We start from the raw sequence: 221,153 nt of genomic DNA on the forward strand, positions 1-221,153 counted from the left end.
AGCTGGAGCGTCACAGTCGCCCCGAGGGGCGCGGTCTCGCCCCCGCCCGACAGGATGTAGCGGGCGCGGTATGTGCGGGTCGCCGGATCGGCCGTGGCCGACAATTCCCGGAGCTTGGCCGGGTAGGTCGTCTCGCCCTCGGCGTAGAGGGTGGCCGACGCCGTGCCCTTCGCGCGTTGCCGGCTCCCCTCCGGCAGGAACACCTCCGCCTCGCGCGCGCCGTCGCGGGCGAGCTTCACCACCGTCTGCCCGGCGGCGACGACCTGGCCGGGCTCGGTCGGCACCTCCATCACGACCCCGTCGGCATCGGCCTGGAGCTCGGAATAGCCGGCCTGGTTGGCGATCTGGCTCGCCTGCGCCTCGGCGTTGGCGAACTGGGCGATGGCCGCGTCGGCGGCCGCCTTGTTCTGGTCGTAGGTCTGCTTGGAGGTCCACCCGTCGCCGACGAGCTTGCGGCTGCGCTCCTCGTCGGCCCTGGCCTTGATCATCTGCGCGCGGGCCGCCTCGACCGAGGCGCGGGCCGCGTTGAGCGCCAGGGTGAAGTCGGTCCGGTCGAGCCGCATCAGGGGCTGGCCGAGGCGCACGTGGTCGCCCGGGTCGACGAGGCGCTCGAAGATCTTGCCGCCGACCCGGAAGCCGAGGTTGCTCTCGGTGCGCGCCCGGATCACGCCGGTGTAGCGCGCCACCGCCGCCGAGGCGGGCGCGACCGCGACGGTCTGCACCAGCGGCGGCTCCGGCGTGACGGCGGTCTCGGCCGGCGAGCATGCCGCGAGTGCCAAGCCGGCGAACCCGATCACCCATCGCGCGTCCATCACCGAGCCCCGTCGCAGCCGATCGCCCAAAAGAATTATGACCATCATTTATTCTGGCGCGATACCGCGGTCAATGGCGGCCGCGCCCGGCGTCGGCCGAGGACTGACGCGCGCCGTCCCCTCCGGCTCCGATCCGGAGGCCGTCCGATCCCCCTTGAAGAGAGCGGGGTCTGCCGGCATCTCACGATCATGCCCGATGTCGCGCTCGACGAAGCCAGCCTCGCCCGCTTTCTCGATGCCTTCTACGGGCGCGTGCGCGGCGATGCGCTGCTCGGACCCGTCTTCGCGGCCGCGATCCCCGACCCGGACTGGCCGCGGCACATGGAGACCGTCCGGGCGTTCTGGTCCTCGGTCCTCTTCAAGTCAGGCCGGTACAAGGGCAACCCGTTCGGCAAGCATCTCGCGCTGGGCCGCCTCGAGCCCGAGCACTTCGCGCGGTGGCTCGACCTGTTCGGGGAGACGGCCTCCGCCCATTTCCCGCCCGAACCTGCCGCCCTCCTGATCGAGCGCGCGCACCGCATCGGCGACAGCCTGAAGGCGGGCCTGTTCTTCCGGCCAGACGTGCTGCCCGTGCCCGCGGCGGGATCGGCCGCGCCGTGACCCGCGGAGAAGGCGCACGCGTGAGACGCACGCGGAGCCGCGACCGGCGGGACGGCCCGAGATCCCGGGGGGGCGGGTCCGGAGCCCTCAGAGCGCGGCCGGACTCGTGCGCGCCCGACGGCAGTGAATCAGCCACAGCACGATCGCCACGTTGACGGCGTTCCAGGCCAGCCCGTTGACGAACGCCGCACGGTAGGAGCCGGTGGCGTCGAAGATCGCCCCCGTGAGCCAGCCGCCGAGCGCCATGCCGGCCAGCGTCGCCATCAGCACCGCACCGATCCGCGCCCCGGCCTCCTCGGCCGGGAGGTACTCGCGCACGATGATCGCGTAGGCCGGCACGATGCCGCCCTGGAACAGGCCGAACAGAGCCGAGATCACGTAGAGCGAGGTCAGGTCGTCGAACGCGAGGTAGAGCGCGAGCGCCGCCGCCTGCAGCAGCGCACCGGCCAGCAGCGTCGCGAGACCGCCGATCCGGTCGGCGACGAAGCCCGACGCGACCCGGCTGACGATGCCGAAGCCGAGCATCAGCGACAGCATCTGCGCGCCGCGGGCGACGCCGTACCCGAGATCGCTGCAGTACGCCACGATGTGGACCTGCGGCATCGCCATCGCCACGCAGCACGCGGTGCCGGCCACGACGAGGAGGCCCTGCAGCGCCGCGGGCGACAGCGTCGTCACGGCCTGCGGACCGGCCGCGCACGTCGCCGAAGCCCGCGGCGGCCGGCCCCGCATCGCCAGCGCGAGGGGCAGCATGGCGACGAGGCAGAACAGGCCGATTCCGGCCTGCGTCGCGCGCCAGCCGTACGCGTGGACCGCGCGCTCCACCACCGGCGGCCAGAGCGTGCCCGCGAGGTAATTGCCGGACGCGCACAGCGCGACGGCGAGCCCTCGCCGGCGCGAGAACCAGCGCGACACGTCGGCCATCAGCGGTCCGAAGGCGACCGAGCTGCCGAGCGCCCCGACGAGCACGCCGTGCACGAGGGCGAACTGCCAGAGGTTCGTCGCGAGGGCGCTGAGCCCGTAGCCGAGGGCCAGGCAGACGGTGCCGAGGAGCAGCGGGGGCACGATGCCGATGCGGTCCGCGAGCCGGCCCATCAGGAGGCCGCCGACCGCGAAGCCGACCATCGTGAGGGTATAGGGCAGGGCGGCCGCCGCCCGATCGACCCCGAACTCGGCCTGAACGGCGGGCAGCACGACGACGACCGACCACATGCCGACGCCTCCGACCGTGCCGAGCGCCGTCGCCGCGGCGAGCCGACGCCAAGCGCGGCCCGAATCGGCAATCCCATCCTCAGCCATTCCGGCGCACATCGATCTCCGTCCGTGCGGCGCGTTTCACACGAATGCGCCTTCGTCGCCAGCACCGGGCCCGCCCGTCGGCGCGGGCCTTCGGGACACCGCTCGCTTGCCGACGCGCGCCTCACCCGGCGCTGCCGCGGCGCGCGATCGGTGCTAGAGGTGCCGCCGCGCTCGCCGGCGATGCCGGCTCGGGCCGGGGCGACCATCGGTCGGCCGATGTCGGGCCTCGATGGCGCCCGTCCACCGACTACCCGTACGAGAGGGCTGACGCCACGATGCGAACGATCGTTTATGCCGATGGCGGTTGCGACCCGAACCCCGGGCCGGGGGGGTGGGGCGTCGTCATCGCGGCCCCGGACGGCACGATCGAGCTGTGCGGCGGGGAGCCCGGCACCACGACCAACAACCGGATGGAACTGACGGCCGCGATCAAGGGCCTCGAGCATTTCCCCGCCGGGGCCGCGATCGAGATGCGGTGCGACAGCCAGTACGTCGTCAAGTCGGTGACCGAGTGGATGCGCGGCTGGAAGGCGCGGGGCTGGCGCTCGACGACGGGTGACGTGAAGAACGTCGATCTCATGAAGCGCCTCGACGAACTGAACGCGGCGCGGGACGTGAAGTGGACCTGGGTCCGGGGGCATGCCGGCGACCGCCTCAACGAGCGCGCCGACGCGCTCGTCCACAGGGGGCGTCGCGAAGCGAAGCTCGGCAAGCTCGAGTCGCGGAGCAGCGCCGCGCCCGTACCGGCCCCGACCGCCGCACCGGCGCCGTCGAGCCGGGGCGCCGACCTGCGGATCGACCTCGCGCTCGGCCTCCAGGTCGCTCGGGCCGCGAAGGCGGCGGGTGTCACGCCCGACGCACTCGTCGACGATGCGATCCGCTTTTACCTGGAGATCGGGCCGAGCGAGGTCGCACGCCTGCGATCAGGCCGGGCCTAGCGGGCGAGGCCGCGCGCGGCGACGCCGGGTCGCCGTTCCGCGATCTCCGGGACGGGGCTCGGCCTACTCGCAGACCTCGATCCGCCGAATGTGCTCGTACCCGTACGGGTCGATGTACGCGCGGCGCTCGAAGTGGCAGGCGCCGTACGGGTCGGGCGCGGCGTAGACGGGGCGACCCGGGTAGTACCCGCTGTTGGCGGACGCGATGGCGCTCCCGGCCACGACGCCGCCGAGGATGCCCAGCGCCACGGCGCCGCCGACGCCGATGCCGCGCGCCTGAGCGGCCGGCGGGGTGGCGCAGAGTGCCAGAGCGACCAGCGCGGCCGCACCGCCGGTCCGCAGAAACGTTTGACGCATGGTGTCCTCCCATTCCTCGATGCGGACACCATGAGCCCGCGACCGCCGGATCTCGGTGCTGATCGGCACCCCGAGTTCAGGGCCCGCCGCGCGCGACGCGGTGCCGGGCGATCCGGCGCTGTCATCGATCCTGTTCGGAGCTGTGGTAGCTACCCGGACCGGCCGCGCGGCCTTGTGGACCGCGCGGCGCTCGTGAACGGGACCGCCATGCGCTTCTCTGCCCTCGTCGTCGGTTTGTGCCTGACCTCCTTCCCGATCGGTGCGGCACTGGCACAACCGGCCCCGAAGCCCGCGCCCACGACCGCGCCGGATCCGGCCCTGCTGAAGGTTGCCCGGGAGACCGTCGCGCAGATGCAGGGTGATCGCGCCGCGACGCTCGGCTCGATGGCGGCCCCCATGATCGGCATGATGCAGCAGATCGGGATCAAGGAGCCCGACAGGGCGCAGGTGCTGGTGCAGGAGGTCGTCATGCCGACGCTCACGGCGCACTACGACGAGCTGCTCGACATCCAGGCGCGCGGTTTCGCCACCGTGCTGAACAAGGACGAGTTGCAGGCCATCGCCGCCTTCTACGCGACCCCCGCCGGGAAGCGCCTCGCGGCGGCCCAGCCGCAGCTCGCTCAGATCCAGCTCGCGGGCATGCAGCAATGGATCCAGTCGGTGATGCCCGAGATGCAGGGCAAGCTGACGACGGCCATCCAGGCCCACGGCTGGGCGCCGGGCGGACCGGCGAAGCCGCGTTGAGCCTCCCCGGGCCGCGACGTCTTCCGAGCGGAGCGGCGCCCTGCTTCGAAGGCGTCGATAGGCCGGACACGATGCGGGGCGCTGGGACAGCGTACCCGGACGCTCGGTCAGCGCGGCGGGCCTGAACGGTCAGCCGATGGCCCAGAACAGCGGCAGCGCGCCCGCGAGGAACAGGGCCGAGGAGACGAGCACGGCGAGGCGCTCGCGATGGTGCAGGACGAAGGTGTGCGGGCTGGCGAACATGGCTGGGTCGGATCGGTGGTGAGGGCATCACGCTCGCTCCTGAACCTTGACGGATCGAGGGCGCTTCGCGCTGTCCACAGGTGATGGCCGATCTCTGTCGCTGCCGCGCCACATCCTTTTGGATGTGCTCGGGCGCACCTCCCGGACGGCTCTTCTGGCATATTGAATTCAGCAGGCCGTCTTTCCCCCCTCGGCGGCCCGATCCAGCGGCGCAGCGACCCCACGGGTCGCTGCGCCGTTGTCGTTGTGGCTCGGGCGCGGCGCGAGGCCCCCGGCCCGGTGCCGCGCTGGAACGCCTCGGCCGCGGCGACGCGCGATCCGCGAGGGATTCGGATCGAGAACCGCGACACCGTGAAGGTCCGGATCGGACCGGTGGTCGCCCGCCGTCAGGGCCCGATGCGCCGCACGGGCGGCGCACCCTCCCGGGTCTCCTGCGCTGAGGGCGTCCAGAGGATGGACCGGTCGACGGCGCGGATGTCGCGATGGCCGCACAGGGCCATCGTCATGTCGAGTTCCGTGCGGATGATCTCCAGGGAGCGGGCGACGCCGGCCTGGCCGTAGGCGCCGAGCCCGTAGAGGAAGGCGCGGCCGATGAACACGCCCTTCGCGCCCAGGGCGATGGCCTTCAGCACGTCCTGGCCCGAGCGGATCCCGCCGTCCATCAGCACCTCGACGCGCCGGCCGACCGCGTCCGCGATTCCGGGAAGCGCGGCGATGGACGAGGGCGCGCCGTCGAGCTGCCGCCCGCCATGGTTCGAGACGATGAGCGCGTCGGCCCCGGTCGCGGTCGCCCTCTCGGCATCCTCGACGTCCAGGATGCCCTTCAGGATCAGGGGACCCTGCCACCGGTCGCGGATCCGCCGCACGTCGTCCCAGTCCAGGCGCGGGTCGAACTGGTCCGCCGTCCAGGCCGAGATGGAGCGGGTATCCCGCACGCCGTCCACGTGCCCCACGATGTTGCGGAAGGTCCGGCGCTGCGTGCGCAGCATGGACCAGCACCAGCGGGGCTTGGTCAGGAGATCGAGGACCGTGCCCGGCGTCAGCCGCGGCGGGGCCGACAGGCCGTTGCGGATGTCCTTGTGGCGCTGCCCGAGGATCTGGAGGTCCAGCGTTAGGACCAGAGCCGAGCAGCCCGCCGCCTTCGCGCGGTCGATGAGGCGGTCGTTGAAGCTGCGGTCGCGCATGAAGTAGAGCTGAAACCAGAACGGCTTGCTGACGTTCTCCGCGACGTCCTCGATGCTGCAGATGCTCATCGTCGACAGCGTGAACGGCACCCCCGCCGCCTCCGCCGCCCGTGCCGCCAGGATCTCGCCGTCGGCGTGCTGCATGCCCGTGAGACCCGTCGGCGCCAGGGCGACGGGCATCGCGACGGCCTGACCGGCCATCGTCGTGGCGAGGGTACGGTCGGTCATGTCGACCGCGACGCGCTGGCGGAGCTTGATGCCGGCGAACTCGGCCTCGTTTGCGCGGTAGGTCGACTCCGTCCACGAACCGGAATCGCAGTAATCGTAGAACATCCGCGGCACCCGCCGCTTGGCGACCCGCCGCAGATCCTCGACCGTCGTGATGATGGGCGCCATGGGAGGTTCGGCCTCGCGACTGGATGACGGGGCCGGTCGCGGTTGAGGCGGGCTCGCGCCCGCTCGTACGCCGCGCGCTTCAGGCCGCGATGCCCCGTGCTGGAAGCTCGACGGTGCAACGGTTCGCTGGAAAACGGAAGCGCCTCCTCGCCGAATGCGCCGGTCGCATCAGGCCTCTCCCGCGCGTACACCGATCCTATAGCGCCTGTTGCGCTCGCCCGCGCCGCAGAGGAACGCCGGATCTCTGCCTGATAGTACACATTCCGGATCGCGCCTGTTCGGATCTTCGCGTTCCGAGCGCGCGTCAGGACAGAATGAATGCGGGCGGAGCCTCGTCGTCATCGTCTTCTCCTTCGCCGCACCGCAGCGAAAGCGGTCGAGTGACGATCCGAGAGCTTCTTCTCATCGAAGCTGAGCGTCGAAGGTTTGCAGGATAGACATCGGCGCGCGGAATAGGGACCATCGTCGCCAACGCCGGGCCTGAGCATCGGCGGTGGGACGGATACGCCAATGAGGACGACGCGCCGCGTTTTCTTGACGGGGGCCGCATCCGCAGTCGCGGGCGGCCTGGCGCCGGGGGTGATCCGCTCGGCCTGCGCTCAGGGCGCCGGGTCGACCGTCCGGATCGGCATGGTGCTCCCGGTGACGGGGCCCGGCGCGGATGCCGGCCGCTACGCGCTCGCCGGGGCCAAGATCGCCCTGGAGACGGTCAACAAGGCCGGCGGCGTGCTCGGCAAGCCCCTGGAGATCGTCACGGAGGACGATCAGACCACCAATCCCGGCGCGGTCTTCGCCTTCTCGAAACTGGCGTCGCAGGGCGACCTCGTCGGCTTCCTCGGCTCGATCCGCTCGACCCAGAACCACGCGATGGCGCCCGACATCCTGAAGACGGGGAAACCCGTCTGTTTCGGCGGCACCGACCCGGTCCTGACGCAGCTCGGCAATCCCTGGCTGTTCCGCTTCCGCCCCAACGACACCTTCTCGGCCCGGGTGATCGCCGAGCACGGCGTCAACGGGCTGGGCAAGAAGAAGTGGGCGATCATCCACTCCACCGACGCCTTCGGCACCAGCGGCGCCAAGGCGCTGACCGAGAGCCTCGCCAAGGGCGGTGCCACGGTCGCCCTCGACCAGGGCTACACCAACCAGAGCCAGGACTTCACGCCGGTCGTGCTGGCGATCCGTCAGTCGGGCGCCGACGTGATCGGCTCGTACTTCACCTTCGAGAACGACATCGGCATCTTCGCCCGGCAGCTGCGCCAGCTCGGCGTCACCGCGCCCTGGGTCGGCTCGCCCTCGATCACCAACGTCACCGCCCTGAAGCTCGCCGGGCCGTCCCTCTACGGCACCTACGGCGTGGCCGACTACGCCGAGGAGTCGGGCGACGCCGCGCGCGCCTACGGCAAGGCCTACCGGGCCGCGATGAAGATCGCGCCCGACAACCAGTCCTCGTGGACCTTCGACGCGGTCACGGTGCTCGCCAAGGCGATCAACGCGGCGGGCAAGACCGATCCGCAGGCCGTCCGCGAGGCGATCCTGGCGGTGCGCGGCCACGAGGGCGCCGAGGGAACCTACAACTTCGACAAGAACGGCGACGGCCTGCACGGCTACAACGTCGTGCGCAACGACAAGGGCAACATCGTCTTCGACCGGCGGATCGACTTCTACCAAGGGTGAGCCGGCCGACGTGTTCGGGGTGCGTGAACGACATCCGGAGGAGGAGGCGAGAGTGCGGACCGCATGGACCTGATCCTGCAGCTCCTCTTCACCGGGATCGGCATCGGCTCCGTCTACGCCCTGGTGGCGCTCGGCTTCGTGCTGATCTTCCGCGCCACCAACGTGGTGAACTTCGCGCAGGGCGAGTTCTCGATGGTGGCGGCCTTCCTGATGGTGGTCTTCGCCGTCGACCTCCAGTGGCCCTACTGGCTCTCCCTTCTCCTGACCCTCGGCGGGATGGCGCTGCTCGGCGCCCTGTTCAATCTCGGCGTCTACTACCCGCTGCGGCACCGCAGCTACCTGCCGGTGATCATCTCGACCATCGGCGCCTCGATCTTCCTGGCGAACACGACGCTCGCCCTCTACGGGCCGCAGCCGCAGGTGCTCCCGCCCGTCTTCGAGACGCAAGGGTTCCTGCTCGGGCCGGTCTTCCTCGACAGCCAGTACCTGCTGATCATCGCGGTGACGGCGGCCCTGGTGGCGTTCCAGTACTGGTTCTTCGAGCACACTCTGGTCGGCAAGAAGCTTCAGGCGACGTCCCAGGACAAGGAGATGGCCGCCCTCCTGGGCATCCCGGTGGCCGGCATGATCATGCTGACCTTCGTGTACAGCGCGGTGCTCGGCGGCATCGCCGGCATCCTGGTGGCGCCGGTGCTGTTCGTGTCGATCCAGATGGGGGCCACGATCGCCCTCAAGGCCTTCGCGGCGACGATCATCGGCGGCTTCGGCGACGTCACCGGGGCGATCATCGGCGGCCTCGCGCTCGGCATCATCGAGACCTTCGGGGCGGCCTACATCTCGGTCCCCTACAAGGACGCCTTCGCGTTCCTGGTGCTGGTGGTGTTCCTGGTCGTGCGCCCGCAGGGCCTGTTCGGCGAGCGCGTGGCGGAGAAGGCATGAGCGGTCGCCCCTCCATCGTCGCCGGCCCGGCCGCAGCGGCTCCGGCGCGCCCGCCGCGCCGCCTGCCCCTCGGGAGCCTCGCCTACGCGGTCCTGGCCGCCGCCCTGGTGACGCTGGCCGCGACGACGCCGCTCAGCGGCTACGCCCTCAACATCCTGATGCAGGCGGCGACCTACGCCATCGCGGTGATCGGGCTCACCGTGGTGCTCGGCCTGTGCGGGCAGATCAACCTCGCCCAGGCCGCCTTCTTCGGGATCGGTGCCTACGCGGTCGGACTCGGCACGGTCGACGGGGGCCTGAATTTCTGGATCTGCCTGATCACCGGCCTCGGTCTCGCGCTGGTTCTGGGCGCCGCGCTCGGCGCCTCCACGCTGCGGCTCGGCGGCCACTACCTCGCCATGGTGACGATCTCGTTCCAGCAGATCCTGACGCTGGTCCTCACCAACTGGATCCCCGTCACGCACGGGCCCGACGGCGTGCCGAACATCCGCCGCCCGGCCCTGTTCGCGGACGGGCAGAGCTACCTCGCCCTGTGCGTGCTCGTGCTGGCCGTCGTCGGCTGGCTCGTCTGGCACATGCCGCGGACGCGGCTCGGGCGCGCCATGCGGGCGGTGCGCGACAACGAGCTCGCGGCGGGGGTCTCGGGCATCGACATCTACCGCACCAAGGTCGCGGCCTTCGCCCTCGGGGCGCTGCTGGCGGGGCTCGGCGGCGGGCTGTTCGCCGGCAGCTTCACCTATATCAGCCCGGACCAGTTCGCCTTCGCCGAGTCGATCGTCTTCCTGACGATGGCGCTGCTCGGCGGCGTCGGCTCGCCGGTGGGCGCCGTGATCGGCACGGCCCTGTTGATCCTGATCCCGGAATGGCTCCGCTTCCTCAAGGAGATCCCCGGGCTCTACCTCGCGATCTACGGGCTCGCGGTGATCCTGATCGTGGTGTTCATGCCCGACGGGATCTGGGGCTTCCTCGGCGACCAGGTCCGGCGCCTGCGCCGCGCCCGCCCGATCCCGCCGCCCGCCGCCGAACTGATTCTGAGCCAGGGCGAGGCGTCCGCCGCGCCGATGCTGGAGGTGTCGGACCTGTCCAAGCACTTCGGCGGCCTCAAGGCCGTGGACGCGGTGAGCTTCACGGTGGCGCGGGGCGGCATCCACGCGCTGATCGGCCCGAACGGTTCCGGCAAGACCACGACGCTGAACGTCCTGTCCGGCCTCTACAGCCCCACGGGGGGCACCGTGCGGCTGGCGGGGCAGGACGTCACGCGCCTGTCCCCGCACCGGCGGGCGGCGGCCGGGATCGGCCGCACCTTCCAGAACATCCGCCTGTTCCGCTCCATGAGCGCCCTGGAGAACGTCGTCATCGGCGCCGAGCGCCCCAACAACCCGCTCGGCGCGCGCGACCGGGCGGGGCTGGAGGCCCGCGCCCGGGCGGCTCTGGCCTTCGTGGGGCTGGAGGGGCGGGCGCAGGAGCCGATCTCCGGCTTCTCGTACGGCCACCAGCGCCTGATCGAGATCGCGCGGGCGCTGGCCGGCAACCCCGTGCTGCTGCTCCTCGACGAGCCCGCCGCGGGGCTCAATTCCAGCGAGAAGAATGCCCTGACGGTGCTCCTGCGCCGGATGGCCGCCAAGGGCCTGACCATCCTGATCATCGACCACGACATGACGCTGGTGAGCGACGTGGCGAGCCACATCACCGTGCTGAACTTCGGCCGCCGCATCGCCGACGGCGTCACGGCGACCGTGCTGCGCGAGCCGGCGGTGATCCAGGCCTATCTCGGCGAGGACGCCGCCGCCGGTCCGGCGGCGAGCCTCAAGACCGACCTCGCCCCGGCCTGACCCCAGCGATGACGACGCCCGCCACGCCACTCCTCGAGATCCGCGACCTGGTCGTCCGCTACGGCGAGATCGAGGCGGTGCGCGGCCTGTCCTTCTCGGTCGGAGCCGGGGAGGTGGTGACGCTGCTGGGGTCCAACGGCGCCGGCAAGTCGACGACCCTCAAGGCGATCTCCGGGCTGGTGCGGCCCGCCGCCGGCACGATCCTGCTGGAGGGGCGGCCGCTGGAGGGCCTGAAGCCCGAGGCGATCGTGCGGCTCGGCGTCGCCCACGTCCCGGAGGGGCGCCGGGTCTTCCCGGGGCTCACGGTGCGCGAGAACATCATGCTGGGCGCGTCCAACCGCGCCGGCCTCGGCAAGCGGGCGCTGCGCGATGAGGTCGAGGCGATGTTCGACCTCTTCCCGGACATCCGCCGGTTCGGCGACGCCCTGGGCTGGACGCTGTCGGGCGGCCAACTCCAGATGGTGGCCCTCGCGCGCGGCCTGATGGCCAAGCCCCGCATCCTGCTCCTCGACGAGCCCTCGCTCGGCCTGGCCCCCGTGATCGTCCAGGCGGTGTTCGCGATCATCGCCGAGGTGCGCCGCCGCGGGACCACCGTGCTGCTGGTGGAGCAGAACGCCCGGATGGGGCTCTCGGTCGCCGATCGGGGCTACGTGCTGGAGACGGGCCGGCTCGTCCTGCAGGGCGCCCCCGACGCCCTCTGGGCCAACGACGAGATCCGGTCGGCCTATCTCGGCGGACGGACGAGGCCCGAACTCGCGGGCTGACCGCACCGGGCCTGGTCGGCGGCTTCGTCGCTCGCGCGGTGCACGCGACCACCGCCGGACGGAGCGGTGTCCGCGACGCGGCGGTCCGGAAGCGGTCGGACGCGCCTCGGCCCGCGAGCCCGCCAGCGTCACGACCGGCGCGTCTCGGCGGCCGCCGGCGGTACCGTCGCGACCGTGAGGCCCGAGACCGCCGACTGTCCGGCGGCCTCGGCCCGATAAGCCTACGCGCTCTGCGTGGCTGGCGCGCGCGCGGGCAGCACCCAGTTGGGCCTGATGAAGTGGCAGGTATATCCGTCGGGACGCCGTTCCAGGTAGTCCTGATGCTCCGGCTCGGCCTCCCAGAACGGGCCGGCCGGCGCCACTTCGGTCACGACCTTGCCCGGCCACAGGCCGGAAGCGTCGACGTCGGCGATGGTCTCCTCGGCGACGCGGCGCTGGCCCTCGTCGGTGTAGAAGATGGCCGAGCGATAGCTCGGGCCCCTGTCGTTGCCCTGGCGGTTCGGCGTCGTCGGGTCGTGGATCTGAAAGAAGAATTCCAGCATGCGCCGGAAACTCGTCCGCGCCGGGTCGTAGATGATCTCGATGGCCTCGGCATGGGTGCCGTGGTTGCGGTAGGTCGCGTTCGGCACGTCGCCGCCCGTGTAGCCGACGCGGGTCGACACGACGCCCTCCTGGCGCCGGATGAGGTCCTGCATGCCCCAGAAGCAACCACCGGCCAGCACCGCCCTCTCGGTTTCCATCGTCGCTCCTCCTGAGCCGTTCCACTGATCGCGCAGATATAGGGATCCCGAGGCGCTCCGCGCTGCGGCCTCGTAGCTTGCCATGCCTGCGATGCCTGCACGAGCACGCGCGGGGTTCCGAGAAGACGTTCGCTGCCGGGCGAACGTCTCCGAAGCGGCCTGTCAGCTCCGCACGAGCGGCTTGTTGACCTTGAAATTCTTCCGTGCCGGCTCGGCCTTGCGGGGATCCGGCTTGTCGGCGAGGAGTCGCTTCACGCGCTCGTTGAAGTCCTCGGGCGTGACGCCCTGCGCTTTGCCGGTCTTGAGTTCGCGTGCCATGTCGGCCTCCGCTTCGTGGCCCAGAGCACGGGATTGCGCGGAGGGATCGCACGCATATGGGCACGCGGCGGCCGCGGCGCCACCGATGTCCGGCCAGGATCGCTGCGTGCACGCGATGGACCGGCGGGCCGGGATGGGTTACGGTGGCTGCGAGGTTGATGACCGGTTCGTAATAACGCTTCAGGACCCGGGGGCGGTACCCGGCGCCTCCACCAGAAGCATCTTGCCCCGGATACCGCGCGGGGACGAGGGCGAGCGTCCGGCGTTGCGGATCGCGCGCTGCCAGGGTGCTTCTGCTGGGGGTGAAACAGGTTCGACTGGGCGGTAAAGGGATCGCGAGTTCTGCCCTGCCTCGGCAGGGTAAGATGCGGCTTTCGGTAAGGACTCGACCGGCTCGGCGCGGGCAACCCTCGTTCCGGGCACCTGACCAAAACTCTAAATGCCAACGACAACGTCGGCATGGAGATGCGCCTCGCGGCGTAATCTTCCGGGGCGTGGGTACGCCTAGCAACAGAACCCGAGGCTTCGGCCTCGGGACCCGCCTTTATCGTCTGCCCGTTGTTCCGTTCGGGGTCGCGTCCGGGCAGATCGGAGACTTGCTTGAACGAGCCCGAACAGGGCAGCGCGGAGGCCGTCTACATCTCGGCCATGGTCGGCGAGATGATGCGGCGCGTCCTGGAGGACGCTCTCGCCGAACTCGCGAGAACCCGCGGTGCGGCCTTCCTGGAGATCTTCGTGGCGCGCGAGCTGGCTCGCTGCGCCGACCTGTTCCGCGAGCGGCCCGGCGACACGCCGGAGACGACGGACATGTTGCGGGCCTGGTTCGTCATGGAGGGCGGTGAGGCGCTGCGCGCCGTGGTCGATCGCGCCAGCGTCGAGGCGGCGCGCGACTGAGGCACTCCGCGGATGTGCCTGCCGCCGGGCGCGGGCCCTTCCAGGCGGTCCGCGCACGGCGACAATCCCCGGCGAACTGCTCGCCATCTTCCTGGGCTAAGCTCCGTCTCGGGAATGTTGAGACCGCGATCACGGCCGAGGACAAGGAAATCGGGGTGACCGCCGGTGAAACCAGCCGAGCGCGGCAGGCCTTCCGTCATCCCTGATCTTGTACCCGCCGCACCGTCGATCAGCGAGAACCCGATCTGCCTCCGCGGCCACGGAGCGCCCGCGCGCCTCGGCGACGGACAGGCTGCAACCTACACATCTGTCGCCGAGAAGCTGGCGCTCGCGCTCATCACGAGCTTGCCCGCTTCGTCGTAGGCTTGAGCGGTGAACGCGTTCACCTCGGTGCGATAGCCCTCATCGCGCAGGATGTCGGTCAGCAGCCGGCGAAGGGTGTCGCGCAGCGCGTCCCGACCGGAAAGTTGCACGCCTTCGTCGTCCTTGACCGTGATGTGATCGGATGTGACGATGAAATATCGCGGCATCGGGCTCTCCGCCGACTGGACATAGCAGCGCGCATCACGCGGTCACCGGCCGCCGAGCCCACAATCGTCTACGCTCGCACAAACGCGGCGCGCGGGCACTCACCTGGATCAATCGCCGCGGCGCGGAACGACCGGCTCTCTCGGTGAAGAGATCGTTCGCTCCGGAGCGCCCTGTCCGCCGTGCCGGATTGACGGGAACCGTCATCCGAGGCGGCAGTTCTGTGCCGGTACCGACCTGTACAGCCCACACCGGTCGCGGCGCGCGTGTGTTCCGTCAGGCTGTAGCCACAATCATCCGTCCGCGATCGGAATTATAGTTCGCTAATCGAGTTGCCTAGTGCCGATACAAAACATATAGTGCCGCGTCGGCGGGGGAGCCAATGCCTGAAATGGCCGGTATCGGTGTCGCGCGCGCCCGCGTCGACCGACGGACTTGGTCCGTTCACGGAGCGGCCAAACGCAACTCGGCCATCATCCAGGCCGGTCTCGCCCGGATCGTCGAGGACGAGATCCTGCCGCGTCTGGCGCTCGCGCATCGGGCGGATCCGCCGTCGCCCGCGTCGACGACGCGATCACCGACGCCTGAGCGCGTCGCCTCTCTCGCTCAAGCGCTGATGGAGGGCGAACCGCACGCCGAGTGGGTGCGCGCGCTCCTGGAAGAGGGCTTGTCGCTGGATGCCCTGCTGCTCGACCTGTTCGCACCCGCGGCGCGGTATCTGGGCGAGCTCTGGGAAGACGATGCCGCCGACTTCCTCGACGTGGCGCTCGCGCTCGGTCGCCTCCAGAACCTGACCCGCGCCCTGTGTGCGGATCTGGAGGGCGTGGACGTGACGGCGAACGGTCGCCGCGTCCTGCTGATGCCCTGTCCCGGTGAGACCCATCTCTTCAGCCTCGCGCTCGTGGCGAGCTTCTTCCGCGAGGCGGGGTGGGACGTGGTCCTGACCAACGGAGCGGACGAGGACCCCGCCAGCTTGGTCCGCGCCGAACAGTTCGATCTGGTCGGCATCTCGCTGTCCTGCGACATCCTCCTGCCGGTGATGGCGGTGTCCGTGGCGAAACTGCGCGCCGCGTCGTGCAACCCGGACCTGCGCGTCATCGTCGGCGGGCCGCTCTTCGTGCGGGAGCCTGCCAGCGCCCGTGTCGTCGGCGCGGACGCCGTCGCCGCGGACGCGCAATCGGCCGTCCGGATCGCGGAGGCCACCCTCGCGCGATGACGCCGTGCGGCCAGGCGCCGGATTCGGCGACTCGCTGCTGCGCGGATCCCTTCTCATCCGGACGGTGTTAGACGTGTCGCGGTTGAGAGGCAGAGATCCAGAATTTGCACGAGTTCGACGAGCAATTGGCGCGTGAATTCGTCCGCGGCCTCGTACAGTCGGCCGTCGCGCGCGGTCTCGATCCGGCCATTCGGCTCGATCAGTTTCGGGCGTTGCAGCAAGCGGTCGTCGCTCTATCGCGAGACGCTGCCGTGGTTCGAACCAGCGAGCAGATCATCCGGGCGATCGACTGCGCTCTCCAGGAACTGACCGCGGTGAGATCGTAGTCTGATCGGACGGTTTCCGCGGCGACGCGCGGGCCAGGGCCGGTCGCGAGCGACCAGCGATGCCGCGTCCGACGGTCCGTTTCGGCGCCCGTCCCTCGGGCCCGCGGTGACGGTTCGTTGCGGACACCCGGCAAGTGCCCTATCGGCCGCGGTGATGCCCGACCGATCCCTCCGCGCCGTCTGGTCCGACAGCCTCATGGCCGAGGTCGGCGCCCGCCTTCCCCTCTTCGACGACCTGTCCCCGGACACGATCCGGCGTCTGTCGGCCGAGGGCTTCGGGCGCGGCCTGCTGACGGCGTCCCTGCGCGCCCGCCTGCGGAAGGCCGGCTTCCCGGATCTCGGTCATCTGGCCCAGTCTTCACCGGTCGCGATCGCCACGATCAGGAAGTTCGGTCCCATCCGCGTCGAGCGCGTCCGGCACTTCATCCTCGACGTGCTGGCGCGCTGGCTTCCGGGCGCGCGGGAGATGCACACACCCGAGGCCACGCGGGCGCGGCGGCTCGGCCGGCTGCGCGGGCTGCCGGCCGGATGCCTGCCCCTCGCGGCGGATCAGATCGCGGCGCTCCGCTTCGCGGACGCATCCTGTGCGGACATCGCCACGTGTTCGCGTCTCGGGCTCCTCCGGACAGGCGCCGTGACATCCGGTGACGTGGACCACGTCGTCGCCACGCTCACCCGCCTCGCTCGGGCGCCCGATCCGGTTCCTCCGCGTCCCCTGGAGGAGGCCCGGGCGGCACCGTCGTGCGACGCCGCGAGCGCGGCGGCCCGTCGCGCCGCCCTGCTGGCGGAGCAGGATCGCGAATGGGACGAGGCCGCACCGATCGCGCGCCGGCCTCAAACCTGACGACCCGTCCGGATCCGGAATCGATTTCTCGCGGCGAGACCTAGCAGGGCCGCGCCCTGCCACGGTTCGATCCGACGCGGCGCTGTTCCTGTCCTCGAGGCAGTTCCGCGCATCCTCGAAGACGTCGCGATCGGCCCCTCCGATTGGAGTCATCACCGGCAACCCTTGCGCCGCCGTATCTCCACACCATCTACAGACCATCCAACCGGATGGCGTATGGATGGTTCACATGGCCGACAAGGTTCACGATCTGCGACCCAGGCTGCCTGACAGCGAGAAGATCACGCTCAACCTCGGTTTCGTCGACCTCGGCCATATCGACCTGATGGTGCGCGACGGCTTCTACGCCAACCGTGCCGATTTCATCCGCACCGCCGTGCGCAATCAGATCGAGCGCCAGGGCGAGGCCGTCAGGCAATCGGTCAGCCGGAAGCAGCTCAGCCTCGGCCTGTCGCACTACACGAAGCAGGCGCTCGAGGCGGCGCGCGACGCGGGCGCGCCGCTGCACATCCAGGTGCTCGGGCTGGCCAGCATCGCCCTCGACGTCACGCCCGAACTGGCGCGCGCCGCCATCGCCTCGGTCGAGGTGCTCGGCGCCTTCCAGGCCAGTCCCGCCGTCAAGGCGGCGCTCGCCGACCGGACGGCCTGACGGCGCCACCTCTCCCCGCCGACGCGGCCGGACCCCGCCGCGCCCGCTTCCCGCTCAGCCAGGACCCGTCCGATGGATCACGCCACGAAGACCGCCTTCACGCGCTTCGCGTTCCCGAAGGTCGACCCGGCCCGTGCCGCCCGCGCCGCGGAGGCGATGGCCAGGCTTCAGGAGCGCCAGGCCGCAGCCTTCAGGCTGTGGTCGGGGGCGGCCCGGAGCGCCGCCGGGACGGGTGCGCCGAGCGCGGACGCGGCCGACATCCTCGACATGGTCGCGCCCTCCGCTCCCGGCGAAGCCTGGGTCGCGCCGGAGACGGCCGGAGAACGTCCGGGCCGCCATCCCCACGCCGGATCCGCGGGCGACGTCGCCGGCACCGTGATGCGCACCGTCAAGGAGGCGCTGGCGAAGGCCGGCATCGGTGCGGATCGCGACGGGCGGGACGGTGCGACGCCGGCCGCGCCCCGGCTTCCGGAGGGGGCACGCTTCGAGGCCCGCACGTTCACCGGCGCGGCCGGGACCCGGACCTACAAGGTCTACGTACCGAGCGGCTACACCGGCCAGGCTCTGCCCGTCGTGGTGATGCTGCACGGCTGCACGCAGAACCCGGACGACTTCGCCGCAGGCACGCGGATGAACGCGGTCGCGGAGGCGCGCAGCGTCCTGGTGGTCTATCCGGAGCAGCCGCGCTCGGCCAACATGCAGCGGTGCTGGAACTGGTACGAGCCCGGCGACCAGCAGCGGGAGGGCGGCGAGCCCGCCCTGATCGCCGGCATCGTCCGGCAGGTAATCGCGGAGTTCTCGGCCGATGACAGGCGGGTCTACGCGGCCGGCCTGTCGGCAGGCGGGGCCGCCGCCGCGATCCTGGCGATGACCTACCCCGACCTGTTCGCGGCGATCGGCGTCCATTCCGGCCTGGCCTGCGGTTCGGCGCGGGACGTGCCCTCGGCCTTCGCGGCCATGAAGGGGGACGGTGCGCGCGCGACGGGACAACGCCACGCCGTGCCGCTGATCGTGTTCCACGGCGACCGCGACCGCACGGTGCACGCGGCCAACGGCGATCGCGTGGCCGCGCAGGGGCCGTCGGACCCGGAACTCCGCACAGCGGTGACCCAGGGCCGGACACCGGACGGGGTGGACTACACCCGCACCGTCCGTTCGGACGCGTCCGGCCGCGCCATCGTGGAGCAGTGGGTTCTGCACGGAGCCGGGCACGCGTGGTCGGGCGGCAGCCCGGCCGGCTCGTTCACCGACCCGCGCGGACCGGACGCGAGCCAGGAGATGATCCGCTTCTTCCTGGAGCACGCGCGCGCCGCCGGTGCCAGACCCTGAATGTTGCCGGCCGGTCGGCCGCATCGGCCCGGCCGGATCACGGGACAGACCGCTTCGATCGCAACCGGTCGGCGCGCTCGCGTCCGTCCCGATCATCCAACGGGCGCTGGGCGCAGGTCTCGAGCGGGCCCGCCGCGTCGCGCGCCGGGCGCGACGCCCGTCCGGTCAGGGCTATCTTTGTCGGCCGTGAGAGCGCAGAGTGTTGCCATCACCGGATCGGTTGATCCAGGCTCCGGTGGCTGAGGGTCCATGCCCCCGCCTGCAACGGACAGGCGCGCGTGGCAGACCTCATCACGTTTCCCGCCAAGCCGCGCTCACGACACGCGCGCCGCGCCTATCAGGTCCACCGGCTCGCCCCGACCGGTGGCGTGCTCACGACTTGCGTCATCACAGCGCGCAACGACGGCGACGCCAAGCGGCAGGCAGCGGGTCTGATCGCGGGGCATCATGCCGAGCTCTGGGCAAGCGACCGCCTCGTTGCCGTCTTCGGCCTGTTCGAGACCCCGGTCGCGACCGCGATCCGGTTGCTTCCAGACCAGCCGACGCCCGAACGGTGAGGACGACGTCGTCGGGGCTGTCACCGTATCCAGGAGCGAGATCATGGCAGCGGAACAGAAGCGCGGAAATCGCGAAGCCAAGAAGCCGAAGAAGTCTGTGCCCAAGACCAACGTGTCTGCGCCGTCCGTCAAGGGCTCCGTCGCGGCCGCCACGAAGCCGCCCCGGAAGGCCTGACGCGATGCTCGCGCGTCACGGCCAAGCCGCGTGGTAGAGCCCGGCCAACCCCGGCCATGCCCGGTGATGCGGAAGCTGACCAGGTTGGTCGTCCGTATGGCGCAGCGACCCGGCCTCCTCGAGAGCGGGCGGCTGATCGATCAGCTCACGGATCTGGAAACCGAGGGCCTGGCCCGGAATATTTCGTGGCGCTCCATCGAGACGATCAGGGCCACTCGATTGAAGCTGCGCGTCGAGGGCCTGATGCCGACGTCGTCTCTGCCGCTCGCTCCCTGATGGATGTGCGCATGACTGATCGTGAGACGTGCTTGGAGGCTCTGGGAGCGCTCATCGTCCGGGCGGACCCGGCCGATCTCGCGGCCGCCCAAGATATCCTGCTGCGACTCGTCCTGCGTGAAGACGGTGCGGAGCGACGCGCGGCGGCCCTCGACGGGCTCCGTGCCGAACTCGCGTGCGCGACGCGGGCGGGCTCCCGCTCGCGCGAGCAGGAAGCCTTTCACACGGTCCTCCTCGCGATGATCGAGCGGACCCGCGACATGGCCGGTGCCACGACGGCGTGACGCGCCGCCGCTGGCCGAGCGACCGCGGAAGCGCGACCCGGTCCTCCGAGGCACGAATGTCCCGCGCCTCCCGTCAGATGCCGATGCTCGCCGCCCCGGCCGCGGCCGCCTGCGGAACGGTGGCGCCGTTCCGCAACGCCATCGCTATGGCGATCGACATGGTGTCGATGGCGAGCGCGCGATCCTGCCCGTAATCGTAGGAGCTGCTTCTCCCGGAACTCAGCCGCGCGTAGTAGGCGTCGGGGAATTCCCGATCGATCCGCGTTCTGAGGAGCTGAGCTGCCGCGGCGTAGTTGGCTTCGAAATCCCGGCCCTTGCTCGCCGATGCCCCCTCGAAGGTCCCGGCTTCCTTTCGCTTGGCGATCGCATCGGACCTGCGCTCCTGCGCGCTGCCAAGAAAAAACTGGATCGTTCTGGAGATCAGCCACCGGACGATGGTCATCGGAATCTCCTGAGCGGGCGGCGAATGCGTGCCCGTGCGGATACATAGCACATCGCGTCGCGCCCTGATCTTAAAAATACGACTTCGGAGACAATTAGGAGCCCCGGCCTACCGCCGCGGTATGCCGGGACGGGGGCCGGACGCCGCGCGCCCACCGAGTCGTCGCGCGTCCCGGCACCCGGCCGTGCCTGCACAGCCGACGGTCACGGCGGAGAAATCTGCGGACCCGGATGCACCAGGGTCGTGTCGTGTTCGGTCGCCTGCCACACGGGCCAGGAGCCCTCGCGCACGAACATGGCGAACGCCTCGATCACGTCCGGCCGGTCGAAGGCGTGCACGCCCTCGACTGCACGCCCGACGATGCAGACCGCATCCGCCACAGCGGCCGCGGGCGAGCGGATATCCAGTGAGAACATCACGCCCGATCGATCGGGCCTGAGCGCGTCGGGCAGGACGTCGATCTTGCGCCAGAGGCAGTACCACCGGGCACAGGCCTCCGGGCGTTCGCTGTAGATCCCGCAGCCCGTTCCGGTGTTGTGCCGGCACACGATCCCTGCCGGCTTGTCGAGGGCAGGGATCGCCAGAGCACGGCAGCACACCGTGCAGGAACCGCATGACCGGTCGGGGACGGTGCGCTCGGGAACGCGCGGGGCATCCCGGCTCGGGACGCCGCGGGCTCGTGCTTCGCTTGCGATCGGTCTGTCCTCGATTGCCGTCGTGCGGCGGCGATGGTGCTGATCTCGGAGAGGCGAGGGGGCTGCGCAACCGTCGGTCGCTGCACAGCCCGCGGAGCCGCATCGCCCTCATACCGTGCCGGCGGCCGCTGTTCACGTCCCCCGTCCGGGATGCCGCTCCGCGATCGGGCCGGACCGAGAGGGCGGCGGGTGCTGCGCGCCAGGAACGGCGTCTTCCCGGCGCGTGCCGGGCGCTTCGACGACGGGCCGTGCCAAGCGGCGCCCGATCCCGCAGGCGGGTGGCTCAGGCGGCCGGGCGCCGCGCGTGCCGCCACGCCGCGATCGCGCTCCGTCTCGCCTCGAAGGCCGTGCGCAACCGCGTGCCCGGTGCGCCCTGACGCTCCGCGCCGAAGCCGTGGAGCAGGACCGCATCGGGTCCGAAGGCGCGACGCATCTCGGCGCGCCAGAGGCGGTCCGCGACGGCGAGCGTCGTCTCGGTTTCCGCGAAGCGTTCGATGTTCATGGCAGACGTCCTCCGCTCACCGCCGCCTGCCACAACGCGCTGTCCTGCCCGGAGGTCCAACGCGGCCGTGACCCCGGTCGCGGCCGCAGATCGGCTCGGGGGATCGGCGCGGCTGGAAGACCTCGTGGGTCACGAGGGTCGCACTTCGGCTTCTCCGCGCGATCCCGCGGTGTGGCCGGGCCAGGGGGCCGCCGTGTCAGAGCGCCCGCGCGAGGCCCGCTTCCAGATCGAGTGCGCTGGCGGTCTGCTGAGAGAGGCGGACGCCCGTCGGCTCGACCTCCGCATCGGCTTTCACCGCGCGGCGCACGATGGCCAGCGCCTCGTCCTCCGAGGTGGTAATCGCGGCGTAGAACATGACCAATCGGCCCGACAGCTCCGCGTCGTCGGGCCGCGTCACCTTGAGGATGAAGGCCGTCTGATTGGGTTCGATCATCGCCGCATCGGCCGGGTGGATGTCCTTCGTCGTCGTCATGGATCGCAAGGGCCTCGATCTCGGTCCATCCGGACGCCTTCCGCCGGGCCGGTGCACCATGGCGGATGCGCGTCACGGGACGTCGCGTCGTCCCCCGCTCCCGCCCGCCCGAGACGGTTCAGGCGGGCGTGAGTTCGCCTTCCCGCACGGCGCGCTCGCCGCTCGCGGACTTGATGCGGTAAGTCGGCTCGCCGGAACGGTCGTCCGGCGTCAGGCGGACCACCTCGAAGAGGCCGTCGACGGTGCTCTTACTGCCAGCGTAGCTGATCCCCAGCTGCCGGACATGCTGGCCGATCTTGAACTTGTGAGACATGGGTCGTCCTCCGGAGTGATGGCGCGCGCGGGCTGGGTTCGGCCTAGCGGCGTGCTAGCGGCGTGCACGCGCCTTGCGGGCCGCGAATCGCGCGTCGCGTGCCGCCTTCTGTTCGGCGGCGCGGGCAACCTGCTGCTCCGCCTTCTCGGCGGCCAGACGGTCGGACTCGGCCTCGGCGCGGGCCTGCGCGGCCTGGACCTCAGCCTCACGCTCGATCTCGGCGGCCAGACGAACGGCTTCCCGTTCGGTCGCCCGCAGGTCCCGGGCCTGGACGACCGCGCGCCGCGCGGCTTGCCGAGCGAGGACGACCGGATCATCGGCCGCCGGGCGTGCCCGGAACCGGGCCAGTGTGGCCTGCCGCGCTCTGGCCGTCTCCGCGAGACGATCGACGAGGTGATCGGTTTTCAAAGGCTTCACGAACTCTCCGTGGGCGCACCGGACGTCAGCCCCCGGTGGCGAGACATGGATGAAGCCGCTCCGCGTAGGAACGGCTTCGAAGCGCGTCACGAGTGGACGCGTGAGACTCAGGCCGCCTGAAGGCTGCCGGCCGACTGCTTGCCGGTCCTCCGGTCGGTCTCCATCTCGTAGGAGACCTTCTGGCCCTCGTTCAGGCCTTGCATGCCGGCGCGCTCGACGGCCGAGATGTGGACGAACACGTCCTTGCCGCCGTCATCCGGCTGGATGAAGCCGAAGCCCTTGGTGTCGTTGAACCATTTAACGGTGCCGATGGTCATAGGTATTCCATGTCAGTGAAGGCAAATAGATAGGGCGGGCGCATGGATCACACGCGCCCGGTCGCCGGATGTCGAAAATGGGAGAGATGCAGAACGCTCGCCCTGTTGAGGCGATACGGCCGGATACCTGGCCAAAAATCGATTTCATATCTGTACGCCATCGACGTGTCGATGACAAGTACATTGAGAAATTGCGCGTTTCACGCCGATTTGTGCGGCGATTATTTATCCTGAAACTTCGCGTGGCGTTTCCCGTGAACGGCTCGGACGAAGCGGCTTGCCGGTTCCCGTGCGGTCCCGCGTTCGGCCGCCCGATCTCCGGCAGTGTCGACGGCCGGTCGCGCGTGATGAGGAGGGCCGCGCCAGCGGGGCGGACAAGCGGCGGCAACGTCGGCTCCGACCCGTGATGCCGTCCGCGCCATGGCGCGGATGCGGCGACGTGAACACCTGGCCGCGGGGCGTCCCGGCTCTCTCTACACGCGCACGCAATCCACGGTTCGCGCGCCGGCTCTGGGAGCCGGCGCGCCGTCAGATCCGGAAGCGCGCTACAATGACCCAGGATCTGCCGGACTTTCCCCCGGAGGCGTTCGCCAAGCACGACCGCGATCCCGATCCCGCCTTCTACGCGCAACCGCGCTTCGTGACCCATATCGATGCCGCCGCGGTCGCGGCGGTCACCGACCTCTACAGGGCGATCGTGCCGGCGGGCGGCGACGTCCTCGACCTGATGTCGAGCTGGGTCAGCCACCTGCCGGACGAGGTCGCGTATGCCAGCGTCACCGGTCACGGCCTGAACGCCGCCGAACTCGCCGCCAACCCGCGCCTGACCCGGCATTTCGTGCAGGACCTCAACGCCGAGCCGCGCCTGCCGCTCGACACGGCCTGCGTCGACGCCGCGCTGATCTGCGTCTCGGTCCAGTATCTCCAGCGCCCCGTCTCCGTCCTGTCCGAGGTCGCGCGCGTGCTGCGCCCCGGCGCTCCGGCGGTGATCAGCTTCTCGAACCGCTGCTTCCCGACCAAGGCGGTGGCCATCTGGAGTGCCCTCGACGGTGGGGGACATGCCCAGCTCGTCGGCCTGTACCTCCAGCGCGCCGGCTTCGCCCGCGTCGAGCGGCGCGTCCTCAAGCCCGCGGGAGGGCCCGGCGACCCCGTGACGGCGGTGGTCGGCTGGACCGCCGCGGCCTGATCGGTCCGGATTCGGCCGTCACCGGGACCGCGCCCGGTCTCTCAGGCCGGCGCGCGCGCCGGGAACCAGTTGCCGTGGAAGCCCGGGGGGATCCGGTGCCCGAGGCGGATCCGGGCGAGGGGAGGGGCGTCGAACGCCCGCGCGTCGAGGACGGTGAAGTCGGTCACGTCGCCGGCGGTGTCGATCACGAGCCCGACGAGCCAGCCCTCGTCCTCATCGGCCCCGGTCCGCGCCGGCACGAAGACGAACTCCCCCGGGACGTGACCGGGACCGAAGTCGTGCATGTGGCGCGCGCCCGTCTCGAGGTCGTGCTTGTAGAGCTGCGTCGCACCGGCGAGCTGCGTGTTGCCGTCGGCCGGCACGCTGACCGTGTAGACGTAGCGGTGGCGCTGCCCGAGGCGCCGCTCATCGATGCGGGGGAATTCCTGCGCCGCCGCGTCGATCACGCGCCGCTCGACCCGACCCGTCGACGGGTCGATGATCCAGCGCTCGAGCCGGCCCGGCGCGTCGAGCCCGCCCCCGGCCGAGGCGAACACCGTCCCGTAGGCGACGACATCGAGGATCACCCGCCCGTCCGCGTCGTCGTAGGCGTTGGCGGTGTGGAACACGAAGCAGGGCTCGACGGCGCACCAGACGATGTCGGCGCCGTCGCCCTGACGCGGGAGGAGGCCGACACGGGCCCCGTGGCCGGGGTTCCAGCGGAACGGGAAGCGGTACCCGGCGAGCAGGGCCCGGAACGAGAACGTGACCGGCAGGTCCAGCACGATCACGAAGCGCGCCGTGATCGCGCAATCGTGGATGCAGGGGCCGTGCGCGACCGCGACCGGCACATCGCGCACGACCCGCCCGCTCGGGGCGAGGACGACGTGGCGCACGCTGTCCCAGACGCGGCCGTCATACGCGACGGCGTGCGTCTCGCCGGTCAGCGGGTCGCGGTGCGGGTGCCCGCTGAAGGAGCCGGCCAGCGTCCCGTCGAACGGGTTGTAGCGCTGAGCCTCCAGGGTGGGCGAGAGTTCGACCGGGAAGCTGCCGGCCTCCACCACCGCGAAGATCCGGTCGCCGATCGCGACGACGTTGGTGTTGACGGTGTCGTTGCCGCCCCGCCGCGGCCCGGGCGCCGCGGGCCGCTCGAGCGCCGCGGCGGCCGTGCGCGAGCCGATCCAGCGGTTGCGATACCACAGCGCCCTGCCGCCCTCGAGCGCGAGACCGTGCACCATGCCGTCGCCGAGGAACCAGTCGTGGCCCCGCGTCGCCGCGCGGACGGGGTTCGCCCCCATCTTGAGATAGAGGCCGTCGAGGCCGGGCGGGATCGTCCCGGTGACCGGCAGGTTCTCCAGCGTCAGCTCCGCGCGCATCGGCGCGTGGACACCGACGACGAAGGGATTCGCCGCCCTGGGCAGCCGCAGCCGGTTGCAGGCCGCCACCAGGCCGACGCCGAACTCGGCGGCCGCGCGGAAGGCCGACTGGACTCGATTCGGCATCGGCAGCGCTTCCAGGATGGGGCGGCGGGCAGGAGCGACATCGACGCGAGGCCGTCCGGATCCTCGCCACCGGAGGCCGCCGCACGCGCTTCACGGCGCAGTATAGCCGAAAGCGGTGAGGCGGCGTGCTGCCGGATGCCGCTGCGACCGGAGGCGGCGCGCGTGACGCATGCGGGTGGTCTCGCGACGGTCCGCCTCCGCGCGGTGATCCAGGGTCGCGGACGTTGCCGGCGCGCCTGTTCCCGACCCGAGGCCGGCTCTCGCGATGTCCGCTCCGCGTCGTTCCGACCTGCCGGCCCGCGGGATCGGGCCCATGGCCGTGCCTTGCCGCGACCCGCGATGAATCGGCATCGTCCGAGGGGCCGGGCTCGCGGCGCGCTGGATCGAACAGCGGCCGGGTGACGTTCCTCATGGCCTACATCGCCCAGACAGGAGGAACGCTCATGCGAATTCGCTATCTGCTGCCGCTCGTCGGCTTGCTCGCGCTCACGGCCTGCAAGGACGAGAAGAAGGCCGAGACCCCCCCGCCGCCTCCGCCTCCCGCCGGCACGGCGCCGGCGAACCCTGCGCCTCCGGCCACGACGACGAATCCGGCTCCCGCCAACAAGCCGTAGCCGAGGCGCCTCGAAGGTGGCGGGCCCTGTGACGCATTCCAGGCCCACAGGGCCCGCCCATCGCGACCGGGGCCGACGCCGCTGCCGCCGGCGATGCCGCCGGTCTGGGCGCGCAGCCGAAGCGAAGCTCCGCGACGGGGACGGGGCAGTTCCGTTCCGCACAGCGATCCGGCGCAGCGTCAGCACCGCCTGCTCCGCGCTCGTCTTCCGACCGCGCCGCATGTCCGGCTCCCTCGGTCGAAGCCGATCCTCTCGCTCGCACCGGCCAGGACGGGTCCAAGTCGGTCGGGTTCAGGTCGGCCGGGTCGAGCGGGCCGATCGGGTCAGGGCAGCTCCGGTCAGAGCGAGGCGAGGGCGACACCGCCCAGGGCCGTGAGCGCGACGACGATCCACGGCGCCACCCGACCGACCGTCAGCAGCACGAACGCCAGCACGGCCACGGCGAAATCGCGCGGGTTGCCGACCGCGCTGCTCCAGACGGGATCGTAGAGCGCGGAACCGAGGATTCCGACCACCGCCGCGTTGGTCCCGCGCATCGCAGCCTGGGCCAGCGGACGCGTCCGGAACGCGTCCCAGTAGGGCAGCGTGCCGTAGACCAGGAGCACGCCCGGCAGGAAGATCGCGACCAACGCGATGGCCGCGCCGACCACGCCGTGAGGCGACGGCCCCGCGACCGCGCCGAGGTAGGCCGCGAACGTGAACAGCGGGCCGGGCACGGCCTGGGCGGCGCCGTACCCGGCGAGGAAGGTGCCGGGGCCGACCCAGCCCGGCGCGACCACCTCGGCCTGCAGCAGCGGCAGCACCACGTGGCCGCCGCCGAACACCAGGGAGCCGGAGCGGTAGATGGCGTCGAACAGCGCCAGGCCCTGGGATGGCAGGCCGGCGACGAGCAGATGGGGCACGACGAGGAGCAGGGCGAAGGCGACCAGCGCCGCGGCGCCGGCCCGCCGGGACACTGGGACCGCGAGGTGCCCCGCCTGCGCCTGCGGTGCCGCCCGGCAGAGGACGAGCCCGGCGAGGGCACCGAGGGCGATGGCGCCGAGCTGCCCGACCGAGCCCGCGACGAACACCGTGAGGAACAGGGCCGCGACCGCGATGCCGGCGCGCGGCCGGTCCGGTGCCAGGGAGCGGGCCATTCCCCAGACCGCCTGCGCGACGACCGCCACGGCGACGAGCTTGAGACCGTGGATCACGCCGTCGGCGACCGGACCCGACAGGGCCGCGGCGCCGTAGGCGAAGGCCAGGAGCAGCAGGGCCGAGGGCAGCGTGAACCCCGCCCAGGCGGCGAGCCCGCCCAGGAGGCCGCCGCCGCGGAGCACGCCGAGCGAGAACCCGACCTGGCTGGAGGCGGGCCCGGGCAGGAACTGACACAGCGCCACCAGGTCGGCATAGCCGCGCTCGTCCAGCCATCGGCGCCGGGTGACCAGCTCGTCGCGGAAGTAGCCCAGGTGCGCGATGGGGCCGCCGAACGCGGTCAATCCGAGCTTGAGGAAGGCGCGGAAGACCTCTCCCACGGAACCGGGCGCGCGTGCGGACGCGGACTCGGGCCGCCCGGGCTCAGCGGACGATGAGGCGTCGGTCATGGGCGGCCTGGGTCCGGGCGTGTCGCGAAGGGGCGGGCGTGGCTGGCGTCCAACGACCGGCACCGGGCACCTCGGGGTCGAGCAGCGTCCGGATGCCGTCCGGGAAGAACACCGCCGAGCCTAATACCAAGCTTACCACCCGGCCTACCAGCAGGCGCACCAGGATGACCCAACCGGTTTCCGCGGTTCGCAGGCGGCCGTGCCGGGAGCGCGTCCGTCACGTCCTCGCGAACAGGCGGAGCGGGCCAGGGGCGTTCGCGGGACTGATCCGCTCCGCTCGAGGCCGGCGAGGCCGGGCGTGGGACGACCGGCGCAGGATACCATCCCGGCCGGGCGGGATGGCACCGGACGAGTCTCGGTCTTCGATGGGCGCGAAGCTGGGCAAACCTCGGGCCTTGACCTTCCAACGGTGGGAACCCCCATCTCGTCCGGACGCCGTCGGAAGGAGAGCCGCATGGTCCGATTCGAGGTCGGGAAGACGGGGCGCGGCGGCTGCGCCGGGTCCGTGACCCGCGCCGTGCAAGCCGTCGCGCCCGGCGCCCGGATCGAGGTCGACATAGAGGTCGACCTGGCGACGAAGCGCGCCACCGCGGCCTTCTTGCCCGCCGAGCCCCTGCTCGCGGCGGCCCGAGGTGGCGCCGCAGCGACCGGAATCTCACGTCGGCGTCCACGTCCCGGCCGCGGACATGGTCCCGCCGCCAGAACCGGTGTAATCCCGTACCCATGAGCCCGGACCGGCAGATCCTGCGCCTGATGGCGGCGATGATCCTCGCGATCATCGCCTACGTCGCGCCGTCCGCCGCCCAGGCCCACGAGGGCCATGCCCACCACGGCCACCGCGCGGCCGCGGCGCAGCCGAGGGCGGTCGCCCCGGTCGCCGCGTCCGTACCGGTGACGCCCGCCGCCCGGTCGGCGGCGCCGGCATGGTCCAAGGTCGCCCGCGCCACCGTCGCGGCGGCGCGCGTCGAGCCGACCGAGGACGGGTGCTGTCGTCCGGGCCGCGAGACCCGCTGTTGCGGGACGATGGCCTGCTGCGCCACCGGCGTCCTCGGGGGGCCCCCTGGCCTGTCGCCGGACCTGTTCGGCGCCGTCACGCTGGTCCCGGGCGACGTCGCCGGCCGCACCGGCCGCGGCCCCGAGGCCCTGCCCGAGCCCCCACGAACCCGCGCGTGAGATGAGGCGCGCCCGAGGCGCGCGACGCCCGAGGTGCGCCCGCCCGTGGCCGCGCCCGGCATCCCCATCGCGAGGATACCGTTTCCATGTCGACCCGTCTTGCCGCCGCCCTCGGCGCGGTGGCGCTGCTCGCCGCCGTCCCGGCGGGGCCCGCCCGCGCCCACGAGGGCCACGATCACGGCGCCGCCCCGCCCCCCGTCTCGAAGACCATCGCCCCGCGCGGCGAGGCCTTCTCCGACGCCTTCGAGCTGGTCGCCATCCCGCGCGACGGCGCCTTGACCCTGTTCCTCGACCGCTTCCGGACGAACGAGCCGGTGACCGGCGCGATGATCGAGGTCGAGACCCCCGAGGGCCCGAGGACCGCCAGCGCCACGCCCGGGGGCGGCTACACGTTGCCGGCTCCGTGGCTGTCGAGGGCCGGCCGGCACGACCTCGTCGCGACGGTCACCGCCGGCGATGCGGTCGACGTGCTGCCGGTCACGGTGACCGTGCCGGCCGATGCCGGCGCCGCAATTCCCGCCGAGCCGGCCGCGGCACGGGCGGCGCTCGCGCGCGTCTCGGAGGTCGCCCGCGGCGTCCGCCAGCGCCTCGGCGCCGGGGACCCGATCCTGGTCGGCGCGGTCGCCTTCCTGCTCGGCGTCCTCGTCACCGCCCTCGCGCGGGGCCGCCGCGGCGTCCCGACGGCGGCGCTGATCGCCGTCGGCATCACCCTCGTTCTGGGTACCGCCGCCTTCGCGCACGGCGACGACGACCGCGAAGCCCCCGTGCGGGGGGCCGCGCTGACCGGGACGCGCCCGGCCGCGCCGTCCGCGTCGGACCTCGCGCAGCGCCTGCCCGACGGATCCGTCTTCGTTCCGAAGCCCACCCAGCGCCTGCTCGCCCTGCGCACGACGGTGACCGAGCGGGGCAGCTTCCACCGCTCGGTCGAGCTGCCCGGCCGCATCATCCCGGACCCGAACGCCAGCGGCGTCGTGCAGTCCTCGGTCGGCGGTCGCCTGTCGCCTCCGCCCTCGGGACTGTTCCCGCGCCTCGGCACGCGGGTGCGCAAGGGCGAGATCCTGGCCACGGTCACACCGCCGATCCAGGCGGTCGACGTCTCCGACATGCGCCAGACGCAAGGGGATCTCGACCAGCAGATCTCCATCGTCGAGCGCCGGGTCGACCGCTACAGGCGGCTCGCCCTGACCGGCGCCGTGGCCCAGACCCAGCTCGACGACGCCCTGGCCGAGCTCAAGGGCCTGCAGGACCGACGGACGGCCCTCGACAGGATCAGGCGTGAGCCGGAACCGCTCGTCGCGCCGGTCGACGGCGTCGTCGCGCAGGCCGCGGCGGTGGCCGGTCAGATGGCCACACCCGGGCAGATGGTCTTCCAGGTCGTCGATCCGAGCCGCCTCTGGGTCGAGGCTCTGAGCTTCGACGCCCTCGCGGCGGCGCAGGACGCCACGGCACGGCTCGCCGACGGCCGGACCCTCAAGCTCGCCTACCAGGGTTCGGGCCTCGCCGACCGCAACCAGGCCATCCCGGTGCAGTTCGCCGTCCAGGGCGACGCCTCGGGCCTGCGGGTCGGGCAGTTCGTCACCGTGCTCGCCGGGACCGACACCGAGCAGGCCGGGCTGGCGCTGCCGCGCGCGGCGGTCGTGCGCGCGGGGAACGGGCAGGACGTCGTCTACGAGCACACCACCGCCGAGCGCTTCGAGGCGCGGCCGGTCCGCGTCGAGCCCCTCGACGGCGGCCGGGTGCTGGTGGCGGAGGGGGTCGGGCCCGGCAAGCGGGTCGTGACGCAGGGCGCCGAACTCCTCGACCAGGTCCGCTGAGGAATCCGCCGATGTTCACCGTCCTCGTCGGACAATCGGTCCGCAACCGCCTGCTCGTCCTCGCGCTCGCCGCGGTGCTCGTGCTCTACGGCGCCTTCACCGCCACCAAGCTGCCCGTCGACGTCTTCCCCGACCTCAACAAGCCCACCGTCACCATCATGACGGAGGCCGAGGGCTACGCGCCCCAGGAGGTCGAGCAGCTCGTCACCTACCCCATCGAGACCCGGATGAACGGTCTGCCGGGCGTTACCCGGGTGCGCTCGGTCTCCGGCGTGGGATTGTCCATCACCTACGTCGAGTTCGACTGGGGCACGGACATCTACCGGAACCGGCAGCAGGTCGCGGAGCGCCTCGCCCTGGTGCAGGACCAACTGCCCCGGAGCGTGACCCCGGTCATGGGCCCGATCTCCTCGATCATGGGCCAGATCCTGCTGGTGGCGGTCACGGGCGACACCGCGACCCCCATGCAGGTGCGCGAGGTCGCCGACTTCACGATCCGGCCGCGGCTGCTGACCATCCCGGGCGTCGCGCAGGTCATCCCCATCGGCGGCGAGGTGCGCCAGTTCCGGGTCAGCCCGAACCCGGCCGCCATGCGCGCGCTCGCCGTCACGAACGCGCAGCTCGAGGCGGCGCTCGCCCGGTTCGGCACCAACGCCGGCGGCGGCTTCACCGACCAGAACGCGCGCGAGTACCTGATCCGGAACATCGGCCGGACCATGAGCCTCGACGACCTGCGCAGCCTGGTGGTCGCGACGGTCAACGACGCGCCCGTCCACCTGAGGCAGGTCGCCGAGGTCTCCTTCGCCGCGAAGGTCAAGCGCGGCGACGCCGGCTACATGGCGAGGCCCGCGGTCATCGTCTCGGTCGAGAAGCAGCCGGACGTCGACACGGTGCGGCTCACCCGCAGCATCGAGACCGCCCTGAAGGAGATGGGCCCGACCCTGCCGTCCGGCATCAGGGCCGACCGAGTCCTGTTCCGCCAAGCCGACTTCATCGAGACCTCGATCCGCAACGTCGCGCGCGTCCTCGTCGAGGCCGTGCTGGTGGTGGCGGTGGTGCTGTTGGCCTTCCTGCTGAACGTGCGGACGACGGCCATCTCGCTGCTGGCCATCCCGGTCTCGGTGCTGACGACCGCGGCGGTGTTCCACCTGTTCGGGCTGTCCATCAACACGATGACGCTCGGGGGGCTGGCCATCGCCATCGGCGAGCTCGTCGACGACGCGGTGGTGGACGTGGAGAACATCTACCGACGGCTCGGCGACAACCGGCGGGCGGGCAACCCGAGAGGCGTGCTCCAGGTGGTGGTGGAGGCCTCGAACGAGGTTCGCTCGGGCATCGTCTACGCGACGCTCATCATCATCCTGGTGTTCGTGCCGCTCTTCGCCCTTTCGGGCATCGAGGGTCGCCTCTTCGCCCCGCTGGGCGAGGCCTACATCATCTCCATCCTGGCGAGCCTGCTCACCTCCATCACCCTGACCCCGGTGCTGGCGTCCCTGCTGCTGCCCGGCCTGAAGACGCTGGAGGAGCACGACAGCCGACTCCTGAAGCGGCTCAAACGCGGCAACGCCGCCCTGCTGCGGGTCGCGTTCCGGCACCAGGGCCTGCTCGTCGGCACGGTCGCGGTCGCGGTGGTCGCCGCCGGCGTCGCGGCCTGGACCCTGCCGCGGGCCTTCCTGCCGCCGTTCAACGAGGGCTCGTTCACGGTCAACATGACCTTCAACCCGGGCATCTCGCTCGCCGAGAGCAACCGGGTCGGGCTGATCGCCGAGAAGCTGCTGCTCGACATCCCGGGCGTGAGGACGGTGGGCCGCCGGACCGGGCGGGCCGAACTCGACGAGCACGCCGAGGGCGTCCATGCCTCCGAGATCGAGGTGGCCCTCGACGCGGGTGCCGAGCGCCCGAAGGAGGCGCTGGTCGCCGATATCCGCGGGCGCCTCGCGGCCCTGCCGGTCGCCGTCAACGTCGCCCAGCCGATCTCGCACCGGCTCGACCACATGCTCTCGGGCGTGCGCGCCGAGATCGCGCTCAAGGTGTACGGGGAGGATCTCGACGCCCTGCGGCGGGTCGCGAATGCCCTGCGCGACCGGATGGCGGCGATCCCCGGCCTCGCCGACCTGCAGGTGGAGCGCCAGGTCCGCATCCCGCAGCTCGAGGTCCGCGTCGACTACACGCGGGCGGCCCTCTACGGGGTGCAGCCCGCGGCCGTGGTCGAGCAGATCAGCCGCCTCTCGAACGGGCGCGTGGTCTCGACGGTGGTCGACGGCGTGCGCCGCTTCGACGTGGTGCTGCGCCTGTCCGAGGACCGCCGGACCACCGCGGGCCTGGGCGACCTCCTTCTGGAGACGCCCTCGGGCTGGGTGCCGGCGCGCCAGGTGGCCGACATCCGCGAGACGGACGGGCCGAACCAGATCCTGCGCGAGAACGCCCGGCGCCGCATCGTGGTGCAGGCCAACACCGACGGCGGGCGCGACATGGCCACCGTCGTGGCGGCCATCCGCGAGGCGGTGGCGAAGGAGCCGCTGCCACCGGGCTTCTTCACCAGCCTGGAGGGGACCTTCCAGGCGCAGGAGGAGGCCAGCCGGACCATCGCGGTGCTCTCCGCGGTGTCCTTGGCGCTCGTCTTCGCCATCCTGTTCAGCCGCTACAGGTCGGCGGCGCTCGCCCTGATCATCATGGGCAACGTGCCCCTGGCGCTGATCGGCTCGGTGGTCGCCCTGTGGCTGGCCGGGCAGCCGCTGTCGGTGGCGTCGATGATCGGCTTCATCACGCTGACCGGCATCACGGCGCGCAACGGCATCCTGAAGATCAGCCACTACCTGAACCTGTCGCTGCACGAGGGCGTGCCGTTCGGGCCCGACCTCGTGGTGCGCGGCAGCCTGGAGCGGCTCACCCCGGTGCTGATGACGGCGCTCGCCGCCGGCGTCGCGCTGGTGCCGCTGCTCTACGACCCGGCGAGCCCGGGCAAGGAGATCCTGCACCCGGTGGCGGTGACGATCTTCGGCGGCCTCGTCAGCGCGACGCTGCTCGACACCGTCCTGACCCCCGTCCTGTTCCTGCGCTTCGGCCGCGCGCCCCTGGAGCGGCTGCGCGCCCTCCACGCCGACACGCCGGCCCACCCATCCCCGGACGGCGCGCGCCCGCGCCCGGCCGAGGCCTACTGACCCGCACAACCCGACTGACCCGCACAACCCGACTGACCCGCACAACCCAGGAGAACCGGGATGATCCTACCGAGACTGGCCCTGATCGCCGCCCTCCTCGCCGCGTCCGCCGTCTGCGCCCACGAGACCGCCGGCCAGCACGGTGGCCGTGTGACGGATGCCGGCAGGTTCCACGTCGAGCTCGTCGCCAAGGGCGAGGCCGTCGACGTGTTCCTGTCCGACGAGGGCCAGAAGCCGGTCCCGGCCGCCGGTTTCAAGGGCACCGCCATCCTCGTCGTCGGCGGCAAGCCGACCCGCGTGCCGCTCGAGCCCGCCGACGGCAACCGCATGACCGGCAAGGCCGCGACCGCGCTCGGCGCGAGCCCCAAGGGCGCGGTGCAGCTCACCGGCCCGGACGGCGCGACCGCCAGCGGCAAGTTCAACTGACCCCACCGGGAGAGAACGATCCATGACGCACCTCCGCACCCTTCTCGCCGCCGCCCTGCTGTCGACCGGGCTGGCCGGGGCGGCCCTGGCGCAGGGCATGCACGACCACGGCTCCATGTCCGGCAAGGACATGGGCTCGATGAAGCCGAACCCGAAGGACGACGCCTCGACCAAGGCGTTCAAGGCCGCTGACACGGCGATGATGAAGGACATGGACGTCCCCTATACCGGCGATGCCGACGTCGACTTCCGCAGGCACATGATCCCGCACCACAGGGGCGCGGTCGCCATGGCCAAGGTCGCGCTGACGCACGCCAAGGATCCGGCCACCAAGGCGATGGCGCAGAAGATCATCGACGATCAGGAGAAGGAGATCTCCGACATGGAGGCGTGGCTGAAGCGGCACGGCCAGTAGCCGCCCGCGCCGGGACCGGAGACCGGGGCGGTTCCGGCCCGCCCCGATGGAGGTGCCTCACGCGGCGCCGGAGCGGGGCGAGGCGCCCCCGCGCCTGACGCGGGCGCCGTTCCCGGTCAGGCGCGGGACGGGATGCCCGGTCCCGCCCTGGCGGCGCGACCGGGACCCGGCCGAGCGTCGACAGCCCGCGATCCCGGCCGCTTGACAGCGTGTTCGTTCTGGTCTGTTATTTCTGTCATGACAGAAATAACAGACATGCCGAGCCCCCTGCCGGCCGCGGTCGAGCGCTTCGTGCTGCACTGGGGCGATCTGGGCGGCCAGTGGGGCGTCAACCGCTCGGTCGCGCAGATCCACGCGCTCCTCTACCTCTCCGAGCGCCCTCTCGCCGCCGAGGACATCGCCGGCATGCTCGGCATCGCGCGGTCGAACGTCTCGAATTCCCTGCGCGAGCTGCTCGGCTGGAACCTGATCCGCCGCGTGCCGGTGATGGGCGAGCGCCGCGACCACTTCGCCGCCGAGACCGACCTCTGGGAGATGGTCACGCGCATCGCCGCCGGCCGCAAGGAGCGCGAGATCGATCCCGCCATCGCGGCCCTGCGCGCCTGCGTCGCCGAAGCGGACGCGGACCCGGCGCTCGGGGCGGTCGCCAAGCGGCGCCTGCGCGCGATGCTCGACTTCACCGAGTCGATGGAGCGCTGGTACGGCCAGATGCTCAACGTGCCCAGGGGCACGCTGGCCAAGCTCATCCGGCTGGGCGGCCGGATCGTGAAGTTCCTGCCGGCCAAGGCTGAGTGACGATCCGAGGGTCGTCCTCGGGGAGGCGAATCGATCGAGGGGCCCAGGTGACCGCGATGGGACATGTCCGTCGAGCCGATGCGGGGCCGTCCCGCGCGTTCTCCCCCGCCCGGTCGCTCACCGAGCCGGGCGACCTGCTGGACCTGCGCTTCCGGGCCCTGATCCCGGAACGCGCGTGGGCGAGCCTGTCGCCGGCCGTGCGCCGCCGCTTCGGGAAGCGGCTCGCGCAGGGGGCGAGCGCGGTCTATGTCGGCCACGTCGTCGCGATGGACGTCAGCCGCTTCGGCTGGCTCGTCGCGCAGGCGACGCGGCTGGTCGGCGGCCCGCTGCCTCTGGAACGCCAGACCGGCCGCGCCGGCGTCGTCACCGTCACCGAGGACCCGGATGGCGGCGGTCAGGTCTGGACGCGGCTGTACGCCCGTGCCTCCGGCTTCCCGCAGGTGATCCACTCGGCCAAGCGCTTCGCCGGTCCCACCGGCCTGGAGGAGCATGTCGGCGCCGGCGTCGGCATGAGCCTCACGGTGGCGGTCGAGGACGGGGCGCTGACGTTTCGCAGCCACCGCTACTTCATCGCCTGCCTGGGGCGTCGCCTGCACCTGCCGGGCTGGCTCACCCCCGGCGCGCTCACCGTCACCCACGCCGATGCCGGCGGTGACGCGGCGCCGGGCGCCTTCCGCTTCATCCTCGACATCGCCCACCCCTGGTTCGGGCGGCTGATCCACCAGGAAGCGGTCTTCCAGGACGCCGAGCCGGCGGGGCAGGGAGAGGCGGCGTGAGCACGATCCTGGTCTTCGGCGGGTACGGCGGCTTCGGGGCTCGCCTGTCGCGGCGGCTCGCGGAGGCCGGTCACGACGTGGTCGTCGCGGGCCGCCGCCTGGCGCGGGCCGAGGCGTTCTGCGCGGCCCATCCCCCGTGCCGTCCCCTTCAGGCCGACCGCAGCGGTGCCGTCGCGCCCCTGCTGGAACGCGTCCGTCCCGACCTCGTGATCGATGCGGCCGGCCCCTTCCAGGGCAGCGGCTACGCTCTGCCCCGGGCCTGTATCGCCGCGGCGATCCCGTACCTCGATCTCGCGGACGGCCGGGCGTTCGTGACCGGCATCGGCCGGCTCGACGCCGCCGCACGCGCGGCCGGCGTCGCGATCCTCTCCGGTGCATCGAGCGTCCCCGCCTTGTCCGGTGCCGTCGCCCGGCGCCTGGCGCAGGGGATGGACGTGGTCACGGCCGTGGAGATCGCGATCAGCGCCTCGAACCGCGCGACCGCCGGGACGTCGGTCGCCGCGGCCATCCTGAGCTACGTGGGCCGGCCGATCCGGCTCTGGCGCGGACAGCGCTGGTCGGTGGGTGTCGGCTGGCAGGCGTTGCGGCGCGAGCGCTTCGCCCTGTCCGACGGCGCGTCCCTCGGCCGCCGCTGGCTGGCCCTGGCGGACGTCCCGGACCTCGACCTCCTGCCCGATCGGCTTCCGGGCCGGCCGGCGGTCAGCTTCAGGGCCGGGACCGAACTCGCGGTGCAGACGATCGGCCTCTGGTGCGCGAGCTGGCCGGTGCGCTGGGGCTGGATCCCGTCCCTGCAGGGGCTCGCGCGCGGGCTTCTCCTGGCGCAGCGGCTGACCGCGCGCTGGGGCTCGGATCGGTCCGGCATGGTCGTCCGGATGTTCGGCACCGCCGCAGGGCGCCGCGTCGAACGGCGCTGGACCCTCCTGGCGGCCGACGGTCATGGCCCGGAGATCCCGGTGCTGCCGGCGGCGATCCTGGCCGAGCGGATCCTGGACGGTGCGATCGCGCCCGGGGCGCGCGACGCCGGGACCGCGCTCGACCTGTCCGATTTCGAGCCGAGCTTCGCGCGCCTGTCGATCCGCCACGACGTGCGGGAGTCGGGACAGGCCGATGCGCTCTACGCGCGCGTCCTGGGTCCGCGCTTCGCCGAACTCGCGCCGCGCGTCGCGGCCCTGCACGGCGTGCTGCGCGAGGCGGGGGCGCACGGCCGCGCCGTCGTGCGACGGGGCCGCCACCCCGTCGCGCGCGGCCTCGCGGCCCTCCTCGGATTGCCGGTCGCGGGCGCGCACGATCTCCACGTCGGCTTCAGCGAGGCGCGCGGGGTGGAGCGCTGGACGCGCGCGTTCTCCGGTCGCCGGTTCACGAGCGCGTTCTCCGAAGAGCGCGGCTGCGTCGTGGAGCGGTTCGGCCCGCTCCGCTTCAGGTTCGACCTCGCGCCCGAGGGCGGCGGCCTGCGCATGGTGCTGCGCGGCTGGTCCGTCGCGCGGCTGCCCCTGCCGCTGGCGCTCGCACCCCGCACCGCCGCCCGCGAGTGGGAGGAGGCGGGGTTGTTCCGCTTCGACGTCTCGATCGCCCTGCCACGCGTCGGGCTGGTGGTGCATTACCGCGGCTGGCTCGACACGGACGATCGCGCAAGGAGTCGATCCGGCTTCGTCCCGGGCGCAGAGCCGACCGCGCCGCCTCGGAGCGGACATCCGGCACAGGGCCCATCCCGGCCACCCGGCGGGGATCCCGGGCCGGTAACCGCCCTGCCGATCGCGTCATCGCGCGCCCGCGCCCCGTCCCGCAGCGGGCACGGTCCGGAGCCGCGTCACGGGCGGGTCTGAGCCGAGGCACCGCCATCGGCCGCGCGACCCTTCAGATTCGCGGCCGCCGCGGCATAGCCACCACCGGCACCGTCGATGAAATGCATGTGCCCGCTGCCGGGGACCGGAGGGCTGATGCAGGTCAACTGCGCAGCCGCCTGGCGCTGCAGGCCGAAATGGCAGATCCCCTGCGCCTCCGCGCCGGCGAGCTCCGCCTCGAGTCGATCGGCGAAGGCGCGGGTGCAATCCAGCGTCATCCGCAGCGCGTCATCGTACTTGCGGAAATCTGTGTTGCCCACGATCTCGCGCCGCAGAACGGCGGGATCGAACGCGCCGACCCGCGCGCCCGTGCGGTAGATCAGGTATTCCGGTATCGATCGCGCCGCGAGGCGGAACTTGGCCCAGAAGCGGCTCCTGCGAGAGCCCGGCATCGCGCGCAGTTCGAGGTCCAGTCCCGCCCACGGTCCGCGCATCTCCGGTCCCGCGTCCTGCATCGGGCGCGCGACCTCGGCGCTGATCTCGAGCCTCTGCAGGAGCTCCTGCACGAGTTGCCGGAAGGCCGGCGCGTCGCCGCTGTGCTGGGGCACGAGCATGAGCGAGAGCATCAGCTCGTGCCGGGGACGGATCTCCTGCCAGCGGCAGGAGAGGCCGGTCAGGTCGGGCTGGGTGCCGGCCTCGGCCGGTGCGATAGCGTGGTCGCCGGCCTTCATGGCCGCCTCTGCCCAGGGCAGCCCACCTCCGCTGAACATGGCATAGGAAACGTGGGCGCTGGGCGCGTAGCGCGCCACGCGCACGTCGAGCGCGCGATCGCGCACGGCCGAGACCGGCACGAGAGCGGTGCGCAGCTCCAGTTGCAGCGCCTCGCGGACCCAGCTGGCCGTCGCCGCCAGCGCGTCTCTCGCGGCGTCCGCGTCGTCCGGGGCGACGGCGAAACTGGCCCCGTCGCCGCCGAAGACGAAGGGGAATTCGCGCCGGCCGAGTGCGTTGGAGACCGCCGTGATGATGGCTGCGCCGGCCGCATTCACCGCCTTGTAGCGGCCAAGCCCGATCTGCTGCCGAGAGCCGACGACATCGGCCACGCCGAGCCACCAATCCGCGGGCAGGGGCCGGTAGAGGCCTGGATCCATGAGGCTGGAGAAGGCGGTGAACCGGGGCAGGCTGTCGTAGAAATCCGGGGCCGCGCGGCGTGTCGCCGGTTCGCGTTCCTGACCTGCACCCATCGATGTCCCCACCGCCATCGCCCTGCTCCTCGGCGCAGCGGAGATGATTGGATTGGTCGCAAACCGACCTCTCCAAGCGCGCCAATATCGGGCTGAGCACGATCCGTCAGTTTGAGAACGGCATCCGCACGCCGATCACCAACAACATGCTGGCGATGTAGCGCGCGTTTGAGGAGGCCAGCGCTACCCTCACGGATAAGCCAGCCGGGATCATTTACGCCGGGACGGACGCCGCCTCAGACTAGAACGGAACCGGCGCTGCTCCCTGATGGGAGAGGCCGCGCACGATCTTAGAGACCGTACCGCCGTTAACGCAGAAATAGTGGGAAGTCCTGCCTTGGCTCCAGCCGAGCACGAATACGGCGTGAAGTATGTGGCAGGCGGTTAGGTGATCGCAGGGGAACTCAGCAGCCATAAAGCATCCTCCGCAGAAGCGGTTGGTCGGGATGCCGCCGGCTTGAAAATCAGCTTCTAAAGTGCGACGTTAAGCGTGTGAGCCGCGCACGGTGCTGTGCTTCCAAGCCGGAAGCGTTCGCTGTGGGTGGTCCTGGCCGGGCCGGCATTCCCTCTGCAAAGGGAGTGACCGGCCCGACTGCTATCTGCCTTGCCGAAGCGAACCCCGCCGGAAGGCTGAATCACCTGTCAAAATGGTATGTCATCATCCAAGTCATACCCGCCTCGCTTAGAGGCTGGCGCTTCAAATGGGATATCGTCATCCACATCATAGCCGCTAGTAGGCTGCTGTTTATCTTCGCTGTCATTTTTACTGACGGGTCCGATCACTGAATCGTCCTCGTCAGAAAGATCAGCCCCAGCCTCTCGCAGCGCGGCCTTAAACTTATGAATAGTTGAGTCCGGGACCATGTACATGTCATCGGCCTCAGTAACGTGTCCCTGATCAACGTATTTATCGAAAATACGTTTCACCTCGCTGGGGCGCATATTGCGACCTTCGCGCTCTGCAACAAGTTCTATAATGTCTTCAAGATTAAATGCAGCCTTGTTCTCATCAAGGGCGAGAAGATGCCGCTTCCATTTATTAGAAATAGCCCCCGGCTGTCGACCGCCAGACCGCGAGACGACAACTCCTATGGCGCGGTCTTCAGTCTCGCTGCCCTTTCCGGATGAGAGCGGCGTCTGGGGGATCATAGCAAGGATGGCCTCCATCCCGCTAAGCTCGGCCTCAAGCAGCTCCACCGCGCGCCTTTGCGCGACGAGCGCGGCCCGCTTCTCAGAGACCATTTTCATGATCGCAGGGGTTGACATGCCTCAGATGTATCATGTGGTCGGCGGCGTGGAAAGGGCGTCGTTGTCGATATGCGCAACCGATAGCCGATGCGCTTGACGTATAGCCGCCTCGCTGTCAGTCTTCTGGATGACGCCCGTCGTCCTCACGTCCACTTATGCGCGCATCGACGCGCGGGGTGCGCGCGAAGGCGCCCCCGGAGGCCAGGCTTGACCCTGGCACCCCGGAGGACGAATCACATGGCTGTGGTTTGTACGTATCCGAAGCCGGTGTCCGTTACGGACTACTTCCGGTTCCGGTTGGGGCGGTGGGAGCACGTGTGCTCTCACTGCCGCTCGTATCCGTCGCGTTAGGTTGGTCGCCACGCGATGATATGGGTAGGACGACGGGCGTCGCTACCCGCCTATTGAATCATGCGCTGACCTATGAAGGCAAGCCCGATTGTGCGGTCCACCGTTATAGACTGCCGATAGCGTGAACGAGGCACCTCAACGTTTTTGGGTGAGGTTGCTGCATAATACCGGGATTTCCGGCCGCTACGAGCTGTCGCTCGATCCGCGGCCGATGCGGCTCAGATCACGAGAGTCGGGCGGCATCCCCGGGACGGATGGGGCTGGGGTCGCCGTCACGGATCCCGTCGTCGGAGCGAGGGGTTGCGGGATGGAGTCGGTCAGCCGGCCGCCGCCGCGCGTGCAGCGGCGGCCGATCGCGTGACGGAAACGCGATCCGGCGAAGATGGTCGCTCAGCTAGCCGCACACGCGCTCATGGCCGAAGAAGACAGGATTGTAGATCGCGCGGCAGTCGCCGAAGTTCGGGCCGAGGAAGGAGCTGTTCGCGGGATAGCCCCAGCTGAACCCGCCGAAGCGCCGACGGAATCCACGGTGGTAGAAATGGCGATGGTGACCGAACCCGCCGTGCCTGAAGCCTCCGTGCCCGAACCCGCGATGGCCGAAGCCTCCGTGATGGCCGAAGCCTCCGTGTCCGAAACCGCCACGGCCAAACCCGCGGGCGTCGGCACTGGCGGCACCACCGGCCAATGTCGCGGCCGCGAGACCCGCCACCATCAACATCTTCGTCGAGATCATCTTCATCGTGCGTCTCCCTGTTGGGGTGAAGGCACTCTGCCGCCGACCGATGGCCGGTCGCTGTGATCCCGGTCACAGAAGCCCGGACGCGGGGCTCGACGCGGGATCCCTCGCGGGGGCTCGGGTGCGCGCTTCGACCGAACCTCGACCGGTCGGGACGACCGCGAACTCCGACGCCGCGGCGGGCAGGCGGCCCGCGCCGTTGGCCGCGCCGTTGGCCGCCACGTCGGCCGCGCGCGTGCGATCGCTCTACGCGCGCTGCCCCATCACGAGCGTGACCGGCTGGCCCGCGAAAGTCTCGACCGCGGTGAAGGCGCGTGCGCGAAGTTCAGCCTCCATGGCCGCGCATTCCCACAGATGTCCGCCACTGCGGGCCAGCCGCAGGGCAGCGAGCGCGGCGGCCGCGGGATCCGCCGGCGGAGCGTAGAGTCCGACCACCAGATACCCCCGCGGCTCGAGCGCAGCCGTGAGTCGATCGAGCGCTGTTCGGGCCGCGTCCCGGGAGAGGAAGGGTGCCGGAAGCCACGTCAGCGAGTAGCCTGCCGAATCGTCGAACCGCGTCACATCCTGCAGACGGAGTTCGATACGGCCGTGAAAGGGGCTCGCCGCCACGTTCGCGCGCGCCAAGGCCAGGGCCGGCTCCCAGATGTCCAGGCCGACGACCCGCAGCGAGGGCCAGCGTGCCGCGGCCTCCAGCGCGATGCCGCCCACGCCGGTGCCGACATCCAGGAAGCGCCCGGTGAGTGCGGCCGCGAGCGACGGGCGCTCGGTCGACAAGGCCGCCAGGCGCCGCACGACGCTGCGCGACGCCTGGCCTTGAGCCTGCAACATCGCGGGATCGCGAACCTGCCAGACCGGCGGCCGCTCCGGGTGATCCAGCAGATCCCGCGCCTCCTCGAGCGCGTGGGTGACGGATGCCAGGAGCGCGGACACCTGCTCGGGTTCGAGCTCACCGAGGCCGCCCGGGATGACGGCGGCGACCACATCGCGCAGTCGGCGCGCCACCTCGGGATCGACCGCCCTCGCGCCTTCCCGCGCGCCTTCCTTCGCGTCTTGCCGCAATCGCAGGGCCGCACCGACCGCGGCCAGGCCTCGCGCCGCGTTTCCCATCGCGCGCAGCGTGTGTTCAATCGTGTCGATAGCCATCCGCGACCGCCGAAGTGATGATCGCCACGACGCGTCGTGGCACCCGAACAGGACGGCCCGGCATCCTCGGAAAGAGGCCGGGCAAGGATCCGCGGTGTCTTTCCCGGCCGTGAGCCCGTGGATCTTCCGCCCGGGCGCTCCTCGACAGCGGCTCAGGGGACCTCAGCGCTTCCGGCCGTCACACGCGGCCTGATCGGACCGTCCGCGACGCGCGGTGCGTCGCGATTCCGGGGACGGGCTCGACGCCCGGCTCGGCCGGTGCGATGTCCGCGCGACGGGGCGTCCTGAGCGAGCCCTCCGGTCCGCCGATCGTGCTCGCTGCGGCGACGGGCGTTACAGGCCGTGCGCGCGCTTCAGCATCTCGGCGGCCCGTTCACCGATCACCGCGCACGGCGCCTGGGTGTTGCCGGTGGTCACGCGGGGCAGGATCGAGGCGTCGGCGACCCGCAGGCCGTCGATGCCGTAGACCCGGAGCGCACCGTCCACGACCGCCAGCGCGTCGCGGCCCATCCGGGCGGTGCAGCTCTGGTGCCAGTAGGTGACGGCGGCATCGCGGATGTAGTCCGCCATCGCCGCGCCGGACAGCGGACCCGGCATGGCCTCCGCGCGCACGTACGGGCGGAACGCCGGCGCGTTGCCGAGGGCGCGGCAGAGATCGACGCAGGCCGCGGCCGCCGTCACGTCGGCCGGGTGGGACAGGAAGTTCGCCTCGATGACCGGCGGCGTCGCCATGTCGGCGCTCCGCAGCCGCAGGCGGCCGCGGCTGGCGGGCTGCGCGAGGCCGGCGAACATCGTCCAGCCTTGGGCCGGAACGCCGCGCGCCGCGGTCTGCTCGCTCGGAACCGGAAACTCGACCTGGCAGAACAGCAGGTCCGGCGCCGAGAGGCCGGGCCGGCTCGTCCAGTACAGGGTCGCCTCGCTGCCGCTGTTCCGCGGCGCGATCGGGTCGGCATATTCCCAGGTGCAGCCGAAGGACACGTGGTCCTGAAGGTTCTGTCCGACGCCGGGCAGGTGCTGCGCCGACGGGATGCCGAGCGCCCCGAGCTCGTCCCGGTCGCCGATCCCCGAGAGCATCAGCACCTTGGGTGTGTGGATCGCCCCCATCGACAGGACCGTCTCGGCACGCGCGCCGACCGTCCGGACCGCGCCCGCGTGGACGAACTCGACCCCCGTGGCGCGGCGGCCGTCGAAGGTCACGCGGCGGACGAGCGCGTCCGTGAGGACGGTCAGGTTGGGGCGGTCGAGCCAGGGATGGACGTAGGCGCGGAACAGCGAGACGCGCCGGCCGTCGCGGACCAGCATGTCGGTGATCGCCGCGCCGCCGGGCCCCTCCATCATGCGCCCGTTGGGGTTGTCGAAGGTCGGGATGCCGAGGTCCCGCGCGGCGTCGAGCAGGGCGTGGGCCACGGGGCTGGGATCGGAGGCGGGCTGCACCCAGACCGGACCGCCGCTTCCGCGATGCGCCGGATCGGAGGCGCCGCGCCAGTTCTCGATGCGCCGGTAGATGTCGAGGACGCTCTCGTAGCCCCAGGCCGCGTCGCCGGCCTCGGCGGCGAAGGCGTCCCAGTCGCACCGGTGGCCGCGCGCCCAGACCATCACGTTGACGCTGGAGCCGCCGCCGAGGCCCTTGCCCATCGCCATGGAGAGCGTGCGTCCGTTCAGGTGGGCATTCGGCTCCGCGCGAAAGCCCCAGTCCCGCGCCCCGCCGAGATTGGTCGGCCAGAGGGCGGGATCGAGCACGGCCTCGGCGTCGTCCGAGCCGCCCGCCTCGAGCAGGAGCACCTGCACCTCGGGGTTCTCCGCCAGCCGCCGCGCGACGACCGACCCGGAGGCGCCCGCGCCGCAGACGACGAAGTCGTAGGCCGGTTTCAGGTCGGCGGTCAGCCGGGCCTGGTTCTCCCCCGCCCGCCGCGCGAAATCGGCCCGGTCGAGGGCGTCTGAAGTGCTCATGATCTGGAAGGTCTCACCTGTAGCAGCGGATCGGAATGATCTCGGTCAATCGAGGATCGGGCAGAAAACTCCGACGCTCACGTCTCCGCGCTCCAGCAATCGCCTCGTCGGGATTGCCGGAACATCAGTGGCGCCGCGATCGGGCTGCCGCGCGAAGCGGCGCGCGCCCCGCGTTCGACGCGCGGATCGATAACGCAATGCTTCTGTTACAGGTGGATTTCGGCGCGTGACCGCGCGCGTTACATGGGACACGGTTTCTCGTCCGCGCCACAAGCCGGCGAGCGGGCAGGTCGGATCGGCGGATCGAGCGGCAGGACACGCGAAAGCGGCGAGGCTCGCACCCCGCCGCTCGCGTCAGTCTCGTTGTCCGTTACCGGGTGGCCGCCGGCATCCTGCCGGGTTCACAGGCCCATCAGCACGCCGGCCGAGCCGACGACGGTCATCATGAGGCCGCCCAGGAAGGCGCCGATCATCGCGTAGGAGAAGGCCTTCAGCATCGTGTCCCCCGACCTCAGCAGCGGTTGCCGCCGGCGGTCTGGCCGTACTGCTTGACCGGGAAGTTCTGCTGGTTGGCATTGCCCTCCGCGGCCGAGCTCTGCGGGCAGGTCCAGGGGTCGCGGTCGTAGCGGCCGCCGAACGGGGCGCCGAACGAGCCCGTGGTTTCGACATCGTAGGGCGTGGAGCCAGTCCAGGCAGGACGATCGTAGGCCATGGCGGACGAGATCGGAGCTACGGCGAGCATGAGAGCGGTGACGGTAGCGGCGATACGGGTCTTCATAGGCTAATTCTTGCTCCTTTACGCAGTACAGTCCGAGACTTACGGTCCATTTCATCTTGCGTGACACTGATATGGGGGCGATTGTCTCGGAGCGACGTGCCGCTGCGCACGCGGCGTCCGGGATTAATCGCGCTGGCGGCGCAGCTGTGACCGCGCGTGACCAGGCTGTCTCTGCCGCCGGCGTCGCGGCCGCCCGGCAGACTGCGCTCACGAAGGCCCGCTCATTGAACCAGACGCGCGCTTCAGGTCTTCCCTCCATGCCGAGGCGATCCATCTCCGCCGAGGCATGGAGGAGCTCTATGCGCATTCTCGTTCTCGCCGCGCTCGCAGGTGTCGGCCTCGGCGTCCTGGCTGTCCCCGCCTCGGCCGTTCCCGCGGGCCCCGCGACCGGCCTCTCGTCGCCGTCCGACATGCTCACCGACGTCCGGATGAGGCGCCATCACGTGCGGCGACATTCGATGTCGCGGGTCCAGCGGCGCTATCCGGGTGCGAGCTTCGTCCGGAACAAGACCCCCGGCTCTGCGGGCGGCAGCAGCCGGGGTAACGGCGTTACCGGCAGCTACGCCGCGCCCAGCGGACGGTAGGCCCCCACGCTCGCGCAACGCGGCCCGCCCGGCCGGCCGCGGCGGGCCCCGCGCGCGCCATCGCCGTCACCGGATTCCTGCGCGCGCGCGGGACCAGGGGCGGCAGACGGCGCAGGCGGGATGAACCCCCACGGCCGGCGATCCCGCCGGCTTCCGGTTCGAGCCGGCGCCCTGCGCCCGCGCGGGCGAATGGTGGCGGATGCGTCGGGCTCTCAGCGCGCCAGTCTCGCGGGGAGCACCGTCGGCGCCGGGCTCGACGCGTTCGACGCCGCGAACGACGCGACGAATCCGGCGAGGGAGCGCACATTGTCCGGCTGCCGCGGATCCCGAGCAACCGCGGCTGCCTCGCGTTCCAGTCGAAGGTTACAGGCCTTTGTCGGAAGTCCGATATCCGGCGTGCAGGCGTCGTGGCGGGCGCAGGCTGCGTCGAGGGCGTCGATAGGCGGCAGAGGCGCGTTGTTGCCGGGGCCGCAGTAGTTGCCGTGGATGAGGAACTTCGGCCCGCCGTTGGCGGCCGGCTGTGCCAGGGACGGCGTGGCCCACGCGGCGGCGAGGCAGACGGGGGCGACGAGGCCTATGACGGTGCGAGTCAACATGGTGGAGACCCTCCAGCACCTGCGCCGCACAAGTCCCATCGGCGATGACGGTGCGAGACACGATTAAGCACCACACATCACGGCGCGACGTGCTCCGGAGCACCACCCCTATTTGGATGACGTCCTACCCGCATCGCGGACATCGCGGTCGCTGCGTCACCGCAGCGTCCGCGACATCGCCCGGCATCACGGAGGTCGGGCCCCGCCGCACTTTCCCCCTCTGCCTCCTCTGCCGATCGCGTGTCGGCACCTCTGTCGTGCAGACACGCCTCGCTCGGCGCGAAGAGGCGGGGCATCGGGCTGCTGACTGTGGTAGACATCACCGCATGCTCGCTGGCGATCCAGCGTCTCACGGCCTTCAGGGAGAGTCTCAGTGGCGCGTCCGGACCTCGGCACGAAGCGTATCTGCCCGACGACGGGGAAGAAGTTCTACGATCTCGGCAAGAATCCCGTGATCTCGCCCTACTCGGGCGAGGTCGTGCCGATCGCTGCCGCGACATCGTATTCCAGGGGGAGCGCTCCCGTCGTCGCGCGCAAAGAGGCGCCGAGCGACGAAGAGGACGAGACGGAGGGCCCCGAACTCGTCTCGCTGGACGAGGTCGAGGCCGAGGAGGCCGAGAAGGACACGGACAGCAACGCTGAGGATGACGACGCGCTCGACATCGAGGACGACGGGGAGCAGGTCGACGACGACAACCTCGTCGTCGATGAGGACGATGACGACACCAGCGATCTCGTCGAGGTCAACGACGACGATGACGACCAGTAAACCCGCACGCCGCCGCCGGTCGTCCGGCGGACGGGCGCGGGTGGCCGCAATCTCAGTCGCTGTTTGATCGGGTGGTGGGGCGGCTCATGAGCAGGGCCGCCCGCACCGCCATGCGGCGCGACGGCTCGTCGGACTCGGTGTCGACCACGATCGCGGGCGCGGAGGGGTGGGCCGCGACGGCCGCCGCGAGATCGAGCACGTGGTCCGGACCGATGGCGTGATCCTGGGTGGTCGGTTCTGCCAGGTAGGCGTCGACGGCGGCGCCGACATCCTCGATGGCGATACGCTCGGCGGTCACCAGATCCCAGAGCGTGGCCTCAGCTGACATCCGCGGCGTATCGCACCTCGCGCGAGAGCATGCAACAATGTAACAACGGCTGGCTCGCGGCGCCGGCAGGCCAGCGCGTCCGCGGGATCAGGGCCCGTCGCGCAGGGGACCGATGCAGGCCGCAACCGGGTGGCCGGCCGGCGCGAAGTGATCCAGGAGCCGGTCCCCGGACCACAGCTCGGCCAACAATCCCTCGGCCAGCCTGTCGGCCTGATGCCTGGCCTCCGCGTCGTCGCGGGCTCGGATGAGGACCGTGCCGCGGTCGCTGCCGTCCGCGCCGAACCGGTGCAACCGGTAGGCCGAGCCGGAGCCTCGGCGTTTTCCGGGGAAATCGATGAGGTCGGCCATCGCGGGCTCACGGCTCCGTAGGAGGGGGCACGCGTCCCCCAAGCCGCCGGAACCTGAAGTCTGGCCGATCCGGCGACAGATCGAGTGTAAGAGGGCCGGGACGCGAAGGATAGAGTGCGACGGACGCCCGCTCGCTGCCGAGGCAAGGCCATCAGGGCCGGAACGCGGCCCAATCAACGTTCAGGAAGGGTCAGACCGTCGGGCCGGCGGAGGTCGCGATCCACACCACGTGCCGCGGGCCGCTGCGCCCGTTCGCGTGGGGGCGAACCTCTTCGACGGCGAAACCCGAGCGCTGGAGGCGCGCCTTGAACTTGCGGTCGGGATTGGCCGACCAGACGCCGAGCACGCCGCCCGGCCGCAGCGCCCGCCGCGCCGATTCCAACCCGTGCTTGCCATAGAGGCGATCGTTCTCCGGGCGCACGAACCCTTCCGGTCCGTTGTCGACATCGAGCAGGATCGCGTCCCAGGCGGCCGGGCCGCACCGGATCAGGTGGTCGACATCGGCTTCGCGCAGATCGACGCGGGCGTCGTCGAGGCAGCCGGCGAAGACGCCCGCGAGCGGTCCGCGCGCCCAAGCCGCGACCGTCGGTACCAACTCGGCGACCGTGACTCGCGCCTCGGGCTCAAGGTTGCGCAGGGCCGCGCGCAGGGTGAACCCCATTCCGAGGCCGCCGACGAGCACCCGCGCCGCGCCCCGCCCGCGCACCCGGCCGCAAGCGAGGATCGCCAGCGCCTCCTCGGAGGCCCCGCGGGTGCTGTTCATCAGCTCGATCGTGTCGGCGACGATGGAGAACTCGTGGCCCCGCTGCATCAGGTGCAACGGGCTCCCGCCGGGAACGAGGCCGGTGTCGATGTGCCTCCAAGATGTCACAGGCGTCCCTCTGTGGGCCGGCGCCATGGATATTCCGGCAAACGGGAAGGATGGGTTATGAGACGCGCTCCTGACCGCGCGTCGCGCCTGCAAGACGCAGGGGCCGCGACGGCGTTCGCCTCGTCCGAGAAGCCGGCATATCCCTCATGGCCAAGCGTACCAAGTCTCTGCCGAAGGTGCAGGGGTTCGTGCTGTTCGACGTCACCTACGCCGACGGCAGCCGCGCCTCGAATCGGCGCGTGCCAGCCGAGATCCTGGGCGGCCTCGACGGCGACGAGCCGGCACGCACTCTCATCACCGAGCAGGAAGAGGAGATCGCCCGCAAGTCGGGGAGACCGATGCGGGAGATCGAGAGCCTGACGCGGTCTCCTGCCCCGAGTTCGAAGCCCGATCTGTGACGAGCGGCCCCGATACAGGCCACTCGTCGCGCGGTGCTCAGCCAGCCTTCAGGTTGGCGGCGCTCTCCTTGCCGCTGCGGCGGTCCGCCTCGACGTCATAGGAGATCTTCTGACCCTCGTTGAGGGAGCGAAGGCCCGCACGCTCGACGGCCGAGATGTGAACGAACACGTCCTTGCCGCCATCGTCGGGCTGGATGAAACCGTAGCCCTTGGTCTCGTTGAACCACTTCACGGTGCCTGTAGCCATGGCTGTATCCTGGTCGTCACCGGCTCGCCAACGTGGCGGGCCGTGACGCCTGAACGAGCCGCCGCGGCCGCCTGTTCCAAGGGCCCCCCCGATCAGGAGCCTCGGTTGAGACCCCCGCGCCCTCATCCGCCGACCTCAGGCCGAACGGTCCTGGGCCAGGCCCTGCCGAGCCGGCCAGCGCGGACACCGGCCCGCTCCGCGGCGCGATCAGGGTCGCTCCGTGCGGGGCCAGACGCCGCCTTCCGTCACGATGATGTCCATGGGGACGTCGTGCGCCTGCGGGTGGATCGTCGCGAGCCGCGCGAACTCGAAGCCGACGCCGATGACCCGCGGCTTCGTCGACCTGGACGCGATGGTCCGGTCATAGAAGCCGCCGCCGTATCCCAGGCGGTACCCTGCCTGATCGAAGCCGACGAGCGGCGCGATCAGGACGTCCGGGTCGACAATCTCGCCCTCTGCGGGAACGGGTATGTTCCAGACGCCGCGGATCATGCGCTCGCCCGGCGACCAGACCCGGAACTGGAGCGGGCGCGCCTTCTCGACGACGACCGGAAGCGCCAGTCGCGCCCCGCTTCCGCGCAGCTCCGTCAGGAGGGATCTGGCGTCGAACTCGCCCCTGAAGGGCCAGTAGAGACCGATCGATAGGCCCGATGCCGAAGGTAGAGCGGCTCGGAGACCCTGCTCGATCCGCTCGCTCCGGGCGGCGCGGTCCTGGGCGGAGATGCCGACCCGCCGCGCGATGAGCGCGGCGCGGGTCTCCTTTCGCCATTGCCGCACGCTCGGCCAGTCGGATGCGGCGCTCTCAGGACCGCAGGGTTCGGAAGGCCGAGGCTCCGCCGCCGGGCCGACGAAGTCGGGGCCGAGCTCGTGCATGAAGCAGGGTGGAGAGCTGTACGCGCCGAACGCGGAGTGTTCGGGCGCCGCGGGTTCCGGGGGCGTCTCAGGCCGCTCGGTTGAATGCCCGACCACGATGATCTCCCTCGCGACGGTGGACCCGCACAGTCCTGGGTGACCTCGGCCAAACGCGCGCTCGGCACCTCCGGTTCGGTGAAGCGGATCGCGACGTCCCGCGCCGCCCCGACCCGGCCGACCATCGTCCCTGGCCGGTCTCCGAGCCGCACGATGGCGAATGCCGGCGAGATCCGCCGCCCACCCTCGCGGATGCCCGGGACGGGCAGGCGCGCGCGTCGACGGCGATCCGGCGCTTCGACCCGGGGATCCCGGGTTCAGCGCGTCACGGGCGCGCCGGCGCTCGGGAAGAACAGCTGCTCGCCGCCGACCTTGTAGCCCGCGATCGCCTGCTGCCCCTCCGGTGAGACGAGCCAGTCGATGAAGGCCTGTCCCTGCTTCGCCTTCACGCCGGGGTGCCTGTCGGGATCCACCAGCATCGCGCCGTAGGGGTTGAACAGGCTCCGGTCCCCCTGAACCAGGATGACCAGGTCGGCGCGGTTCTTGAACGCGAGCCAGGTCCCCCGGTCGGCGAGGATGTAGGCGCCGAGGGCCGAGGCCGTGTTGAGCGCGGGGCCCATGCCCTGGCCGACATCCCGGTACCAGGGGCCGCGCACGGCCGCGAGATCGACGCCCGCCTCCTTCCAGCTGCGCAGCTCGGCGCTGTGAGTGCCCGAGCGGTCCCCGCGCGACACGAACGCCACCTTGCTGGCCGCGAGCTTGGCGAAGGCCTCGCGCACGCCCAGGCCGCGCACGCCGGCCGGATCGGAGGCCGGGCCGATCAGCACGAAATCGTTGTACATCACGTCGTACCGCCGCTTCGCGAAGCCCTCGGCGAGGAACTTGTCCTCGGCCGGACGGTCGTGGACCAGGACCACGTCGGCATCGCCGCGGCGCGCCGCGTCGAGCGCCTGTCCCGTGCCCAGGGCGACGACCTTCACGTCGATCCCGGACGCCTCCCGGAAGAGCGGGAGGATGTGCTTGAACAGGCCGGACTGCTCGGTCGAGGTCGTCGAGGCGACGACGATCGACACCGGTTCGGCCTCGGCCGGCGGCAGGAGGGCAGCCGCGCTCAGGAGCGCGGCCAGTCCCAGGGTCAGGAGGCGGCGACGAAAGGCGTCCACGGCAATTCCCCAGCGAGGTAGGCCCGCGCCTCGGACGTCCGGGGCGAGAACAGGATCTGTCGGGCGGGACCATGCTCGACGGCGCGGCCCGAGGCCAGCACGATCACCGCGTCGGCGAGGCGCGCCACCTGCCCGAGATTGTGTGAGACGAGCACGACCGTGGTGCCCGCCCGCGCCATCGCGGACACCAATCCCTCGACGATCTCGGTCGAGGCCGGGTCGAGGTTCGCGGTCGGCTCGTCGAGGAGGAGCAGGTCGGGGCCGACCGCCCAGGCACGGGCCAGCGCCAGCCGCTGCTGCTCGCCGCCGGAGAGCCGCGTCGCGGGATCGCGGGCGCGCTCGGAGAGGCGGACGCGGGCGAGCGCCTCCTCCACCCGCGCGGCCCGCGCAGGACGGGGCAGGTCTCCGAGAGCCAGCGCGACGTTCGCGGCCGCGGTCGCGCGGATCAGCGCCGGCCGCTGGAACACGAAGGCCCGCCGGTGCGGGCCGACCTGCACCGTGCCGCCGTCGGGCCGCAGGAGCCCGTCGACGACCCTCAGGGTGACGCTCTTGCCCGCCCCGTTCGGGCCGATGACGGCCGTGACGCTGCCCGTAGCGACCTCCAGGCAGAGACGGTCGAGCACCGTCCGACCGTCGAGGACCAGGGTCACGTCCTCGAGGCGGATGGCCGGTGTCGCGCTCATCCGTACACCCGCGCGGCGTGCCGGCGGAGCAGGGCCACGGCGACGTTCACCACCAGAACGAGGCCGATCAGCACGAGGCCGAGCGCCAGGGCGAGGCTGAGATCGCCCTTCTGGGTCTCCAGGGAGATCGCCGTCGTCATCGTGCGGGTATACCCGTCGATGTTCCCGCCGACGACGAGGACCGCGCCGATCTCCGAGATCGCCCGGCCGAACGCGGCGAGCGCGGCGGTCACGAGGGAGAAGCGCACGTCGTAGATCATCGCCGCGGCCTGACGCGGTGCGGAGAGCCCGAGGGAGCGCAGCTGCTCCCCGAGATGCACCCGGGCGTCGGCGACGACCTGCTGCGTCAGTGCGGCGACGAGCGGGGTCGCGAGCGTCGCCTGCGCGGCGATCATCGCGGCGGGGGTGAACAGCAGGCCGAGCGGTCCGAGCGGACCGGAGCGGGACAGGACGAGGTAGAGCGCGAGGCCGACGAGCACCGGCGGCAGCCCCATGAAGGCGTTGAGCAGGCCGACCGCGGCGCCGCGTCCGGGGAAGCGGGCGACGGCCAGGAACGCACCCAGGGGTATGCCGAGCACGAGACCGATGCCGACGGCGGTGAGGCTGACACGCAGCGACAGCCACGCGATCGCCAGCACGTCCCGATCCAGGCTGAACAGGCGGGAGAGGATGTCCTGGAGCGTCTGCATCATGCCCCCGGGCCGGTCCTCGGGAATCGGACGAGGCGGATGGCGAGATCAGCCGTCGAGGCCGACCTCGTGACGCAGGTTCGGCGGAATGGACCTGTCATGCCTGTCAGGGGAGCGCGTGCGGATAGGCGGCGAGCATATCGCCCGGGGCGACCATTGTCGTGTCGGCGGGTCGGCCGCCGCGCCGGCCCTTGATCATCGAACCCGGATGGCGCATCGCCGCCACGATGATCCGGAATGCGTCCTCGGCGCTGATCCCGCTTCGGGAGGCGGCGATCCTGCTCAGCGGCGCGGCGGCTCCCGTCGAACCCGCGACCGTCCCGCTCGCAGCGGCGCTCGGACGCGTCGCCGCGCGAGCGGTCGTCGCGCACGCTGCCGTGCCCACGGGCCCGACGGCGATGCGGGACGGCTTCGCGGTCGCGGCCGCCGCGGTGGGCGGCGCGTCGGCCTACGCGCCGATCTTCCCGGCGCGACCGCCACCCTGGGTCGAGGCGGGACAGCCGCTGCCGTCGGGCTCCGATGCCGTCCTGCCCCCGGAGGGATTCGCGGACGGCATGGTCGTCGCGGACATCGCCCCGCGGGAGGGCGTGCGCGGAGCGGGGGAGGACGTCGCCGCCAACGCGCGGCTGATCGAGGCCGGCACCCGGATCGAGCCCCTTCACCTGCTCGTCCTGGAGGCGGCCGGCCTGGAGGCGGTCGACGTCCGTCAGCCGCGCTTGCGCGTCGTCACCGCCGGGACGTCCAGCCTCGATACCGTGTCGCCCCTGCTCGGGCGTCTGATCGCGCGGGCGGGCGGGGCGACCGAGGCGGTTCGCGCCCGGGGGGGCGAGGAGATCGCCGAGGCGATCCGCGGCGGCACGGCGGACGCGGTGCTGGTGGTCGGGGGCAGCGGTTTCGGCCGCTCGGACCACAGCGCGGCGGCCCTCGCCCGCGCCGGAGACGTCCGCGCGCACGGCATCGCCCTGCGGCCCGGGGAGACCACCGCGGTCGGCTCCGCGGCCGGCAGGCCGGTCCTCCTGGTGCCCGGGCCTCCCGAGGCGGCGCTCGCCGCGTTCCTGGCCCTCGGCCGTCCGCTCATCGCGCGGCTCGCCGGCGCGCGGGAGCGCTCGCCGCGGCGGCACGTCCTCCTCCGGAAGATCGTCTCGTCGATCGGTCTGTCCGAGGTCGTCTTCGTCCGGAGCGGGTCGGACGGCGTGGAGCCGCTGGGCGGAGCCGGCCTTCCGCTCGGTCGGTTGGTGCAGGCGGACGGCATCGTCGTGGTCGAGCCGGAGAGCGAAGGCTTCCGGGCCGGCGAGGAGGTAGAGGTTTGGGCCCTGTGAGCGCCGACGCGGACCGTGACGGGGCGGCGGATTTCGTCGCGCGCCTCGCCGCGGCCTCGAGCCAGGAGCAGTTTCTCCGGGTGATGAGCCGGGACGACGCGCTCGCGCGGTTCCGGGCGGCGGTCCCGCACGCGCGCCTGCCGTCCGAGACGGTGTCGTTGGACGACGCGCTCGGGCGCGTTCTGGCCCGCGACGTCGCCTCGCCCATGGACGTCCCGCCCTTCGACCGGTCCCTGGTCGACGGTTTCGCCCTGCGCGCGACCGACACGGAAGGCGCCGGGCCGGCGAGCCCGCGGCGTCTCACGCTGAACCGCGAGATCCTCGCCTGCGGCGTCGCGCCGACCGTCGTCGTCCAGCCGGGTACGGCGACGCCGATCGCCACCGGCGGCGTGATCCCCCGCGGCGCCGACGCGGTGGTGATGGTCGAGCACACGGAGTTCGACGCCCGGAGCCTTACCGTCGATGTCCTGACCGCGGTGCGGCCGGCGCAGTTCGTGGGCTATGCCGGGGCCGACATGGCCCGCGGCGAGACGGTGCTGCGCGCGGGAACGCGGATCACCGCCCGCGAGATCGGCATGCTGGCGGCGTGCGGCCTGGCGGCCGTCGACGTCACAGGACGCCCGCGGGTCGCAATCCTGTCCACGGGGGACGAGCTGGTCGCACCGGGCGAGCCCCTGCCCGAGGGCGCGATCTACGATTCGAACGGCGCGATCATCGCGGCCGCGGTGACCGAGAACGGCGGGGAGCCGGTCCGGCTCGGGATCGTGCGCGACGAGGCTTCCGTCCTCGAGGCCGCCCTCCGGTCCGCCCTCCGGGACAGCGACCTCGTCGTGCTCTCGGGCGGCACGTCCAAAGGCGCCGGCGACGTGTCGCACCGGGTGCTGTCCCGCCTCGGCGAGCCGGGAATCCTGTTCCACGGCGTGGCCCTGAAGCCCGGGAAGCCGCTCTGCGTGGCGGTGGCGCAGGGAAAGCCGGTCATCGTCCTGCCGGGGTTCCCCACCTCCGCGATGTTCACCTTCCACGACTTCGTTGTGCCGTACGTGCGGGCGCTCGCCGGGTTGCCGCCGCGCGAGGACGAGACGATCGCGGCGCAAGTGTCCCAGCGGGTGCCCTCCGAACTCGGCCGCACCGAGTTCGTGATGACCTCCCTCGCCCACGGTCGCGAGGGGACGATCGCCCTGCCGCTGCCGAAGGGCTCGGGTTCGGTCACCGCCTTCTCGCAGGCGGACGGCTTCTTCGCGGTTCCGGCCGCGCGCGCCGGCGTCGAGGCGGGGGAGGGCGTCGCCGTGGTCCGCCTGGGCGCCGGCGTGCGGGCGCCGGACCTGACGATCGTCGGCAGCCACTGCATCGGCCTGGACCGGGTGGTCGGCCTGCTCGGCGAGCGAGGGTACCGCGCCCGCACCATCTGGGTCGGGTCGGCCGGCGGCCTCGCCGCCCTGCGGCGCGGCGAGTGCGATGTCGCCGCCATGCACCTCTTCGATCCCGAGACGGGCCGGTACAATGCCCCGTTCCTCACCGAGGGCCTGTCCCTCGCGCCCGGGTGGTGCCGCCTCCAGGGCGTCGTGTTCCGCCGCGGCGACGCCCGGTTCGAAGGGCGCGACGCCGCGGACGCGGTCGCCGCGGCGCTCGCCGACCCCGACGCCGTGATGGTCAACCGCAACGCCGGATCGGGCACGCGCCTGCTCGTGGACGGGCTGCTGAACGGTGCCCGGCCGGCGGGGTTCTGGAACCAGCCGCGCTCGCACAACGCCGTCGCCGCGGCGGTCTCGCAGGGCAGGGCGGACTGGGGCGTGGCCATCGCGAGCGTCGCGGATGCCTACGGGCTGGGCTTCCGCCCGCTGACGGAGGAGGCCTACGACCTCGCGTATCGCGCGGACGCGCGGGAGATGCCGGCGCTCGCGGCCTTCCTGAGCCTGCTGGGCGAGCCCGAGACGGCCGCCGCGCTGCGCGCTCTGGGCTTCACGCCCGCCGCGTGAGCCGCGTGACGTGCGCACCGTTGGCCGGCCTCGACGGAACGGGACGGACGATCCTGTCGCCCGCCGGGATGATCGACGCGACCGTTTCGCGTAGGGACGCCTGCGAGGCGCTGGGGCCTCCGGCGAAGCGGCGGTGTGCGTTGGGCGAGGACACGAGCATCAGTTTGCGGATCGAGCTGGGCTCGGACACCCTGCTGGGACCGGGCAAGGCCGCCCTCTTGAGCGGCATCCGCGACACCGGCTCCATCGCCGCCGCGGGGCGCCGGATGGGCATGAGCTACAAGCGAGCCTGGTACCTCATCGACACGTTGAACAAGGCGTTCCAGGAGCCGCTCGTCTCCGCGAGCAAGGGCGGCCGCCGGGGCGGCGGGGCGGTCCTGACCAGCACGGGCGACGCCATCCTCGACAGCTACCTGCGCATGGAGCGGCTCGCCTCGGAGGCCGTGGCGGGCGAACTCGACCTTCTCGCCTCGCTGATGAAGGCCGATTCGTAGGAGCGAGGCCGCGCAGAGGTGGGCCTCCGTGGGAAGCGGTCTCTCGACGGTCGGGCGTCGGCTTCGGTCTGTGCAGCCCGCTGCGTCATCGCGAGCGCAGCGAAGCGACCCAGGGCCGCGTGATATCTGTCAGCGTCGCGCCGACTGGATTGCTCCGCTCCGCTCGCAAGGACGGCACCGGGCTGATCGACCGGAAACAGCATCAGCCCGCTGCGTCATCGCGAGCGCAGCGAAGCGACCCAGGGCCGCGCGACATCTGCCGGCGTCGCGCCGACTGGATTGCTTCGCTCCGCTCGCAAGGACGGCACCGGGCTGATCAATTGGAAACAGGATCAGCCCGATGTCCGCCGCCAGGGTCCGGCGGCACGCCTGGGCGCGCCGCCGGAGATCACGCCGCCTACTCGGCGGCCATGGCCGTGTGGACGGCGGAGGCCCGGGCCGCGCAGAACTTGAACTCCGGGATCTTGCCCATCGGGTCGAGCGCCGGGTTCGTCAGCAGGTTGGCCGCGGCCTCGGCGTAGCAGAACGGCATGAAGATCATGCCGACCGGCACGTCGCGGTCGGAGCGCACCTTCAGGTGGACCGCGCCGCGGCGCGTCTCCAGCTTCATCGTGTCGCCGGGCTCCAGCCCGAGCCGGTAGAGCTCCTTCGGGGCCATGAAGGCGACCGCCTCGGGCTCCAGCGCGTCGAGGACGCCGGCGCGCCGGGTCATCGATCCGGTGTGCCAGTGCTCGAGCACGCGGCCGGTCGACAAGACCATCGGGTAGTCCTCGTCCGGCAGCTCGTCCGGGGGCACCACGGCGGCCGGGACGATCTTCGCGCGCCCGCTCTCGGTGGGGAAGCCGGCGTAGAAGATGATCTCGTTGCCGGGCTGGTCCGGCGCGTCGACCGGGTAGGTCACGGCGCCCTCGCGCTCCAGGCGCTCCCAGGTGATGTTGTTGAACGACGGCATCACCATGGCCATCTCGCGGAAGATGTCGGCCGGGCCGCCGTAGTTCCAGGGCAGGCCGAGGCGCTTCCCCAGTTCCTGGATGATCCACCAATCCTGCCGCGCGTCGCCCGGCGGGGACACCACCGGCTGCGAGATCTGCACGCGACGGTCGGTGTTGGTGAAGGTGCCCGCCTTCTCGGCGAAGGCGGAGGCCGGCAGCACCACGTCGGCGTGGAAGGCGGTCTCCGTCAGGAACAGGTCCTGCACGACGAGGTGGTCGAGCATCGCCAGGGCGTGCCGGGCGTGGTTCAGGTCCGGGTCGGACATCGCGGGGTTCTCGCCCTCGACGAACATGCCCTTGATCTCGCCGGCGTGGATCGCCCGCATGATCTCGACGACGGTGAGGCCCTTCTGCGGGTCGAGCTTCTGACCCCAGAACTCCTCGAACATCTCCCGCACCGCGGCCTTCTCGACCGACTGGTAGTCCGGGTAGACCATCGGGATCAGGCCGGCATCGGACGCGCCCTGGACGTTGTTCTGGCCGCGCAGCGGATGTAGGCCGGTGCCGGGGCGCCCGATCTGCCCCGTGACGAGGGCGAGCGCGATCAGGCAGCGCGAGTTGTCCGTGCCGTGGACGTGCTGGCTGATGCCCATGCCCCAGAAGATGATCGAGGACTTGGCCCGGGCGTAGAGCCGGGCGACCTCGCGCAGGGTCTCCGCGTCGATGCCGCAGACCGAGGCCATCTTCTCCGGCGTGAACTCGACGATCTTCTCCTTGAGCGCCTCGAAGTTCTCGGTGTAGCCGGCGATGTACTGCTCGTCGTAGAGCCGCTCCTCGATGATCACGTTGAGCATCGCGTTGAGCATCGCGACGTCCGAGCCGGGCTTGAACGCGAGGTGCTTGTAGGCGTGCCGCGACAGCACCTGCCGGCGCGGGTCCATGACGATCAGCTTGGCGCCGCGCTGCTTCACGGCGTTCTTGAGGAAGGTCGCCGCCACCGGGTGGTTCACGGTCGGGTTGGCGCCGATCACGATGATGACCTCGGCGTCGAGCGCCGCCGAGAACGGCGCCGACACGGCGCCCGAGTTCAGGCCCTCCATGAGGGCGGCGACCGACGAGGCGTGGCACAGCCGGGTGCAGTGGTCGACGTTGTTCGAGCCGAACCCGAGCCGTACCAGCTTCTGGAAGAGGTAGGCCTCCTCGTTCGAGCCCTTCGCGGAGCCGAAGCCGGCGAGCGCCTTGCGGCCATGGGTGTCGCGGACCGTCCTGAGGCCGCCGGCGGCGCGGTCGAGCGCCTCCTCCCAGGTCGCCTCGCGGAAGTGCGTCCACGGGTTGGCCGGGTCGACCTGGTCGTTGGCGTCCTTCGGGACGTTGTCCAGGCGGATCAGCGGCGCCGTCAGGCGGTGGGGGTGGTGGACGTAGTCGAAGCCGAAGCGGCCCTTCACGCAGAGCCGGTTGTGGTTGGCCGGGCCGTTCACGCCCTCGGCGTAGACGATCCTCTCGTCCTTCACCTTGTAGGAGACCTGGCAGCCGACGCCGCAATAGGGGCACAGCGAGGTCACCTCGCGGTCGGGATAGACCGTCCGGGTGTTGTGCTCGGCGTCGAGGTAGGCGGACGGCATCAGCGCGCCGGTCGGGCAGGCCTGGACGCACTCGCCGCAGGCCACGCAGGTCGATCCGCCCATCGGGTCGTCGAAGTCGAACACCACCTTCGCGTCGGCCGAGCGGTAGGCCATGCCGATCACGTCGTTGACCTGGACCTCGCGGCAGGCGCGGACGCAGAGGTTGCACTGGATGCAGGCGTCGAGATTGACGCTCATGGCCGGGTGGCTGAAGTCGCCGGTCCAGCGCTCGGCCGCGGGGAAGCGGCTCTCGGACACGTCGAGGAAGTCGGCCTGCACCCAGAAGTGCGATGTCGGGTCGTGCGAGGTCGCGCGCTCGGGCTGGTCGGCCACGAGCAGCTCGAGCACCATGGCGCGGGCCTTGGTGGCGCGCTCGGTCGCGGACTTGACCTTCATGCCCACGGCCGGCGTGCGCTTGCACGAGGCGGCCAGCACGCGCTCGCCCTCGATCTCGACCATGCAGGCGCGGCAATTGCCGTCCGGGCGGTAGCCCGGCTCGGGCTTGTGGCAGAGGTGCGGGATGTGGGTGCCGAGGCGCTTGGCGACGGCCCAGATCGTCTCGCCGGGGGCGGCCTCGACCTGCTGGCCGTCGAATTCGAACGCGATGGTCGAGGGGGCGGTCGGCCGCTCCTTGAGATCGTGCAAGCCCGACGGCTCCGGGGCCGCCTGGCCGCCCGCCTTCGCCCCTTCCGAGTAGGAGCCGCCGGCTCCCGGCTTCGGGCCCGGCGCGGGGCCGCCCGCATCCTGCAGCCCGTCGGCCCGGATCTCGGGCTTCTCGGTCTTGTCGCCGCGCTGTTCGGGGGCGTTGCTCATGCGGCCGCTCCTGGCTCGGACATCGGGATAGAATTCGCCGGTACCATCGGTTGCCTCACTCGGCAGCCGCGGCGCGCGGGGCGGGGAACAGGTCCGGGAAGTACTTGATGACGCTGCTGAGCGGGTTCGAGGCGGCCTGGCCGAGGCCGCAGATCGAGGCGTCCCGCATGCACTGGGACAATTCGCCCAGGAGCTCGGTGTCCCAGACGCCCTGCTCCATCAGGATGCGGGCCTTCTGGGTCCCCGAACGGCAGGGGGTGCACTGCCCGCAGCTCTCGTCCTCGAAGAACTTCATCAGGTTCAACGCGGCGCCGCGCACATCGTCCCGGTCGGACAGGATCACGACGGCGGCGGAGCCGATGAAGCAGCCGTACTTCTCCAGCGTCCCGAAATCGAGCGGGATGTCGTTCATCGACGCCGGCAGGATGCCGCCCGACGCGCCGCCCGGCAGGTAGGCCGCGAAGGTGTGGCCCTCCGCCATGCCGCCGCAATACTCGTCGATCAGTTCCTGGATGGTGAGGCCGGACGGGGCGAGCTTCACCCCCGGCTCCTTCACGCGCCCCGAGACCGAGTAGGAGCGCAGGCCGACGCGGTCGTTGCGGCCGTGGCTCTTCCACCAGTCGCCGCCCCGCTCGATCAGGTCGCGGACCCAGAACAGCGTCTCGATGTTGTTGATCAGCGTCGGACGGTTGAACAGGCCGACCTGGAACGGGAACGGCGGCTTGTGCCGCGGCAGCCCGCGCTTGCCTTCGAGGGACTCGATCAGCGAGGATTCCTCGCCGCAGATATAGGCGCCGGCGCCGCGGCGCAGGTCTATGCGCGGGCCGCCCGCGGGGAGCTTCGCGATCTCGCGCGTCAGGATCTCGCGGGAGATGGGATACTCGTCGCGCAGGTAGATGTAGACCTCCGGCGCCTCGACGACGTGGGCGCCGATCAGCATGCCCTCGAGGAAGCGGTGCGGGTCGGTGTTGAGGTAGAGCTGGTCCTTGAAGGTGCCCGGCTCGCCCTCGTCCCCGTTGACCGCCATCAGCCGGGGCCCGGGCTCGCCGCGCACCGAGCGCCACTTGCGCCCCGTCGGGAAGCCCGCGCCGCCGAGGCCGCGCAGGCCGCCGTCGTCGAGCACCTTCAGGACGTCGTCGACCGGAAGGTCCCCGCTGCGGAGCCGGTCGAGGGTCGCGTACCCGCCGGCGGCCCGATAGGCCTCGTAGTCGACGTAGTCCGGGATATGGGCGTGCGTGTCGCCGGCCTCGACCGCGGCCCGCACGGAGGCGAGGTCGGCCTTGTGCAGGAAGTTGTGCCCGACCTCGACGGCGGGCGCGTGGTCGCACAGGCCGACGCAGGGCGCGCGCACGACGCGGACGGCGTCGGAGGCGAGTTCCCGCTGGAGCGTCTCCAGCAGCTCGTCGGCGCCGAACATCGCGCAGGTGATGCTGTCGCAGACCCGGACGGTCAGCCGCGGGATCGAGGCGTCACCCTCCTTCACGACGTCGAAATGCGCGTAGAAGGTCGCGGTCTCGAACACCTCGGCGAAGGCCAGGGCCATCTCGTCGGCGAGCGCCGCCAGGTGCTCGGCGCTGATCTGGCCGTAGGTGTCCTGGATCAGGTGCAGGTGCTCGATGAGCAGGTCGCGCTGGCGCGAGCGGGAGCCGAGAAGCTCCTCGATCTCGACCTTCGCCCGCGGCTCGACCTGGCGCCCCTTGGGGACGCTGCGCGCCTTGTTCCGCCCCCGGCCGGGATGCGAGAAAGTCCTGACTGTCCCCGGTGCCTCACTCATGCGGTATCTGATTTCCAACTGCTGGGACGGGTGGTCGCGGTGTCCTGAGGGCCGGTCGGAGGTTACTGGCCGCCGAAGGCCCGGAGCGGCTGGCCGGCCTCGGACCGCGGCTTCATCGTGGCCGTGCCCGTCGCCTCGTCCAGGGACGTGACCCTGGGTCCGACGACGGAGCGCAGCTCGGTCTCGAACGCGTCGAGGGCGTCGTTCAGGCGGTCCATCAGGGAGCCCGGCGCGTCTCCGGCCGGCGACGCGGCCGCCTGGGCGAGCGCGTCGCGGACCCGGCCGGCGAGCTCCTGCGTGAGCGGCGGCTTCGCGTCGGCGCAGTAGGCGTCCGTCACGATGGCGGCCCAGTCCGCCGCGGAGGATGCGTCGCCCATGCTCAGGCCTGCGCGATCGAGGGACGGTTGAAGTCGTGCATGGCGTGCCCGTTCGGGTCCGTTGGCGTGGCGCTCGCTCGTGGCATACCAAATGGCAGCCGTTATAGCGGAGGTGTTATATCGTTTTTGAAGTCGTTTCAATTTGCGTGACGCCGGGGTCACGCGTCCCGGCGGCGCGGCCGACGCTTGCCCTGAGCCCTCGCGCGGGGCAGTGGGAACGGCACGAGAGGGGCTGTCAGCGGTGTCCGGCATGCGCGTAATCGGACTCGCCGGGTGGAGCGGGGCCGGCAAGACCAGCCTGCTGGTCCGGGCCATCCCCCTGCTCGTCGCCCGCGGGGTGCGGGTGGCGACCATCAAGCACGCCCATCACGACTTCGACACGGACTGGCCTGGGAAGGATTCCTACGAGCACCGCAGGGCGGGCGCGAGCGAGGTTCTGATCTCGTCGGGCCGCCGCTGGGCCCAGGTCCACGAGCTGCGCGACGAGCAGGAGGCGAGCCTCGGCCAGCTCCTGCGGCGGATCAGCCCGTGCGACCTCGTCGTCGTGGAAGGGTACAAGCGGGAGCCAATCCCCAAGATCGAGGTCCATCGCGCCGAGAACGGCCGCCCGCCCCTCCATCCGCTGGACACCACCATCGTGGGCATCGCGAGCGACGTCGCGTTTCCGGCCTCGGGCATTCCCGTCGTAGATCTGAACGACGCGGCGGCGGTGACGGGGCTGATGCTCGACGTGGCCGTTCCCTTCGAAGACGTCCTCGGGAGGCTCTAGCCGGATGGCCCAGCTCAGCGACGACTGCTTCGCGTTCGGCGGTCCTCTGATGACCATCGAGGACGCGCACGCGCTGTTCGGCGAGCGGCTCGCAGCGATCGTCGGCACCGAGGACGTTCCCGTCCCGGACGCCGACGGGCGCGTCCTGGCCGAGGATTGCGTCGCGCCCATCGACGTCCCGCCGTTCCCCAACTCGGCCGTCGACGGTTACGCGGTCCGTTTCGCGGACCTGCGCGCCTCCGATGCGACGATCCTGCCGGTCGGCGCGGTCGTCGCGGCCGGCGCCTCCCCCGAAGGCGTGTCGGTGGCGGGCTCGGCCGCCCGGATCTTCACCGGGGCCCCGATGCCGGCGGGGGCCGACACCGTCTTCATGCAGGAGGACGTCCAGGTCCTGCCCGACGGCCGGGTGTCCCTGCCGCTCGGGCTGAAGCGGGGCGCCAACAGCCGCGACGCCGGCGAGGACGCGGCGAAGGGCTCGACGATCATCGCGGCCGGCCGGCGTCTCCGGCCGCAGGACCTGGCCCTGGCGACCGCGGTCGGCCTGCGCACGCTGAAGGTCCGCCGCACCCTGCGGGTCGGCGTGTTCTCGACGGGCAACGAACTCGTCGAGCCCGGGTCGCCCCTGGGGCCGGGCGCGATCTACGACTCGAACCGCGTCCTGCTGCTCGCTCTTCTCCGGCGGATGGGCGTCGCGGCGCGCGACCTCGGCGTCATCCGCGACGACCCGGCGGCCCTCGCGGCCAGGCTCTCGGCGGCGGCCGCCGAGCACGACGTGATCCTGACTTCGGGCGGCGTGTCGACCGGCGACGAGGATCACGTGAAGACCGCCGTCGAGAGCATCGGGCGCCTCGTGTTCTGGCGGCTGGGGATCAAGCCGGGACGGCCGGTCGCGATGGGCATGATCGACGGCAAGCCGTTCCTGGGCCTGCCGGGCAACCCGGTGGCTGTCTACGTCACCCTGCTGTTCGTGGTGCGGCCGCTCCTCGCCCGGCTCGCCGGCGAGGCCTACGCGCCGTCGCGCGGATTCACCGTCAGGGCGGCCTTTCCCTATCGGAAGCGCGCGGGCCGCAGGGAGTTCGTCCGGGTCAGCCTCGCCCGGGACGCCGACGGCGCCTGGGAGGCCCGGAAGTTCCAGCGCGACGGCGCGGGCATGCTGTCATCGCTCACCGAATCCGACGGCCTCGTGGAGCTGGAGGATGACCGGACCGAGGTCGTGCCGGGCGACGCCGTGCGGTTCCACCCGCACGGGGCCCTCTGGTAGCGGGGCCGCGCTCAGGGCCTCACGAGACGCGGACCGCGCCCCAGCATTGCCGGGCTCGCGCATCCGTTATATCAAATCTGCTATATCGCTTGTGATGGGCCGTGCGAGCGGCCGCTCGATCGGCGGGCTTGAGCAACGATGTTCGATGGTGTCTGGCGGAGCCAAGCCGGCGCGGAACTCCGCCTCCTCCAGATGGGCGAGGCGGTCTCCGGGACCTACACCGCCGCCGATCCCGGCTTCGCGCAGACGCATCGAAGCCGCATCCTCGTCGGCACGGCCGAGGGCGACATCATCGGCTTCGTGACCAGCACGTCGTCGCCCCAGGAGATCACGGCCTGGACCGGGCGCCTCGTCCGGACCGACGAGAAGACGGCCGAGGCGATCCACGCGGTCTTCCACGCCGTCGAACGGTCCTCGCAGCCGAAGGCCGTGGCCGATCACGTCGCGCTCGAGACGACCATCTTCTCGAAGGTCGAGAACGCCTGTTCGTGAAGCCAGGGTCGCGTCCCTCCTCGATGGGGTCCCGAGGAACGGGGGCGACCGTGGCGCGAGGAGCGGTCGGCGCATGCGTGATCGGCGACGGCTCTAGATGAACGGCGCGTCGGCTTCGAGGCCCAGAAGGATGCGGCCGGTCGGCACGAGCAGCCGGTCCTGATAATGCATGTGCTGGCAGGCCGCGTAGACATCGCGGAGCTGGCGCGCGAACGGCAGGTCTTCGAGGACGGCGGAACTGCCGGCCGCCTCGTACATGCTCGTGACCACCTGCTTCCCGACATGGCCCGCGTACCAGCAGGCCCGCCGAAGCTTGGCCTGCCACGCGAGCGTTATCGGACGGCCGTTCTCGGCTTCCCACCAGAATTCGGAGACCGTGTCCCGGGCGAAGGCGCGCGCGGCTTCGAGGCTCGTCTCGGCACGCGCGATCGCGACCTGGACATCCTCGCGAAGTCTCAGGGGCACCTTGCCGCCATGCGGCGTCTTCGTCTGCGCGAGATCGATGAACGCGTCGATCGAGGCCCGGGCGATCCCGAGCGGAACACCGATGGCGGCGATCGCGGCCGCCGATGCCATGGGCAGCATGTAGAGGGGCCTTCTGTCGCGAGGCATCATGAGGCTCGCGCCGTCGATGGTCTGCGCGTTCGGCACCCAGATGTCGGTGCACGCGACGTCGTGACTCCCGCTGGCCCGGAGCCCCCCGGCATTCCAGTTGCCGACGACCTCGACATCCTTCGAGGCGATGAAGACGCCGCGCAGCGACGGCCGCCCGTTCTCGTCGAGCTTCGGCCGCTCGCCCTCGATCTCCACACACATCAATGCGGACACGGAACTGTAGCGGCAGAAGCTCGCCCAGGACCAGCGTCCGTTGATCCGCCAGCCGGATCCATGGCGAACCGCTGTTCCCGTCGGCTGGCCGCTCCCGCTGCCCGCGAACTTCCTGCCGGCAGGGATGAGCGAACGCATCACGTCCGCGTCGATCAGGTCGGCGAAGCGTGACGCGCCCCCGGACGAGATCGCGGCGCACCAGGCGACCGAACCGTCGAGTTCCGCCAGAGCTTCGATCGCCGCCAGGACGCTCAGCGGATGCGCTTCAGGACCGCCCAGGCCCCGCGGAAGCCAGAGCTGCGCGAGACCGGCGTCGATGAGCGCCTCTGCGACCGGCTCCGGCAGGTCCGGGCCGACAGCGAGGGCCGACCGGTGCTCCGCGATGAGGGGCCGAAGCGCCGCGACGGTCGCGAGAAACGCCGCGTCCGGATCTCCGGCTCGCGCGGCAGGGCGGATCGAGGGGGCGACACCGTTCATTCTCAGACCTCATGACTGTCCGAGATGCATAGTAAGTTCGGTGATCGACCGCTTTCGTGTCTGTCGGAAGAGTTTTTGGTTACGATCGTAACTGGGGCGCCGTCAGACGATATTATCTGCCGGTCGGGACGCGGTAGATCGCGCTGTAACGGTTGTCGTTGAATTTTCTCGCGCTGGATCCGAGATGATGATGCTCGAATGCTTCGGGTGGACGGTCTCGTGATCGCGGAAGCCGCTGACCAACGTTGACGGATCGCGCGCGCATCCTAGGACACCGGCATCTCGATGCGGCAGCGCACGCCGTCGCGGTCCAGCGCGTACTCGACCGTGGCGCCCAGGGCATATGCCAGCGCCTCCTGGATCAACTCGGTCCCGTAGCCGCGGCGGGTGACGCGCGCCGCCTGCGCGGGCAGGCCGCTCTCGATCCAGCACAGGGCCAGTCGGCGGCGCTCGCGCCGGTCGCGCACGATCTCCCAGGTGACGCTGAGATGGCCGGTCCCGGTCTTGAGCACCCCGTGCTTGACCGCGTTGGTCGTCAGCTCGTGGACGGCGAGGGCGAAGTTCTGCACCTGTCGCGCGGTCAGGTGCACCTCGGGGCCGGCGACGGTCATGCGGTCGGTCGCGCCGTCGACGTAGGCGGCCAGCTCGGCGCGCACCAGCGCGCCCACCTCGACCGAGTCGCTGCCGTACTGGCTGAGCAGGCCCTGCGCGCGGCTGAGCGCCTGCAGCCGCGCCTCGAACGCCTCGACCGAGCTGCCCTGCCGCAGTGTCTTGCCCGCCACGGCGCTGACGACGCCGAGGAGGTTGCGCGTGCGGTGCTGCAGCTCGTTGATCAGCACTTCCTGGCGCGCCAGCAGCCTGTGGTGGTCCGTGACGTCAATGTTCACCCCCGACCACTTGCGGATCGACCCGTCGGGGTTCGTGATCGGCACCGCGCGGACGTTCGACCACCGCCAGGACGCGCTCGGGGCGTGCCACAGGCGATACTCGTGATCGACCGCCGTCCGCGTCGCGACGGCCTGCCGCCACTTCGCTTCCGTGAGCGCCCGGTCGTCCGCGTGGATCGCGTGGATCCAGCCGCGCCCGAGCCACTCGTCCGGGCGCTGCCCGGTGAACGCGCGCCAGCCCGGGCTGTCGACCTCGATGAGGCCCTCGGCCGAGGCCTCCCAGCTGAACTGACCGAACCCCTCGACCAGCCCGCGGAACCGCTCCTCGCTCGCGCGCAGATCGTCCTCCACCCGCTTGCGCGCGGTCACGTCGCTGGCGGCGCCGAACCATTCGCGGATCTCGCCGTCATCGTCGAGCAGCGGCACGGCCCGGGACAGCGCCCAGCCCAGGCTCCCGTCCGCCTGCCGGACGGGGTGCTCCAGCTCGAACATCGTCTTGGATCGGATCGCCCGCTGGATGGCCTCGCGCAGGCGCGGCTGGTCGGCCGGATCGATGTAGGCGCTCAGCCAGTCGTCGTTCGGGGTGACGGTGTCGGCCAGGAAGCCGCGGCCCTCCAGGACCCGCAGCTCGCTCCAGTCCGGGCTCATGCGGTAGATGACGTCCGAGCTGGCCGTGACGAGGGCGCGGAACCGCTCCTCGCTCGCGCGCAGCCGATCCTCGGCGCGCTTGCGCTGGAGGATGTCCTTGAACAGGACCGCCACCTGCCGCCGCTCCGGCGCCCCGATGGGGAAGGCGTAGACCTCGTACCAGCGCCCGAGCGCGTCGGCGCGGTCCTCGAAGCGTTCCGCCTTGCCGGTTCGGACGATCCGGCCGTAGGTCTCGAACCAGTGCGGCTCGAGGTCGGGCGCCAGCGCCCGGACCGTCCGGCCCACCGCGTCGCGGAGCCCGGTCTGCTGCTCGAAGGCCGCGTTCACGGACAGGAAGCGGTAGTCGACCGCCCGCCCGGCCGCGTCGAACAGGACCTCGATGGTGCAGAAGCCCTCGTCGATGGCGTCGAAGAGGTGGCGGTACCGGGCCTCGCTCGTGCGCAGCTTGGCCTCGGCGCGCAGGCGCTCACCGATCTCGAAGCCGGTCATGTGGACGGCCATGACCTTCCCGTCGGCGTCGCGCACGGGCACGAGGAGCGCGTCGAAGACGTCCTCCGCGGCGCCCTCGCCGCGGGTGTCCAGCGGCTGCCCGGCCACCTGCACGGCCTCGCCCGCGAAGGCGCGCGCGTAGAAGTCCGCGACCGTCGCCCCCCCCTCCGGGAACGTGCGCGCGAGCGGCCGGCCGAGACCCTCGGGGTGCCGGGCGCCGTAGAGCCGGGCGGCGGCGTCGTTGTAGATCAGGAGGCGCTCGGGCCCGCAGACGAGGGACGCGACCAGCGGGCTGGCGAGCACCTGCTCGACCATCACCTTGAGGCGCTCCGGCCAGCGGGCGGCCGGCCCCAGCGGCGTCCGCTCCCAGCCGAAGTCGCGGATGCGCGCGGCCATCTCGCCGTCGCCCTGTGGCCATGCCGACACTGATACGCCGCCTCGGTGATGTCGCGCGCCAGCATGTCCGCTCGCGGCGCGCGCAGCAACGTTCAGGCCCGATCGGACGACGAAATCTTCGTTCCGCCGGGCGATGACAGCATTCGCAGAGACCGGCTCAGGCCGTCTCGGATCGCGCGAGGCCCAGCTGCTCCTCCACGCACCGACGCATCACGAATTTCTGGATCTTTCCGGAGACCGTCATCGGGAAGGCGTCGACGAACTGGATGTATTTCGGGATCTTCTGATGCGCGATCTGCCCCGCGCAGAACGCGCGCACCGCCGGCTCCGACAGGGTCTCGCCGTCGCGCAGCCTGATCCAGGCGCACAGCTCCTCCCCGTATTTCGGGTCGGAGACCCCGAAGACCTGGACATCCTGGATCTGCGGGTGCCGGAAGAGGAACTCCTCGATCTCGCGCGGATAGATGTTCTCGCCGCCGCGTATGACCATGTCTTTGATCCGCCCGACGATGTTGCAGTAGCCCTCCGCATCCAGCGTCGCGAGGTCGCCTGTGTGCATCCATCCGGCGTCGTCGAGGACCTCCGCGGTCCGCGCGGCGTCGCCCCAGTAGCCGAGCATGACCGAGTAGCCGCGCGTGCACAGCTCGCCGCGCGTCCCCCGAGGGGTCACGCGCCCCTCGGGATCCACGATCTTGACCTCGAGATGCGGGTGGATCCGGCCGACGGTCGTGACGCGCCGCTCCAGCGGGTCGTCGCTCGAGCTCTGGAAGCTCACCGGGCTGGTCTCGGTCATGCCGTACGCGATGGTGACGTCGCGCATGTTCATCTGCTCCACGACTCGGCGCATCACCGCGATCGGGCACGGCGCGCCCGCCATGATCCCGGTCCGCAGGGAGCGGAGATCGAATTGCGCGAACTCGGGATGGTCGAGCTCGGCGATGAACATGGTCGGCACGCCGTAGAGCGCGGTGCAGCGCTCGGCCTGCACGGTCTCCAGCGTCGCGCGCGGGTCGAAGCCCTCGCCCGGAAACACCATGGCGCAACCGTGGGTCAGGGCCGCGAGATTGCCCATCACCATGCCGAAGCAATGGTAGAGCGGCACCGGGATGCAGATCCGATCCTCGGCGGTCAGCCGCATCGCGCGGCCGACGAAGTGGCCGTTGTTGAGGATGTTGTGGTGGGTCAGCGTCACGCCCTTCGGGGCGCCCGTCGTGCCGCTGGTGAACTGGATGTTGGCCGCGTCGTCGAACTGCATCGCGTCGGCGAGGTCGCGCAGGGCGCCGGTGCCGGCCGCGTCGCCCCGGGCCGCGACCGCGTCGAACGGGACCGTCCCCGGGGCCGGCGGTCCGCCGATCTGGATCACCGTGCGCAGGTGCGGCAGGCGGGCGGCGGACAGCCGGCCCGGCCCGGAGGCGGCGAGTTCGGGGGCCAGGGTGTCGAGCATCCCGAGATAATCGCTGGTCTTGAACGCCGTCGCCGTCACCAGAGCGGTGCAGCCGACATTGTTGAGCGCGAATTCCAGCTCCGACAGCCGGTAGGCCGGGTTGATCGTCACCAGGATCAGCCCCGCACGGGCGGCGGCGAACTGGGTCAGCACCCACTCGGCGCGGTTGAGCGACCAGATCCCGATACGGTCGCCGGGCCGAAGGCCGAGGGCGAGCAGGCCGGCCGCGAAGGCGTCGGCTTGGTCCCTCAGCTCGCGCCAGGTCCATCGGACGCCCTGGGCGTGCGCGACCAGCGCCAGGTGATCCGGCCACGCCGCGGCGGCGCGATCCAGGGCCTGGCCGATGGTCAGGCCGAGCAGGGGCTCGCCGATCGCCCCGTGGACATAGCTCACCGCCCGGTCGCTCATGTCGTCCTCCCTCGTTCCTCCGAACGCGCGCGCCGCCGCGGCGCTGTCCGAGGCCGCCCTTCGATCAGGGTGTCGGCGGCGGCGCGGCGGCCAGCGCGCGGGCGACCTTCGAGGCCGGCTCCCGGCCGAGCCGGGACGCGATCGACCGCCCGGCCGCGGCGAGGGCATCGAGATCGATCCCGGTCTCGATGCCCATGCCGCGCAGCATGTAAACGACGTCCTCGGTGGCGACGTTGCCGGCGGCCCCCGGCGCGTAGGGGCAGCCCCCGAGGCCCGCCACCGCGGCGTCCACGGCCGACACGCCGAGTTCGAGGCAGGCGAGGATGTTGGCCAGGGCCTGCCCGTAGGTGTCGTGGAGGTGCAGGGCGATCGCCTGCAGCGGCACGTCGGCGGCCACCCGCTCGACCAGCCGCCGGGCCGCGCGCGGCGTCCCGGTCCCGATCGTGTCGCCGAGGGCGATCTCGTGGCAGCCCATCGCGTGGAGGGACGCGGCGACGCGGGCGACCGCCGCCGGCGCGACGTCGCCCTCGTAGGGGCAGCCCAGGACGCAGGAGACGTAGCCCCGCACCCGCAGGTCGTTCGCGCGCGCCGCCTCCAGCACCGGGGCGAAGCGGTCGAGGGTCTCGGCGATCGAGCCGTTGACGTTGCGCCGGGAGAAGCTCTCGGAGGCGGCGGCGAACACCGCGACCTCCCGGACGCCGGAGGCGAGGGCCCGCTCCAGACCCTGCAGGTTCGGGACCAGAACGGAATAGCCGACCTCGGGCCGGGGGCGCAGCCGCGCCAGAACCTCCGCGGTCTCGGCCATCTGCGGCACCCATCGGGGCGACACGAAGCTGCCGGCCTCGATGCGGGTCAGCCCGGCCTCGGCCAGGGCCTCGATCAGCGCCACCCTGGCGGCGATCGGCACCGGCGCGGGCTCGTTCTGGAGCCCGTCGCGCGGCCCGACCTCGACCACCTGCACCCGGGCCGGATAGCTCATGCGGGCCGCTCCTCCGCCGCTAAGGTGACGATCTCGGTGCCCTCCTCGACCATGTCGTCGACGGCGTGGCGGACCTCGGCGACGGTGCCGGCCTGCGGCGCGCGGAGGGTGATCTCCATCTTCATCGCCTCGATCACCGCGAGCGGCGCGCCCTTCTCCACGGCATCGCCGGGCCGCACCCAAAGCTGGGTCAGGCGGCCCGGCACGGGCGCCGTCACCCGGTCGCTGCCGGACGCCTCGGTCCGGGGCGGGGCGAGGGGATCGACGTGGACCAGCGTCGCGTTCCGGCCGCCGACGATCACCGTCAGCTCCGCGCCGCGGCGGACCGTGCGCAGCCGGCGCCAGACGCCGTCCAGCATCAGCCGCTCGCCCTCGGCGTCCTCGGCGAGCGCCGCCAGGACGGTGCCGCCCGGCAGGTCGAGGCGGGCGCTGCCGTCGGGGCGGGGGCATGCCCGCACGGTGAAGGGCGGCGCGTCGCCGTGGCGGAACTGCAGGTCCTGGTAGCCCGCCCCGTTCATCCGCCACGCATCCGGATCGGCCCAGGGCGACCACGGGTCGCCGCTCGCCCGCGCCTGCGCGGCGACGGCCGCGAGCCGGTCGCGCAGGACGGTCAGGGCGGCGGCGGCCCAGAGCGCGGGATCGACCGCACCGGTCGCTCGCGGCGCCAGCAGGTCGTCGGCGTGGCGGGCGATGAAGCCGGTGTCGAGGTCGGCCGCGCGGTAGGCGGGGTGGCCGGCGACGGCGCGCAGGAGACTGAGATTGGTCGTCACGCCGACCACCTCGTAGGCGGCGAGCGCGGCCGCGAGCTGCCGGATCGCGGCCGCCCGGTCCTCGCCCCAGACGACCAGCTTGGCGATCATCGGGTCGTAATCCGGGGTGATCCGGTCGCCCTGCACGATGCCGGTCTCGACCCGCACCCGCCCCGGCACCTCCGGCGGCTGGCGCAGGTGGGCGAGGGTGCCGACCGCCGGCAGGAAATCGCGCGCCGGATCCTCGGCGTAGACCCGCGCCTCGATGGCGTGGCCGCGCAGGGCCAGATCCGCGGCGCCGAGCGGCAGCCGCTCGCCCGCGGCCACGCGCAGCTGCCACTCCACCAGGTCGAGGCCCAAGACCATCTCGGTCACCGGATGCTCGACCTGGAGCCGGGTGTTCATCTCCATGAAGTAGAAGGTCTCGCCCTCGGCGATGAACTCCACCGTGCCGGCGCCGACATAGCCGACCGCCCGCGCCGCCGCGACCGCGGCCTCGCCCATCCGCGCGCGCCGGACCGGATCCATCCCCGGGGCGGGCGCCTCCTCGATCACCTTCTGGTGGCGCCGCTGGATCGAGCAGTCGCGCTCGAACAGCGAGACGGTGTTGCCGTGGCTGTCGGCGAAGACCTGGATCTCGATGTGCCGGGGGCGGGTCAGGTACGCCTCGATCAGCACCCGGTCGTCGCCGAAGGACGCCCGCGCCTCGCGCTGCGCGCCGGCGAGCGCGGCCTCGAACGCCGCGGCGGCCTCGACGACGCGCATGCCCTTGCCGCCGCCGCCGGCCGAGGCCTTGATCAAGACCGGGTAGCCGATCCGGGCGGCCGCCTCCTTCAGCGCCCGGACATCCTGCGCGGCGCCGTGATAGCCCGGCACCAGCGGGACCCCGGCGCGCTCCATCAGCGCCTTGGCCTCGGCCTTGGAGCCCATGACGCGGATCGCCGCCGGGGGCGGGCCGACGAACACGAGGCCGGCCCCGGCGCAGGCGCCGGCGAAGTCCGCGTTCTCCGACAGGAAGCCGTAGCCCGGATGGATCGCCTCCGCCCCGGCGCGCCGGGCGACGTCGAGGATCCGCTCGGCCACGAGGTAGCTCTCGCGCGCCGGGGCGGGCCCGATCGGCCACGCCTCGTCGGCCATCCGGGTGTGTCGGGCGCCGGCATCCGCCTCCGAATAGACCGCGACCGTGCCGATGCCGAGGCGCCGGGCGGTGGCGATCACCCGGCAGGCGATCTCCCCGCGGTTGGCGATGAGGATCTTGCCGAACATGGCCGCCCCCTCAGTCCCGCCGCCACGGGGCTAAGCGCTTGTCGAGGAAGGCGGCGATGCCGGCCTGCCCCTCGTCCGAGGCTCGGCGCCGGGCGATGCGCCGGCCCGTCTCGCGCCCCAGGTCGGCGTCCACCGGCCGCCCCTCGCACAGGAAGACGAGGTCCTTGGCCTCGGCCTGCGCGCCCGGGGCGCCCCGGAGGATGTCGCGCAGCACCTCCGCGCCGGCCGCCTCCAGCCGGTCGTCGGGCACCACCTCGTGCACGAGGCCGATCGCCCGGGCGCGCTCGGCGGAGAAGACCTCCGCGGTCTGGAACAGGCGCCGGGCCCAGCGCGGGCCGATCGCGTTGACCACGTAGGGGCCGATCGTCGCCGGGATCAGGCCGAGCCGCACCTCGCTCAGGCAGAACCGCGCGCTCTCGGCCGCGATGGCGATATCGCAGCAGGCGGCGAGCCCGACGCCGCCGCCGTAGGCCGCCCCGTGCACGAGGGCGAGCGTCGGCTTCGGCAGCCGGTCGAGACTGTGCATCAGCCCCGCGAGCCCGGCGGCGTCGGCGAGGTTGCTGTCGAAGGACTGGCCGGCGATCCGGCGCATCCAGGCGAGGTCGGCGCCCGCCGAGAAGCTCTGGCCGGCGCCCGCCAGGACGACCGCCCGGATCCCGGGAGCGGCGCCCAGCCGGTGCAGGGACGCGGTGAGGGCGGCGATCAGGCCGTCGTCGAAGGCGTTGTGCTGCTCCGGACGGTTGAGCGTCAGGGTGGCGACCCCGCGTTCGTCGACCGTCTCCAGCAAGGTGCCGCTCATCCCGCGCCTCCTACATCCGGAACAGGCCGAAGCGGGTCTCGGGAATCGGCGCGTTGAGGCTCGCCGAGAGACCGAGCGCCAGGACGCGGCGCGTGTCGGCCGGGTCGATCACCCCGTCGTCCCAGAGCCGGGCGCTGGAATAGTAGGGGTGGCCCTGCTCCTCGTACTGCGCCCGGATCGGCGCCTTGAACGCCGCCTCGTCCTCCGCCGACCACGTGCCGCCGCGGCCCTCGACACCGTCGCGCCGGACCGTGGCCAGGACCGAGGCGGCCTGCTCGCCGCCCATCACGCCGATCCTCGCGTTCGGCCACATCCAGAGGAAGCGCGGCCCGTAGGCCCGCCCGCACATGCCGTAATTGCCGGCCCCGAAGCTGCCGCCGATCAGGACGGTGAATTTCGGCACCGCCGCGGTCGCGACGGCGGTGACCATCTTGGCCCCGTCCTTGGCGATGCCGCCGGCCTCGTAGCGCCGGCCGACCATGAAACCGGTGATGTTCTGGAGGAACACCAGGGGCACGCCGCGCTGGGCGCAGAGCTCGACGAAGTGGGCGCCCTTCAGGGCACTCTCCGAGAACAGGATGCCGTTGTTGGCGACGATCCCCACCGGGTAGCCCCAGATATGGGCGAAGCCGCAGACCAGGGTCTGGCCGTAGAGGTGCTTGAACTCGTCGAAGTCGCTGCCGTCCACCAGCCGGGCGATGACCTCGCGCACGTCGTAGGGCGTCCGGCGGTCGGCCGGCACCGCCGCGTAGATCTCCTCGGCGGCGTAGCGCGGCGGCTCGGGCTGCCGCGGCGCGAGCGCGGGGCGCTTCACCGCGTTCAGGTTGGCCACGATGCGGCGGGCGATGCCGAGGGCGTGGGCGTCGGTCTCCGCCATGTGGTCGGTCACGCCCGAGATCCGGGCGTGCACGTCGGCGCCCCCGAGTTCCTCGGCGCTGACCACCTCGCCGGTCGCGGCCTTCACCAGCGGCGGCCCGCCGAGGAAGATCGTGCCCTGGCCGCGGACGATGATCGACTCGTCGCACAGCGCCGGCACGTAGGCGCCGCCGGCGGTGCAGGAGCCCATCACCACGGCGATCTGGGCGATGCCCTGCGCCGACATCGTCGCCTGGTTGTAGAAGATGCGGCCGAAATGGTCCCGGCCCGGGAAGACCTCGTCCTGGCTGGGCAGATGCGCGCCGCCGCTGTCGACGAGGTAGAGGCAGGGCAGCCGGTTCTGCTGCGCGATCTCCTGCGCCCGGAGGTGCTTCTGCACCGTCATCGGGAAGTAGGTGCCGCCCTTCACGGTCGCGTCGTTGGCGACGATCACGCACTCGCGCCCCGCGACGCGGCCGATGCCGGTGACGATCCCGGCCGAGGGGACCTCGCCGCCGTAGAGGCCGTGCCCGGCGAGCTGGCCGATTTCCAGGAAGGGCGAGAACGGGTCGATCAGCGCCCGGATCCGGTCCCGGGGCAGGAGCTTGCCGCGGGCGCGATGGCGCTCCCGCGCGGCCTCCCCGCCGCCGAGGCGGACGCGGTCGGCGGTCGCGCGCAGGTCCGCCACCAGGGCGCGCATGGCCTCGGCATTGGCACGGGCCTCGGGCGCGCGCGGATCCAGAGCGGATTCGATCACCGGCACGGCGCCCGCTCCCCGCTCAGGCCGTCTCGGCGAACAATTCGCGGCCGATCAGCATCCGCCGGATCTCGCTCGTGCCGGCGCCGATCTCGTAGAGCTTGGCGTCGCGCAGCAGGCGGCCGGTCGGATAGTCGTTGATGTAGCCGTTGCCGCCGAGCGCCTGGATCGCGTCGAGGGCCACCGTGGTCGCGCGCTCGGCCGCGAACAGGATCGCGCCCGCGGCGTCCCGGCGCGTCGCCCGCCCCCGGTCGCAGGCCCGCGCCACCGCGTAGACGTAGGCCCGGGCGGCGTTCGTCGCCGTGTACATGTCGGCGATCTTGCCCTGCATGAGCTGGAACTCGCCGATCGGCCGACCGAACTGCCGGCGCTCGTGGAGGTAGGGCAGGACGACGTCGAGGCAGGCGCGCATGATGCCGAGCGGCCCGGCGGCCAGCACGGCGCGCTCGTAGTCGAGGCCCGACATCAGCACGCCGACGCCGCGCCCGACCGCGCCCAGGACGTTCTCCTCCGGTATCTCGCAGTCCTGGAACAGCAGCTCGCAGGTGTTCGAGCCGCGCATGCCGAGCTTGTCGAGCTTCTGCGCGGTGGAGAAGCCGGGAAAATCCTTCTCGACCAGGAACGCCGTGATCCCCCGCGGACCGGCCTCGGGATCCGTCTTGGCGTAGACCACCAGGACGTTGGCGTCGGGACCGTTGGTGATCCACATCTTGGTGCCGTTCAGGACGTAGCGGTCGCCGCGCCTGTCGGCCCGCAGCCGCATGGAGACGACGTCGCTGCCGGAGCCCGGCTCGGACATCGCGAGCGCGCCGACATGCTCGCCCGCGATCAGCTTCGGCAGGTAGCGCTGCTTCTGCGCCTCGGTGCCGTTGCGGCGGATCTGGTTCACGCAGAGGTTGGAATGCGCGCCGTAGGACAGCCCGACCGAGGCCGAGGCCCGGCTGATCTCCTCCATGGCCACGGCGTGCTCGAGGTAGCCCATGCCGGCGCCGCCATAGGTCTCCTCGACGGTGACGCCCAGAACGCCGAGGGCGCCGAGCTTGCGCCAGAGGTCCGCGGGAAACGCGTTGCTGGCATCGATCGCCGCCGCGCGGGGGGCGATCTCGGCGCGCGCGAAGCGCTCCACCTCGGCGCGCAGGGCGTCGGCCGTCTCGCCCAGGCCGAAGTCGAAATCCTGCAGGCCGATGGGCATCGCGCGTCTCCTCGCCTGAGAATCGGGCACTCGCCTCTTTGAAACGAACGTACGTTCGTTAAGCGAGGCTGGCAAGGCGATTTACGAACGGTTGTTCGTTAGCCTATAGCGAGGATCGGCGTGAGCATTCCCCGGTGTCTGTTGCGCTCTGAACTTTCTTCGGAGTGTCTTCGTGGGTCGCACCGCCGGATCGAACGGGCCGCGCACGGCCGCCGCCATCCGCCGGGCCGGGCTTCGGCTCATCTATCGCCACGGCTACGAGGCGATGACCCTGCGCGCCCTGGCCGCCGAGGTCGGGATCCAGGCGGCCTCGCTCTACAACCACATCCGCAGCAAGCAGGATCTGCTGTTCGACATCGTCCGCGACCACATGGAGACGCTGCTGGCGCGGACCGACGCGGCGCTGGCGACGGCGACCGGCACCCCGACGGACCGTCTCCGCGCCTTCGTGGCGCACCATGTCACGTACCATCTCGAGAAGAAGCAGGAAGTCTTCATCGCGAATTTCGAGCTGCGCTCGCTCGACCCGCCGCATTACGCGGCGATCGTCGCCCTGCGCCGGGCCTACGAAGACCGATTGGTCGCGCTGCTCGAGCGGGGATCGGAGGCGGGGGAGCTGGACGTCCGGGATGCGCGGGTCGCCGGCTACGCAATCCTCGGGATGCTCACCAGCGCCTGCACGTGGTACCGGCCCGACGGCCGGATGACCAAGGCGGAGATCGTCGCCCTGCACACCGACATGGCGCTGCGGGGTTGCGTCAGGCGTCAGCCATAGACCCCGTCGCGCCGGGGAACGGCGGTCGCCTCAGATCAGGCCGCCCGGCGGTGCGGCGGTGAGAGTCCTGCCGGCCCGCGTGACGAGCTTGGCGAAGGCCAGCGCCGCCGCCGAGGCCTGGGCTTCCGAGGGGAAGGTGCGGTCCGATGTCAGGACCGGCATCTGCGTCGTATCGAGGAGGACCCAGGTCCACAGACGGGTGTCGGTCGCGCGGATCTCGAAATGCATGGCGAACTCGTCGGGCAATGGCACATGCCCGCACAATGCGCCGCGAAAAGGCCTGACGCGTTAAGAGCTTGACTGGCGCAACAACCTGCGTCGGCGCGCACCGGCCTTGCCCCCGACATCCTCGCAGATCACAGGCGGGAACCTGCGCCGCCCAGGGCGGATCTCGCCACGGTCGGCCCCGACTTGGCATGCCAGCTTGGCTTTATCCGGCCATTCGATGCTACCCTCGCGCGGTCGGCATGCCGTGCCGACGGCGTGAGCAGGAGCGACATGGTAGAGCGGTACCATTTCCGCCTGAGGGGGCCGGACGAGGTCATCGAGGACGAGGAGGGCGTGCTGGCAAACTCGATCGAGATCGCCGTGGCCGAGGCGACGCAGCTGATCGCCGAGATGCACGCACGGGGCGAGTTGCCCGATCCCGACGAGCGCTGGTGCGTGGAGATCCACACCACCGACGGTGTCGTGCTTCGTTCCCTTCAGCTGTACTGAGCGCTGGGCGCGGGGCGCGGGAGCTTGCGCAGGATCAGGCGGATGTGTTCGCGGAGGGTGATCGCCTCCGGCGGCGGACCGGCACCCGGAGGCTCGACCGCTATCTCCGGACCACCCAGCACCGAGGCGTACATCGAGCTCTCCACGCTTTTCGCGAGCAGTAACCATCAGCCGTAGCAAACCGTTGCAAGCATCATAAGTCAGGTTTCGCCCTACAGGACGCGGCCGCTTCTACGTCGACAGGGGCACCCGGCTCGATGGGCGACTTTCGGATATGAAGTCTCTCGCAGACGAGGCACATATTTCGGCGGCCGCGAGGCCGGCTGAGTCAGGTATTCGCCTGGACAGGTCGGCGCGGCACTGGAGGCGCGTGCCGCATCGGTCGAGGACGAGGCTGCGGCGGCACACGCTGATCTCGGCGACGGCGCCGGAAGCCCGGCAAGCGCGGCGATGACTTGCCGGATCGGTGACCGAAGCGTCCGGCTGGGGTCGCGCAGGGTTGGCCTCGTGCGCCGCGTACGCGGTCGGGAGGTCGACAGCGCCGCCGGCGAGCCGGATTTGTCGAAAGGGTCGCAGGCGTCGGAAAATCCCCGGCCACGCTGAAACAGGCGACCCGGCGATGCAGTTGCCGCTGCATGTCAGGACCTCGCCCCATCGCCGTCCTCGCCGAGGACGAAGAGTTCAGCCGCCTCGTCGCGGCCGACATGCTGACGGCGTTGGGGTTCGAGGTGCTGGAGGCGGAACACGCCCAGGGCGCGCTCCAGCATCTGGAGGCATGTGACGGGGCCGTCCTGCTCTACACCGACATCAACATGCCCGGCACGATGGACGGCCGCGCGCTCGCGCACGCCGTCCGGGCACGCTGGCCGGAGACCCGGATCATCGTCTGCTCGGGCTGCGATCCGCGCGAGGCGACCGCGCTGCCCGAGGAGGCCCATTTCATCGCCAAGCCCTGTGGGGAGAAACTGGTGCGCAAGGCGCTCAAGGCCCTGCACCTGCACTAGGGCCGCTCCCGACCGGGTCGGGCGAGGGGGCATGTCGCGGCTGTCTCGACCGGCGACACCTGTCCTCCAGCCGTCGCAGCACGGTCGAGAACGGCCCGCGCTGCGCTGTCTGGGCGGCCTCAGCTCGCGAGGAAGGCGGCCAGCCCGGCCAATCCCGAGAGGGAAGCGCGGCTTTCCTCCAGGCACCGCGCGTTCAGGTCCGCGGCCAAACCGTCGAGCTTGGCCTGGAGCAGGCCGATGCTGGCCGGGGACAGGTTGCCGGGGAGCAGGACGATCACGTCGCCTTCGTCGAGGTGTATCGTCTCGCGGATCGCAGCATCAGCCATCGGAGCCTCCACCGGGAATACTGATCTCTCGGCCTGTCGGTAAGCTCTCACGGGCCGAGGCCGCCGACCGTGCTCCGGCGCACGCCCTCGAACACTGACTCGCATCCGTGGCGATCCGGGGAGATCCGCGCCGGCGTCCCGCGGACAGGACCGTCCGGCTACGCCCGAGCGCGCCGCGCCAGCGCTCGCCCGACCTCGAAGAGCGCCAGATCCGACACCTGTTGCAGCCGCTGGTGGCCCATCGCGACGATCGCCGCGCGCGCCTGCAGGAGGTGATCGACCGCGATGATCATTGGGTCGTCCGCCGGCAGATCGCCCGCCGCGCTCGGAAGGAAGGGGCCGCGGTGGCTGTCCGTGGTGTCGATGATGATGCCGCGACCGCGCATCCGTCCCGCCGGATCGGGCGTGAGGCTGCCACGGTCGAGAACCCATCGAACCTCGCCGCCGTCCGTGAGGACGCGGTACTCGGCCGAGACGGGGCCGCCGGTCCGGCGCACCCGGGCGATGCGCGCGAAGACCCAGTCGCGATCGTCCGGATGGGTGCATCGAAGGGCGATCTCGATGGGCAGCGGGCGCCCGGCCAGGGTCGCATCCCCGGCGAGCAGCGCCGCCGTCCCCTCGTCGAGGAGGGATTGTCCCGCCGACACGTCCGCTGTCCAGGCGCCGACATAGCCGGCCGCGCGCAATGCAAGATCAGCCGTAGTCTGCAACAGCCTGGCCTCCTCCGGCGCAAATCGGTTCGCACAAACCCGATCTCTGGTAGCGATATACCAAAATCGATAATCGGTACCAGTATCATACCGCCCGTACCGGAAATTTGGCAACTTCTAGTATCTGCGTGACCCGCAGATATACAACTCTCTGCAGCAGATCGTGTCGGCCAGGATCGGCGCGACGCGCGGCAAGAACTCCTCGGCGCCGCCGCAACAATGTGTCAGTGCTCCCGGCGACCCGACAGCGCCGTCATCGATCGAAGCGCGCCGCGGCACCCCGCTCTGCTATGTCGGCGGGACAGGTGATCGCGGGCCGCCTTCACCCCGTCGACGGGACGCGGGTCCACTGCGGGCGCGTCGGGCGCATCCGATCGGATCGGCCTGTTCCGGGGGCGCGCCCAAGGGCCTCCTTGTGGCAACGCCCGAACTTCGACAAACCCGGACGGAGCTATCGAGGACGGGCGCCCATGATCATCCGCCACACCCGCAGGCTGCAGCGATCGGGCGAGGCGGTCGCGAGCCGCGATGGTCGGCTCGTCGCGCCTGCCCCGACGGAGCCCGACTGGGATGTCCTGGGTCTGATCGATCTCGGCGGGCGCGTCACGGTGGTCGCGCTCCTGGGTCCGAACGACGCGCGCGCGTTCCGATTCCTGAACCCGGACGGCACACCGCTGGCGTCCTGCGCTGCGGATTTCCTCGCCGCGCCGTGGGACGGCGCCGGCCCGCTCGACTGGCAGGCCGAGGCGCTCCACACCGACGACGGCGACGCGTCGAACACGCGGGCCATGATCGAGGATCTCCACCTCCTGATCGAAGCCCTCGCGCGCGCGGCTGCCGCGAGCCCGGAGCACGCTGTCCGGGTCGTCACGGGCGGCGGTTCCGATCCGCGGGCGCAGGCGATGCACGCGGCGCTGGCACGCCTCAACGCCGCACCGGCGGGGGCTCCGCCCCACCTGCCCGAACTGGTGACGAAGGCGATCGTCGCGCGCGGCGGCCAGGAGACGGCCCATCCGGACGGCGGCGATCTGCGCTTCTCGATCTACCTGCCCATGCCGGGCTTCCGCTTTGTCGGCTACGCGGCGGACCGGAACGAGACGCTGTGCACGCTGATCGGCAAGAACTCGCGCCTCGCATCGGCCCTGCTGGACGTTCGCGCGAACACGGCCTACGCCCGGCCGAACCTGGGAAGCGTCGGGTTCGACGCCGCGACCCTGGTGCAGGTCCGGTTGTGGCGGCAGTACCTCCTGCCGGCGCTGATCGACGGCGCGGCGCGGTCGACGCGCGTCGGGGTGGTCTTCGAGCACGCGCACATCAGTCACGCCATCTGGAACGAGCTGGCCGCGGTCGACGACGTGCTGTCGCTCGGTCGCGCGCCGGCGGTGTTCCTGTTCGCGAGCTGCAACGAGCCGATCTCTCCGGTCGACGCCGTCTTCCCGGAGCTCGCCGGGCAGGTGTATCGCGGGATCGAAGGCCCGCTGCCCCTGCTGCAGGCTGCCGTCGCCGGCGCGGCGACCTTCCTGCCCTTCCGGTCCTACCGCGTGAGCCAGCGACTGGCGGATCGTCTCGCGGCCCTGGCGCGGAGCGCGGAACCCGCTCTCGATGCCCGCCTGACGGACGCGGCGCGCCGGGCCACGATCGTCCTGATCGGGCTGCGCCTGGAGAACCGCCAGTGGGTCCGGCAGCTCGACGGCTACGTGGCGCTGATCCGACGCCTCGGCCGGCGGCGCGGCGAGAGATTCCTCGTCATCGTCGACGGGCACAACACGCTCGCGGGCACTGCGGGCGGCTACGTCGAGAGCTACTGCGAGAGCCTCGTGCCCGCGGAAGGGAGCGTGCCATCCATCGTCCGGAAGGAGCTCGACCTGATCGGGGCGCTCCGCGCACGGGTCGCCGATGTCTCCAACGTGGAGTTGCTGCCGCTCGTGCCCTGCTCGATGGGGGCGAGCCTCGTGGCCGCGCTCCACACCGACCTGTTCGTGACGCATTTCGGGGCCGGGCTCGCCAAGTATAAGTGGGTCGCCAACGCGCCCGGATGCGTCATATCGAGCCGATCCGTGCTCAGCGGGAAGGACGATCTGCGCATCTACGACACCGAGATCTTTCGCGAGAACGTGTCGGCCTGTCACTACTTTCCCGCCGAGCGGGTGACGGACCTCGACACCTCGACCAACGCCCTGCATGTCCCCGGCAGCCGGGAGCGCGAGGATTTCGATCTCGACCTCGAAGAGTTCGCCAGCTTCGTCGAGCGGAAACTGCCCGAGCGGCGCGCCGCGCGCCCGCACTGGCTGAGACGGCTCACCCTCTTCGGGACCCGCGCCGCCACCGACGCGGCCAGGCTCTGAGCGCCAGGAGCATCACGGATGAGCGATCGGATCCTGATCACCGGCGGCGGCGGCTTCATCGGCTCGCACCTCAGCGAGCGCCTGCTGGAGCAGGGCCACGAGGTGCTCTGCGTCGACAACTTCTTCACGGGCCGGAAGAGCAATATCGCCCACCTGTTCGACAATCCGCGCTTCGAGCTCATACGGCACGACGTCACGCACCCGCTCTTCGTCGAGGTGGATCGGATCTACAATCTCGCCTGCCCGGCATCCCCGATCCACTACCAGTTCGACCCGGTCCAGACGACCAAGACCAGCGTCATGGGGGCGATCAACATGCTGGGGCTGGCGAAACGGCTCCGCGTGCCGATCCTCCAGGCCTCGACCTCGGAGGTTTACGGGGATCCGCTCGTGCACCCGCAGCCCGAGGGCTACTGGGGGAACGTCAATCCCCTCGGCCCGCGCTCCTGCTACGACGAGGGCAAGCGCTGCGCCGAGACCCTGTTCTTCGACTATCACCGACAGCACCGCGTCCCGATCAAGGTGGTGCGGATCTTCAACACCTACGGCCCGCGCATGCATCCCAGCGACGGGCGGGTCGTCTCCAACTTCGTCGTCCAGGCCCTGCGCGGCGCGCCGATCACGATCTTCGGCGAAGGGCATCAAACTCGCTCGTTCTGCTACGTCGACGACCTGGTCCTGGGGCTGCAGGCGATGATGGCCACCGACGCGGAGATCACCGGCCCCGTCAATCTGGGAAACTCGGACGAGTTCACCATCCGGCAGCTCGCCGAACTCGTCGTCGACTTGTCGGGCTCGCGCTCGAAGCTCGTGCACGCCCCGCTGCCGGTGGACGACCCGCGCCAGAGGCGGCCCGACATCGCCCTGGCCGCGCAACTCCTCGACTGGCGCCCGACCGTGCCGCTGCGGGACGGGCTCATGAGAACCATCGCGTATTTCGAGACGCTGCTGGCCTCGGAGCCGATCGGGCCGCGCTGATCCGGCGCGCGTAACGGCGAGATCGGCCGTCCCGACGTGTCTCGGCGGGATCGGTCCTGACCGACCGCCGGCCGCTCCGGGCGAGCGGCCGTGCGCGCTCGAGGCGCCCGCGGCGGCCGACCCGGGCCAAGCCCCTATCGCGGACCGGCAGCCTCTGCGGCGGGGCCGGCCTCCGCCGCGTAGGCGTTGATGATGCCCATCAGCAGGCCGGGAAAGCGCGCCTCCACCTCGGCCCAGCGGGAATGGTTGCGCACCTCGACGCCGTGACGCTCGCTGCGGATCAACCCGGCCTCGCGCAGGACCTTGAAGTGGTTGGACAACGAGGATTTCGGGATGACGCGGTCCCCGAGCGCCGACACGGCCGAGCAGGCCTCGACGCATCCCGCCCGCATGATCCTGGCGAAGATGGCCGCGCGGCTCGGGTCGGCGAGGGCGTGCAGGATGGCCTCGGGTCGCACGTCCTCGATGGCGGGGTGAAACAGCGGTCTCATCTTTCGTCCATATGGGGTCTTGAACGACGCTCCGTTAGTTCCGAAGTTCCGAACTATGGGACTCAGGCCGCCATCCCGCGGCCGGCCCATGTCGGAGATAGGACACATGTCGAAGCTTGCGGGCAAGGTCGCCGTCGTGACCGGGGCATCGAAGGGCATCGGTGCGGGGATCGCCAAGGCGCTGGCGCGGGACGGCGCCGCCGTGGTGGTGAACTACGCGTCCAGCAGGGCAGGGGCCGACGCCGTCGTGGCCGCGATCACGTCCGCCGGCGGCAGGGCCGTCGCGGCCCAGGGCGACGTGTCCCGAGCGTCCGAGGCGCAGGATGTGATCGAGGCCGCGATCCGCGCGTTCGGGCGGCTCGACGTGCTGGTCAACAATTCCGGCGTCTACGAGTTCGCGGCGATCGAGGAGGTCACCGAGGAACACTACCGCCGCCAGTTCGACGTCAACGTGCTCGGCGTCCTGCTGGCGACGCGGGCGGCCGCGAAGCATCTCGGCGAGGGCGGGAGCATCGTGAACGTCTCCTCGGCGATCACGCACGTCCACACGCCGGCGGCGGCGGTCTACGCGGGGACCAAGGGGGCGGTGAACGCCATATCGGGGGTGCTCGCCAACGAGCTGGCCCCGCGCAAGATCCGCGTGAACGTCGTCAGCCCGGGCTACGTGGTGACCGAGGGCACGCACGCGGCCGGGATCTCCGGCTCGGAGATGGAGGCCGGGATGGTCGCGCAGACGCCCCTCGGCCGGGCCGGCGAGCCGGACGACATCGCCACCGTCGTGGCCTTCCTCGCCTCCGACGACGCGCGCTGGCTCACCGGCGAGAACATCACGGCCAGCGGCGGCATCCGCTGATCCACGGCGCCGGCCCCTGCGCGCGTGTCGGTGCCCGACCGCGTGCCGGGGCAGCGTCGCGGAGACAACGACGCGACGACGACGCGACGACGACGCGACGACGACGGCGCCTTCGTCCACGGGGGCGGCTAGGGTGGAGCGCCGCGCCGTCCATGTCGGTCGCGGTGCCTGCCGCAGGCAGAAGGGGAGGGGAGGGATGATCCGATCGAGATGGGGACTGGCCGTGCTCGCGGCGGCGCTCGTGACAGCGCTCGCGGCGGCATCGACCGCCAGAGCCGAGCCCGCCAACCAGGTGCTGGGGACGTGGCGCATGGTGTCCGCGCGGCTCGATCCGGAGGGGCGCAACGCGCCGGCCTACGGCGCGCGCCCGAGCGGGCTGCTGGTGTTCACGCGCGACATGCACTTCGTCGAGGTGCTCACGGACGCCGACATTCCCCGGTTCGCCTCGAGCGCGCGCGGTCAGGGGACAGCGGAGGAGAACCGGGCGGCCATGGCCGGCAGCATCGGGTTCTTCGGCACCTACACGGTGGACGCCGACGGCGCGTTCAGCGGCAACCGCGTCGAGGGCTCGACCTTCCCGAACTGGGTCGGCGACGTGCGCACGACCGAGCAGCTTCGCCTGACCGTCGAGGGGGACCGGCTGAGCGAGAGCTTCCGGCGCCCGGACGGTACGCGGATCGCCATCACGTGGGAGCGCGTCCGCTGAGCCGAAGCCGTGCGCGCGACCCGGGGCTTCGGCCCGGGAGGGCCGCGCAGGAGGGCCGCGCAGGAGGGCCGCCCCGACCGGGGGCGGGGCGGCCATCGGCGGATCGACGCGACGGAGCCCGCGTCCGGCGATCCGCCGCGGAGGTTCACGCGTTGGCGCCGCCGTCGACCGTGAGGGTGGTGCCGGTGATCTGGCGCGCGGCCGGGCTCGCCAGGAAGGCCACCGCGGCCGCGATATCGTCCGGCGTTCCGTAATGGCCGAGGGCGGTCATCGCCCGCTGCATGTCCGCCTGCGCCCCGTCGGACGGGTTCATGTCGGTGTCGGTCGATCCCGGCTGCACGAGGTTCACCGTGACGGCGCGCGGCCCGAGTTCGCGCGCCAGACCCCGCGTGAACGAGAGCAGGGCGGATTTCGACATGGAGTAGACCGTCACCCCGGGGAACGGGACCCGCTCCCCGAGGCAGGAGCCGATGGAGATGATCCGGCCGCCCTCCTTCAGGTGCGGGATGGCCGCCTGCGACGCCAGCACGACGGAGCGGACGTTGACGTCCAGGATGGCGTCGATGTCGGCGAGGCTCATCTCCGCGACGGGGCCGCCGCGGGCGATGCCGGCGTTGTTGACGAGGATGTCGAGCCCGCCGAGGCTCTCGGCCGCCTCGTCGACCGAGCGCTTCACCGCCGCGGCGTCGGCGCTGTCGGCCTGGATGGCGCGCCCGCGGCGGCCCTTCGCCTCGATGGCGCGGACGATCTCGGCCGCCCGCTCGGCGGACCGCTCGTACGTGATGGCGACGTCCGCGCCCCGGTCCGCGAGCGCCAGGGCGATGGCCGCACCGATGCCGCGTGATGCGCCCGTCACCAGGGCGCGCTTGCCTGCCAGCTCACTCACGTCCGCCTCTTTCTGTAATGAACAACACAGAAATGGCTAGATGCGTTGCCGGCCCGGGTCAAGCGGTTTATATAACGATCGATGCAAAAATCCGCTTCGATCCAGGCAGGGGACCAGGCAGGGGACCGGGCAGGGGACCGGGCCGCGCCCGCCCGCGGTCGCGGCCGGCCCCGCGCCTTCGACCGGGAGGCGGCGCTCGATCAGGCGATGCAGCTGTTCTGGCGCCGCGGCTTCGCCGCGACATCCATCTCGGATCTCACCGCGGCCATGGGGATCGGGTCGCCGAGCCTCTACGCGGCGTTCGGCTCGAAGGAGGCGCTCTACGCCGAGGCGCTGCGCCACTACGGCGACCGGTACGGCGGGATGGTCTGGGCCAACTTCGACGCTGCCGCATCGGCGCGCGAGGCCGTCGAGGCGCTCCTGATGGATTCGGCCGCCGCGCTCACCGGCGCCTGCGGCCGCATCGAGCCGCTCGGCTGCATGGTGACGCTCTCGGCTGCCGGCAGCGAGGGACAGGCGGAACTCGGCGCGTTGCTGCGCGCGGCCCGCGCCGAGGGACGCCGACGGGTCGCGGAGCGGCTCGCGCGCGCGGTCGCGGCGGGCGAGATCGGGGCCGCCGTCGACGTCGCCGCACTGACCCGCTTCGTGCTCACGGTGCAGAACGGCATGTCGCTCCAGGCCCGCGACGGCGCGACCCGGGAGGAGCTCGAGGCCGTCGCCCGGCTGACGATGGCGGGGTGGGACGCGCGGGTCGGGGGTGAGGGCGATCGACCCCTCCGGTGACGGTTCGGCACGCGCGGCCCGCCGGCGGCCCGATCGTCTGGGGAGGGCGCGCGGCGTCCTCAGGCGTCCGGCGGGAAGTCGGCGATGCCGTCTTCGATGAGAAGCTTCGAGCCGCTGAAAGTTATTCGCATAACAAACATTATGGAATGCGGTGACGAATTCCGCATGATCGGCACTTATACTACGATCTGACCCCCGGCGTCATCGCGAAGTCATCGCGAAGGGCGGCTGCAGCCCGCGACCAGGGCAGCGAGACCGGTCCGGGCGCCGGCCAGAGGAATCCGCTGCGTGTCGCCAGAGAGCGTCACGCGAAGGGTCTTGCCGGACAGGATCCGCACCCAGTCTTGCGTCAACGTTGTCGTGGTCTGGAGCACGATCTGGTCGTCGAGTTCCAGCTGTTTCGCCCGCATCGGCAGCGAGAGCGTGCCGCCCTCCGAGGCGAACTCGACCTCGGCCCGGGTGCCGTCCCGAGCGCGGTCTCTGTCGTCGTAGTAGTCGACACTCAGCTGTCCGCCCCGCGTGTCGCAGGTGAGCGCGAGGCTCTGCGCGCCGCTGTCCGGAATCTCGTAGGCAAGATGGACGCGACCGTCCCCTTCCCGCTTCTGCCAGCGCATCTCCTGCGCCATCGCCGGTACTCCAAGACAAGACCCTAGAATTGCCACGGTAAGAAAAGTGATCTCACGACGCATGGCCTTCGATGTCCTCACGCTTCGTCCATGGAGTTGCTGCATGATGGGTGGATTCTGTTCCGTGCGTGTATCCGGCCGGTGGCGCGTGCTCGATGATGCTGCGTGCCAGGCCGGGAAGCCGTGGAAGCCCCCGGCGCTGTCGGGCGGCCTGTCGTCGCCCGACATGTGACCGTCTTCGTCGACGCCGGGTCGAGCGCCAGCCCTTGTCCGCATGGTCGAAGGCGTGTGCCTCGGGCGATCCGGGGGCCGCCGTCGATCGCGCGGAGCGCCAGAGCCGTCACGATCGCGTCCGGGAATACGCCGAACCCGTCTTCATTCCTCTCACACGCGCCCTGCGGCCGTACGGCTGCGCGCCGGCGTTGCCTCACGGTGGCGCTCCCTCTGTCATGCGAACCGCAGCCAGCAGAACAGAGCCACGGTGCCCAAACCTGTCCGATGGCATCGTCGGAGCCGGTGGCCCTGTCCAGAGGACTAGCTCATCGCCGCGCCGTGACGTTCGCTGCAGCGCGGGGTACCATGCGAGGGCGCTAGACATGGACAAGCCCCGTGCTCTTCCGGCGCAACACCGGCCGGACCCGGAGCCGACGGCACGGATGCTGCCGGCGCGCTGCGCGAGATGGATGAAGTCTTTGGGAAAGCGTCCGGGACGCGTCGGCAGGATCTCGACAACGGTGCAGGACCGGCTCGACCGCCCGCCCCTCGATCCGTGCGAGGCACGGGGAGATACGGGTCACAGCGCCCTCCCCTCTCCGCGGCCATCGGGCGTCCCCGGAGGGCGGCGTGCCCGTCGACCGAACCTTCCGGCGCTGACGAGGATCGTGCATGCCCCGTTTGGCGATCACCGGCACTGAGCAGCGATACAACACGGTCGCGGCCGTCGAAGACGGCGGGCGGTGGCGCATGATCCTGCCTTTTCCGCAGGACTCGATCCGGGCCGCCGCCCTGGTCGGCGCTGCGGGACTGGTCTGCCTGTCCGATGACGGGGAACTCTGCCTGATCGACTGGCGGGCGGGCCGGGATCGCGTGCGGCGCCGCCTGCCGGGCGAGGGACCCTTCAATCACAAGCTGTTCGTCACCCGCGATGCCGACCGGATCGCGGTCTATCGGAGCCATGGTCCGAAGAACGACGAGCAGTACTTCGACGACATCGTCGTCCTGCGGGCGTCGGATCTCGAGATCCTGCAGCACGGGCGCGGACTCGTCTGGCATGCCGATGGCCCTGTCGGGTCCCTGTCGCCCGAGGAGGCCTATCCGCCGCGCCCGGACGGGCCGACCATCCTGACCATTCACGGCGACCTGTTCGAGGATCCCGGAGGGCGACTGGCCTTCATCGGCTTCCGGTGCGGGCCGGGCGGGTCGGCCTACGGGCTGTGTCGGCTCGAACGGGCCGGCGCGACGCTGCGCTACGACCCGCTGCCGGACGCGGTGAAGCCCTACTGGTTCAGCCCCAGCGGCCGCTACGCCGTCACGCCGCACTCCGATCCCGCGCGCGGGGGCCCACCGGAGGCAGCGGCCGATACGGGGGACGCCGGCCCTCCCCGCCTCGGACAGGCCGTCGAACTCTGGACGACCGGGCCCGTCGCCCGCGCGGCGACGCTCGTCGCGCGGCCCGGCTCCGAGCCTCCGCGCGCGATCACCGAGGTGGCCTGGGAGCCCGACGAGCGGGCGTTCTGGATCAAGTCGGGGTATTTCTGGGATCGGACCACGGACTTCCAGCGCATCGGCCTGGACGGCACGCGCTCGCCCGTCTTCTCCTTCGCGCGCTACGACGGCGCGAAGGCCGTCTCCGCCTTCGCCGACGTGGCGGATGCGGAGCGGGTCGAGATCCGCTTCTTCAGCGACTCCGTCTACATCCCGCGCGCTCGATGCGCCGACGCGGCGCCCGCCCGGACGATCACCCCGGAGGAGGACGGCTATCGGCCCCGGCCGTCGGCAGGCCCGAGCGCGTCGGCGGTCCGGTGCTTCCTGGCGCGCTCGCAACCGGTGGTCACCGTCGCGGCGTTCTCGGCCGCCGCCATCGCCGAAGCCCTGGACGCGCTCACCGGCCGGATCCGAGCGGATCTGGGGGGACTCCTGCGGGGCGACGTGCTCGCGTTGACCTTCGAGGTCGGCGGGCGGGCGATGACGGAATCGGCCTTCTTCGCGCGCATCGCCCGCGAGCGCGTTGCCGTGGTCCCGGCGCTGCGCGCACTCCTCACGACTTATCTCGCGGTCCAGCCGGGGGTGGTGGAGGCCAGGAAGCTGTATCGCCAGCTCTGGGGGCCCGAGGACGATCAGGGTGCGCTGGCACCGGCCATGCAGGCGCTGCTCCACCTCGATCCGACGGCCCACGACGTCTTCCGCGACTACCTCGCCCAGCGCGACGGGGAGCACGAGGTCTACTCCACCGACGTGATGATGAGGACCTACATCGCCGAGGCGGGCTGGCGCGACCGGGCCATGATCCGGTTCGGCGTCTATTTCGCGCTGATCCGGTACAGGGATGGCCTGATCACCCTGAGTGGCGGATTCCTGGAGGAGTACGGCGTCCTCGATGCCGCCGAGGGCCTGCTGGAGCCCGCCGACTTCGCCGCGCTCATCCTCGAGGAACTCGACGGGTTCGCGGCGCGCCCCGATCTCGACTGTCGCCTCGGGAGGGACGACCTCTACCGCGAGCTCCGCGCGAGCCTCGCGACCACCGCTTACGGGCGGACGGTCCTGACGGCGCTCGCGGCCCGATCCGCCGCGTCGTCCCGCCTCGCGTGAACGACCCGCGCGCATCGCGCGGCGGTCCAGCCTCCGCGGGGCTGCCGGCCGAACCGACCTGTCCCCACTGACGTCCGGGCCGACAACCGATACGGTGGCGGGCGATGTACAAGCTCCCGCCCGGCAGCCTCTACCGGCTCCGCACCCTCGCGCAGACCGGCGCCCGCTTCTATCAGGTCAGCGGCTACATGCGGCGCATGGAGGTCCTGGGACTGGTTCTCGCGACGGGTCGGACGGATCCGGACGCGAAGACCGTCGAGTACCGCATCACCGAAGCCGGCCGAGCCGAACTCGAGGAGCGTCACGGTCCGGCCTGGCCCGGCTCGGCCGAGGACGAGGCCTGACGCGCGGCGACGGCGCGACCCGAGCGCGATGGCCGGTGTCGCAGCCGCCGCGCGGCGCGAGCGGTTCAGGGAGAGGCCGCCGGCAACGGGGCCGTGACCGGGGCCGTGCCGGCGGATCGTCGACGGCTATCGGCTGCTGCCACCGCTGCCGCCCTGCGGCGACGGGCGCTCCGGCTGGTTGGCGTTGCCCGCGGCTGAGGAGCTGTTGGAACGCGTGTCGGCGGCTTGCCCGGTCGGCGACCCCGTCACCGCGCCCGGCGCGCCGGTCGCGCCCGATTGAGGCGTGACGACGCCCGAGGAGGTCGGCGGCGCGCCCGGCGCGGTGGCCGGCGCCTGCGCGTAGGCCGTCCCGGCGAGGACGGCCGCCAGCGGCGCAGCGGCCGAGAGAGTACGCAAGAGAGTACGGTGTTTCATCGGGACCTCAATCATGGATTAAAGTCTTCAACGCCGGATGCGGGAAGAAGGTTCAGGGCGGACGAGAGCCGCCTTCGCGGATCTCGGTCCTGAAACGGCCCCGTCCGGCGATGAGCCGGACGGGGGGGTTCGCGGGTCGCCCCCGGATCAGGCGGCTCGGACGGTGGCCATGAAGCGCCCCACCTCGGCAGCGAGATGCTCGGATTGGCGCGACAGCTCGGAAGCCGCTCCCAGAACCTGGCTCGCCGCCGCGCCCGTCTCCTCGGCCGCGCCGGCCACGCCGGCGATGTTGCTGGTCACTTCGCCGGTGCCCATCGCGGCCTGGCTGACGTTGCGGACGATCTCCTGCGTCGCCGCGCCCTGCTGCTCCACGGCCGCGGCGATCGAGGTGGCCACGTGGCTGATCTCCTGGATCCGCACGGTGATCGACCCGATGGCCGATACGGCCTGACCGGTGGAGGCCTGAACCCGGGCGATCTGCCCGGTGATCTCCTCGGTGGCCTTGGCGGTCTGCTCGGCCAGAGCCTTCACCTCCGTTGCCACGACCGCGAAGCCGCGGCCGGCGGCACCCGCGCGGGCCGCCTCGATGGTGGCATTCAGGGCGAGCAGGTTGGTCTGTCCCGCGATGGTCGAGATCATGCCGACGACGTCGCCGATGCGCGCGACCGACGCGCTCAGTTCCTGCACCAGCGCGCCGGTCTGGTCGGCCTCGTTGACCGCCACCCGCGCCATGTCGGCGGAGCCGTCGACCTGCCGGCCGATCTCCTGAACCGAGGAGCCGAGTTCCTCGGCGGCGGCGGCGACCGTGTTGACGTTGCTGGCGGCTTCCTCGGCCGCGGCCGCCACGGTGGTCGACCGGCTGGCCGTCTCGGTGGCCGTCGCCGTCATCGTCTGCGCCGTGGCCTGGAGTTCGGTGGCCGAGGACGAGACCATGCCGATGATCCCGCCGACCGCGCGCTCGAAACCGTCGGCGAGCTCGACCATCGTCCGCTTGCGTTCGACGGCCGCCGCCGCGTCGGCAATGCGCCGGATCTCGGCCTGCTCGGCGGCCTTCTGCGCCACCATGGCCTTGATGCCCTCGACCGCCTTGCCGACGGCACCGATCTCGTCGCCGCGGGCGGCCTCCTCGATCTCGGCGTCGACCTCGCCCCTGGCCATCCGCTGCAGCACGCCGACGAGGCTGGCCAGCGGCCGGTTGATCCCGAACAGCACGATCCCGCCGAGGATCCCGAATGCGACGAGAAGGCCCGACGCGGCGATGACCGTGAGCGTCAGCTTGATCTGCTCGGCGACGGCGACGGCGTGGTCCCTGGAGGCTCTGAGCTCCCTGGCGTTCGTCTCGGTCCGCATCTGGACGCCTTCCAGCACTTTGGCCCGCGCGGGGCGGCCCTCGTCGACCGAGATCGTCCGGGCCCCTTCGGCATCGTTCTTCATGCCCAGGGCGATGGCGCGGTCGGCCGCCGCGAAATACGCGCCCATATCGACCTTGATGGCTGCGTTCGCCGAATGCCGAGCCGGGGTGTCCGCGAGGGCGATGAGGCGGTCGATCGCCTCGTAGGCGAGCGTCCGCTCGCGCTGGAAGTGCTGACGCTCGGCAGCCATCGTGGCCGGATCGGTCTGTATGATGATGTTCTTCTCAGAGATCGTCGCGTTGCTCATGGCCAGCGCCATCTGCAGCGCTGTGACGGCGCGAACGGCGGCCACGTCGACGATCTGCTGGGTGTTCTTCTCGAGCTCGTCGATCGCCGACCGCGCGAAGAAGACGATGCCGATGGCGGTCGCGAGCAGCAGGGCGGCCGGTATCGCGATCTTGGTGCCCAATCGCAAATTGCGAAACCGACCCATGACATCCCCTCCAGTGTTCAGGATCGCAGAGAGCTCCGCAGCTTGCTCAATGCGGAAGGCGTTGAGCCAAGATGCGGGTGCGAAACTAAATGCAGGTTAATGATCGCGGTCTTCTTGCCAGGGATATCCAATAGTGATTTGAGGTTGCGCGCTCGGCGTCAGAGCGTGATCAATAAAAACCGCGCTCGTCCGGGATTAAAATTCCGCGGCGTGCTTCACAACCGCTGGATGAACTTCCGTCGAGCGCGTGACCGCAATCACGGACACCTTCCCGCGGCGGTGTTCCAACGTCGCGACCCGGGCGCAGCGACGCTGCCGGGGGGTGAGCATCCGGACGAACCGGAGAAGCACTGCCGGCGGGCCGGGCGGCTGGCTCGGACCGTTGGCGGACCGTCTGCCCGGATGCGGAGGCGAGGTGGCGCCACCCCCGACCCGATCACACGGTTCCGCCGGACGCTCCGACTCGCCGCGGCGGGTGATGCCGGCCCGCAGATCCGCGCGATCGCGCGCCGTTCCCGACCTGCCGCGGAGCGCGGATATCCTGTCCGCTCGTGGACCGTTCGCGAGGCACGCAGCCCACCCTCCTCCGCGAGCGGGGAGGCCCGGGCCGCGCCGCATCGGCCAGCGTCTGATAACCCTTTCTTATCAGACGTAGCGTCACGCTCAGGCGCGACCGAGGGAGAGAGCCATGACGCTGCCCGCCACGCTTGCCGCCCGCGCCCGCGCCTTCGCCGACGAGGCGCTCTCGGAGAATTCCCGTCGGGCCTACCGCGCCGACTGGCAGCACTACGCGCGCTGGTGCGGCGGCCACGATCTCGCGCCCCTCCCCGCGGGTCCAGATCAGGTGGCGAGCTACCTCACCTCCATGGCCGAGACCCACAAGCGCGCGACGATCGAGCGTCGGCTCGTCACGATCGGTCAGGCGCACAAGCTCCAGGGGTTGCCGTGGATCCCGGCCCATCCGGCCGTCCGGGCGGCGCTGCGCGGGATGTTCCGGCGCTACGGCAGGCCGAAGAAGCAGGCCGCCGCGCTCGGCGTGCCCGAAACGCTCCGGATCGTCGCCGCCTGCGAAGGGACGGTGGCCGCGCTCCGGGACCGCGCCCTGTTCCTGTTGAGCTTCGCCGGCGCGTTCCGGCGCTCCGAGGTCGCGCGGATCCGCCACGAAGATCTCGCGTTCCGGGACGGCGCCGTCGATGTCTTCCTGCCGCATTCGAAAGGTGATCAGGACGGCGAGGGCACGGTCGTGACCGTCCTGGCGGGCGGGAGCCCCGCGACCTGTCCGGTCGCCGCGCTCCGGCGCTGGCTGCAGGCGGCGCCGGCCGACGGCTACGTCTTCCGGGCGGTCCGGGCGGACGGCACCGTGATGGACGACGGGCTGCATCCGGACTCGGTGGGCCGCATCGTTCAGAAGCGCGCGGCGGAAGCCGGCCTCGTCGCCGGACCGCGCGAGCGCATCTCCGCCCACGGGTTCCGCGCGGGCTTCATCACCGAGGCGTACAGGCGCGGATCGCGCGACGAGGAGATCATGGCGCATTCCCGCCACCGGGATCTCAAGACGATGCGGGGCTACGTCCGCCGGGCCAAGCTCGCCGACGCGCATCCGGGCCGCAACCTCGGCCTCTAGCGCCGGGGCGGCGCTTCGGGCCTTCGGGAAGCCCGCGGTCGCCGCCGCGGCGGCCGTCGACCGTTTCACGGCAGGGAATGGTGAATTGCGACGACTCGCTGTTCCGGAGCGCGCCGCGTCCCTGCATCATGGTCGCGCCGTCGGGTTCGCGCGTCCGGGCCGCGGCCCGGCCAGGCGGATCGCCGTCCCGCACGGCGGTCGCGCCGTCCGACCCGGCGGTGACGATCCCGACGCATGCCGTCCCGCCAGGATGAGGCGCGCCATGACGCGACACACGCACGGAGACGAGATGACGGGGCGCGGACCGGCCCGCGCGACGCGGCGGCGTGTGCTCGCGGGCGGCGTGCTGGCGACGGGCGCGGCGGCGTCGGGCACCGTGCGGGCGGAGGTCCACCCCGTGCGGGCCGGAGAGGTCCGCCACGGCACGGTCCGGGCCGACGGCGTGGACGTCTTCTACCGGGAGGCCGGTCGTCCCGATGCCCCGGTCATCCTGCTGCTGCACGGCTTCGCCAACTCGTCCTTCTACTTCCGGCACCTCATGCCGAGGCTGGCCGATCGCTTCCGCCTGATCGCGCCGGACCTGCCCGCCTTCGGGTTCACGCACGTCCCGGAGGATCGCGCCTACGTCTACGACTTCGCGTCGCTGTCGCGCACGACGGAGGCGTTCGTCGGCGCGCTCGGCCTCGACCGCTACATCCTCTACACGTTCGATTACGGGGCGCCGGTCGGATGGGATCTGGCGCTCGCCCATCCCGACCGCGTCGCCGGCATCGTGTCCCAGAACGGCAACGCCTATCTCGACGGGCTCGGCGACGCGGCCTGGGCGCCGCTGCGGGCCTACTGGGCCGCGCCGAACGCGGCCGCCGTCGCGGCGATCCGCGCCCGCATGACCCTCGACGGCGTCAGGGCCGCCTACGTCCAGGGTGTGCCCGACCCGTCCCGCATCGAGCCCGAGGCCTACACGCTCGACGCGGCCATCCTGGCGCGGCCGGGCAATGCCGACCGGCAGGTCACGCTCAAGCTCGACTACAAGCGCAATCTCGAGCGTTACCCGCTGATCCAGGCCTTCTTCCGCGCGCGCCGCCCGAAGCTCCTCGCCGTCTGGGGGCGCAACGACGCGTTCTTCATCCCGCCCGGCGCCGAGGCGTTCCGGCGCGACATCCCGGAGGCGCGCGTCACCTTCCTCGACACCGGGCACTTCGCCCTGGAGACGGACGGCGACGCGATCGCGGAGGAGATCCGGCGCTTCTTCTGACCCTCTCCACCGGGCATGGCGCGGATCGGATCGGACCGCCGCATCCGACACTATCCCCGGCCTGATCGTGACCCTACGGTCGCGGACCTGGATCACGGAGATCGGGCGGGTCGCGCCCGTCGCAAGGGAGATCGCGGTGCCGCAACCCCAGTCCGCCTCGTCGGCCATGCTGTTCCACATGGTCTCCGGAGGGCCGCAGCCGGTCGCCCCCTTCAGCCACGCGGTCGAGGTCGACGGCTTCGTCTTCGTCACGGGTCAGATGCCCGACACGCCGGACGGGCCCGGCGTCCTGCCCGACGGGATCGAGGCGCAGACCCGGAACGTGATGGCCAATCTCGCGACGGTCCTGGCCGGCCTCGGCCTGGGCCTCGAGAACGTCGTCGTCGCGCGCGCGTTCCTGACCGAGTTCAAGCGCGACTACGCCGCCTTCAACGCCACCTACAAATCCTTCTTCCCGCCCGACCGGCTGCCGGCCCGCACCTGCGTGGGCACGACGGGGCTCGCCTACGACGCCCTGGTCGAGATCGACCTGATCGCCCACCGCGGCGGCGCGACGTCGCCGTCGTCGGACGCGCGATCGGGCTGAGCCGCGTCCTCCGCGCCCGGGCCGATCGGACGCGTCCCCGCTCAGCCTCGCAGCTGGCCGCCGCCGCGCACGACCAGGCCCAGGCCGACACACGCCGCGGTCAGGCCGAACACGACGACGTAGAGATGGTCGACCTGCAGTCCGGCAGCCGGGTAGTAGGCCGACCTCATCCATTCCGCGACCTGCAGGGCCGGATTGAACTTGGCCCAGTAGTACAGCCGTTCCGGCAAGTAGCTCGGCAGGAAGAGGACGCCGCTGGACACGTAGAGGATGATGCTGAACAGGGCGTAGCCGATCAGCCATCCGGGGAAGAAGCCGATGATCGCGACGTTGATCGTGCCGATCCCGATCCCGAGCGCGATCGCGGCGAGGTAGCCGCCCACCGCCGTCAGCGGGTCCGCCGGGACCGGGTTCGTGCCGAGCGCGACCAGGACACCGCTCACGACCAGCAGGGCCAGGAAGCCGGTGACGATCTCGACGAGCACGCGGGAGAACACCAGGTCGAACAGCCTGACCTGCGGGTAGTAGGTCAGCGGCCGGTTGACGATCACGGACTTCATGACTTCGCGCGAGATGTACTGGAAGACGAGCACGGGCACGGCGCCCGTCGCGAAGAACAGGGCCCTGTCGTCGCCGAGCGGCGCGGGCAGCTTCTGAACCGTGTAGATCGTGATCAGCACGAAGACGTGCACGCACGGCCAGAGAACGACGACCCCGTAGCCCCACATCGACGCGCCGAAGCGGGTGCGCATGTCGCGCAGCATCAGCGCGTGCAGGACGTGGAGGTAGGCCTCGACCGCGTTCCTCCGCGGCTTCACGCTCGTTCGCGCGCCCATGGACCATGGCCTCTGCTGTCCGACGGCGGTCGGGAGGGGACGACGGTGCGGATGTCCGGGGGCCGGGGCGATGATCGAGGTCGGATCCGCCCGGCCGCATCGGCGCCTAGGCGGCGCGCGCCCGCGACGCGTCCCGCAGGCGCGTCACCGTCAGCCAGGCCGCGGAGACGAGGAAGTAGAAGGCGCCGAACGCCGCGTAGGGCGCGACATCCACGATCCCGGGGACCGCGGCGCCGGCCGCCTGCCGGATGAAGAAGCCGCCGGCGAGCGCCGATTGCGCGCCGCTCAGGACCATGGCCCACTGGGCGCCGGCCCGCCAGCGGCGCGCGCCGGTGAGAAGCTGGAGCAGTCCCGAGAGGATGGCCCAGGCGCCGAACACCGCGAGCACCGCGTTCGGGCCCCGTCCGAGGGCGACCGCGACCGCGACCGCGATCGCGGTCGCCGCGCTGATCGCCGCGTTGAGGGCCTGGCTGGGACTGCCCGCGAGGCCGCCGTTGCGCCGGGCGTCGGCCAGGTTGGCGAGCGCGTCCCAGGCGGGATAGGCGACCAAGAGCGTCGCGGCGACCGCCGGCATGCCTCTCCCGAGGCCGAGCGCGGCGGCCACCCAGGCGGCGGCGACGCCGGCACGCACGAAGTAGTAGGCGGTGAGCCAGGGCAAGGCAGGACCGCGATCGCGCTGCGGGTCGGTTCTCATCGTCGGCTCCTTCGTGTACTGAGCGCGGCTCGACGGACCGGATCTATTCGTGAACAAGGCAGATGGACACGATAGATGCCGATTTATAGCTTCGTAGATCCGGACGCGCCGAGCGAATACGCGCTTCGATGGGCCCACGTTTAGGATCGGGAGCCGGGGCCAGCCATGTCGGAAACGCTGGAAAACTTGACCGATCTTCCGGAGGGCGGGCCGCGCAGCGCCGCGTCCGGCGACCTGCTGTCCCACGTGCTCGCGCAGATCCGCCTCACCGGGGACCGCGTCGAGTCCCGGCCGGTCGCGCCGGGCGAGCGCCTGGATCTGGATGCCGGCGCAGGCCACGTCCTCGTGGTGATCGCGGGCGCCCTCATCCTCGAAGGCGACGGCGAGTCCCTCGCGGTCGGCCCCGGCGACCTGCTGTTCCTGCCCCGCGGCCTCGGAACCGGGCGGTTGGTCGCCGCCGAGGGCGCGGACGTCGTCGCCTGCCGGTTCTGGTTCGATCCCTACACGCTCCGCAGCATGATCGCGCTCCTGCCGAAGCAGATCTGCATCCGGCACGAGGAGGGCGCCGGATGGCTCGACGGCCTCGTGCATTTCCTGCTGGTCGAGACGACCGACGCCGAACCCGGCGCGGCCCTGATGATCTCGCGCATCATCGACCTCGCGGTCATCCGCACGCTGCGGACCTGGGTTCATCTCGGCCGGACGTCGGGGTGGCTGGCCGGCCTGGCCGATCCCCGCATCGCCCGCGCCCTCAAGGTCATGCACGAGAGGCCGCTGCAGCGCTGGAGCGTGGAGGCCCTGTCGGACGTCGCCGGCATGTCGCGGTCGAGCTTCTGCGAGCGGTTCAACGCGCTCGTCGGTCGCTCACCCCTGCGCTACCAGAACGAGTGGCGCCTGAACCTCGCGCGGGACATGCTCGCCGCGGGCGACGCCCGCGTCGGCGAGATCGGCCTGCGCGTCGGATACGAGTCGGAGGCGGCGTTCAGCCGGGCCTACAAGGCGCTGTTCGGCCACTCGCCCCGGGAGGCGACCGGTCGCGCCGCCGGGGCGCGGTCGGAAAGCTGAGTTCCGGCGCTCCGGCAGGCTCCGCCCGGGCCGATGCCGGCCGATCCCGTGTCAGCTCCCGCGATAGGTGGAGTAGCTCCACGGCGTGATGAGCAGCGGGACGTGATACTTGGCGTCCGGGTCCGAGACGCAGAAGCGCACCGGCACGCGGTCGAGGAACGGCCGCTCGGCGCCGGCACCCGTCCCGGCGAAATAGGCGCCAACGGCGAAGACGAGCTCGTAGGTCCCGGGCGTCAGGGCGTCGCCCGCGAGCAGGGGGGCGTCGGTCCGTCCGTCGCCGTTGGTCGTGGCCGACGCGACGGTCTCCCCGGTGCCGTCCCCGCTGCCGTCCCCGGCGAGGCGCCGGAGCTCGACGGTGACCCCGGCCGCCGGCTTGCCGGCGGCCGTGTCGAGGACGTGTGTCGAAAGATGGCCCATCGGCGTCCTCCCGGACGGAAAGGCCCGCGCCCGCGGCCCGAGGCGGGCGAAGGTCTGTCGGGCCGAAGGAGACGGTGGAGACGAGCACGGGGCGGGGGGCTCGGACAACCCGGAAAGCGCCCGGCATTTTCCGAACGATTTTGAAGGTCCTTGGCGCCGCGGCGGGTCGCTGCCGGCCGCGGTTCGGGGCACACCCGGGGTCGCGGCTCGGGCCGAACCACGAGCCGACATCGAGGCCGAACCCGGCCCCACGACAGATCGCGGAGGATCCGTCCCATGTATCCGATCCTGCACGAATGGGGCGGGTTCCTCATTCGATGGACCCACGTCGTCGCCGCGATCGCCTGGATCGGCGCGTCGTTCTACTTCATGCATCTCGACGCCAGCTTGCGCGCCATTCCGGCAATCCCGACCGGCAAGGGCGGCGAGGCCTGGGAGGTGCACGGCGGCGGCTTCTACCAGGTGCGCAAGTATCTCGTCGCGCCCGACCGGATGCCGGAGCACCTGATCTGGCACAAATGGCAATCCTACGCGACCTGGCTGTCGGGCTTCTCGCTGCTGTGCTGGGTCTATTACGGTCAGGCCGACCTCTACCTGATCGATCCGGCGGTCCGCGTGATCACGCCGATGACCGGGGCGGCCATCGGCCTCGGCGCCCTCGCCCTCGGCTGGCTGATCTATGACGGGCTCAACCGCTCGCCCCTGGCCAACCGGCCGCCGCTGCTCGCGGCCGCCGTGTTCCTCACGGTCGTCGCCTTCGCGTACGGCTTCCAGCAGGTCTTCTCCGGCCGGGCCGCGATGCTGCACACGGGCGCGGTGATCGCGACCTGGATGACCGGCAACGTGTTCTTCGTCATCATGCCCAACCAGCGCAAGGCGATCGCCGAGCTGGTCGCGGGCCGGGTCCCGAACCCCGCCTGGGGCAAGCAGGCGAAGAACCGCTCGTCCCACAACAACTACCTGACGCTGCCGGTGCTGTTCTTCATGCTGTCCGGCCACTACCCGATGGCGTGGTCCTCGCCCTACAGCTGGACCATCGTCGGCCTCGTGGTGATCGCGGGCGGCGTCGTCCGCCACTACTTCAACGTGCGCAACGCCGGTGGGGGCGACCGCTGGTGGACCTGGGGCGTCGCGACGGCCTGTGTGGCGGTGGCGGTCGCGATCAGCGTCGCCTCGTCGCCGGGCGCCCGCGAGCAAATCGGCCTGTCGACCGCCGCCGAGGCGGCCCCGGCTCCGGCCCCGGCGATCAGCCTCGCGGCGGCCGGGGCGGGCGCGCTCGAGGGCCCCGCGGTCGACGACGCCGTGATGGCCGTGGTCGGGACGCGCTGCGCCATGTGCCACGCCGCCGAGCCCCTGTGGCCGGGCCTGACGAGCCCGCCCAAGGGCGTGCTCCTCGACAGCCCCGAGCACGTCGCGCGCTTCGCGCCGGCCATCCGCCTGCAGGCCGTCCTGACGCACGCGATGCCGCCGAACAACATCACCGACATGCAGCCCGAGGAGCGCGCGGCGCTCGCCCGCTGGCTCGCCGCGCGATAACCGTCGGACCCCGTCTATTCGCGCCAACGCAGGATCCCGCCCGTGACCGCACCGGATACAGACGGCCCCCCGCGCGACTTCGTCGGCTACGGCGAGGCGCCGCCCGACGCCCGCTGGCCCGGCGGCGCCCGCGTCGCCGTCCAGTTCGTGCTGAACTACGAGGAGGGCGGCGAGCGCTCCGTCCTCGACGGCGACCCCCACGCCGAGATCTTCCTCTCCGAGATCGCCGGGGCCACGCCCTTCCCCGCGCGGCACATGAGCATGGAGAGCCTCTACGAGTACGGCGCGCGCGCGGGCGTCTGGCGGATCCTGCGCCTGTTCCGCGAGCGCGGCGTGCCCCTCACGGTCTTCGGCGTCGCGCAGGCGCTCGCCCGCAATCCGGCCGCCGTCGAGGCCTTTCTCCGCGACGGCCACGAGATCGCCGGCCACGGCTGGCGCTGGCTGCCCTACCAGGACGTCCCGGAGGCGATCGAGCGGGAGCACCTCGCCCGCGCGGTCGAGACGATCCGGAGCCTGACCGGCGAGACGCCGCTCGGCTGGTACACCGGCCGCGACAGCCCGAACACCCGGCGGCTCGTGGTCGAGCAGGGCGGCTTCCTCTACGATTCGGACAGCTACGCCGACGACCTGCCCTACTGGGTCCGCGTCGCCGGCCGGGACCACCTCGTGGTGCCCTACACCCTCGACACCAACGACATGCGCTTCTCGATCCCCGGCGGCTTCCCGTCGGGCGAGCAGTTCTTCGCGCACCTGCGCGACGCCTTCGACTGCCTCTACGAGGAGGGGGCGAGCGCCCCGAAGATGCTGTCGATCGGGCTGCATTGCCGCCTCGTCGGGCGCCCGGCGCGCCTGCCGGCCCTCGCCCGGTTCCTCGACCACGTCCTGGCCCGTTCCGACGTCTGGGTGACCCGGCGGATCGACATCGCCCGGCACTGGGCGGCCCACCATCCTCCCGGCGCCCCGGCGGCGGGACCGACCCCGGAGAGGACAGGTCCGTGATCACCATCGCCGCGCTCAACGCGCTCGCGCGCGACGCCTTCGTGGACCTCCTCGCCGAGGTCTACGAGCACTCCCCCTGGGTCCCCGAGGCGGCCTTCGACCGCGGGCCCTTCGCGGGGCGCGCGGACCTGCACGCGGCGATGGAGGCGACGGTCGCCGGCGCCGACCGCGTCCGCCAGCTCGCGCTGCTGCGGGCGCATCCCGAGCTCGCCGGGCGGGCCGCCCAGCGCGGCGCGCTCACCGCGCATTCCAGCCGCGAGCAGGCGGGAAGCGGATTGCTGGGCGGCCCCTCCCCCGCGGTGGCGCGGCTGCGGGACCTCAACCGGGCCTACGCCGAGCGCTTCGGCTTCCCGTTCATCATCGCGGTCCGGGGCCTCGACCGCGACGCGATCCTCGCCCGCCTGGAGCAGCGGCTCGGCAACCCGCCGGAGACCGAGCGGGCCGAGGCCCTGCGGCAGGTCGGACGGATCGCCGCCCTGCGCCTGGAGGCCCTCGTCGCGGACTGACGCGCGCCCGTCAGACCGCCCGGCCGCCGACCAGGGCGAGCTGCTCGCTCACGTGCTGGCGCAGGGCCTCGTGCGTCATGTCGACGAAGGTCTTGGTCCGGGCCGACAGCATCTTGCGGGACGGGTAGAGCAGGCCGAGCGTCACGCTGGTCGGCGGGGTGTGCTCGAGGACCGGGACGAGCCGGCCCTCGGCGAGGTGCGCCGCGACCTCGAACAGCGGCTTCAGGACGATGCCCTCGCCGGCCAGCGCCCAGGCGGTGAGCGTGTCGCCGTCGTCGGCGTCGATGTGCCCCGAGACCGGCAGGGTCACGGTCTCCTGGCCGTCGACCAGGGTCCAGCGGAACTGCTCGGCGCCGGGATAGCGCAGCAGCAGGCAATCGTGCTGCAGCAGGTCCGCCGGCTCGGCGGGCGCGGGGTGCTCGGCCAGGTAGGCCGGCGCCGCGCACAGCACCCGCTCGATCTCCGCGACCTTGCGCAGGGTGAAGGTGGAATCGCGCATCTGCGACAGGCGGACCGCGACGTCGACCGCCTCCTGCACGAGGTCGAGGAGGTGCTCCGACAGGCGCAGCCGGACATCGGTCTCGCCGTGGCGGTCGCGGAAGCGCGGCACGAGCGGCGCGACGACCCGGCGGCCGAGACCGAGCGGCGCCGTCACCTTCAGCACCCCGCGCGGCACCGCGCCCGCGGTCTCGACGCTCTTCTCCGCCTGCTCGACCGCCGCGGTGATGTCGAGGCAGCGGTCGTAGAAGATCCGGCCGGCCTCCGTGAGGCTCATGCGCCGCGTCGTCCGGGTGAGCAGGAGGCAGCCGAGATGCTCCTCCAGGGTCTGGATCCGGTAGCTCACCACCGACGGTGACAGCCGCAGCGAGCGGCCGGCGGCCGAGAAGCTCCCCGTCTCCGCCGAGCGCAGGAAGATGCGGATGCTTTCCAGGGAAATCATGAGCGGGGATCGTTAGGAGCAGTTCGGACCTGTCAACGGACTGTCCCGACAATGTGAACTCGGCGTCCGACCCGATCATCCTCCGCGGCGTGACGCTTCGGTCGGTGCAGCCCGCTCCGTCATTGCGAGCGCAGCGAAGCAACCCAGGGCTGCGGGACATCGGGGAACGTGGTGCCGGCTGGATGGCTTCGCTCCGCTCGCAACGACGGCGGAACCGATCTGATCGACCGAAACGGCATCAGAAGACGTGGAACGCGACGCCGGCGAGGAAGCTCTTCTCCTCGGTGCCCTTGAAGGTCGCGGTCTCGACGTTCCCGAACTTGTTGTGCCAGTACTGGAACCCGACGAAGACATCGACCCGGTTGGGCTGATCGTAGACGAGCTTGCCGAGATCGAGCACGAGGTTGGTGCGCGACAGGAATTCGAGCCCGCGGGGCGGGTTGAAGGCGAAGGCGGCCGGGTTGCTCACGCCCCGCCCCTTCGGCAGCACGATGTTGTTGAAGCCGACGAGGCTGAGCGGCAGCCCCGTGAAGGTCAGGGGAAAGTTGTAGACCAGCTCGAATTCCGGGACCGTGTCGAAGCTCTGGTCGCGGTCCGGCTGGAGATTGAACCCGTTCCGGTTCCACTCCTTGTAGGCTTGCACGGAGAGGTTGAGAAAGCCCGCCGGCACGTCGAAGGCGAAGTTCAGGCCGCCGACGATGTCGCGCTTCTTCGAGCCGAAGGCGTCGTTCTGGGCGTTGGCGTCGAAGCCGAAGGCGAGGGACACCTCCTTGACGAGGCCGGGAACGGTGAAGGCCTTCGTGCCCGTGAGCGCGTTGAGGCTCAGCGTGCCGCGATACAGCCCGTAGGCTTCGGTGTTGCCGTAATCGGCGAAGAACGGGGCGGCGACGGAGCCCGGCGCGTTGGTGGTGCCGGCCGGGAACTGGGAGCCGGACTTGAGGATGTCGAGGGAGAAGAAGTTCGTCCCGTAGGCCCAGGCATCGGCGTGGGAGATGTTCAGGATGTGCTTGGGCGCCGCGCGGGAGACGAAGCTGCCGTCGGGGCGCTGGATCTGGATTCCGGGCGAGACGGTGGGGAACTGGTAGCGGTAGCTGATCTGGGTGTCGGCGAAGAGGAAGAACGGGCCGTCCTCCACCACCGTCGTGGCCTCGGGCGCCACCGGCGCCGAGGAGGCCGTCCCGAGGTCCTGCGCCCCCGCCGCGCACGTCATCCCGAGCGGCAGCAGCGCGGCCGCGATCCGACAAGCCATGGTCATGTCCCCCCCCTCCTCCCGGCCGCCTTCAGTGCGAAGCGTCGGCCCGCAAACCCGCGCGCTGGCGCGCGACCTCGTCCGGCGTGACCGCCTGACCCTGCCCGCCCCATTCGGCCCGCATCCAGGTCGCGAGGTCGGCGAGCGCCGCGTCGTCGATCAGGGCGGCGAAGGGCGGCATGGCCTCCATCCGCTCGTTGCCCGGGAAGCGCTGCGCCGGGAGCCCGACGAGGATCGCCCGCAGGAGACCGCCCGCGCCCGCGACCCGCATCGCGGTGTTCGTCCGCAGCGGCACGGAGACGTGGGGGATCCCCTCCCCCGCCCCGCCGTGGCAGCCGGCGCAGAGGCCGGCGTAGCTGGCCCGACCCCGGGCCGCGACCGCCGCGGGGATCGCCGCGGGGGTGGCGGCGACCGGCGTCTCGGGCTCGGCCGGCAGGGCGTCGCGGTCGAACAGGTAGGCGGAGAGCGCCGTGAGGTCGGCCTCGTCCATGTGCTGCGTCGAGAAATGCACGACGTCGAACATCTGGTGCGTCGCGCCGCCCTGGGCCGAGAGGCCCGTGCGCATGAACCCGACGAGCCCGTGCGGGGTGAAGCCCATCCGCGCGAGGCCCGCGGGCGTGATGTCGGGCGCCTCGACGCCCTCGATCGTGGCGCCGCGATAGACGGCGTCCGGGCGCATGGCCTGGATCACGGTGCGCGGCGTGTGGCACTCGCCGCAATGGCCGAGGGCGTCGGCGACGTAGCGGCCCCGGTTCCACAGGGGGGAGCGGCCCGGATCGGGCGCGGCGACCGTGGCCGGCAGGCTCAGGAGGTTCCAGGCCGCCAGGGTCCAGCGCTGGTCGAACGGGAAGGCGAGGGTATTGGCCCTGTTCTCCACCGCGACCGGCGCGCGGGTCATCAGGTAGGCGTAGAGGGCGTCGACATCCTCCGGCGTCAGGCCGCGATACGACGTGTAGGGCATCGCCGGGTAGAGGTGGCGGCCGCCCGGCGCGATCCCGTCGCGCAGGGCCCGGTGGAAGTCGGCGCGGCTCCAGCCGCCGATGCCCTGCGGGCTCGGCGAGATGTTGGTGGCGTGGATCGTGCCGAAGGGCGTCTCCAGGGGCAGTCCCCCCGCCCAGGGGGCGCCGCCCCGGGCGGTGTGGCAGGCGAAGCAGTCGGCCGCAGCGGCGACCTTGGCGCCGCGGGGGGCGAGGCCGCGCACGGCCTCCGCGCTCAGCGGGGTCTCGACGTCGCGCGCGACGACGCTGCGCTCCAGGGCGCCGGAGGCGACGAGGCCGGCCGCCGAGACGGCCACCGCGAGGGCCGCGGCGAGCCCGGCGCCGACGCGCCGCGCGGGGGTGGTGAGGGACGGGATCCGCACGGCGCGCCTCACGCGGTCACCAGACCGGGGGTCGCCAGCACGAGGTCGCGCACCGCCTGATGGTAGCGGACGTAGCCCGTGCAGCGGCAGATGTGGCGGTCGAGCGCCTCGGTGACGACCCGCTCGACCTCGTCGCGGCGGATCGGCTCGCGGCGCAGGCGCTCGATCAGCACGCTCGCCCCGGTGACGAAGCCCGGCGTGCAGTAGCCGCACTGGAAGGCGAATTTCTCGATGAAGGCCTGCTGGACCGGCGAGAGCACGACGGTGCCGTCCGGCGCGGTGCGGGCATGGCCCTCGACGGTGCGGATGCTGCGCCCCTCGAACCAGTGGGCGCCGGTGATGCAGGCGCGCATCTCCCGCGGGCCGGCCGCCTCCTCCAGCATCACCGTGCAGGCGTGGCAGATGCCCTGCCCGCAGCCCATGCGGCTGCCGGTGAGGCCCAGCCACTCGTGCAGGACGTCGAGCAGGCTCGTGCCGACGGGGACGGGGATCGGACCGACGGCCGCGCCGTTCACGCGGAGCGAGAGGTCCTTGATCTCGATGGGAGCGCTCATGCCAGTGCCTCGCGGATGCGCTCGGGCCGGATGGGGAGTTCGTGGAAGCGGTGGCCGATCGCGTGCGCGACGGCGTTGGCCAGCGCCGGGACGACGGCGATCATCACGACCTCGGCGATGCCCTTGGGCGGGTCGGTCTCGGAGAGCGGCGGCAGGATCTCCACCGTCTGGTTCCACGGGGCCACGTCGCGGGCGCGGGGGAGCTCGTAGCGGTTCCAGTTCCACGTGCCGTCGCCGGGGCCGTCCTCGTAGAGGGGCAGCACCTCCTTGAGGGCGTGGCCGATCCCCATGGCGAGGCCGCCCTGCACCTGGCCGGAGACCAGCTCGGGCACGATCTGGCGGCCGCACTCGAGGATCGAGTGGTGGGACAGGATCGTCACGTCGCCGCTGGCGGTGTCGACCGCGACCTCCGCCAGGGTGGCCATCGGCGCGTAGTAGGTCGTGCCGACATTGTTGCGCTGGGTCGGCGGGTAGAAGACCGCCGCCCGGGGCACGAAGTGCCAGCCCGCATCCGCCATCAGGGCGCGGCGCTCGGGCGGGGCCCCGGCGCCGTAGCGCACCGCCAGGGCGTCGATCGGCAGGCGCGTCCGGCCCGTTCCGGGCAGGTCGAACTCGGCCTCGGCCCATTGCCAGCGGTTGAAGGTGTGGAGGGTCACGCCCACCGGCAGCCCGAGCCGGTGCGCCTCGGCGGCCACCGCCTCCAGGGACAGCGGTGGCAGACCACCACCGAGCACCCGGCCGTCCACCAGCCGCAGCTCGTCGCGGGCGACCACGTGGTAGGAGGCCAGCGCCCCGCCGCCGCCGCCCCGCGCCCAGAGCGCGCGGGCGGCGGGCCAGACGGCGTGGTCGACGAGGAACCGCGCGGCCGTCCGGGTGGCGTGGCCGAGGTAGTAGGCGGAGTTGGTCGCGCTCATCGGCGAGGTGAAGCGCGGGGTCCAGCGGGGGTTCTGCGCCCGGCGGTCCTCCTCTTCCTGGGGCGTCGTGTAGGGCTGGTCGGAGGTCTCCAGCGGCATCTCGGGCCAGCGCACCACGCCGAACGCGGTCTCCGAAGGCACTCGGCCGAGGATCTCGGCCACCATGACCGCCTGCGAGGTGGTGACGCCCGGGCCCATCTCGTGGGCGACGTGGCGCAGGCTCAGGCGGCCCCGCGGGTCGAGCTCCAGCGAGGCGACCGCCGCCTCGGCGCCCGTGCCGTAATCCTTGTGCACCTGCGCGAAGCCGACGCCGTAGCGGCGGCCGGGATGGGCGGCCTCGTAGGCGGCCTTGCGCGCCGCCCGGTCCCGCCAGAGCGGGTGCGCGGCGGCCTTCGTCAGGATCTCCGCGTTGCGCAGCGCCCCGGCCGGGACCGCGCCCTGGCTGTTGCGCTGGCCCGAGCGGAGCACGTTGCGCAGGCGCAGGTCGATCGCGTCGATGTCCAGGAGCGCCGCCGCCTCGTCGACCATCATCTCGGTGGCCGACATGGTCTGGAGCGTGCCGAAACCCCGGGTCGATCCGGCTTCCACGGCCCGCGAGGCCAGGGCGATCGCCTGGAAGTCGCTCTTCGGCAGGTAGTAGATCGACTGCGCCGCGGTGGCGCCGACGAAGGAGACCGCGATGGAGTAGTTGGGGCGCCCGCCGCCGTCGCAGGCGAAGCGCCCGGTCATGGCCCGGAACCGGCCGCTGGCCCGGTCCACCAGCAGGACGTTGTCCATGCGGAAGGCGTGGCGCTTCAGCCCGTTCTGGAACTGCTCGAACCGGTCGTTGGCGAGGCGCACCGGCCGGCCGCCCGCGTAGAGCGCGGCCACGACGCAGAGGAACGGGAAGATGTGGTGGTCCTTCGTCCCGTACCCGACCGTGTAGCCGACCTTGAGATCGACCTCCCTGAGCGGGAACCGGGATTTCGAGACCAGCGCGGCGGCGGCCTCGGCCACGTCGTAGGGCGACTGCGTCGCCATCATCAGGCGCAGCGTGCCGGTGGCCGGATCGTACCAGACGTTGCCGTTGTCGGCCTCCATGGCCGAGGCGTCCGTCGACTGCGACCGGTAGGTCCGCCGGATCACCAGGGCGTCCGCGCCGGCGCCGTCGATCTCGGCGGCGATGGCGGCCGCCGCCGCCATGCCCCGGGCGAAGGGGCCGTCGTCGCCGGCCTTCGGCCAGGCGGGCTCGTCCCCGGAGAAGCCGGCGAAGATCGGGGACTGCGCGAACGGCGAGAACCGGTCGGGCGCGTCCGGCGCGTCGCCCTCGATCCGCACCCAGCGCGAGGCGCCGTAATGGGCCGGCGGCCTGGGACCGGTCTCGGCGCCGTACTGCACGACGTCGTCGGCGAAGCGCAGGGCGCGCTTGGCCGCGGCGAAGCGCGGGAAGTCGGCGTAGATCAGGATCGCCACCGGCTGCCCGAGCAGGCGCGGCGTCTCGCCCTGCGGCACGAGGAACCAGTCGCCGAAGAAGTCGGCGTGCGGGACCGAGACCCCGTCCGCCACCAGGTCCTCGTGCCGGACAATCCGGTCCGGCCGCAGGGCGGCCGGGAGCCGCGACAGGTCGAGGCCGGTGAAGCGGCGGTCGGCGCGGGTCGCCGCGACGAGGAAGGCGTGGGCTTGGCCGTCGGGCCAGCCGGCGAGGTCGCGGGCCCGGTAGTCGCGGGAGAAGGTCTTGGCGCCCGTGACCTTGGCGACGGCGTCGAGGCGGTAGCGGGGCCGGCCCGGCGCGGCCCACGGGGAGCCGGCGGACAGGCCGGTCTCGGCGAGCTGCGCCCGGGCCGGGGGCGCCAGGAAGGAGACCTTCACGGCGACGCCCGCCGCCGCGCCGGCCTTCAGGAAGTGGCGCCGCGAGAGCGCCTTGGTCGCTTCGGCCGACATGGCTTCTCCCCTCAGGCCCGGTCCAGGACGGCCGCGTGCGGGAAGGCGGGCTCCGCGTCGGCGACGCGGTGCTCGGCCCCGGCACCGAGACGGTCCGAGTTCAGCAGCAGGTTGAGGACGATCGCCCCGATGGCGCCGAGGGTGATCCCGCTGTGCAGGATCGGCCCGGCCCAGTCCGGCGCCGTGGCGGCGAAGAGCTTCGGCGCCGCCATCGGGATCAGGCTCAGGCCGATGCTGACCGCGACGACGATCTGGTTGCGGCGGTCCCCGAGATCGGCGGCGCCGACGATCTTGAGGCCCGCCGCCGCGACCATGCCGAAGATCACGATGCCGGCGCCGCCGAGCACGGCCGACGGGATCGACGCCACCGCGAAGGCGACCTTGGGCAGGAGGCTGACGCCCAGGATGATGAAGCCCGCCGCGACCGTGACGTAGCGGCTGCGCACCCGCGTCATGTTCACGAGGCCGACGTTCTGGGAGAACGAGGTGTGCGGGAAGGTGTTGAGGCAGCCCGCGATCAGCGTCGAGAGCGAGTCCGCCATCAGGCCGCGGGTCAGGGTCCGCTTGTCCACCGGGCGCCCGACGATGTCGCCCACCGCCAGGAACATGCCGGTCGACTCGACCAGCGTGACCATCATGACGATGCACATCGCCGCCACGGCCGTCAGGTGGAAGGTCGGCCAGCCGAAGTGGAACGGCGTGACGAGGGCGATGAGCGGGCGCTCGGCCAGCCCGTCGAGGCGGAACAGGCCGAGCGGCCAGGCGAGGCACAGGCCCGCGACGAGGCCGATCAGCACGGCGACGTTGGCGACGAAGCCGGTGGCGAAGCGGCTGACCACCAGGATCACCGCCAGCACGAAGGCCGCGACGCCGAGATGGACCGGGGCGCCGAAATCGGAGGCCCCGAAGCCGCCGCCCGCCCAGTTGATCCCGACCGGCAGCAGCGTGACGCCGATGATCAGGATGACCGTGCCGGTGACCAGCGGCGGGAAGAAGCTCGCGAGCCTGGAGAAGAACGGCCGGAGCAGCAGGCCGAACACCCCCGCCCCGATGGTCGCGCCGAAGATGCCCGGCAGGCCGATCGTCGGGTCCTGCGCCATCGCCACCATCGGGCCGACCGCCGCGAAGCTGACGCCCATGATGACCGGCAGGCGGATGCCGAAGATCCCCAGGCCGAGGGACTGGATCAGGATCGCGATGCCCGTCACCAGCAGGTCGCAGTTGATCAGGTAGGCGACCGTCTCGGTCGGCAGGTTCATCGCCGCGCCGAGGATGAGCGGCGGCGCCACCGCCCCCGCGCTCATCACGAGCACGTGCTGCATGCCGTAGGCGAGGAGCTTCGGAAGGGGCGGGATCGCGTCGACCGCGTCCACCTCGCGCGTTGTCCTGTCGTGAGACGTCATGGGCGTGTCCTCCGCCAGCCGGGACCTGTCGAGGCGTCGTCCCGTGATGGTGTCGTCAGGGACCCGGCAGCGGTGGCCGGACCTCTTCCGGGTCCGGGCCGCCAGGAGCGGGTGTGGGGCCAGTCGCAGGGCGGGCCGTGGCGGCACGCCCGGGGGCGGGGGAGCGGGCTCTCGGCGGCCGCTCCGGGGTCATGCGCTGCCGACTTGGCTGGCTCTCAAACCTTGCATGGCTGGCCGCGAACGCCATGCCGGGATTTCGGAAGCACTTTGCGAAAAATCGCCAAGGTGGCCGGTCGCGGCTGCCGTATGCTGCGGCCCGCTGACGGCCCCGAGACGGTGCGCCCGGCACGGCGTTCCTGCCGCCAGAGGGCGGCATCTGGCCGTGGGGAGGCGTCGCGGCCCGTCCGGCGCGGCCTCCAGGGCGCACCCGGAGAGACGCGATGACCTCCCTGCTGCTGACGAACGCCGACATCCTGGTGACGATGGACGCGCAGCGCCGGGAGATTCCCGGCGGCGCGGTCTACGTGGAGGACAACCGCATCGTCGCCGTCGGCCCCGCCGCCGAGGTGCCGCAGCGGGCCGACACCGTCCTCGACCTGCGCGGCCACGCGGTGATGCCGGGCCTCGTGAACACCCACCACCACATGTACCAGACGCTCACCCGCGCGGTGCCGGCCGCGCAGGACGCCGAGCTGTTCGGCTGGCTGAAGGCGCTCTACCCGATCTGGGCCCGGCTCACGCCCGAGATGGTCCGCGTCTCGACGCAGACCGCGATGGCGGAGCTGATCCTCTCGGGCTGCACCACGTCGAGCGACCACCTCTACATCTACCCGAACGGTTGCCGGCTCGACGATTCCATCGAGGGTGCCGAGGAGATCGGCATGCGCTTCCACGCCGCCCGCGGCGCGATGAGCGTCGGGGAGAGCGCGGGCGGACTCCCGCCGGACTCGGTCGTCGAGGACGAGGCGGCGATCCTCGAAGACACGCGCCGCCTGATCGAGCGCTGGCACGATTCGGAGCGCTTCGCCATGCGCCGGATCGTGGTGGCGCCCTGCTCACCGTTCTCGGTGAGCCGCGGCCTGATGCGCGATGCCGCCGAGCTGGCCCGGCACTACGGCGTCTCGCTCCACACCCACCTCGCGGAGAACGACGACGACGTCCGCTACAGCCTGGAAAAATTCGGGATGACGCCGGCGGAGTACGCCGCCGACCTGGGCTGGACGGGCCCGGACGTGTGGCACGCCCACTGCGTCAAGCTCGACCGCGCCGGCATCGCGCTGTTCGGCCGGACCGGGACCGGGGTGGCCCACTGTCCCTGCTCCAACATGCGCCTCGCCTCGGGCATCGCGCCCGTCCGGCAGATGCGGTGCGCGGGCGTGCCGGTCGGGCTCGGCGTCGACGGCTCGGCCTCCAACGACGGGTCGCACATGCTGGGCGAGGCGCGGCAGGCCATGCTGCTCGCCCGCGTCGGCTTCGGGCCGGCGGCCATGACCGCGCGGGAGGCGCTGGAGATCGCGACGCTGGGCGGCGCGAAGGTGCTGAACCGGGACGATATCGGCGCGCTGGCCCCCGGCATGGCGGCCGACATCGTCGCCTTCGACCTGCGCGGCCTCGGCATGGCGGGGGCGCTGCACGACCCCGTCGCCGCCCTCACCTTCTGCGCGCCGCAGACGGTGGCCTGGAGCGTCATCAACGGGCGGATCGTGGTGCGCGAGGGCCGCCTGACGACCCTCGACGCCGGGGCGCTGACCGCCCGCCACAACGCCCTCGCGGCGGCCCTCGTGCGGGACGAGGCGTAGGCCGGCCTACTCATCCTCCGCAGAGGGGCTCGCGGATCCAGACATCGGGTTCGGCGGCGCGGCTCCAGGATCGGGCGAACGTCGATGTCCGCTGGAGATTTGAGAAGATCCTGGCATCCAGAGCTGGAGGCTGGAGTAATGCCCTCTTATAATCTCTTCGATTGACAATCCATGCGCGGCTGTCTTTGCGAGCGAAGCGAAGCAAGCCAGAGCCGCGCAACGTCTGTAAAGGTCGCGCGACCATGGGTCACTTCGCTTTGCTCGTGATGACGGCGAGGAATGCGTCGACCGCAGCATTCGGACGAAAGATGTATTACCTTCGGGTCGAGACCGTCAGACATCCACCTCCGTCGCCAGCCCCTTGGCCACCGCGCGGTCGACCGCCACCGCGGCGACCGCGAGGTCCTGCAGCCCGACCCCGGTGCCGTCGAACAGGGTGATCTCGGACTCCGAGACGCGGCCGGGGTGATCGCCGTTGATCACCGCCCCGATCTCCACGATGGAATCCGCGGCGAGGAGCCCCCGCGCGACAGCGTGCTGCGCCTCGCCGATGCTGACCGACTGCGCGACCTCGTCGGTGCACACCGTGGCGGCGGCGAGCAGTTCGGCCTCCACCTCCTGCTTGCCGCGCGTGTCCGTCCCCATGCAGGCGAGGTGCGTGCCCGGCCGGACCTGCGCGGCCTTCAGGATCGGCGCGAACGAGGACGTGATCGTCACGACGACGTCGGCCTCGGACCCGAGCCGGTCGAGGTCGACCGCCTCGAACGCCACGCCGTGCTCCCGCGCCACCGCCTCCATCCGGCCGAACATGCCGGGATGCAGGTTCCACGCGAGGACCCGCTCGAACGGCCGCTGCGCCAGCGCGGCGCGCAGCTGGAACGCCGACTGGTGGCCCGCGCCGATCATGCCCAGCACCCGCGCATCTTTGCGGGCAAGGTGCCGGACGGAGATGGCGCAGGCCGCGGCCGTGCGCAGCGCGGTGAGGAGGTTCCCTCCGACGACGGCCCGGCAGCGGCCGGTATCGGCGTCGAACAGGAACACCGTCGACTGGTGGTTGGTCAGGCCCTTCGCGGCGTTGCCGGGCCAGAAGCCGCCGGCCTTGAGGCCGAGCGCGAGGCTGTCCCGGTCGAAGCCCGACTTGAAGCCGTAGAGCGCGTCGGCGTGGCCGATGGCTTCCCGGACGACCGGGAAGTTGCCGGCTCGCCGCCGCGCCATGGAGGCGAAGACCTGTTCGACGGCGGTAAAGCACTCCGCCTCGGTCAACAGCCCGTCGATCGCGTGCTCGGGAACGATGATCATCGCGGATGTGTCCTCAATTCGTGAGCCGGCATGTCGCCCCCGTCATCGCGGGCGTCGCGAGGCGACCCAGGGCAGCGGGCCCCGTCGAGGCGCGTCCCCGGATCGCTGCGCCGCGCTCGCGATGACGGACGGTGTGCAGGGTGCGTCAGTAGGCCTTGCCGCGGGCCGAGACCGGCCAGAGCGTCTCGACCCGGCCGTTGCGGACGCCGACATACCAGTCGTGGACGTTGCAGGTCGGATCGCAGTGGCCGGGGACGAGGCGCAGACGGTCGTTGACCTTCAGCCGGCCCTCGGGATCCTCGATCACCCCGTGCTCGTCCGAGCACTTGATGTATTTCACGTCGTCGCGGCCGAAGACGAAGGGCAGGCCCGAATCGACCGACTGCACCTTAAGTCCCGCGTCGCAGATCGCCTTGTCGGCCTTGGCGTGGCTCATCACGCTGGTGAGGATGAACAGGGCGTTCTGCCACTCGCCCGCGTCGATGCGCTTTCCGTCCCGGTCGCGGATACGCCCGTAATCGGCGTCCATGAACGCGTAGCTGCCGCATTGCAGCTCGTTGTAGACGCCGGATCCCGCCTCGAAATAGTAGCTGCCGGTGCCGCCGCCGCTGACGAGCTCCGGCTCGAGGCCCTCCCGGTTCAGCGCCGCGACGGCGTCGCGCACCTGGGCGATGGCCGCGTCGAGCTTGGCCCGCCGCTCCTCGTAGCCGTCGATGTGCTGCATGGCGCCCTGGTAGGCCTGGAGGCCCGCGAAGCGCAGGTTCGGCGCGGCCGCGACGGCCTGGGCGATCGCCACCACCTCGGGGGTCGTCCGCACGCCGCAGCGGCCGGCGCCGCAATCGATCTCGACGAAGCAGTCGAGTTGCGTGCCGTGCCGCTGCGCCGCCGCCGAGAGGTCGGCGACGTTCGCCACGTCGTCGAGGCAGACGATGATGCGGGCACCGTGCAGCGGCAGCCGCGCCAGACGGTCGATCTTGCCCGGGTCGCGCACCTGGTTCGAGACCAGGATATCCTTGATGCCCGCGCGGGCGAAGACTTCCGCCTCCGAGACCTTCTGGCAGCAGACGCCGCAGGCGCCGCCGAGGCTCTGCTGGAGTTTCAGGATGTCGACGGACTTGTGCATCTTGCCGTGGGCGCGGTGGCGCATCCCGTGCGCCTTGGCGTAGTCGCCCATCTTGCGGATGTTGCCTTCCAGCGCGTCGAGATCGACGATCAGGCAGGGCGTCTGGATCTCGTCCTCGCGCATGCCGGGCAGCGCGGGGACGTCGAAGCCGACTTCGAGATCGGCGGATCGGGCGTTCATGTGCATCGTGGGCCTCCCGTTATTGCCAGGGCAGCGCGTCGAGATCGACGTTCCCGCCCGTGATGATCACGCCCACCCGCTTGTTCGCGAAGAAAGGGCGGTTCTTCAGCACTGCCGCCAGGGCGACGGCGCTGGACGGCTCCATGACGATCTTCAGCCGCTTCCAGATCAGCTGCATCGCCGCGACGATCTCGGCCTCGGAGACCGTCAGGATATCCGCGACGTGGTGGCGGACGAAGTGCCAGGTGAGGTCCTTCAGCGGCACCTTCAGGCCGTCCGCGACCGTCACCGGCGCGTCGTCGGCGATGATCCGTCCGGCCTTCAGGCTGCGATGGGCGTCGTCGGCCTGCTCGGGCTCCGCCGCGTAGACGGCGATGTGCGGGGCGAGCCCGGCCAGCGTCAGGCAGGTGCCCGACACCATGCCGCCGCCGCCGATCGGGGCGATCACCGCGTCGAGATCCGGGACCTGCGCGATCAGCTCGCGGGCGCAGGTCGCCTGCCCGGCGATGACGCGGGGATCGTTGTAGGGATGCACGAACTCCGCGCCGGTCTCGGCGACGACCTCGGCGAACACGGCCTCGCGCGATGAGGTGGACGGCTCGCACTCCACCACCCGGCCGCCGTAGCCGCGCACGGCGTCCTTCTTCGCCTGGGGCGCGGTGCGCGGCATCACCACCGTGCAGGGGATGCCGCGCCGGCCCGCCGCGTAGGACAGGCAGGTGCCGTGGTTGCCCGACGAGTGGGTCGCCACGCCCCGGGCGGCCTGCGCCTCGGTGAGGCTGAAGACGGCGTTCGAGGCGCCCCGCGCCTTGAAGGCGCCGGCCTTCTGCAGGTTCTCGCACTTGAAGAACAGCTGCGCGCCGGCGGCTTCATCGATGATCCGCGAGGTCAGGACCGGCGTCTCGTGGATGTAGGGCCGGATGCGCTCGTGGGCGGCCAGGACGTCGTCGAGGGTGGGCGTGATCAGGGCGCTTTCCATGGCGCGCCCCCTCAGGCGGCGGCGCGCAGGGCGGCGGCCGGGGCGCGGCGGTACACCGCCTGCGCGGCCGCGACCCCCGATCCCAGCGCGATGCGCAGGCCGAGATCGACCATCGCCATCTCGGCGGCTGCGATCCCCGACAGCGCCATCACATCCGTGAGGCTGCCGAGGTGGCCGATGCGGAAGACCTTCCCGGCGACCTCGCCGAGGCCCACCCCGAAGGCGACGTCGTAGTGGCGCGCCGCGTGGGTGACGATCCGCGTGGCGTCGAAGCCCTCCGGGGTGCGGATCGCGCTCACCGTGTCCGAGTAGAGGTCCGGGCGCGCGGCGCAGAGTTCCAGGCCCCAGGCGGCGACGGCGGCGCGGATCCCGTCCGCGATGCGGCGGTGCCGGGCGAAGACGGTCTCGAGCCCCTCGGCCAGGAGCAGTTCCGTCGACAGCTTCAGGCCGTTCAGGAGGCCGACCGCCGGCGTGTAGGGATAGGCGCCGTTCGGGTAACCCTTCGCCATGTCGCGGATGTCGAAATAGGTCCGCGGCAGCGTCGCCGTCGCCGTGGCGGCCATGGCCTTGGGCGAGAACGCCAAGATGGCGAGGCCCGCGGGCAGCATGAAGCCCTTCTGCGAGCCCGTCACGGCGACATCGACGCCCCACTCGTCCATGCGGAAATCCATGGACGCGATCGAGCTGACGCCGTCGACCAGCAGCAGAGCCGGGTGGTTGCTGGCATCCAGCGCGCGGCGCACGGCGGCGACGTCCGAGCGGACGCCGGTCGCCGTCTCGTTGTGCGTGACGAGCACGGCCCGGATGCGGTGCGCCTTGTCGGCCGCGAGGGCCTCGGCGAAGCGATCCGCCGGAAGCCCCTCGCCCCACGGGGCTTCGATCATCCGGACATCAAGGCCGTGGCGGCGCGTCATGTCGATCCAGCGGTGGCTGAACATGCCGTGGCGCGCCGCCAGCACCGTGTCGCCGGCGCTGAGCGTGTTGGAGAGCGCGGTCTCCCAGCCGCCCGTAGCCGTCGACGGGAAGATGAACACCTCGGCGTCCTCGCTCTTCAGGACCTTCTTCACGCCGGCGAGCGCCGGATGAAGGATCTGCGCGAAGAGCGGCGACCGGTGATCCAGCGTCGGCATGTCGGCCGCGCGGCGAAGCACTTCCGGCATGTTGGTCGGGCCGGGAATGAAGACGGGATTCTGTGCGAACATCGGCGGCGCTCTCCTCCAATACGGGAACAATAGCACCGCCGATCCCGTATTGATATTTTCTTGAAAAACTTTTTCATACGGGGCCGGAGCGCGGAAACGCGCGCCGCGACAACGCCTTACCTTTTTCCGTTGTGAGAAAAATTTTTCCATCCTAGGGATGGGTTGGGTGGGCTAGGGCGAGGGCGCCATGGATTCGGGAAACCGGCGGCGCGGGCGGCCGAAGGGGTTCGGAGGCGCCAAGCCGGCGGCGACCATCCAGGCGCTTGACCGCGCCCTCGATGTCCTCGACGTCCTGGCGGGCGGCGACGGGCTGACGCTCTCGGAACTAGCCGGCAGGCTCGAGCAATCCGTGGCGACCATGCACCGGGTCCTCGCGACGCTCGAGCGCCGCGGCCTCGTCGAGATCAGCGCCGACAAGCAGGAGTGGCACGTCGGTGCGGAGGCCTACCGGCTCGGATCGGCGTTCCTGCGCCGCCACAACGTCGTCGAGCGGAGCCGGTCGATGATGTGGACGCTGATGCAGGAGACGGGCGAGACCTCCAATCTCGGCGTCGAGAAGGACGGCAACGTCCTGTTCGTCAGCCAGGTGGAGACCCACGAGACGATCCGCGCCTTCTTCCCGCCGGGCTCCCTGTCGCCGCTGCACGCGTCGGGCATCGGGAAGGCTCTGCTGAGCACCTACGCGCCGGCCCGGACCGAGCGCCTGTTCCGGGGAAAGACCTTCGCGCGGTTCACCGACAAGACCATCGGCTCACTGGACCAGTTGCGCGACGACGTCGAGGCGACCCGCCGCCGGGGCTACGCGATCGACGACGAGGAGCGGAGCATCGGGATGCGCTGCGTCGCCGCCCCGATCCTCAACGTCCACGGCGAGGCTATCGCGGGGATCTCGGTGTCGGGGCCGACGCACCGGCTGTCCGACGAGAAGCTGCGCGCGATCGGCGAGCGGGTGCGGAGAGGCGCCGCTGCGGTCTCGCGCGCCCTCGGCGCGCCCGCCGCGACGATGACCGCGACGCCCGACGCGCCGGGCGAGCCTGACCAGGACTGACCAGCGGTGCGGCGAGGCGCGCCCTAGCGCCCGGGATGCGGGCGGCGCGGATCGACGGTGCCGACCGCCGACGGGGGCCTGCCGTCGCCGTCGAGGATACCGGCGCGCCCGTCCGGCGCCGTCCGCGAATCCGCGAGCGTCGCGCGGCCCTGGAGGCCGCCGGGGGCGGTGACGGCCGGGATGCCGGCGGGGGCGGTGAAGCTCTGCGCCAGGGCGGGCCCGGACAGGCCGATCCCGATCACGGCGCCGATCAGAAGACGAGAGGTCATGGCGGAGGTCCAGCTCAGGTCTGTCGCCGGGATCATCCCGGCCGCGTTACGCCTCGATGTGGGATCCGCGACCCCGGGGTCCAACACGCGGGATGAGCCCCCGTGCGCCCGCGCACTGCGCCGCGTGCCGCGCCGCCCGGGCGGTGCCGCCCCGCGGCCCGCGTCCGCCCCGCAGGGCTCCGTGACCGTGGCGGGCGAAAGTCCGGAACGGAGAAGCCGAGCTTCGAGTTGAGGGGCCGCTGAATCAGGGGCCATCCGTGAGACCGTCTCTCCTCGCCACGCTCGGGCTTCTGCTCGTCGCCTACCCGCACGCGTCCGGGGCGCAGGGCGTTCCAGACTCGCGAGGCGTCCAGAGCGTCCAAGACGTGCAGGATGTCCGAGACCTGCCGGCCGCGACCGTCGAGCCGGGCGAGCCTCGCCCGGGACCGCCCCCGCCGCTCCCGGACATCTCGGACCCGAACGGCCGGGCCGGCGAGGCCCTGAACGAGCCCGGCGAGCGCTCCGGCATCCCGAAGGCCCTGCGCTCCTCCGGATCGAAGGCGGGCGGGCCGGCCAACGATCTCAACCCGAGCGGGCAGGCAGAGGCGCCGGCACCGCCGAAGGGCGACCTGGGCCGGGTCATCGCCGGCAAGGAGCTGTTCCACGGCAATTACTGCGGCACGGGTCAGCGCGGCGAGGGGCTGCCGCCGACCGACGCCCTCGATGCCGCGTGCATGCGCCACGACGCCTGCTACGACGCGGCGGGCTACCGTTCGTGCGCCTGCGACGCGACGCTGAGGCGCGAGGCTTCCACCGTGTCGGACAGCCCGGACGCGGCGCTGGAGGTGCGGCGCCGGGCGCTGAGCGTGATCGAGGCTACCGCCGCGATGGCGTGCCGCGCGCCCTGAGCGCCCGCCGCGATGCGGGGATCTCGCCCCGGTGACGCCACCATGGACTTGCATCCCGGCGCATGCCTGCTTTCACGGGCCGCAGTCGAAGTCCGGTCTCGCCCCTTGTCCCACCGCACCGCATCGCAGGGTCCTGTCGCGCCCGCCGCCCGCCGCGGGGCGGGCGCGGCGCGCTGGATCCCGCCCGCGATCCTGGCCGCCGGCCTCCTCGCGACCGGGCTGAGCACGGCCCTCACCTGGCAGGCGGCGGCGCTGCGCGACCGCATGACCTTCGAGCACGCCACCGAGATCGAGCTGCGCACGGTCGAGGACCAGTTCCGCACCTACACCGCCCTCCTGCGCGGCGCCGCCGGCCTGTTCGCCGCCGAAGGCGCCACCGTCACGCTGGCCCAGTTCCGGGCCTACGTGCAGCGGATCGAACTGCAGCGCCTCTATCCCGGGTTCCTCGGCATCGGCTTCACGCCGACCCTGCCCGCCTCCGCGCGGGAGACGTTCGCCGCGCGCGCCGCGGCCCTGGGCGTCGAGAATGCCCGGGTCCGGCCGCCGACCGACAACCCGATGATCAGCCCGGTCCTGTTCGCCGAGCCGCCGAACCCGCGCAACCTCGCCGCCATCGGCTACGACGTGATGTCGGACCCGGTGCGGCGCGACATGGTCGAGCGGGCCCGCGACACCGGCCAGCCGGCCGCCTCGGCGCGGATCCAGCTCGTGCAGGAGATCGACGCGAACAAGCAGGCGGGCTTCCTCGTCGCCATGCCGGTCTATGCCGGCGGCGCCGTGCCGCCGGACCTCGAGGACCGGCGGCGGCGCTTCCTGGGCTTCGTGTTCGGCGCCTTCCGGGCCGACGACCTGTTCAACAGCATCGTGGCGGCGGAGGCCGAGGAGGACGCGGCCTTCGCCATCTACGACGGCGCGCCGAGCGAGGCGAACCTGCTGCACCGGTCCGCGCGGGCCTCCGCCGCCGGGGCGGGGCGCCTCACCCGCGAGGCGCATCTCGAGCTCGGCGGCCGCACCTGGACCGTCGCGTTCGCGCAGCGCGTCTCGCCCCGGCGCGGCTCGGCGCTGCCGGAGATCTGGCTCGTCTGCGGCGGCGGCCTGTTCGCCACCGCCCTGCTGGCCTTCGCGGCCTACCGGCAGCGCCGCACGCAGGACGAGATCCGCCAGCTCAACGCGTCGCTGGAGGCCCGCGTCGAGGAGCGGACGCGCGATCTCCGGGCGGCGGCCGACCGTCTGCGGCAGGCCGGGGAGGAGCGGGCGCGCATGGAGGAGGCGCTGCGCCAGTCGCAGAAGATGGAGGCGGTGGGCCAGCTCACCGGCGGCCTGGCGCACGACTTCAACAACCTTCTGGCGGGCATCTCGGGCTCGCTGGAGCTCATCGAGGCCCGCATCGCCCAGGGGCGGTCGAAGGATGTCGGCAAGTACATCGCCGCCGCCCAGGGCGCCGCCCGGCGGGCCGCGGCGCTGACCCACCGCCTGCTCGCCTTCTCGCGCCGCCAGACGCTGGCGCCCAGGGCGATCGACGCCGATCGGCTGGTCCGCGGGATGCTCGACCTGATCCAGCGCACGGTCGGGCCGAGCGTCGAGGTGCGGCACGTCGGGGCAGACGGGCTCTGGGCCGCGCTCGCGGACCCGTCCCAGCTGGAGAACGCGCTCCTGAACCTCTGCATCAACGCGCGGGACGCGATGCCCGGGGGCGGCCGGATCACCATCGAGACCGACAACCGCTGGATCGACCGGCAGCAGGCCGACGCCCAGGACATGCCGGAGGGGCCGTACCTGTCGCTGTGCGTGTCCGATACCGGCACCGGCATGCCCCCGGAGGTCGTCGCCCGGGCCTTCGACCCGTTCTTCACCACCAAGCCGATGGGCGAGGGCACCGGCCTCGGCCTGTCGATGATCTACGGCTTCGCCAAGCAGTCGGGCGGTCAGGTCCGGATCACCTCGACGGTCGGCCAGGGCACGAACGTGTGCATCTACCTGCCGCGGCACTTCGGCGAGGCGGACGCGGACGGCCCCGACCCGGCCAGGGGCCTGATGGCGCAGGCCGAGGCGGGCGAGACCGTGCTGATCGTGGACGACGAGCCGACGGTGCGCATGCTGGTGACGGACGTGCTGAGCGACCTCGGCTACACGGCGATCGAGGCCGCGGACGGCGCGGGCGGCCTCAGCGTGCTGCAATCGGGTGCGCGGATCGACCTGCTCGTCACGGATGTCGGCCTGCCCGGCGGCATGAACGGGCGCCAGATGGCGGATGCCGCCCGGGTCGGTCGACCGGAGCTGAAGGTGCTGTTCATCACCGGCTTCTCCGAGACCGCGCTGCCGGGCGACGGGCGTCTCGAGCCCGGCATGGCGGTGCTGACTAAGCCCTTCGCCGTGGAGGCCCTGGCCGCCCGCATCCGCGAGCTGATCGCGCGCTGAGCCGGGCCGGCCGCGACGGCGGCGCATCGCCTGTCTCGAGGTGCGCCGGATCGGCGCAGGGCGCCCTCGGGCGGCACGGCCGCGGCCACCGCCGCCCTGCCATTCGTTGAGATCGCGGCCCCGGAGGCCTATGCAGGGACACCATGGAACTCCAAGCGTCCACCGCCCGTCCCCTGGCGCCCCCCGTCCGAACGCCGTCGCCGCGCGGGCCCGCTGCGCCGTTCCTGCCCATGAGCCGAGCCGAGATGGCGGCCCTGGGATGGGAGTCCTGCGACATCGTGCTGGTGACCGGTGACGCCTACGTGGACCACCCGAGCTTCGGCATGGCCATCATCGGCCGGCTGCTCGAATCGCAGGGCTTCCGGGTCGGCATCATCGCCCAGCCCGACTGGCACTCGGCGGAGCCGTTCAAGGCGCTCGGCAAGCCGAACCTGTTCTTCGGCGTCACCGGCGGCAACCTCGATTCGATGGTGAACCGCTACACGGCGGACCGGCGGCTGCGCCACGACGACGCCTACACGGCCGGCGGCGAGGGCGGCCGGCGCCCGGACCGCTGCACCATCGTCTACACGCAGCGCTGCCGCGAGGCCTTCAAGGACGTCCCGGTCGTGCTCGGCGGCATCGAGGCGTCGCTGCGCCGGATCGCGCACTACGATTACTGGTCCGACAAGGTGCGCCGCTCGATCCTGGCGGACGCCAAGGCGGACCTGCTGATCTACGGCAACGCCGAGCGTGCCGTGGTCGAGGTGGCGAACCGCCTCGCGGCCGGCGAGGCGCCGAACCAACTCGACGCGATCCGGGGCGTCGCCCTGTTCCGCCGCGTGCCCGCCCACTACACCGAGCTGCCCGCCGACGACCTCGACTCGACGGACGAGGCCGCCACCCGCCGGCCCGGCGAGACCGTGATCCGGCTGCCCGCCTACGACGAGGTCAAGGACGACAAGGAGGCCTACGCCCGCGCCTCGCGCGTGCTGCACCGGGAGGCCAATCCCGGCAACGCGCGCCCCCTCGTCCAGCGCCACGGCGACCGCGACCTGTGGCTCAACCCGCCGCCGATCCCGCTGACCAGCGACGAGATGGACGCGGTCTACGACCTGCCCTACGCCCGCGCCCCGCACCCGTCCTACGGCGACGCGAAGATTCCCGCCTGGGACATGATCAAGTTCTCGGTGACGATCATGCGCGGCTGCTTCGGCGGCTGCACCTTCTGCTCGATCACCGAGCACGAGGGCCGCGTCATCCAGAACCGCTCGGAGGGCTCGATCCTGCGCGAGATCGAGCGGATCCGCGACAAGACCCCGGGCTTCACGGGCGTGATCTCGGATGTCGGCGGGCCGACGGCGAACATGTACCGGATGGCCTGCAAGGACCCGAAGATCGAGGCGGCGTGCCGGCTGCCCTCCTGCGTCTTTCCGGACGTCTGCCCGAACCTGAACACCTCGCACGACGACCTGATCCGGCTCTACCGCAAGGTCCGCGAGGTGAAGGGCGTCAAGAAGGTAATGGTCGCCTCGGGCGTGCGCTACGACCTCGCGGTGAAGAGCCCCGAATACATCAAGGAGCTTGTCACCCACCACGTCGGCGGGCGCCTGAAGATCGCGCCCGAGCACACCGAGCGCGGCCCCCTCGACAAGATGATGAAGCCAGGGATCGGCACCTACGACCGGTTCAAGGAGATGTTCGACGCCGCCGCCAAGGAGGCGGGCAAGAAGTACTACCTGATCCCGTACTTCATCGCGGCGCATCCGGGCACGACCGACGAGGACATGATGCACCTCGCGCTCTGGCTCAAGAAGAACAACTACCGCGCCGACCAGGTCCAGACGTTCCTGCCCTCGCCGATGGCGACGGCAACCGCGATGTACCACACCGAGATCAACACGCTGCGGGGCGTGAAACGTGGCGGCAGCGAGTCGGTCGAGGCGATCAAGGGGCTGCGCCAGCGCCGGCTGCACAAGGCGTTCCTGCGCTACCACGACCCCGAGAACTGGCCGCTGCTGCGCGAGGCGCTGCGGGAGATGGGCCGCGCCGACCTCATCGGGCCGCGGCCGGACCAGCTGGTGCCGTTCTCGCAGCCGCCGGGGACCGGCGCCGGTGCGGGCCGGACGGGGGGCCAGCCGCGACCCCGCTACACGGGCGGCGGCCAGCGCTTCACCACGAAGGGCGTGCCGCTGCGCAAGTGACGGTTCGTGACGGGTCCGGCGCGCCGTAACGAATTGATACGCGCCGGCCATATTGCCGCGCGGCCGGCCGGTCAGCCTCACCGGCGATCGACACGGAGGTCGCGATGGCTGTCGCCTGCCCTGTTCTGACGCCCGAAGAGCGCAAGGCGTCCGAGATCCTGGACGCCGCGCAGCGCGCGACGATGGAGACGGTGCAGGCGGCCGTGGCGGAGGCCGCCGCGCGGGTGCGCCAGCAGAATCTCGACGCCGGCCTCGACCTCGCCCCGCCGCCCAGGGCCTATTTCGAGTCCGTGGTGCACCAGCGGATGTACCTGACGCTCTGCGGGGCGGCGGTCGGCACGTTCGCGGGCGGCGATGCCAGGACGGCGATCGGTCTCATCCGGAATCAGCAGCTGATCGCCAACCGCTACTGGGGGGCCGGGATCGCGGTGACGCCGAGGGCGCCGTGACGGCGGCGCCCGAGAGCGCCGCCGGGATCGTCCTGGCGCGCGTCGACCGGCTCGCCGGGATCAGCGCCTACCCGTGGACCCTGACGCGGCGCGTCTTCAGCCCGCAGCAGGCCGAGGCCGAGGCGCTCGTCATCGGCTGGATGGCGGAGGCCGGCCTGTCGGCCCGGCGCGATCCCGCCGGCAACCTCGTCGGCCGGATCGAAGGCGCGGTCCCGGGCGGCCCGGCCGTCGTCGTCGGGGGCCACGTCGACACGCGCGAGGATGCCGGCCGCTACGACGGGACGCTCGGCGTGCTGATCGGCATCGCCGCCGTCGAGCGCATGATCCGGCACGGACCGCCGCCGCGCCACGCGGTCGAGGTCGTCGCCTTCGTCGCGGACGCGGCCGGCCGGTTCGGTCCCCGGCAGCTCGGCAGCCGGGCTGTGGTCGGGCGGCTCGCCCCGGACGCGCTGGACTGGGACGACGCCTACGGCGTCACCCTGCGTCGCGCCCTGGAGGCGCACGGGCTCGACCCGGCGCGCCTCGCGAGCGCGCGCCGGGCCTCGGACGCGATCCTGGCCTATCTCGAGGTCGCCGCCGAGGCCGGCCCCGTGCTGGAGCGATCGGGAGCGCCGGTCGGGATCGTGCAGGCCCTGTCGGAATCGACGATGCTCCGGGTCACGCTGACAGGCGCCGCCGTCGACGCGGCGGCGAACCCGATGCCGGGCCGGCGGGACGCCCTCGCCGCGGCGGCCGAATGCGTCCTCGCCGCCGAGCGCGTCGGCCTGGCGCGGGAGGGGGTCACCGTCACGGTCATGCGCCTCGACGTCGCGCCGGTGCCGACCTTCGTGGTCGCGGGGTCGGCGACACTGGGCGTCCGCGTCGATTCCGCCGACGACGGCGCGCGGCGCGCGGCCGTGGCGGAACTCGCCGCGGCGCTCGAGGCGGTCGCGGCGCGGCGCCGGCTGGGGATCACCGTCGAGCGCAGCGTCGATCCCGATGCCACCCGGTGCGATCCCGGTCTGGTCCGCCTGTTCGAGGAGGCCGTCGCGGCCGCGGGACACCGCGCCGTGCGGCTGGCGCAGGGCGTGACCACCGACGCGTCCCACATGGCCCTGCTCGGACCGATCGGCCTCGCGCTGATCCGCTGTCGGGGCGGCGTCGGCTGGGGGGCGGCGGGGACCGTCGACCCGGCCGACGTCGCGATCGGCCTCGACGTGCTCGCCGGCGTTGTCGGCGCGCTCGCGGGCGGCGCGCCCTCCCCCTGCGAGCCGCGGGACGGGCACCTCAGCCCGCCTTGGCCGGCAGGGTGAAGAGGTCGATGAAGGACCGCGCCAGGTCGGCGGGGCCCGCGACGGCGAGCGTCCCGCCGGCGCCGTCCCGGTCCAGCGGCGCCTTGCCGTAGACCGTGCGGCGCATCGCCATCGTGTCGCCGGTGAAGGCGAGGTCGGGCGCCTCGGCGACGCCCCGCCGCACGCGGATCCCGTCGCCGGTCACCGTCGCGACGAAGTCCTCGCCGGGGAAGTGGAAAGCGACCGTCGCCGACAGCGCCGCCGCCCGCCCGCGGTCGACCAGGGCCTCGAGCGACATCATGGCCGACGCCCCCGACATGAACAGGCTCGGATCGTGCCGCGGCGAGCGGGCGGCCCAGCGGCCCAGGTCGCGCATCAGGGGCGCGGCCTCGCGGCCCCAGTCGGTGAGATCGTAGACCTGCACGTTGGCCGGCGACGGCAGCCGGTACCGCAGGGCGATGCCCGCCGCCCCCAGGCTCTCTAGCCGCTGCGTCAGCACGTTCGCGCTGATCCCCGGGAGGTTCGCCCGGATCTCGCTGAACCGCCGGGGGCCGTAGACCAGCTCGCGCATGATCAGCAGCGACCAGCGCTCGCCGATGAACTCCAGCGCGAGGGCCGTGCCGCAGGCGTCGTCGTACAGGCGCTCGCGAGGCCGGGATGCTAAATCAGTTATTTTTTCTGACTTCATGGTTGCTTTGTGTAACCGAGAATGCGAGCCTGGGCAAAGCGGGGCCGGAGGGGGCGCCGCGCAGCGGCCGCAGAGCCGATTGTCACGGAGGAGCGCCCGATGCCACCCGCCGAGGGGACACCCATCTGGTTCGAGCTGAACGCGTCCGACCCGGACGCCGCGCAGGCCTTCTACGAGGCGGTCGCCGGCTGGCGCGTCGCGCCGTCGCCGATGCCCGAGCACGGCGGCTACCGGATCGCGGAGGCCGACGGGGCGCCCGTGGCCGGGATCCGGCGGCCGATGCCCGAGGCCCCCGGCCTCCCCGGCTGGGCGGTCTACCTCGCGACCTCGGACGTCGACGCCCTGGCTTCCCGCGCGGTCGATCTCGGCGGCGCGGTCCGGTTCGGGCCCGTCGACATCCCCCATGTCGGCCGCTTCGCCATGGTGAGCGACCCGCAGGGCGTGGTCTTCGCCGCGATGGATCCGGCCCGTCCCGGCGCGAGCCGGGCCTTCGGGCCGGTGCCGCTCGAGACGGAGCGGACGCGCGGCCACGGCGTCTGGATCGAGCTCGCCACCCCCGATCCCGCGGCGGCCCTCGCCTTCTACGGGGCGCTGTTCGGCTGGGAGAAGCTCGGTGCCATGCCGATGGGCGACTTGGGCGAGTACGCCTTCATCGGGCGGGGCGACCTGCGCCCCGGCGCGATGATGTCGAGCGCGGCCACCGGCGCGCCGGCCCGCTGGAACTGGTACATCCACGTCGCCGACATCGACGCCGCGCTCGCGACCGTCCGGGCGGCGGGCGGCACGGTCCTCCAGGGACCCGACCCGATCCCCGGCGGCAGCTACGCGGCCAACATCGCCGATCCGGCGGGCCACCAGCTCGGCCTCGCCGGCCCGCGGCAAGCCACGTGAGGAGCGTCCGGCCATGACGAGCGACAAGCTGACGACCTGCCTGTGGTTCGATCGCGGCGAGGCCCGCAAGGCCGCGGACTTCTACGCCGCGACCTTCCCCGACAGCCATGTCGGCGCGCCCATGAACGCCCCCTCGGATTTCCCCGGCGGGTCCGCGGGCGACGAACTCACGGTCGCGTTCACCGTCCTCGGCCGTCCGTTCGTCGGCCTGAACGGCGGCCCGGCCTTCCGGGCCAACCAGGCGGTCAGCTTCATGGTGCTGACCGACGATCAAGCGGAGACCGACCGCTACTGGGACGCCGTCGTGGGCCACGGCGGCGCGGAGAGCGCGTGCGGCTGGTGCACGGACCGCTGGGGCTTCTCCTGGCAGATCACGCCGCGCGCGCTCCTGCACGCCAACAGCCACCCCGACCGGGCTGCGGCCCGGCGCGCGTTCGAGGCCATGATGACCATGCGCAAGATCGACATCGCCCGGATCGAGGCTGCCCTCCGCGGGGACTCCGCCCATGCGTAAGATCACCGGCTCCCTCTTCCAGTCCCTCGACGGCGTGATCCAGGCACCGGGCGGTCCGGAGGAGGATCAGACCGGCTTCGCGCACGGCGGCTGGACCTTCCCGTACTTCGACGCGTCGCTCGCCGGGCCGATGGGCAAGCTGCTCGGCGGCGATTACGAGCTGCTGCTCGGCCGGCGCACCTACGAGATCTTCGCCGCCTACTGGCCGCACAACGCCGAGCAGCCGATCGGCGCGACCTTCAACGCGATCCGCAAGCATGTCGTCACCGGAAGCGACGCCGCGCTCGACTGGAACAACAGCCGCCGCCTCGCCGGCGACCCCGTCGCGGCGGTCACCCGCCTCAAGGAGAGCGAGGGCCCCGACCTCCTCATCCAGGGCAGCAGCAGGCTCTATCCGGCGCTGCTTCCGGCGGGCCTCATCGACCGGCTCGTCCTGATCACATTCCCGGTCATGCTCGGCCGCGGCAAGCGCTGGTACGCGGACGACCCGGCGGCGGCCCGCACCTGGACGCTGGTCGAGCAGAGCCACTCGCCGAAGGGCGTCCACGTCGCGGTGTTCGCGCGGGACGGGGCGGTCCAGACCGGCAGTTTCGCCAGCAAACCACCCAGCGCGGACGAGATCGCGCTCCGCGAGCGCCAGGCGGCGGGTCGCTGGTAGACCGCCGCCTGCGGCAGCGACCGGCCGGCCGTGCGCACGGCACGGGGTCGTGACCCGTCGGAAGCCGGCAGGTCCCGTGTCAGCCTTCCCTCAAACCTGTTGGCGGCCGCGCCGCGGCCGGGGTAGCCTGCCGCCAGGCCGATGCTGCCTGCCGCTCGCCCCGGAACCGGGATGGTGAAAGCATCGCGGACGACCCACCCCCACCGTGTCCCTGACCGGCGCCGGGTCGGCAATGCGGGCACCGACGGACCGACGCCGGCTCGGGGAGAGGACCATGACGACCGTCGATCAGGCCAAGACCATGGCCAAGCGGCTGCGCGCCGCGCTGGCAGCCCGCGACCTCGCCGTCCCGCACGCGGCCGCCCTCGAACTCGTCGCCGCCGGGCTGGGCTACGACGACTGGAACACCGCCTGCGCCGTCCTGGACCGGGACGCGGATGACGGCCCCCGTTTCCTGGAAGCGGTGCCGGTTCTGCGCATCTTCGACGAGGCCAAGGCGCGCGCGTTCTACTGCGGCTTTCTCGGCTTCACGCCCGGGTTCGAGCACCGGTTCGAGCCGGGTCTGCCGCTCTACATGGAGGTCGCCCGCGCGGGATTGCGGTTGCACCTGACCGAGCACCACGGCGACGCCACCCCCGGCTCGACCGTGTTCGTGCCGATGCGCGGCATCCGGGCCTATCACCGGGCGCTCACCGACCAGCGCTACGGCTATGCCCGGCCCGGCATCGAGCAGGCGCCCTGGGGCGAGGTGCTGGAGGTGGCGGATCCGTTCGGGAACCGGTTGCGATTCTGCGAGCGCCGGACCGGGTGACCGGTCGGGCGGGCGGTCCGATCCGCCGCCGACCCAGCATCTGGACTCGATCGGCACCTAACGGCGACGACGGCGTTCAGAGCGACGCCCGAGGCGTGGTGTTGCCCTCGATCGCGAAGGCGGCCTGTGGGGAAAGGCCGATCCCGGGCGCATCCCCATCGCCGGCCGGGTCCCGATGCCGCCGGCGTGCTGGGCCCGCCTCCAGTCCGAAAGCGGATCGTAGGTGCCGGCCCGGCGCCCGTGCTGCAGCGCTCTCACCGCGACGGAGCCGCACGCTCGTATGGGTGCTCACATAATGACCTTGACGTGGGTTAATAGGGGCGATCTCAAAAAACTTATTGAACATAGACGCTAGGTCTAATATCTGACAATTTTTAGATCAATATTGGTGGGGTCGGCCACATCGCTTTGGTGGGCGCCTGCCTTTCTGGAATCGATTGAATTGCGTTGGAGGGAGCGATGACTGATTTTTTCAAGCAAATCATTCATGCGCCACAGTTGCTTATTACCTGGACAATGTTTTTCGGGTTCGGACTGGCATTTTATGTAGCTTATATTGCAAAGAACCGCGCGAAATTCTCACTCCGTGGACTTGCGAAGCACTGCGTGCCGTTCAATGTCCTCACGGAAAAAAGCTTCCACACAGATGTAAAAATATACATCATTGGAAAATTGACAGGCAGTTTCATCGTGATACCTGCCATATTTCTCACTGCTGTTTGCTGCAATGCATATAGTTCTCTCGCGCATCTACTGTTCCCGGATTTCAAGAATATCGAGTTTAGTATTTTTTATGCCAGTATTTGCACGATCGTCGTGTTCGTTGTCGTAGAATTCTCGGATTTTATCTGCCATTATGTTGAGCATAAAGTGCCGTTCCTGTGGGAGCTTCATAAAGTCCATCATTCGGCGCAAACTCTGAACCCTCTGACATCGAAGCGAGGCCATCCCGTGGGGATGGCGCTCGAAGCCATCGTTCGAGGGCTTCTGACTGCCGTGCCTGGTGGCTTGTTCATGTTCCTGTTCGGTCTTAGCGTCGTTGAGGCAACGTCACTATCTTGGGTCGCATCGAAAGTTTTTATTTTTCTCACTCTCGATCCGCTGAAGCATTCCCATCTTCCGATAAGCTTGGGTTTCTTCGATAAATTCCTGATCAGCCCGCATATGCACCAGATACATCACAGCAAGGTGCAGGCGCATTGGGACAAAAATTTCGGTACAAATTTGTCTATATTCGATTGGATGTTCGGGACTGCCTACAGACCGAGTCGGAACGAGATGCCGGTATTCGGCATCTCTGGCCTCAAAGACGAAACGTTGATGAAATACAACTCTCTGTACGGGTCCTATGTCGCGCCTCTGACCAGGAGCTACAGAAAGATCCGGAAAATGTTCAATCATGAAACAGGCTCAACCGAGCGATCGGCATCCTAGCTGGGGGCTCATTCAGGCCCATGCGATGACACGGGAGACGAGCGCGACGGCGGCGAGATGATCATGGGTCGAGCGATCGTGGTGGATCGTGACGGGCCGCCAGTTTCTGAGGTGTCCGCAAAGGCGCGCGACTCGATTGCGCCGCCGGTCGGCGATCCGGCTGTGCTTGTAGGGCACCGTCCGCGTGGCCGTGGACGGGATGGTGGCGATCAGTTCGGTGGCTCTTGAGCCAATCCCCCAGGCTCTGCGCGTCGCAGGCTCTGTCGGCCGTCAGAGCCCGCGATGAGCCACCTGTTGTAGCGGTTGTGGATCGTCGTGTGGGTGCCGTGGGCGGAGGGCGTGTCCTGCCAGCGGCAGCCGACCTTCGGGACGTGCCGGATGCCGCTGATCACCCGCCTGTCGTCGATCCGAGGTTTGCCCGGTCGGCCATGCGGCAGAAGCGGCTCGATCCGCGCCCAGGCGTCGTCCGAGAGCTGGAACAACCGCGCCATCGCGATCCTCTCGCGCGGAGAACTCCACAATCAGGAAGAGGACGCGAGCGGACGCAGATCGTTGTATGAGTGCCCGAACTAGGGGAGGAGGGCCGCGATGGGCGTCGATATCGCGCGCGTGAAGGCGCTCATCGCGACGTTGGAGGCGGTGACCTCCGCCCCCCATTTTCACAGGACGGCCTTCCGGACGCCGCGCAAGACCTTCGCGACGCTGGACGAGGTGGGCCACGACATCAACCTGATGTTCGACCCGGACCTGCGCGACTTCTTCTGCGAGCAGGTGCCGGCGGCTTTCAGCCCCGTTCCGGGCGGCTGGGGGCGGATGGGCGCGACGCGGTGCGACCTCGCGATCGTCGACGAGGCGACCCTGATGTCGGCCCTGACGGCGGCCCACCGGCTCGCCGCGCCGAAGCCGCGCACGCCCCGCCGACCGTGACGGTCCCGACCCCCAAGGTCGGGCCGGGATCCGTCCGCCGGCCAGACCTCAGGCCGGGATCCGTCCGTCGGGCGTGTAGCGGTCGACGGCCCGGGGGAGCTCGCGGGACAGCCGGGAGAGCAGCTCATCGCGGGACAGTCCCGTCCGCTGGGTGAGAGCCGTTAGGACGTCGGGTCCGATCGCCTGTTCCAGATGATGCGGCGCGATTTCCTGGTTCGGTCCCGTCTTGACCCAGGACTGGGCGGCCGTCCCGTGACCGGCCTGCTGGAAGCGGTCCAGCATCTCGCCGAGGCCGCTGTGCAGGAACCCGCCGGGAGCCTCGCCGCGCCTGTCGCCCAGCAGGCCGCCGAGGAGACCGCCCAGGCCGGCACCGGAGCCGCTGTTGGAGGCGCTGTTGGAGCCGTCGGCCGGGCCGCCGGGGCCCGCCGGCGCGGTCTGACCGGCGCCGCCCAGCAGTTCCGCGAGCTTGTCGCGGTTCTGGTAGCCTGCCAGGGCGAGGAGGCCCAGGAGCGCCGTCATCGAAGGGTAGCCATCACTCATGGTTTGTCTCCCGCTGCGGGCAGCGGGCCCGCGCCCGTTCGCCACGCGACGCCAACCAACGCGCACGGACCCGGTTGCGATGCGGGCGGCCCCGCCGAGGCCGGCGCGGCCGCATCGCGAACGGCTCTAGCCCGCCGCGGCACCGACGGGGTTGTCGACGCCGATCGGGTAGGTGCCGTGCCCCGCCCGCACGCGGCCGTCCTCGAAGACGAGCACCTCGCTGACGCTCACACCCTTCTGATTGCGATACTGGATCACCAGCGTGTCGATGCCCGCGAAGACCTGCTCCACCGCGAAGTGGAGGTCCGGGATCCGCCGCAGGGCCTCGGTCCAGTAGGCGCGCAGCGCATCCTTGCCCCGCACCGTTCCGCCCGAAGCGGGAACGATCCGCGCGGCGCCCGGCGAGGTGAACACGGCGTCGTCGTGGAAATGGGCCAGCACCCGCTCGACATCGTGCGCGTTCCAGGCGGCGCACCACGCATCGGCGAACGCGTTCCAGTCCAACGGGCGCGGCATCCCGGAGATCCCCTTACAAGTGCCGGACTCGGGCACAGCGGCACCGCGTGACGGGCCGACGGGAGGCTACCGCACGCTCGCGGCGATGGGTAGGCCGGCGGGCCAGGTCCCAAGATAGGGCCGGCCGAGGAGCTGCATGCCCTCGGCGCCGGCGAACCCGGCCGGAGGTCGGCTCAGCGCCACCCGAGCGCGGGGGCCACGTGCGAGAGCAGGCTCTCGATGAGGTGGGCGTTGTAGGCGACGCCCAGCTGGTTCGGGACCGTCAGCAGCAGGGTGTCGGCCTCCGCGATCGCCGCGTCGGCGCGCAGCTCGTCAACCAGCCGGTCCGGCTCCGCGGCGTAGGAGCGGCCGAACACCGCGCGCATGTTGTCGATGATGCCGACCTGGTCGCTGCTCGTGCCGCGCCCGAAATAGGCGCGGTCGAGGTCGTTCACGAGCGCGAAGATCGAGCGCGAGACCGAGACCCGCGGCGTGCGGGCGTGCCCCGCATCCTGCCACGCCTGCCGGTAGCGGCGGATCTGCCTGGCCTGCTGGACGTGGAACGGCTCGCCGGTCTCGTCCGCCTTCAGGGTCGAGCTCTGCAGGTTCATGCCCTGCTGCGCCGCCCAGATCGCGGTCGCGTCGGAGGCCGATCCCCACCAGATGCGGTCCCGCAACCCCTCGGATTGCGGCTCCAGGCGCAGGAGTCCCGGCGGGTTGGCGAACATCGGCCGCGGGTTGGGCTCGGCGAACCCCGTTCCCTTCAGGAGGTCGAGGAAGACCTCGGTGTGCCGGCGCCCCATATCGGCGTCCGTCTCGCCCTCGGCCGGGGCGAAGCCGAAGTGCCGCCAGCCGTCGATGACCTGCTCGGGCGAGCCGCGGCTGAGCCCGAGCTGCAGGCGTCCGCCCGCGATGAGGTCCGCCGCGCCGGCATTCTCGACCATGGAGAACGGGTTCTCGTAGCGCATGTCGATGACGCCGGTGCCGATCTCGATGCGCTTCGTCCGGGCGCCGACTGCCGCCAGCAGCGGGAAGGGCGAGGCGAGCTGGCGCGCGAAATGGTGGACCCGGAAATAGGCGCCGTCCGCCCCGAGCTCCTCCACGGCGACCGCGAGGTCGATCGACTGGAGGAGTGTGTCGGCCGCACTGCGCGTCGCCGATCCGCCGGTCGGCGACCAGTGCCCGAAGGACAGGAACCCGATCGTCTTCATTTGCAGAACCTCCGCCCGCCTGCCGGGACCGGCGATAGCCGCCGGAATCCGGCCGGGCAACGACCCCGCGCCGCGGGGCTGACCCGCGCGGCTGGCCGCGCGCCCGGCGATCCGGCAGACTCGGTCCCGGTGATCCGGCGGGCCGGCACGAAAGTGGCAGGGGCACCGGCGGGCCCGTCCCGGGGACCGGCGCTCGGGGAGGCGTAGCGATGGACCGCGTGTCCGCCATCTCGGCAGCTGTGCGCGCGCAGCGCGGCCGGGTCGAGGCCCTGTTCGCGGAGTTGGCCCGGTGCGGCCGGACGGAGCCCGGGTTCACCCGGCCCTCCTACAGCCCGGAGGAGACCGCGGCGCACGCGGTGGTGGCGCGCTGCGCGGCGGATCTCGGCCTCGCGATCGGCCGGGACGCCGCCGCCAACACCGCGATGACGCTGCCCGGACGGGACCGGACCCTGCCGCCGATCCTGATCGGCTCCCACCTCGACACCGTGGCCCAGGGCGGCAACTTCGACGGGGCCGCCGGCGTGGTGGCCGGGCTCGCCGCCGTCGCGGCCATCCGCCGGCTCGGTCTGGAGCCGGAGCGGGACATCACCGTCCTGGGCATCCGCGCCGAGGAGAGCGTCTGGTTCCAGGTCTCGTACATCGGGAGCCGCGCGGCGCTCGGAGCCCTGCCGGACGGGGCGCTCGACGCGGCCCGGATCGACACCGGCCTCAGCCTCGCCGCCCACATCGCCCGGGAGGGCGGCGACCCGGACGCGCTCGCCCGCGGACCGGCGGCCCTCGACGCCGCCGCGATCCACGCCTTCCTGGAGGTGCATATCGAGCAGGCGCCGAGCCTGGAGGAGGCCGGGATCCCGGTCGGGCTGTGCACCGGGATCCCCGGCAACGTCCGCTATCCCGACGTCCGCATCGCCGGCCGCTACGACCATGTCGGGACGCCGCGCCGCTTCCGGCGCGACGCCGCCATGGCCGGGGCCGAGATCGCCCTGGCTCTGGACCGGGTCTGGGCGGAGCGCGAGGCGGCCGGCTGCCCGATGGCCGTGACCTTCGGCCGGTTCCACACCGACGCCGCGGCGCACGGCCTGACCACGGTCCCGGGCGAGTTCCGGTTCAGCCTCGACATGCGGGCCTACGCGGCCGAGGTGCTGGCGGAACTGGAGGCGGCGTTCCTGGCGGCCGTCGCGGAGGTTTCCGCGCGGCGCGCCGTGACGGTGACGCTGGGCCCGCGCGCCGAGGCGGGCGTCGGCGCCGTCGCGCCGCGGATCCGCGACGGGTTCGCGGCGGCCGCGGACGCGCTCGGCATCGCGACCCGGCCCCTCGGCAGCCCGGCCTCCCACGACGCCGCCGCCTTCGCCAAGGCCGGCGTGCCGATGGCCATGCTGTTCGTGCGCAACGCCAACGGCAGCCACAATCCCCGCGAGGCCATGGCGATCGACGACCTGCTCGACGCCGTGGCGATCCTCACGACGTGGCTCGTGGCGGAGACCTGCACCGCCTGACGGGCGCCCCGTCAGGCGGCGAAGCGCGCGAGGCGGCCGACGGGCTCGCCCAGCACCGCGTCGTCGCGCATGACGGGGATCCCGCGCACGATCGTGGCGACGGGCCAGCCGGTGACGTCGACGCCCGCGAAGGGCGTCCAGCCGCAGGGCGACACGATCCAGGATTCCTCGATCCTGCGGCGGGCCTTCAGGTCCACCAGGGTGAAGTCCGCGTCGTAGCCGGCGGCGATGCGGCCCTTGCCGAGGAGCCCGTAGACGCGGGCCGGCCCGGCTGCCATCAGGTCGACGAGGCGGGCGAGGGACAGCCGCCCCGCCGCGACGTGGTCGAGCATTACCGGCACCAGCGTCTGGACCCCGGTGAGGCCGGCCGGGCAGTCCGGCCAGGGCTGCGCCTTGGCCGCCCGCGCGTGGGGCGCGTGGTCGCTGCCGACCGTGTCGACGGTGCCGTCGCGCAGGGCCGCCCAGGCGGCCGCCCGGTGGCGCGCGTCGCGGATTGGCGGGTTCATCACGCCGAGGCCGCCCAGCGTGTCGTAGCAGTCCGGCGCCACCTGGGTCAGGTGATTGACCAGCACCTCGACGGTGGCGACGTCGCGGAAGTCGCGCAGGTAGGCGAGTTCCTCGGCGGTCGAGACGTGCAGGATGTGGGTCGCCCGGCCGGTCTTGCGGGCGAGGGCTATGAGGCGCCGCGTGCCCAGGAAGGCGCATTCCGCGTCGCGCCACTCCATGTGAGTCCGGTAGGGCTGGCCCCGGCTGAACAGCGGCCTGCGCGCCTGGAGCCGGTACTCGTCCTCGCTGTGGAAGGCCATGCGCCGGTGGCCGGCGCGCATCGCCCGCTCGAGATGCGCGTCGTCCTCGATCATCAGCGCCGCCGTGGAGCTGCCGGCGAAGACTTTGACGGCGCAGACCCCCGCCTCGCGCTCCAGGGCGGCGAGCGCGTCGATGTTGGTCTTGGTGCCGGCCACGTAGAGGCCGATGTCGCACCAGCTGCGGCCCGCGACGTAGTCGCGCTTCCAGGCGAGGCGCCCGGCGTCGGCGATCGGCGGGACGGTGTTTGGCATGTCGAAAAGGGTTGCGATGCCGCCGAGGATCGCGGCCCGCGTGCCGGTTTCGATCGTCTCCACCGCCGGGTCGCCGGGATCGCGCAGGTGAACGTGACTGTCGATCAGGCCGGGCAGGACGTGCAGGCCCGCGGCGTCGATCACCGCCTCCGCCGTCGCTCCGGCCGGGACCCCGAGGGCCGCGATGCGCCCGTCGCGGATCCCGACATCCGCCGTCTCGGTGCCCCACGGCGTCACGCAGGTACCGCCGCGGATCAGGAGGTCGTACTGCATCGCCGGTTCCTTCTCACGGGGCGGCCCGGAGCAGCACGGCCCCGAGGGCCGCGGCGGCCGCCTGCTGGCAGGGCTCGATGACGGGGCACCCGATCGCGGCCTCCGCGGCGGCCCGGTGGCGCGCCATGCCGGCGCAGCCGAGCACGACCACGTCGGCGCCGTCGCGCTCGACCAGGGTCCGACCGGCCGCGATCAGGCGCGGGCCCATCGCGGCGTCCGCCGTCTCGGAGGCCCGCGCCTCCACCGGCCGGCTCCCGGCATAGCGATCCCCGAGGCCCATCTGGCGCACCGTGCGGCGCTGGCGCCGGACGCTGCCCTCGGACAGGGCCACGATGCCGAAGCGCTCCCCGAGCGTCAGGGCCCGCAGGATCCCCCACTCGGCGATGCCCATCACCGGGCGACCGCTCGCCGCCTCCCGGACCGCGTGCAGGCCCGGATCGCTGAAGCAGGCGATCACGAAGGCGTCGGACGGATCGTCCGCCACACACCGGACGAGCGGCATCACCACCGAATCCGCGTCCCGCTGGGTCGCGATGCTCTCCGGGCCCTCCGGCAGGTCGGTCACCGCGAGGATGGGGCCGCCCGGCAGCCGCAGCGGCGCCAGGGCGGCGTCGATGGCGGCCGTCACCGCCCGGGACGCGTTCGGGTTGATGATCAGGATGCGCGCGGGCTCGGTGGTGTCGCGAGGCCGCATGGCGCCTTCCCTCTGAATACCGGTCGATCGGGATCGACCGCGATGCCGCGACGTCGACCGACCCATCGTGACCGCGGAAGACCTCAAGCGAAACCCGGGCCGCATGGCCGCCGATCCGACCGGAAGGCACCGTTCTTGCCCGCCCGCTTACGCAAGGGAGAGGTTATCGATGCAGGACGAAGCTCCGGACGCCACCGCCGAAATCACGCTGGTGAAGGGGGCCCGGTGGGTCGTCGCCTGGGATCCGGACAGCGGCAGTCACGTCTACCGCACCGGCGCGGACGTCGCCTTCGCGGACGGCGCCCTCATCCATGTCGGGCCGGGCTACGCGGGTCCCGAGCCGGCCCGGACTGTCGACGCCTCCGGCTGTCTGGTCATGCCCGGCCTCGTGGACATCCACACCCACCTGTTCTCGGAGCCGATGAACAAGGGCATGTGGGACGAGGTCGGCAGCCAGCGGCTCTACAACACCTCGCTCTACGAGTACCTGCCGATCCTGCGGCCCGACGCGGAGGGGACGCGGGCCGCCTACGGGGTGGCGCTCGCCGAACTCGCGCTCTCGGGCGTCACCACCGTCTGCGACCTCGCCCTGCCGAGCGCGGGCTGGCTGGATCTCCTCGGCGCCTCGGGCCTGCGGGTCTGCATCGCCCCGATGTTCCGCTCCGGGCGCTGGCTCACCCGCAACGGCCACAGCGTGGACTACGAGTGGGACGCGGCGGCGGGCCAGCGCGGCCTGGAGCAGGCCCTCGCCGAGATCGCGGCGGCGGAGGGGCACCCGAGCGGCCGCCTCTCCGGCATGCTCTGCCCGGCGCAGGTCGACACCTGCACGGCGGAGCTGCTGCGGGACGCCCATTCCGAGGCGGTCGCGCGCGACCTGCGCTTCCACACCCACGCGGCGCAGTCCCTGTCGGAATTCCACGAGATCACCCGCCGCACCGGGATGACGCCGATCGAGTGGCTCGACGATCTCGGCGTGCTCACCGAGCGGACCATCGTGGGCCACGGGATCTTCCTCGATGACCATCCCTGGACCCACTGGCACAGCCCGGGCTCGGACCTGCGCCGCCTGGCCGAGCGCCGCGCCACGGTCGCCCACTGCCCGACGGTCTTCGCCCGGCGCGGCATCGCGCTCCACCATTTCGGGCGCTACCTCCAGGCCGGAGTCAACATGGGGATCGGCACCGACGTCTACCCGCACAACATGCTCGACGAGATGCGCCTCGTCTCGTACCTCGCCCGGGTCGTCGCCGAGAATCCCCGCGACACCCGCGCGGCGGACGTGTTCCACGCCGCCACGGTGGGCGGCGCCAGGGCGCTCGGGCGCGAGGACATCGGCCGGCTCGAACCGGGCTGCAAGGCCGACTTCGTGCTCGTGGACTGCGGGCATCCGGCCATGCGCCCGTGCCGCGATCCCGTGCAGTCGCTGATCTACTCGGCCGGCGACCGCGCGGTTCGACAGGTCTTCGTCGGCGGCCGCGAGATCGTCCGCGACGGGCGCGCCCTGACGATCGACTACGCCGCCGCCGCGGCCGCGCTGGAGGAGGCGCAGGGCCGCGCGCTCGCGCAGGTCCGGCAGCTCGACTGGGCCGGGCGCGGCCCCGACGCCATCGCGCCGCCGACCTTCCCGGGGCTGTGAGGCCCCGGAACTCGCCCCCTCAGGCGGGCCGGACGTTCCAGAACGTCGGGAACCCGTCGAGGATCCCGGTGAGGCGGGAGCGGTAGGCGGTCGGCTGCAGGTACTGGCCCAGCGGGTAGTGGGGCACGTCCTGCATCGCCTGGAGCTGGATGTCCGGCACAGGGCGGCACGCGCCGCCTCGTCCGGGGCGGTGAGCCACGCGTCGCGCAGGGACTCGATCCGCGGGGTCGTGGCCCAGCCGGCGTAGCCGCTCTCGCCGGTGCCGCGCAGGGCGATGTAGCCCGCGGGGTTCAGCCAATCCATGCCGGACCAGTTGGTGACGAAGGCGCTCCAGCCGCCCTCCGAGACCGGCCCCTTTCGGTTGCGCCGCTGCAGCATCGCGTTGAACTCGACCGCGTAGACCTCCACCGTCATGCCGACCCGCTGCAGCAGGTCGGCCGCGACCTGGCCGAGCGCCAGCAGCGGCGCCGAGTTCGACGGCACCATCAGCAGCACGGTCTCGCCGCCGTAGCCGGCCGCCTTGAGATCGGCGCGCACCCGCGCCGGATCGCGCGGATCCGTGAGCGGCTGCAACCCGTCCGTCGAGGCCATCGGCGTGCCCGGGCAGAAGAAGCCGAGGGGCACGTGGAACAGGCCGGGATCCTCGGCGCCGACGACCCCCTGCATGCACGCGGTCTGGTCGATCCCGCCCCAGAGAGCCCGCCGGATCGCCGGGTTGTTGAAGGGCGGCTGCAGGTGGTTGACCCGCAGCATGGTCACGAAGCCGGTCGGGTCGAGGACGCGGGTGCTCACGCCCTTGGCCGCCTGCAGGAGCGCGATCTGGTCGTGCGAGGCGTATTCCTGCCAGTCCGTCTCGCCGGCGATCAGCGCGGAGGTCGCCGTGGAGGTGTCGCCGATGACGCGCCACTCGACCCGGTCGAAATGGACGACCTTCGGACCCGAGGTCCAGGTCAGCGGGCCGTCCGGGCGCGGCACGTAGTCCTCGAAGCGGGTGTAGACGACGCGGTCGCCGGGCACCCGCTCGTCGGGCTTGAAGCGGAACGGTCCCGAGCCGATGAGCTCCGGCACCTGCTGGAACGGGTCAATGGCGGCGAGGCGCTCCGGCATCATGGCGCAGACCGGGACGGACGCCTTGCCCAGCGCGATTGGCAGCAGCGGGAACGGGTGTTTCAGGCGGAACCGGATCGTCCGGTCGTCGGGCGCGGAGAGTTCGTCGGTCGCCTCCATGAGGGAGCCGCCGAACGGGTCGCGCTTCGCCCAGCGCCGCAGCGACGCGACGCAGTCGCGGGCCAGCACCGGCGTCCCGTCGTGGAAGCGCAGGCCCGCCCGCAGGATCAAGTCCCAGCGGCGCCCGTCCGCCTCGACCCAATGGCCCTCGACCATCTGCGGCGTGGCGCGATAGGCCGCGTCCATGCCGTAGAGCGTGTCGAAGACCATGTAGCCGTGGTTGCGGGTGATGTACGCGAAGGTCGTCACGGGATCGAGGGTGACGAGATCCTGCTGCGGGATGAAGCGCAGGGTCCGGGCCGCCTCCGCGCGGACGAGGGCCGGCGCCGCGACGGCGCCGGCGACGAGGGCGCCGGCTCCCTGCAACAGCGTGCGTCGCTTCATCCGAGACCTCCCGCTCCGCTCCGGCACCACGCACCGGTGGGCCGGGTCCCCGCGGGAAGCCCGGCCCGGCATCGCTTGCAGGAATGGGGCCGGCTCCCGCTCGGCGTCGCCGACCAGTCCGCGACCGCGGGAGCGGTACGGCGGCCCGTCAGTTCAAGCTCCGCTTGTGAAAGCAACGCCTCACCGCACCGACAGGGTGCGCGGCAGGTCGGACAGGGGCTCGACCCCGTCTGCGGTGACGATGACGGTCTCCGAGGCGCCGACCGTCCAGGCGCCGTAGCGGCGCAGGGTGGCCGGCAGGTGGAAGACCATGCCGGGTTCGATCGGCCGGTCCTGTCCGGTGAACAGCGAGAGCAGGGCACCCTCTCCCCAGTCCGGCGCGAAGGCGACGCCCATCGAGTAGCCGATCCGCTTGCGGAAGGCCGGGCCGTAGCCCGCCGCGTCGATCACGGCCTGCGCCGCCGCGTGCGGGGCGGCGCAGGGATGGCCGGGGCGGATCGCGCCGAGCGCCGCGTCGAGGGCGCGCAGGGCGCAGTCCATCATCCGCTGCGCCTCGGCCGGCGGCGGGCCGATCCAGACGCTGCGCATTAGCGCCGCGTGGTAGCGGGCGTGGCTGCCGGCGAGCTCAAGGAAGACCGCGTCGCTCGGCTCCAGCCGGCGGCGCCGCCACGTCATGTGCGGCAGACCGCTGCGCGGTCCCGACGCGACCAGCGGCTCCATCGCCATGGCCTCGGATCCGGCGGCCGTTGCGGCCGCCAGCATGGCGGCGGCGACGGCGTTCTCGTCGGTGCCGGCCGCGCAGGCGTCGAGCCCCGCGGCGAGACCGGCCTGCGCGTACCGGGCGGCGGCCCGGATCGCCGCCAGTTCGGCCGCCGACTTCACCGCCCGCAGGGGGGCGAGGAGGCCGGATCCGTCGGGCAGCGGGCCGCTTCCGAGGGCGGCGTCGATCCGCGCCGCGAGCGCCGGCGCGACGAACCAGCCGTCCCGCTCCAGGGCCGGCCGGGCGACCCCGCGCCCGCGCACGAGGGCCGCCAGGGCCGCGGCCGGGTCGGCGCCGTCCGGGTAGGCCCGGATGTCGTCGAGCCACGTGTTGGCGGCCGCGCCCGGCAGTTCGAGCTGCCGGACCAGGAGGGCCGGGTCGCCGTCCACGGGCACGAGGAGTGCCTGGAAGGCGAAGTAGCCCGCCGTCTGGCGGCCGGTCAGCCAGTAGATCGTCTCCGGGCCGGTCACCACGAGGGCGTCGTGGCCGGCACCCGCGATGGCGGCCCGGGCCGCCGCCTGCCGGGCGGCGAACTCCGCCTCCGGGAAGGCCGCCTCGCGGCCGCGCAGCTCCGTGAACTCGTGCATCGCGCCGCCCTCGTCCCAGACTTCGCTCAGACTTCGCTCAGGCGCTGGATGATGCCCTGCTTGAAATTCTCGAGATGGGCCGCGATCGCGTCCGCCGCCGCCGCCGCGTCCTTGGCCCGCAGGGCGGCGACCACCGCGAGGTGCTCGCGATGGACCGCCTCGAACCGCTCGGGCATCCGGCTTAGGTTGAACATCTGCGTCTTGAGCCGCAGGTCCTTGATCGTCTTGGCGAGGGTCGCGTTCTGGCTGTGCTCCGCGATCAGGTCGTGGAAGCGCCGGTCGACCTCCCAGTTGCCCGGCGCGTCCGGGTCGCCCGCCGCCAAGAGTGCCTCCATCTGACGCTGCAGGTCCGCCAGCACCGCGTCGGCGATGCGGCCGGTGGCCAGCGCGACGCTCTCCCGCTCCAGCAGGCGGCGGACATGCAGGATCTCGATCAGCTCGCGCAGGGAGAATTCCTTGACCACGAGCATCCCGCCGGGTTGCCGCTCGATCAACCCCTCGGTCTCCAGCCGCGACATCGCCTCGCGGGTCGGGGTCCTGGAGATGTCGAGCATCTCGGCGAGGCGGCGCTCGTGCAGCACGGTGCCGGCCGGAAGGTCGCGGCGGACGAGCATGTCGAGCAGGCGGTCGTAGGCCATCTGGCCGAGGCTCTGCTCGCGCCGTGCACTGAGCGCCGTCGTGTACGACGCGGCGTCGAGGGTCTTCATGGTGTCCTCCCGGAGCGGCCGGCTCAGCCGCTCCCCATTCTTGTTCTCGCGCGTCCGCCGTGCCCGCTCACATGGCGGGCGTGCGGATCGGCTCCTTCGGGGCCGGATCATAGCCGATCAGCGGGGTAACGAGCTTGGCGTAGGTACCGTCCGCGACCATCTCGCCGAGCGCCTTGTTGACGGCGGCGTGCAGGTTCGGCTTGCCCTTCTTGATGGCGAAGCCCTTCTGGACCGTGCTCAGCGGGGTCTCGATCATCACCAGGGGCAGCTTGCGCGCCTTGATGGCGTAGTTGCCGGCCACCGCGTCGTTGATCACCGCGTCGATGTTGCCGCCGACGAGGTCCTGCATGGCGTCCGCGGCCGTCTTGTAGCTCTTCAGGGTGGCGCCGTTCTCCTCGGCGAGCTTGCCGAAGGTCGAGGCCGAGAGGGCGCCGACGTTGCGGCCCTTGAGATCCGCCGGCCCCTTGATGCCGGTATCCTTGCGGGTGACGATCCGCGCGCCGGATTCGAGCCACCCGTCCGCGAAGGCGACCTGCTTCTGCCGGGCGGGGGTGATGTCCATCGACTCGCTGGTGATGTCGTACTGGTCGGCCATCAGGCCCACCAGCAGGGCGTCGAACTTGATGTTGACCGGGCTGTACTCGAGCCCGAGCCGGCGGCAGACCTCGCGCATGACCCGGACCTCCAGCCCGTCGAGCTCGCCGCTCGGCGTGCGCATGCTGAAGGGCGCGAAGGTGCTGTCCGTCGCCACGATCAGCTTGCCGGGCTCGATCAGCTCCAGCTTGCCCTCGGCCGCGCGGGTCGCGGGGGCGGCGAGGATCCCTGCGCCGAGGCTGGCGCAGAGGGCGGCGAGGGCGAGGACGTGGCGGCGGTTCATGGTGATCTCCGGTCTCGGGACGGGGCGGGAAGGATCGGCCGCGGCCCGTCCCGCGGCGGGGGGGCTCAGGACAGGCGGGCGTAGCGCCGCTCGAAATAGGCCGAGAGCTGCGACAGGATCGACGTGAGGCCGAGGTAGATCAGCGCCGCCGCGATGTAGAAATCGAACGGCCGGAAGGTCGTGGCGATCATGAGCTGCGCGTAGAGCGTCAGCTCCACCACCGTGATCGTCGACAGCAGCGAGGTATTCTTCACCGCCGAGATCGCCTCGTTGGTCAGCGACGGCAGGATCATGCGGAAGACCTGCGGCAGGACGATGCGCACCATCATGATCCGCGGGTTCATGCCGAGCGCCAGCGCCGACTCGACCTGACCCCGGGGGATCGCCGCGAGGCCGGCCCGGATCGTCTCGGCCACGTAGGCGCCGCTGCTGACACCCAGCGCGATGATGCCGGCGGTCACGGGCGAGAGCTTCACCCCGACCTGCGGCATGCCGAAATACACGATGAAGACCTGCACGAGGGTCGGCGTGCCGCGGATGAACCAGACGTAGAAGCTCGCCAGCGCCCGGAAGGGCGCGAAGGACGAGCGCTTGCCCAGCGCCCCGAGCAGGCCGCAGGCCCAGCTCACCAGGATGCTCGCCACCGTGACGCCGAGCACCACTAGGGTCGCCGAGAGGAAGCCGGGGCCGTAGGTGACGACCTCGTCCGAGAGGGTGAGCCACCACTCCTGCAACGCCGCGACGCTCATCGCTGTCCCTTCTCCCCGGTGATGGGCCGGCGGCTCACGCCGTCTGTCCCGGCGCGGCGGGCTGGTGCAGGACGCGCCGGAGGAACTGGCGCAGCCGCTCGCTCCGGGGCGCGCCGATGATGGCGTCGGGCGGCCCGTCCTCGGCGATCACGCCGCCGTCGAAGAACAGGGTGCGGGTGCCGACATCCCGGGCGAAGGCCATCTCGTGGGTGACGAGCAGCATCGTCATCCCGTCCGCCGCGAGGGAGCCCATCAGCGCCAGCACCTCGCCGACCAGCTCCGGATCGAGGGCCGAGGTCACCTCGTCGAACAGCATCACCTTGGGCGCCATCGCCAGGGCGCGCACGATCGCCACGCGCTGCTGCTGCCCGCCCGAGAGCTTCGACGGGTAGGCGTGCCGCTTCTCGTAGAGGCCGATGCGCTGGAGCAGCGCCTCCGCCTCCGCGACGGCCTGCCGGCGCGGCATCCGACGTACCCGGATCGGCGCCTCGATGACGTTCTCCAGCACGGTCATGTGCGGCCAGAGATTGTAGCTCTGGAAGACCATGCCGATCCGCGCCCGCAACTCGCAGAGCTGCTGCGGCGTCGGCTGGCGGCGGGCGCCCTGCTCGTAGTCGAAGGCGAAGCGCTCGAAATCCATGAAGCCGGAGGTCGGCGTCTCCATGAGGTTCAGGCAGCGCAGGAACGTGCTCTTGCCCGAGCCGCTCGCACCGATGATCGACACGACCTCGCCCTCTCGGATGTCGAGGGAGATGCCCTTCAGGACCTCGTTGGTGCCGTAGCTCTTGTGCAGCTTCCTGATCTTCAGGAGCGGGGGCGCGGCCGTCTCGGTCTGAGCCATCTTTAAACCTGATGTTTTGCAGTCGCTTCGCGGATCGATGCTTAGATCCGCACGCAGATCGCATTATGTTGCTGTTTTATCGTTCATAAAATCTCTCAATATAGAGATTTAATTTTCCATCCGCCGACGTTTTACATTGCCAAATCGGATGGGATGCCTTAGCAGAACCGGTATACCGCCGGCATTCAAGCGGTATTTTTGAGCATGGCTGCCTCCGACATGGTCATCGAACTTCCGGATCCCGGTATTTCCTTCGCGACTGCGCCGGGCGCGTGCCTCATTGTTCAGCCGATGGACCGGGTCGGACCCGCGCGGCAGCCGGCATGACCCGGCTCGCGATCGATCCGGATCTCTGCGCGGGCCTGTTCGCCGAGCTCCTGAGCTTCAGCGAGGACGCGCCGGGCGTGACGCGGGCGGCCTACGGCGTCGGCGAGGAGCGCGCCCACGCCCTGATGCGAGCCACCGGGCTGGCACTCGGGCTCGCCGCCGAGACCGACGCGGCCGGCAACCTGTTCCTGACGATGGCGGGCCGCGACCCGGCACTGGCGCCCTGGATGGTCGGCTCTCACGTCGACACGGTGCCCCACGGGGGCAATTTCGACGGGGCGGCGGGCGTGATCGGCGGCCTCGCGGCCGTGGAGGCCCTGCGCCGGGCTGGGATCGTGCCGGCGCGTCCCGTGACGGTGGCGGTGTTCCGGGCCGAGGAGAGCGTGTGGTTCCCGGCCTCCTACGTCGGCAGCCGGGCCGCGCTCGGCCTGCTGCCGCCGGAGGTGCTCGACCTGCCCCGCGCCGATACCGGCCGGAGCCTGCGCGACCACATGGCCGAACTCGGCCTGCGGCCGGGGGCGGTGGCGCGGGGCGAGCGGCTCCTCGATCCGGCGCGGATCCACGGCTTCGTCGAGATGCACATCGAGCAGGGCCCGGCGCTGGAGGCGGCCGGGCTCCCCGTGGGCTTCGTCACGGCGATCAGCGGCAGCTTCCGCTACCGCAAGGCGGCCTGCTTCGGCCGCTACGGCCATTCCGGCGCCGTGGCGCGGGGCGACCGCAGCGACGCCGTCTTCGCCCTCGCCGACCTGATCACCGGCCTGGACGCGCTCTGGGGCAGGCTGGAGGCGGAGGGCTGCCCGGCCACGATCACGCTGGGCGAGGTCGCCACCGACCCGGTTCAGCACGCCTTCGCCAAGATCCCCGGCGAAGTCCGCTTCTGCCTCGACGTGCGCAGCACCGAGCCGGCCGTTCTCGACCGGGTCGAGGCGGCGCTCGCCGAGCATATCGCCGCCATCGAGGCCGTCCGCTCGGTACGCTTCGTGCTGGGCGAGCGGACCGGCAGCACGCCGGCGCGGATGAGCGCCGCGCTGGTCGAGGCCCTGTCCGGCCACGCGCGCCGGCTCGGGACGCCGTTCCGCACGATGGCGAGCGGGGCGGGGCACGACACCGCGACGCTGGCCGGCCAGGGCGTGCCGAGCACGATGATCTTCATCCGCAACCAGAACGGCAGCCACAACCCGGACGAGGCGATGCGGATCGCGGATCTGTGCGCCGCCGCCACCCTGGTGGCCCACCTGGTCGCCGAAGCCTGACCCCGCGCGAGAGAAGGGATGCACCGATGATCGTCGATCTGAACTGCGACATGGGCGAGGGCTTCGGCGTCTACCGTCTGGGCGACGACGCCGAGATGCTGACCGTGGCGACCTCGGCCAACATCGCCTGCGGCTTCCACGCCGGCGACCCGCTGGTGATGCACGAGACCCTGAGCCGCGCCGCCGCGAACGGCGTGCAAGCGGGCGCCCACCCGAGCTTCCTCGACCTCTGGGGCTTCGGCCGGCGGCCGATCCACGGCGAGCGCCCCGCCGACATCGAGAAGGCGGTGCTCTACCAGGTCGGCGCGCTGCTGGCGCTGGCGCAGGATGCCGGCTGCCCGGTGCGCCACGTGAAGACCCACGGGGCCATGGGCAACATGGCCAACGAGGATGCCGACCTCGCTCTGGCGGTGGCCCGGGCGATCCGCACCCTCGACCGCGACCTGATCTTCGTGGTGATGCCCGGCCTGGAGACCGAGCGGGCCGGCGAGAAGCTCGGGCTGCCGATCGCGCGCGAGATCTACGCCGACCGCGCCTACGCGGATGACGGCACCCTGGTCTCGCGCAAGCTCCCCGGCGCCGTGCTGCACGATCCCGATTCCGTCTCGGAGCGCGTGGCGCGGATGCTGGAGGACGGGGCGATCACCTGCCTGTCCGGGCGGCGCATCCCGACGCGGATCGACACGGTCTGCGTCCACGGCGACACGCCCGGCGCGGTCGCCATGGCGCGCCGCCTGCGCGACGACTGCGCCGCCAAGGGGATCGCCCTGCGCCCGATGGCCGAGGTGCTCGGTGTCTGAGCCCGGCTACCGCCTCCTCGATAGCGGCGACCGGGCGCTCACGGTGGAGCTCGGCCGCGCGGTCGATCCCGCGATCAACGCGCGGGTCATCGCCCTCGACGCGGCGCTCCGTGGCGCCGGGCGCCCGGGCCTCTTGGAGACCGTGCCGACCTACCGCTCGCTCCTCGTCCTCTACGATCCGGACCTGCTGCCCCGGGCCGACCTCGCCGCGCTGATCGCCGCGCACTGGCCGCCGCCGGACGGGGCGGCGGGCTCGCTGCGCCGCTGGCGGGTGCCGGTCCATTACGGCGGCGCGCACGGCGCCGACCTCGACGACCTCGCCGCCGGGGCCGGGCTCAGCCCGGAGGCGGTGATCGCCCTTCATTCCGGCCGCGACTACCGCGTCTACATGATCGGCTTCGCCCCCGGCTTCGCCTATCTGGGCGGCCTCGATCCCCGGCTCTACGCGAGCCGGCGCACCGATCCCCGACCCAGGACCCCGGCGGGCAGCGTCTCGATCGGCGGGAACCAGACCGGCGTCTCGCCGCCCCTGGAGCTGCCGAGCGGCTGGCAGCTCATCGGCCGCACGCCCGCGCGCTCCTACGATCCGGGCCGGGCCGAGCCGTTCCTGTTCGCGGCCGGCGACCTGATCCGGTTCGAGCCGATCGACCGCGCCGCGTTCGACGGCCTCAGCGAGGCCGCCCGCGCCGGCGAGACCGTCGCGACCCTGGAGCGGATCGATGCCTGAGGGCCTGCGCGTCATCGCCCCCGGCGTGGCCTCGACCCTGCAGGATGCCGGGCGGCCGGGCTACCTGCGCTACGGCATCTCGGGGTCCGGCGCGATGGATCCCGACCTGCTGGCCCTGGCCAACGGCCTCGTCGGCAACCCGCTCGACGCCGCGGTGATCGAGATGGCGATGGTCGGTCCGACCCTCGCCTGCGAGACGGATATCTGCCGCGTCGCCCTCGCCGGCGCGCCCTTCGCGATGAGCCTGAACGGCCGCGCCCTCGACCCGTTCACGGCCCACGACCTGCGGCGGGGCGACCGGCTCGTCCTGGGCGGACCGCGGCAGGGCCTGCGCGCCTGCCTCGCGGTCGCCGGGGGCTTCGCCGTCGCGCCGATGCTCGGCAGCGTGGCGACGCACACCCGCACCCGCCTCGGCGGCCTCGACGGTCATCCCCTGGCCGCGGGCGACCTGCTGCCCCTCGCGGCGCCCGCGCCCCGCGACCGTCCGCTGACCCTGCCGCCGGCCCACCGGCCGACCTTCGGTGGCCCGATCCGGGTGGTGCTCGGGCCGCAGGCCGACGGCTTCACCGAGGACGGCCTGCGGACGTTCCTCTCCGAGCCCTACACCCTCACGGCGCGGGCGGACCGGATGGGCTGCCACCTCGACGGGCCGCCGATCGCCCACGCGGACGGTTTCAACATCGTCTCGGACGGGATCGTGAACGGCTCGATCCAGGTGCCCGGACACGGGCGCCCGCTGATCCTGCTGGCCGACCGCCACACCACCGGCGGCTACCCGAAGATCGCCACCGTGATCTCGGCGGATCTCGGCCGCCTCGCGCAGGTGCGGCCGGGGGAGACGATCCGGTTCGCGGCCGTCGCCGTCGCGGAGGCCCAGGTCATCGCCCGCGCCGCGCGAAGCGCTCTGGCCGCGCGGCTGACGGCGCTGGTGCCGGCCGGCGGCGGCGATCTCGACAGCGCGTTCCTGCTGTCCTGCAACCTCGTCGGCGGCGTCGTCTCGGCGCGTGCCCCCGATCCGGCGCCCTGACGGCGCCGCACCTCCTCCATCCAGCAAGAGACCGTCGATGCTCACGCCGTTCCACCTCGCCTACCACGTCACCGACCTCGACGCGGCGCGCCGCTTCTACGGGGGCGTCCTCGGCTGCCAGGAGGGCCGCAGCACCGAGACCTGGGTCGATTTCGACTTCTTCGGCCATCAGCTGTCGCTGCACCTGGGCGAGCCCTTCGCCACCACCCGGAGCGGGAAGGTCGGCGACCACACGGTGATGATGCCGCATCTGGGCGTGGTGCTGCCGCTCGACGCCTGGGAGGCGCTCGCCGGCCGTGTCGAGGCGGCCGGCATCGCCTTCGACATCCCGCCCGTCGTCCGCTTCGCCGGCGAGCCCGGCGAGCAGCGCACGATGTTCTTCTTCGACCCGAGCGGCAATCCGATCGAGATCAAGGGTTTCCGGGATCTGGCCGGCGTCTTCGCGCACTGAGGCGCGTATCCGCGAAGCCGCCCGTCGCCGGAGCGGCGACGGGCGGCCAGGACGCGACGTCCGTCAGGCGCGGCGGGCGTTCCAGAAGACGAACTGGCCGTCGACCACGTCCCGAAGGTCGCGCCGGAAGGCCGTCCGGTAGAAGTACTGGCCGGTCGGCAGGTACGGCACGTCGCGCATCGCGAGAGTTTGCATCCGGGCCGCGATCGCCTTGCGGGCCGCCTGGTCCGGCGCCTCGATCCAGGCCTCCCGCAGGCTCTCCAGCTCCGGCAGGTCCGGCCAGCCGAAGAAACCCTTCTCGCCGCCGCAGCGCAGGACCTGCTCCACGACCGGGTTGGCCATGTCGAGGCCGGTCCAGGTCGTGGTGAAGATGTTCCAGCCGCCCTGGTCGGGGGGCGCCTTGCTGGCGCGGCGGGTGACCAGCGTGCCCCAGTCGGAGACGACGTACTGCACATTCATCCCGAGGCGCTGGAGCAGGTCGTGCATGATCTCGCCGAGGGCGCCGAGCACGGGGTTCTCGCTCGTCGACATGAGCACGACGCGCTCGCCCTTGTAGCCGGCCGCCACGAGGTCGCGCTTGGCCTTGGCGAGATCGCGCGGCCGGGTGAGCACGTCGAGCCCGGCATCGGTGGCCATCGCGGTCCCCGGCGTGAACAGGCCGACATCCTTGCGCCACAGCTTGGGATCGTCGCCGGCGGCCGCCGCCATGAAGTCTGCCTGGGACAGGGCCTCGAGGACCACGCGCCGGACCGCCGGCTTGTCGAAGGGCGGGTGGAGATGATTCATCACGCCGGTGCCGAGATTGCCGAGCGGCGAGGCGAGCTGCGTCGCGATCTGCGGGTGCGCCTGAAGCGTCGGCACGAGATCGCTGATCGGGTTCTCCCACCAGTCGACCTCGCCGTTCTGAAGGGCGGCGGCCGCGGTGCCGGGATCCGGCATGACCTGCCACTCGACCCGCTCGAAATGGACACGCTTCGGCCCCGCCACCCAGGAGACCGGGCCGTTCTCCCGGGGCCGGTAGTCCGGGTTGCGGTCGTAGACCACGCGGGCGCCGACGAGCCGCTCCTTGGTGTTGAACCGGAACGGCCCGGAGCCGATCAGCTCGGGGATCTGCTGGGCCGGGTCGGTGGCGGCTAGGCGCTCGGGCATGATGACGAGGACCGGCGGACCGAGCTTCGCCAGCGTCTCGAGCATCAGCCCGTAGGGCCGCTTCAACCGGATGACGAAGGTGCGGTCGTCCGGCGCCTCCAGGGCGTCCGTGCGCGCCATCAGGGCCTGCCCGAGGCTGTCGCGTTGCGCCCACCGCCGGATCGACGCGACGCAGTCGCGGCCCCGCACCGGCTCGCCGTCGTGGAATCTCAGGCCCTCGCGCAGCCGGAAGGTCCAGCGCCGCCCGTCCTCCTCGACCGTGTGGCCCTCGACCATCTGCGGCTGCGGCGTGAACTGCGCGTCGAGGCCGTAGAGCTGGTCGAACACCATGAGCGCGTGGTTGCGCGTGACGTAGGCCGTGGTCGTCACCGGATCGACGATGGTGAGGTCGGATTGCGGCACGAAGCGCAGGACGCTCGCCCGGCCGCCCTGGGCCAGGGCCGGGCGGGCCGGAAGGAAGGGCGCGGCGGCCGCGACGGCGGCACCGCCGAGGAAGGTTCGTCGCAGCATGGGGTCACTCCTGGCGTTCCGGGGCAGGCGGGCGGGGACGGGGGCGCCGGGCGGGATCCCTAGCGAGGATGCCTTCTGCGGGCGCGCATTCCGCAGGAACACAACCTGCAAGCGCCATTCCGCCCGGCACGGTCACGGGACGCGGACGGCCTCTTCGGCCCGCCGGCGCAGGGCCGCGCGGTCGATCTTGCCGGTCGAGGCGAGCGGCAGCGCCTCGACGAACCAGACCCGACGCGGGTGCTGGTAGGCCGGCGCGTGTTCGAGCGCGTAATCCTTGAGAGCGGCCTCGTCGACGGTGGCGCCGGGCCGGCGGACCACGAAGGCGACCGGCTTGGTGCCCTTGATGGCGTCGTCCACCGGCACCACGCAGGCTTGGAGCACCGCGGGGTGGCGCTCCAGCACCAGCTCGACCTCGCCCGGAAAGATGTTCTCGCCGCCGGAGACGAACATGTCGTCGGTCCGCCCGAGGAAGTAGAAGAACCCGTCCGCGTCGCGGCGGAAGACGTCGCCGGTGTCGTAGAACCCGTCCGCGGTGATCGGGACGGGCACGTCCGGCCGGTTGTGGTAGCCGAGCATGATCGCGGGGCTGCGCATCTGCAGGATCCCGGTCTCCGGGGCGTCCGGTCCGACGAGGCGCACCGCCACCTGGGGATGCGGCACGCCGACCGACGCGACCGGCGTCGGCAGGCCGTCCGGATGGTCGCCGAACACGACCGGGCCGCCCTCGGTGGTCCCGTAGGCGTTGAGGATGCGGGCGTTCGGCAGGAGGGCGCGGATCTGCCGGGCGAGGGTGTCGTTGACCGGCGCCGAGCCCATCCGGACCGTCCGCACGCCGGTGAGGTCGGCTTCCGCGAGGAGATCCGGCTCCCGCAGCATCATGGCGATCATCGGCGGCACGGCGGTGAGCCACGTGCAGCGGTACCGGTCGATCGCCGCGATGTAGGCCCGCGCCTCGAATTGCGGCAGCAGCACCATCGTGGCGCCGGCCGCGCAGACGAGGAGCGCCAGGGCGAGCGCGTTCATGTGGTAGAGCGGCGCCGCCACGAGCAGCCGGTCGTCGCGCAGGTCCGTCTCCGCGGCGCGGGTCCGCGCCACCCAGAGGTGGCTGGCATGGCTCAGCCGCACGCCCTTCGGCCGGCCCGTCGAGCCGGACGTGTAGAGGAACAGGGCCGCCTCGTCGGGCTCGGGCACGACCGGCACGAACGGACCGGGGTCGAGCCAGGCCGCGAAGCCCTCCGGCCCGTCATCGTCGAACCCGGCGATCCGGATATCGGGGCCGAGATGGGCCAGCAGCGCCCGGCGCGGGCCGTCGCAGAGCACGAGCCGCGCCCCGCAATCGGCGAGCACGGCGGCGATCGTGGCCGGCGGGAACTTGTGATTGACCGGGACCGGGACCACGCCGGCGCGCATCGCCCCGAGCAGCGCCGCGATCGTGTCGGGCCGGTTGGCCGCGAGGATCGCGACCCGCGCGCCGCGGGCGATCCCGCCGCGCAGCAGGCCGCGCGCGAAGGCGTCGGCCCGGGCGTCGAGGCCGGCGCGGGTCATCACGGCGGGCTCGCCATCGGGGGCGACGCCGATGATCAGCGGCCTGTCCGGCGGCCCGGACCGGTCGACGAGATCGCCGAGATTGGTCGGAGCCGTGGCCGCGCGCGTCATGGGGCCGCCCTGCACGGGAGGTTGAGGTCGAAGGTCGGCAGCGTCAGCGTGGCCGCGCCCGGCCCGTGCCGAACCCAGCCCGCCTCCGGGAGCGCGCCCGCGCGGGCTTCGAGGGCGTCGAGGCTGCGGAAGCGCAGGGTCAGGGTGGCGAAGCGGCCGGCCGGCCCCGGCGCGATCGCGACCCGCGTCTCCCCGAGCCGGAGGGTCCAGCCGTCACCCACGGCCTCGGCCGGCGCACCGCTCGCGGCGGCGTAGAGACGGGCGTCGGCATCCGGTGCCGGGCTCTCGATCTTCAGCGCGTCGATCCCCGTGAAGCCGTTCGGATGGTCGAGCCATTCGGGGCGCCAGACGAGATCCGGGGTCAGGTGCTCACAATGGTAGAGGCGCCCCGCCGGGAACCGGTCGACCGGCACCCGCACCGTGCGGAACCGGGCCGTGTCCTCGCGGCCGTCGACGGTCACGGGGCGCGTGAAGGCGACGGTCGGCCCGGCCGCGAGCCCCGCCGCGGCGAGGCGGGCATGCGTCGCGTCGGCGTCCCGGCTCGCCACGACGAGCCCGTTCAGGCCGAACGGGCTGTCCAGAACGTCCTGCCGCTGCGGACCCGTCTCGGGCAGGCCGACGAGTTCGAGGTAGGGTCCGGCCGTCATCATCAGGTGGTTGATGGAGCCCAGCGAGTGGTGGCCGCGCGGTGTCAGGCGGAAGCCGAGGGCGGCGAACAGCTCCGCCGCCTCGTCCATCCGCCGCAGCACGTTGATCACCACGTGGTCGAGGGCCCCATCCGCCGGGGCGCCGGGGGCCGGTCCGGTCATTTCGGCGGCGCCGTCATGTAGACGCCGCGGCCGCTCGCGAGCAGGCGCCCCTCCGGGTCGAGGATCTGCGCCTCGGCCACCGAGAGCTGGTTGCCGAACTTCACCACCGTGCCGCGGCAGGTGAGATCGCCCTGCATCGCGGCCCGGTGATAATCGACCCGCAGGTCAACGGTGGGGACGCCGCGGCCGGTCTTGGAGACCAGCGCCCAGTCGGCGGTGAGATCCACGAGCGTCGCCAGGATGCCGCCGTGCACGTAGCCGCGCTCGGCGTTGACGACCCATTCCGGCCGCCACGTCGCCTTCAGCTCGATCGTCCCATCGCCGACGGCGACGACGGAGAGGCCGAGCCACTGGTGGAACGGGCCGCGCAGCAGCAGCGCCTCGACCTGCTCCTTGGTGAGGGGGGTGTCGGACATGGCTTGGGGGATCTCCTCGGGCGGTGTCAGGGGGTGACGACGATCTTGCCCATGACCTCGCGGTCGCGGATCATCCGCAGGCCCTCGGCGGCCTCCTCGAGGGGCAGGAGCTTGTCGATGGTCGGCTTCAGCGTGCCGGCCTGGATCATGTCCATCAGGGCCGACAGGTTGTCGTCGTAGAAGCTGTTCGAGCCGATCACCTTGAGCTCGAAGCTCCAGATGTAGCGGAGATCCTCCTTGGGATCGTGCCCCGCGGTGGCGCCGCAGACCAGCAGCGTGCCGCCGCGCTTCAGGCACTTGAGCGAGGGCACCCAGGTGTCGCCGCCGGTGAAGTTGATCACCACGTCGACCCCGCCCTCGTAGGTCCGGCGCTGCGGCTTGCCGTACTGCTGGATCGCCCACTTGGAGAAGTCGGTCTCGCGGTAGTTGACGACGTGGTCGGCCCCGAGGGCCGTCAGCGCCGCCATCTTCTCCGCGCTGCCCGCGCAGGCGATCACCTCGGCGCCGAGCTGCTTGGCCAGCATCACGCAGCCGGTGCCGACGCCGCCGCTGGCGCCCAGGATCAGGACCTTGTCGCCGGCCTTCACGGTGTTGTGGGTGATCAGCATGCGGTGGGCCGTGCCGTAGGCCACCGGCAGGGACGCCGCGTCCGCGTAGCTCACGTCCGGCGGCATCGCGATGAGCTGGCCCGTCGAGACCCGGCAATACTCGGCCATGCCGCCGTCGAGCATCTCGCCCATCAGGCCCTTGGCCTTGTTGAGCGGGTTGACCAGCACCCGGTCGCCGACGCGCCACTCCGCGACGCCTTCGCCGAGCTCGACGATCTGCCCGGCCATGTCGAGGCCGATCACCACCGGCATCGGCACCTTGATGCCGGGCATGCCCTTCACGGTGAACACGTCGTGGTAGTTGAACGAGGACGCGCCGACGCGGATCAGGACCTCGCCCGGGCCGGGGGACGGCCTCGGATAGTCGTCGACCACCTTCAGCGTGTCGATGTCGCCGTGCGCCTCCAGCACGAGCGCCTTCATCGTCTGAGCCATCGTGGAAACCCTCTTCTGCAGGTCGGAAAGGCTATGGGATCGACTTCGACCGCTCGTAGGGGCCGGGGACCAGGGCCGTGTCCGGCAGGCTGCCCTGGACGGCGCCGACCGCCTTGAACACGTCGAATTCCCGCTTCAGCGAGGCGATGTCGGCGGGCTCCAGGCTGACCGTGTAGATGCCGTCCCAGAGGCCCGCGTAGGCCGCGGCGTCGGCGTCGCTCAGGTTCGCGGCCGCCTTCAGGATCTTGGCCACGCCGGGCTTGTCGGCCTGGCCGAAGGCGTAGGCCTTGCGCATCGCGGCCACGACCTTGGCGGGCGCGTCCGGATTCTGCGTCATCCAGGCGTTGCGCATCAGGCCGACGCCGAGGACCGGCGGCGCGTCCTGCTGGGTGAGGCGCCTCCACTCCTCCCGGAAGGTGCCGAGTCGGCGCAGCTTCACGTCCGGCAGGAGCGCGAGGGTCACGGTGCGCAGGGCCGCGGCGTCGATGTCCTTCTGGACGAGGAATTGCGCCAGCCGGGAATCGTTGCCGGGGACGGCCTGGTAGTCGGCGGGCTTGAGGCCGTGATTGGTCTCCAGGATCGCCGCCGCGATGGCGGCGGTGCCGCTGCCGGCCGGCGAGGTGCCGATCTTCCTGCCTTTGAGGTCGTCCATAGTCTTGATCGGCGAGTCCTCCGGGACGACGAAGTCGAGATCGGCCACCTGGGTCGCCAGGACGATGCTCATCGGCAGCCCGTCGGCGGTGACGCTCAGCGCCGTCCCGGCGCTCGCCGCGATCGCGAAATCAATCGCCCCGGCGGCCATCGCCTTGGTCGGCGCGTTCACGTCCGGGAACTTGACGTACTCGGCCGTCAGGCCCTCCTTCTCCATGAACTTGCCGGCTTCCAGCACGGCGCCGAAGCCGAGGCTGATGCCCGAGCTCCAGTATCCGATGCGCACCGTCTCGGCGCGCGCGAGGCCGGGCAGGCCGAGTGCGCAGAGCGCGGCGGCGGCGAGGACGCGGATCCGTTTCAAGGCGTTCTCCGGGACGGGCGATGAGGGGTCGTGCGACGGGCGTGTCGCCGGGCGGTGCCGGCCGTCACGGCTGCGCCACCTTCTTCCAGGCGAACAGGCGCTGCTCGGCCGGCTTCAGGACGAGCGTCTCGAGCCCGATCATCAGGGCGACGAGGGTGAGGGTCCAGGCGAAGACCTGGTCGGTCTGGACGAGGTCGGCCGCCTGCCGCAGGCGGTAGCCGATGCCGCTGCTCGCCCCGAGCGATTCCGCCACGAGGACGACCCGCGCCCCGAAGCCGATGGCGAGGCGCGCGCCCGCGAAGAAGGCGGGCAGGATCGTCGGCAGGTAGATCTTGGTCAGCACCTTGCGGCGCGGCATCCGGAAGGTGCGGGCGAGCTCGAGATGCTCGGCGCTGACCGTGCGCGTGCCCTGCCAGACGTTGGTCAGGATCAGCGGCATCGCGGTCATGAACACCACGAAGATCGTGGTCCAGTTCGAGAGGCCGAACCAGATCAGCGCGAAGATCGCCCAGATCGCGGAGGAGACGGTGTTGGTCACCGTCAGCACCGGCTCGAAGAAGCGCCCGAGGCGCGGGCTCGCGCCGAGCAGCAGGCCGAGCGGCAGCCCCACGAGGGCCGCGAAGGCGAGGCCGGCGCCGATCCGGCCCAGCGTGATGCCGAGATCGGCGGCGAAGCTCGGCGTGGCGACGAGGCCGAGCCACGTGTGCCAGACCCGCGCGGGGCTCGGCAGGACGAAGCTCGGCGCGTGCAGCGATCCGAGCTGCCACGCGGCCAGCGCCAGGGCGAGCAGGGCGAGCCGCTGGAGCAGCACGCCCGCCCGGCGTCCGGCGCCGGACGTCCGCGTCCGCCGGATCAGGCGCGGCGGGGTCTTCACGAGCATCGCGCGCTCGCGGCGGAGAGGCTGATGCGCAGGCGCCGGACCTCCTCGGCGACCTCCGTCGAGAGCGGGTCGCGGGGGTACGGCAGATCGATGGCCCGGACGGTGCCGATCCGGCCCGGCCGCGGGTGCAGGACGACCACCCGGCTCGCCAGCACCACCGCCTCCTCGACGTCGTGCGTGACGAAGACCAGGGTCATCGCCCGCAGACCGGCGATGCGCAGCAGCTCCGCGTGCATCTGCGCGCGGATCTCGGGATCGAGCTTCGAGAACGGCTCGTCGAGGAGCAGGATCTTGGGCTCGGTCACGAGGCTGCGCGCGAGCGCCACCCGGCTGCGCATGCCCCCCGACAATTCGTGCGGGTAGGCGTCGCGGAAGGCCTCCAGCCCGACGAGCCGCAGGGTCTCGTCGACCCGCCGCGCCCGCTCCGCCCGGCCCATGCGTCCGGCCTCGAGGCCGAAGGCGACGTTCTGGGCGGCCGTGCGCCAGGGCAGCAGCCGGTCCTCCTGGAACATGTAGGTCATGGCCCGCCAGTCGCGGAAGGCGTGCGACGGGATGCCGTTCAGGAGGACGGCGCCCTGATCGGGCTCGACCAGCCCGGCGATCATGTTGAGGAGGGTGCTCTTTCCGCAGCCCGACGCGCCCAGGATCGCGACGATCGCGTGCTGCGGGATCGCGATGTCGACGGTGTCGAGGACGTGGAGCGGCCCGCCCTCGCGCCGGTCGAACCACTTGCTGACGTGGTCGAGCTCGACGGCGTTCACGGCTCGCCCCCGTCGACCCGGGCCGGCCGCACCGGCGCCACCACCGCGGTGTCGCGCAGGCTGGCGATGACCTTCTCCAGGGTCATGTCGCGGAACGTCTCGACGTGGCGGCGGGCCACCAGGGCGGCGCTGTCGGCGTCGCCCGCCACGAGGTGCTCGATCATCGCGGTGTGGTCGTTCTCGATGTTCGGCCGCACCCCCTGCACGCCGAAGCCGAGGGCGACGAGGCGGGTCATCTCGTCGAGGAGGCCCGACAGCGTCCGGTACAGGCGCCCGTTCCCCGAAGCCGCGGCGATCGCGAGGTGGAAGCCCCGGTTGGCCTCCAGGAAAAAGTCGATCTGGTTGCCCATCTCCACCGTGATCTTGCGGCGGCAGGCCTGCTCCAGGCGCTCCAGATGCGCCCGGTTCACGCGGCCGGCGGCGCCCCGCGCCGCGAGGGGCTCAAGCTCCATCCGGAGGGCGAAGACCTCGTCGACATCCTTCACGGTCACCGGGCTGACCCGGTAGCCGTGCCGCGGCATCGAGCTGACGAAGCCTTCCTGGGCCAGGCGCTGGAGCGCGATCCGGCAGCTCGCCTTGCCGATCTCGAACCGCTCCATCACCTCGGCCTCGGTGAAGCGCGTGCCGGGCAGGAGGCGGCAGGCGACGATCTCGCGGCGCATCAGGTCGTAGGCCTGGTTGCCCTTGCGCGTGGCGTCGGGGACGGCGAGCACCGTCGTGGTCGGGCGAGCGGGCCGGGACCTGTCATCGCGGGTCGTCATCGCACCTCGCTGTTCGGGCATTGAGGCTCCCACAGCATGCTGTGAGCTGCCCACCACACGCAGGACATGTGCCAACCCCGCGCCGGCCCGCCTGCGCGCGGCGCGCATCGGCAGGCGGAACGATGGTCGGGTGCCGGCATTCGTCGCGCGGTGGGAAGCTCAGATGCGACGCGTGATCAGCTCAGCGCGCGCTGTGGGCATTCCATGCCGTATTTATGCGCAACGTCTCCGCGTTCTGTAAATGGAATGCGCGTCCAATTTTCGCGAAGATGTTGGAAGAAAGAGCTTTTCGCGGCACTCCAAGGCAGAACGATCTGTATTTTATTTGAGCAGTGGGGCCTGCTGCGGGCCGCGTCGGCGACGCCCTACAGGATGTCGGGCTGGCCGCGCCGATGCTCGTGCCCCGCGATGACGCGGCGCAGGAGCCGGGTCAGGGTGTCCTGCTCCGCCGGCGTGAGGGCCTCGACGGTGAGGGCGTGCGCGGCCCGCGCCGCCGGCTCCATCGCGCCGTGGAGCGCGGCGCCTTCGTCCGTCAGCCGGCAGACCTGCGCGCGGCGGTCGAGGGGCGAGGTCGTGCGGCTCACCAGACCGCGGGCCGCGAGGCGCTTCAGGGCGCCGGTCGTCGTCGTCCGGTCAAGGGCGACCGAGCTCGCGAGCGTCGTCTGATCGGCCTCCCCCAGATCGCGCAGCAGCGAGAGCAGGCTGTACTGGAGCGGGGTGACGCGAAACGCGGCACAGCGTTCGGCGAAGAGGCTGACGTGGATCTGGTGCATGCGGCGGGCGAGGAAGCCCGGGCGCTCGGCTAGTGGCCAGTGCCGCGCCTTCGCGTCCGTTGCCGCGCTCGCCGCCCCCGCGGCGACCCCCGCCTCTGCCGACCCCGCAGCGAACCCGGCGTCCGGGACCTCATCCATCGTCCGCCTCCACAGAACGGTTCCAGCCTTGGCACGCGGTGTGCAACGCCGGAATACGAAGCATGCTTCGCTTTTGGCAAGGGCGAGGCCGGCGTGCGCCGGCCGGGACCACGAGGTCGACATGGACAATCGCCGCTATGATCTGGTTCTGCGGGGCGGGCGGGTCATCTGCCCTGCCTCAGGCATCGACGGCATCCGCGACGTGGCGGTGCGGGACGGGCGCATCGCCGCCGTGGCGGAGACGATTTTGCCCTCGGCCGCCGCCGAGGTGGTCGACGTCTCGGGCAAGCTCGTCCTGCCCGGCATGATCGACACCCACGCCCACGTCTACCAGTACGTCACCGGCCGGTTCGGCCTGAACCCCGACATGGTCGGCGTGCGCTCGGGCGTGACCACGGTGGTGGACCAGGGCGGGCCGTCCTGCATGACCCTGCCGGGCTTCCGCCACTTCATCGCCGAGCGCTCGGAGACGCAGGTCCTCGCCTTCCTGTCGGCCTACCTCGTCGGCGGCCTGGAAGGGCATTTCTACCCGAACCTCTACAGCCCGGACGGCGTCGACATCGACGCGACCGTGAAGTCGGCCACCGAGAACCGCGACCTCGTGCGCGGCATCAAAGGCCATGCCGAGATCGGCGGCTTCGCCCGCTGGGGCATCAAGGTGATGGAGATGGCGGCCGAGATCAGCCGGCGCGCCGACCTGCCGCTCTACGTGCATTTCGGCCAGCTCTGGGGCCTGCCGGAATCGGGCGCCAACGGCGAGGATGCCGACACCATCGTCGAGCGGGTGATCCCGCTGCTGCGGCCCGGCGACGTGCTGGCCCATCCCTTCACCCGCCACCCGGGCGGCTTCATCAACGAGCAGGGCGAGGTCCACCACATCATCCGCCGGGCCATGGAGGCCGGGCTGAAGGTCGATGTCGGCCACGGCAGCCACTTCTCCTACCGCGTGGCCCGCGCGTCCCTGCCGGCCGGCGTGATCCCCTACACGCTCGGCGCCGACATGCACGGCTACAACACCGAGGTGCCCGAGGTGACGAAGCCCGCCGGCACCCCGGACGAGCACCACGACGACGAGAACCATCCCTTCCTCGGCCAGGCCCGGTTCAGCCTGACCCAGGCGATGAGCTCGATGATGGCGCTCGGCATCCCGCTGGAGGAGGTGGTGCCGATGGTGACGTCGCACCCGGCCGAGATGCTGCGCATGGGCGACCGGATCGGCGCCCTCAAGGTCGGCTACGCGGCCGACGTCTCGGTGCTGCACGACGATCGCGGCCGCTTCCTGCTGCGCGACAACGAGGACACGCGGGTGATCGCCGACCGTCTGCTGCGCCCGGCCTTCTGCCTGCGCGCGGGGAAGCGCTTCGAGGCCGACTCGCCGATCCTGCCCCAGGCGATCGCGGCCTGAGGTGGCGCCGGTGACCGCCTTCGTCCTCGACGACCCGACCCCGCCGGACCCGCGCCGCCGCTGGGACAGCCTGGACTTCGCGGCCCGGGGCGCCTCCTACGACAACAACGCGGGCGTGCCCGACAGCGCCGCGCAGGTCGCGGCCCGCAACGCGGCCTCCGCGGCCTACCGCGCGGCGCACCCGGCCGGGCTCGACATCCCCTACGCCGCCGGCGCACGCACCGGCTTCGACCTCTACCCGGCGTCGGAGACGGGGGCGCCCTGCCTCGTCTTCGTCCACGGCGGCTATTGGCAGCGCAACGCCCGGGCCGATTTCGCCTGCTTCGCGGAAGGGCTGAACGCCGCCGGCTGGTCGGTGGCGATGCCGGGCTACACCCTGGCACCCGAGGCGAGCCTCACCGGGATCGTCGCCGAGATCGGGGCCGCCCTCGACTGGCTCGCCGCGCACGGGACGGCGCGCGGGATCGGAGGCCCGATCGTCCTCGCCGGCTGGTCCGCGGGGGCGCAGCTCGCCGCGCTCCATCTCGGGCATCCCGCCGTGTCCGCGGGTTTGGCGATCTCCGGCGTCTACGACCTCGCGCCGATCCGCGAGACCTACCTGAACGAGAAGCTCGGGCTGACCGAGGACGAGATCGGGACGCTGTCGCCCCTGCGCCTGCCCGTCGTGCCCAAGCGCATGACGATCGCCTACGGCAGCCGGGAGCTGCCCGCCCTCGTCCGCGACGCGCGCAACCTCCACGCTCTGCGCGGCGCCGCCCACGCGCCGGGCGCCCTGCTGCCGGTTCCGGGCGCCGACCACTTCTCGATCCTCAATGAATTCCGCCGGCCCGACGGCCTGCTGGTCCGCGCCGCCCAGGATGTTCTCGGAGGCGCCCGATGAGCCGCGAGGGCGTCGGGGCTCCGCTGCCCCGCAAGGAGGACGAGCGCCTGATGCGCGGGCGCGGCCAGTATGTCGGCGACCTCCGGCTGCCGGGGATGCAGGACGTCGCCTTCGTGCGCAGCCCGCTCGCCCATGCCCGGATCCGCGCCATCCACGTGCCGGAGGCCTACCGCGACCGCGTCTTCACCGCCGCCGACCTCGACGGCGTGCTGCCGATCCGGGCGGTCTCGGGGCTGCCCGGCTTCAAGGTGTCCGAGCAGCCGGTGCTCGCCACCGACAAGGTCCGGCAGGTCGGCGAATTGGTGGCGATGTGCGTCGCCCCGACCCGCGCGGAGGCCGAGGACATCGCCGCCGCCGTCGTCCTCGACCTGGAGGAGCTGCCGGCCGTCCACGACATGCTGGCCGCGCGCGAGCCGGGCTCCGCCCTCGTCCACGAGCACTGGGGCGACAACGTCTTCCTGGAGACCCTGGTCGACGTCGGCATCGAGGGCGCCCTCGACGCGCCGGTCAAGGTCAGCCGTACCATCTCGACGGGGCGCCAGTGCATGGCGCCGATCGAGGGCCGCGGCACCGTGGTGCAGCTCGATCACCGCCTCGACCAGCTCGTGGTCCACACCGCGAGCCAGATGCCGCACATCGTGCGCAACGGCCTCTCGGAGTGCCTCGGGATCGAGCAGGGGCGCATCCGCATCGTGTCGCCGGATGTCGGCGGCGGGTTCGGCTACAAGGCGATCCTGCTTGCCGAGGACGTGGCGCTGGCGTGGCTCGCGCTCCGCTGCGGCCACCCGGTCCGCTGGCTGGAGGACCGGCGCGAGCACCTGACCGCCAACGCCAATTGCCGCGAGCACCATTACCGCATCACGGCCTACGCGGAGCGGGACGGGACGCTGCGCGGCATCGACTGCGAGGCCACCGTCGATTCCGGCGCCTACTCGGCCTACCCGTTCTCGGCCTGCCTGGAGGCCGCGCAGGTCGCCAGCATCCTCCCCGGCCCCTACGACTTCCCGGCCTATCGCTGCCGCACGTGGTCGGTGGCGACCAACAAGTGCCCGATCCTGCCCTACCGGGGCGTCGCGCGCACCGGCGTCTGCTTCGCCTTGGAACTGGTGCTCGACGCCGTCGCCCGCGCGGCGGGGGTCGCGCCCGAGACCGTGCGCGAGAAGAACCTCGTGCGGCCCGGGCAGATGCCGTTCGAGAACATCACGAAGAAGCACTTCGACAGCGGCGACTACCCGGAGGCGCTCGCCCGGGCGCTGAAGGCCGTCGACGTGGCGGCGGTCCGCGCCCGCCAGCGTGAGGGCGAGGCGGACGGGCGCCGGATCGGCCTCGGCCTCGCGATCTACTGCGAGCAGGCCGCGCACGGCACCTCGGTCTATTCCGGCTGGGGCATCCCGATGGTCCCCGGCCACGAGCAGGCGAGCGCCCGCCTCACCCCGGACGGCGGCCTGGAATTGCGAATCGGCGCCCATTCCCACGGCCAGGGCCTGGAGACGACGCTGGCCCAGGTCGCCCACGAGATCCTGGGCGTCCCGGTGGCGCGCACCCGCCTCGTCCACGGCGACACCGCCATGACCCCCTACTCCACCGGCTCCTGGGGCTCCCGCGTGATGGTGATGGCGGGCGGCGCGGTGGCGGCGGCCTGCGAGGAACTGCGGGCCCGGGCCGTGCGGATCGGCGCCCACCTGCTCCAGGCGCGGCCCGAGGAATGCCGGTTCGAAGGTGGCCACGTCGTCGGCCCCACGGGCGATGTCCCGCTCGAGGCGATCGCCCGCACCTGGTACCGCCGCCCGCAGGACCTCGCGCCCGACACCGATCCCGGCGGGCTCGAAGTCACTGCCGGCTACAAGCCGGTGCGCGATTCCGGCACCTTCTCGTACGCGGCGCACGCGGCCGTGGTGGCGGTCGATCCCGATCTCGGGGCGGTGGAGATCCTCGACTACGTCATCGTCGAGGACGGCGGCACGCTGGTGAACCCCCTCGTGGTCGACGGCCAGATCTACGGCGGCCTCGCGCAGGGGATCGGCACGGCCCTGTTCGAGGAGATGCGCTTCGACGCCCGCGGCCAGCCGCTGGCCTCGACGTTGGCCGACTACCTCCTGCCGGGCGCCCCCGACGTGCCGATGGCGCGCATCGAACACATGGAGACGCCCTCGCCCTACACGCGCTTCGGCCAGAAGGGCATCGGCGAGGGCGGCGCCATCGCGCCGCCGGCGGCGCTCGCCAACGCCGTGAACGACGCCCTCGCGCCGCTCGGCGTCGAGCTGCTGCATTCGCCCCTCACCCCCCGACGGATCGTGGAGGCGGTGCTCGCCACCCGCGCGCCCGCCGAGACCGCGCGGGAGGCCGCATGAAGCCCGCCGCCTTCGCCTGGGAGCGCCCCGACAGCCTGCCCGCGCTGCTGGCGCGCCTCGCCGAGGCCCCCGCGGGCGTGAAGCTGATCGCGGGGGGCCAGTCCCTCGGGCCGATGCTGAACCTGCGCCTCGTCGAGCCCGCCCTCATCCTCGACATCACCGGCGTGCCCGAACTCCGGGACGCGCGGGTCGAGGGCGACACGCTCGTCCTCGGGGCCTGCGTGACCCATGCCGACATCGAGGACGGGCGCGTCCCGGACCTCACCGGCGGCGCGCTGCGGCGGGTCGCCGCCGCGATCGCCTACCGGCCGGTCCGCAACCGCGGCACGATCGGCGGCAGCCTCGTCCACGCCGACCCGGCCGCCGACTGGGTGAGCGCCCTGACCGCCCTCGGCGCCGAGGTCGAGATCGCCGGGCGGAGCGGCCGCCGCACCCTGCCGGTGGAGCATTTCGTGAACGGCGCCCTCGAAGTGGCGCTCGGCGCGGACGAGATCCTGGTCGCGGTGCGCGTCCCGGCGCTGCCGGCGGGCGCGGCCTGGGGCTACGTCAAGCACTGCGCGAAGATCGGCGAGTTCGCCCACGCCATCGGGGCCGTGCGCCTCGAGCCCGGCGCGGGCCGGGGCCGGGCCGTGATCGGCGCGGTCGAGGGGCCGCCCGTGCTCCTGGCCGATGCCCGCCCGCTCTTCGGCGGCCGCATCGGCGCCGACTTCGCCGCGCGCTTCGACCCCCGGGCCGCCGACCAAGCCCTGCGGGAGGCTGGCATGGCCGATGCGGTCGAGCGGCACATCCACGTCACCGTCCTGAGCCGCGCGGTGGCCGCGGCGGCCGCGCCCGATCCCCGCGCCAACACCCTTCCGGAGGCCGCATGAGCGCCGCGCTGGCCGAACCCGGGACGTCGCGCATGGCCCTGGCGCTGACGGTGAACGGCCGGGCCGTGCGGGTCGCGGCCGAGCCGCGCAGCCACCTCGGCGACGTGCTGCGCGACGGGCTCGACCTCACCGGCACGCATCTGGGCTGCGAGCACGGCGTCTGCGGCGCCTGCACGGTCCTGCTCGACGGCGAGCCGGCCCGCGCCTGCCTCACCTACGCGGGGGCCTGCGCGGGCGCCGCGGTCACGACGATCGAGGGCCTCGACGCGGACGCGATCGCGGGCGAACTGCGGGCCGCCTTCAACCGCGAGCACGCGCTCCAGTGCGGCTACTGCACGCCCGGGATGCTGGTGGCCGCCCGCGATTTGGTCTTGCGGCTGCCCGAGGCCGACGAGCGGCGGATCCGCGTCGGCCTGTCGGGCAACCTGTGCCGCTGCACCGGCTATGCCGGCATCGTCCGGGCCGTGATGGCGGTGATCGCGGAAAGGCGCGGGCGCGGCATCCCCCCGGAGACCGGTGCGGCGCGGCCGCTCGGCCCGGTCGGCGCCCGGATCGGCGACGCGGCTTTCGCGCCCCTGGAACCGCCGGCGGATCGGATCGCCCCGGCGGCGCCCGCGGCCGTCGCGGACCTGTCCGACGCGTTCACCCCGGCCCACGGCTTCACGCAGGTGCTCGACCTCCTCCACCCGCCGGAGGCCGTCTTCGCCCTGCTGGGCGACATCGCGGCGGTCGCCGCCTGCCTGCCGGGCGCGGTGCTCACGGCGCGGCCCGCCCCCGACACGGTCGAGGGCGGCCTGCAGGTGCGGATCGGGCCGATCGCCGCGACGTTCCGCGGCCGCGCCCGCCTCGCGCGGGACGAGGCCGCCCGGACCGGCGCGGTCCACGGGGCCGGCACCGACGCGGGCGGCCGCTCGGCGACCGAGGGCCGGATCCGCTACCGGGTCGAGGCTGGGCCGACGCCCGGCACCGCCCGGGTCGAACTCGACGTCGGCTACACCCTGACCGGGCCGCTCGCGCAGTTCGGCCGGCCCGGCCTCGTGCGCGACCTCGCCGGCCGCATCGCCGCGGAGTTCACCCGCAACCTCGATGCCCGGCTCTCGGGTGTCGCAGCGCCGGTGCCCGTCGGCCTCAACCCGCTCCGCCTGCTCCTCGGCCTCGCCCGCGCGCGCCTCGCCGCGTGGTTCGGCCGCGCCTGATCCCATCCCGCCCCAACGCACCGGAGACACGCGAATGCTAGGCAGGTTCACCCTCACGACCGCGATCCTGCTGGCGCTGACGGCCACCGGCGCACGGGCGGAGGCGATCCGCATCGGCGTCAACGAGCCGCTGACCGGGCCGTTCGCGGCCTCGGGCACCTACGTGGTCAACGGCGCCAAGATCGCCGCCGACGAGATCAACGCCAAGGGCGGCGTCCTCGGGAAGAAGCTCGAACTCGTGATCGAGGACAACAAGAGCAACCCGACCGAGGCCGCCGCGGTCGCCGAGAAGCTGATCACCAGCGATAAGACCCCGGTGATGATGGGCGCCTGGGGCTCCAGCCTGACGCTGGCTGTGATGCCCAAGCTCGCGGATTACGAGACGCCGATGCTGGTCGAGACCTCCTCGTCCGGCAAGATCACGACCTCCGGCAACCCCTACGTGTTCCGGATCTCGCCGCCCTCGTCGCTCGAGGCCGAGACCTTCGCGCCCATGGTCGGCCGCCTCGGGCTGAAGAAGGTCGACTTCCTTGTCCTCAACAACGATTTCGGCCGCGGCGCCGCGACCGATTTCGGCAAGATGCTCAAGGACAAGGGCGTGACGGTCGGCCTCGTCGAGACCATGGACCAGGGCGCGCAGGACATGAGCGCCCAGCTCGCCAAGCTGAAGGCGTCGGATTCCGACACGATCATGATCACGAGCTCGGTCGATCAGCTCGTGCTGCTGTTCAAGCAGATGGCGGCGCTCGGCCTGAAGAAGCGGGTCATCACCACCGGCGGATCCCAGAACCCGGACCAGATCATCGCCCAGGCCGGCGCGGCCGCCGACGGCACGATGCACCTGACGACCTTCCTGCCCTGGTCGCCCGACAAGACGCCGGACCCGAAGGCTACCGAGGCCTTCATCGCCGCGTGGAAGACGCGCGGCTTCGACTTCGCCGGCGTCACCGAGAGCTTCCGCGGCTACGACGGCATCCGCGCGATCGCCCACGCCATCGAGAAGGCGGGTTCGGCCGATCCGTCCGCGATCACCAAGGCCTTCTGGTCGGTCGACTTCGTCGGGCTCAACGGGCCGATCCGCTTCGCCAAGGCCGGCCCCGCCGGGAAGGAGAGCGGCCAGAGCAAGCCCGACGTCTACCTCATCGAGATCAAGAACGGGACGGTGATCGTGCCGGCGCTGTGAGCGCCCCTGGGCCGGCGCTCTGATGCCGGCCCCCTCGCCCGTCCGCCGGCCTCCGGGCCGGGGCGCACCCTCGGAGGCCGCCCGTGAACGAACTGATCCAGCACCTCGTCAACGCCCTCATCCTCGGCGGCACCTACGCGCTGCTGGGGATCGGCCTGACGCTGATCTTCGGGATCATGAACGTCGTGAACTTCACCCACGGCGCGCTCTACACGGTCGGCGCCTACGTCATGTACCTCGCGGTCGCCGCGCTGGGACTGAACTTCTTCCTGGCGCTTCCTGTGGCGATCCTCGGCGGGCTCCTGCTCGGGGCCGCGATCGAGTTGCTGCTGCTGCGCCCGTTCCGAGGCTCGGACATCGACACCACCATGCTGGTGATGATCGGCGCCGGCATCGTCCTGCAATCGGGCACGCTCTGGACCTTCGGCGGCGTCGCCAAGGCGATCCCCGCGCCCTTTCCCGAGGCGCCGCTCCAGGTCGGCCCGGTCTCGGTGTCGTGGCTGCGGCTGTTCGTGCTCGGGGCGGCGCTGACGCTGATCGCCCTCACCTACGCGCTGATCAATCGGACCAAGCTCGGTCTCGCCATGCGCGCCGCCTTCCAGGATTCCGACACGGCGGCGCTGATGGGCGTCGACGTCCGCCGGATCTACACCGCGACCTTCGCCCTCGGCTCGTCGCTCGCCGCGGCCGCCGGCGCGCTCCTCGGTCCCGTCTACGTGGTGTTCCCGCAGATGGGCGGCCTCGCCGAGCTCAAGGCCTTCGCCATCGTCATCCTGGGCGGGCTCGGCAACGTCACCGGCGCGGCGATCGGCGGCTTCATCCTGGCGCTCGCCGAGGAACTGGGCGCCGGCTACGTCTCCTCCGGCTACCGGGACGCGATGGGCTTCCTGATCATCATCGCGGTCCTGCTCTGCAGGCCGACCGGGTTGTTCGCCAAGGCGGAGCGCGTCGGATGAACCGGCTCCTCCCCCTCGCCCTGCTCGCCGGCCTCGTCGCCCTGCCCCTGGGGCTCGGCGCCAACCCCTACCTTCTCAACGCGCTGATCGTGACCGGCATCCTGACGATCGGCGCCATGAGCCTGAACCTGCTCCTCGGCCTCACCGGGCAGCTCAGCCTCGGCCACATCGCGTTCTTCGGGATCGGCGCCTACGTCAGCGCGCTGACCAGCCTCGGCTTCGACGTGGATCTCGGCTTCGGCATCCGGGCGGTCCACGAGCCCTGGCCGGCGGTGGTCGGCCTCCTGCTGGCGACGGCGGCGGCGGGCGCTTGCGGCTACCTGATCGGGCGGCTCTCCTTCCGGGTGCGGGGCGCCTACTTCGTCATTGTGACGATCTCGTTCGCCGAGGTCGTGCGGCTCGTGGCGCTCAACTGGGTGGAGCTGACGCAAGGGCCGCTGGCGCTCACCAACATCCCGGCCATCACCCTCGGCCTGCCGGGCCTCGGGATGTGGACCCTCAAGACCAAGCTCCAGAACTACTACCTCGTGCTGGCCGTGGGGACGCTCTGCTACGCCGTGATCGCCCGCCTGGTCGGCGGGCGCTTCGGCCGGGCGATGCGGGGCCTCAAGGAGAACGAGCCGCTGGCGCTCTCGGTCGGCATCAACGCCACGCGCACGCTGACGGTGGCGGCGGTGATCTCGGCCGCCATGGCCGGCGCGGCCGGCAGCCTCTACGCCCATTACCTGCGGATCATCGATCCCGACGTGTTCCTGTTCGCCACCACGGTCACCATGGTCATCATGGTGGTGGCGGGCGGCAAGGGCACCCTGCTGGGCCCGGTCGTCGGCGGCCTGATCTTCGGCCTGCTGCCGGTGGCGCTCCGCCCGGTCATGGCGCCGGAGGCGCAGTGGATCGTCTACGGCCTCGTGCTGATCGTGATCCTGTTCGTGATGCCGCGGGGCATCGTGCCGGGACTGGCGGCGCTGCTGGGCCGCCGGCCGGCCCCGGCCGCGCCCGTCCTCGAGGCCAACCCGGCGGTGCAGCGATGAGCGCGATCCTCTCCGTCGAGCATGTCGGCGTCCGCTTCGGGGGCCTCGTCGCCATCGCCGACCTGCATTTCGACGTCCGGGCCGGCGAGATCGTCAGCCTGATCGGCCCGAACGGGGCCGGCAAGACGACGGCCTTCAACGTGATGACGGGCTTCCTCAAGCCCAGCCAGGGCGCGGTCCACTTCCGCGGCACGTCCCTGAAGGGCCTGCCGCCGCACGCGATCACGCGGCTCGGCCTCGCCCGCACCTTCCAGCGCACCAGCGTCTTCCCGGACGACACGGTGTTCGACAACGTGATGATCGGCCTGCACCAGATGGGCGCCGCGGCGGGCCGCGCGCCCGTTCTGGACGCGCTCCTCGGCCGCGCGGGGGCCGGCGAGAGGCAGCTGCGCGCCCGGGCCGCGGCGCTCCTCGACTGGGTCGGGCTCGCCGGACGGGCGCAGGAGAAGGCCGGCGCCCTCGCCTACGGGGAGCAGCGCCTCGTCGGCGTGGCGCTGGCGCTCGCCACCGAGCCCGCCATGCTGCTTCTCGACGAGCCGGTCTCGGGGATGAACGCTTCCGAGACGCGGGTCTTCGTGCGCCTGATCCGGCAGATCCGGGAGCGCGGCGTCACCATCCTGCTCGTCGAGCACGACATGCCGATGGTGATGGAGGTCTCCGACCGCATCGTCGTCCTCAACTACGGGCGCCTGATCGCCGAGGGGCCGCCGGACCGGATCCGCAGCGACCCGGCGGTGATCGAGGCCTATCTCGGCCAGGGCAGCGCCGCCCGGCAGGCCGCCGCGGCTGCCGCGCAGGAGGCGGTCCATGCTTGAGATCCGCGACCTCGTCTGCGGCTACGGCCACGTCACGGCTCTGAAGGGGCTCACGATCGACGTGCGCGCGGGCCAACTCGTCGCCCTCGTCGGCGCCAACGGCGCCGGCAAGTCCACGACGCTCCGGGCGATCTCCGGGCTCGTCCCGCCGCGCTCCGGCGCGATCCGGTTCGCCGGCCGGGACATCGCGGGGGCGGAGCCCCGCCGGATTTTGGCGGCGGGCATCGCCCATTGCCCGGAGGGCCGGCGCGTCTTCCCGCAGATGACGGTCGCCGAGAACCTCGCCATGGGCGCCTACCTGCGCCGCGACCGGGCGGCGGTCGCGGCGGACCTGGCGCGCATCTACGGGGAGTTCCCGCGCCTCGCGGAGCGCCGCGACCAGGCGGCCGGCACGCTGTCGGGCGGCGAGCAGCAGATGCTGGCGATCGGCCGCGCGCTGATGGGGCGCCCGAAGCTCGTGCTGTTCGACGAGCCCTCCCTGGGGCTCGCCCCCAACATCGTCGAGCGGATGTTCGCGGTGATCGGCGCGATCCGCGACGCCGGCACGACCGTGCTCCTCGTCGAGCAGAACGCCTTCGCGGCCCTCGAACTCTGCGACTACGCCTACCTCCTCGAGACCGGCCGCATCGTCCTCGAGGGGCGCGGGCAGGACCTCATCGCCGATCCCCACGTTCGGGACGCCTATCTCGGTGGCTGAGCGGGATCTGCCGGGGCGGATCCGCCTCGGCCCGGTCGACCTTCTCGGCGACCGGGACCTGCTCCCCGTCAACGCGGGCGGCCGCCGCCTGCTCCTCGTCCGGGACGGCGCGCGGATCGTGGCCGCCGAGCGCGCCTGCCCGCACGAGGGGGCCGACCTCGCCCTCGGACGCTGCGTCGCGGGCCGGCTGCACTGCCCCCGGCACCAGGCCTCGTTCGACCTCCGGGACGGTGCCGTCTCGCCGGGCTGGTCGTTCCGGGCCCTGCGCCTGTCCGCGGTCGAGGCGGCGCCGGACGGGCTCTGGCTCAGGACCGGCTCCGGCCTTCTCGCGCCGGACACCGCGCCGCCGGGCGGCCGCGGATTCCCGGCCGGCCCGGAGATCCGACGGTAGAGCGACCGAGATCAGCCGATCCGTCTCGCTCTACGGCAGCGAGGTCGGGATCGCGGCGCTCACCGCCTGTCTCGTGCGGACGAACGGCCCGCACGCGCGCCTGCTCGCGCGGGGACGCATCGCGAGGACGGTCGCGGGTCCCTCCGGCCGCTGAGGATCGGCGCTGATCGCCCGTCCGAAGGTGTCGGCCCAGGACAGCCTCGTCACGTTGTCCGGGGTCGGAGCGGGCGGAGCTTCCCGGTCGGCCGCCCGGCCGCGCTTGCGGGCCGCGGCACCGATCCACCGCACGATCAGGGGACCCTTCGCGTCGAACGTCGGATCGGACGCGGTCCGGCCGATGCCTCGTCTCTGACGGCGATGAACCATGGAATTCCCTCGAATCGACTTGGGAGGGCCGCGCGCGCGGTCCGACGGACGTCACCGCCCGCGATCACCGGACCGTCGCCGCGACGGCAGCGGTGTGAAGCGCGGGCCGCGCGGGCTGGCGGGCGCCCTCGCCCAGCATCCGATCCCGTCCGCGTGGTCTCCAACTGCATGTCCGGGCGCGCGCGATCGAATTCCTCGACCCGTGGCTTAGCCGATCGGAATGGCTTCGTGGACCAGTCCACATGGACTGGTCCATGACCCGTGACGGCGCCTGTGCGGTTGCTCTAGACAGGATCCGCATGGCGCAGGAAGCAATCCTCATCATCGATGACCACGCGCTGTTCCGGTCCGGCATCGTCTCGATGCTGTCGACGGCGTTCGATGAGATCCCGGTTCTCGACAGCCCATCGCTGCACGAGGCGCTCGCCATCGTGGCCGTCGTCCCGACGATCGTCCTCCTCGACATCCAGTTGCCGGGCATCGGCGGGCTCGAGGGGATGGGCCTGCTCCAGCAACGCTGGCCGGCCGCCCGGATCGTCGTCGTGTCCGGCCTGGATCTGCCCGATACCGTCAGCACGGCTCTGGCGCAGGGCGCCTGCGCGTTCCTGTCCAAGACCGACCGCCCCGAGCGGATGATGACGGTCCTGCGCGAGATGCTCGCCCGGTCGTCCGCGGTCCCGCAGGTCGGGGGCGCCCTCTGCCCGACGCTCACGCCGCGGCAGGCCGAGGTGCTGACCCTCGTCGGGCGCGGATTGTCCAACAAGATGATCGGACGCAATCTCGGTCTGTCGGAACACACGGTCCGCGGCCACGTGCAGGGTCTGCTGTCGGTCCTGGGGGTGACCCGGCGCGCCGAGGCGGTGTTCAAGGCGCAGCAGTTCGGCCTGATCCGATGAGCCCGTCGCAGGAGGAGCGGATCGCGGCCGAGCAGTTGCGCCTCGTCCTGGACGGCGTCACGCAGTCGGTCGCCGTCGGTTTCCTCGTCTCGACGCTCATGCTGGCCGTGCTGTGGACGCTGGTGCCCCACGCCGTCCTGCTGAGCTGGTACGGCGCGTTCCTCGTCGAGCGGTTCGGGGCGGCCGCCTACGCGCGTCGGGTCCGCGCCGCGATCGGCGAGCCCGACCGCGCCCGCCGGGTCGAGCGGGTCATCTTCCTGAGCAAGATCGTCGAGGGCGCGATCCTGGGATCGCTGATCTGGATCGCGCTGCCGCTCCAGGTCCCGGCGGTGAGCATCCTGACCATGTCGCTGCTGGGCGCGACCTGCAGCAACGGCGTCTCGCTCCTGGCGCCGCGGCGGCACCTCTACCTCGCCCTCGTCGTGCCCGTCGCCGTCCTGGCCGCGGGAACCCTCTGGTCGCTCGGCGGCGCGCCCTACCGGGCCCTGGCAATCTGCTCGATCCTGTTCGTGGTCGGGCAGTACGGTCAGGTCGTGCTCGCCAGCCGCCGCGTGCGGGAATCGATCGAGCTCCGCTTCGAGAACGCGGCCCTCGTGGAGCAGCTGCGCGCGGAGACCGCCGCGGCGCACCGGGCCCGCCGCGACGCCGAGCACGCCAACACCGCGAAGTCGCAGTTCCTCGCGGCGGCCAGCCACGACCTGCGCCAGCCGGTCCACGCCCAGGGCCTCTTCCTCCAGGCGCTGAGCCAGACGGATCTCGCCGCGCCGCAGCGGCGGATCCTGCAGAACGCCCAGACCGCGAACGTCGCGTCGACCGACATGCTCAACACGCTTCTGGACTTCTCGCGCCTGGAGGCCGGAGTCATCACGCCGCGGCCCCGCGCCTTCGAGCTCCAGCCGCTCCTCGACAAGATCGAGAACGAGCTGGCGCCGCTGGCCGACGCCAAGCGCCTGATCTATCGGACGCCCCAGACGGACCTGGCGATCGTCTCGGACCCGGCCCTGCTGGAGCTGGTCCTGCGCAATCTCGTCCTCAACGCCATCCGGTACACCGAGCGCGGCGGCGTCCTCATCGGCTGCCGGCGCCGGCGCGCGGGCGTGTCGATCGAAGTCTACGACACCGGGATCGGCATCCCGGTCGACAAGCGCGAGGACATCTTCCGGGAGTTCTACCAGCTCGGGAATCCGGAGCGCGATCGTCACAAGGGTCTGGGGCTGGGACTCGCGATCGCGCGCGGGATCGCCGCCTCGCTCGATCACCCGCTCTCCCTCTCGTCGAAGGTGGGGAGCGGCAGCGTCTTCCGCATCCTCGTCCCCCGGACGCTCGATGCTGGGCGGGACGCCAGGCTCGACGACGCGCCCGCGGCCGCCATCGCGGAGAGCGGTGGCCTGGTCGGCGCCCGCATCCTGATCGTCGACGACGATGCCATCGTCCGCGACGCGATGGTGGCGCTCCTCTCCGGCTGGGGTTGCCTGTGCTGGGCCTTCGAGGATCCGACCGACGTCACCGAACGGCCGCCGCAGGGGCCGCCGCCGGACGCACTGATCTGCGACTACCGACTGCGCAGGGGCCAGACCGGCGCCGAAGCCATCGCGACGCTGCGGCAGCATTGGGGACGGCCGATCCCGGCGATCCTCATCACCGGCGACACCGCGCCCGTCCGCATGCGGGAGGCCTTGGACAGCGGGGTCCCTCTGATTCACAAGCCGGTCCGGCCCGACCTTCTCCAGAAGGCGCTCGCCGCGCTGATCCCGCCGGGCCGGCCACCCGTCGGTCCCTTGGGCGCGGAGGTTCGGCGCGGACCGGAGACGACGGATCTCGTCCGCGCGGAGGGATAGCCGGCGCCTCACGCGGCGCCGCGGACCCTCGAACGCCCGCCGCGCCGCCGTCGCGGTCTCGCCGCGCGGCTGGCGCGAGCGTCAGCGGGACGGCTCGGCGGCAGCCTCGGTCCAGCTCGGGAGCGGGAAGGTTCGATCGTAGGCGAGATTGAACACGAAGGCGTAGGCCACGTAGAAGGCCGCGATCGCCAGATCCATGAAGAAGGCCTCCACGAGGCCGATGCCGAGATACCACGCGATCGGCGGCAGCAGGATCAGGAGCAGCCCCGCCTCGAACAGCACCGCGTGGGCGACCCGCAGGACGAGGCTCTTGCGCGTGTGCCCGGCGAGCCGCTGCATCGTCCGGTCGAAGCCGAGATTGTAGACGTAGTTCCAGCTCGTCGCGACGAGGGCGCTGCCGATTCCGATCACGCCCATGTCGGCGGCGTGCAGGCCGAAGGCCGCGGTCCCGAGCGGGACGATGAGGAGCAGCCCGATCACCTCGAACAGGATGGCGTGGCGAATGCGGTCGCGGGTGGTGCGCATGGTCTCGCTCTCGAGAGGCGGATTGGTCGGCCGCTCTCTATCTGCGATAAGGCGATCCACAAGTTAGGAAGTATCGGGTAATCAGATAGATGGCGGTCTCGCTCGACCAGCTCCAGGCTTTCGTGGCGGCGGCCGAGGCCGGGTCGTTCTCGGGCGCGGCGCGGGTGCTGCGGAAGGCGCAGTCGGCCGTCAGCACGCAGGTGGCTAACCTCGAGACGGATCTGGGGCTGGCGCTGTTCAGCCGCGCGGGCCGGAACCCGGTGCTGACCCCGGCGGGCGAGCGGCTGCTGCTGGAGGCGCGCGTGGTGCTCGACCGGCGGGAGCACCTGATCGGTGTGGCGAGCAGCCTGGAGCAGGGCGTCGAGAACCGGCTGGTGGTCGCCATCGACGAGCTCTACCCCGAGCACGCCCTCGGCGCCCTCTTCGCCAGCTTCGCCCAGCGCTTCCCCTTCGTGGAGCTCGAGCTGCTCTTCCCGCTGATGGAGGATGTCAGCCGCATGGTCCGGTCGGGCGCCGCCGACCTGGGCGTGATGTGGCGCCAGGAGGAGCTCCCGACGGAGCTCGGGTTCCGGACCATCGGCTGGGTGCCGCTCAAGCTGGTCTGCGGCCGCGATCACCCGCTCGCGAAGGAGCGGGTGGCGTGGGAGGAGCTGAAGCGCCACCGCCAAATCCTCGTGGCCGCCCGCGGCGACGGGGCGGAGAAGCGCCGTCTGCGGGTCGCCGCCGAGGTCTGGTGGGTGGAGAGCCACTGGGTCATCCTGGAGATGGTGAAGCACGGGATCGGCTGGGCCTTCGTCACCGACCACGTCATCGCCGCGTCCCTCACGGCGCCGTACCTCGTGACGCCCGACCTCCAGTTCGATGAGGGCGACTGGCCGATCGCCCTGGAACTGGTCTGGCACAAGCAGCGGCCCTGCGGCCCCGCCGCGGCCTGGCTCCGCGAGCGTTTCGCCGCGGAGCGCGTCGGGATCCACCCGGGCGGGACCTGAGCGCGGTGCGGGACGGACGCCCGCCGGGCCCCGCCTCGGCGACACGCCGCTGTCGACGGTCCTGACGGGCCGGCGAGATCCCCGCCGTCGAGGACGTCCACCCCGCGGGTCTAGACGCAAAAGACCTTCCGTGCTTCTATCCATTCGAAATTCCTATGGGTCGGCCCATGGAACTCCGGCATCTTCGCTACTTCGCCGCGGTGGCGGAGCATCTCAGCTTCACCGCCGCCGCCCAGAGCCTGGGCGTGTCGCAGCCGCCGCTGAGCCAGCAGATCCGCGATCTCGAGGTGGAGATCGGCGTCAACCTGTTCGAGCGCTCGAGCCGGCGCGTCGTCCTGACCGCGGCGGGCGAGGATTTCCTCGGGAACGCGCGGGCGGTCCTCGCGCAGGTCGCCGATGCCGTCGACCGGGCGCGGACGATCGGCACCGGAACGGCCGGCATCCTCAACATCGGCATGACGAGTTCCGTCCTCGCGGGGCCGGCCGGTTGCCTGATCCGGGCCTTCGAGCAGCGCTTCCGGGCGGTGGACGTGCGCATCCACGAGATGGCGCCGGCCGACCAGATCGCGGCCCTCAAGGCGAACCGGACGGATCTCAGCTTCCTCCGCAGCCCCCCCGAGGATCCGGATCTCGTCGCCCACCTGGCGTGGCCGGAGCGGCTCTGCGTGGCCGTGCCGCGCGAGCACACCCTCGCCGCCGGTCGCAGTGTCGCGATCGACGTCTTCCGCAGCGAGCCGCTGATCTCGCTCGGCCTCGAGAGCTCGCGCTTCGCAGCGGATATCTACCAAGCCTGCATCGCGCGCGGGTTCACGCCGAGCATCTCGCAGCAGGTCCGCGAGGCCTCGTCGCTGATCAACCTGGTCGCGGCGGGCTTCGGTCTCGCCATCATCCCGGAATTCGTCGGCCGACCGAGGCATCCGGACGTCGTCGTCCTGCCGATCAAGCCGCCGTTCCTGTCGGCGGACGTCTACGCGCTGCATCATCAGCGCCGGAACCCGGTGATCGACAATTTTCTCGGGCTGATCCGCGAGGAGGCCCCGGGCTTGATCGCGCGCTTCCAGAGGCGGTGACGCCCTTCGTCTCCGCACCCGCTCGCCGGCGCCGTCCGCGACCGTCTCCGAGGCAGCGTCCTGCGCGCAGGCGCCACCCCGAAGCCACCCCGAAGCCACCCCGAAGCCACCCCGAAAGCCAACGCGAAACCACGCGACAGCCCGCAGCGGCGTTCCCGGTGGCGTCCCCGGCGGCGCCTGTCTCAATCCTCGACGAGCCGGCGCAGCCGGGTCCGATGCAGGCACACCTGTCGGCCGCCGTCGCGTCGCAACACCCCGTCCTCCTCCAGCTGCGAGAGGGTGCGCGATACGGTCTCGATGGTCAGGCCGAGGTAGTCGGCGATGTCGCGGCGGGTCATCGGCAGCGCGAAGGTGCCGGCGGCGCCGAGGCGGTCATCGACCTCCAGCAGGAAGGCGGCGACCCGCTCCTGGGCCGAGCGCCGTCCGAGCAGGAGCGCCAGGTCCTGGGCGTGTCGCAGGTCGCTCGTGGCCATGCTCCAGAGTCGGCAGGCGACCTCGGCCCGCCCGGTCGCGGCGCGCTCGACCTGTCGTCGCTTGAAGATCAGCACCTTGGTGCTGGTGAGGGCCTCGGCGGTCTGGCGATTGATCTCGCCCTGCCCGAGCCCGAACAGGTCGCCGGGCAGGTGGAAGCCCGTGATCTGGCGGCGCCCGTCGCTCAGGACCCGGTGGGTGCGCACCGCGCCGCTGAGGACCTTGTAGACGAACTCGGCCTCCTCGCCCTCTCCGTAGATCTCCTCCTCGCGGGCGTAGGAGAACGGTGTCCCGACGACGTCGGGGCATCCCGCGAACAGGGTGCTCCCCTCGATCTCCGGGACGGGAGCGGGACGGGCTGCGGGCCCCTCCGGTGCTGTCCGTGCCGTGAACTCGGTGCTCATCGCTGCGCTCCTCGCCTGCGTCGGTCGGGACGAGATTGGCAGCGGGCGGGAGGCGGAGAAATTCCGGTCGGAGCCTTAAGGCGCGCCCCTTAAGGGCAATCCCGTAGTCGCGTGTGCCGGCCGGATGCCCGCGGCCGCGGCGGCGACGGGCGCGCCTCAGACGGAGCGCGCCTGGGGCGACACGAAGAGCCGCCACAGCGCGTACGCGGCCAGCGCGGCCACGGCGAGCCCGGTCAGGCCGTGCACCCACACGGGTGCCGTCGCGTCGGCGAAGCCGAGAAGCCAGGGCGCCATGGCTGCCCAGAACCCGAGGGCGACGTTGAGGTATTCCTCCCAGGCGCAGGTCACGCCGAGGGCCAGAAGTGCGACCACGGTGATGGCGCCCCCGGTCACGAAGGCGTTGCGCGCGGCGGCCGTCTCGTAGCCCAGATTCAAGTACCACGGTGCGAGGAGGAGCGCGACGCCCAGGAGCATGTTGAGCGCGTTCGGGACCATATCCGCCGTTCGGTTCTCGATCGTTCTCACCGGATTCCCCGCGCGGGCTGACGGCATCGGCGGCCCGATGTCCGGGCGCCCGAGCCCTGAGCGACAGACGACCTGCCATCTTTCACGGGCCGAGCATCCGGTATCCGTGCGACCGGTCATTGATCTGGCTCAAGTCGATCGCGGCTTGCCCGCGTGTCGGGATCCGGCAAGCTTGGCGCGGCCGCGGATTTGCTGCGCGCTGTGGGTGGCAGACTCGATTGTCGAGATTGTCGTCGCCGATGGGACGCGCGCGTCGGCGAGATCCGCGTCCTCCCGTCGGACCGGGCGGACGCGGATCTCGGCCGTGGCCACCCTCAGGCGGCGCGGACGGTTGCGAGGAAGCGGGCGACCTCGGCGCCGAGATGCTCGGATTGCCGCGACAGCTCCGAGGCCGCCGACAGGACCTGCGAGGCCGCCGCCCCCGTCTCCTCCGAGGCCTGCGCAACGCCGGCGATGTTGCCCGTCACTTCGTTCGTCCCCGCCGAGGCCTGCGCCACGTTGCGCACGATCTCCTGGGTCGCTGCACCCTGCTCCTCGACGGCCGCCGCGATCGAAGTCGCCACGCTGTCGATCTCCCGGATCCGGCCGGTGATCCCGCCGATCGCCGTCACCGCCTGCGCGGTCACACCCTGGACCTCGCCGATCTGGCGCGCGATCTCCTCGGTCGCCTTGGCGGTCTGCTCGGCCAGCGCCTTCACCTCGGAGGCCACCACCGCGAAGCCCCGCCCGGCCGCGCCGGCGCGGGCCGCCTCGATCGTGGCGTTGAGCGCCAGCAGGTTGGTCTGGCCGGCGATGCCGGAGATCATCCCGACCATGTCGCCGATCCGCGCGGCGTTCTGGCTGAGCGCCTGGACGAGGTGGGCGGTCTGGTCGGCCTCGCCGACCGCGGCCTGGGCAAGGTGGGCCGAGCCGGTCACCTGCCGGCCGATCTCCTGCACGGACGAGCCGAGTTCCTCGGCCGCGGCCGCGACCGTGTTGACGTTGGTCGAGGCCTCCTCGGCGGCCGCGGCCACGCTGGTCGATTGCGCAGCGGTCTCCTCGGCGGTGGCGGTCATCTGCTGGGCGGTGGCCTGGAGCTCGGTGGCCGAGGACGAGACCAGGCCGACGATCCCGCCGACGGCGCGCTCGAAGCCGTCGGCGAGCTCGACCATGGTGCGCTTGCGCTCGGCGGCGGCGGCCACGTCGGCGCGGCGCCGGACCTCGGCCTCCTCGGCGGCCTTGCGGGCGACCATGGCCTTGATGCCCTCGACCGCCTGGCCGACGGCGCCGATCTCGTCGCCGCGGGCGGCCTCGCGGATCTCGGCATCGACCGCGCCGCGGGCCATCCGCTGCAGGACGCCCACGAGGCTGCCCAGCGGGCGCGTGATCTGTACGACGATCACGTACACGCCGTAGGCGATGCTGAGCGCGGCGAGCGCGAGCGCGGCCAGGAGCGCGAGGCGCGACCAGCCGGCAATCGTCTCCGAGCGCCGGAACTCCGCCTCGGCTTCCCGGACCTGCAACGCGGTCAGCTTGCTCAGCGTGGCGTTGGTGGCCTGCATGCTCTTCAGCAGGTCCGTGTGGGTGGCCTCGAAATCCGAGGCCGCGCCGGCGGCGACGCGCTTGAGGATCTCGGCCGCGATCGAGTCGTTCCGATCGATGCCCAGCTGCAGGTCCTTGGCGAGGGCCTCCTCCTCCGGGGTCAGGTAGGTCGCCAGATAGGCCGACCACTCCTTGTGGAGCTTCGACAGATCGCGCTCGATCTTGTCCTTGGCCTCTGCCGGCTCGATCTGCTTGCCGCGCAGCTGGCGCGAGGCGTCGAGCAGGTCGTCATAGGCGTCGCGAATGATGCTGAACTGCCGGAGACAGACGACGCGATCATCGAAGACGGTCTTCAGGCTCTGATGGCTCCAGTGGAGCGAGAGATTTCCGAGCGCCGCCGTGGCGAGCAGCACCAAGCCGAGTCCGCCGAGCAGCGAGACGAGTCGCAGTTTGATGGTCATTTTCATGAGGCGGATGTCCAGGCGACGGAACCCAGGGCTGCGAACGCGTCAGCCAGGCTGAGCAGTCATGATCGGGTTGCGTAAAATATACGCAAACTGATTAAGATTTATTCTGAAGAGTTTCCCGTTACGGGGTCTGACATTCGGTCTCCGGCTCGCGATATCGTACGTGCAAAGGCGGTTATTCAACTTCAAGATGAGGAATCGGAGCTGAATCAATCGGAAAGGGCCTCCGGGGCGGACAGGAGCGTCACCGCCCGACGTGTCGGATCGCCGCACAGCGGGCGGCGCGGGAGCCGGGATCGACCGAGGCAGGAACGTCGCCGGTCTCGGGATGGGGGGCCAGCACGGACGCGGTCCCGGTCTTGAGGCAGGTCAAGGTCGGCCGCCGCGGACCACCCCTAATCTCGGCACCATGACCTCACTGGACGCCACGCTCCCGGCGAACGCCACGCTGTCCGCCGCGTCGAGCCTCATCTACGTCGTGGACGATGACCCGGCCATCCTGCACTCGACCCGCTTCCTCTTGGAGAGCGCGGGCCACCGGGTGGAGACCTTCGCCGACGGACGCGCGCTGCTGGCCGCCTTCCCCGGCCCGCACCCGACCTTCGTCCTGCTGGACCACGTCATGCCGGGGATGGACGGGCTCGCGGTGTGGGGCCGGCTGCGGGACCTCGCTGCCGGCGTGCCCGTGATCCTGATCACCGGCCACCCCGATCCGGGCATCCGGAGCCGCGCCCGCGCCGCCGGCATACCCCTGGTCGAGAAGCCGCTGGCGTTCGACGCCCTGATGGGCATGCTCGCCGCCGGCCCGATCCCCGCCAGCCGCACCCGTTAGGGTCCGCGGTGCCCGCCCGGGACGCCCGACCGTCGGCCCGCCGACGCGGCGGCGCGTGAGGTCGTCGACCCGGCACGGGCAGGCTCCGCCGGATCGACGACAGGCCGGTGGCGATCCGCCCGACGGCGCTCCGGCACTCAGATCAATGATCGCGCCATCTAAACGTGCAACCTATCAATCAAGCCGAACAAGATATTGGACCAACGGTCGGGCGTGCGTCTATCTCGCGTCGGAACGAGGGATCACGCCATGTTCGACCTCGACCAGGACTATCCCCGCGACATGGTCGGATACGGCCGGCATCGACCGGACCCGGCCTGGCCCGGGGGCAAGCGCGTCGCCGTTCAGTGCGTCATCAACTACGAGGAGGGCGGCGAGAACTGCATCCTCCACGGTGACGCGGCGTCCGAGGCCTTCCTCTCCGAGATCGTCGGGGCCCTGCCCTGGCCGGGGAAGCGCCACGCCAACATGGAGTCGATCTACGAGTACGGCGCCCGCGCCGGCTTCTGGCGCCTCTGGCGCGCGTTCACGCGCCGCAACCTCCCGGTCACGGTCTTCGGCGTCGCCTCGGCGATGCAGCGCAACCCCGAGGCCGTCGCCGCGATGGTCGAGTCCGGCTGGGAGATCGCCAGCCACGGCCTGCGCTGGATCGACTACCGCGACCACAGCCCGGAGGCCGAGCGCGCCGATATCGATGCCGCCGTCGCGCTGCAGGCATCGCTGACGGGCAGCAGGCCCCTCGGCCTGTACCAGGGACGCACCTCCGCGAACACGCTCGCCATCGGCGCCGCCGAGGGCGGGTTCCTGTACCTCGCCGATTCCTACGCCGACGACCTGCCCTACTGGCTGCGGATCGGGGGACGTCAGCAGCTCGTCGTCCCCTACACCCTCGACGCCAACGACATGCGGTTCGCCACCGCCCAGGGCTTCAACAACGGCGACCAGTTCTTCGGCTACCTCAAGGACACGTTCGACGTCCTGTACCGCGAGGGCGAGGCGGGACGGGGCGGCATCATGTCGGTGGGGCTGCACTGCCGCCTGGTCGGGCGTCCGGGGCGGATGGCCGCGCTGGAGCGGTTCCTCGACTACGTGGGCGATCACCCCGACGCCTGGGTGACCACGCGGCTGGACATCGCCCGTCACTGGATCGCGGCCCACCCGCCGCGCGGCGGCTACCGGCCGACCTGCATGGGCCGCGCCCTGTTCGGCGCGGTCTTCGGCCCGGTCTGCGCCGGGCTGGCCGACGCGTCGCCCGCGGCGGGCGTGGCGATGGCGGAGCGGGTCCACGCGGCCGGACTCCCCGCGGAGGCGGACGACCCGTCCGGCCTGGCCCGGCTCCTCGCGGAGGCCGCGGGCGCCCCGGCCGACGCGGGCGGCCTCCGGACCCGCCTCGCGGCGGTGGTCGCGGGATAGACAAGTCGACGTCGCGACCGGGACTGGGAGGTCCGAATTCGGTCGTGATCTGTATTCAGGTCGTGTTTTTAGAAGTCAGGAGACGGAGAGTTCCAGGTTTTGCATGGCGGTCCCAGCGGGTCGTCAGCGTCACGGAAAAAGCCCGGCAACAGGGCTGCGCCAGTCAGGGAGAAACGCCATGTACGCACAGGTTGAGGCCGCCGGCATCAGCACGGCCGTGTCGGACGAACGGGAAGCCGTCGTCATCAAGCCGAGCTACGATCCGGATCTCGTGAACAAGGATCTGGCCCCGCTGCGCAAGCAGACCTGGGGCACCTACAACATCTTCGCCTTCTGGATGTCTGACGTCCACAGCGTCGGCGGATACGTGACCGCCGGCTCCCTGTTCTCGCTGGGCCTCGTGAGCTGGCAGGTGCTGATCGCCCTGCTCGTCGGCATCGTGATCGTCCAGATCTTCTGCAACCTCGTCGCCAAGCCGAGCCAGCAGACCGGCACGCCCTATCCGGTGATCTGCCGCGCCTCCTTCGGGGTCAAGGGCGCCAACATCCCGGCGATCATCCGCGGGCTGATCGCGGTCGCGTGGTACGGCATCCAGACCTACCTCGCCTCGGCGGCGCTGACGGTGGTGGCGCTCCGCTTCTACCCCGAACTCGCCGTCTACGCCGACGTCAAGCAGTACGGCTTCGCCGGCCTGTCGGGTCTGGGCTGGGCCGCCTTCATGACGCTCTGGGTCCTGCAGGCGCTGGTCTTCTGGCGCGGCATGGAGGCGATCCGCGTGTTCATCGACTGGGCGGGGCCGGCGGTCTACGTGGTGATGATCGCGCTCGCCGCGTACCTCGTCGCCAAGGCCGGGATCGGCGAGATCGGGCTGACCCTGGGCACCGTGAAGTATACCGGCTGGGACGCCCTGCCGGTGATGATCAATGCCGTCGCCCTCGTGGTCTCCTACTTCTCCGGGCCGATGCTGAACTTCGGCGACTTCTCGCGCTACGGCGCGAGCTTCGAGGCGGTGAGGAAGGGTAATTTCTGGGGTCTCCCGGTGAACTTCCTCGGGTTCTCGCTCCTGACGGTCGTCACCGCCTCGGCGACGGTTCCGGTCTTCGGCCACCTGATCACCGACCCGGTGGAGACGGTGAGCCGCATCGACAGCACCTTCGCGGTCGTGCTCGGCGCCTTCACCTTCATGACCGCGACCATCGGGATCAACATCGTCGCGAACTTCGTCTCGCCCGCGTTCGACTTCTCGAACGTGTCGCCGCGGCGGATCTCGTGGCGCATGGGCGGGATGATCGCGGCCGTCGGCTCGATCTTCATCACGCCCTGGAATCTCTACAACAATCCCGCGGTGATCCACTACACGCTCGACGTCCTCGGCGCGTTCATCGGCCCGCTGTTCGGGATCCTGATCGCCGACTTCTACTTCGTGAAGAAGCAGAAGGTGGTCCTCGACGACCTCTACACGATGAGCCCCGCCGGGACGTACTGGTACAGTGGCGGATACAACCGCGCCGCGGTGACCGCCATGATCCCCTCGGCCCTCATCCCCGTGCTCTGCGTGATCCTGCCGGGCCTGGAGGGCGTGGCGAACTTCACGTGGTTCATCGGGTGCGCCCTGGGCTTCGCGATCTACACCGCCCTCATGCGCCGCCCCGCGGGCGCGGCCCGTCCTGCCTGAGGCCGTCCTGCCTGAGGCCGTCCGGACCTGGACCCGCTCCGGTCCGGATCGGAGACACGAACGGCCCGGCGGCGCGGCCTGACCCGCGCCGCCGGGCCCCCGACCTCCCCATCCCCGGCCGGCTGCGTGCGGGCCTCTGCCCGGCCATCCGGCCGGCTCCCGCCACCCGAGGGCGCCATGCGGATCCTGCTGCTCAATCCGAACACCAGCACGTCTGTGACCGACCTCCTGGCCGGGCAGGTCGGGACGATGGCGGGCGCGACTGCGACCTTCGTCCCGGCCACGGCGCGGTTCGGCGCCGCCTACATCGCCAGCCGGGCGGCCCTGGCCATCGCCGGCCACGCCGCCCTCGACGCCTTCGCGGAGCACGGCCGGGACTGCGACGCGGTCTTCCTCGCCTGCTTCGGCGATCCCGGGCTGCTGGCCCTGCGCGAGGTCTCACCGGTCCCGGTGGTGGGGATGCTCGAAGCGTCGTGCCGCGAGGCCCAGCGGGTCGCCGGGCGCTACGCCATCGTGACCGGCGGGGCCCTGTGGAAGCCCATGCTCCGCGAGTGCGTCGCGAGCCTCGGCGTCGGTGACGGCCTCGCGGGCATCCGGACGATCGCGCGCACCGGCGGCGAGATCGCCAAGGACCCGGAGGCGGCGCTGTCCGACCTCGCGGCCGCCTGCCGGGCCTGCGCCGAGGAGGATCGCGCCGAGGCGGTGATCCTCGGCGGCGCCGCCCTGGTCGGCCTCGCGGCCCGCCTGCAGCCGCACGTGCCGGTCCCGGTCCTGTGCTCGGTCACGTCGGGGGTGAAGGCGGTCGTCGCCGCCGCGGCCGCGCCCTACCGGCGCCCGCCCGCCGTCGCCGCGGACAATGTCGGTCTCGGCCACGCCCTCGCGACGCTGCTCGCGCCGCGCGAAGCCATCGGCTGAGACGGGGCGGGCGGCCGCCGGCGCGAGACTGGCAGCCGTCCTGCATCGCTCGGAATTCCAACGCCCCGTTCCGGATGGGGCAACCTTGTGGGGCCAGCCATGACGATCCAGGCGCACCACGCGACCGACATGCCGGCCCTCGCGGCGCCCGCGCGCCTGGACGACGCCTACCGCCGGATCACGTGGCGGCTGCTGCCGTTCCTGATGGTCCTGTGGATCCTGTCCTGGATCGACCGGGTCAACATCGGCTTCGCCAAGCTGCAGATGCTGGCCGAGCTCCGGTTCAGCGAGACCGTCTACGGCATCGGCGCAGGGATCTTCTTCATCGGCTACTTCCTGTGCGAGGTGCCGAGCAACCTGCTGCTGGAGCATATCGGCGCCCGCAAGACGATCGCGCGGATCACCCTGCTGTGGGGGCTCTGCTGCGTGGCGATGATGTTCGTCACCACGCCGGCGTTCTTCTACGTCCTGCGCTTCCTGCTCGGCGTCTTCGAGGCCGGATTCTATCCCGGCGTCATTTTGTACCTGACCTACTGGTATCCGAGCGAGCGCCGGGCGAAGGTGTTCGGGCTGTTCATGTCCGCCTCGGCGCTGGCCGGCGTCATCGGGGGGCCGCTCGCGGGCGCGATCATGTCGGGGATGCAAGGCGTCAACGGCTGGTCCGGCTGGCAGTGGGTGTTCCTGCTCGAGGGCATCCCGTCGATCCTGGCCGGGATCGTCACGCTGTTCTACCTCACGGACCGGCCCGCCAAGGCCGGCTGGCTGACGGCGGAGCAGAAGGCGCTGGTCGAGGCCGACCTCGCGCGCGACGCCGCGGCCCTCGGCCACCGCGAGCACCGCATCCTCGCCTCGCTGAAGGACGCGCGCGTCTGGCAGTGCATCGCGATCTTCTTCTGCATCGTCACGGCGAACTCGGCCCTGACCTTCTTCGGCCCGAGCGTGGTGCGCGACGCCGGCTTCACCGACCCGCTGACGGTCGGCTGGATCATGTCGGCGGCCTATCTCTGCGGCGGCGCCGGGATGATCCTGAACGGCCGCCACTCGGACCGGACCGGCGAGGCGCGGCTGCATTGCGGGGTCCCGGCCTTCATCGGGGCACTGGCCATCGCGCTCACCGGCGTCTTCATCGCGGGCGCGCCGGTCCTCGCGCTGCTCATGCTCGGGGTGGCGATCGTCGGCACGATGAGCGCGATCCCGGTCTTCTGGCAGATCCCCGGCCGCTTCCTGGCCGGGTCGGCGGCCGCGGCCGGCATCGCGCTCATCAACTCGGTGGCCAACCTCGCGGGCTTCGGAGCGCCGGCGGCGATGGGTTACCTGCGCGAGCAGACCGGCTCGGTCGCGACCGGCCTCTGGCTGGTCGCCGCCGTCGAGGCCGCGGCGCTCGTCCTGATCCTGGCCTTCGTCCCGCCGGCGACGCCGGAGATGGGTCGGCGCGCCCGGGCCCGCGCGGCGCACGAGCCGGCGTGAACCGCTGCACGAGAGGGAGGCTTTCTTGGAACACGGACCCGAACGACACGCTCTGACGCGGCGCGGCCTCGTCGCGACGGGGCTCGGCGCCGCCGCCGCGGTCTCCGCGGGCCCGGCGCTGGCGCAGGGCATGCCCGCTCCGGCGGCGGCTCCGGCCAATGCTCCGGCCGGTTCCCCGACCAAGCCCGGCACGCTGAACACCGCGCCCGTGTCGCAGGCCGGCCTCTCGCCGCGGCTGACCCTGCACGCCATCGACAATTTCCACGGCACGCCCGGTGCCGGGATGGTCTGCGACCTCGCGATGCACGACGGCACCGGCTACCGGCCGATCCGGACGGTCACCACCGCGCCGAACGGCCGGACCGCCGAGCCGCTCCTGGTCGACGAGGCCTTCAAGGCGGGCCGCTACGAGCTGGTGCTGCACCTCGAGGCGTATTTCGCGAACCTGGGCGTGAAGCTCCCGACCCCGAACTTCCTCGGCCTCGTGCCGATCCGGTTCCGGATCCGCGACGCGAGCCAGCGCCACCACCTGCCGGTGCTGTTCACGCCCTGGGGCTATTCCTACTACCGCGGCAGCTGACCCGTCCGATCCCCGACGCGACAAGGAGACCCGGCATGGCGGGCATCACCACACACGTCCTCGACACCGATCGCGGCCGCCCCGTCGCGGGGGTCCGGATCGACTTCTCCGTCCTCGAGAACGGCCAGTGGCGGCTCGTGAAGAGCGTCGTCACCAACGCCGACGGCCGGACCGACGCGCCGATCCTCCCGGCCGACAAGGCCGAGACCGGCCAGTATCAGCTGGAATTCTTCGTCGACCCGTATTTCCAGGGCCGGGCCGGCACGGCGGAGGCCGACATCTTCATCGACAACCCGGTCGTGCGGTTCACCGTCTTCGACGCCAAGCAGCATTACCACGTGCCGATGCTGTGCGCCCCGTCGAGCTTCACCACCTATCGCGGAAGCTGAGCGGCATGATCGACCTCGACCGCCTCAACGCCCTCGAGCGCGACGCCTTCGTCGCGTATCTCGGCGGCGTCTTCGAGCACGCGCCCTGGGTCGCCCGAGCCGCCCACGGCGCGGCGCCCTTCGCCGACCTCGACGCTCTCCACGGGGCGATGATGGCGGCCGTGCGCGCGGCGCCGCCGGACGTGCGCCTGGCCTTCCTCAACGGCCATCCCGAACTCGCCGGCCCGGAAGCCCGGGCCCGGGCGATGACCGCCGATTCCGCGCAGGAGCAGGGCAGCGCCGGCCTCGACCGGCTGACGGAGGCGGACGCCGCGGCCTTCGACCGGCTGAACGCCGCCTACCGGCACCGGTTCGGCTTCCCGTTCATCGTCGCCGTGCGCGGCCGGGACCTGCGCGAGATCCGCGCGCTGTTCGAGGAGCGCCTCGCGCGCGCGGTCGCGGACGAGGAGGCGACGGCCCTGGAGGAGATCGGCGCGATCACCCGGATGCGGCTCGACCGGCTGGTGCGGCCGGTCTAGCGCGGCGCCCCGCGGCGATTTCGATCTTGGCCGGCCGGCCGGGCGCGTCCATGCTGGGCGCGGTCGGGACCGCCGTCCCGGTTCGAGGGCTGCATGAAGCGACTGGACGTGGCCGTCATCGGCGGCTCGATCGCCGGACTGACCACGGCGTGCCTGCTCGCGCGGAGCGGCCACGCCGTCACGGTGTTCGAGCGGTCGGCGGCCGCGCTCACGGGCCGCGGGGCGGGGATCGTCACGCATCCCGGCCTCCGGGCGGTGCTGGCGCGCTGCGGTGCTCCGGCCGGGGCGGGCGATCTCGGCGTCACCGTCGAGGGCCGCCGGGTCCTCGACCGGGACGGGACCGTGATCGCGGAGCGGAGCCTGCCGCAGGTGCTGGCGAGCTGGGGACGGCTCTACGGCCTGCTCCTGGACGCCGCGCCCCCGGACAGCGTCCGCTACGGCGCGGCGCTCGCCGCGGTCGAATCCGACGGCGCGCGCGTCGTCGCCTTCTTCGAGGACGGCCGCCGGATCTCCGCGGATCTCCTCGTCGGCGCCGACGGGCAGTTCTCGACGGTGCGGGCCCGGTTCCTGAGCGGTGTCGCGCCGCGCTACGCCGGCTACGTGGCGTGGCGCGCCGTCGTCGACGCGGCGGCCCTCGCGCCGGCGACCCGGGAGGCGATCGGCGGCCATTTCGCGTTCTGCTTGCCTCCGGGCGAGCAGATCCTCGGCTATCCCGTGCCCGGGCGCGCGGACGGGGCCGCCGGGCTGTGCTTCAACGCGGTCTGGTACAGGCCGACCGAGGAGGCCGCGCTCGCCGCGCTGCTGACCGATGCCGGCGGCGTCCGCCACGCCCTCTCCATCCCGCCGGGGCGCATCAAGGCCGCGGTGCTGGAGGCGATGCGCGCCGACGCGGCGCGGATCCTGGCGCCGCCCTTCGCCGAGGTCATGCTGCGCGCCGAGCAGCCGTTCCTGCAGGCGATCCTGGACATCGAGACGCCGACCATGATCCCGGCCCGCGGCGTCGCCCTGATCGGCGACGCCGCCTTCGTGGCCCGGCCGCATGTCGGGATGGGCGCGACCAAGGCCATGGAGGACGCCGCCGCCCTCGCGGACGCCCTGGACGCGGCCGGCAGCGACGTGGACGCGGCGCTCACGGCCTTCGAGGCGCGCCGACGCGCCTACGGCGCGGCCGTCGTGGCGCGGGGACGCGATCTCGGCGCGTACCTGCAGGCGCAGCAGCGCGGCGCGGCCGAGCGGGCGGCGGCGGAGCGGTTCCGCAGCCCCGAGGCGGTGATGGCCGGGACGGCGGTGCCGCCCGATATCCCCCGCGCTTAGGCCGCGCGGCGGGTCGCCTCCGCGCGCACGGCGGCCGGGAGCGCGAGGGGCGGGTTCGCGCTGTCCAGGAACTCGACGGTGGTGAAGATCAGCTCCGTGTCGCCGATATTGGCGAGGTCGTGGGTCATCGACTCGCCCGGCCCGAACGACAGGTGCTGGATGTCGCCCGCGCGGTAATCGACCTCCGCGACCCGCCCGTCGCCGTAATGCGAGCGGGCCCGCCCCGCCGTCACCGCGGTCCAGAAATAGTCGAGCACGTGCGTGTGGAAGCCGATCCGGTCGCCGGGCGCCAGGACGATGGTCCAGACCCGGGAGCGGTGATCCTCCGAGAGCAGCCGGGTGCCGACGCAGCCGTTGTCCCGCGCCGCCGCGTATTCCTGCGCCAAGTGGGGCGGCAGCGCCGCCGGTTCCGTTCCCTGGGTCATGGCGTTCCTCCGGCCCGCGAGGCTAACGCAGTTCCCGCGAAAGTCATCGCCGCGGCGGCCCGCTTCGGTGACGCGGGCGGGCCGGACCGGCGTCTCCCGTGATCCGGGTATCCCGGGACGGCCCTACAGCGCGTCGGACGACCGCGCCGCCGTCACCACCCGGCGGTGGGTGGCGAGCAGCCCCGGAAGCGCGGCGTCGAGCATGGCGGCCCGGACCGCGTCGCGGTCCGCCGTGCCGTCCATGCCGTAGACCCGCGAGCGCAGGCCGACGTAGACCAGCGCGCCGTGGATGCCGAACAGGAGCTCGAACTCGTCCGCGGCGAGCGGCTGAACCTCCGGGTCCGGCAGGTTCGACTCGGCGCGCATCCCGGCGAGCAGCGGCGCGAAGATGCGCGCGCGGACCATGCCGAGGTAGCGGCTCGGCAGATCGAACCCCTTGAGGCCGGCCGACACGAAGATCCGCAGCCACGCGTAGTCGTCGATCCGGCGCTGGTAGTCGATCTCGAAGCGCCGGAAGCGCTCGAGGACGGGGAGCGCGGTGTCGCGCACCGTCGCCTCCCAGCCGGGATCCCAGCGCCTGAGATAGACCTCCTCGTAGATGCGCTCGATCAGCGCCGCCTTGGTCGGGAAGTAGCGGAACAGCAGCGGCTGCGTGATGCCCAGCCGGCGGGCGAGCTCCCGGGTGTGCCCGTCGAGGCCGACCTCGGCGAAGTAGGCGACCGCGCCCTCGACGATCTGGCGCTCGCGGGCCTCCGGCGTCAGCCGCCGGCCGGTCGGCACGCGACCGTCACTGTCCGCCGGCCTGCTTGACGCCATCTCGGTTTCGCCTTCTATTGAGCGAACGATCAATAAGGGCCTCCAGCCTGTCCCATCGGGGCGGTCATGGGCAAGCCCATCGGGAGGAGGACCAGGGTTTGAAGGCGCCCGACTTCGCCTACGCGCGTCCGGCCTCGCTCGACGCGGCGCTGGCCCTGCTCGCCGAGCACGGGGAGGACGCCGTTCCTCTGGCGGGGGGCCAGAGCCTCGTCACGGCCCTCAACATGCGGCTCTCGGCGCCCGGCCTGCTGGTCGACCTCAACGCGATCCCCGAACTCACCGGCGTCTCGGAGGCCGGCGGCGAGGCCGGCGGCATTGTGCGGATCGGCGCCATGACGCGCCACCGCGACGTCGGGACCGCGGCGCTCGTGCGCGAGCGCCTGCCGCTGCTCGCCGCCGCCCTGCCGCACATCGCCCATCCGGCGATCCGCAACCGCGGCACGATCGGCGGCTCGGTGGCGCTGGCCGACCCGGCCACCGAGTGGCCCGCCTGCTGCCTCGCCGCGGGCGCCTCGATCGTGGTGCGCGGGCCCGGGGCCGAGCGGCGCGTCCCGGCGGACGATTTCTTCCAGGGCCTCTACACGACGGCCCTGGAGCCCGGCGAGATCGTCACGGCGATCGAGTTCCCGGTGCCGGGGGCCGACGCGGTCTGGGGCTTCGAGGAGTTGTCGCGCCGCCACGGCGACTACGCCCTCGTCGGCCTCGCGGCGACCGGGCGGCGGTCCGCGGGCGGCCTGTCGGACCTGCGCCTCGCCTTCTTCGGCGTGGCCGACCGGCCGGTGCTCGCCCGCGACGCCGCGGCGGCCCTGGAGGCCGGCGATCTCGCGGGCGCCCAGGCGGCGCTCGCCGGTGAGCTCGACCCGCCGGACGACCCGACGACCAAGGCCGCGACGCGGCTCCACCTCGCCCGCGTGATCCTCGGCCGCGTGGCGGCGAGGATGCGCGGCGGCAGCGCGCAGGAGGACGGTCCCGATGGCGTCTGAGAACCCCGACCGCGCGCACGCGGTCGCCTTCACGCTGAACGGCGAGGCCGTGCGGGCGCATGTCCCCGCCCGGATGCATCTCGGCGACCTGCTGCGCCAGTCCTTCGGCCTCACCGGCGTGCATCTCGGCTGCGAGCACGGCGTGTGCGGCGCCTGCACGATCCTGGTCGACGGCCGGGCGGTGCGGTCCTGCCTGATGCTCGGCGTCCAGGCCGACGGCGCCACCGTCGAGACCGTGGAGGGCCTGACCGAGAGCGGGCGCATCCGCGACCTGCAGGACGCCTTCCACGCCCGCAACGCCCTGCAATGCGGCTACTGTACCCCCGGCATGCTGGTGACGGCCGCCGAGCTTCTGGACGACGCGGACGCGGCCACCTCGCGCGAGGCGATCCGCGCGGCGATCGCGGGCAATTACTGCCGCTGCACCGGCTACCACGCCATCGTCGACGCCATCGCGTCGACCGCCGAGGCGCGCGGGCAAGGCCGCCGGGATGCCGGCAGGGATGCCGGCCTGGAGGCCGCCGAATGAGCGCGGATCCGGGCGGCCTCACCTTCCTCGACCGGCCGAACAGCTATATCGGCCGCTCCGTCCCGCGGCCGAACGCGCGGCGCCTGCTCGAGGGACGGGGCGTCTACGTGGACGACGTGGCCGTCGCCCGCCTCGGCCACGTCGCCTTCCTGCGCAGCCCCCACGCTCACGCCCGCATCGTCGCCCTGGACACCGCGGACGCGAAGGCGATGCCCGGCGTGATCGCCGTGGTGACGGGGCCCGAACTGGCGGCCGTGTGCACGCCGTGGGTCGGCGTGCTCGGCCACTTCAAGGGCCTGCGCTCGGCGCCCCAGCACGCCCTGGCCCTCGACCGGGTGACCTGGGTCGGCGAGCCGTTCTGCGCGGTCGTCGCGCACGGCCGGGCCGAGGCCGAGGACGCGCTCGCGGCGATCACGGTCGAGTTCGACCCGCTCCCCGCCGTCGTCGACATGGAGACGGCGCTCGATCCCGCGACGCCCGCGATCCACGCCGAGCTCGGCGACAACCTCGCCTTCGAGCGCGTCCTCAACGTCGGCGACGTCGACGCGGCCTTCCGCGACGCGGCTCTGGTGGTCGAGGAGACCTTCCAGTTCGGCCGGCACACGGGCGTGTGCCTGGAGCCGCGGGCGATCCTGGCCGACTGGGCGGCGGCGGACGGGATGCTCACCGTCCACCACTCCTTCCAGGCGCCGCACATGATGCAGGACATCCTGTGCAAGCACCTCGCCCTCCCCGAGGGGGCGGTGCGGGTGATCTGCAAGGATGTCGGCGGGTCCTTCGGGATCAAGGTCCACATCTACCCCGACGAGATGGCGACCTGCGCGCTGGCGCTGATGCTCAAGCGCCCGGTCAAGTTCGTCGCCGACCGGCTGGAGAGCTTCCAGAGCGACATCCATGCCCGCGACCACCGGGTCACCGCCCGGATGGCCTTCTCGGCCGAGGGCGACATCCTCGCCCTCGACATGGACGACCTCACGGGCATCGGGCCCTACTCGGTCTACCCGCGCACCAGCGCGGTCGAGGCCAACCAGGTCGTCAACCTGACCGGCGGCCCCTACCGGCACCAGCACTACCGGGCCCGCGCCCGCGTCGTGCTCCAGAACAAGGCGCCGACCTGCCAGTACCGGGCGGTGGGCCACCCGATCGCCACGATGGTCGCCGAGGGGCTCGTCGATCTCGGCGCCGCCCGGCTCGGCCTCGACCCCCTGGCCGTGCGCGAGCGCAACGTCATCCCGGACGACGCCTATCCCTGCGCGGGCGTCTCGGGGATCAAGCTGGAGAAGCTGTCCCACCAGGCGGCGCTCGCCAAGCTCAAGGCGATGATGGATTACGACGGTCTCAGGGCCGAGCAGGCGGACCTGCGCCGGCGGGGGATCCACCGGGGCATCGGGCTCGCGGCCTTCATCGAGATCACCAACCCGTCGGCGGCCTTCTACGGGGTCGGCGGCGCGCGCATCTCCTCCCAGGACGGCTGCACGATCCGGCTCGATCCGCAGGGCGGCGTCGTCGCGTCGGTCAGCGTCACCGAGCAGGGCCAGGGCACCGAGGGCATCATCGCGCAGATCGTGGCCACCGCCACGGGCGTGCCGATGGACAAGGTCCGGGTGATCTCCGGCGACACGCAGGCGACGCCCTACGGCGGCGGGACCTGGGCCTCGCGCGGGGCCGGCATCGGCGGCGAGGCCGCGTGGCAGGCCGGCAAGGCGCTGCGCGGCAACGTCCTGGTGGTGGCGGGCGCGATCCTGCAGGCCGATCCGGAAAGCCTCGACGTCCGCGACGGCGCCGTGGTGGACGCAGGCACCGGGACCGAGCGCATGCCGCTCGCGGAGCTCGGCCGCATCGTCTACTTCCGCCCCGACACGCTGCCGCCGGGGGTGCAGCCCGAATTCGTGGCGACCCGGCACTACGTGCCCAAGGACTACCCCTTCGCCTTCACCAACGGCGTGCAGGCCTCCTACGTCGAGGTCGACACCGAGACGGGCTTCGTGCGGCTGCTCAAGCACTGGTGCGTCGAGGATTGCGGCACCGTGCTCAACCCGCTCCTGGTCGACGAGCAGATCCGCGGCGGCATCGTCCAGGGGATCGGCGGGGCCCTGTTCGAGCACTGCCTCTACGACGGCGAGGGCCAGCTGCTGAACGGGTCGATGGCCGACTACCTCGTGCCGATGGCCGGCGAGATGCCCGATATCGCGGTCGCCCACGTGGTCTCGGCCACCGCGTCGTCCGAGATCGGCGCCAAGGGCGCGGGCGAGGCCGGCACCGCCGGCGCGCCGGCCGCGGTCGTCAACGCCATCAACGACGCGCTCGCGCCGCTGAACGCCCGTGTCGCGCGCCAGCCGGTGACGCCCGAGGTCGTGCTGGAGGCGCTGGGACTGATCTGAAACCGGCTGCGGGCTTCCCCGTCTTTGCGAGCGCAGCGAAGCAACCCAGGGCAGCGGGACGCTGCCGAACGTGGCGGATCCCTGGATCGCTTCGCTGCGCTCGCGAGGACGGATGACCCTTTCGGGTCAGGACACATCGACCATCACGGGGCACGGTCCGCCGAAGAGACCGGTCCCGATCAGGAAACGCCGACGGAGGGACGGGAATGGGAACGGGCTTCGACAGGCGCCGGCTGCTCCAGGGCAGCGCCGCCGCATCCGCGCTGGCGCTCGCCGCCCCGGCGCTCCTGCGCTCCGCGATCGCGCAAGGCGGTTCGACCGGAGGCCCGATCCGGATCGGCTTCCCGGTGCCGCTCACCGGCGCTTTCGGGGCCGAGGCGAACGACCAGGTCCGCGCCGCCCAGCTCGCCGTCAAGACGTTCAACGAGGCCGGCGGCTTCCAGGGCCGCACGGCCGAGCTCCTCGTGCGCGACGACAAGCTCAACCCCGGCGAGGCGGCGACCCGGACCCTCGAATTGATCGAGAAGGACAAGGTCAACTTCCTGGTCGGCGGCCTCTCGGCGGCCGTGACCCTGTCGATCAACAACGTCGCCCGCGAGCGCGGCGTGATCTACAACTCGATCAGCCAGTCCGACGCGATCAACGAGGCCAAGGATTTCGGCCGCACGACCTTCCACGAGGCCCTGAACCCGCACATGACCGCGGGCGCGGTCGGCCGCTACGTCTTCCCGAAATCGGGCAAGCGCGTCGCCTTCCTCAGCGCGGACTACGCGTACGGCCACGAGATGATGCGCGGGTTCAAGCGCGCCGGCGAGGCCTCGGGCATCGAGGTCGTGGCCGACATCCGCCACCCGATCGGCGCCTCCGACTACTCGGCCTTCCTGCCCCGGATCGCCGCGCTCAAGCCCGACGTGCTCTGCCTGTGCAATTTCGGCCGGGACCAGGTCGTCTCGATCCAGCAGGCGACCGAGTTCGGCCTGAAGCGCACCACCAAGCTCGTCGCGCCGGTCCTGCTCTTCACCGCCCGCAAGGCCGGCGGCGACGCCTTCGACGGCGTGATCGGCGGCACCTCCTACTACTGGCGCCTGGAGGACAGCGTGCCCTCCGCCAAGGCGTTCAACGACCGGTTCCGCGCCGCCTACAACGGCGCCGTCCCGTCGGATTACGGGGCGCTGGGCTATGCCGGCATCCGCTCGGTGCTGGAGGGCGTGAAGGCCGCCGGATCGGTCGAGACCGACAAGGTCGTGGCCGCCATGGAGGCCCTGAAGGCCGACTTCTACAAGGGTCCGCAGAGCTTCCGGAAATGCGACCACCAGTCGGTGCAGTCGGTCCTGATCGTCGAGGCGAAGTCGAAGGACATGAAGACGCCGGACGACGTCTTCACGATCCTCGGCACGGAGGGGCCCGACGAGCGCTTCCTGCGCGGCTGCGACGAACTCGGGCACAAGGCGTGAGGCGCCCCATGCGAACCCGCGGGAGGGCGCGGCCTTGAGCGCCATCACGATCGGCGGCTTCCCCCTCGATCTCCTCGCCCTCCAGCTCGTGACCGGCATCGCGCTGGGGGCGATCTACGTGCTCGTCGGCATCGGCCTGTCGCTGATCTTCGGGCTGATGAACGTCGTCAACTTCGCCCACGGCGCGTTCTTCATGGTCGGCGCCTATGTCGGCGTCTTCCTGTACGGCTACACCGGCAGCTTCTGGCTCAGTCTCGTCGCGGCGCCGCTGGCGATGGGGCTCCTCGGGCTCGCCGTGGAGCGCGTGCTCGTGCGCCCCCTCTACGGGCGCGGCATCGACGACCCGCTGCTCCTCACCTTCGGCCTGTCGTACGTGATGGTCGAGAGCGTGCGCATCGCCTTCGGGCTGACGGGCCTGCCCTTCGGGGCGGCGCCCGAGCTGCGCGGCGCGGTCGACATCGGCATCGGCTACTTCCCCCTCTACCGCCTGTTCCTGATCGGGTTCGCGCTGGCGGTGGTGGGCGTCCTGTGGCTGTTCATCGAGCGCACGCCCTTCGGCCTCGTGATCCGGGCCGGCGCCCGCGACCCGCAGATCGTGCAGGTGCTCGGCATCGAGATCACCAAGGTCTGGCTCGCGGTCTTCGCCCTGGGCTGCGCGCTCGCCGGGCTCGCCGGCATCCTCGCCGCGCCGCTGCAGGGCGTCACGCCCGAGATGGGGGTCCCGGTGCTCGCCGAGGCCTTCGTGGTCACGGTGGTCGGCGGCATGGGCTCGCTGGCCGGGGCCGTGCTCGCCGGGCTGATCGTCGGCATCGTGGTGGCGATGACGTCGCTCGTCGCCCCCGACATGACCAAGATGGCGATCTTCGCCCTCATGGCCCTGGTGCTGCTCGTGCGGCCCCGAGGCCTCCTCGGCCGGGCCGGAGCCCTCGGATGAGCGCCCGCGCCCCCGCCTCCGCCGTCACGAAGGGAGGCGCCCTTCCGGCTACCTTGCCGGCGGCCCGGCCGGGCTCCGGCCGGGCCGGGCGCCGGCTGGCGTGGTGCGGCCGGCATCGCGTCGCCCTGACGCTCGCCTTCCTCCTCGTGTTCCCCTGGATCGCGCCCTACCAGGCCCTCGCCGTGAACATCCTGGTGCTCGGGCTCTACGCCCTCGGGTTCAACCTGCTGTTCGGCTATACCGGGCTCCTGTCCTTCGGCCACGCCGCCTTCCTGGGCGGCGGCGCGTACGGCTGCGGCATCGCCATCGTCCATTACGGGCTGCACCCGGCCCTGGCGCTCGTCGCCGGCACGCTGCTCGCGACACTCATCGCCGCCGTCATGGGCGTGCTGGCGATCCGCACCCGCGGCATCTACTTCGCGATGACGACCCTGGCGCTGTCGATGTGCGTCTACTACGCCTTCTACCAGGCGGAGGCCTTCACCGGCGGCGAGAACGGTCTGCGCGGCATCAACGTGCCGGCGCTCGCCCTGCCGGGCTTCCGCCTCAATCTCCTCGACCCGGTGGTGAAGTACTACGCCGCGCTGGCGGTGGTCGGCGTCGCGGTCTGGCTGTTCTCGCGCCTCCTGTCGTCGCCCTTTGGGGCCGCCCTCGAGGCGATCCGCGAGAACGAGGACCGGGCGCAGGCCTGCGGCTACGACGTGCGCCGCATGAAGCTCGCGGCCTTCGTGATCTCCGGGGCGCTGTGCGGCCTCGCGGGCGGTCTCCAGGCGATCCACCTCTCGATCGTGCCGATCGAGACGATGCACTATTCGACCTCCGGCCAGGCCGTGATGATGGCGCTGCTCGGCGGCATGGGGACCTTCTTCGGGCCCTTCGTCGGCGCCGCGACCTTCGCGCTCCTGCAGGACGGGCTCGCCACCGTGACGAGCCACTGGCAGCTCTTCGTCGGCGCCGTCTTCATCGCCTTCGTGCTGTTCCTGCCGCTCGGCATCTGGGGCGAGGTGCTGGCGCGCCTGAGGAGGGCCGGATGGTGAGCGCCGCCGCCGCGCCGGCAAAGGCTCCGAGTACGGCGCCGCCGATCCTCGCCACGGAGGGGCTCGGCAAGCGGTTCGGGCATTTCCGCGCCCTGTCCGACGTGACCGTCGCGTTCCCGGAGGGCGGCATCACGGCGATCATCGGGCCGAACGGGGCGGGCAAGTCGACCTTCTTCAACCTGATCTCGGGCGCCTTCCCGCCGAGCGAGGGCCGCGTGCTGTTCCGCGGGCGCGACATCACCGGCGCGGCCCCGCACGCCTTCGCCCGGATGGGCATCGCCAAGTCGTTCCAGATCACCAACGTCTTCCCGCACCTCACGGTGCGCGAGAACGTGCGGGTGGCCGCCCAGGCCCGGCGGGTCCGCTTCGCGTTCTTCCGGGACCGCGCGGTCTATCCCGAGCTGGCGGAGCGGGCCGAGGAACTCCTCGGCGAGGTCGGGCTCGGCGCCCGGATGGACCGCCTCGCGCGCGAACTCGCCCACGGCGAGCAGCGCGCCCTGGAGATCGCGGTGGCGCTGGCCGCCGAGCCGAGCCTCCTCCTCCTCGACGAGCCGACCGCCGGGATGAGCCCCGAGGAGACGCGCGAGATGATGGACCTCGTGCAGCGCCTCGCCGAGACCCGGACGCTGATCCTCGTCGAGCACAAGATGAAGCTCGTCATGGGCCTGTGCCGGCGCCTCGTCGTCCTCCACCAGGGCCAGCTCCTGGCCGAGGGCAGCCCCGACGACATCCGGGCGCATCCCGAGGTGCGCCGCGTCTACCTGGGCAACACGGCGGGCAAGATCACGGGCGGGACCGCATGAGCGCCGCCGTCACGCAGCCGCTCCTGGCGGTCGAGGACCTGCGGGCGTGGTACGGCCACTCCCACATCCTGCAGGGCCTCTCGCTGGAGGTGCGCCCCGGCGAGATCGTCACGCTGGTCGGCCGCAACGGCGCCGGCAAGACCACCACGCTGAAGGCGATCATGGGCCTCGTGGCGAAGCGCGAGGGGCGCGTGACCTTCGCGGGCGCCGACATCCTCCACCGGCCGCCCCACGAGCGCTTCCACCGGGGCCTCGCCTACGTGCCGGAGGAGCGGCGCATCGTGCCGGGGCTGACCGTGGAGGAGAACCTGCGCCTCGGCATCCTGGCCGCCAGGGGGGCAGGACGGGGGGGGCGCGCGACGCGCCGCGACGAGGCGCGGCGGATCGAGGTCATCGCCGAGACCTTCCCGCGGCTGAAGCAGCGCCTGAAGCAGGAGGCGGTCACGATGTCGGGCGGCGAGCAGCAGATGCTCGCCATCGCCCGGGCGCTCATGGCCGAGCCCGTGATGGTGCTCCTCGACGAGCCCTCGGAGGGGATCATGCCGATCCTGGTCGAGGAGATGTTCGCGCAGTTCGTCGCGATGAAGCGGGCCGGCACCACGATCCTGCTCGTGGAGCAGAACGTCGAGCTCGCCCTCGACGTGTCCGACCGCGTCTACATCGTCGACGGCGGCGCCGTCGTCTACCACGCCCCCGCGGCCGCGCTGCGGGACGATCCCGAGATCCAGGCGCGCTACTGCGCGGTCTGAGCGCCCGCACCGGCCGGTGGGCGGCGCAGTGTCAGGAGGAGACCAGGATGGACATCGCTGGCGCGTATCGGATCCCGGTCGCGCGGGAGGCCGTCTGGGCGGCGCTGAACGATCCGGAGGTGCTGGCCCGCTGCATCCCCGGCTGCAAGGAGCTGGTGCAGGCCTCCCCGGAGGAGATGACGGCCAAGGTCGCCCTCAAGGTCGGGCCGGTCTCGGCGACCTTCGCGGGCACGGTCCGCCTCGAGGACTTGCGCCCCCCCGAGGGCTACAGCCTCGTCGGCCAGGGCAACGGCGGCATGGCGGGCTTCGCCAAGGGCCGCGCCGCCGTCAGCCTCGCGGCGGAGGGCGGCGAGACGCTCCTGACCTACACCGCCAAGGCCGAGGTCGGCGGCAAGATCGCGACGCTGGGCGGCCGGCTCATGCAGGCGACCGCGCGCAAGCTCGCCGACGAGTTCTTCGGCAAGTTCGCCGCCGAACTCGGAGCGACCGGCGACCCGGCCGCGCCCAGGGCGGCCGAGGCCTAGGAAAACCGCGCCTCGACCGCGCCGGCCGGGACGGTCGCGCCGGTCCGGCGCGTCGGAGACCGGTCATCGCTGCGATCCGATCTGCAGGACATTGAAGCCGCGCTGCAGGGAGGTCCCGAGGAACTCTCCGAACGGGGTGTTCGCACCCGCGGCACGATCGACGCGGAGGACGGCGGCACAGCCGCGCTGCGGGCTCTCGACCGAGCGGCCGTCGACGGAGGCCGCGGGGGCCATGCCGGCTCGCCAACGCGCCTTCAGCGCGGCGACGGCCCGGTCGGCCGTCCGGCAATCGGGATAGGCGAGGGATACGAGCAGGGCCGGACCGTTCTTGCCTTGATAGTCCGCCACGATACCGCCGGCATAAGCCGGGACGCCGTCCCGTCCGCGCTCGCGCTGATCCGCGATCGCCTTCCTCTGCGCGGCCAGATCGGTCGTCGCCGACAGGAGGGCGGCAGGATCGTCGGGGGTGATCCCCATCAGCGGCGTCACGACGGCCGCTTGAAGGATCGCGCCCGGGTCGCGCTCATCCGCGGCGGCCAGACCCGTCAGCGCTGTGGCGACCGCCTCGTGATCCGCCGCGCTCCGGCCGACCCCGACGCGTGTCTCCAGATCCGCGGCCGCGGACGCCTGCGCGACGACGCGATCGATCGCCAGGATCGCGCTGGTCTCGCCCATCGGGCCGGACCAGGGATCGGTCGGCTGCCGGGCCCTGAGATTCAGGGCGCGGGGCTCCCCGTTGGCGAGAATGCGCGGCGCGGTCGGGACCGGCCGGAAGTTCCTGTCCTTCAGTTTGGCGACCAGGGTGTCGGCTGCCGCCTTCGTCGCCAGACCCCAGTGAGTCACGCGCGCCGGAGGCTGGCCGAAGGCCGCGAAATACGAGATGTCCTCGAACGGGATGCCGGCCTTCTCGGTCCATGTCTGCGCGCCGCCGTAGCTGAGGGCGTTCAGCGGGCGGATGCTCTGCGCGAAGGCCATGCGCCGCAGGCCGGCGTCGCTCAGCGCGCCGCCGGCTGCCCGGGACAGCGCCTGGACGTCCATGAAGACGATCGGCATCGGGTCAGGCGTCGCCAGGACGGAATCCGGCACCGCGCGGAGAGCCGCCTCCAGAGTGCTGGCCGCCCGCGCCGCCGGCGCGATCATCAGTGCTGAGAAGGACACGACGACGAGGCGGGATGAAACTGAGCGCCAGAGAGGTCGTGTCACGTCGAATCCCATGCTCCAGGTCCCTCGGGAGCGCCGATGCCCGTCTGCCGGTCATGGCGATGACCGCGTCGGGCAAGAAGAGATCTCCGCAGTGCTCACCCGATCATTGCTGGACAGGCTCTCTTCTGTCTCCGTCAGTCGACTTTAGCTGACCCGCTCTCGGCTACCACTAGTGAGGGTGACCTATTGACCGCGCCGCCCGGATCGCCGCCGATCGGACGCCCGGAACCATCGAGACGAGCGACGATCGATGAAGGCGTTCGGCTCGGTGAGAGCCGCAACGTGACTTCGGCCTCCGCGTGTCGCCCCCCGCGCGCCGATAATCTCACGCGAGCGATTCTCCGGTCCGATCGCGCATCGTGAGGACTGCGGCGAGCGAGATGGCCGACAGCACGGCGACGTAGAGGCCCGGCCCCGTGGGCCAGGCCAGGTGGTGGACGATCCACGTCGCGGCCATCGGGGCGGTGCCCCCGACCAGCGCCATCGAGGCGTTGAAGCTGATCGCGAGGGCCGTGCAGCGCGAGCGGTGCTGGAACATCTCGACGAACGCCGTCGGCACGACGGCGGCGTTGCCGGCGATCAGGATCGCGAACGCGACCTGGCCCAGGACGATCAGAAGCGTGTCGCCGGTGGTCAGCAGCATGAAGAGCGGCCACGACAGGATTGTCAGGCCCGCCCCGGTCAGGACCAGAACACGCTTGCGCCCGAAGCGGTCGGACAGGGCTCCGGCGATCGGGATGCACACGGCTTGAACCACCATGGCGAGGGAGTTGATGAGAAACGCCGTGTGTTGCGGGAGGCCCGACACGGTGTGCATGAACGTCACGAGGTAGACGAACACCACGTAGAAGCCGCACGCCAGGCCGAGATTCATCGCGAAGGCGCGCAGCATGGCGGAGCCGTCGATCTCGACGGCCGTGCGCAGCGGTGAGCGCTGGTCCGTCGGTGCCCGATCTTCGCGAAACACGGTCTCGACGTGATCGTCGTCGATATGGCGACGCAGGGCGAAGATGAAGACGCCGAGCACGATCCCGAAGAGGAACGGCAGGCGCCAGCCCCACTGGTGAACGTCCTCCGGCGTGAGCAGGCCGGTGACGAGCGTCCCGGCAATGGAGCCGAGCAGGATGCCTCCGGCGGCCCCGATGCAGGCGAGGCTGCCGGTTAGGCCGCGGCGCGCCGGTGCTGCGGTCTCGGACAGGAAGATGGCCGAGGAGGTGTACTCGCCGCCGACGGAGAGACCCTGGCCGAGCCGCAGCACCACGAGCAGGACGGGCGCGAGGAGTCCGGCCGACGCGTAGGTGGGCAGGCAGCCCATCAGGAAGGTCGAGACGGCCATGAGGCCCGCCGACAGCAGGAGTGCCGTCTTCCGGCCGTAGCGGTCGCCGATGTGGCCGAACACGATGCCGCCGATCGGGCGCATGAAGAAGGCGGCGGCGAACACCGCGAAGGCCGACAGTAGCGACGTCGTCGGGCTGTCGGACGGGAAGAAGTTCCGGCCGATGACGGCACTGAAATACCCGTAGGTGGCGAAATCGTACCATTCGAGCGTGTTGCCGATGGCGCCCGCGACCACGGAGCGACGCCGCGCCGCGCCGGGGACCTTCGGGCCGTCGGCGATCGCGTCGGAACTGATCGGGAGCGGCGGCTCACCGTACGGAGGGGTGGATTGCATGATGCGCCCGCCTTGCCGCCGAATTCAGTCTAGACGCTAGACTGAAACGCCAAGCTTGGCGAGACCATTGGAGAAGGACGACATCGCTCTTCCGCTCGACAGTTAATAGGCGCGGGGCCGCCCCGCGCGGGCGAGCCCGCCAAGGCCGCACGCACCTCCGTCCTCCGCGGCCAGACCGCGATCGGGAGGCCCTCCGTCCTCACGGTGCCTCGGCGTCGGCGGGAAGATCCGGAGCTTCGGCCGCCGCGGCGAACGCCCGCCGGGCCCGCTCGATCTCGGCGTGGTGCGTCTCGGCCCAGATCCACACGCCGCAGAACGCGGCGCCCAGGCTCCGGCCCAGCGGTGTCAGCGTGTAGTCCACGCGCGGCGGGATCACTGGGTGCACCGTCCGCCGGACGAGACCGTCCCGCTCCATCTGGCGGACGGTCTGCGTCAGCATCTTCTGGCTGATCCGGCCCACGGCCCGGCCGAGCTGCGTGAATCGGAGGGTGCCGTGCTCCTCCAGGGCCTCGAGGATCAGCATGGTCCACTTGTCGGCCACTTGGCCGATGATGTCGTTCACCAGGGCCTCGATCGCCGGATCGACGTCCCGCGGGGGTGTCCCGCGCCGCTTCGCCTCGATCGCGGGGTCAGGGGCAGCCCTGCGCATTCGACACTCACCTTTCGGTGCGTACAAATCTTTTCGGTGCCTACTTCAGGGCGGAGAGTGTCAACCATACTTTCTGCGGCGACAACAACGGGGTCGCCATCATGAAAACCTCCGGCAACACGATCCTCATCACGGGCGGCGGGTCCGGGATCGGAGCCGCGCTCGCCCATCGCTTCCACGACCTCGGCAACATCGTCATCGTCGCCGGTCGCCGCGTGGAGGCACTGGAACGGGTCACGGCCGGCCGCCCGGGCCTGCACGCGATGCCCCTCGACATCGCGGATGCCGGAGACATCGCGGCGTTCGCCCGGCGCGTCACGGCCGAGCACCCGGCCCTGAACGTGGTGATCAACAACGCCGGCATCATGCGCTTCGAGGCGCTGGATCAGGCGCGCGACCTCTCCGACGCGGAGGCGACGATCACCACCAACCTGCTCGGCCCGATCCGTCTGACGGATGCCCTCGTCGCGCATCTGGTCACACGGCCGGACGCGGCGCTGATCAACGTGTCGTCCGGGCTGGCCTTCGTGCCCCTGACGACCACACCGACCTACTCGGCGACGAAGGCGGCGATCCACAGCTACACGGTCTCGCTGCGCGAGGTCCTCAAGGGCCGGGTCGAGGTGATCGAGCTGGTGCCGCCGGCGGTCCAGACGGATCTCACGCCCGGCCAGGCCACCCGCGCGGGCTACCTACCGCTGGCCGACTTCATCGACGAGGTGATGGCCCTGTTCCAGCAGCAGCCGACGCCGGCCGAGATCCTGGTGCAGCGCGTCGCCTTCCAGCGCAACGCCGAGGCCGAGCACCGCTTCGACGCGGCCGTCGCGACCCTGAACGAGGCCGCTCGCGCGGCCCGCGCGGCGCAGGAATGAGGTGCGCGCGGAGATCCGCGAGGAGATCCACGTCGCCGCGCGCGGGCGCGACCCGTGTTTCATCAGTTCAGCCCGGAGACGATCGATGCCGTTCGCCAATTTCAAGATCCCGCAGGGCATGATGACCGGTCCGCAGAAGGCGGATCTGATCCACCGCACGACGGATCTGCTGGTCTCCTTCTTCGGGGAGGCCGCGCGCCCGCACACCATGGTCCTGGTCGACGAGGTCGTGGATGGCGGCTACGGGCGCGCCGACGAGGTCTTCGATCTCGAGGCCCTGCGACGCCTGCGGGCGCACCACGAGACGGGTTCGCGCTGACGGCCTCCACATCGTGCCGGCGGCCCTGCTCGGAGCCGTCGACGATCTCGTCGCGCGTGTCCGTCCCCGGACCGCGCGCCGGGCGCCGTTCCGACGGGACTAGGAGGGAGCGCCGTTGCGTGAGACTCTGGGCCTGCCCCGGCGGGCGGGGCGAGGCGGAGTGCCATGCGATGAGCCAGGACGACGAATCGCCGCCGGCGCGGCGCCGCTTCCTCGCACAAGGCGCGGCGGCGGCCGCGGCCGTCCTCGCGGGCGGGCCGGCCCGATCGGACGAGGCGGCGCCTCCGGCCGTACCCGAATGGATGAAGGTCCCGGGCGCCGATGTCGGCAGCCAGACCTACGGCCGGCCCTCGCGCTTCGAGGAGGGCGTCATCCGCAACGTCCCGAAGGGTCTGAAGCAGTACATCTCGGCGTCGAGCCGCACGCCGCTGCAGGATCTCGACGGCATCCTGACGCCCAACGGCCTGTTCTACGAGCGCCACCACGGCGGCATTCCGGACATCGATCCCGCCCAGCACCGGCTGATGATCCACGGACTCGTCGAGACGCCGCTCATCCTGACGATGGACGACATCCGCCGCTTCCCGTCGGAGTCGCACATCTACTTCCTCGAATGCTCGGGCAACCCGGGCTTCGAGGCGATCAAGGGCAAGACGGCGTCGGACCTCGTCGGCCTCGTCAGCTGCGCCGAATGGACCGGCGTGCGCCTCGCGACGGTCCTGGCGGAGGCCGGGCTCAAGCCGGACGCGCGGTGGGTCGTGGCCGAGGGCGCGGATTCCGCCGCGCTGACCCGCAGCATCCCGATCGCGAAGTGCCTCGACGACGCCCTGCTGGTCTACAGCCAGAACGGCGAGCGGCTGCGCCCCCAGCAGGGCTACCCGCTCCGGGTGCTGCTGCCCGGCTACGAGGGCAACATGAGCGTGAAGTGGCTGCGCCGGCTCAACGTCACGGCGGAGCCGGCCTATTCCCGCGAGGAGACGTCGAAGTACACCGACCTGATGCCGGACGGCACGGCGCGGCAATTCACCTTCGTGATGGAGGCCAAGTCGATCATCACGCGGCCCTCGGGCACGCAGCGGATCGCCCCCGGTTTCCACGAGATCACCGGCCTCGCCTGGAGCGGGCGCGGGCGGATCCGCGGCGTGCAGGTGTCGACGGACGGGGGCGGGAGCTGGCGCGACGCCGCCTTGCAGGAGCCGGTGCTCAACCGGGCGCTGACGCGGTTCCGCCTGCCCTGGCGCTGGGACGGGACGCCGACGACCATCGCGAGCCGGGCGATCGACGAGACCGGCTACGTGCAGCCGGGCTTCGAGGCGCTGACGGCGGTGCGCGGCCTCAAATCCTTCTACCACAACAACGCGGTCGTGCCCTGGCGCATCGCGGCGGACGGCGAGGTGGCCAATGGCTATGCGTGAAGCCCGCGCCGCCGCGGGGATCGCCCTGGCGCTCGCCTGCGCCGGGCCGGCACGGGCGACGGAGCGCCTCGGGATCGGGCGTCCGGCCACGGAGGCCGAGATCGCCGCCTGGAACATCGACGTCGACCGGGACGGCCGGAAGCTGCCGCCCGGACACGGCAGCGTCGCCCACGGCCGAGAGGTCTTCGAGACCCAATGCGCCTCGTGTCACGGCAGCCGGGGCGAGGGCGGGACCGGCGAGCGGCTGGCCGGCGGCCAGGGCACGCTCGCCTCGGCGAAACCGCTCAAGACCGTCGGCAGCTTCTGGCCCTACGCGCCGACCCTGTTCGACTACATCCGGCGGGCGATGCCGATGAACGCCCCGCAATCGCTCAGCGCCGACGACGTCTACGCGGTCTCGGGCTACGTCCTGTACCTGAACGGGCTCGTCCCGGAGAGCGCCGTGCTCGATGCCGCCACCCTGGCCGCCGTCCGCATGCCGAACCGCGACGGGTTCGTGCCGGATCCCAGGCCGGATGTGAGACCCTGACGGGAGCGGCGTACCCGATCAGGCCGCCCCGGCCCCGCCCGCCGCCGTGGCGCCGCGGTGCTGTGGCCGTTCCGCCACTGTCGTCGCAACATTATTACATTCGGTTGCCGGGGCGTTGACCCGGCCGGTCGCCGCGGCAAGTATTTTCCTGCCAAGGTTATCCGGGCACGGTCCGGAGCCGGGGTGGTAATCCGGTGCGCGCTGCGCGGTGCGTCCGGATCTGCCCCGCACCTGTCGACTGGGCGCGCCCGTTCCCCGCGGCCGCCGGTGCCGCGCACCGGGACGGTCCGGCGGCGGCGATGACGTGCGTCACGGGAGGCGGCCTTCGGCGCGACGACGTTCCTCGGGCGCGGTGCCCCAGCGGAGCGCACGGTGCCGCCCGTCCGGGCGTGACGCCGCCCGCCTCCGCGTGGCCGCGCGCCGACAGCAGCGAGTGTGTGGTGGCGAGTTCTGGACGATTGTCGTTCCGCGAGAGTCCCAGGCCGCGCCGGGGATGCGCCCGCCCTGCTGGGGCGCGGCGCGGCAGCCCGCGCCTGGCCCTGGCGGCCATGCTGTCCGCCGGCGTGCCGGTCGGGGAGGTCCGCGCGCAGGAGAGCGTGACCCTGGAGGAACTGTCGGTCGAGCATGTCGGCGAGGGTGCCGCCCGCACGACGGCGTCCGGGCGCGGCAGCATCGGCCTGATCGGTCCGACACCGGGCTACGGCGCCGGCGCGGCGGTCAGCGCGACGCGCACGGCCACACCGCAGATCGACGTGCCCGTGGCCGTGTCGGTGGCGCCGCGCGAGACGATCACCGACATCGCCGCCACCCGCGTCGACCGGGTCTTCGACTACCTGCCCGGCGTCGCCCGCCAGAACAATTTCGGCGGCCTGTCGATCTTCAGCTACGCCATCCGCGGCGTGACCACCTCCGAGATCTACAAGAACGGCTTCCCCCTCAATCGCGGGACGCCGCCGCCGCCCGACGCCCAGAACATCGAGCGCATCGAGGTGCTCAAGGGGCCGGGAGCGGCCCTGTTCGGGCGCAGCGACCCCGGCGGGCTGGTCAACCTGATCACCAAGCAGCCGACCGCCGAGCGGTTCGTCGAGTTCGGCAACCAGGTCGACTCGTTCGGCCTGACCCGGGGCACGATTGATGCCGGCGGTGCGCTGAGCGCGGACGGCACGGTGCTCTACCGCTTCAACCTCGCCGCCCAGGGTGCGGGCAGCTTCCGCGACTTCGTCGACAGCGACCGGCTCCTCGTCGCGCCGGTGGTGAGCTGGCAGGTCACCCCGGACACGCGGATCACGGTCGAGACCGAGTTCGTGAAGAACCGGATCGTCTTCGACCGGGGCGTCATCGCGCTGAACCGGCAACTCGGGTTCCTGCCCGTCTCCCGCTTCCTCGGCGAGCCCGGGCAGAGCACCTATCAGAACAACAACACGCTGCAGGTCCGCGTCGACCACCGGTTCGACGAGAACTGGCAGCTTCGCCTCGCGACCTACTTCAACACGGGCGATCTCGCGGGCGAGTCGGCGGAGATCCGCGCCATCGCTGCCGACAACCGCACGGTCTCGCGCGACCGCAACGTGCGCGACTACCGCTGGGACGTGGCCGTCGGGCAGGCCGACCTCGTCGGGCGCTTCGATACCGCCGGCATCGGCCACACGCTACTGCTCGGCATGGACCGGGAGAGCACCGACAGCCGCACGCAGTACTTCCGCTCGAACTTCCGCACGAGCCCGTTCGCCCTGGACATCTACGCCCCGGTCTACGGGCAGGCGCTGCCGCCGATCACCATCCCGCGCAACAACCTGGAGCGGATCACCAACACCGGCCTCTACGCGCAGGACGAGATCGTCCTGAGCCCCGAATGGCGGGCGCTCGTCGGTGTGCGCCTCGACATCTTCGAGCAGAGCTTCCGCGAGCGCGCCGTCCGCAGTCAGGTCGACCAGTCGCGGGTCGCCGCGTCGCCCCGGGCGGGCCTCGTCTACCGGCCGATCCCGGAACTCGCCCTCTACACCAACGTCGGCACGAGCTTCCGGCCGAACATCGGCCCGGACGCCGCCGCCGTGACCCGCGGCACGGCCCTGCCGCCCGAGACCGGCCTCGGCTACGAGGTCGGCGCCAAGTCCGAGCTGTTCGGCGGCAGCCTGCTCCTCACCGCCGCCGCCTTCCGGGTGGAGCGGGAGAACGTGCTCACGCCCGATCCCGCCAATACCGGCTTCTCCCTCGCCGCCGGGGCCGTCCGCAGCCAGGGGTTCGAGCTGACGGCCCAGGGGCAGATCACGCCCGAGCTGAAGCTCCTGGCCGGCTACGTCTACGCCGACGCCCGGGTGACCAAGGACAACGTGCTCCCGGTCGGAGCCCCGCTCATCAACGTGCCGCGCCATTCCGGCAGCCTCCTCGCGGTCTACGAGCCGGAGGGTGCGTGGCGCGGCTTCGGTATCGGAGGCGGCGTGCGGGGCGTGGGCGCGCGCGCCGGCGACGCGGCCGGCTCCGGCTTCACCCTGCCGGCCTACGTCGCGGTCGACGCGCTCGCCTACTACCGCTTCGACAATGCCCGGATCGCGCTCAACGTCGAGAACATCTTCGACACCGCGTACTACGAGAGTTCGCTGAACGTGTTCCGGGTCTATCCGGGCTCGCCCCGGCGGATCACGGGCTCGGTGACGGTGCGGTTCTGATGGCGGGCCCGCGGCCCCCGTCCAGGCAGCCGCCGGGGTCGTCGCTCCGGCGAGAGGACGCGCCTGCGGGACTCCGCAGGCCGACCGCTTCTGCGCTATGTCGGATTCCGTGCTGCACGGCAGCAGCGACGCGACAGGCCCGGGCAACGGGGCCGAGGGGACGGTATTCGGGTGGGTAAGGCTTTGATGGAAGCGATCGTCCCGTCCGATGGCACGGCGCCCCGCGTCGTGCGGCGCCGCATCGTTCTGCTCTACCTCGTCCTGATCGCGGCCAACGTCGCCGCCTGGTCCTGGGCCTACAGCCTGTTCGCGGGGCAGCCGGCCCTGCTCTCGACCGCGCTGCTGGCCTACGTCTTCGGGCTGCGCCACGCGGTCGACCCCGACCACATCGCCGCCATCGACAACGTCACGCGCAAGCTGATGCAGGCGGGCCAGCGGCCGGTCTCGGTCGGCTTCTGGTTCGCCCTCGGCCATTCCACCGTCGTGGTGGTGGCCGCGGCCGCGGTGGCGCTGGCCGCCACCAGCCTGATCACGGCCTCGGAAGGCTACCGGGAACTCGGCGGCCTGATCGGCACAGGCGTCTCGGCCGCCTTCCTGATCCTCATCGGCCTCGTCAATCTCGTCGTCCTCGCGGGGGTCTGGCGCGCGTTCCGGCAGGTGCGGCGCACCGGCCGCTACGTCGAGGCCGACCTCGACATGCTGCTCGCCAACCAGGGCGTCCTCGCCCGGATCCTGCGGCCGCTGTTCCGCCTCGTGACGCGCTCCTGGCACATGTACCCGCTGGGCCTGCTCTTCGCGCTCGGCTTCGATACCGCCACGGAAGTGAGCCTGTTCGGGCTCTCGGCCGCCCAGGCGAGCCAGGGCATCGATCTCTGGACGATCCTGGTCTTCCCGGCGCTGTTCACCGCCGGCATGACGCTGGTCGACGCGACCGACGGCGTGCTGATGCTCGGCGCCTACAGCTGGGCCTATGTCCAGCCCATGCGCAAGCTGTTCTACAATCTCACCATCACCCTGGTGTCGGTGGTGGTCGCGCTGGTGGTCGGCACGCTGGAGGCGCTGAACCTCCTGGCGGACAAGCTCAACCTCCAGGGCTGGCTCTGGGAGCGGATCGCCGCGATCAACGACCATTTCGGCGTGCTCGGCTTCGCCATCGTCGGCCTCTTCGCGGCGGCTTGGCTCCTGTCGTTCCTCATCTACCGCCTCGGCCGGTTCGACCGGATCGACGTCAAGCCGGCCGACATCCCCTGACCGGCGTCGGCCGTGTCCACGCGGGACGTCCGGCGCCGGTGAGTTGGGCCGATGTCGGAGCGCGCCGGATGCGCGCGGCGGGCTGAACCTACCCGGCCGCCTCGCTGAGCCTCAGGCCGGTGAACGTCAGCGTCGCCGTGTAGATCGGCGCGCCGGCCGCATCCCGGACGACCACCGTGTAGGTTTGCCTGTCCCCGTCGCTCGGGATCTCCCATCGCGCGACGTCCGGGAGGGAGATCATCGCTTCTCTGCGCGCAGCGTCGAAATCGGCGCACTCGGTCCCGTCCTCGTCGCGTTGCAACTGACCGTCGTGGATATCGAAGAAATAGCGCGGCACCCACGCCTCCATGACTGGCTTCCCCTCACGAAAGCTAACCGGGATCGGAAACGCCGGTTCTCGGCGCGCGGCGCCCGATCCGCGCCGGTGACCGCGGCCGACGCCCTCGGATGAGCGGGCGTCGGCCGGGCCCGGCCGGCTATCCGTTCCGGGCCTTCCGGCGCTGGCGGCCGTGCCGTCGCGTCGCCGGATCGCGTCCTCGAACCGACACGTCGCGCGGGGCTGCGGATCGGAAGTGAGAGCGCCGCGCGACGGCGTGCGCGGCGTGACGGGACCGCTCCGGCCGTTCCGGCCGGGCCCGTGCCTCCGGACGGGCGGTCGCGGACCCGCGGTCTCTCAGCGGTCTCTCGTCTTCGTGGTACGGGAATCCTGCGTCTTGTTTCCGTCGTCGGCCGGCGAGGCGCCCGGAACGCCGGTGTTGCCCGAGCCCCCGCCCCTCTCTCCGCCCTTCATCTGATCGCCGTGCTGCATCCGCTGCCCGCCCGACCCGGACGGCGCTGGCCCGGACGTCGATCCTCCGGCGGCGCCCTGCGCCGTTGCCGCGCCGGCCGTGCCGAGAAGGAGCGACGACACGAGGACGAAGATCCGGATTGCGGTCATGATGTTCTCCAGAAAACTACCATTGGGCAGGCACAGAAAGCTGTCTGAGTTCCGGAATATCGCAAAGTATCGAGCTTGAGATCATAGTGTTATGTTTTTCTTATTGAATACTTCGGGTTGACGTGCCGAAATATCCGATAGCGGTCCGGGCGCGCGCATCGGCGGGCAAACCGCCCGGATCGCGCCTGAGCTGTGGGACGCCGACGTGGACCGGCCTCCCCGCGGGGAGCCCGCAGATCGGTCCGACACGGCGCGGCGGGCCGCGCTGAGAGTGGCTCGGAGGGCCGGAGGGGCCGGTCCGCCGACGATGCCGGCACGAAATGACCGCCGCGGCGTGAGCCGGGCGGTCCAGGTGGTCTCGGGATGTCCAGAGTTAGACGATCGCGGGCCGCGCTTAATCCGCGCCGCATCCGCGCCGCGAGGAGCGGACCGCCGTGCCGGCCGCGCCGGCCGCGTCGTCCGGCGGGCCTCGTCGTGCTGCGGCGCTCGCGCGCCATGTCCGCGTCGTCGGCGGCGATGCCGACGCGTCGGTTCTGACCCGCGTCCGCGACGAGGACACGCGCCCCATATAACCGTCGCGGGAGCGCGGGCCTCCGAGAGGCCGTCCGTGGCGGCGCGGGGATCCTGCAGAGCGCCGGGTTCGACGCGGTGCTTCCCGATCGGAGCCGCGCAAAGCCGGGGGACGAGGAGGACCGAGATGCTGCGCGACAATGTCGAGCGAGGCCGCTTCGAGCTGCAGGTCGGCGGTGACGTCGTCTTCGCGACCTATCGGCGGGAGCCCGGCCAGCTCGTCATCAGCCACGTCTACGCGCCGCCGGTCCTGCGCGGCACCGGGGCGGCCGGCCGTCTCATGGAAGGCGTCGCGGCGCACGCGCGCGCCGAGGGCGATCGGATCGTGCCCCTGTGCGGCTACGCCCGGGCGTGGCTGCGCGGGCATCGGACGCATCGCGACCTGCTCGCGTGAGGCCGCGACCGGGCCGGGATCGGCCGCCGCCGGGGGCCGGTGCCGGGATCGCCTGGCGCTAGGTCATCCGTTGCGCCACGTGCCGCCGCCGGCGCTGGACGGCCTCGCGGACATGCGCGACGAGCAGGGCGACGAGGCGGATCTCGACGCTCTCCGTCCGCCTGTGGGCCTCCATCCGGATCGTCTCCGCCGCGAGCGCGTCGGCCTCCCGCTCCAGATGATCGAGCTCGACCGGATCGGCGCTCGACACGGACAGCCAGATCTCCAGGAGGCGCATGACCCGGGTGGGCGGCTGCAGCGGCCGGAAGCGCCGATACAGGCCGATGCCCGCCGCGCCGAGGGAGGCCAGCGCGCTGATCATGAGCCCGACCCAGTAGGCCGCGTTCTGCGCCTGATCGCTCAGGCTGGGCTGGTTCCCGGTCAGGTACGCCGTCGCGCCCGGGTGGATCGGGAGCGCCTGGACCTTGTCGTCGGTGTCGGGGGCCTCGATGCCGGCCAGATCGTCGTCGAGCGCGACGAGCCGCGGCTTGCCGGTGAGAACCTCGCGGGTGATCTCGCCGGCGAGCCAGTCCGGCATGGCGCCGCGGGCCACGAGCCGGTGGCTGACGGACAGCGTGGTGATGTCGTCGCCCGGTGCCGGCAGGGAGCCGAGGAACGCGCCCTTGGGCACGTCGATCGTGTCGAGCACGGGGTGCTCCTTGGCGATCGCCGCCGCCTCGTCGACTTCGAACAGCTTCGCCGCCCCGGAGCCTTTGCGCAGCGCCGTGAACAGGGGCAGCCACAGCGCGCTCCCGACCGGAGCCACCACGAACACCGAACCGATCTGGCGGCTGCGGGCGGCCTCTGTCAGCTGGTCGATCGTCAGGATCCGGCGATGCACGCTGCTCGGGGGCACGCCGAAATGCGTCAGGATCAGGTCGAGCAGGAGCGGGTCGAGCTTACGCCCGTCGAGGAGACCGACGGTGCTGCCCCGCAGCTTGGCCACGCTGTCGACGGGGCTGCCCCCGGGCGCGACGAAGACCACCGCGTCGCGGCGCAGGATGACCAGGGTCTGCCCGTCCTTCGGCGCGGCGTCGCTGCGCACCAGGGCGAGCTGGGTCTCGCCCTTGTCGAGGGCCGCCGAGGCGCCAAGGCGATCCGGCTCGAAGATCGTCCGGATGCGCACCCGCGGATGCTGGGTCTCGAAGAGCTGCGTGAGCGCCTGCGCGGCCTCCCGATCCTCGGTGCTGGTCTTGGCGACCGCGATGTCGAGGGAGAGCAGGCCGAGGAGGAGATGGATGAGCAGAGCAGCGACGGCGGCCCCGGCGATGACGCCGAGGACGATGACTGTCGTTCTGGAACGCCGGATCATCCGTGCCGCGCTGATCTGCCGATCCACCAGCATAGCGCGCGTGTCTGGCCCAGTCTCCCGCTCCCGGACAGGATCGGTCGACGCTCCGCCCCATGCTGTATCTTGCTCGGGACACCGCGATCAGTTCATCTGGCGGTGCCGGTCCTGGACCTCCTGGAGGGCGAGCCTGCGGCCCAGCGTCATCAGCAGCGCTTCGGCCTGCACCTTGAGCTCCGCGTCCCGCAACTCGCTGATCGCGTACATCGCCGCGATGGCGTGATCCGCTGCCAGCTCGAGGGGCGACGTCTCCGCACGCGGCACGGCCTCGTCGGCCATGTCCTCGAACATCCGCATCCGGGTGATGTCGAGGAGGATGCCGCTGCCGCCCTGGAGCCGCCCGACATGATCGCCGGTGAAGCGCCCGCGCACCAAGACCCAGCGCGTCCGACCGTCCGCCGAGGTCACCCGATGCTCGGCGAGGTACGGTGTCCCCTCGCGGGCGCTGCGCCGAATCAGATCATCGATCCGCTCGCGATCGTCCGCGTGGATGCTGCTCATGTAGCGGCCGAGCGGGACGCCTTCCTCGGCCTCGGCCGGATCGACGTTGTACACCAGGGCGACGAAGGCATCGGCCCGCACCCGATCGACGCCCGCGTCCCATTCCCAGCGGCCGACGACGTCGAGCGCGTCCAGCGCCGTCTGGAAGGTTTCCGAGGCTGTTTGCCCGTCCAGGGGCTTAAAAGCTGCCACCCGAGCACCCGTATTCAGTTAACAGTAACATACGTTGGTCCTAAAGCGCTGCAACCGCAAGGGGCATAATCTGGTCTGCAATCAACTGTTGCGTGCCGGACACGGGTCGGCCCCGGCGAGCCGCCGGGGCCGGGTGCCGACGACGGGCCGCGGGCGGTCCTTGCAGATCGGAACCTGGACACCCATTATGACCACAGTGGTCACGGAGAGCGCCATGCAGGAGATCCAGCTTCGGGACGCCAAGGCGACGCTGTCGGCCGTCATCGACCAAGCGAAGCAGGGCGCGCCCTCGATCATCACCCGCCACGGCCGCCCCGAGGCCGTGCTGCTCAGCTTCGAGGACTGGCAGCGGCTGTCCCGCGTCCCGTCGTTCGGCCGCCTGCTCATGGCCGCGCCCGTCGCGGCGGACGACCTCGCCCCCCCGTCCGGCGGGCTCAGAAGCGCCGAGCTGTGAGGCGGTGTACCTCGTCGACACCAACGTGCTCTCGGCCGGCGCGCCGACCAAGGCCGTTCCGGCCGTCGCACTGATCGACTGGATGGACCGGAACAGCGCGGGGCTCCACCTCTCGGTCGTCACGATCGCCGAGATCGAGGACGGCATCGCGAAGAGCCGCAGGGACGGTGCCGCGCGCAAGGCCGAGCGCCTCGCGGCGTGGCTGGAGACCTTGCTGCACCTGTACGCCGCCAAGGTCCTCCCGATCGACCTCGCCGTCGCGCGCCACATCGGCGGGTTGTCCGATCTGGCGCGCGGACAGGGGCACGCGCCCGGCTTCGCGGATCTCGCGATCGCCGCCACCGCGCGCTGCAACGGCTGGACGGTCCTGACCCGGAACGTGCGGCACTTCGCGCCGCTCGGCGTTCCCGCCTGCGATCCCTTCGTCGCGCTGCCGGCCGATGGGCGGTGACGGCGTCGCGCCCGTCACCGCGGGGCCGCGGCGGCGTGCCGATCGCGGCGGGACTATCGGGACGGTGTGCAGAACTCGGCCGTGAGACCGGCGAAGGCCGCCCGCAGGAAGGCGTCCACGGGACGGTCGCCGCCCGCCTGGATCCAGGCCTCGATCGCCAAGCGCATCGCACCGAGCGACGCCATGGCGACGAGGCGCAGCGGGGCGCTGCGGACGGGATCCGGCCAGCGCTCGATCAGCGCGGCGTGCAGGGCCTGCTCGTGCAGGCCGTAGGCCGCCTGCTTGCGGGCCTTCAGGGTCTCGCTGGACCGCATGACGCGATCGATGCTGATGAACTCCTGGGTCCGGAAACCCGTCGACAGCGCCAGCAGGGCGTCCCGGACGGCCTCGACCGGGACCTTGCCATCCGGCTGGGCCAGGACGGCCTTGCGTAGCGCCGCGCCGAAGCCGCGCATCTGCCACTCCAGCAGGATCTCTTCCTTTGACTTGAAGTAGTAGAAGAAGGTTCGACGCGAGATGCCGGCCGCCTCGGCGATCGCGTCCAGGGTCGTCGCCTCGTAGCCGTGCCGGCTGAACAGCCGCAGGCCGGTCTCGGCGATCCGTTCCAGTGTCTCCTGCCGTTTTCGCGCGCGCAGGCTGCCGGGCTTCGGTGGCGGGCTCCCCATGCCGGCGTTGTGACATGCGATTCCGCACTTGCAAAGTTGCACGCGGTGCAATTATATTTTTACACCGAGTGCGATTTTGATGCGCGGTCTCGGGACGCGGTGCGGAGTCCGGTCGGGCGCCCGCCCCTTCCTGCCGATATCGGCAGCCTCGTTCGCCGTCGGGGCCTCCGTCGGCGAACGGAATTCGGTTGGCGCGCGCCGGGGGCGAGGGCGCGTCGTGATCGGGCTGCGGCCGGCGATGCGCGGCTCTGCGAACCCTCCTGGCTCCCCTCCTCTCGCGAAAGCCTTCCCCATGCTCGAGTCTTCCGGTCCGACAGCGGCACGGCCATTGCCCAACCGTCGGCAGGTCGGCGCCATGCTGCTGGGAACCCTGGCCGCGGGTGTGACGCGGCCGGCCGCGGCGGAGCCCGTCGTCGAGGACGTCCGGATCGTCGACTTCGACTGGGTCGACGGCGCGCGCCAGCGACCGGTGCCGGTACGCCTGTACTGGCCGAACACGTCGTCGCTCCGGCGCCGCGTCCCGCTGGTCGTGTTCTCGCACGGTCTCGGACAGTCCCGGACCGGCTACAGCTATCTCGGTCGGCACTGGTCGTCCCACGGGATCGCGAGCCTGCACCTGCAGCACGTCGGCAGCGACAGCTCCGTCTGGACCGGCAATCCCCTGGCCCTGCTCGACCGGATCGAGCGGGCGGCGCAGGAACGGGAGGCGATCGCCCGGGCGCGCGACCTGCGCTTCGCCCTGGACCGCCTCCTCGTTCAGGACGGGGGCGCCTTCGGAGACCGGATCGACCCGCGCCGGATCGTGGCGGCCGGCCATTCCTACGGCGCCAACACGACTCTGATCGCCGCGGGTGCGCGCGTCGTCCGCGACGGGCACGCCCTTCAGGCGCGGGATCCGCGAATCGCGGCCGGGATCGTGATCTCGGCGCCGCCCTTCTACGGCGAGCGCGACCTGCGGGCGGTCCTGGGCGCCGTCGAGATCCCGACCCTGCACGTGACGGCGACCGAGGATGTCATCCAGCTGCCCGGTCGCACCTCGCCGTTCAGCGACCGCCTCGCCGTGTACGAGGCGATCGCGACGCCCCGGAAGTCCTTGGCGGTCTTCCAGGGCGGCTCGCACAGCATCTTCACCGACCGTCCCCTCACGGGCGGTCTGAACCTGAACCCGCAGGTCAAGGCGGCGACCGCCGCCGGGACGCTGGCCTTTCTCGACCTCGCCTTCCGCGGCGATCCGGAGCCGCTGCGCGCGTGGTCCTCGACCTGGCGACCAATCCTCGCCGTCGCGCCCGCGGGCTACGCGGGCGCGTCGCTGGCGCAACCCGCGATAGCGACCCGCGGAAAGGACCGGACGCGCGCCCAGCCCGTGGAGCCGCTCTGACGGGCCGCTCGTCGCGCCTCCTGGCAGCTGAGGTCAGGAGCCCGGCCTCCTCCGCGAGGTCGGTGCACGGGGTCGGCGCCTCGGGTCAGGTCGCTTCGCGCGCCGTCAGGGTGCGGTCGACCAGCTCGAGGATCCGTTCCCGGTCCAGCGCGGTCCCGAACAGAATCCGGTAGAGGATCGGCGAGACGACCCCGTCCAGCACCGCCTCGGGGTCCGGGAAGGCCTCGCCGCGGGCCACGGCCCGATCCGCGATGATCGCGATCTGATCGCGGGTGAAGCTGCAGCATCGCTGGGCACAGTTCGCGTCCGCCGCCGCCAGGACGTCCCGGATCATCTCCCGCCCCGGCGCGGACGACATCTCGTCCGCGTACTGCTCCGCCCACGCCTCGAGATCGGTCCGGCCGCTCCCGGTATCGGCCGGCTCGCCGTCGGGACGGAGCCGCTCGACCGCGACATCGGCCAAGAGCTCGGCGAGCGTGCCCCACCGGCGGTAGATCGTCGACGGCGTCACGCCGGCCGCGGCGGCCACCAGGGGCACCGTGATCTCCGAACGGTCCGTCGTGGTCAGGAGCGCGCGCACGGCCGCCTGAACCGAGGTCTGCACCCGCGCGCTGCGGCCGCCCGGACGCGGCCCTTGCCTCGTCGTCATCCTGCACTCTGCCATCTGGGGCACCACAAACGCAAAGATATTGCGTTTGTGGTGCGGAGGGCCTACGCATCAAACGCAACGGATTAGCCTTTAGGTTCGCCAATGACCAGGGACCGCAAGCTGAAAGTTGTGGCTGTCGCGGGCAGCGGCACGCTGTTCTTCCACGCGGCGGTGCTCGGCACCTTCCTCGCCGCGTCCGCCGCTCCGACGCCGCTGTACCGGTTCTACCAGGAGACCTACGCGCTCTCCCCCGTGCTCACGACCGCGGTGTTCGCCGTCTACGCGCTGGCGCTCCTCAAGGCGCTCCTCGTCGCCGGGTCGATCTCGGACCATCTGGGCCGACGGCCGGTGATCTTCGGCGCGCTGCTCCTCGAGCTGGTGGCGATGGCCCTGTTCACGACGGCCAGCGGGGCGTGGGGACTCATCGCGGCGCGCTTCGTCCAGGGCGTGGCGACCGGCATCGCGGCGAGTTCGCTGGGCGCCGCGCTCGTCGACGTCGACCGGGCGCGGGCCCAGCTCGTGAACGCGATCATGCCGCTGATTGGGATGGCGGCGGGCGCGCTCGGGACCAGCGCCCTCGTGCAGTACGGCCCGCACCCCCTCCACCTCGTCTACGCGATCCTGGGCGCGGTGTTCGCCGCGCAGGCCGCTCTCCTCTGGCTCACGCCCGAGACCGGCGAGCGCCGCGCGGGCGCCCTGCGGGCCCTGAGGCCGCGCGTCGTGGTTCCGCCACAGGCCAGGCGGCCGCTGGCCGCGATCACGCCGACCAACATCGCGACCTGGATGCTCGGTGGCTTCTACCTCTCCATCGTTCCCTCGCTGGTCGTCGCCGCGACGGGCAGCCGGACCCCGTTGACGAGCGGCGTCATGGTCGCGGCCCTGATGGTCGCCGGCGCCTTCGCGGTCCTCCAGCGGCGCGGCCGGGACGCCGCGGCCAACCTGACGATCGGGACGCTCGCCATGACCGCCGGTCTCGTCATCGTGCTCGCCGGCATGCACGGCGGGAGCGTGCCGGTCCTGATCGGCGGGACCCTGGTCGGCGGGGCCGGCTTCGGGACGAGCTTCCTCGGCGCCCTCGGCACGATCGTCCCGCTGGCGAAGCCGAGCGAGCGGGCGGAGCTCCTCGCGAGCTACTACGTCGAGAGCTACCTGGCGTTCAGCCTCCCGGTGATCTGTGCCGGGTATCTCGTGCGCCGGATCGGCTACGTGACGACCGCCGACCTCTACGCGGCCGCGATCCTCGCCATGAGCGCGGCCGGGTTCCTGGCGCGGCGGGCGCTGACGTCGCGACGCGTCTCGCCCGGCTGACGTACCCTGCCTGCGGCGCTCCGGTCGGGTCCGCGTCCCGGAAGGGCACCGAAGCCGGCCGCCGGGGGCCGACAGCCCTCGCGCGATCGCGCCGCCAATAGCCGTCGTGCCGGGCGGGGCGATCCCGGCGTGACCGTCCCGGCCCGGCCGCGTTGACCCGGATCAACGTCGCGCGAACGGGACGGCCGGTATCGGCACGCTCCCGGGACGCGGAGCCGAGCGGAGGCATCATGCGAGACTTCACCGTCGCCTGGGACGCGAACC

216 protein-coding genes, 1 other RNA gene and 3 pseudogenes (2 of these 220 only partly in view) are annotated in these 221,153 nt (G+C 71.8%); 119 read left to right on the top strand and 101 right to left on the bottom strand.

Annotation, left to right across the window (positions count from 1 at the left end):
• Positions 1–812: the 5' portion of an efflux RND transporter periplasmic adaptor subunit gene (locus ABIC30_RS06860; protein ID WP_091978509.1), read on the bottom strand. Its footprint begins 274 nt before the window's first position; only the first 812 of its 1,086 coding nucleotides appear in the window; its start codon is at positions 810–812; its stop codon lies beyond the left edge, outside the window.
• A gap of 189 nt (positions 813–1,001) precedes the next feature.
• On the opposite strand from ABIC30_RS06860, the gene ABIC30_RS06865 reads away from it, so the two are divergent.
• Positions 1,002–1,412 (top strand): group III truncated hemoglobin, encoded by a 411-nt coding sequence (locus ABIC30_RS06865; protein WP_103985139.1) that lies wholly within the window; start codon positions 1,002–1,004, stop codon positions 1,410–1,412.
• 87 nt (positions 1,413–1,499) lie between these two features.
• On the opposite strand, the gene ABIC30_RS06870 is transcribed toward ABIC30_RS06865, so the two are convergent.
• Complete coding sequence (locus tag ABIC30_RS06870; protein ID WP_234083279.1) at positions 1,500–2,711, bottom strand: MFS transporter; 1,212 nt, start codon at positions 2,709–2,711, stop codon at positions 1,500–1,502.
• Between the two features lie 275 nt (positions 2,712–2,986).
• On the opposite strand from ABIC30_RS06870, the gene ABIC30_RS06875 reads away from it, so the two are divergent.
• Positions 2,987–3,649, top strand: a complete 663-nt coding sequence (locus ABIC30_RS06875; protein ID WP_020094902.1) for a ribonuclease H family protein — start codon at positions 2,987–2,989, stop codon at positions 3,647–3,649.
• A gap of 63 nt (positions 3,650–3,712) precedes the next feature.
• Here ABIC30_RS06875 and ABIC30_RS06880 read toward each other — a convergent pair whose 3' ends face one another.
• Positions 3,713–4,006, bottom strand: a complete 294-nt coding sequence (locus ABIC30_RS06880) for a hypothetical protein (RefSeq protein WP_026605213.1) — start codon at positions 4,004–4,006, stop codon at positions 3,713–3,715.
• A 207-nt stretch (positions 4,007–4,213) separates the two neighbouring features.
• On the opposite strand from ABIC30_RS06880, the gene ABIC30_RS06885 reads away from it, so the two are divergent.
• On the top strand, positions 4,214–4,750 hold the full coding sequence (locus ABIC30_RS06885) for a DUF2059 domain-containing protein (RefSeq protein WP_026605212.1): 537 nt from the start codon (positions 4,214–4,216) through the stop codon (positions 4,748–4,750).
• 629 nt (positions 4,751–5,379) lie between these two features.
• Here the strand turns inward: ABIC30_RS06885 and ABIC30_RS06890 are convergent.
• Entirely contained in the window at positions 5,380–6,573 is a 1,194-nt protein-coding gene (locus ABIC30_RS06890; RefSeq protein WP_042672201.1) for an alpha-hydroxy acid oxidase, read from the bottom strand.
• Between the two features lie 510 nt (positions 6,574–7,083).
• On the opposite strand from ABIC30_RS06890, the gene ABIC30_RS06895 reads away from it, so the two are divergent.
• From ABIC30_RS06895 to ABIC30_RS06910, 4 genes are all read left to right on the top strand, one after another.
• Positions 7,084–8,247, top strand: coding sequence for an ABC transporter substrate-binding protein (locus ABIC30_RS06895; protein ID WP_020094897.1), 1,164 nt, complete (start codon positions 7,084–7,086; stop codon positions 8,245–8,247).
• Between the two features lie 63 nt (positions 8,248–8,310).
• Positions 8,311–9,186 carry a branched-chain amino acid ABC transporter permease gene (locus ABIC30_RS06900; RefSeq protein ID WP_012329745.1) on the top strand — a complete coding sequence of 292 codons (876 nt, stop codon included), beginning with the start codon at positions 8,311–8,313 and terminating at the stop codon, positions 9,184–9,186.
• Positions 9,183–11,018, top strand: a complete 1,836-nt coding sequence (locus tag ABIC30_RS06905) for a branched-chain amino acid ABC transporter ATP-binding protein/permease (protein WP_020094896.1) — start codon at positions 9,183–9,185, stop codon at positions 11,016–11,018. The genes ABIC30_RS06900 and ABIC30_RS06905 overlap by 4 nt, the downstream gene beginning before the upstream one ends.
• A gap of 8 nt (positions 11,019–11,026) precedes the next feature.
• Entirely contained in the window at positions 11,027–11,782 is a 756-nt protein-coding gene (locus tag ABIC30_RS06910) for an ABC transporter ATP-binding protein (RefSeq protein WP_020094895.1), read from the top strand.
• 221 nt (positions 11,783–12,003) lie between these two features.
• Here the strand turns inward: ABIC30_RS06910 and msrA are convergent, their stop codons facing one another.
• Positions 12,004–12,522 carry a peptide-methionine (S)-S-oxide reductase MsrA gene (msrA, locus tag ABIC30_RS06915; RefSeq protein ID WP_026605211.1) on the bottom strand — a complete coding sequence of 173 codons (519 nt, stop codon included), beginning with the start codon at positions 12,520–12,522 and terminating at the stop codon, positions 12,004–12,006.
• Positions 12,523–12,684: 162 nt separating this feature from the next.
• Positions 12,685–12,840 carry a hypothetical protein gene (locus ABIC30_RS06920; protein ID WP_020094893.1) on the bottom strand — a complete coding sequence of 52 codons (156 nt, stop codon included), beginning with the start codon at positions 12,838–12,840 and terminating at the stop codon, positions 12,685–12,687.
• A gap of 163 nt (positions 12,841–13,003) precedes the next feature.
• Here ABIC30_RS06920 and ssrA point away from each other — a divergent pair.
• Positions 13,004–13,176: a transfer-messenger RNA gene (gene ssrA, locus ABIC30_RS31790) on the top strand.
• A 264-nt stretch (positions 13,177–13,440) separates the two neighbouring features.
• Positions 13,441–13,734, top strand: coding sequence for a hypothetical protein (locus ABIC30_RS06930; RefSeq protein WP_020094892.1), 294 nt, complete (start codon positions 13,441–13,443; stop codon positions 13,732–13,734).
• Between the two features lie 299 nt (positions 13,735–14,033).
• Here ABIC30_RS06930 and ABIC30_RS06935 read toward each other — a convergent pair whose 3' ends face one another.
• The gene (locus ABIC30_RS06935; protein WP_020094891.1) at positions 14,034–14,264 is read right to left on the bottom strand and encodes a DUF6894 family protein; all 231 of its coding nucleotides are present in this window, start codon (positions 14,262–14,264) and stop codon (positions 14,034–14,036) included.
• A gap of 389 nt (positions 14,265–14,653) precedes the next feature.
• Between ABIC30_RS06935 and ABIC30_RS06940 the strand changes: the two genes are divergently transcribed.
• The 9 genes from ABIC30_RS06940 to ABIC30_RS06980 all read left to right on the top strand — a co-directional run bounded on the left by ABIC30_RS06940 (position 14,654) and on the right by ABIC30_RS06980 (position 19,918).
• Positions 14,654–15,478, top strand: a complete 825-nt coding sequence (locus ABIC30_RS06940; protein ID WP_020094890.1) for a cobalamin B12-binding domain-containing protein — start codon at positions 14,654–14,656, stop codon at positions 15,476–15,478.
• Positions 15,479–15,582: 104 nt separating this feature from the next.
• A complete protein-coding gene (locus ABIC30_RS06945) occupies positions 15,583–15,804 on the top strand; it encodes a hypothetical protein (RefSeq protein ID WP_020094889.1) in 222 nt (73 codons plus the stop codon).
• A gap of 154 nt (positions 15,805–15,958) precedes the next feature.
• Entirely contained in the window at positions 15,959–16,648 is a 690-nt protein-coding gene (locus ABIC30_RS06950; RefSeq protein ID WP_103985136.1) for a hypothetical protein, read from the top strand.
• A gap of 229 nt (positions 16,649–16,877) precedes the next feature.
• Complete coding sequence (locus ABIC30_RS06955) at positions 16,878–17,297, top strand: ribbon-helix-helix domain-containing protein (RefSeq protein WP_020094887.1); 420 nt, start codon at positions 16,878–16,880, stop codon at positions 17,295–17,297.
• A 72-nt stretch (positions 17,298–17,369) separates the two neighbouring features.
• Positions 17,370–18,626, top strand: coding sequence for an extracellular catalytic domain type 1 short-chain-length polyhydroxyalkanoate depolymerase (locus ABIC30_RS06960; RefSeq protein WP_020094886.1), 1,257 nt, complete (start codon positions 17,370–17,372; stop codon positions 18,624–18,626).
• Between the two features lie 278 nt (positions 18,627–18,904).
• Positions 18,905–19,183, top strand: a complete 279-nt coding sequence (locus tag ABIC30_RS06965; protein ID WP_091681675.1) for a hypothetical protein — start codon at positions 18,905–18,907, stop codon at positions 19,181–19,183.
• Between the two features lie 43 nt (positions 19,184–19,226).
• On the top strand, positions 19,227–19,358 hold the full coding sequence (locus ABIC30_RS06970; RefSeq protein ID WP_354454519.1) for a hypothetical protein: 132 nt from the start codon (positions 19,227–19,229) through the stop codon (positions 19,356–19,358).
• 96 nt (positions 19,359–19,454) lie between these two features.
• Positions 19,455–19,634 (top strand): hypothetical protein, encoded by a 180-nt coding sequence (locus tag ABIC30_RS06975; RefSeq protein WP_244435266.1) that lies wholly within the window; start codon positions 19,455–19,457, stop codon positions 19,632–19,634.
• A gap of 11 nt (positions 19,635–19,645) precedes the next feature.
• Positions 19,646–19,918 carry a hypothetical protein gene (locus tag ABIC30_RS06980; protein ID WP_128083350.1) on the top strand — a complete coding sequence of 91 codons (273 nt, stop codon included), beginning with the start codon at positions 19,646–19,648 and terminating at the stop codon, positions 19,916–19,918.
• A 73-nt stretch (positions 19,919–19,991) separates the two neighbouring features.
• Here the strand turns inward: ABIC30_RS06980 and ABIC30_RS06985 are convergent, their stop codons facing one another.
• The 7 genes from ABIC30_RS06985 to ABIC30_RS07015 all read right to left on the bottom strand — a co-directional run bounded on the left by ABIC30_RS06985 (position 19,992) and on the right by ABIC30_RS07015 (position 23,076).
• Complete coding sequence (locus ABIC30_RS06985; protein WP_354454521.1) at positions 19,992–20,360, bottom strand: hypothetical protein; 369 nt, start codon at positions 20,358–20,360, stop codon at positions 19,992–19,994.
• Between the two features lie 203 nt (positions 20,361–20,563).
• Positions 20,564–20,908, bottom strand: coding sequence for a hypothetical protein (locus ABIC30_RS06990; RefSeq protein WP_132368237.1), 345 nt, complete (start codon positions 20,906–20,908; stop codon positions 20,564–20,566).
• Between the two features lie 430 nt (positions 20,909–21,338).
• Complete coding sequence (locus tag ABIC30_RS06995) at positions 21,339–21,557, bottom strand: hypothetical protein (protein ID WP_020094880.1); 219 nt, start codon at positions 21,555–21,557, stop codon at positions 21,339–21,341.
• 196 nt (positions 21,558–21,753) lie between these two features.
• Positions 21,754–22,029 (bottom strand): hypothetical protein, encoded by a 276-nt coding sequence (locus tag ABIC30_RS07000; protein WP_020094879.1) that lies wholly within the window; start codon positions 22,027–22,029, stop codon positions 21,754–21,756.
• A gap of 118 nt (positions 22,030–22,147) precedes the next feature.
• Positions 22,148–22,342: a hypothetical protein gene (locus ABIC30_RS07005; protein ID WP_020094878.1), complete on the bottom strand. Its 195-nt coding sequence runs from the start codon at positions 22,340–22,342 to the stop codon at positions 22,148–22,150.
• Positions 22,343–22,396: 54 nt separating this feature from the next.
• Positions 22,397–22,750, bottom strand: coding sequence for a DUF6481 family protein (locus ABIC30_RS07010; RefSeq protein WP_020094877.1), 354 nt, complete (start codon positions 22,748–22,750; stop codon positions 22,397–22,399).
• Between the two features lie 116 nt (positions 22,751–22,866).
• Positions 22,867–23,076, bottom strand: coding sequence for a cold-shock protein (locus ABIC30_RS07015; RefSeq protein ID WP_012329763.1), 210 nt, complete (start codon positions 23,074–23,076; stop codon positions 22,867–22,869).
• A 550-nt stretch (positions 23,077–23,626) separates the two neighbouring features.
• Between ABIC30_RS07015 and ABIC30_RS07020 the strand changes: the two genes are divergently transcribed.
• Positions 23,627–24,262 (top strand): class I SAM-dependent methyltransferase, encoded by a 636-nt coding sequence (locus ABIC30_RS07020; protein WP_020094876.1) that lies wholly within the window; start codon positions 23,627–23,629, stop codon positions 24,260–24,262.
• 41 nt (positions 24,263–24,303) lie between these two features.
• Here ABIC30_RS07020 and ABIC30_RS07025 read toward each other — a convergent pair whose 3' ends face one another.
• Complete coding sequence (locus ABIC30_RS07025; RefSeq protein WP_234083283.1) at positions 24,304–25,743, bottom strand: 8'-apo-carotenoid 13,14-cleaving dioxygenase; 1,440 nt, start codon at positions 25,741–25,743, stop codon at positions 24,304–24,306.
• 410 nt (positions 25,744–26,153) lie between these two features.
• On the opposite strand from ABIC30_RS07025, the gene ABIC30_RS07030 reads away from it, so the two are divergent.
• Positions 26,154–26,357, top strand: coding sequence for a hypothetical protein (locus ABIC30_RS07030; RefSeq protein WP_128083351.1), 204 nt, complete (start codon positions 26,154–26,156; stop codon positions 26,355–26,357).
• A 338-nt stretch (positions 26,358–26,695) separates the two neighbouring features.
• Here the strand turns inward: ABIC30_RS07030 and chrA are convergent, their stop codons facing one another.
• On the bottom strand, positions 26,696–27,940 hold the full coding sequence (chrA, locus tag ABIC30_RS07035) for a chromate efflux transporter (protein ID WP_502915825.1): 1,245 nt from the start codon (positions 27,938–27,940) through the stop codon (positions 26,696–26,698).
• A gap of 723 nt (positions 27,941–28,663) precedes the next feature.
• Between chrA and ABIC30_RS07040 the strand changes: the two genes are divergently transcribed.
• The 8 genes from ABIC30_RS07040 (at position 28,664) to ABIC30_RS07075 (ending at position 38,323) form a co-directional block, all read left to right on the top strand.
• A complete protein-coding gene (locus ABIC30_RS07040; protein ID WP_020094872.1) occupies positions 28,664–29,113 on the top strand; it encodes a hypothetical protein in 450 nt (149 codons plus the stop codon).
• Between the two features lie 86 nt (positions 29,114–29,199).
• Positions 29,200–30,927, top strand: coding sequence for an efflux RND transporter periplasmic adaptor subunit (locus ABIC30_RS07045; protein ID WP_103985130.1), 1,728 nt, complete (start codon positions 29,200–29,202; stop codon positions 30,925–30,927).
• A gap of 11 nt (positions 30,928–30,938) precedes the next feature.
• On the top strand, positions 30,939–34,088 hold the full coding sequence (locus tag ABIC30_RS07050; protein ID WP_103985129.1) for an efflux RND transporter permease subunit: 3,150 nt from the start codon (positions 30,939–30,941) through the stop codon (positions 34,086–34,088).
• Positions 34,089–34,148: 60 nt separating this feature from the next.
• Positions 34,149–34,514 (top strand): hypothetical protein, encoded by a 366-nt coding sequence (locus tag ABIC30_RS07055; RefSeq protein ID WP_020094869.1) that lies wholly within the window; start codon positions 34,149–34,151, stop codon positions 34,512–34,514.
• 22 nt (positions 34,515–34,536) lie between these two features.
• Complete coding sequence (copM, locus tag ABIC30_RS07060; RefSeq protein WP_020094868.1) at positions 34,537–34,929, top strand: CopM family metallochaperone; 393 nt, start codon at positions 34,537–34,539, stop codon at positions 34,927–34,929.
• 237 nt (positions 34,930–35,166) lie between these two features.
• Complete coding sequence (locus ABIC30_RS07065) at positions 35,167–35,724, top strand: GbsR/MarR family transcriptional regulator (RefSeq protein WP_056530495.1); 558 nt, start codon at positions 35,167–35,169, stop codon at positions 35,722–35,724.
• Between the two features lie 56 nt (positions 35,725–35,780).
• On the top strand, positions 35,781–36,500 hold the full coding sequence (locus tag ABIC30_RS07070) for a DUF4166 domain-containing protein (RefSeq protein WP_331299249.1): 720 nt from the start codon (positions 35,781–35,783) through the stop codon (positions 36,498–36,500).
• Complete coding sequence (locus ABIC30_RS07075; RefSeq protein ID WP_354454529.1) at positions 36,497–38,323, top strand: saccharopine dehydrogenase family protein; 1,827 nt, start codon at positions 36,497–36,499, stop codon at positions 38,321–38,323. The genes ABIC30_RS07070 and ABIC30_RS07075 overlap by 4 nt, the downstream gene beginning before the upstream one ends.
• On the opposite strand, the gene ABIC30_RS07080 is transcribed toward ABIC30_RS07075, so the two are convergent.
• Positions 38,308–39,540, bottom strand: coding sequence for a DUF3095 domain-containing protein (locus ABIC30_RS07080; protein ID WP_091927615.1), 1,233 nt, complete (start codon positions 39,538–39,540; stop codon positions 38,308–38,310). The genes ABIC30_RS07075 and ABIC30_RS07080 overlap by 16 nt on opposite strands.
• A 29-nt stretch (positions 39,541–39,569) precedes the next feature.
• On the opposite strand from ABIC30_RS07080, the gene ABIC30_RS07085 reads away from it, so the two are divergent.
• Positions 39,570–39,683 (top strand): helix-turn-helix domain-containing protein, encoded by a 114-nt coding sequence (locus ABIC30_RS07085; protein ID WP_354454531.1) that lies wholly within the window; start codon positions 39,570–39,572, stop codon positions 39,681–39,683.
• 481 nt (positions 39,684–40,164) lie between these two features.
• On the opposite strand, the gene ABIC30_RS07090 is transcribed toward ABIC30_RS07085, so the two are convergent.
• The 6 genes from ABIC30_RS07090 to ABIC30_RS07115 all read right to left on the bottom strand — a co-directional run bounded on the left by ABIC30_RS07090 (position 40,165) and on the right by ABIC30_RS07115 (position 46,908).
• A complete protein-coding gene (locus ABIC30_RS07090) occupies positions 40,165–40,788 on the bottom strand; it encodes a hypothetical protein (RefSeq protein WP_354454533.1) in 624 nt (207 codons plus the stop codon).
• 727 nt (positions 40,789–41,515) lie between these two features.
• Positions 41,516–41,860, bottom strand: coding sequence for a hypothetical protein (locus ABIC30_RS07095; RefSeq protein ID WP_020094863.1), 345 nt, complete (start codon positions 41,858–41,860; stop codon positions 41,516–41,518).
• Between the two features lie 243 nt (positions 41,861–42,103).
• Positions 42,104–43,000 (bottom strand): methyltransferase domain-containing protein, encoded by an 897-nt coding sequence (locus ABIC30_RS07100; protein WP_354454535.1) that lies wholly within the window; start codon positions 42,998–43,000, stop codon positions 42,104–42,106.
• A 333-nt stretch (positions 43,001–43,333) separates the two neighbouring features.
• Positions 43,334–44,950, bottom strand: a complete 1,617-nt coding sequence (locus tag ABIC30_RS07105; RefSeq protein ID WP_020094861.1) for a GMC family oxidoreductase — start codon at positions 44,948–44,950, stop codon at positions 43,334–43,336.
• Between the two features lie 511 nt (positions 44,951–45,461).
• The gene (locus ABIC30_RS07110) at positions 45,462–45,728 is read right to left on the bottom strand and encodes a hypothetical protein (protein WP_042672249.1); all 267 of its coding nucleotides are present in this window, start codon (positions 45,726–45,728) and stop codon (positions 45,462–45,464) included.
• 796 nt (positions 45,729–46,524) lie between these two features.
• A complete protein-coding gene (locus ABIC30_RS07115) occupies positions 46,525–46,908 on the bottom strand; it encodes a phospholipase A2 family protein (protein ID WP_042672250.1) in 384 nt (127 codons plus the stop codon).
• A 373-nt stretch (positions 46,909–47,281) separates the two neighbouring features.
• Here ABIC30_RS07115 and ABIC30_RS07120 point away from each other — a divergent pair, with 373 nt between their 5' ends.
• Entirely contained in the window at positions 47,282–47,677 is a 396-nt protein-coding gene (locus ABIC30_RS07120) for a TIGR02300 family protein (protein ID WP_020094856.1), read from the top strand.
• Positions 47,678–47,729: 52 nt separating this feature from the next.
• On the opposite strand, the gene ABIC30_RS07125 is transcribed toward ABIC30_RS07120, so the two are convergent.
• From ABIC30_RS07125 to ABIC30_RS07135, 3 genes are all read right to left on the bottom strand, one after another.
• Entirely contained in the window at positions 47,730–48,005 is a 276-nt protein-coding gene (locus ABIC30_RS07125; RefSeq protein WP_020094855.1) for a hypothetical protein, read from the bottom strand.
• A gap of 87 nt (positions 48,006–48,092) precedes the next feature.
• Entirely contained in the window at positions 48,093–48,353 is a 261-nt protein-coding gene (locus ABIC30_RS07130; protein WP_020094854.1) for a hypothetical protein, read from the bottom strand.
• 190 nt (positions 48,354–48,543) lie between these two features.
• The gene (locus ABIC30_RS07135; RefSeq protein ID WP_020094853.1) at positions 48,544–49,164 is read right to left on the bottom strand and encodes a spermidine synthase; all 621 of its coding nucleotides are present in this window, start codon (positions 49,162–49,164) and stop codon (positions 48,544–48,546) included.
• Positions 49,165–49,370: 206 nt separating this feature from the next.
• On the opposite strand from ABIC30_RS07135, the gene ABIC30_RS07140 reads away from it, so the two are divergent.
• On the top strand, positions 49,371–49,622 hold the full coding sequence (locus ABIC30_RS07140) for a hypothetical protein (RefSeq protein ID WP_020094852.1): 252 nt from the start codon (positions 49,371–49,373) through the stop codon (positions 49,620–49,622).
• Positions 49,623–49,659: 37 nt separating this feature from the next.
• On the opposite strand, the gene ABIC30_RS07145 is transcribed toward ABIC30_RS07140, so the two are convergent.
• From ABIC30_RS07145 to ABIC30_RS07165, 5 genes are all read right to left on the bottom strand, one after another.
• Positions 49,660–49,869 (bottom strand): cold-shock protein, encoded by a 210-nt coding sequence (locus tag ABIC30_RS07145; protein WP_020094851.1) that lies wholly within the window; start codon positions 49,867–49,869, stop codon positions 49,660–49,662.
• A 207-nt stretch (positions 49,870–50,076) separates the two neighbouring features.
• Positions 50,077–50,742 carry a 5-formyltetrahydrofolate cyclo-ligase gene (locus ABIC30_RS07150; RefSeq protein ID WP_085986774.1) on the bottom strand — a complete coding sequence of 222 codons (666 nt, stop codon included), beginning with the start codon at positions 50,740–50,742 and terminating at the stop codon, positions 50,077–50,079.
• 353 nt (positions 50,743–51,095) lie between these two features.
• Positions 51,096–51,941, bottom strand: coding sequence for an ABC transporter substrate-binding protein (locus tag ABIC30_RS07155; protein WP_020094849.1), 846 nt, complete (start codon positions 51,939–51,941; stop codon positions 51,096–51,098).
• Complete coding sequence (locus tag ABIC30_RS07160; RefSeq protein WP_020094848.1) at positions 51,914–52,624, bottom strand: ATP-binding cassette domain-containing protein; 711 nt, start codon at positions 52,622–52,624, stop codon at positions 51,914–51,916. The genes ABIC30_RS07155 and ABIC30_RS07160 overlap by 28 nt, the downstream gene beginning before the upstream one ends.
• The gene (locus tag ABIC30_RS07165; protein ID WP_020094847.1) at positions 52,621–53,316 is read right to left on the bottom strand and encodes an ABC transporter permease; all 696 of its coding nucleotides are present in this window, start codon (positions 53,314–53,316) and stop codon (positions 52,621–52,623) included. Before ABIC30_RS07165 ends, ABIC30_RS07160 begins: the two co-directional genes overlap by 4 nt.
• 224 nt (positions 53,317–53,540) lie before the next feature.
• Between ABIC30_RS07165 and ABIC30_RS07170 the strand changes: the two genes are divergently transcribed.
• From ABIC30_RS07170 to ABIC30_RS07180, 3 genes are all read left to right on the top strand, one after another.
• Positions 53,541–54,632 (top strand): molybdopterin-binding protein, encoded by a 1,092-nt coding sequence (locus tag ABIC30_RS07170; protein ID WP_354454637.1) that lies wholly within the window; start codon positions 53,541–53,543, stop codon positions 54,630–54,632.
• Positions 54,629–56,608, top strand: a complete 1,980-nt coding sequence (locus ABIC30_RS07175; RefSeq protein WP_020094844.1) for a molybdopterin biosynthesis protein — start codon at positions 54,629–54,631, stop codon at positions 56,606–56,608. The genes ABIC30_RS07170 and ABIC30_RS07175 overlap by 4 nt, the downstream gene beginning before the upstream one ends.
• 164 nt (positions 56,609–56,772) lie before the next feature.
• Positions 56,773–57,102 carry a winged helix-turn-helix domain-containing protein gene (locus ABIC30_RS07180; protein WP_020094843.1) on the top strand — a complete coding sequence of 110 codons (330 nt, stop codon included), beginning with the start codon at positions 56,773–56,775 and terminating at the stop codon, positions 57,100–57,102.
• A 397-nt stretch (positions 57,103–57,499) separates the two neighbouring features.
• Here the strand turns inward: ABIC30_RS07180 and fdhF are convergent, their stop codons facing one another.
• The 3 genes from fdhF to ABIC30_RS07195 all read right to left on the bottom strand — a co-directional run bounded on the left by fdhF (position 57,500) and on the right by ABIC30_RS07195 (position 62,620).
• Positions 57,500–60,469: a formate dehydrogenase subunit alpha gene (fdhF, locus tag ABIC30_RS07185; protein WP_020094842.1), complete on the bottom strand. Its 2,970-nt coding sequence runs from the start codon at positions 60,467–60,469 to the stop codon at positions 57,500–57,502.
• 55 nt (positions 60,470–60,524) lie between these two features.
• Complete coding sequence (locus ABIC30_RS07190) at positions 60,525–62,243, bottom strand: NAD(P)H-dependent oxidoreductase subunit E (RefSeq protein WP_020094841.1); 1,719 nt, start codon at positions 62,241–62,243, stop codon at positions 60,525–60,527.
• A 62-nt stretch (positions 62,244–62,305) separates the two neighbouring features.
• Complete coding sequence (locus ABIC30_RS07195) at positions 62,306–62,620, bottom strand: hypothetical protein (protein WP_020094840.1); 315 nt, start codon at positions 62,618–62,620, stop codon at positions 62,306–62,308.
• A 250-nt stretch (positions 62,621–62,870) separates the two neighbouring features.
• On the opposite strand from ABIC30_RS07195, the gene mobB reads away from it, so the two are divergent.
• From mobB to ABIC30_RS07210, 3 genes are all read left to right on the top strand, one after another.
• Entirely contained in the window at positions 62,871–63,389 is a 519-nt protein-coding gene (gene mobB / locus ABIC30_RS07200) for a molybdopterin-guanine dinucleotide biosynthesis protein B (RefSeq protein WP_042675035.1), read from the top strand.
• 4 nt (positions 63,390–63,393) lie between these two features.
• The gene (locus tag ABIC30_RS07205) at positions 63,394–64,650 is read left to right on the top strand and encodes a molybdopterin molybdotransferase MoeA (protein WP_020094838.1); all 1,257 of its coding nucleotides are present in this window, start codon (positions 63,394–63,396) and stop codon (positions 64,648–64,650) included.
• Positions 64,651–64,788: 138 nt separating this feature from the next.
• Positions 64,789–65,142, top strand: coding sequence for an avidin/streptavidin family protein (locus ABIC30_RS07210; RefSeq protein WP_020094837.1), 354 nt, complete (start codon positions 64,789–64,791; stop codon positions 65,140–65,142).
• 93 nt (positions 65,143–65,235) lie between these two features.
• On the opposite strand, the gene ABIC30_RS07215 is transcribed toward ABIC30_RS07210, so the two are convergent.
• The 8 genes from ABIC30_RS07215 to ABIC30_RS07250 form a co-directional block, all read right to left on the bottom strand.
• Positions 65,236–66,447 carry an acyl-CoA dehydrogenase family protein gene (locus tag ABIC30_RS07215; RefSeq protein WP_020094836.1) on the bottom strand — a complete coding sequence of 404 codons (1,212 nt, stop codon included), beginning with the start codon at positions 66,445–66,447 and terminating at the stop codon, positions 65,236–65,238.
• 266 nt (positions 66,448–66,713) lie between these two features.
• Complete coding sequence (locus tag ABIC30_RS07220; RefSeq protein ID WP_234083288.1) at positions 66,714–68,867, bottom strand: PAS domain-containing sensor histidine kinase; 2,154 nt, start codon at positions 68,865–68,867, stop codon at positions 66,714–66,716.
• 157 nt (positions 68,868–69,024) lie between these two features.
• Complete coding sequence (locus ABIC30_RS07225; RefSeq protein ID WP_234083289.1) at positions 69,025–70,719, bottom strand: AMP-binding protein; 1,695 nt, start codon at positions 70,717–70,719, stop codon at positions 69,025–69,027.
• A 64-nt stretch (positions 70,720–70,783) separates the two neighbouring features.
• Complete coding sequence (locus tag ABIC30_RS07230) at positions 70,784–71,698, bottom strand: hydroxymethylglutaryl-CoA lyase (protein ID WP_234083290.1); 915 nt, start codon at positions 71,696–71,698, stop codon at positions 70,784–70,786.
• Positions 71,695–73,713 carry an acetyl/propionyl/methylcrotonyl-CoA carboxylase subunit alpha gene (locus ABIC30_RS07235; RefSeq protein WP_354454545.1) on the bottom strand — a complete coding sequence of 673 codons (2,019 nt, stop codon included), beginning with the start codon at positions 73,711–73,713 and terminating at the stop codon, positions 71,695–71,697. Before ABIC30_RS07235 ends, ABIC30_RS07230 begins: the two co-directional genes overlap by 4 nt.
• A gap of 10 nt (positions 73,714–73,723) precedes the next feature.
• Entirely contained in the window at positions 73,724–74,512 is a 789-nt protein-coding gene (locus ABIC30_RS07240; protein WP_091927628.1) for an enoyl-CoA hydratase-related protein, read from the bottom strand.
• 10 nt (positions 74,513–74,522) lie between these two features.
• Entirely contained in the window at positions 74,523–76,067 is a 1,545-nt protein-coding gene (locus ABIC30_RS07245) for a carboxyl transferase domain-containing protein (protein ID WP_419512204.1), read from the bottom strand.
• A 79-nt stretch (positions 76,068–76,146) separates the two neighbouring features.
• Positions 76,147–77,316, bottom strand: a complete 1,170-nt coding sequence (locus ABIC30_RS07250) for an isovaleryl-CoA dehydrogenase (protein ID WP_354454548.1) — start codon at positions 77,314–77,316, stop codon at positions 76,147–76,149.
• 172 nt (positions 77,317–77,488) lie between these two features.
• Here ABIC30_RS07250 and ABIC30_RS07255 point away from each other — a divergent pair, with 172 nt between their 5' ends.
• Positions 77,489–78,091, top strand: coding sequence for a TetR/AcrR family transcriptional regulator (locus ABIC30_RS07255; RefSeq protein ID WP_020094829.1), 603 nt, complete (start codon positions 77,489–77,491; stop codon positions 78,089–78,091).
• A 30-nt stretch (positions 78,092–78,121) separates the two neighbouring features.
• Here ABIC30_RS07255 and ABIC30_RS07260 read toward each other — a convergent pair whose 3' ends face one another.
• Positions 78,122–78,319, bottom strand: a complete 198-nt coding sequence (locus ABIC30_RS07260; protein WP_020094828.1) for a hypothetical protein — start codon at positions 78,317–78,319, stop codon at positions 78,122–78,124.
• Positions 78,320–78,589: 270 nt separating this feature from the next.
• Here ABIC30_RS07260 and ABIC30_RS07265 point away from each other — a divergent pair, with 270 nt between their 5' ends.
• Both ABIC30_RS07265 and ABIC30_RS07270 read left to right on the top strand, forming a co-directional pair.
• Positions 78,590–78,808 carry a DUF6894 family protein gene (locus ABIC30_RS07265; RefSeq protein ID WP_020094827.1) on the top strand — a complete coding sequence of 73 codons (219 nt, stop codon included), beginning with the start codon at positions 78,590–78,592 and terminating at the stop codon, positions 78,806–78,808.
• 635 nt (positions 78,809–79,443) lie between these two features.
• Positions 79,444–79,812, top strand: coding sequence for a response regulator (locus tag ABIC30_RS07270; RefSeq protein ID WP_020094826.1), 369 nt, complete (start codon positions 79,444–79,446; stop codon positions 79,810–79,812).
• 119 nt (positions 79,813–79,931) lie between these two features.
• Here the strand turns inward: ABIC30_RS07270 and ABIC30_RS07275 are convergent, their stop codons facing one another.
• Together ABIC30_RS07275 and ABIC30_RS07280 are read right to left on the bottom strand one after the other, a co-directional pair.
• Positions 79,932–80,138, bottom strand: a complete 207-nt coding sequence (locus ABIC30_RS07275) for a hypothetical protein (RefSeq protein ID WP_020094825.1) — start codon at positions 80,136–80,138, stop codon at positions 79,932–79,934.
• A 158-nt stretch (positions 80,139–80,296) separates the two neighbouring features.
• Positions 80,297–80,848, bottom strand: a complete 552-nt coding sequence (locus ABIC30_RS07280; RefSeq protein ID WP_234083295.1) for a PAS domain-containing protein — start codon at positions 80,846–80,848, stop codon at positions 80,297–80,299.
• A gap of 470 nt (positions 80,849–81,318) precedes the next feature.
• On the opposite strand from ABIC30_RS07280, the gene ABIC30_RS07285 reads away from it, so the two are divergent.
• On the top strand, positions 81,319–83,193 hold the full coding sequence (locus ABIC30_RS07285) for a hypothetical protein (RefSeq protein WP_354454552.1): 1,875 nt from the start codon (positions 81,319–81,321) through the stop codon (positions 83,191–83,193).
• A gap of 18 nt (positions 83,194–83,211) precedes the next feature.
• Complete coding sequence (locus ABIC30_RS07290; protein ID WP_020094822.1) at positions 83,212–84,171, top strand: UDP-glucuronic acid decarboxylase family protein; 960 nt, start codon at positions 83,212–83,214, stop codon at positions 84,169–84,171.
• A gap of 134 nt (positions 84,172–84,305) precedes the next feature.
• On the opposite strand, the gene ABIC30_RS07295 is transcribed toward ABIC30_RS07290, so the two are convergent.
• A complete protein-coding gene (locus ABIC30_RS07295) occupies positions 84,306–84,662 on the bottom strand; it encodes an ArsR/SmtB family transcription factor (RefSeq protein WP_020094821.1) in 357 nt (118 codons plus the stop codon).
• Positions 84,663–84,768: 106 nt separating this feature from the next.
• Between ABIC30_RS07295 and ABIC30_RS07300 the strand changes: the two genes are divergently transcribed.
• Both ABIC30_RS07300 and ABIC30_RS07305 read left to right on the top strand, forming a co-directional pair.
• Positions 84,769–85,515, top strand: coding sequence for a glucose 1-dehydrogenase (locus tag ABIC30_RS07300; protein WP_020094820.1), 747 nt, complete (start codon positions 84,769–84,771; stop codon positions 85,513–85,515).
• A gap of 196 nt (positions 85,516–85,711) precedes the next feature.
• Entirely contained in the window at positions 85,712–86,221 is a 510-nt protein-coding gene (locus tag ABIC30_RS07305; RefSeq protein ID WP_042675022.1) for a lipocalin-like domain-containing protein, read from the top strand.
• Between the two features lie 145 nt (positions 86,222–86,366).
• On the opposite strand, the gene ABIC30_RS07310 is transcribed toward ABIC30_RS07305, so the two are convergent.
• Positions 86,367–87,107: a glucose 1-dehydrogenase gene (locus tag ABIC30_RS07310; protein WP_020094818.1), complete on the bottom strand. Its 741-nt coding sequence runs from the start codon at positions 87,105–87,107 to the stop codon at positions 86,367–86,369.
• An 81-nt stretch (positions 87,108–87,188) separates the two neighbouring features.
• Between ABIC30_RS07310 and ABIC30_RS07315 the strand changes: the two genes are divergently transcribed.
• A complete protein-coding gene (locus tag ABIC30_RS07315) occupies positions 87,189–87,890 on the top strand; it encodes a TetR/AcrR family transcriptional regulator (protein ID WP_502915829.1) in 702 nt (233 codons plus the stop codon).
• 212 nt (positions 87,891–88,102) lie between these two features.
• Here ABIC30_RS07315 and ABIC30_RS07320 read toward each other — a convergent pair whose 3' ends face one another.
• On the bottom strand, positions 88,103–88,516 hold the full coding sequence (locus ABIC30_RS07320) for a hypothetical protein (RefSeq protein ID WP_091978554.1): 414 nt from the start codon (positions 88,514–88,516) through the stop codon (positions 88,103–88,105).
• A gap of 963 nt (positions 88,517–89,479) precedes the next feature.
• On the opposite strand from ABIC30_RS07320, the gene ABIC30_RS07325 reads away from it, so the two are divergent.
• The gene (locus ABIC30_RS07325; RefSeq protein ID WP_103985151.1) at positions 89,480–91,324 is read left to right on the top strand and encodes a hypothetical protein; all 1,845 of its coding nucleotides are present in this window, start codon (positions 89,480–89,482) and stop codon (positions 91,322–91,324) included.
• Positions 91,325–91,428: 104 nt separating this feature from the next.
• On the top strand, positions 91,429–91,668 hold the full coding sequence (locus ABIC30_RS07330; protein ID WP_020094539.1) for a hypothetical protein: 240 nt from the start codon (positions 91,429–91,431) through the stop codon (positions 91,666–91,668).
• A gap of 126 nt (positions 91,669–91,794) precedes the next feature.
• Here ABIC30_RS07330 and ABIC30_RS07335 read toward each other — a convergent pair whose 3' ends face one another.
• Positions 91,795–92,082 carry a hypothetical protein gene (locus ABIC30_RS07335; protein ID WP_049961956.1) on the bottom strand — a complete coding sequence of 96 codons (288 nt, stop codon included), beginning with the start codon at positions 92,080–92,082 and terminating at the stop codon, positions 91,795–91,797.
• Positions 92,083–92,229: 147 nt separating this feature from the next.
• Positions 92,230–93,927, bottom strand: a complete 1,698-nt coding sequence (locus ABIC30_RS07340; RefSeq protein ID WP_026605157.1) for a methyl-accepting chemotaxis protein — start codon at positions 93,925–93,927, stop codon at positions 92,230–92,232.
• A 688-nt stretch (positions 93,928–94,615) separates the two neighbouring features.
• Between ABIC30_RS07340 and ABIC30_RS07345 the strand changes: the two genes are divergently transcribed.
• The 3 genes from ABIC30_RS07345 (at position 94,616) to ABIC30_RS07355 (ending at position 97,392) form a co-directional block, all read left to right on the top strand.
• Positions 94,616–95,551 (top strand): site-specific integrase, encoded by a 936-nt coding sequence (locus ABIC30_RS07345; protein WP_354454556.1) that lies wholly within the window; start codon positions 94,616–94,618, stop codon positions 95,549–95,551.
• A gap of 289 nt (positions 95,552–95,840) precedes the next feature.
• Positions 95,841–96,806, top strand: a complete 966-nt coding sequence (locus ABIC30_RS07350) for an alpha/beta fold hydrolase (protein WP_354454558.1) — start codon at positions 95,841–95,843, stop codon at positions 96,804–96,806.
• 166 nt (positions 96,807–96,972) lie between these two features.
• Positions 96,973–97,392 (top strand): RidA family protein, encoded by a 420-nt coding sequence (locus ABIC30_RS07355; protein WP_103985149.1) that lies wholly within the window; start codon positions 96,973–96,975, stop codon positions 97,390–97,392.
• A gap of 41 nt (positions 97,393–97,433) precedes the next feature.
• Here ABIC30_RS07355 and ABIC30_RS07360 read toward each other — a convergent pair whose 3' ends face one another.
• Both ABIC30_RS07360 and ABIC30_RS07365 read right to left on the bottom strand, forming a co-directional pair.
• A complete protein-coding gene (locus tag ABIC30_RS07360) occupies positions 97,434–98,228 on the bottom strand; it encodes an ABC transporter permease (RefSeq protein WP_020094533.1) in 795 nt (264 codons plus the stop codon).
• Between the two features lie 106 nt (positions 98,229–98,334).
• Positions 98,335–98,922, bottom strand: coding sequence for a DUF308 domain-containing protein (locus tag ABIC30_RS07365; protein ID WP_026605154.1), 588 nt, complete (start codon positions 98,920–98,922; stop codon positions 98,335–98,337).
• Positions 98,923–99,087: 165 nt separating this feature from the next.
• On the opposite strand from ABIC30_RS07365, the gene ABIC30_RS07370 reads away from it, so the two are divergent.
• Positions 99,088–99,987, top strand: a complete 900-nt coding sequence (locus ABIC30_RS07370; protein ID WP_354454561.1) for a helix-turn-helix transcriptional regulator — start codon at positions 99,088–99,090, stop codon at positions 99,985–99,987.
• A gap of 51 nt (positions 99,988–100,038) precedes the next feature.
• On the opposite strand, the gene uraH (ABIC30_RS07375) is transcribed toward ABIC30_RS07370, so the two are convergent.
• Positions 100,039–100,404: a hydroxyisourate hydrolase gene (gene uraH / locus ABIC30_RS07375; RefSeq protein WP_020094530.1), complete on the bottom strand. Its 366-nt coding sequence runs from the start codon at positions 100,402–100,404 to the stop codon at positions 100,039–100,041.
• A 276-nt stretch (positions 100,405–100,680) separates the two neighbouring features.
• Here uraH (ABIC30_RS07375) and ABIC30_RS07380 point away from each other — a divergent pair, with 276 nt between their 5' ends.
• From ABIC30_RS07380 to uraD (ABIC30_RS07390), 3 genes are read left to right on the top strand one after another with little or no spacing between them, the layout of a single operon-like run.
• Positions 100,681–101,940 (top strand): urate hydroxylase PuuD, encoded by a 1,260-nt coding sequence (locus ABIC30_RS07380; protein WP_020094529.1) that lies wholly within the window; start codon positions 100,681–100,683, stop codon positions 101,938–101,940.
• Positions 101,941–101,982: 42 nt separating this feature from the next.
• Positions 101,983–102,939 (top strand): allantoinase PuuE, encoded by a 957-nt coding sequence (gene puuE, locus ABIC30_RS07385; RefSeq protein WP_020094528.1) that lies wholly within the window; start codon positions 101,983–101,985, stop codon positions 102,937–102,939.
• Positions 102,936–103,445, top strand: a complete 510-nt coding sequence (gene uraD / locus ABIC30_RS07390) for a 2-oxo-4-hydroxy-4-carboxy-5-ureidoimidazoline decarboxylase (protein ID WP_234083304.1) — start codon at positions 102,936–102,938, stop codon at positions 103,443–103,445. Before puuE (ABIC30_RS07385) ends, uraD (ABIC30_RS07390) begins: the two co-directional genes overlap by 4 nt.
• A 10-nt stretch (positions 103,446–103,455) precedes the next feature.
• Here the strand turns inward: uraD (ABIC30_RS07390) and ABIC30_RS07395 are convergent, their stop codons facing one another.
• From ABIC30_RS07395 to ABIC30_RS07420, 6 genes are all read right to left on the bottom strand, one after another.
• Positions 103,456–104,385: a LysR family transcriptional regulator gene (locus ABIC30_RS07395; protein ID WP_056530249.1), complete on the bottom strand. Its 930-nt coding sequence runs from the start codon at positions 104,383–104,385 to the stop codon at positions 103,456–103,458.
• 238 nt (positions 104,386–104,623) lie between these two features.
• The gene (locus tag ABIC30_RS07400; RefSeq protein WP_020094525.1) at positions 104,624–105,640 is read right to left on the bottom strand and encodes a hypothetical protein; all 1,017 of its coding nucleotides are present in this window, start codon (positions 105,638–105,640) and stop codon (positions 104,624–104,626) included.
• A 25-nt stretch (positions 105,641–105,665) separates the two neighbouring features.
• Entirely contained in the window at positions 105,666–107,006 is a 1,341-nt protein-coding gene (locus tag ABIC30_RS07405; protein ID WP_354454565.1) for a c-type cytochrome, read from the bottom strand.
• Entirely contained in the window at positions 107,003–107,548 is a 546-nt protein-coding gene (locus tag ABIC30_RS07410; protein ID WP_354454567.1) for a (2Fe-2S)-binding protein, read from the bottom strand. Before ABIC30_RS07410 ends, ABIC30_RS07405 begins: the two co-directional genes overlap by 4 nt.
• Positions 107,545–110,382 carry a xanthine dehydrogenase family protein molybdopterin-binding subunit gene (locus ABIC30_RS07415; protein ID WP_354454569.1) on the bottom strand — a complete coding sequence of 946 codons (2,838 nt, stop codon included), beginning with the start codon at positions 110,380–110,382 and terminating at the stop codon, positions 107,545–107,547. The genes ABIC30_RS07410 and ABIC30_RS07415 overlap by 4 nt, the downstream gene beginning before the upstream one ends.
• Positions 110,383–110,393: 11 nt before the next feature.
• Positions 110,394–111,785: a nucleobase:cation symporter-2 family protein gene (locus ABIC30_RS07420; RefSeq protein ID WP_354454571.1), complete on the bottom strand. Its 1,392-nt coding sequence runs from the start codon at positions 111,783–111,785 to the stop codon at positions 110,394–110,396.
• A 440-nt stretch (positions 111,786–112,225) separates the two neighbouring features.
• On the opposite strand from ABIC30_RS07420, the gene ABIC30_RS07425 reads away from it, so the two are divergent.
• Positions 112,226–113,584 (top strand): 8-oxoguanine deaminase, encoded by a 1,359-nt coding sequence (locus ABIC30_RS07425; RefSeq protein ID WP_354454573.1) that lies wholly within the window; start codon positions 112,226–112,228, stop codon positions 113,582–113,584.
• Positions 113,585–113,917: 333 nt separating this feature from the next.
• Here ABIC30_RS07425 and bhcD read toward each other — a convergent pair whose 3' ends face one another.
• The 4 genes from bhcD to bhcA all read right to left on the bottom strand — a co-directional run bounded on the left by bhcD (position 113,918) and on the right by bhcA (position 118,367).
• A complete protein-coding gene (bhcD, locus tag ABIC30_RS07430; protein WP_020094519.1) occupies positions 113,918–114,883 on the bottom strand; it encodes an iminosuccinate reductase BhcD in 966 nt (321 codons plus the stop codon).
• Positions 114,884–115,028: 145 nt separating this feature from the next.
• Positions 115,029–116,186, bottom strand: a complete 1,158-nt coding sequence (gene bhcC, locus ABIC30_RS07435; RefSeq protein ID WP_020094518.1) for a 3-hydroxy-D-aspartate aldolase BhcC — start codon at positions 116,184–116,186, stop codon at positions 115,029–115,031.
• Between the two features lie 19 nt (positions 116,187–116,205).
• Positions 116,206–117,165 (bottom strand): beta-hydroxyaspartate dehydratase BhcB, encoded by a 960-nt coding sequence (gene bhcB / locus ABIC30_RS07440; protein ID WP_020094517.1) that lies wholly within the window; start codon positions 117,163–117,165, stop codon positions 116,206–116,208.
• Positions 117,166–117,176: 11 nt separating this feature from the next.
• Positions 117,177–118,367 carry an L-aspartate--glyoxylate aminotransferase BhcA gene (gene bhcA / locus ABIC30_RS07445; RefSeq protein ID WP_354454576.1) on the bottom strand — a complete coding sequence of 397 codons (1,191 nt, stop codon included), beginning with the start codon at positions 118,365–118,367 and terminating at the stop codon, positions 117,177–117,179.
• 187 nt (positions 118,368–118,554) lie between these two features.
• On the opposite strand from bhcA, the gene bhcR reads away from it, so the two are divergent.
• The gene (gene bhcR, locus ABIC30_RS07450) at positions 118,555–119,415 is read left to right on the top strand and encodes an HTH-type transcriptional regulator BhcR (protein WP_020094515.1); all 861 of its coding nucleotides are present in this window, start codon (positions 118,555–118,557) and stop codon (positions 119,413–119,415) included.
• Positions 119,416–119,438: 23 nt separating this feature from the next.
• Here bhcR and ABIC30_RS07455 read toward each other — a convergent pair whose 3' ends face one another.
• Entirely contained in the window at positions 119,439–119,684 is a 246-nt protein-coding gene (locus tag ABIC30_RS07455; protein ID WP_042670232.1) for a hypothetical protein, read from the bottom strand.
• 257 nt (positions 119,685–119,941) lie between these two features.
• On the opposite strand from ABIC30_RS07455, the gene ABIC30_RS07460 reads away from it, so the two are divergent.
• The 5 genes from ABIC30_RS07460 to ABIC30_RS07480 all read left to right on the top strand — a co-directional run bounded on the left by ABIC30_RS07460 (position 119,942) and on the right by ABIC30_RS07480 (position 126,913).
• The gene (locus ABIC30_RS07460; protein ID WP_026605148.1) at positions 119,942–120,571 is read left to right on the top strand and encodes a phospholipase A2 family protein; all 630 of its coding nucleotides are present in this window, start codon (positions 119,942–119,944) and stop codon (positions 120,569–120,571) included.
• Positions 120,572–120,676: 105 nt separating this feature from the next.
• The gene (locus tag ABIC30_RS07465; protein ID WP_020094512.1) at positions 120,677–122,989 is read left to right on the top strand and encodes a CHASE domain-containing protein; all 2,313 of its coding nucleotides are present in this window, start codon (positions 120,677–120,679) and stop codon (positions 122,987–122,989) included.
• Positions 122,990–123,132: 143 nt separating this feature from the next.
• A complete protein-coding gene (locus ABIC30_RS07470) occupies positions 123,133–125,172 on the top strand; it encodes a YgiQ family radical SAM protein (RefSeq protein ID WP_026605147.1) in 2,040 nt (679 codons plus the stop codon).
• A 104-nt stretch (positions 125,173–125,276) separates the two neighbouring features.
• The gene (locus ABIC30_RS07475; protein ID WP_354454580.1) at positions 125,277–125,621 is read left to right on the top strand and encodes a hypothetical protein; all 345 of its coding nucleotides are present in this window, start codon (positions 125,277–125,279) and stop codon (positions 125,619–125,621) included.
• Positions 125,618–126,913: a hydantoinase/carbamoylase family amidase gene (locus tag ABIC30_RS07480; protein WP_020094509.1), complete on the top strand. Its 1,296-nt coding sequence runs from the start codon at positions 125,618–125,620 to the stop codon at positions 126,911–126,913. Before ABIC30_RS07475 ends, ABIC30_RS07480 begins: the two co-directional genes overlap by 4 nt.
• Here the strand turns inward: ABIC30_RS07480 and ABIC30_RS07485 are convergent.
• A complete protein-coding gene (locus ABIC30_RS07485) occupies positions 126,888–127,580 on the bottom strand; it encodes a winged helix-turn-helix transcriptional regulator (RefSeq protein ID WP_026605146.1) in 693 nt (230 codons plus the stop codon). The two genes, ABIC30_RS07480 and ABIC30_RS07485, sit on opposite strands and share 26 nt — an antisense overlap.
• A 99-nt stretch (positions 127,581–127,679) precedes the next feature.
• Between ABIC30_RS07485 and ABIC30_RS07490 the strand changes: the two genes are divergently transcribed.
• From ABIC30_RS07490 to ABIC30_RS07510, 5 genes are all read left to right on the top strand, one after another.
• Positions 127,680–128,471 carry a VOC family protein gene (locus ABIC30_RS07490; protein ID WP_042670237.1) on the top strand — a complete coding sequence of 264 codons (792 nt, stop codon included), beginning with the start codon at positions 127,680–127,682 and terminating at the stop codon, positions 128,469–128,471.
• 13 nt (positions 128,472–128,484) lie between these two features.
• Positions 128,485–128,985: a VOC family protein gene (locus tag ABIC30_RS07495; RefSeq protein ID WP_020094506.1), complete on the top strand. Its 501-nt coding sequence runs from the start codon at positions 128,485–128,487 to the stop codon at positions 128,983–128,985.
• Complete coding sequence (locus tag ABIC30_RS07500) at positions 128,978–129,643, top strand: dihydrofolate reductase family protein (RefSeq protein ID WP_020094505.1); 666 nt, start codon at positions 128,978–128,980, stop codon at positions 129,641–129,643. The genes ABIC30_RS07495 and ABIC30_RS07500 overlap by 8 nt, the downstream gene beginning before the upstream one ends.
• Positions 129,644–129,917: 274 nt before the next feature.
• Positions 129,918–130,454 (top strand): glyoxalase superfamily protein, encoded by a 537-nt coding sequence (locus tag ABIC30_RS07505; RefSeq protein WP_042670241.1) that lies wholly within the window; start codon positions 129,918–129,920, stop codon positions 130,452–130,454.
• 459 nt (positions 130,455–130,913) lie between these two features.
• The gene (locus tag ABIC30_RS07510) at positions 130,914–131,888 is read left to right on the top strand and encodes a sterol desaturase family protein (protein ID WP_081636503.1); all 975 of its coding nucleotides are present in this window, start codon (positions 130,914–130,916) and stop codon (positions 131,886–131,888) included.
• A 287-nt stretch (positions 131,889–132,175) separates the two neighbouring features.
• On the opposite strand, the pseudogene ABIC30_RS07515 reads toward ABIC30_RS07510, so the two are convergent.
• Positions 132,176–132,379, bottom strand: a pseudogene (locus tag ABIC30_RS07515) (transposase); the annotation flags it as partial.
• Positions 132,380–132,476: 97 nt separating this feature from the next.
• Between ABIC30_RS07515 and ABIC30_RS07520 the strand changes: the two are divergent.
• Positions 132,477–132,815: an MmcQ/YjbR family DNA-binding protein gene (locus ABIC30_RS07520; RefSeq protein ID WP_020094502.1), complete on the top strand. Its 339-nt coding sequence runs from the start codon at positions 132,477–132,479 to the stop codon at positions 132,813–132,815.
• Positions 132,816–132,863: 48 nt separating this feature from the next.
• Here ABIC30_RS07520 and ABIC30_RS07525 read toward each other — a convergent pair whose 3' ends face one another.
• The 3 genes from ABIC30_RS07525 to ABIC30_RS07535 all read right to left on the bottom strand — a co-directional run bounded on the left by ABIC30_RS07525 (position 132,864) and on the right by ABIC30_RS07535 (position 135,061).
• On the bottom strand, positions 132,864–133,355 hold the full coding sequence (locus ABIC30_RS07525; protein WP_026605145.1) for a YidB family protein: 492 nt from the start codon (positions 133,353–133,355) through the stop codon (positions 132,864–132,866).
• Positions 133,356–133,481: 126 nt separating this feature from the next.
• On the bottom strand, positions 133,482–133,871 hold the full coding sequence (locus ABIC30_RS07530) for a nuclear transport factor 2 family protein (protein ID WP_020094500.1): 390 nt from the start codon (positions 133,869–133,871) through the stop codon (positions 133,482–133,484).
• A gap of 173 nt (positions 133,872–134,044) precedes the next feature.
• The gene (locus ABIC30_RS07535; protein WP_020094499.1) at positions 134,045–135,061 is read right to left on the bottom strand and encodes an LLM class flavin-dependent oxidoreductase; all 1,017 of its coding nucleotides are present in this window, start codon (positions 135,059–135,061) and stop codon (positions 134,045–134,047) included.
• Between the two features lie 209 nt (positions 135,062–135,270).
• On the opposite strand from ABIC30_RS07535, the gene ABIC30_RS07540 reads away from it, so the two are divergent.
• Positions 135,271–136,557 (top strand): hydantoinase/carbamoylase family amidase, encoded by a 1,287-nt coding sequence (locus ABIC30_RS07540; RefSeq protein ID WP_020094498.1) that lies wholly within the window; start codon positions 135,271–135,273, stop codon positions 136,555–136,557.
• An 11-nt stretch (positions 136,558–136,568) separates the two neighbouring features.
• Here the strand turns inward: ABIC30_RS07540 and ABIC30_RS07545 are convergent, their stop codons facing one another.
• Both ABIC30_RS07545 and ABIC30_RS07550 read right to left on the bottom strand, forming a co-directional pair.
• Positions 136,569–137,888: a dihydroorotase gene (locus tag ABIC30_RS07545; protein WP_020094497.1), complete on the bottom strand. Its 1,320-nt coding sequence runs from the start codon at positions 137,886–137,888 to the stop codon at positions 136,569–136,571.
• Positions 137,889–137,901: 13 nt separating this feature from the next.
• Complete coding sequence (locus ABIC30_RS07550; RefSeq protein ID WP_020094496.1) at positions 137,902–138,582, bottom strand: aspartate/glutamate racemase family protein; 681 nt, start codon at positions 138,580–138,582, stop codon at positions 137,902–137,904.
• Positions 138,583–138,751: 169 nt separating this feature from the next.
• On the opposite strand from ABIC30_RS07550, the gene ABIC30_RS07555 reads away from it, so the two are divergent.
• Positions 138,752–140,218: an amidohydrolase family protein gene (locus tag ABIC30_RS07555; protein WP_020094495.1), complete on the top strand. Its 1,467-nt coding sequence runs from the start codon at positions 138,752–138,754 to the stop codon at positions 140,216–140,218.
• A 19-nt stretch (positions 140,219–140,237) separates the two neighbouring features.
• Here ABIC30_RS07555 and ABIC30_RS07560 read toward each other — a convergent pair.
• The 6 genes and pseudogenes from ABIC30_RS07560 to ABIC30_RS07585 form a co-directional block, all read right to left on the bottom strand.
• Positions 140,238–141,829, bottom strand: a pseudogene (locus tag ABIC30_RS07560) (ABC transporter substrate-binding protein).
• A 180-nt stretch (positions 141,830–142,009) separates the two neighbouring features.
• Positions 142,010–143,176: a M24 family metallopeptidase gene (locus ABIC30_RS07565; RefSeq protein WP_020094493.1), complete on the bottom strand. Its 1,167-nt coding sequence runs from the start codon at positions 143,174–143,176 to the stop codon at positions 142,010–142,012.
• Positions 143,177–143,202: 26 nt separating this feature from the next.
• Entirely contained in the window at positions 143,203–143,883 is a 681-nt protein-coding gene (locus ABIC30_RS07570) for a GntR family transcriptional regulator (protein ID WP_020094492.1), read from the bottom strand.
• A 67-nt stretch (positions 143,884–143,950) separates the two neighbouring features.
• Positions 143,951–144,760 (bottom strand): transporter substrate-binding domain-containing protein, encoded by an 810-nt coding sequence (locus tag ABIC30_RS07575; protein WP_020094491.1) that lies wholly within the window; start codon positions 144,758–144,760, stop codon positions 143,951–143,953.
• A gap of 65 nt (positions 144,761–144,825) precedes the next feature.
• A complete protein-coding gene (locus ABIC30_RS07580; protein WP_020094490.1) occupies positions 144,826–145,509 on the bottom strand; it encodes an amino acid ABC transporter permease in 684 nt (227 codons plus the stop codon).
• Between the two features lie 34 nt (positions 145,510–145,543).
• Positions 145,544–146,350 (bottom strand): amino acid ABC transporter ATP-binding protein, encoded by an 807-nt coding sequence (locus ABIC30_RS07585; protein ID WP_056527014.1) that lies wholly within the window; start codon positions 146,348–146,350, stop codon positions 145,544–145,546.
• A 323-nt stretch (positions 146,351–146,673) separates the two neighbouring features.
• On the opposite strand from ABIC30_RS07585, the gene ABIC30_RS07590 reads away from it, so the two are divergent.
• From ABIC30_RS07590 to ABIC30_RS07610, 5 genes are read left to right on the top strand one after another with little or no spacing between them, the layout of a single operon-like run.
• Positions 146,674–147,930, top strand: coding sequence for a Zn-dependent hydrolase (locus ABIC30_RS07590; RefSeq protein ID WP_103985112.1), 1,257 nt, complete (start codon positions 146,674–146,676; stop codon positions 147,928–147,930).
• Positions 147,931–147,956: 26 nt separating this feature from the next.
• Positions 147,957–148,730, top strand: coding sequence for a LamB/YcsF family protein (locus ABIC30_RS07595; RefSeq protein WP_056527019.1), 774 nt, complete (start codon positions 147,957–147,959; stop codon positions 148,728–148,730).
• Positions 148,723–149,457, top strand: coding sequence for a 5-oxoprolinase subunit PxpB (gene pxpB / locus ABIC30_RS07600; RefSeq protein WP_056527022.1), 735 nt, complete (start codon positions 148,723–148,725; stop codon positions 149,455–149,457). Before ABIC30_RS07595 ends, pxpB begins: the two co-directional genes overlap by 8 nt.
• On the top strand, positions 149,450–150,484 hold the full coding sequence (locus tag ABIC30_RS07605) for a 5-oxoprolinase subunit C family protein (protein ID WP_056527025.1): 1,035 nt from the start codon (positions 149,450–149,452) through the stop codon (positions 150,482–150,484). The genes pxpB and ABIC30_RS07605 overlap by 8 nt, the downstream gene beginning before the upstream one ends.
• Before the next feature lie 37 nt (positions 150,485–150,521).
• Positions 150,522–150,935 (top strand): VOC family protein, encoded by a 414-nt coding sequence (locus ABIC30_RS07610; protein WP_012329553.1) that lies wholly within the window; start codon positions 150,522–150,524, stop codon positions 150,933–150,935.
• Between the two features lie 63 nt (positions 150,936–150,998).
• On the opposite strand, the gene ABIC30_RS07615 is transcribed toward ABIC30_RS07610, so the two are convergent.
• The 10 genes from ABIC30_RS07615 to ABIC30_RS07660 form a co-directional block, all read right to left on the bottom strand.
• Positions 150,999–152,594, bottom strand: coding sequence for an ABC transporter substrate-binding protein (locus ABIC30_RS07615; RefSeq protein ID WP_056527028.1), 1,596 nt, complete (start codon positions 152,592–152,594; stop codon positions 150,999–151,001).
• A gap of 132 nt (positions 152,595–152,726) precedes the next feature.
• Entirely contained in the window at positions 152,727–154,250 is a 1,524-nt protein-coding gene (locus ABIC30_RS07620; RefSeq protein ID WP_056527159.1) for a class I adenylate-forming enzyme family protein, read from the bottom strand.
• Positions 154,247–155,059 (bottom strand): VOC family protein, encoded by an 813-nt coding sequence (locus tag ABIC30_RS07625; protein WP_020094481.1) that lies wholly within the window; start codon positions 155,057–155,059, stop codon positions 154,247–154,249. Before ABIC30_RS07625 ends, ABIC30_RS07620 begins: the two co-directional genes overlap by 4 nt.
• On the bottom strand, positions 155,056–155,475 hold the full coding sequence (locus ABIC30_RS07630; RefSeq protein ID WP_020094480.1) for a PaaI family thioesterase: 420 nt from the start codon (positions 155,473–155,475) through the stop codon (positions 155,056–155,058). The genes ABIC30_RS07625 and ABIC30_RS07630 overlap by 4 nt, the downstream gene beginning before the upstream one ends.
• Positions 155,476–155,501: 26 nt before the next feature.
• Positions 155,502–156,506 carry a zinc-binding dehydrogenase gene (locus ABIC30_RS07635; RefSeq protein WP_020094479.1) on the bottom strand — a complete coding sequence of 335 codons (1,005 nt, stop codon included), beginning with the start codon at positions 156,504–156,506 and terminating at the stop codon, positions 155,502–155,504.
• 43 nt (positions 156,507–156,549) lie between these two features.
• Positions 156,550–157,530: an ABC transporter substrate-binding protein gene (locus ABIC30_RS07640; protein WP_042670254.1), complete on the bottom strand. Its 981-nt coding sequence runs from the start codon at positions 157,528–157,530 to the stop codon at positions 156,550–156,552.
• 64 nt (positions 157,531–157,594) lie between these two features.
• Positions 157,595–158,410 carry an ABC transporter permease gene (locus ABIC30_RS07645; protein WP_020094477.1) on the bottom strand — a complete coding sequence of 272 codons (816 nt, stop codon included), beginning with the start codon at positions 158,408–158,410 and terminating at the stop codon, positions 157,595–157,597.
• Positions 158,401–159,171: an ABC transporter ATP-binding protein gene (locus ABIC30_RS07650; protein WP_020094476.1), complete on the bottom strand. Its 771-nt coding sequence runs from the start codon at positions 159,169–159,171 to the stop codon at positions 158,401–158,403. Before ABIC30_RS07650 ends, ABIC30_RS07645 begins: the two co-directional genes overlap by 10 nt.
• The gene (locus ABIC30_RS07655; protein WP_042670257.1) at positions 159,168–159,932 is read right to left on the bottom strand and encodes a GntR family transcriptional regulator; all 765 of its coding nucleotides are present in this window, start codon (positions 159,930–159,932) and stop codon (positions 159,168–159,170) included. The genes ABIC30_RS07650 and ABIC30_RS07655 overlap by 4 nt, the downstream gene beginning before the upstream one ends.
• A gap of 365 nt (positions 159,933–160,297) precedes the next feature.
• Entirely contained in the window at positions 160,298–160,843 is a 546-nt protein-coding gene (locus ABIC30_RS07660; protein ID WP_026605140.1) for a MarR family winged helix-turn-helix transcriptional regulator, read from the bottom strand.
• A 121-nt stretch (positions 160,844–160,964) separates the two neighbouring features.
• Here ABIC30_RS07660 and ABIC30_RS07665 point away from each other — a divergent pair, with 121 nt between their 5' ends.
• The 13 genes from ABIC30_RS07665 to ABIC30_RS07725 all read left to right on the top strand — a co-directional run bounded on the left by ABIC30_RS07665 (position 160,965) and on the right by ABIC30_RS07725 (position 175,717).
• The gene (locus tag ABIC30_RS07665; protein WP_020094473.1) at positions 160,965–162,248 is read left to right on the top strand and encodes an amidohydrolase/deacetylase family metallohydrolase; all 1,284 of its coding nucleotides are present in this window, start codon (positions 160,965–160,967) and stop codon (positions 162,246–162,248) included.
• A 10-nt stretch (positions 162,249–162,258) separates the two neighbouring features.
• Positions 162,259–163,128 carry an alpha/beta hydrolase gene (locus tag ABIC30_RS07670; protein WP_043712895.1) on the top strand — a complete coding sequence of 290 codons (870 nt, stop codon included), beginning with the start codon at positions 162,259–162,261 and terminating at the stop codon, positions 163,126–163,128.
• Complete coding sequence (locus tag ABIC30_RS07675; RefSeq protein WP_354454594.1) at positions 163,125–165,479, top strand: xanthine dehydrogenase family protein molybdopterin-binding subunit; 2,355 nt, start codon at positions 163,125–163,127, stop codon at positions 165,477–165,479. The genes ABIC30_RS07670 and ABIC30_RS07675 overlap by 4 nt, the downstream gene beginning before the upstream one ends.
• Positions 165,476–166,348, top strand: a complete 873-nt coding sequence (locus ABIC30_RS07680) for an FAD binding domain-containing protein (RefSeq protein ID WP_020094470.1) — start codon at positions 165,476–165,478, stop codon at positions 166,346–166,348. Before ABIC30_RS07675 ends, ABIC30_RS07680 begins: the two co-directional genes overlap by 4 nt.
• On the top strand, positions 166,345–167,544 hold the full coding sequence (locus ABIC30_RS07685; protein WP_020094469.1) for a xanthine dehydrogenase family Fe-S subunit: 1,200 nt from the start codon (positions 166,345–166,347) through the stop codon (positions 167,542–167,544). Before ABIC30_RS07680 ends, ABIC30_RS07685 begins: the two co-directional genes overlap by 4 nt.
• A 34-nt stretch (positions 167,545–167,578) precedes the next feature.
• Positions 167,579–168,727 carry an ABC transporter substrate-binding protein gene (locus ABIC30_RS07690; protein WP_020094468.1) on the top strand — a complete coding sequence of 383 codons (1,149 nt, stop codon included), beginning with the start codon at positions 167,579–167,581 and terminating at the stop codon, positions 168,725–168,727.
• Between the two features lie 83 nt (positions 168,728–168,810).
• Positions 168,811–169,683 (top strand): branched-chain amino acid ABC transporter permease, encoded by an 873-nt coding sequence (locus ABIC30_RS07695; protein WP_020094467.1) that lies wholly within the window; start codon positions 168,811–168,813, stop codon positions 169,681–169,683.
• Complete coding sequence (locus tag ABIC30_RS07700) at positions 169,680–170,714, top strand: branched-chain amino acid ABC transporter permease (protein WP_103985105.1); 1,035 nt, start codon at positions 169,680–169,682, stop codon at positions 170,712–170,714. The genes ABIC30_RS07695 and ABIC30_RS07700 overlap by 4 nt, the downstream gene beginning before the upstream one ends.
• The gene (locus ABIC30_RS07705) at positions 170,711–171,529 is read left to right on the top strand and encodes an ABC transporter ATP-binding protein (RefSeq protein ID WP_103985104.1); all 819 of its coding nucleotides are present in this window, start codon (positions 170,711–170,713) and stop codon (positions 171,527–171,529) included. Before ABIC30_RS07700 ends, ABIC30_RS07705 begins: the two co-directional genes overlap by 4 nt.
• Positions 171,522–172,226 carry an ABC transporter ATP-binding protein gene (locus ABIC30_RS07710; RefSeq protein WP_100251686.1) on the top strand — a complete coding sequence of 235 codons (705 nt, stop codon included), beginning with the start codon at positions 171,522–171,524 and terminating at the stop codon, positions 172,224–172,226. The genes ABIC30_RS07705 and ABIC30_RS07710 overlap by 8 nt, the downstream gene beginning before the upstream one ends.
• Positions 172,219–172,617 carry a Rieske (2Fe-2S) protein gene (locus ABIC30_RS07715; RefSeq protein ID WP_103985103.1) on the top strand — a complete coding sequence of 133 codons (399 nt, stop codon included), beginning with the start codon at positions 172,219–172,221 and terminating at the stop codon, positions 172,615–172,617. Before ABIC30_RS07710 ends, ABIC30_RS07715 begins: the two co-directional genes overlap by 8 nt.
• A gap of 665 nt (positions 172,618–173,282) precedes the next feature.
• Positions 173,283–173,879: a response regulator gene (locus ABIC30_RS07720; protein WP_020094461.1), complete on the top strand. Its 597-nt coding sequence runs from the start codon at positions 173,283–173,285 to the stop codon at positions 173,877–173,879.
• Entirely contained in the window at positions 173,876–175,717 is a 1,842-nt protein-coding gene (locus tag ABIC30_RS07725; protein ID WP_042670266.1) for an ATP-binding response regulator, read from the top strand. Before ABIC30_RS07720 ends, ABIC30_RS07725 begins: the two co-directional genes overlap by 4 nt.
• 81 nt (positions 175,718–175,798) lie before the next feature.
• Here the strand turns inward: ABIC30_RS07725 and ABIC30_RS07730 are convergent, their stop codons facing one another.
• The gene (locus ABIC30_RS07730; protein ID WP_020094459.1) at positions 175,799–176,242 is read right to left on the bottom strand and encodes a PACE efflux transporter; all 444 of its coding nucleotides are present in this window, start codon (positions 176,240–176,242) and stop codon (positions 175,799–175,801) included.
• Positions 176,243–176,331: 89 nt separating this feature from the next.
• On the opposite strand from ABIC30_RS07730, the gene ABIC30_RS07735 reads away from it, so the two are divergent.
• On the top strand, positions 176,332–177,231 hold the full coding sequence (locus ABIC30_RS07735) for a LysR family transcriptional regulator (RefSeq protein ID WP_234083160.1): 900 nt from the start codon (positions 176,332–176,334) through the stop codon (positions 177,229–177,231).
• A 167-nt stretch (positions 177,232–177,398) separates the two neighbouring features.
• Entirely contained in the window at positions 177,399–178,301 is a 903-nt protein-coding gene (locus tag ABIC30_RS07740) for a LysR family transcriptional regulator (protein ID WP_020094457.1), read from the top strand.
• Positions 178,302–178,483: 182 nt separating this feature from the next.
• Here the strand turns inward: ABIC30_RS07740 and ABIC30_RS07745 are convergent, their stop codons facing one another.
• The 3 genes from ABIC30_RS07745 to ABIC30_RS07755 form a co-directional block, all read right to left on the bottom strand.
• Positions 178,484–179,176, bottom strand: coding sequence for a helix-turn-helix domain-containing protein (locus tag ABIC30_RS07745; RefSeq protein WP_091978653.1), 693 nt, complete (start codon positions 179,174–179,176; stop codon positions 178,484–178,486).
• Positions 179,177–179,332: 156 nt separating this feature from the next.
• On the bottom strand, positions 179,333–179,671 hold the full coding sequence (locus ABIC30_RS07750; RefSeq protein ID WP_234083163.1) for an SPW repeat domain-containing protein: 339 nt from the start codon (positions 179,669–179,671) through the stop codon (positions 179,333–179,335).
• 344 nt (positions 179,672–180,015) lie between these two features.
• The gene (locus tag ABIC30_RS07755; RefSeq protein ID WP_331326759.1) at positions 180,016–181,689 is read right to left on the bottom strand and encodes a methyl-accepting chemotaxis protein; all 1,674 of its coding nucleotides are present in this window, start codon (positions 181,687–181,689) and stop codon (positions 180,016–180,018) included.
• A gap of 409 nt (positions 181,690–182,098) precedes the next feature.
• Here ABIC30_RS07755 and ABIC30_RS07760 point away from each other — a divergent pair, with 409 nt between their 5' ends.
• The 9 genes and pseudogenes from ABIC30_RS07760 (at position 182,099) to ABIC30_RS07800 (ending at position 190,792) form a co-directional block, all read left to right on the top strand.
• Entirely contained in the window at positions 182,099–182,521 is a 423-nt protein-coding gene (locus tag ABIC30_RS07760) for a response regulator transcription factor (protein ID WP_234083169.1), read from the top strand.
• Between the two features lie 249 nt (positions 182,522–182,770).
• Positions 182,771–183,880: pseudogene (gene puuE / locus ABIC30_RS07765) on the top strand (allantoinase PuuE); the annotation flags it as partial.
• A 232-nt stretch (positions 183,881–184,112) separates the two neighbouring features.
• Positions 184,113–185,609, top strand: a complete 1,497-nt coding sequence (locus ABIC30_RS07770; protein ID WP_020094451.1) for an NCS1 family nucleobase:cation symporter-1 — start codon at positions 184,113–184,115, stop codon at positions 185,607–185,609.
• Positions 185,610–185,786: 177 nt separating this feature from the next.
• On the top strand, positions 185,787–186,524 hold the full coding sequence (locus tag ABIC30_RS07775) for an aspartate/glutamate racemase family protein (protein WP_020094450.1): 738 nt from the start codon (positions 185,787–185,789) through the stop codon (positions 186,522–186,524).
• Between the two features lie 99 nt (positions 186,525–186,623).
• On the top strand, positions 186,624–187,991 hold the full coding sequence (locus tag ABIC30_RS07780) for an MFS transporter (RefSeq protein ID WP_354454602.1): 1,368 nt from the start codon (positions 186,624–186,626) through the stop codon (positions 187,989–187,991).
• Positions 187,992–188,016: 25 nt separating this feature from the next.
• Complete coding sequence (gene uraH, locus ABIC30_RS07785) at positions 188,017–188,571, top strand: hydroxyisourate hydrolase (protein ID WP_020094448.1); 555 nt, start codon at positions 188,017–188,019, stop codon at positions 188,569–188,571.
• A gap of 35 nt (positions 188,572–188,606) precedes the next feature.
• Entirely contained in the window at positions 188,607–188,960 is a 354-nt protein-coding gene (gene uraH / locus ABIC30_RS07790; RefSeq protein WP_020094447.1) for a hydroxyisourate hydrolase, read from the top strand.
• A 5-nt stretch (positions 188,961–188,965) separates the two neighbouring features.
• Positions 188,966–189,478 (top strand): 2-oxo-4-hydroxy-4-carboxy-5-ureidoimidazoline decarboxylase, encoded by a 513-nt coding sequence (uraD, locus tag ABIC30_RS07795; RefSeq protein WP_020094446.1) that lies wholly within the window; start codon positions 188,966–188,968, stop codon positions 189,476–189,478.
• Between the two features lie 93 nt (positions 189,479–189,571).
• Positions 189,572–190,792, top strand: coding sequence for an FAD binding domain-containing protein (locus tag ABIC30_RS07800; protein WP_354454606.1), 1,221 nt, complete (start codon positions 189,572–189,574; stop codon positions 190,790–190,792).
• Here the strand turns inward: ABIC30_RS07800 and ABIC30_RS07805 are convergent.
• Positions 190,789–191,217: a cupin domain-containing protein gene (locus ABIC30_RS07805; RefSeq protein ID WP_100251671.1), complete on the bottom strand. Its 429-nt coding sequence runs from the start codon at positions 191,215–191,217 to the stop codon at positions 190,789–190,791. The two genes, ABIC30_RS07800 and ABIC30_RS07805, sit on opposite strands and share 4 nt — an antisense overlap.
• Before the next feature lie 123 nt (positions 191,218–191,340).
• Positions 191,341–191,997 (bottom strand): TetR/AcrR family transcriptional regulator, encoded by a 657-nt coding sequence (locus tag ABIC30_RS07810; RefSeq protein WP_244540058.1) that lies wholly within the window; start codon positions 191,995–191,997, stop codon positions 191,341–191,343.
• Between the two features lie 134 nt (positions 191,998–192,131).
• On the opposite strand from ABIC30_RS07810, the gene ABIC30_RS07815 reads away from it, so the two are divergent.
• The 9 genes from ABIC30_RS07815 to ABIC30_RS07855 all read left to right on the top strand — a co-directional run bounded on the left by ABIC30_RS07815 (position 192,132) and on the right by ABIC30_RS07855 (position 201,427).
• The gene (locus ABIC30_RS07815) at positions 192,132–193,016 is read left to right on the top strand and encodes an FAD binding domain-containing protein (RefSeq protein WP_020094442.1); all 885 of its coding nucleotides are present in this window, start codon (positions 192,132–192,134) and stop codon (positions 193,014–193,016) included.
• On the top strand, positions 193,006–193,545 hold the full coding sequence (locus tag ABIC30_RS07820) for a (2Fe-2S)-binding protein (RefSeq protein WP_020094441.1): 540 nt from the start codon (positions 193,006–193,008) through the stop codon (positions 193,543–193,545). The genes ABIC30_RS07815 and ABIC30_RS07820 overlap by 11 nt, the downstream gene beginning before the upstream one ends.
• Positions 193,542–195,926: a xanthine dehydrogenase family protein molybdopterin-binding subunit gene (locus ABIC30_RS07825; RefSeq protein WP_020094440.1), complete on the top strand. Its 2,385-nt coding sequence runs from the start codon at positions 193,542–193,544 to the stop codon at positions 195,924–195,926. Before ABIC30_RS07820 ends, ABIC30_RS07825 begins: the two co-directional genes overlap by 4 nt.
• Before the next feature lie 206 nt (positions 195,927–196,132).
• Positions 196,133–197,380 (top strand): ABC transporter substrate-binding protein, encoded by a 1,248-nt coding sequence (locus ABIC30_RS07830; RefSeq protein WP_020094439.1) that lies wholly within the window; start codon positions 196,133–196,135, stop codon positions 197,378–197,380.
• Positions 197,381–197,414: 34 nt separating this feature from the next.
• On the top strand, positions 197,415–198,314 hold the full coding sequence (locus ABIC30_RS07835; protein ID WP_354454610.1) for a branched-chain amino acid ABC transporter permease: 900 nt from the start codon (positions 197,415–197,417) through the stop codon (positions 198,312–198,314).
• On the top strand, positions 198,311–199,351 hold the full coding sequence (locus tag ABIC30_RS07840; RefSeq protein WP_042670285.1) for a branched-chain amino acid ABC transporter permease: 1,041 nt from the start codon (positions 198,311–198,313) through the stop codon (positions 199,349–199,351). Before ABIC30_RS07835 ends, ABIC30_RS07840 begins: the two co-directional genes overlap by 4 nt.
• The gene (locus ABIC30_RS07845; protein WP_020094436.1) at positions 199,345–200,154 is read left to right on the top strand and encodes an ABC transporter ATP-binding protein; all 810 of its coding nucleotides are present in this window, start codon (positions 199,345–199,347) and stop codon (positions 200,152–200,154) included. The genes ABIC30_RS07840 and ABIC30_RS07845 overlap by 7 nt, the downstream gene beginning before the upstream one ends.
• Positions 200,151–200,903: an ABC transporter ATP-binding protein gene (locus ABIC30_RS07850; RefSeq protein WP_020094435.1), complete on the top strand. Its 753-nt coding sequence runs from the start codon at positions 200,151–200,153 to the stop codon at positions 200,901–200,903. Before ABIC30_RS07845 ends, ABIC30_RS07850 begins: the two co-directional genes overlap by 4 nt.
• A gap of 47 nt (positions 200,904–200,950) precedes the next feature.
• Entirely contained in the window at positions 200,951–201,427 is a 477-nt protein-coding gene (locus ABIC30_RS07855) for an SRPBCC family protein (protein WP_091981639.1), read from the top strand.
• A gap of 63 nt (positions 201,428–201,490) precedes the next feature.
• Here the strand turns inward: ABIC30_RS07855 and ABIC30_RS07860 are convergent, their stop codons facing one another.
• From ABIC30_RS07860 to ABIC30_RS07870, 3 genes are all read right to left on the bottom strand, one after another.
• Complete coding sequence (locus ABIC30_RS07860; RefSeq protein ID WP_234083175.1) at positions 201,491–202,630, bottom strand: hypothetical protein; 1,140 nt, start codon at positions 202,628–202,630, stop codon at positions 201,491–201,493.
• Between the two features lie 325 nt (positions 202,631–202,955).
• Positions 202,956–204,302, bottom strand: coding sequence for an MFS transporter (locus ABIC30_RS07865; RefSeq protein WP_234083176.1), 1,347 nt, complete (start codon positions 204,300–204,302; stop codon positions 202,956–202,958).
• Positions 204,303–204,501: 199 nt separating this feature from the next.
• On the bottom strand, positions 204,502–204,951 hold the full coding sequence (locus ABIC30_RS07870) for a winged helix-turn-helix transcriptional regulator (RefSeq protein WP_234083178.1): 450 nt from the start codon (positions 204,949–204,951) through the stop codon (positions 204,502–204,504).
• Positions 204,952–205,052: 101 nt separating this feature from the next.
• On the opposite strand from ABIC30_RS07870, the gene ABIC30_RS07875 reads away from it, so the two are divergent.
• The 6 genes from ABIC30_RS07875 to ABIC30_RS07900 all read left to right on the top strand — a co-directional run bounded on the left by ABIC30_RS07875 (position 205,053) and on the right by ABIC30_RS07900 (position 212,003).
• A complete protein-coding gene (locus ABIC30_RS07875) occupies positions 205,053–205,823 on the top strand; it encodes an SDR family oxidoreductase (protein ID WP_234083180.1) in 771 nt (256 codons plus the stop codon).
• Between the two features lie 85 nt (positions 205,824–205,908).
• Positions 205,909–206,142 carry a tautomerase family protein gene (locus ABIC30_RS07880; RefSeq protein ID WP_020094429.1) on the top strand — a complete coding sequence of 78 codons (234 nt, stop codon included), beginning with the start codon at positions 205,909–205,911 and terminating at the stop codon, positions 206,140–206,142.
• A 170-nt stretch (positions 206,143–206,312) separates the two neighbouring features.
• On the top strand, positions 206,313–207,557 hold the full coding sequence (soxC, locus tag ABIC30_RS07885) for a sulfite dehydrogenase (RefSeq protein WP_234083181.1): 1,245 nt from the start codon (positions 206,313–206,315) through the stop codon (positions 207,555–207,557).
• The gene (locus ABIC30_RS07890; protein ID WP_132368787.1) at positions 207,550–208,086 is read left to right on the top strand and encodes a c-type cytochrome; all 537 of its coding nucleotides are present in this window, start codon (positions 207,550–207,552) and stop codon (positions 208,084–208,086) included. The genes soxC and ABIC30_RS07890 overlap by 8 nt, the downstream gene beginning before the upstream one ends.
• A gap of 548 nt (positions 208,087–208,634) precedes the next feature.
• Positions 208,635–210,752 (top strand): TonB-dependent siderophore receptor, encoded by a 2,118-nt coding sequence (locus ABIC30_RS07895; protein WP_234083185.1) that lies wholly within the window; start codon positions 208,635–208,637, stop codon positions 210,750–210,752.
• A 186-nt stretch (positions 210,753–210,938) separates the two neighbouring features.
• On the top strand, positions 210,939–212,003 hold the full coding sequence (locus ABIC30_RS07900; RefSeq protein ID WP_020094425.1) for a HoxN/HupN/NixA family nickel/cobalt transporter: 1,065 nt from the start codon (positions 210,939–210,941) through the stop codon (positions 212,001–212,003).
• Positions 212,004–212,091: 88 nt separating this feature from the next.
• Here ABIC30_RS07900 and ABIC30_RS07905 read toward each other — a convergent pair whose 3' ends face one another.
• On the bottom strand, positions 212,092–212,340 hold the full coding sequence (locus ABIC30_RS07905; protein WP_026605132.1) for a DUF6894 family protein: 249 nt from the start codon (positions 212,338–212,340) through the stop codon (positions 212,092–212,094).
• Between the two features lie 1,297 nt (positions 212,341–213,637).
• Here ABIC30_RS07905 and ABIC30_RS07910 point away from each other — a divergent pair.
• Positions 213,638–213,904, top strand: coding sequence for a GNAT family N-acetyltransferase (locus ABIC30_RS07910; protein WP_020094422.1), 267 nt, complete (start codon positions 213,638–213,640; stop codon positions 213,902–213,904).
• Between the two features lie 58 nt (positions 213,905–213,962).
• On the opposite strand, the gene ABIC30_RS07915 is transcribed toward ABIC30_RS07910, so the two are convergent.
• On the bottom strand, positions 213,963–215,255 hold the full coding sequence (locus ABIC30_RS07915; protein WP_234083187.1) for a TAXI family TRAP transporter solute-binding subunit: 1,293 nt from the start codon (positions 215,253–215,255) through the stop codon (positions 213,963–213,965).
• Between the two features lie 120 nt (positions 215,256–215,375).
• Positions 215,376–215,984, bottom strand: a complete 609-nt coding sequence (locus ABIC30_RS07920; RefSeq protein ID WP_020094420.1) for a PAS domain-containing protein — start codon at positions 215,982–215,984, stop codon at positions 215,376–215,378.
• A gap of 214 nt (positions 215,985–216,198) precedes the next feature.
• Between ABIC30_RS07920 and ABIC30_RS07925 the strand changes: the two genes are divergently transcribed.
• Positions 216,199–216,438: a type II toxin-antitoxin system Phd/YefM family antitoxin gene (locus ABIC30_RS07925; protein ID WP_026605131.1), complete on the top strand. Its 240-nt coding sequence runs from the start codon at positions 216,199–216,201 to the stop codon at positions 216,436–216,438.
• A 4-nt stretch (positions 216,439–216,442) separates the two neighbouring features.
• Positions 216,443–216,889: a type II toxin-antitoxin system VapC family toxin gene (locus tag ABIC30_RS07930; protein WP_020094418.1), complete on the top strand. Its 447-nt coding sequence runs from the start codon at positions 216,443–216,445 to the stop codon at positions 216,887–216,889.
• Positions 216,890–216,942: 53 nt separating this feature from the next.
• Here ABIC30_RS07930 and ABIC30_RS07935 read toward each other — a convergent pair whose 3' ends face one another.
• Positions 216,943–217,554, bottom strand: coding sequence for a TetR/AcrR family transcriptional regulator (locus ABIC30_RS07935; RefSeq protein ID WP_020094417.1), 612 nt, complete (start codon positions 217,552–217,554; stop codon positions 216,943–216,945).
• A 292-nt stretch (positions 217,555–217,846) separates the two neighbouring features.
• Between ABIC30_RS07935 and ABIC30_RS07940 the strand changes: the two genes are divergently transcribed.
• On the top strand, positions 217,847–218,932 hold the full coding sequence (locus ABIC30_RS07940; protein ID WP_103986395.1) for an alpha/beta hydrolase family protein: 1,086 nt from the start codon (positions 217,847–217,849) through the stop codon (positions 218,930–218,932).
• Positions 218,933–219,017: 85 nt separating this feature from the next.
• Here the strand turns inward: ABIC30_RS07940 and ABIC30_RS07945 are convergent, their stop codons facing one another.
• Complete coding sequence (locus ABIC30_RS07945; RefSeq protein ID WP_026605129.1) at positions 219,018–219,581, bottom strand: TetR/AcrR family transcriptional regulator; 564 nt, start codon at positions 219,579–219,581, stop codon at positions 219,018–219,020.
• Between the two features lie 102 nt (positions 219,582–219,683).
• Here ABIC30_RS07945 and ABIC30_RS07950 point away from each other — a divergent pair, with 102 nt between their 5' ends.
• Both ABIC30_RS07950 and ABIC30_RS07955 read left to right on the top strand, forming a co-directional pair.
• Complete coding sequence (locus ABIC30_RS07950) at positions 219,684–220,889, top strand: MFS transporter (RefSeq protein WP_020094414.1); 1,206 nt, start codon at positions 219,684–219,686, stop codon at positions 220,887–220,889.
• A 230-nt stretch (positions 220,890–221,119) separates the two neighbouring features.
• Positions 221,120–221,153, top strand: the start of a protein-coding gene (locus ABIC30_RS07955) for an epoxide hydrolase family protein (protein ID WP_020094413.1). The gene runs 1,097 nt beyond the window's last position; the window shows 34 of its 1,131 coding nt (coding positions 1–34); its start codon is at positions 221,120–221,122; its stop codon lies beyond the right edge, outside the window.

Origin of the sequence: Methylobacterium sp. 1030 (assembly GCF_040544715.1) — a bacterium.
In the GTDB taxonomy this organism is placed as follows: domain Bacteria; phylum Pseudomonadota; class Alphaproteobacteria; order Rhizobiales; family Beijerinckiaceae; genus Methylobacterium.

Bases quoted from the DNA above. Each gene is read 5' to 3' on its own strand.
- ABIC30_RS06865 (WP_103985139.1), top strand. From the start codon at position 1,002: ATGCCCGATGTCGCGCTCGACGAAGCCAGCCTCGCCCGCTTTCTCGAT.
- ABIC30_RS06870 (WP_234083279.1), bottom strand. From the start codon at position 2,711: ATGGCTGAGGATGGGATTGCCGATTCGGGCCGCGCTTGGCGTCGGCTC.
- ABIC30_RS06875 (WP_020094902.1), top strand. From the start codon at position 2,987: ATGCGAACGATCGTTTATGCCGATGGCGGTTGCGACCCGAACCCCGGG.
- ABIC30_RS06880 (WP_026605213.1), bottom strand. From the start codon at position 4,006: ATGCGTCAAACGTTTCTGCGGACCGGCGGTGCGGCCGCGCTGGTCGCT.
- ABIC30_RS06885 (WP_026605212.1), top strand. From the start codon at position 4,214: ATGCGCTTCTCTGCCCTCGTCGTCGGTTTGTGCCTGACCTCCTTCCCG.
- ABIC30_RS06890 (WP_042672201.1), bottom strand. From the start codon at position 6,573: ATGGCGCCCATCATCACGACGGTCGAGGATCTGCGGCGGGTCGCCAAG.
- ABIC30_RS06895 (WP_020094897.1), top strand. From the start codon at position 7,084: ATGAGGACGACGCGCCGCGTTTTCTTGACGGGGGCCGCATCCGCAGTC.
- ABIC30_RS06900 (WP_012329745.1), top strand. From the start codon at position 8,311: ATGGACCTGATCCTGCAGCTCCTCTTCACCGGGATCGGCATCGGCTCC.
- ABIC30_RS06905 (WP_020094896.1), top strand. From the start codon at position 9,183: ATGAGCGGTCGCCCCTCCATCGTCGCCGGCCCGGCCGCAGCGGCTCCG.
- ABIC30_RS06910 (WP_020094895.1), top strand. From the start codon at position 11,027: ATGACGACGCCCGCCACGCCACTCCTCGAGATCCGCGACCTGGTCGTC.
- msrA (WP_026605211.1), bottom strand. From the start codon at position 12,522: ATGGAAACCGAGAGGGCGGTGCTGGCCGGTGGTTGCTTCTGGGGCATG.
- ABIC30_RS06920 (WP_020094893.1), bottom strand. From the start codon at position 12,840: ATGGCACGCGAACTCAAGACCGGCAAAGCGCAGGGCGTCACGCCCGAG.
- ABIC30_RS06935 (WP_020094891.1), bottom strand. From the start codon at position 14,264: ATGCCGCGATATTTCATCGTCACATCCGATCACATCACGGTCAAGGAC.
- ABIC30_RS06940 (WP_020094890.1), top strand. From the start codon at position 14,654: ATGGCCGGTATCGGTGTCGCGCGCGCCCGCGTCGACCGACGGACTTGG.
- ABIC30_RS06950 (WP_103985136.1), top strand. From the start codon at position 15,959: ATGCCCGACCGATCCCTCCGCGCCGTCTGGTCCGACAGCCTCATGGCC.
- ABIC30_RS06955 (WP_020094887.1), top strand. From the start codon at position 16,878: ATGGCCGACAAGGTTCACGATCTGCGACCCAGGCTGCCTGACAGCGAG.
- ABIC30_RS06960 (WP_020094886.1), top strand. From the start codon at position 17,370: ATGGATCACGCCACGAAGACCGCCTTCACGCGCTTCGCGTTCCCGAAG.
- ABIC30_RS06970 (WP_354454519.1), top strand. From the start codon at position 19,227: ATGGCAGCGGAACAGAAGCGCGGAAATCGCGAAGCCAAGAAGCCGAAG.
- ABIC30_RS06975 (WP_244435266.1), top strand. From the start codon at position 19,455: ATGGCGCAGCGACCCGGCCTCCTCGAGAGCGGGCGGCTGATCGATCAG.
- ABIC30_RS06980 (WP_128083350.1), top strand. From the start codon at position 19,646: ATGACTGATCGTGAGACGTGCTTGGAGGCTCTGGGAGCGCTCATCGTC.
- ABIC30_RS06985 (WP_354454521.1), bottom strand. From the start codon at position 20,360: ATGACCATCGTCCGGTGGCTGATCTCCAGAACGATCCAGTTTTTTCTT.
- ABIC30_RS06995 (WP_020094880.1), bottom strand. From the start codon at position 21,557: ATGAACATCGAACGCTTCGCGGAAACCGAGACGACGCTCGCCGTCGCG.
- ABIC30_RS07000 (WP_020094879.1), bottom strand. From the start codon at position 22,029: ATGACGACGACGAAGGACATCCACCCGGCCGATGCGGCGATGATCGAA.
- ABIC30_RS07005 (WP_020094878.1), bottom strand. From the start codon at position 22,342: ATGTCTCACAAGTTCAAGATCGGCCAGCATGTCCGGCAGCTGGGGATC.
- ABIC30_RS07015 (WP_012329763.1), bottom strand. From the start codon at position 23,076: ATGACCATCGGCACCGTTAAATGGTTCAACGACACCAAGGGCTTCGGC.
- ABIC30_RS07020 (WP_020094876.1), top strand. From the start codon at position 23,627: ATGACCCAGGATCTGCCGGACTTTCCCCCGGAGGCGTTCGCCAAGCAC.
- ABIC30_RS07025 (WP_234083283.1), bottom strand. From the start codon at position 25,743: ATGCCGAATCGAGTCCAGTCGGCCTTCCGCGCGGCCGCCGAGTTCGGC.
- ABIC30_RS07030 (WP_128083351.1), top strand. From the start codon at position 26,154: ATGGCCTACATCGCCCAGACAGGAGGAACGCTCATGCGAATTCGCTAT.
- chrA (WP_502915825.1), bottom strand. From the start codon at position 27,940: ATGACCGACGCCTCATCGTCCGCTGAGCCCGGGCGGCCCGAGTCCGCG.
- ABIC30_RS07040 (WP_020094872.1), top strand. From the start codon at position 28,664: ATGAGCCCGGACCGGCAGATCCTGCGCCTGATGGCGGCGATGATCCTC.
- ABIC30_RS07045 (WP_103985130.1), top strand. From the start codon at position 29,200: ATGTCGACCCGTCTTGCCGCCGCCCTCGGCGCGGTGGCGCTGCTCGCC.
- ABIC30_RS07050 (WP_103985129.1), top strand. From the start codon at position 30,939: ATGTTCACCGTCCTCGTCGGACAATCGGTCCGCAACCGCCTGCTCGTC.
- ABIC30_RS07055 (WP_020094869.1), top strand. From the start codon at position 34,149: ATGATCCTACCGAGACTGGCCCTGATCGCCGCCCTCCTCGCCGCGTCC.
- copM (WP_020094868.1), top strand. From the start codon at position 34,537: ATGACGCACCTCCGCACCCTTCTCGCCGCCGCCCTGCTGTCGACCGGG.
- ABIC30_RS07065 (WP_056530495.1), top strand. From the start codon at position 35,167: ATGACAGAAATAACAGACATGCCGAGCCCCCTGCCGGCCGCGGTCGAG.
- ABIC30_RS07070 (WP_331299249.1), top strand. From the start codon at position 35,781: ATGGGACATGTCCGTCGAGCCGATGCGGGGCCGTCCCGCGCGTTCTCC.
- ABIC30_RS07080 (WP_091927615.1), bottom strand. From the start codon at position 39,540: ATGGCGGTGGGGACATCGATGGGTGCAGGTCAGGAACGCGAACCGGCG.
- ABIC30_RS07090 (WP_354454533.1), bottom strand. From the start codon at position 40,788: ATGTCAACCCCTGCGATCATGAAAATGGTCTCTGAGAAGCGGGCCGCG.
- ABIC30_RS07095 (WP_020094863.1), bottom strand. From the start codon at position 41,860: ATGAAGATGATCTCGACGAAGATGTTGATGGTGGCGGGTCTCGCGGCC.
- ABIC30_RS07100 (WP_354454535.1), bottom strand. From the start codon at position 43,000: ATGGCTATCGACACGATTGAACACACGCTGCGCGCGATGGGAAACGCG.
- ABIC30_RS07105 (WP_020094861.1), bottom strand. From the start codon at position 44,950: ATGAGCACTTCAGACGCCCTCGACCGGGCCGATTTCGCGCGGCGGGCG.
- ABIC30_RS07110 (WP_042672249.1), bottom strand. From the start codon at position 45,728: ATGAAGACCCGTATCGCCGCTACCGTCACCGCTCTCATGCTCGCCGTA.
- ABIC30_RS07115 (WP_042672250.1), bottom strand. From the start codon at position 46,908: ATGTTGACTCGCACCGTCATAGGCCTCGTCGCCCCCGTCTGCCTCGCC.
- ABIC30_RS07125 (WP_020094855.1), bottom strand. From the start codon at position 48,005: ATGTCAGCTGAGGCCACGCTCTGGGATCTGGTGACCGCCGAGCGTATC.
- ABIC30_RS07130 (WP_020094854.1), bottom strand. From the start codon at position 48,353: ATGGCCGACCTCATCGATTTCCCCGGAAAACGCCGAGGCTCCGGCTCG.
- ABIC30_RS07135 (WP_020094853.1), bottom strand. From the start codon at position 49,164: ATGCAGCGGGGCCACGAGTTCTCCATCGTCGCCGACACGATCGAGCTG.
- ABIC30_RS07140 (WP_020094852.1), top strand. From the start codon at position 49,371: ATGGCCAAGCGTACCAAGTCTCTGCCGAAGGTGCAGGGGTTCGTGCTG.
- ABIC30_RS07145 (WP_020094851.1), bottom strand. From the start codon at position 49,869: ATGGCTACAGGCACCGTGAAGTGGTTCAACGAGACCAAGGGCTACGGT.
- ABIC30_RS07150 (WP_085986774.1), bottom strand. From the start codon at position 50,742: ATGCACGAGCTCGGCCCCGACTTCGTCGGCCCGGCGGCGGAGCCTCGG.
- ABIC30_RS07160 (WP_020094848.1), bottom strand. From the start codon at position 52,624: ATGAGCGCGACACCGGCCATCCGCCTCGAGGACGTGACCCTGGTCCTC.
- ABIC30_RS07165 (WP_020094847.1), bottom strand. From the start codon at position 53,316: ATGATGCAGACGCTCCAGGACATCCTCTCCCGCCTGTTCAGCCTGGAT.
- ABIC30_RS07170 (WP_354454637.1), top strand. From the start codon at position 53,541: ATGATCCGGAATGCGTCCTCGGCGCTGATCCCGCTTCGGGAGGCGGCG.
- fdhF (WP_020094842.1), bottom strand. From the start codon at position 60,469: ATGAGCAACGCCCCCGAACAGCGCGGCGACAAGACCGAGAAGCCCGAG.
- ABIC30_RS07190 (WP_020094841.1), bottom strand. From the start codon at position 62,243: ATGAGTGAGGCACCGGGGACAGTCAGGACTTTCTCGCATCCCGGCCGG.
- ABIC30_RS07195 (WP_020094840.1), bottom strand. From the start codon at position 62,620: ATGGGCGACGCATCCTCCGCGGCGGACTGGGCCGCCATCGTGACGGAC.
- mobB (WP_042675035.1), top strand. From the start codon at position 62,871: ATGCGCGTAATCGGACTCGCCGGGTGGAGCGGGGCCGGCAAGACCAGC.
- ABIC30_RS07205 (WP_020094838.1), top strand. From the start codon at position 63,394: ATGGCCCAGCTCAGCGACGACTGCTTCGCGTTCGGCGGTCCTCTGATG.
- ABIC30_RS07210 (WP_020094837.1), top strand. From the start codon at position 64,789: ATGTTCGATGGTGTCTGGCGGAGCCAAGCCGGCGCGGAACTCCGCCTC.
- ABIC30_RS07215 (WP_020094836.1), bottom strand. From the start codon at position 66,447: ATGAACGGTGTCGCCCCCTCGATCCGCCCTGCCGCGCGAGCCGGAGAT.
- ABIC30_RS07220 (WP_234083288.1), bottom strand. From the start codon at position 68,867: ATGGCCGCGCGCATCCGCGACTTCGGCTGGGAGCGGACGCCGCTGGGG.
- ABIC30_RS07225 (WP_234083289.1), bottom strand. From the start codon at position 70,719: ATGAGCGACCGGGCGGTGAGCTATGTCCACGGGGCGATCGGCGAGCCC.
- ABIC30_RS07230 (WP_234083290.1), bottom strand. From the start codon at position 71,698: ATGAGCTATCCGGCCCGGGTGCAGGTGGTCGAGGTCGGGCCGCGCGAC.
- ABIC30_RS07235 (WP_354454545.1), bottom strand. From the start codon at position 73,713: ATGTTCGGCAAGATCCTCATCGCCAACCGCGGGGAGATCGCCTGCCGG.
- ABIC30_RS07240 (WP_091927628.1), bottom strand. From the start codon at position 74,512: ATGAGCGGCACCTTGCTGGAGACGGTCGACGAACGCGGGGTCGCCACC.
- ABIC30_RS07245 (WP_419512204.1), bottom strand. From the start codon at position 76,067: ATGCGCGCCCTGGTGGCGGACCTGCGCGCGACCGCCGACCGCGTCCGC.
- ABIC30_RS07250 (WP_354454548.1), bottom strand. From the start codon at position 77,316: ATGCCCATCGGCCTGCAGGATTTCGACTTCGGCCTGGGCGAGACGGCC.
- ABIC30_RS07260 (WP_020094828.1), bottom strand. From the start codon at position 78,319: ATGCATTTCGAGATCCGCGCGACCGACACCCGTCTGTGGACCTGGGTC.
- ABIC30_RS07265 (WP_020094827.1), top strand. From the start codon at position 78,590: ATGGTAGAGCGGTACCATTTCCGCCTGAGGGGGCCGGACGAGGTCATC.
- ABIC30_RS07270 (WP_020094826.1), top strand. From the start codon at position 79,444: ATGTCAGGACCTCGCCCCATCGCCGTCCTCGCCGAGGACGAAGAGTTC.
- ABIC30_RS07275 (WP_020094825.1), bottom strand. From the start codon at position 80,138: ATGGCTGATGCTGCGATCCGCGAGACGATACACCTCGACGAAGGCGAC.
- ABIC30_RS07285 (WP_354454552.1), top strand. From the start codon at position 81,319: ATGATCATCCGCCACACCCGCAGGCTGCAGCGATCGGGCGAGGCGGTC.
- ABIC30_RS07290 (WP_020094822.1), top strand. From the start codon at position 83,212: ATGAGCGATCGGATCCTGATCACCGGCGGCGGCGGCTTCATCGGCTCG.
- ABIC30_RS07295 (WP_020094821.1), bottom strand. From the start codon at position 84,662: ATGAGACCGCTGTTTCACCCCGCCATCGAGGACGTGCGACCCGAGGCC.
- ABIC30_RS07300 (WP_020094820.1), top strand. From the start codon at position 84,769: ATGTCGAAGCTTGCGGGCAAGGTCGCCGTCGTGACCGGGGCATCGAAG.
- ABIC30_RS07305 (WP_042675022.1), top strand. From the start codon at position 85,712: ATGATCCGATCGAGATGGGGACTGGCCGTGCTCGCGGCGGCGCTCGTG.
- ABIC30_RS07315 (WP_502915829.1), top strand. From the start codon at position 87,189: ATGCAAAAATCCGCTTCGATCCAGGCAGGGGACCAGGCAGGGGACCGG.
- ABIC30_RS07320 (WP_091978554.1), bottom strand. From the start codon at position 88,516: ATGGCGCAGGAGATGCGCTGGCAGAAGCGGGAAGGGGACGGTCGCGTC.
- ABIC30_RS07325 (WP_103985151.1), top strand. From the start codon at position 89,480: ATGATCCTGCCTTTTCCGCAGGACTCGATCCGGGCCGCCGCCCTGGTC.
- ABIC30_RS07330 (WP_020094539.1), top strand. From the start codon at position 91,429: ATGTACAAGCTCCCGCCCGGCAGCCTCTACCGGCTCCGCACCCTCGCG.
- ABIC30_RS07335 (WP_049961956.1), bottom strand. From the start codon at position 92,082: ATGAAACACCGTACTCTCTTGCGTACTCTCTCGGCCGCTGCGCCGCTG.
- ABIC30_RS07340 (WP_026605157.1), bottom strand. From the start codon at position 93,927: ATGGGTCGGTTTCGCAATTTGCGATTGGGCACCAAGATCGCGATACCG.
- ABIC30_RS07345 (WP_354454556.1), top strand. From the start codon at position 94,616: ATGACGCTGCCCGCCACGCTTGCCGCCCGCGCCCGCGCCTTCGCCGAC.
- ABIC30_RS07350 (WP_354454558.1), top strand. From the start codon at position 95,841: ATGACGGGGCGCGGACCGGCCCGCGCGACGCGGCGGCGTGTGCTCGCG.
- ABIC30_RS07355 (WP_103985149.1), top strand. From the start codon at position 96,973: ATGCTGTTCCACATGGTCTCCGGAGGGCCGCAGCCGGTCGCCCCCTTC.
- ABIC30_RS07360 (WP_020094533.1), bottom strand. From the start codon at position 98,228: ATGGGCGCGCGAACGAGCGTGAAGCCGCGGAGGAACGCGGTCGAGGCC.
- ABIC30_RS07365 (WP_026605154.1), bottom strand. From the start codon at position 98,922: ATGAGAACCGACCCGCAGCGCGATCGCGGTCCTGCCTTGCCCTGGCTC.
- ABIC30_RS07370 (WP_354454561.1), top strand. From the start codon at position 99,088: ATGTCGGAAACGCTGGAAAACTTGACCGATCTTCCGGAGGGCGGGCCG.
- uraH (WP_020094530.1), bottom strand. From the start codon at position 100,404: ATGGGCCATCTTTCGACACACGTCCTCGACACGGCCGCCGGCAAGCCG.
- ABIC30_RS07380 (WP_020094529.1), top strand. From the start codon at position 100,681: ATGTATCCGATCCTGCACGAATGGGGCGGGTTCCTCATTCGATGGACC.
- ABIC30_RS07395 (WP_056530249.1), bottom strand. From the start codon at position 104,385: ATGATTTCCCTGGAAAGCATCCGCATCTTCCTGCGCTCGGCGGAGACG.
- ABIC30_RS07400 (WP_020094525.1), bottom strand. From the start codon at position 105,640: ATGACCATGGCTTGTCGGATCGCGGCCGCGCTGCTGCCGCTCGGGATG.
- ABIC30_RS07410 (WP_354454567.1), bottom strand. From the start codon at position 107,548: ATGAGCGCTCCCATCGAGATCAAGGACCTCTCGCTCCGCGTGAACGGC.
- ABIC30_RS07415 (WP_354454569.1), bottom strand. From the start codon at position 110,382: ATGTCGGCCGAAGCGACCAAGGCGCTCTCGCGGCGCCACTTCCTGAAG.
- ABIC30_RS07420 (WP_354454571.1), bottom strand. From the start codon at position 111,785: ATGACGTCTCACGACAGGACAACGCGCGAGGTGGACGCGGTCGACGCG.
- ABIC30_RS07425 (WP_354454573.1), top strand. From the start codon at position 112,226: ATGACCTCCCTGCTGCTGACGAACGCCGACATCCTGGTGACGATGGAC.
- bhcD (WP_020094519.1), bottom strand. From the start codon at position 114,883: ATGATCATCGTTCCCGAGCACGCGATCGACGGGCTGTTGACCGAGGCG.
- bhcC (WP_020094518.1), bottom strand. From the start codon at position 116,186: ATGAACGCCCGATCCGCCGATCTCGAAGTCGGCTTCGACGTCCCCGCG.
- bhcB (WP_020094517.1), bottom strand. From the start codon at position 117,165: ATGGAAAGCGCCCTGATCACGCCCACCCTCGACGACGTCCTGGCCGCC.
- bhcA (WP_354454576.1), bottom strand. From the start codon at position 118,367: ATGTTCGCACAGAATCCCGTCTTCATTCCCGGCCCGACCAACATGCCG.
- bhcR (WP_020094515.1), top strand. From the start codon at position 118,555: ATGGATTCGGGAAACCGGCGGCGCGGGCGGCCGAAGGGGTTCGGAGGC.
- ABIC30_RS07455 (WP_042670232.1), bottom strand. From the start codon at position 119,684: ATGACCTCTCGTCTTCTGATCGGCGCCGTGATCGGGATCGGCCTGTCC.
- ABIC30_RS07470 (WP_026605147.1), top strand. From the start codon at position 123,133: ATGGAACTCCAAGCGTCCACCGCCCGTCCCCTGGCGCCCCCCGTCCGA.
- ABIC30_RS07475 (WP_354454580.1), top strand. From the start codon at position 125,277: ATGGCTGTCGCCTGCCCTGTTCTGACGCCCGAAGAGCGCAAGGCGTCC.
- ABIC30_RS07485 (WP_026605146.1), bottom strand. From the start codon at position 127,580: ATGAAGTCAGAAAAAATAACTGATTTAGCATCCCGGCCTCGCGAGCGC.
- ABIC30_RS07490 (WP_042670237.1), top strand. From the start codon at position 127,680: ATGCCACCCGCCGAGGGGACACCCATCTGGTTCGAGCTGAACGCGTCC.
- ABIC30_RS07495 (WP_020094506.1), top strand. From the start codon at position 128,485: ATGACGAGCGACAAGCTGACGACCTGCCTGTGGTTCGATCGCGGCGAG.
- ABIC30_RS07500 (WP_020094505.1), top strand. From the start codon at position 128,978: ATGCGTAAGATCACCGGCTCCCTCTTCCAGTCCCTCGACGGCGTGATC.
- ABIC30_RS07505 (WP_042670241.1), top strand. From the start codon at position 129,918: ATGACGACCGTCGATCAGGCCAAGACCATGGCCAAGCGGCTGCGCGCC.
- ABIC30_RS07510 (WP_081636503.1), top strand. From the start codon at position 130,914: ATGACTGATTTTTTCAAGCAAATCATTCATGCGCCACAGTTGCTTATT.
- ABIC30_RS07520 (WP_020094502.1), top strand. From the start codon at position 132,477: ATGGGCGTCGATATCGCGCGCGTGAAGGCGCTCATCGCGACGTTGGAG.
- ABIC30_RS07525 (WP_026605145.1), bottom strand. From the start codon at position 133,355: ATGAGTGATGGCTACCCTTCGATGACGGCGCTCCTGGGCCTCCTCGCC.
- ABIC30_RS07530 (WP_020094500.1), bottom strand. From the start codon at position 133,871: ATGCCGCGCCCGTTGGACTGGAACGCGTTCGCCGATGCGTGGTGCGCC.
- ABIC30_RS07535 (WP_020094499.1), bottom strand. From the start codon at position 135,061: ATGAAGACGATCGGGTTCCTGTCCTTCGGGCACTGGTCGCCGACCGGC.
- ABIC30_RS07540 (WP_020094498.1), top strand. From the start codon at position 135,271: ATGGACCGCGTGTCCGCCATCTCGGCAGCTGTGCGCGCGCAGCGCGGC.
- ABIC30_RS07545 (WP_020094497.1), bottom strand. From the start codon at position 137,888: ATGCAGTACGACCTCCTGATCCGCGGCGGTACCTGCGTGACGCCGTGG.
- ABIC30_RS07550 (WP_020094496.1), bottom strand. From the start codon at position 138,582: ATGCGGCCTCGCGACACCACCGAGCCCGCGCGCATCCTGATCATCAAC.
- ABIC30_RS07555 (WP_020094495.1), top strand. From the start codon at position 138,752: ATGCAGGACGAAGCTCCGGACGCCACCGCCGAAATCACGCTGGTGAAG.
- ABIC30_RS07565 (WP_020094493.1), bottom strand. From the start codon at position 143,176: ATGCACGAGTTCACGGAGCTGCGCGGCCGCGAGGCGGCCTTCCCGGAG.
- ABIC30_RS07570 (WP_020094492.1), bottom strand. From the start codon at position 143,883: ATGAAGACCCTCGACGCCGCGTCGTACACGACGGCGCTCAGTGCACGG.
- ABIC30_RS07575 (WP_020094491.1), bottom strand. From the start codon at position 144,760: ATGAACCGCCGCCACGTCCTCGCCCTCGCCGCCCTCTGCGCCAGCCTC.
- ABIC30_RS07580 (WP_020094490.1), bottom strand. From the start codon at position 145,509: ATGAGCGTCGCGGCGTTGCAGGAGTGGTGGCTCACCCTCTCGGACGAG.
- ABIC30_RS07585 (WP_056527014.1), bottom strand. From the start codon at position 146,350: ATGGCTCAGACCGAGACGGCCGCGCCCCCGCTCCTGAAGATCAGGAAG.
- ABIC30_RS07590 (WP_103985112.1), top strand. From the start codon at position 146,674: ATGACCCGGCTCGCGATCGATCCGGATCTCTGCGCGGGCCTGTTCGCC.
- ABIC30_RS07595 (WP_056527019.1), top strand. From the start codon at position 147,957: ATGATCGTCGATCTGAACTGCGACATGGGCGAGGGCTTCGGCGTCTAC.
- ABIC30_RS07605 (WP_056527025.1), top strand. From the start codon at position 149,450: ATGCCTGAGGGCCTGCGCGTCATCGCCCCCGGCGTGGCCTCGACCCTG.
- ABIC30_RS07610 (WP_012329553.1), top strand. From the start codon at position 150,522: ATGCTCACGCCGTTCCACCTCGCCTACCACGTCACCGACCTCGACGCG.
- ABIC30_RS07615 (WP_056527028.1), bottom strand. From the start codon at position 152,594: ATGCTGCGACGAACCTTCCTCGGCGGTGCCGCCGTCGCGGCCGCCGCG.
- ABIC30_RS07620 (WP_056527159.1), bottom strand. From the start codon at position 154,250: ATGACGCGCGCGGCCACGGCTCCGACCAATCTCGGCGATCTCGTCGAC.
- ABIC30_RS07625 (WP_020094481.1), bottom strand. From the start codon at position 155,059: ATGACCGGACCGGCCCCCGGCGCCCCGGCGGATGGGGCCCTCGACCAC.
- ABIC30_RS07630 (WP_020094480.1), bottom strand. From the start codon at position 155,475: ATGTCCGACACCCCCCTCACCAAGGAGCAGGTCGAGGCGCTGCTGCTG.
- ABIC30_RS07635 (WP_020094479.1), bottom strand. From the start codon at position 156,506: ATGAAGGCGCTCGTGCTGGAGGCGCACGGCGACATCGACACGCTGAAG.
- ABIC30_RS07645 (WP_020094477.1), bottom strand. From the start codon at position 158,410: ATGCTCGTGAAGACCCCGCCGCGCCTGATCCGGCGGACGCGGACGTCC.
- ABIC30_RS07655 (WP_042670257.1), bottom strand. From the start codon at position 159,932: ATGACGACCCGCGATGACAGGTCCCGGCCCGCTCGCCCGACCACGACG.
- ABIC30_RS07660 (WP_026605140.1), bottom strand. From the start codon at position 160,843: ATGGATGAGGTCCCGGACGCCGGGTTCGCTGCGGGGTCGGCAGAGGCG.
- ABIC30_RS07665 (WP_020094473.1), top strand. From the start codon at position 160,965: ATGGACAATCGCCGCTATGATCTGGTTCTGCGGGGCGGGCGGGTCATC.
- ABIC30_RS07675 (WP_354454594.1), top strand. From the start codon at position 163,125: ATGAGCCGCGAGGGCGTCGGGGCTCCGCTGCCCCGCAAGGAGGACGAG.
- ABIC30_RS07680 (WP_020094470.1), top strand. From the start codon at position 165,476: ATGAAGCCCGCCGCCTTCGCCTGGGAGCGCCCCGACAGCCTGCCCGCG.
- ABIC30_RS07685 (WP_020094469.1), top strand. From the start codon at position 166,345: ATGAGCGCCGCGCTGGCCGAACCCGGGACGTCGCGCATGGCCCTGGCG.
- ABIC30_RS07690 (WP_020094468.1), top strand. From the start codon at position 167,579: ATGCTAGGCAGGTTCACCCTCACGACCGCGATCCTGCTGGCGCTGACG.
- ABIC30_RS07700 (WP_103985105.1), top strand. From the start codon at position 169,680: ATGAACCGGCTCCTCCCCCTCGCCCTGCTCGCCGGCCTCGTCGCCCTG.
- ABIC30_RS07705 (WP_103985104.1), top strand. From the start codon at position 170,711: ATGAGCGCGATCCTCTCCGTCGAGCATGTCGGCGTCCGCTTCGGGGGC.
- ABIC30_RS07710 (WP_100251686.1), top strand. From the start codon at position 171,522: ATGCTTGAGATCCGCGACCTCGTCTGCGGCTACGGCCACGTCACGGCT.
- ABIC30_RS07720 (WP_020094461.1), top strand. From the start codon at position 173,283: ATGGCGCAGGAAGCAATCCTCATCATCGATGACCACGCGCTGTTCCGG.
- ABIC30_RS07725 (WP_042670266.1), top strand. From the start codon at position 173,876: ATGAGCCCGTCGCAGGAGGAGCGGATCGCGGCCGAGCAGTTGCGCCTC.
- ABIC30_RS07730 (WP_020094459.1), bottom strand. From the start codon at position 176,242: ATGCGCACCACCCGCGACCGCATTCGCCACGCCATCCTGTTCGAGGTG.
- ABIC30_RS07735 (WP_234083160.1), top strand. From the start codon at position 176,332: ATGGCGGTCTCGCTCGACCAGCTCCAGGCTTTCGTGGCGGCGGCCGAG.
- ABIC30_RS07740 (WP_020094457.1), top strand. From the start codon at position 177,399: ATGGAACTCCGGCATCTTCGCTACTTCGCCGCGGTGGCGGAGCATCTC.
- ABIC30_RS07745 (WP_091978653.1), bottom strand. From the start codon at position 179,176: ATGAGCACCGAGTTCACGGCACGGACAGCACCGGAGGGGCCCGCAGCC.
- ABIC30_RS07750 (WP_234083163.1), bottom strand. From the start codon at position 179,671: ATGGTCCCGAACGCGCTCAACATGCTCCTGGGCGTCGCGCTCCTCCTC.
- ABIC30_RS07755 (WP_331326759.1), bottom strand. From the start codon at position 181,689: ATGAAAATGACCATCAAACTGCGACTCGTCTCGCTGCTCGGCGGACTC.
- ABIC30_RS07760 (WP_234083169.1), top strand. From the start codon at position 182,099: ATGACCTCACTGGACGCCACGCTCCCGGCGAACGCCACGCTGTCCGCC.
- ABIC30_RS07770 (WP_020094451.1), top strand. From the start codon at position 184,113: ATGTACGCACAGGTTGAGGCCGCCGGCATCAGCACGGCCGTGTCGGAC.
- ABIC30_RS07775 (WP_020094450.1), top strand. From the start codon at position 185,787: ATGCGGATCCTGCTGCTCAATCCGAACACCAGCACGTCTGTGACCGAC.
- ABIC30_RS07780 (WP_354454602.1), top strand. From the start codon at position 186,624: ATGACGATCCAGGCGCACCACGCGACCGACATGCCGGCCCTCGCGGCG.
- uraH (WP_020094447.1), top strand. From the start codon at position 188,607: ATGGCGGGCATCACCACACACGTCCTCGACACCGATCGCGGCCGCCCC.
- uraD (WP_020094446.1), top strand. From the start codon at position 188,966: ATGATCGACCTCGACCGCCTCAACGCCCTCGAGCGCGACGCCTTCGTC.
- ABIC30_RS07800 (WP_354454606.1), top strand. From the start codon at position 189,572: ATGAAGCGACTGGACGTGGCCGTCATCGGCGGCTCGATCGCCGGACTG.
- ABIC30_RS07805 (WP_100251671.1), bottom strand. From the start codon at position 191,217: ATGACCCAGGGAACGGAACCGGCGGCGCTGCCGCCCCACTTGGCGCAG.
- ABIC30_RS07820 (WP_020094441.1), top strand. From the start codon at position 193,006: ATGGCGTCTGAGAACCCCGACCGCGCGCACGCGGTCGCCTTCACGCTG.
- ABIC30_RS07825 (WP_020094440.1), top strand. From the start codon at position 193,542: ATGAGCGCGGATCCGGGCGGCCTCACCTTCCTCGACCGGCCGAACAGC.
- ABIC30_RS07830 (WP_020094439.1), top strand. From the start codon at position 196,133: ATGGGAACGGGCTTCGACAGGCGCCGGCTGCTCCAGGGCAGCGCCGCC.
- ABIC30_RS07840 (WP_042670285.1), top strand. From the start codon at position 198,311: ATGAGCGCCCGCGCCCCCGCCTCCGCCGTCACGAAGGGAGGCGCCCTT.
- ABIC30_RS07845 (WP_020094436.1), top strand. From the start codon at position 199,345: ATGGTGAGCGCCGCCGCCGCGCCGGCAAAGGCTCCGAGTACGGCGCCG.
- ABIC30_RS07850 (WP_020094435.1), top strand. From the start codon at position 200,151: ATGAGCGCCGCCGTCACGCAGCCGCTCCTGGCGGTCGAGGACCTGCGG.
- ABIC30_RS07855 (WP_091981639.1), top strand. From the start codon at position 200,951: ATGGACATCGCTGGCGCGTATCGGATCCCGGTCGCGCGGGAGGCCGTC.
- ABIC30_RS07865 (WP_234083176.1), bottom strand. From the start codon at position 204,302: ATGCAATCCACCCCTCCGTACGGTGAGCCGCCGCTCCCGATCAGTTCC.
- ABIC30_RS07870 (WP_234083178.1), bottom strand. From the start codon at position 204,951: ATGCGCAGGGCTGCCCCTGACCCCGCGATCGAGGCGAAGCGGCGCGGG.
- ABIC30_RS07875 (WP_234083180.1), top strand. From the start codon at position 205,053: ATGAAAACCTCCGGCAACACGATCCTCATCACGGGCGGCGGGTCCGGG.
- ABIC30_RS07880 (WP_020094429.1), top strand. From the start codon at position 205,909: ATGCCGTTCGCCAATTTCAAGATCCCGCAGGGCATGATGACCGGTCCG.
- soxC (WP_234083181.1), top strand. From the start codon at position 206,313: ATGAGCCAGGACGACGAATCGCCGCCGGCGCGGCGCCGCTTCCTCGCA.
- ABIC30_RS07890 (WP_132368787.1), top strand. From the start codon at position 207,550: ATGCGTGAAGCCCGCGCCGCCGCGGGGATCGCCCTGGCGCTCGCCTGC.
- ABIC30_RS07895 (WP_234083185.1), top strand. From the start codon at position 208,635: ATGCTGTCCGCCGGCGTGCCGGTCGGGGAGGTCCGCGCGCAGGAGAGC.
- ABIC30_RS07900 (WP_020094425.1), top strand. From the start codon at position 210,939: ATGGAAGCGATCGTCCCGTCCGATGGCACGGCGCCCCGCGTCGTGCGG.
- ABIC30_RS07910 (WP_020094422.1), top strand. From the start codon at position 213,638: ATGCTGCGCGACAATGTCGAGCGAGGCCGCTTCGAGCTGCAGGTCGGC.
- ABIC30_RS07915 (WP_234083187.1), bottom strand. From the start codon at position 215,255: ATGATCCGGCGTTCCAGAACGACAGTCATCGTCCTCGGCGTCATCGCC.
- ABIC30_RS07925 (WP_026605131.1), top strand. From the start codon at position 216,199: ATGCAGGAGATCCAGCTTCGGGACGCCAAGGCGACGCTGTCGGCCGTC.
- ABIC30_RS07935 (WP_020094417.1), bottom strand. From the start codon at position 217,554: ATGGGGAGCCCGCCACCGAAGCCCGGCAGCCTGCGCGCGCGAAAACGG.
- ABIC30_RS07940 (WP_103986395.1), top strand. From the start codon at position 217,847: ATGCTCGAGTCTTCCGGTCCGACAGCGGCACGGCCATTGCCCAACCGT.
- ABIC30_RS07945 (WP_026605129.1), bottom strand. From the start codon at position 219,581: ATGACGACGAGGCAAGGGCCGCGTCCGGGCGGCCGCAGCGCGCGGGTG.
- ABIC30_RS07950 (WP_020094414.1), top strand. From the start codon at position 219,684: ATGACCAGGGACCGCAAGCTGAAAGTTGTGGCTGTCGCGGGCAGCGGC.